This window comes from Vibrio phycocola (assembly GCF_054404255.1).
This window is the reverse complement of sequence record NZ_JBTAMQ010000001.1, coordinates 460,638-691,323: the sequence shown is the minus strand read 5'-3', so window position 1 is coordinate 691,323 and position 230,686 is coordinate 460,638. Positions and strand designations below refer to the sequence as shown.

The following is a 230,686-nucleotide window of genomic DNA, read 5'->3' as shown; positions in this document are numbered from 1 at the left end:
TATGTAATTCGAAAGCGAGTCGTTAATTTCAAATTCAATCCAATCCGAGACATTGTTAGCGTCTATCGTTAAGCGCCACTTATAAATTCCAAACGGTAGCAGAAAATCAAGCTGCAAAGGCGATTGGACTTGTTGCCAATTCCATTTTTCACCGGTTGTAGAGTTCTCTAACTCTAGGTTGTATAGCGTATTTTCTCCGCTATCTGGCCAGTTAAAACTAGGCGGGTTAACTGCCGCTGGCGATACGGGACTAGGAGATAAATTTATCTGAAAATCATGGGTTCTTGCTAGATCAAGCATTACTATTTTCCTTATGAAACCACTGATATTCACCTGTTAAAGGATCAATGTTGCCAATGATTTTCGCGGGAGTCCCTGCTGCAATACCGTAGGGTGGAATATCACTTGTCACCACTGAATTGGCGCATATGAGGGAGCATTTACCAATATGACAACCTGGTGTCACAACCACACCAGAGGTTAACCAAACACCGTCTTCTATCGTTACTTTGCCTTCATCGGTTCTAGCACTAAAATAATCGTCCTGTGGGTCGTAGAGATGGTTCCCTGCAACAATACTAACATGAGGACCAACTAACACATTTTCCCCAATCTGCACATTGCCATTAATATAGCTATATAACCCAATATACGTTTTCTTACCGATCTGATTTTCTTTAATGCGGACAATTGCGCCAGGTGCTATACGGACATCTTCTGCTAAATGCCCTAATATTTCAGCTCGTTTATTATCGTCTAGATAGTTATTACTCTTATGGCAATAAAGCGTGAACTTTCTAAACTCTTCATCGCTTAACTCACCACCATGTTTTTTCTGTACTGACATCGGCTAGATCCATTAAGGTTTAAAATAGGGACTTGCTCCGTAAAGCAAGTCCCGAACGCTTTACTCTTCTATATAGTATTGCTCTTTATAATGGAAGAATGGGCTCTTATACACAGAGAAGAATTTCTCTGGCACATTTTTCATTCGGTTATGAACAACCGCGGGTGACCCGGTGTAACGTAAAATACCAATGGCATAAAGGTTCTCAGAGTGAATCTCCATAACTTCGTTAACCATTTCGGCAAATTTCGCTTTATCTGTCTCCTGAGTCAGTTTCTCGTACAAATCAACAAGAACCTGCATTTCCGGTGTAGGCGCTTTACCGTTAGCACCATTCGACTGATAGTATGCTGCTTGAAGCGGTGCAAAGTTGGTATTAGACATCACTGGGAAGTAGTTATTTGCACCAAATAGTGGGTTCAAACCAGATGTATTATTGTGTAAGACCATCTGATATTCGCTACCACGACGTATTTGGTTAAAGTAACTCTTTTCATCCGAACGCATAATAAAGCGAAGTTTTAAGTTATCCATGTCTGCTTTAAACAGAATGGCACCTTCTTCACTAATTTTACGCCCCGCTTGGAAGTGAACCAAGAAGCTGAGTGGTTTCCCATCTGAACCTAAACGGTATCCTTCTTTGTCTAACTTGTCTAAGCCTAAACTATCAAGCATCATATTCGCTTTTTTAACATCGAGCTTGGTGTATTTAGTTGACGTTGCTTCACTACCACCCGGTGATTCCGGAAGAATTACTGATTGAGCAGGAGCAGATAGCCCAACCCCTAAGATCTGGTTTTGTGTATCACGATCAATACCTAGCGAGATTGCCTGACGGAAGGATTTATCTTGCATCAAACGTTTCACTTCCATGTCGTCGCCGGTGTAATCCTGGTTTGGAATTAGCACCAACATGTTAGCGTGGTCACTCAGATCCATAAGGCGAGTTTTATAATTTCCTGCTTTCTCGCCTTTTTTCAGTGCAGTAAAGTCACTGGTTAGTTTAGAGATACGGTCGATATCCACTTCACCAGCAAGAGCTTTCAATATACGCACTTGAGGTTCTGCTGCTTGCGGCCAGGTCATCGAATCAATGTACGGTAATTGATTACCTTCAGTATCCACTTTCCAGTAATAAGGGTTACGTACAGCACTCTGTTTTAGCTCTTGAGGGTCAGTGTTATAGACCCATGTGTAAAGAACCGGAAGATCAGGGTTGGTATTCGAGCGTGTATTCCAACGATTCTGGAACAGCTGACGCCAGTCTGTCATACCTGCATCTGAGATCTTCTTTTGTAGATCCGCTTCAGAAGTATACTTAGGTAAGTATTCTTTGAGGTAATGTTTAGGTGACTGCGGTAAACGAAACTCCATTGTTGAGCGAAGGTGCTTTTCAATGAAGTTAGGATTCGGCTCTTTATAATGAAGCTCAAACGTTTGCTCATCAATGATTTTTAGCGTTGCAGGTTCACCACCTGATAAAAACAATGACTTAACACTCGGCTCAAGGTCAGAGTTCATTTCCAGATCGTTGTACCAAAAATCAACGTCTTCTGTTGTAAATGGCGAACCATCTGACCATTTCATGCCTTTGCGGAGTGTAAAAGTATAAACGCGAGAATCGTCAGAAATGGAATATGACTCTGCAAGGTTTGGTACGCGTTGTTGGTTGTCGTCAAGATCAACCAGCGGCTCTGCACTCCACTCATGGAACTGATAATTGGGTTCAACACGACGCCATTCGCCACCGTATTTCCCAACATTATTTATTGGTTTAACAACTAAAGGGTTTTCAGGCATGCGTTCTTCGACTGCAGGGATCGCACCTGAGTTAACCATATCGGTCAACATAGGCGCTTCCTGATATGCCCAGGCATTTAATGCTCCTAGCATTAAGGAAAGTGCTGCGAGTTTATGTTTCACGTTTATCTCCTGTTATTGTTTTAGGTATATCTCTTCGACTAAGTGACAAGCACTTTGACGGAAGATTTCTTTGCCGTTATGGGTGTCAGCAAATTGTCGTAATTCTGGCGACGTTGTTTTACATATTTCAGTCGCATATTTGCACCGGTTATGGAAAGCACATCCCGATGGAGGATTCGCTGCATCGGGAATTTCCCCTCCTAAAATATCGCTGCGAATCTGTCGCTCTTCGATATCGGGAATAGCATGCATTAATGCTTCGGTGTATGGGTGTAAAGGCTTTTTGAATAACACGTCTGTTGAAGCCACTTCGACTATTTTGCCTAAGTACATGACACCAACGCGATCGCACAAATACTTAACAACGCTTAAATCATGAGAAATGAACAAGTATGAAAGATTAAATTTGTTCTTAAGCTCTCCTAAAATCTCTAGGATTTGAGCTTGAACCGAAACATCTAAAGCACTTACCGCCTCATCAGCAACGATAAAGCGAGGGCGAGTGATCAGTGCTCTGGCTATGCCAATTCGCTGGCGCTGTCCACCTGAGAAAGCATGTGGGTAACGCATGAGATGAGAGGCTCGCAACCCAACCTGCTGAATCATATCTTTCGCTTGTTCATAGAGGTAGTCTTTGTCTTTTACACCTGCAAGACGTAAAGGCTCTTCCAATATCTCTTGCACCGTCATACGAGGAGACAACGAAGAGTATGGGTCTTGGAAAATCATCTGAACTTCTTGACGAATAGGGCGAAGTTCTTTTTGAGTCATTGGTACAAGGTCAACCTGCTCTCCGGTTTTACTATGATAAATAACTTTACCGCCAGTGGGCTCCATAGCTTTTAAGATTGCTCGTCCAACGGTTGTTTTTCCACAACCAGACTCGCCCACTAATCCAAATGTTTCATTCGGATAAATTTCGAAATTAATATCATCAACCGCTTTAATTACACCTTTGCGTCGACTAAATGCACCACCTTTCATACTGAAATGCATTTTTAATCCGTCCACTTTAACTAATGGAGTTGCTTCAGAATTCATGATTTACGCCTCGAAACATCTGACCTTATGGCCATTTTCTTGTGAAACAACAGGAGGAACTTCTTTACGGCATTGCTCGGTCGCTTTATCACAGCGCATCCAGAATGGGCAGCCCGTAATTTTACTGTATGGATCGGGCACACTGCCTCGTATTGGCTTCAATGCATCTTCGGTATGAAGTGTCGGAATTGATTCAATGAGAGCCTTGGTATAAGGATGCTTAGGCGCTTTTAGGATCTGGTCTGTGGTTCCATACTCAACAATGTAACCAAGATAAAACACGGCAATTTCTTCCACCATGTTTGCGACGACCGCAAGATCATGAGTGATCAAGACAAGCGCCATATTCTGTTCACGCTGTACATCTTTTATCAGGCTTAAAATTTGCGCTTGAACCGTAACGTCTAGCGCAGTTGTCGGTTCATCAGCAAACAGTAATCGAGGATGGCAACTGATCGCCATCGCGATCATGACACGCTGACGCATACCGCCAGAGAGCTGGAAAGTATAGTCGTCGTAGACTTCATTTGCTCTGGGCACTCGCGCCCTTTCAAGCATATGAATGGCATGTGCTTTTGCCTGATCTTTCGTCATATCAGTATGTTGCATGATTAACTCACGCATTTGACTACCAATGGTATGTATTGGGCTTAAGCTACTCATCGGCTCTTGGAAAATCATTGAGATTTCCTTGCCTCGAATGCTGTTGATCTCTTTGCCATTTTTCTTAGTCTTAAGCACATTAACAGGCGTGCCATTTCGGTGATAAGTTACCTCTCCTTTGGTCACTCTAAATGACGGTTCAGGTAATAAACGAATTGCCATACGAGAGGTCACGCTTTTACCACAGCCTGACTCACCAACAATGCCGAGACTCATGCCTTCGTAAATGGTTAGGTCAATATCGTTCAGAGTATTAGTAACGCCCTCAATAGTATGAAACTGAGCTGCTACGTTCTTATATTCGAGTAATTTGTTTCGCATAATTTAGGCTCTATTCATATATGGGTCAGCAGCATCACGCAAGCCATCACCCAGGAAGTTAAAAAACAGTACAGTGACAATGACGAAGATCGATGGGTAAAGTATCCAAGGGTAGTTAGCGATAACTTCAATACTTTGCGCTTCTTGCAGTAAAACACCCCAACTAACAACTGGTGGACGTAGGCCTATCCCTAAAAAGCTAAGTGATGTTTCCGCAATTATCATCGCTGGAATACTTAACGTAGCTTGAGCGATAACAAAGCTTGTCGCTCCCGGTAACAAGTGCTTGCGGATGATGTAGAAATTTCCAGCGCCGGATAATAACGCGGCTTCGGTATATTTCTCTTCCTTTAAGCGCATCACGATTCCACGGACTACCCGTGCAATACCTGTCCAACCAATTACCGATAAAATTAAGGTAATCATGAAGTACACGAATATGGGCGACCATTGTGGGGGGAGCGACGCAGCCAATGCCATCCAAAGAGGAATTGAGGGAAACGACATCAATACTTCAATCAAACGCTGAATGAAGGTGTCGATTTTTCCGCCATAAAATCCCGATATACCACCAAGAACAACGCCAAAAACAAGACTCAGCAGTACGCCAATCAAACCAATTGAGAGTGAAATTCGCGCTCCGTGCACAATCTTACTGAATATATCTCGGCCAAGCTTATCCGAGCCCATCAGAAATAGTGCCGCACCATCATCAACCCCGAGTAAATGAATGTCGGTTTTAAATAGCCCAAACACTGAATATTCATAACCTCGGTGAAATATACGAATGGGGTATTCCTCACTACCTTGAGTATATTCAAACTCTAACGTTTCCATATTTAATTCACGTTCTAAGTTGTGAATAAATGGTCGAGTAAAGCTACCTTCACTATTTATAAAATGAATTTCACTCGGTGGTGCATATTTATATTTTGCTGCGTATTTATTGATATCCGCGACGGCAATAACATCTGCAAATATGGCAACGCTATAAAACACGATAATCATAATTGCACTAAATAACGCCATCTTGTGTTGCTTAAAACGCAACCACATTAGCTTGGTTTTAGAGGCATAAGCTATGTCACTTGCGTGGTCATCGACTTGTGCGGCTAAGCTATTATCTAGTTCGATATCCGAGCTAGGATCTAAATGAGATTGGGACGTCATGGTAACTCCTAAGCGAGACGAATACGTGGATCTAATAATGCAATGAGAATGTCAGAGATCAGCGTACCGATAATCGTGAGTACCGCTAACATCATTAAGAATGTCCCCGCCAGATACATATCTTGGCTGCGTAACGCTTCTAGTAGATATGGACCTGTTGTCGGTAAACTAAGAACAATTGCAACGATGGCACTGCCTGAGACTAGTTCTGGTAGCATCCACCCAATGGTTGACGCAAGTGGGTTAACCGCATGACGGACAGGATATTTTAGAACGACTTTGTAGGCTGGAAGTCCTTTTGAACGAGCGGTATCAACGTATGGCTTATGTAGCTCATCCATCATTGTGGCGCGCATGATTCGAATTTTACTTGCGGTTCCGGCCGTTCCGACCACTATTACTGGAATCCAGATATGTTTCATCGCATCAAAAAACTTATCCATACTCCATGGTGCATTGAGATATTCAGGAGAAAATAGCCCGGAGAAAGGTGAACCAAACCAACTAAGAGACAAATACATAAGCAATAATGCGAGCAAGAAGTTAGGAATTGCCAAACCTAAAAAGCCAAAGAAGCTCACCACATAATCAAACATTGTGTAAGGTTTTAATGAGGTCAAGATACCCGTTACAAATGCCGTGAGTAGTGTGAAGATCAGCGTGATAAATGTGATTAAAAATGTTAACCCCAACTTACCCCAAATAAGATCTTGTACAGGCTTCTGATGTTGAAATGAATAGCCAAAATCACCATGTGGAAACCCACTTATCCACTTAAAATAATTAACAAACATGCTATCACTAATCCCGAGTTCTGCCTGAATACTCGCCCTTAGCGCATCAACATCGTTAATGGACCCATCGATAACCAATCGCTCAGATATGTAAGCATCAACAAAATCTCCTGGTGGGATTTGAATAATAACAAACGATACTATCGATATAATTATGAGAGTAGGAATGGATATTAAAAATCGTCTAAGAATATAGGAAAACATAAATCCTCTTTAATTAACTCAACGTTATTACTTCTTATTCATTTAAATTAACTTACTAAATAAAAATATATTTCAGTAAGAATGATATTTATTAAAGTTGATTAAACCCCTTCCCAATCAATAAGATTAGAAATAAATAAAAATGGTTAGATTAATGAATTCAGAAATGAACATAGATATATTCAATTATGAGTTCTTTTAATGTCTACAATAGATATTGCACCAAGAGAATTTGTATGACATTAGTAATTTGTCAAAAAATTCACCCTCATTTGTGCTAGATTTTTGTACATTTCTACAACTCGATGTTCTTCATATCACGAATTGTTAGTGATTTGTTAACATGATCACTAATTCAGCGCGCTGTCGTAGTCTAGAGGGTTACATCAAACGTGATTGTCTTTAGAGAAGTTGTTTAAAGAAAGGAAGTCAATTTAACCTATTGATAAATTGACTATAAATACAAAGTTAAAAGAAGTTAATCGCTTAAAATTAGAAACGGGGCGCAAGTTTCTCCCCGTGCTAATGAGTTCAATAGTTGACTTAAGCGATTCTGAAATTTGATACCATAGTGTTTAATTCACGCCCTGAGTTAGCAAATTGTTCAGTTTGATCGGCACTTTGTTCCAACAGTTGATTAATATTATTTAGATTTTCTGTCAGTGCGAGTACATTGGCACCTTGTTCTTCACTTGCCGCCTCGATGAGCTCAGTCAATTTCGTCACATTATTCACATCATTGGTAATGCTTTTTAAAATATCTTCAACAATCGTCGCCTGCTCAACCCCTTTCGCAGCTTGTATTTTATCTCCCTGCACTCCTTGAATCACACGCGCCGTTTGAGTTTGTAACTTCTCAGTCATTTTTTGAATTTCGTCTGTTGACTGTTGAGTTCTTTGTGCCAAGGTTCTTACCTCGTCGGCTACAACGGCAAATCCGCGGCCCTGATCACCTGCCCTTGCTGCTTCGATTGCTGCATTTAACGCAAGTAAATTGGTTTGATCAGCGATCGAACGGATGATTTCTAATATATCCCCAATAGCATCAACATCACCACCCAGTTCACCCAATGCGCCACTTGCAAGCTCGATAGAGTTTGCTAATTGCTTGGTTGCTGAGAGATTTTGTTCAACGGCTGAGTAACCAGAAAGCGAATTGACTCGAACCTCTTCAATAACAGACACAGTTTGTGAGGTATTGCCAGTGATTTCTTCAACTGACGAACTCATTTGATGCAGGGCTTCAGATACCTGATTTGCTTGATCTTTTTGCTGTCCGACTCTAACGCTGCCCTGTTGCGAGATATCACACAAAGTCTGTACATAACTTGTTACTTGGTTACTGCAATTTTCCACATTAGAACGATACGTTTCACTGTTTTCAATTAATCGATTAATACCTTGGCTTAATTGAGACAATTCATGGCGTCCTTCAGCGTTTAATCGTAATGAAATAACACCACTTTCATGTCCGAGTGTAATTAGTGTTGTATTAATTTCTTTAATAGGGATAACGATACTCTGGATAATAGGCCAAGCTAGCAATGCTATCAGGGCTATGATGGCCAAGGTTAATGGCTGCGTTACTGCGGCTTCAATCCCAACCAGATCTGCAAATAAAATCACTAATATGGGAATAAAAACCAACATCCATAACCGTAAGACAATACTCAAGTTTTTACGCATTTCTGTTCTTCTCGTATACTGATTGACGAATATTCATTAGTCCGCCGTTGATTTTTAGACGAGCGAATTACGAACACTATTTACCTACCTGTATTTAAAAATAGTATTCTCGCCAATATCACGCACATTTAATATGGTTATTATATGCGTTACATCACGAGTTTATTTAATTTGGATGCATCATATTGGCTCAAGCTGAGTTATTTAAGTGCAGCATTCGCGTTCTAACTTCACTCATCCGAGCATTATGCACAACCATCGCAACCTGAAGTGTACCAATATCCCATTTTCATCCCATGGAAACATGGCATAAAGATTGTTAGTTCCTGACTACTACCACTACAAAGGAATGACATCATGCAAGGAAACAATGATTACCCTCTCAGCGAGGTGCCAGATAGCAGTAGAAAAGGCATGTTCTCAATGATGGCTGTGCTACTCGGGTTTACTTTTTTCACCTCCACAATGTGGGCTGGTGGTCGCCTCGGCAGCGCATTTTCAATGAGTGAGCTCTTAACCATAATTATTATTGGTAACCTCATACTTGGCGCGTACGCTGCAGCACTCAGCTATATTGCTTACAAGACAGGACTCAATACTGTATTACTGAGTCGATATTGTTTTGGGGAGATCGGGAGCAAACTGTCGGACTTTGTTCTCGGCTTCACCCAAATCGGTTGGTATGCATGGGGTGTCGCCACCATCGCAATTGTACTTACCACACTTCTAGGGCTGAGCGAAAGTTGGCAAATGCCATTGATGATTATCTTCGGTTTTGGCTTTTGCGTTTCCGCTTCGATTGGCTATCGCGCACTGGAATTGTTATCCAAAGTTTCTGTTCCAGTAATGCTTATATTTATCGCATTAAGCATTTACCAAGGTGTGATCGATATTGGCGGAATGGTAGAGCTTTTTGGAATTACGCCAAGTGATAATATGGCGTTTAGCGCTGCGATTACCGTTGTTATAGGAACCTTTATTAGCGGTGGCACGCAAGCGACCAACTGGAGTCGGTTCTCCAAAACTGGCAAGATCGCGGTTATATCAACGCTCGCCGCATTCTTTATCGGCAATGGATTAATGGTGTTCATTGGAGCATTTGGAGCAATGATATACCAACAATCAGATATTGTAGACGTGCTTGTCGCACAAGGCTTTTTGATTACTGCCGTCTTAATGCTCTTTGCCAATATCTGGACCACGCAAGACAATACAATTTATAACTTCGCTGCTGCTGGATGCAACTTATTTAGGACAGAACGACGCGTTTTAATTACGATTGTGGGCGCCGCCATTGGCACAATATTGGCGATATTTGGTATGTATAATTATCTGATTCCGTTCTTAATTCTACTGGGCACTTTTATTCCCCCAATTGGCGCGATTATTATGACCAACTTTTGGGTAGTCCATAAAGCAAGCCCTCCAACACTGTCGCAAACTACATTACCTCGTTTTGATTATGCAGGTTTGCTTGCATACGCACTCGGTTCCGGCGCGGCTTATTTTTCTGCGTGGATGCCTCCTATTATTGGAATGATTGTGGCAAGTATAAGCTATATTGTACTCACTCAAATTTTTGCACGTTCTACTCAACCCGTCAGCGCTAGCTAATTCATGCTAACTGTACGAGATATCCCTCAAATTGAGGGATTAAATTCAATGGTCATTCAGACAAAATCCGAGAATGTTAATAGGGCCATCCGCTGGCCCTATATCGCTGAAGACCATAATTTAAGCCCTTGGTTAAAGGGAGGTGAAGTCATTTTTGTCACTGGGATTAATCGACAATGGACAGACCATCAATTTAGCCAATTAGTAGACACTGCGTTACGCTGCCACGCACCGGCCATTGTTGTACTTACTGGTTCAATTCACATACCAATACTCAATAAAACATGGTGTCACATCTGCGAGCAAGCGGGAATTGCTCTAATTGAACAACCCTACTCTTTGCCCATGGTAACCGTAACGGAGCGACTGTCTAACGCGATCATTCAAGATACATTCTCTCAGCGTTCTAAACAGTGGTTTATCCAACAACTGATACACAGCTCTACACACGTCCCTCCGATTGCATTAACTCAAGCACGCACGCTCGGCTTAGATTGTGATGTTGAGTTAACGGTGGCTGTTTTGCGCACGGAGTTACCAAATGACACAGTCAACGAAAGCAGTGTTTTCGTTATGCAGGAATTTTTACTCCGTTACCAAAGCCCATTCCCTATCACAGAGATCCATAACGGTTGGGTTTTGATTGTGCCAACTCAATCCTTTGACCAGCCCAGTTATAGTGAAAAAGGCTTAGAAATTTGGCATGCTCTAAAGCACGATTTATCGCAACATCAACTCATTGTCTCTATAGGATTAAATGATGGAGGTACACTCGTCGATATCAATCGAGTGACTTATCAGGCTCGACAGTGTGCAGATGTAGCAAACAATTCAAATCAAAATGGCGTCTACCACCATCGCTCTTTTGGTTTACAGCAACTTTTTGCCGCGGTGGATGATGTTCAACTCAAACATGACTTTTGCGCTCGTTATCTAGGTTCTCTTTATAGAAATCAAGATATCGACAGTGTTACTCTAAAAACAACATTGCGATGTTACTTCGAACAACTCGGAGCTCTACGTCAGACAGCTTCAGTACTCAATGTTCATAGAAACACGGTAACATCTCGTCTGCATCGTTTTGAAGCTATAACAGGGCTTTCTATGACTGATGCAACTCATCGCCTCGGCATTCAAAATGCGCTGTTAATAGAACGGGCGATGTTTCCAACTCCAATAGATTCCTAAGGATAATAATGAAAATAATTAACGCTCGCTTACGTCATTCCGATGGACTCCATACAATAGAATGCGAACAAGGACGCTTCACTAACATCATACCGCAATCTGCAACCATCAATGACGAATGTGATATCGATGCTAAGCAACAATTAATGTGTCCGCCATTTGTCGAACCTCATATTCATCTCGATGCGGTACTCACCGCTGGGGAACCGCGTTGGAACAAAAGTGGAACTCTATTTGAGGGGATTGAGTGTTGGGCAGAGCGCAAACAGATGTTGGACGAAGCGGATGTACAGTCACGTGTTCTTAAAGCAGCAGAACTACTCATATCAAATGGTGTTCAGCACGTTAGAACTCATGTCGATGTCACTGATCCGAGTCTCACCGCATTAAAAGCGATTGTTCCTCTCAAAGATAAACTTGCGCCGTTTCTCGATCTTCAAATCGTCGCATTTCCTCAAGAAGGCATTTTGTCCTTTCCCAATGGTAAAGAGTTAATGGAACAAGCTCTGGAAATTGGTGCTGATGTCGTTGGAGGCATTCCTCATTTTGAATTCACCAGAGAGTATGGTGTCGACTCGATGCGCTGGGTGGTTGATTTAGCTAAGAAACACAACAAGCTCGTTGATGTCCATTGCGACGAAATTGACGACGGTAACTCTCGTTTCCTTGAGGTATTAGCCACAGCCGCATTAGAAACAGGCATGACATCAAAAGTCACCGCGAGTCATACGGTTGCCATGCATTCCTACAACAATGCTTATTGCTCCAAATTATTCCGTTTATTGAAGATGTCGGGCATTAACTTTGTGTCTTGCCCGACCGAGAATATTCACCTTCAAGGAAGGTTCGATACCTTTCCTAAGCGCCGTGGGATCACAAGAGTCAAAGAGTTACGCAATGCAGGTATTAACGTTGCACTTGCGCAAGATTCAATTCAAGACCCTTGGTATAGTTTGGGGAATGGAAAACTGTTGCGACAAGTTGACTTTGCTCTACACGCTTGTCATATGATGGGCTACGATGATTTTAAAACAGGCCTCGACTTTATTACCGACAATGGCGCAAAGGTGATGAACATCGACCAAAGCTACGGTATTGAAGTTGGAAAGCCCGCTAACTTTATCATCTTACAAGGCGCTAACGACGTCGAAGTGATACGAGAGCAGTCTGAAGTATTATGGTCAGTGAGAAACGGTGACGTAATCCTAAAACGAGAACCGGCTATAGTGACTCAATGCCCAAGTTTTGAGGCATCTTAACGTTCATTAAAGGGGCTTAAGTAAACTAAGGTTCTTTAACACTTAACGACTTAAGCCTTCATCTTGCTGTGCTTGAATAGCATCAATGATGTTATCAACGTACCCATCGCATGAATGGATTTCGTTCTCGTTAGACGGCATAACAATAGGTTCACCGACGTGATAGAGATTGATGATAGAGTCAAACTTTGGAACAACATCTAAGTCATTTACCACACGATTGATCGCGATCTTATCGGAAAAATAGTCGGAAAACTCTTTAGTTCCAATTGGTGGTGCACCAAACGAATATACCTTCATAATATCAGGATTCACGCCTAACTCATGTAAATAACAGCTTGCAAGTGTCGCTAACGCCCCACCCAAACTGTGACCAACAAAAACAATGTTTGTCGTTTCATTTAAGGTTTTTACATCTTTTAAAAGTTGGCTTAACATTAAGTTGTTTGAACGCGCTTTTTTACTTTTTAAAGAACGAAAAAACAGTTTAAAAGCACCGTAAAACCCTTGATGCACCCGTCCTCGACTTAAGAAATCGACCCCTTGAAAAGTCGCATTTGTCATCCAGTCTTGTGGTTTATTTGAACCTTGGAACACCACAACGATTAAACGCTTATTGGTTTGTTTATCGATCTTACTTAAATACAAAAACTGAAGGTCGACGACACTTTTCTTACCTTTAAAATAAACATAGAGTTGATGCAAAAATCCCCGACTCAACATCCCTTTATGACTGGCTGTTGAATGGTAGTAATACGTATCAAAATCGTAATGACGTGCGAGCGTTGTTTTCACCATTTCTTCTTGTGAATACATTAAACACGCAAGCTTGGCGAGAGGAAGTGCGCCTAAAAAATTAAACTTATTATCAAAAGAGACCGCCATCTTAGTGGGCAATCCGTTACGCTCTAACTTAACTTTCCACGCTAATTGGATCGAATTTTTTAGAATAATTTTAAAAGTAGGAAATGGAGGAATGATATTATAAGCGACCGGAACCACGAGTTTATCATCTTCTAGCTCGATGGTATCTTTGTTAACCCAGTTACCTTGCTGGTCGAGGATTTCAATTTCACTACCCGCTATTTCAGAAGGAAAAAGATCCCCAAGCGCACACGGTTCACAATTGGGGAACGAAATAATATGAATGCCTTCATCTAGTTTGTTCGTATAGATTTCACTTTCCCCTTTACGCCGAATTTCACGGTTATAGTCGTTTAAAAATCAGTGATGTATTGATACCACCAAACGCAAAGTTATTGGTCATAACATATTCACAAGACATACTTCGGCCCTCAGACTTAATGTAGTCTAAGTCGCCACAACGACTATCCACCGAATTAAGGTTTAACGTTGGCGCAAACCAATCTTGATTCATCATGTTGATGGTCAACCATGCTTCGACAGCACCACATGCACCTAATGTATGACCAAAATAGCTTTTCAAACTTGAAATTGGCATACGGCTACCGAAGACATTAAATGTCGCGTTAGTTTCTGCAATATCCCCTAATTCCGTTGCCGTTCCATGACCATTCACATAACCAATTTGTTCAGGTTTTAGGTTTGCGTCCTTAAGCGCCATTTCCATACAACGTTGCATGGTCTCCGCTCTTGGTTGGGTAACATGGGCCGCATCACAGTTTGTCGCAAACCCAACGAGTTCCGCAATAGGCTTCGCTCCACGCGCCATGGCATGTTCATAATCTTCTAAAATAAGGGAGCCAGCACCTTCACCAATAACTAAGCCATCGCGATCTTGGTCGTAAGGCCTAGGACTTAGGTGAGGCTGATCATTGTATTGGCTAGTAGCAAATAACGTATCAAATACCGCGGCTTCGGTTGGACATAGCTCCTCTGCTCCACCAGCAACCATTGCTTTTTGAATTCCAAACTTGATTGCTTCGTAGGAATAGCCAATGGCTTGAGAGCCCGATGTACATGCCGATGAGGTTGGAATAACCCGGCCACGCAGCCCAAAAAAGAGCCCAGTGTTAACAACAGTAGTATGCGACATCATTGCCACATAAGTGTTTGCATTTATGTTACGAGTGCTGTGATCTAAGAGCATTGTCGCAAACGCAGATACCGGTCCGGTACTACCAGTCGATGAGCCAAATGCTATCCCTGTTGATCCATCAGTTAAAACATCTTCACCAATCAACCCCGCCTGCTCAAGCGCATATTCGGTAGCTCTTGTTGATAACAAAGAAACTCGCCCCATGGAGCGAATACGTTTACGTGTATAATGCTTTGGCAGTTCAAAATTTTGTATTGGGGCAGCAAGACGAGTTTGCAGCCCATCGTACTTATCCCATTCATCCATCGTGACGACAGCATTTTTATACTGACGTAAACCATTCCATACCGTTGAAAGGTCTTCGCCTAGTGCTGTAACACCCGCCATTCCGGTGACGACAACTCTATTCGTCATTAATACAAACCTCCATTGATACCAATTACCTGACGGTTAATATAACTCGCATTCTCAGACATCAAAAATGCGGCTAACTCTGCAACCTCTTCTGGTTTACCCATTCGCTGAACTGGGATCTGAGGCATGACTCTATCGACAACATGCTGCTCTACCATTCCTGTGTCGATTAAACCTGGTGAAATACAGTTAACCGTAATTTGCCTACGTTTGTTACTCAATTCTAATGCTAGTGCTTTGGTTGCCCCAATAATTCCAGCCTTGGCGGCAGAATAATTGACTTGCCCACGATTTCCGATTTGACCGCTTAATGATGACAACGTAATGATTCTACCCTGCTTTAGTCCAATCATAGGCATAATCAGTGGGTGTATGACGTTATAAAAGCTGTCTAAATTTGTATGGACAACACCACGCCACTCATCACTTGTCATAGATGGAAATGCATTGTCGTTAGACATACCCGCGTTATTGACCACGCCATAATAGCCGCCATATTGTTCAATTTGGTCTTCGATAATCGCTTTACACTCTGCTTGATCAGCGATGTCAAATTGTACAATACGACATTGACCACCTTTGGCTTGAATTAGCTCCGCGGTCTCTTGAGCGCCTTGCTGATCGCGACCATAGTGAATGGTAACAATGAAATCATCTTCTGCTAATCTCATCGCAATAGCTCGACCGATACCTTTACTTGCACCAGTAACCAACACATTTTTCATATTCTCTAACAGCCTATTACTCATTATTATTCATTGCGCTTAACATGCTATCGGAAGCGATAACGGTATTGACCTGACCAGATGCAATCGTTTCTTCGGCTTCATCACAAATAACACATTGGTACACCGCCATGTTTTCATCTCGTATTAATTCAGTCGCACAAATCCGATATCGTTTGCCTTTAGTAAAACACCCAGAATTATGCTGATAACGCCTCGCCCCTAACAAAAAGCCTATTGGTGGTTTTTCACCGTCTGCAGACGCTTCGATTCCGCCTAATGCCGCCACCGACTGAGCCATGTATTCTATTCCAACTTGGCCAGGGACGCCGTTGAGTTCATCATCAAAAAGAAAACTGCTTTCATTAATGATGACCTCACATGTTATCGATGTATTTGTGTGTTCAACGACCCGATCCAATAGAACCATCGGGGCACTATGAGGAAGAAGTTGTTCGATCGCAGGGTATAATTTTGAATTCATGATACTACAGTGTTTTCTTTATAATAAGTGAGACGTTATTGCCACCAAACGCAAAGGAATTTGATAATACCACTTTTGGCTCAACGATGAGTTCTTCTTCAACAAGTTGAATTTGTGGAATATTTGTATCCAGCTTTCGTTGCGAGGGCCATTGTTTGGGTAACGGTTCGTTGGGATGTCTAAGAATTAAACAACCAATCGCGATCTCCACCGCACCAGCGGCGCCTAAACAGTGTCCTGTTAATGCTTTAGTAGAACTAACGGGGATAGACGTTGAAAATAGATCTGAGATTGCTTTACTTTCCATCGCATCATTTTGTTGAGTTGAAGTGCCATGGGCATTGATATAGTCCACCTGCTCTGTCGAACATTGCGCATTAGCTAGTGCTTGTTGCATTGAATCGTACGCACCAGATCCACAAGGTAGTGGGCTCGAAAGGTGATGAGCGTCAGACGATTCTCCATAACCAGCAAGTTCAATGTCACTCTTATCAGCGGTTAAAATAAATAATGCGCCGCCCTCACCAACATTGATCCCTTTTCGATCTGGGTCAAATGGCCTGCAAGGCTCGCTAGAAACTTGTTCAATAGAATCAAAGCCATTTACGGTAAGATGGCACAAAGTATCAACACCACCACAGATAACAGCGTCGCATATTCCACTTTGAATCAATTTCGCAGCACTAATGAACGCTCTCGAAGATGAAGTGCATGCGGTAGATACCGAATAAATCGGGCCCGTTGCTCCTGCTAATGAGGCGACAACTTGAGAAATATCGCCCATCTCTTGATGCTGATAAGTATAATCTTGTGGAAACTCCCCAGTTCTAACTTTTTCTGCAATCTGTTGTTCTGTTTTCTCGATACCTGATGTACTCGAACCGATGACCACGCCAATTCGATGTGACGCATAACGCTGGCGAAGTTTTGTCAAACTCGGTTCGAGTTCACTGCATAAAAAACTCGCTAACTGGTTATTGCGATTGTTAACAATTGATGCCTCATTAACATCATCGAGTTCGTGAGTAATCGTCGCAACATAGGCTTCTCTTCCTGAATACAACACTTCTTTCCAAGGCTTTAGACCTGGGGCGAGACCAGCACGCATGTTATGTAAAATAGTCTTGCTTTCGTAGCCGATGGCACAACTCACAGCCATATCTTCAATATAGACATGTTTACTCATACCTAGATTCCCACTGCAGTGTTGTCAATTGGTAGCCAATATTTGCACCATGATGGTAGACATCAATGATTCCATTTTGATTACGGTGGTCTTTATATTCTATCGTCATGGTTTGGTTTTGGTCGCCGTCTACAAATTGGCGTACGTCTTCGTTAAGAATCAATGTCCACCCTTTAGAGGAAAGTAATGGGTCAAGAGACGACGAAGGCCATAAGGCGAGCATAATATCTTGCATGATTCGTTGCGCATCGATTCCTTTCGCTTCAATCGGCAGCTTAGAGTCAAGGTCTAACACTTCACCATTCCAAGAAAGCGTAAAAGCTGGCAGCGAAAATCCGGTCAATGCTACCAATGTAACACCGCTAGGATTCACTTCTAGAATCATTCGCAAGCGATGTTGTTGACCGTCATATTCGACGTCCATTAGTTGCTGAGTTATTAGCTCTCCATGATATGACTCAGGACTCAGCAGTACTAGCTTGTCTTCAGTTGTGGTATCCGATGACAGTGTCTGATTAAAGGTCGATTGAGATGAAGAACATCCGGCAAGACCTAACAAAAGACCAACCAATATACTGCTAACTATTCTATTCTTCATTGGAACTCCTAGTGACAAGAACCGTGGGTGCAACCAGCCAGCAAGATAGAATTCCAATCCCAATCGTCATACCAAAACTGGAGATCGCATAGTTGCTCGACAACGCCATTAAACCAAAAGAGAGTAACGAGCTAACCCCCGCAATAAATACCGCCAAAATAGTATGTTCTGCTTCGCCATGACAAAGCAAAAATACACAGTAATCGATCCCAATACCAAAAATCAAAAAAAGGCCGAGTACATTAAAAAGCGTAATTGGTAACCCTAACGCAGCCGGCAACGTCGCGGCGAGTACGACGGCTAATATGGGAGGAAGGATAAGCCTTAATAGGTTTTTACGCCCAAAATATCCAAAAATAAAAATGATCACCAAACCAATGGCAACGCCCAACAATTTGGTTACGTGCTCACGATATTCACCCAATAGATTCCCGATATCATCAACATAATTAAGGTAGAACTGATTCTCGCTCAATACATCAGAATCAATATTCGCTTTGAGCCCGTCGAGCATAGTTAATGAAAAGAATCCACCTTCTGGTAATTCACCGTTCAACCGAGGCATACCTGCTTGGTCATTAAGCTTATCGAGCGGAACAAACGGCATCAATTGTGGAACTTGATTCATTCCCGCTCGCGTAGCTAAGTAAGCTCCTTGTTGATCAAGCAGCGCCTTATAAAGGTTCCAATTTTCAGTTTGACGTTTTATTGAAGGAACCCATTGTGTTGATGACGTGTACCCAGTCAGTGTTCCTTGATCGATAAGAATATTCAAATTCGCAGTTAAACGTTCTTCATCTTGTGCGATTTGTTGCAAGTCGTCACCAATCGTTATGATCCAATCTGAACCGCTTTTCGAACCAAACAATTGTTTGATATAGGCTTCCTCTTGAACAAGCTGTTGCTCTGGAGACTGCAAAATTCGAACATCATCATTCGAATAACCACGGAACATGGCAACCACGGCAATCACGGCACATAACGCGACAACAGCCCCGATATATTTCGGTTTAAAATACTGTGTAACGAAACGCGTTAATTGATGAGCAACGATAATTGCACGGTTAGAGTGTTTAACTTGGCCAAACGCCGGATAAAATAGCAAAACAGTGGCAAGAGCCCCCATCAAACCAAATGCGGAAAATACAGCCAATTGATTCAATATCGGAAGATTGGCAAAAAACAAACAGCCATATGCAATTATCGAACTCACCATTCCGACAATTAAAGCAGGCCTAAGTTTTCTTCCTACCTCGGCGCTATGGGTATGATCGGAACAACATACCTGATAGCTAAGATAGTGAAACGCGTAATCGAACGCCAGACCAATCAAACTACTTCCCATCACCAAGGCGAAGGCATGAACTTGACCAAAGCAGGCTAATGTCGCCGCAAGTCCCAATAAAACACCACTGCCCAGAGACAAGATAGTCATACCCAACGGTTTAAACTGAGCAAATAACCACAACACTACGGCGATGATCAACAACAATGCACCGCCGCCTATTATTGAAATTTCAGCTTGAGCCGATGTCATGGCACTAACCGAATAAAACCCTGCTCCCGTTCGGTAGATGTTGAATTCTTGGTTCTCAATAACACCTTCAGAACCCTCTAAGCTAATCTCAGTACTAAAAGTTTGGTGTTTAGCTGTTTTAAGTTCCAAGATAAATTGATTCAACTGAGATATGTCTTCTATCGCCTCGCTACTGTAAGCACTCTCCACCAAGGAAAGTTGAAGCATTATTTGTGTTTTATTATTCAGATGCGCAATCAACATCCCATCTTGATATTCAAATGAGGATTCACCGACCAGTTCTAAAAGATAGCGTTCAAAGGTCTGCCACGGGTCACTAAGAAAACTCTGGCCATTAATCGCTGCGGGTGAATAAAGGCGCCGTAATGCATTTTGGCTAAGTTGATCAGACTGACCTTGAGCAATTATCGCCCTATCTTGCTCTGTGATAAGTTGCTGGCGGTGTGAGAACAGTTCAGAGAGGTAACTTACGCGTTGAGTGCTATCGATAAACTCAATCGTGGGAAATGTTTCAATTTTTGTGATTAGCGCTTGGGAGGTTTGCCGAGCTTCACTATCGCTGTTCGCTTCAACAACCACTATCAAATCACGTTCAAACACTTTAGTAGCATGGTTAAGTGCGATATCCAAAGCGGGTGTTTTGGTCTCACTGGGAAACATATCAAACACGCTGGTTTGAACTGTATTACTACCTTGCAGCTTAATAGCACAAAATAGAAGCGCAACGATAAGAATAATGAACCAACTTCTACGCGCTACAACGTCACGCATTACTCTATGCTCCGCAACCATTTTGCTATATCAGAGACTTCCGATGAAGAGGTCAATTCAATATTGGTTGAGTCACCTGAAACCTCTAGTAATCTAACACTATTTAGCTCGCTGTCTTTACCTGATAGCGTGATTAATTCAAAAATACTGTCCAGTGGAGTACGCTTTGGTTTTAGGGTAAGTGACCATTCAGCATCGTCAGTTGTAAGTATGTCGCTATCATTAACCGCAACATCGAATTGATTCTGCAGATTTGTCACATTCCCCGTCATTAGGCCCGAGAAAATATCCGTCATCAAGCTAACAACATTTGTTGGGACATTTTGAAGCTTGAGCCCATCACCAGATTTGGTATACAGCTGCTGATTTTTGACCACTAAGAGATCATCAAAAGGTTGATTTTGCTGCCACACAATTCCGTTATTTGTTTCTAATTCGCCTGCTTCGATAAAGTACTCACCAGAGGAGAGTAATTTCTGACTTAGACCAGAGATGTTCTTTTCTTGCAAAAACGTGCCCATTTGTTGAGGCTGACTGCTTACCATCGAAATGATACTCGTTAGCTCGGGGGGCATCTCCTCATCTTTGTCTGCTAAGGATTCAAATGACGAAAAAGCAAATAGAGAGACCAATAAGTACGGTATCAATCGAGACATGCAGCGACCTTATCTAATAAACACTGAGGTGATGCATAGAGCATTTCATTGGTGGTCATATTGACTGCGCATTGAATGGTATGGGCTTTTACACAGGTTTTTTGAGTCGTGTGATTAAACACAACAAAATTAATTTTTAACCTATTTTCCCATTCCGATAACGTGGCAGTAACTTCGAGCTTGTCGGCGTGGCGCGCGGGAGAAGTAAACTTCATCCTCGTGTCGACAACGGGATACGATAAGCCGTTACTCTCCATATATTCGTAGGTGAACTGGAGTTTCTCCAATAATGCTCGACGAGCTTCTTCCAAATAATGGTAATAGTTACCGTGCCACACCACCTGCATTGGGTCGCAATCTTGAAAGGCCACCGTCACATACGCATTTGCACTAATCATTTAAATACCCAGTAAATTCTCGTTTAGCGATGACCGAGAGACACTCGCGAAGTTCCGCCTCCAAAGGACGATCGCCTTCGAGCAGTGGCGATATTTCTCGTACTTCTTTCATTGTTGTCGTAACTGCGCTGCTGAGTTCTGTATCGCTGAGTTGCTGTGCCTTCACTCTTAATTCAACCCCTTGAACCGAAGCAAACAAACACGCTGAGACCACTTGCTCGGTTAATTCTAACACTCGACGGCAATCTCGCGATGCGATGGTTCCCATGCTCACTTTGTCTTGATTGTGGCTCTCGGTCGAACGAGAGAAAACCGACGCTGGCATCGTATTTTTCAGAGCTTCAGCCGTCCACGCAGATACACCGATCTGTACCGCTTTAAAACCATGGCTTATCGGTAAAATATCATCTGCAGCACCGGTTAAGTTATAAGGTAATCCATTGTTAAATTTATAGTCGCACAGTTGTGCCAATTGTCTATCCAAGAGATCAGCGACATTGGCAATCGCCGTTTTTAAACTGTCCATTGCCATAGCAATATGACCACCATAAAAATGGCCACCATGGAGTACGGTTTCATTCTCGCCGTCGATGATTGGATTGTCATTAGCCGAGTTTAATTCGGTTTCGATTAACTGCCGAGTCCACGTTAACGTGTCTTCTAGAACACCGATCACATGAGGAGCACAACGTAACGAATAACGGTCCTGAAGACGATCGGAATTACGAGGTGGCAGCTCTGATGCAAGATCTTCACGTAATCGACTGGCGCACTTAACTTGTCCTGGGTGAGGTTTTACAGCGTGAAGACGCTCATCATAATGAAAGGCATTTCCCTGCATAGCAAGTGTAGTCATTGCAGTAATTCGCGTCGCCATTTCCGACACGTAACTCGCACGTTGCCAATTTAAACAAGCAATTGCGGTCATTACCGCTGTGCCATTCATAAGCGCAAGCCCTTCTTTAGGGCGAAGCGTTATTGCGTCCATTCCTGTCTTCTCGAGCGCGTCTTTTGCATCGATAACACTTCCGTTATACGTCACTTCACGCTCACCAATAAGTGCAGCCGCAACGTACGATAAAGGTGTTAAATCTCCAGAAGCTCCCACTGAACCTTCTTCAGGGATTTGAGGTAATATATCGTGAGTCAGTAAATGAGTCAGTCCTGAGAGCAACTCTCGAGAGACACCAGACTTACCAATCGCTAGTGATGCTAGACGCGCAGCAACAATTGCTCTTGTCTCTTCGGCATTAAAGTAATCACCTAAGCCACAACCGTGAAAACGAGTTAATTGCAAAGGTAACGATTGAACTAAATGCTGTGGAATTTGGACGGTACAACTATCACCGTACCCTGTCGTGACACCGTATATATCGCCATCTTCGGATAGCAAACGTTCTAAAAACGCGACAGAATTATCGATCATTCCCAAATAAGATGATTCATTGTTAAGAGCAACATTTGCTTTGCCATGAGCGATGGCATTAATCGCTTCGATTGTTATGAACTGAGAACCGAAAACCACTGACTCTATATTACTCATTATCTAACTTCCAAAAATCATAAAAATTAAACCACTGTAAGGGATAACGTAGCGCATAGCGCTCTAAGATAGACGCATACATCGCGACATTCGTTTGCAATCCCTGCTCTCGTTCACCTCTTACTAGAGGCTGGAATGGTAGTGGCTCTAGGTGTACTTCAATTTTGCCGCTAAAACAGAACCCAAACATAGCGTATGTTGGATGCTTTAAAATAGAGGCCAGTATAAAGGGCCCTAATGGGAATGGAGCTTGTTTACCCATAAAATCACTCCAAACCACTCGCTTATTTTTGGTAACAGGCGTGCGGTCACCAACGATAACAACCCACTCTCCCGCATTAAGTTTTTGCTCAAGTAGAATGGCAGTATCAGGCCCTAAGTCGGTCACTTGAATCAAGTTTAAGCTGCTGTCTTTGTTTACTGATTCCATCACCGCATTGAATTTCTCAGCGTGTTGGGTAAATACAATCGCGTTCATTTTTAGGCCGGTATAACGTTCGCTGAGTGCGCGACAAGCTTCTAAGTTGCCTAAATGACTTCCCAAGATAAGGCAACCGGTATCACTTTTAATCGCTTCTTCAAAACAGCCTTCGTTGTGTACGACAACATCATCGACACTGTATTGCCCCATCCACGCTGCGAGCTTATCTAGCATCGCTTCACCGAAGTTAAAAAGATGTCGGTAGCTACTGGCGATGGGTGCGTTATTGCGTTTCGCCACTTCTAATTGAAACTGTTTTGACGCGTTACGTGATTTATGATCGGTTAAGTAGTAATACAAGATCACCGGATAGAGTAGACTTTTAAACAATGAACGACCAAAGACCTTGTAACTCCAGAGTAAGACTTTCATCCCTAATATGGAGCCATTTTCCTTTTTACGAGACCAATGAACATTGCGCTTCCAATTACGTTTAAGCAATTGTGGTGAGCGAAAGAACATTTCAGTTATGAGCCGCGTATGAAGCCAACTGATTCGCAAATTATCTTTAAGCCCTGAGAAATGACTGATCCCATTTTCTGGATAATGTACGTTTACAGGGAGGTATTCAATATCAACACCTTGCCAATAAAGTCGGACGAGAATTTCCGTATCAAAATCCATCCGAGTACCGAGTTGTTTACGCGAGAATAATGCGCAACACATTTCGATAGGATAAGCTCGAAAACCAATCATCGAATCCTTAATCTCAAACGAAAGTGTCGATATCCAAACTGAAACATGAGTTGCGTAGCGACCATATAATCGAGCTTTAGGAACGGAATCACCATATATTGGAGCACCAGAGACCAATTTATCTGGTGAGCGCTGTGAGATTTTCAATAATTCAGGAATGGCTTTTAAATCATGCTGTCCATCGGCATCCACTTGTATCGCATGACTAAAACCAAGAGTTTGCAAGTGCTTAATGCCAGCCATAACGGCCCCACCTTTGCCAGAGTTCTCCGGTAAATGCAGTGGGGAAACAGACTCAAATTTCGAAGCTAAATCATCGATGATGTTTGATGTATTTGCGTCACTTCCATCATTAACAATCAAAATTGGCAACGCGGTCTCTTGCAGCGAATTAATTACTTCTATTAACGCTTGGCCGTGATTGTAGCAAGGGATGAGAATCGCATACTTCATCTTAGCTTTACCTTGCCCTTGGAATAAATGCTATCGAGATCAAAATAACTGAACTGTAATTTATTCTTCTCTCGTTCCCATTTAAGCTCTAGCTGTAATGCGGTTGAAGGTGAGATTGGTTTTTGATATTTCACGACCTCCATACCAGAGAACTCAAAGGGAGCTTCAAAATAGTGTGCTGCAAAATACAATGCCCAATCAAGTTGAGCGACCCCCGGTAAAATTGGGAAACCATCAAAATGACCTGAAAAATATTCAAGTTCAGGTTGAATCGTCATCGATAACACCACTCTATCGTGTGTTATTTCGACATTTTGTATAAACGGTAACTGCCTAACCATGTGACTGAAATAGTTCCAAAAGTTGTTGATTATCTATTTTACCCTGAGTATTACGAGGGATGCTATCAATTATCCGAATACGTCGAGGCAATGCTACCGATTCTGTATCTTGTGATAGATGACGCCTAATTTTTTTCCACCAGTCGCTATTTGACATATCATCAATTTTCTTGCCAACGTTTGACAAGGTTATAACAAGATTGACGGTTTGGCGGTGTCTATTTTGCATTGTAATCACCACCGCTGATTCGATTTCGGGTAGCATTTCAACAGAACGTTCAATCGCGGTAAGAGAGACGCGTTTTTCCGCAAGTTTGACCACCCTATCCTGGCGACCAAGTAAGCGAAAGTGAGTTTCATCTATCGAAGAAACTGAATCATCTGTAACGTACTCGCCTGGCTCATCAATAAATGGGGATACGATTTTGAGCCGTTCAGAGTCCTGTCGATAGCTGATTCCTGGCAGAAGCTCCCAATCTTGCTCAAGTGAGGCTTGACGGCGCCAAGCAACCCCTCCTGTTTCAGAGCTGCCAAATATTTCAATGGGCAATAATCCCGATAGAGCTCGAGTCTCTTGGCTCGTTTTATATTGCAGCGGGCCGCCTGAGCTAAACACAATTCCTGCGGAAAACTCTGCCCCTTCCGAAACCAAGTGCTCTAGCATTACTGGGCTCGCAATTAATGCAGTAGTTGGTGAGGTTAATCTAGAAAGAACATCTGCATTGGTGATAAGTTGACGTTGAAAGATTCTTCCCGATAGCAATGGCCACACAATTCGAAATAGAAAGCCATAGATGTGAAAATGTGAAACGCTGCCGACTACATGAGTGACATCAGTTATCGTTCCAAACAGGTCATCTAAGACTCCAGCTTCTCGTTCAAGTACTGCAAGTGACTTGGTTATTTTCTTTGGGAATCCGGTAGACCCCGAGGTATAGAGATCGACCTTACATGCTGCCGCATCAACTTGTATTGGGCGCCTTGACTCAGTGATATTACTAAGCATTCTGGAGTCTACTAAGATATCTGGGGAGACAGAGGCGTCGTCAGAAATAAGAATCGCATCTCTTTGATACTGCTTCAGAGTGAGCGTCGCTTGGTTATGAGGAAAAATAGCGGTTTTGCCTAATTGCTGTGCTGCGAGCATAGCAACGAGGTGTGACCATGGTTCGCGACAAGCAATAACAAAATATTGATCAGTAAAGTCCCGGCATAATTGGACAACACAGTTAACTTCATTTTTCAAATCTGCAATGCACTTATTACCGTTTGAATCGTGCGCTAAGATTGTCGTATCTCGATCAGAAAAAAGCAGTTGGTGTAAATTAGACAGCATAATTACTTCTCTAAAACCCGTTTTCTATATATCCATTCGCCCGAAATAAAACTACCAATAAGAACATAACTAATCCCGCCATTGTACAGAGCCCATATTTCAAAACTTAATTGAGTCGTGATAAGAGCAATGCACCCATTTACTGCGAAAAAAACCACCCATAGTTTAGTCAGGTTTCGTGTATATATAAGACCCGCCTCATCCAAAGTCGTCGTTATTTGTGCCACTTTTGTAATTATGGGCTGTCCATAAAACAGTGAAAGAAAAAACGTAATCAACAGGGAGATATTTATTCCGACAGGATAATAAAGCGTCCCTCTAACATCTTCACTAATCAACGTAAACGCTAAAACCAATATCCCGATGATTGGAGGCAAAATTTCATTTGCACGTGTCGATTTCTTGTAAACCTGAATGGTAAGTTTTACACACAATAAAGATATCATCATCCAAGCAACGCCAATCACGTTGCCTGAAGTGACTCCCCAATAAATGAGTACCGGATAGCAAACTGTAACGATGACTATCAGTATTGTGAGAAGTCGGACCAAAAATTATGCTTCCGATTTATCGATGAGTTTCATTACGACATTAACGATATCATCCACTGTTCGAACAGATTTAAACTCTTCTGGCTTAATCTTAATATCAGTCTGTCTTTGCAAATGAACGATTAAATCAACAGCATCAATACTATCAAGATCCAAATCATCAACGATATGAGCATCTCGCGTAATGCTGTTAGGTTCTAATTCAAATAACTCAACCATTGCGTCTTTAATCAATTCGAATACTTTTAACTCTTCCATGCTCGATTACTCCACTATTGATGCTTGTTGTTCGATCAATTCACATAGTGAGGCTACCGAACGGAAGTATTCTCGAGCTTTGGTATCATCAGCGTTGATGACCACGCCAAATTCCTGCTTTATTGCAAGTCCAAGTTCCAATGCATCAATTGAATCTAAATTTAATCCGTCGTCATCGCCAAATAAAGGTTCGTTTGAATCAATATCATCGAGGGACAAATCTTCAAGGTTTAGCGTTGTTATAATAAGTTGTTTAATTTTGTTTTCTAGAGATTCCAACTGTGAATTCCTCAATATTTAATGACTCGTGAATACTGCTCGGTTCTAGTGCCGCTTCAAAGTAACGAGTAAGACGCCTCGCTGCGATTGGGGTTGACCTAGAACTCTCAATTAGTGTCGTTACCGACTCCACGTCCATAACTTGAACTTTTACTTCTGGTTGTTCGGAAGGCACATTGTACCAAGATATTCCTTTATAAAGAATTGCTGGATGAGTATGAATTAGAATACGTTGAATATCTGCTTCACATCTAACCGCTAATTGCGCCGCACCACGCTGACACCGAATCTGCTCGCCGGGAACGGTCCTAGTGCCTTCAGGAAAAACAAGCAACTTCCGTCCAGAGGATAATTTCTCATGACAAATATCTAAAATATCAGGGGATTCATTGGGAATATAACCCGCCATTTGAATTACATGGCGCATAAACGGGTTTTCCCACAATGATGACTTAACAATGCAATCACATTGACGCAGTTGCGAAATGATAATCACAACATCAATTAATGTTGGGTGATTTGCAACAACGAGCGCACCTTGCTTTGGGTTTAGGCGATGTTTGTCGAATATTTCGACCGACACGATTCGAAGCGAAGACAACATCAAAACAAACAGTTCAAAGCAACATGAAATCATAAACTGACATATATCTTGTCTTTTTAATTTATCGCGATAACAGATAAATATTAGCGGAAAGACCAAGTACGACAACATCAGCCCACCAATGCCGAACATTAAAAATGAAAATCCAAACCCTATTTGTCTAAGACGCTTTGCGATCACTGTCAGTTCGTGTCCATATTAAATTTAGTGACGTTGATGTTAATTGAAACTCATTCGATGTGGATAATCGGTTAATCATATTAAAAATGTTAGCTCTATTATCACATTCAGTGGAAGATACTCTCGTATTTTCAGTGTCCACATCAACAATATACTGATTTCCTACTCTTAATTTAATTGCTAATGATAGCTCACAATCATCACTAATATAGGGAGCTATCTCGTCAGGGACACATTCATCAGCATAAATGACACATACTTCATCTGTAGGATTAATTTTGAGATGTGTTATCGCTTCGACTAATGCCATTACAAATGTATTTTGTTCTGCTGAAATTGTTGTAAATGGGATATTTTTCTTATTGGAGATTGTTAACAAACCGGGAGCGGTACTGTGAACCGACTGAGCAAATTGAGTTGGAGATAATTCCTGCCTTGAAGCGATTGAATGTAAAAGCTTATAAGTTCGGCTCAATTCGCCGTGTCGCGTTGCAAACACCATGAAATTAGTATTACTAGACACAATAAAATCTGAAAACGAAAGGACTTTCTTTGTTAGTGTACTGCTGCGGCGAAGAATCGACTTAGGTACGTTTGGAGACGAATTACATAAAGAAATATTCTCACTAAGCGAATCAAACGAATCGAGATTTCCACTAACGCATATTTTAATATCTATTTTCATTATTTACGTAGTACATGCTGTTTTACAAACAATTGAGTGAATCCTATAACACTATATTTAATATGGCAAAGTAAAAGTATAGCTCATTCTATAGAGTCTAATTTTCACGATACCATAGCGATATCCGGATAATTCTCATTGCTTTTTATATGAATAATTAAAACCTATATTTTGAGGCTTGCACTTCATTATAAATTTAAATAGGCTAGCAACACTTTGATTAACTGAATAATAATTCGATGAAATTTTATAGCACCGACACCCTATCTGCCGTTGAAGCAAAAGAAGAAGCTCAAAGGCTCGCTTTTGCTCCGATCGCATTCCAAGCTTCCAAATCACTGCGAGACTTAGGTATCTTGAATATTTTATCTAAGTTCAAATCACAAGGTGCAACGGTTGATGAGTTATCTGAACAACTGACAATCAGTCGCTATGGGGTTGCTGTGTTATTGGACATGGGGCTATCGGTCAAGTTAGTCACCAAAAATCAGGATCGTTATATCATTACTAAGCTTGGGCATTTTGTGAATCATGATGAGATGACCAAGGTAAACATGAACTTTGTGTCTGACGTGTGTTATCAAGGAATGGCGCAGCTTACTGAGTCCATATTAGAAAACCGCCCTGCTGGCCTCGAAGCGTTAGGTGAATGGTCGACCATCTATGAAGGCTTATCGAGCTTAAGCGATCAGGAGAAACGCAGTTGGTTTGATTTTGACCACTATTATTCTGACCGAAGCTTTCCTACGATTTTGAATACCGTTTTTAGTGGTAACGGACAAACCATTTGTGACATCGGCGCAAATACTGGGAAATGGACGCTTAAATGCTGCGAATTCAATCCTAACGTTACTGTTACCATGGTTGATTTACCACAGCAAATTGCCGTCGCACGGAAAAATGTAGAGCAACATGGCTTTTCTGAGCGTGTCACCGCTCATCCTTGCAATTTACTCAACATCGATACCACTCTACCCAAAAATAAAGATATTTATTGGATGAGCCAGTTTCTTGATTGCTTCAGCCAACCCGAAATTGTCAGTATTTTAAGTCGGGTTGTTGAAGCAATGAATCAAGAATCTGACGTCTATATTATGGAGCTGTTTCCAGACCGACAAGAATTTGAATCCGCTAGCTACTCCCTAAATGGCACAAGTCTTTATTTTACCGCTCTAGCCAATGGTAATAGTCGCTTTTACATGAGTGACGACTTTTTACCACTCATCGAAAAAGCAGGACTACAAATCATTTCAGTCACCGATAACATTGGCCTAGGCCATTCGTTAATTCATTGTCGTAAACAATAACTAACGCGTGAGATCAACCGATGAGACTGTCTACCCCGAAGATACTACTATTGACACTGACGGGTATGTCGTCTGCTTATAGCTACGCATCAGAATTAATGCTCGGTGGCGGTCTCGGGCCTCAATTCGGCACCAATGATTGGAATAAAACACTTTATCTCGATGCAATACTGTACGATCACATTCGAAGTGAGAGACAAATTTTAAGCTTAGGTTCCAGTATTACTTACATGGGCACTGATAGTCAGGAGGGTGAAGAGTCGTTAGTCGCGTTTTCTATTTTTCCAGAGCTCAAGCTATTTAAAACGCTTGCGGGAAAAGAAGCCTTCTTTCATGTTCGAGCATTAGGACCGAGCTACTTAAGTACAAAACAATTCGGCGAACGAAAACAAGCTTCTCATTTTGCTTTTCAGGCTCAGGTGGGTGGCGGAGTTTATCTTGACTCGCAGCGAAAATATCAGGTTCGTTTTCAATATCGCCACTTTAGCAACGCCAATCTAAAGCAACCGAATGATGGTATCGATGTGCCGTTTACGCTTGCATTTGGTTTTAAGTTTTAGTTAAACACCCTTTTCAAATGATGAATTTTGCCTAGCGCATACTGAGATTAGGTGCTCTTCACCATACTTCATCACTTCAAACAGAGTATTGCCCTTGTCATCAATCATAAATCTCTTATTTCCATTTGATTGATTTTCATAGAAATTTATACTCTTCAATGGAACTGAGATGCCAATCCCTAACGCTTTGAGATACGCTTCTTTTAATGTCCAAAGTTCATAAAAATACGCTTTTCGAGCATGAAGTTTTTTGATGTTTAAACGGTTATTTTCATCATTGGAGAAATATTGCGATGCTATACTTTCAAAGTCAGTCGTACGGGTAATATTCTCAACATCGATCCCGACGTCTAAGCGATCACTAACCGCGCATACAAGCAAACCTTTTGTATGGCTGAGATTAAAATGTGGGGTGCGCTCAGGAGTGGATAGATAAGGTTTTCCATTACTCTCTTTGCTAAAGACCAGTTGTCCTCCCGAAAGTGAGCAATAACGAGACAGTACGTGACGCACAAATACCCGCGTGAAGAGATATTCACGACGTTTTTGTTCTCGTTTGATAGCCTCGAACTTTCGTTGCTCATCGGCAGAAAGGAGGTGAAAAAATTGGCTTTTAAATAACCTGAAGTCTAATATTTCGTCGGGGCTGAATAACCAAACATCAACGCCTTCGATATTCGTTAAACACCACTGTTTAATCGCGTTCATGGTACTGTTTGTCTAATGAAGTAGATAAGAATTGTTAAACTTCACTATATCATAGATATATAAAGCAGTGATTCACTTACCGATTTACTTACCCATACTAGACACAAACTGAGTACGATACAGCCAGAGTATGAACGGCGCTGATACAAACGAATCACTAACACCGTTCAACCCCACAATCATCTTATCAACGAAAACGCTTCCATATATAGTAGGCTCCCACTACAGCAGCAACTAGCATAAAGCCTCCATATACTTCTTCTGGATGAGAATGAGCACCATGACCCGTATGAGCCAATGCGAATTCTGGCAAAGTAATAAGTAATGCTAATAGTCGTTTTTTCATCGTAAGTGATTTCCTTTATTGTTTAAATCAAAGTGTTGGTTTACACAGTGAGACGGCGAGTTGTCCTAAGGCTAATCCGCCATCGCCACATGAATAATATTGATGTTGTAGAATTTGGATATGATTCTTCAGTCGTTGAGTAAGCAGTTTTGTAAGCAATGCATTATGAAAAACACCACCGGTTAATACCACGTGATTAACTTTATGCTCTTGTTGGGCTTCGAGCACTAGTGTCGCAAATGCATCAGCAAGAGCGTGGTGAAACAGAAAAGCTTTTTGTGCTGTTGTTGCTTCGACTAACAACCAGTTCGTCCAAAATGTCGACAAATCCAAATGATGATCGTTGATCGGAATTGCAAATTCATCGTCACACAACGTTTGCTCTTGAAGTGCCAGCGCTTCTAGCTGACAAGCGGCCTGCCCTTCATATTCAATCTCATCAAAACAAATACCTAGTGATGCGGAGACAGCATCAAATAAACGTCCAGTTGATGACACCATATGTGTATTAATTTGGTTATGCATTGCTCGTTCAAGCAGGTCTAGTGGTTTGTTAGGAAAAAGACTCTTCAATTGGTTAAAACTAGTCCGGGGCGAAAAGGCTTTTAGGTGAGCAAAATATGAACGCCAAGGTTGCTTAGCCGCGTTATCACCACCAACCAAAGCGATCGGTGGCAGCCCACCTAATCGTTTGCAGCTGCTATAGTCTGCGATAAATAACTCGCCGCCCCACCATTCTCCGTTTTCCCCCATCCCTAGGCCATCTAGTGCAAGAGCAATTACTTTTCCTTGATTTGGTCGCCACTGGTTTTCTATCAGACAACTCGCAATATGTGCGTGGTGGTGCTGAACCTGAATAACGTTAGAGTCTGAAGCCTTAGCTTGAGCCAGTTGGTGAGTGAAATATCCAGGATGCTGATCAATAACATGGGCTTTAATACGTAATTGATACAGCGAGAGGTAGTCGGCGATGGTCTTTTTGTACTGTTGCTGGGTTTCAATATTGGCGAGGTCACCTAAATACTGACTCACGACGATTTGACGCCCCTTGCCAACCGCGAACGCACTCTTAAGGTCACCACCATAGGCAAGATATCCATCGGCATCTGGGAAGCCGTGAGGAAGGTTAATCACGTCTGGAACCAAGCCACGTGAGCGACGTAATACTTCGACTGTTGAGTCAGGTTTTACTCGAACGACCGAATCATCGCAACGCTGAATGATATCGCGGTCATGCAGCACAAAATAATCAACAAACGGTGATAAGTCTCTTAACGCATCCTGATTATCGATCGCCGGAGGAAGCCCACTTCCATTTGCCGACGTCATCACCAAAGGTCTATTGAAATGATGAGCTAACAGATGCTGTATTGGGTTTGACGGCAACATTAAGCCAATTTCGGCTAGATTTGGGGCGATGTTTTGCGCTAAATCTGTGTTGGTTTTCTTGCTAACCAAGACGATCGGTGCGACCGGACTTGCCAGCATCTCAAGTTCATGACTGCTACAATTTGCCAACTTTGTAATAGCGCTAATCTTAGACACCATCACCGCAAAGGGTTTTGCTGGTCGATGCTTGCGTTGACGTAATAGTTGAACCGCATTTGAGTTGGTCGCATCACAACAAAGATGAAAACCGCCTACCGATTTGAGCGCAATAATCTGACCGTTGGTTAATGCCTCGATAGCAATATCCAACCAATTAATATCAAGCAACTCCTTTTTGGAATTATAAACCGCAACTTGTGGTCCACATTGATGACACGCTATCGGCTGAGCGTGGTAACGTCGGTCAGTTGGGTTGGTGTATTCCGTCGAGCAATCTGAGCACAGTGGAAACTTCGACATCACAGTGTTTGCTCTATCGTAAGGGAATGCCTTCACGATGGTAAAACGAGGACCACAATGAGTGCAATTTATTAACGGATAGTAACTACGACGATCTTGATGTTTGAGCAGTTCCTCGACACACGCGGGACAAGTCGCCGCATCCGGTACAATCTGCGTATCCATAACTGTAGAATGGGATGTTGAAATAACAAAGCGACAGGGTAACGTCGGCCAATCAAACGAACTTGATGTTAGGGACTCGATTCGCGCAAGAGGCGGCAGCTTAGAGATCAATGCCCTTTCGAATTCGCGCCATTTTATTGAAGACGAGGTCGTTGAATACTGCGAATTCGATAACCGAATGAGAACCCCTTCTCCATCATTGATAACGTCGCCATGTAAATTCATCGCGTTAGCAAGCTGCCATACGTAGGGACGAAACCCGACGCCTTGCACTTTACCTTTAACTCGAATCGCAATGCCGTTACTCATAAAATCAACTCAACAAATCCGAGGCATTGGCTCTGTTGACGGAAGATCAATCCACCGGCTGCCACCAAATAAATTGCGCATGGTTATCTGCTTTGAGTCGTTCACTTCGCCAATAATTGCGGCCTGTTGACCTCCAGAAAGTGCTCGTAATTTAGCTAACGCATGGTCGGCATCGCGCTCTGAAACAATCACGATAAGCTTTCCTTCATTAGCAAAATTAATCGCTTCCAACCCAAGGAGTTCACATATTCCACGAACTTCGGTACTAATAGGTAACGCTGATTCATCGAGCTCAAAGCCACAACCTGAGCTTGATGCAAACTCATGTAATACCGCATTTACACCACCACGAGTTGCATCTCGTAAACAACGAATGCCAGATATAGGAAGAAGTGCTTCAACCAATGGATACAGGTTCTGGCAATCACTTTGCAACAAACCATCTAGACCTAAATTTTCTCTAAGATTTAAAATAGTGGCGCCATGGTCACCAATACAACCCGATACAATAATGCGATCGCCAGATTGAATATTGGATGTTCCCCAATCAATCTCATTAGGAATAACCCCAAGCCCGCTAGTATTAATAAACAGTTTATCCGCAGCGCCTTTCGGAACGACTTTTGTGTCACCGGTTACGATCTTTATTCCAGCGTCTTTAGCTGCCTCAGCCATAGAACAAACAATGGCTTCAAGCTCTGATATCAGTAGTCCTTCTTCAAGGATAAATGCACTCGACATATACACGGGTTTCGCGCCACTCATCGCAACATCATTCGCAGTTCCATAAATGGCGAGTTTACCGATATCACCACCGGGAAAAACCAATGGGTCAACAACAAATGAGTCGGTGGAAAAAGCTAACTGCCCACCCGAGCTCACCAATTCAGGCAACGAAAGCCGCGCTTGATCTTCTTGCTGGCAAAGAGTCGGGTTAGAAAAATGGCGCATAAACACATCATCAATCAATTTCTGCATAGCTTTACCACCGCTACCATGAGCAAGTGTGATTCTATCCATTTGTAACCTCTTTGGTACTTGTCTGGTTCATAGTCGATTGGCGGTGATAATGGTAATAGGCAGCGCACGCCCCTTCGGAGGAAACCATCAGTGCTCCGATCGCTTTTTCTGGTACGCATTCTCGACCAAATAACGAACAACCTGTCGGTTTGCATCGTCCAGACAATACATCACCACAGCGACTTCCTTGTGGATCACTGCTGCATTTTGATTTTGGTTTAAAGAACAATTCAGCATCAAACTGTTGATACTCAGTGGTAAGTTCAATACCGGAATTTTCAATAAAGCCAAGTCCACGCCATTCACTCCGCGCTTTAACCTGATAAACCTCTTCCATCGCCTTAAGTGCGTTACTGTTTCCACCATTTTTAACGACTCTGCCGTACTGATTTTCGATACAACAACGCTTATCGCGGAATTGTTTAATTAACATTAACAGGGCTTGGAGCATATCGAGCGGTTCGAATCCGGTAACAACACACGGCTTTGAAAATTCATCAACTAGTGGTTGATAAGGTTTGGTGCCAATGATCATAGAAAGGTGACCTGGTAACAAAAAGCCATCAATACGCACATCATCTTGGGTCAGTAGAGCATTCAATGTCGGCATGATTGTAATATGTTGGCAGAACAGTTTAAAATTTTGAATCCCACGTTGTTTAGCTTGACGTAGTGTCATCGCTGTCGCTGGCATCGTAGTCTCAAACCCTAACCCAAAGAACACCACCTGTTTATCGAGGTGCTTTTCAGCTAGCTGCAATGCATCCAAAGGCGAATACACCATGCGAATGTCACAGCCACGAGCACGGGCATCAAACAGCGAGCCATTCGAACCCGGCACACGCATCGCGTCGCCAAACGTACATAGAATTGTATTGGGTTGTTCGGCAATCGCGATACATTGATCAAGTCTAGATTTAGGTAACACACATACCGGGCAACCGGGACCGTGAACAAATTCAATACTGCTCGGGAGCAACTGAAGGATGCCATACTTAAACAAGGTATGAGTGTGTCCGCCACAAACCTCCATAATTTGTAACGGTTTCTTCGCATCTGGAATATCCGCAACAGCTTGTTCAATCTGCTTAATTATGGCTTTGGCGAGCTTTGGATCTCGGTACTCATCAACATATTCCATTAGCCGTTCTCACTCTGTTGACGTTGACTAAAATCATCGAGTTCGTGATCCAAGGCGCTCATTGCTTCCAACGCTTCTAACGTCTCTTTAGCTTGAGCTTCATCGATAACACACATCGCAAAACCAACATGAACGAGTACCCAGTGATTGATTAAATTTTCTGGTAAATCTTCAACCACACAAGCAAGGTTTACCTCACGTTTAATCCCACTCACTTCGACATGACCAAGCATTTCAACCGGATCGGTGATCTCAATAATTTTTCCGGGAATTCCTAAGCACATGACTTAACGCTCTCCTAACCAGTCAAGCCACACTTGCATACCTTCTCCGCTACTTGCCGAGACCAGCAATATTTCCAGATCTGGGTTGACTCGTTTTGCATTGGCCGTACAAGCATCAAGATCAAAATTCAGATATGGAATCAAGTCGATTTTATTGATTAACATTAAGTCTGCATCAGCGAATATATCTGGATATTTTAATGGTTTGTCTTCTCCTTCTGTGACAGAAAGAATCGCCACTTTATGACTCTCACCAAGATCAAACGCGGCAGGACAAACTAAGTTGCCGACATTTTCAATAAACAGAGTTGTATCTTGCTCTGGTAATAGCCGCGCAATCGCGTCGGCGACCATCTGCGCATCAAGGTGACACCCTTTACCGGTATTAATTTGGATCGCTTGAGCACCGGTTTCACGAATTCGGTCAGCATCATTGGTGGTTTGTTGATCGCCTTCTATCACGATACACTGATCGGTGTCGAGCCGCTTTAAGGTTTCAGTTAACAGCGTGGTTTTACCTGAGCCCGGGCTCGAAACTAAATTGAGAGCCTTAATGTTTCGAGACTGTAAAAATGCTCGATTCCTTTCCGCTATTGCATCGTTTTTTGCCAGTATGTCTTGTTCAATCTGAACCATACGACTTTGAGTCATACCAGGTGCGTGCGAGTGCGCCGCTCCCTCTCCATAATGAAGATCTTCGCCGCTCAATTCGGGCTCAAACCGCTCTTCTTCGTGGTGTTCGTGGTCTACATGATCACAGTGTGAATGTGCTTCTGGATGGTGATGTGCATGAGAACGATGATGTCCGTGTGGCGCAACAGAGTTCGGTGCCGATGGATAATGATGAACATGAACCTGATTATAATAGTAATGGTGATGAATCACTTGATTGATGCCACCCGCTTGATTGTGTGAATGATCATGTTGATGCTCTTCCGCATGGTGGTGCGAATGGTGTTCGCCGTGATGATGGTCGTGATCATGACTATGTGAATGGTCGTGCCTATCGATGTTTTCAATTCTCGTATTTCCAGCTCCACAGCCACAAGTTGTACACACTAGTGCACCTCCAATTCTTTAATTCTCATTTCATCACCGCTTTCACACTTCAAACTCACACCGCTACAAAGAGGGCATAAATCTAATCGACTGGTTACACTCACTTGAGTCGAGCAATCAAAGCACCAAGCTTGTGCTGCTAATTCTGTGATAATTAAGCTGGCATCTTCAGCCAGCGTATTACGGCTAACAACATCGAAACAAAAATGCATTGCGTCGACTTCGACACCAGCAAACGCTCCAACTTCAATAAAGACCTTAGTCACACGATTAAATTGCTGAGCAAGGGCTTGGTCTTCAATCAATTGGATGATGCTTTCGCAAAGTGACATTTCATGCATAGTGATGCTCGCTCATAGGTTGAGTCCCGATAAAATAATTAGCTCTGAATTTTTTTATTTCCGAATAGAAACGTCACGTTGAAGTCAACACAAGGGTCGACTGCCCAAATTAGTTGTTTCACCATGTTAAGTTGATTCTCCGAAATAGTCTGGCCAAGTAGCGATTTTGCCATTAGCCCATTTCGGCCAAAATGTCGGTCAGTTGGTGCATTTATGTCATAGCTTTCAATCACTCCATTTTGGTCTAGCGATACGGTATGTATTAACTCACCGCGCGACGATTGAGCGTGTCCCTGAACAATCGGTGATGCAATCTGTGGGTTTACACAGGCTTGCGCCAATTCGATCAATTTCGCCAATACGCGGGTAACAACACTTGGCCCCCAGAGTGTCAATGATTGTTCCACAAGCGGATGGCGTGGGTGTGCTCTATTCAATGGGCCACTTTCAAGTAGAGGATCCCAATGCTCAAATGACCCCAACCGCACGCTTCCTAAATCTAGCATTGACGACCATAAGGTCGCATAAGGTGCGTTGGTTTTCACCCAGCGCATGAGCTCAGACCAAGAAAGGGTTAAGAACTCTCTCGGCATTACGCCAAACATAGCTGTCATTGAACCTTTAATCGCCTCCCAATCGATGTCACTTGACGTTGGTAATGGTGAGCTTAATGACAAATTCGGCTGTTGCTGTAATTGCTTAAGCAACGGTTGGGTAATCGCGATACTCTCGCTTTTAGCGTAATCGTCGCCAAATAATGCACGCATCATCATCCATAGTTGCCAACTGTGCTCCTTGACCCATTCCAAGCTACAACGTTCGACCAAGATCGATTGTTGATTTGGCTCGAGCGCAATATTTTTTGCTCCGGCCAACGCGCTATAAGCCGCTGCCTGTTGTGCTTGTGAACACAAAGAAAACAATACAGGAATCTTTTGTAATGCTTGTTCGGGTGTCAATCCAACAAGTAGTTTACCGAGATTTTGAGGTCGGCTATTTTGTATAGTTAACCGCTCAACCAGTCTTAGTTCAGATAAGCCCTTAGCGATTAAATGCAGCTCAATCTCTATCTTACCTGTAGAGGCAATAGCACTGTTTGGCATTTCGGGTTTGGTTAACTCGTCCACGTCACTTCGCCTCGACTATAACGCTGGCGTTGGATTGACCAACTTAGTAAACAACTGACGCCGTGACTTATCATCCACAGTATCAAGCGGAAGCGCGACAATCAGGCGGCGAATATCGATCGCCAGCTGCTTAGCTGCCGAATGAGTGGTTAAGTGTTTTACCGGAGAGCACAACGAGCACGACAAGTATTGCCCCAACTCTTCATGATAACTGGCGAAAAAAGTATATTGGTTTTCACCCAGCGTCAGCCCCATTTTGTCGCCGACATTAAGTGACTGCGACCATTCTCGACCAGGCCCAGGAAATAGCAGCAAGTCCATACACCATGGGGTTAACAGCACTCCAAGCCAATTCTCTTCGTGCAGAGCAAAGCCAATACATTCGACCGATAAGTTCGTATTAACAAAAGGAAGAGCTTTCATTTCAGTGTGATAAATATTGTTGAATACCTGGGTCACTACCACACTAGGGTTTTCAATAGAGTTCATTGGCACGTTCAATATCTCCCTCTTCAATGGCAGTAATTAAAGCAATCGCATTGAGAGCTTCATCTTGTTCCATTTTTTCTACGGCAAATCCACCAACTTGAATGATCAAGTAATCTCCGACTTCGACAACTTCTTCAAGCATCATCAGGTTAACGGTTTGCTGCTCTTCCCGCGTTTCCACTACTGCTGCCACACCATCATGTGACAATGTAACTACTTTTGCTGGATACCCTATACACATGTGGTGCTCGTTTTCGTTCTTGGGTAAACGCCTATTTCAGTGAGGTAATCGAGTACGCACTTTTTCATCGTTGGCATAGAGTTAATCACTGTTTGGGTCATGTCCAAGCCGGGTTCAACCGACTCCGGTACCACCCCAACAAGATAGATGTGGTTTGGAGATTCATCAGTGAGTTTTAATGAGCCGAGTAAATCGGAAAGTCCGAGCTGATGTGGTGACACTTTATTGTTAAACAGTGCTGGAACATCGTCATCTTTTAAAACAACAACCGTGCCGGGATCGGCTCCGGTTAACACCGCATCAATAATAATAACGTGGTCACGACTGGCAATGTAATCAAGCAACTCCATTCCCGCGGTGCCGCCATCGACGACTTCAACACCACTCGGAAAATCAAAGGTATCTTCAAGCTGTTCAACAATATGGACACCTACAGATTCATCACTTAGTAATATATTACCCACCCCTAACACTAAGATATTTGGTTTGCAGTCTTTCATTCTATACCACTTTAATTTCCATAATGCCCTTCCCGCGCGTATCAACAATATGCACTGCACATGACATACAAGGATCAAATGAGTGGATAGTGCGTATCACCTCTAGCGGCCTGTCAGGATCTGCAACGGGCGTCCCGATTAGTGAATGCTCGTAAGGCCCAAGTTGTCCATCGTTATTACGCGGGCCGGAATTCCAAGTTGAAGGGACAACCGCCTGATAGTTTTCAATTTTGCCATCTTCAATCACAATCCAATGGGACAACAGACCACGAGGTGCTTCTAGGAAGCCAACGCCCTTAATCGTACCTTCTGGGAATTCTGGTTTGATATAGGTCTCGGTATCACCAGTAGCGATATTGTCGATCAGAGCTTTCCATTCTTGGTGTAATACGTCTTTCAATACTCCGCAGCGAACCGCGCGCGCAGCATGGCGACCTAATGTAGAATGCAACTGACTTAGCTCTGGTTTTACACCAGTGAGTTTTTCATACGCACCAAGAACATCATTCAAATGGGTAATCGTCATTTCATCTTTCGCAACAACCGCACAGAACACTTGCGCTAAAGGACCAACCTGCACCGGCTTACCGTAGAAAGTTGGAGCTTTCACCCAAGAGTATTTACCGTCATCTTCGAAACCGGTGTAATCCGGGTTGGTTTTACCTTCCCAAGGGTGAAATGGCCCATCTTCTTTGTACCAAGCGTGTTTGCTACCTTCGGCGATGCCATCGATTAAATACTGATCTTGATGGCTATCGATGGATTTGAATGTAGACAAATCAGCATTTTCGAAATAACCGCCTGGCATTCTAAACCCAGTCCCCTCTGCATTGGTTGGGATCTCTGGCATAGCTAAATAGTTCGTTACCCCTTTGCCAATCGATAACCATTCAGGGTAATTCGCCGCGACGATAGCCACATCGACCTTATAAACTTGCTCAATAAACTCATCAAGTTGGTCGATAAATGACTTAATCAGCATCAAACGTTCCATATTAAGAACGCTTTCGGAGTCTAAATTGATTGGGTTTGCTACTCCGCCCACGGCCAGATTCTGAATGTGGGGCGTTTTCCCACCTAAGACGGCAACAATACGGTTAGCATTGCGCTGATGTTCTAAAGCTTGTAAGTAGTGCGCGACAGCGATTAAGTTAACTTCAGGGGAAAGCTTCATCTCTTTATGTCCCCAGTAGCCATTAGCAAAAATACCAAGTTGACCGCTATCGACTAGCCCCTGTAGCTTCGCCTTCACCTTGGTAAATTCTTGTACTGAATTTAACGACCAAGTAGAAAGTGGTTCCATAATTTCAGCACACTGTTTCGGATCAGCAGAAAGTGCAGAAACGACATCGACCCAGTCTAGAGCAGAGAGTTGATAAAAATGAACCACGTGATCATGAATACTATGCGCCGCAGAAATGATGTTGCGAATATGATGTGCGTTAACGGGAATTTTGAGCTCGAGTGCACTTTCAACGGCTCGAACTGAAGCCAGAGCGTGTACAGTAGTACAAACTCCGCATATGCGTTGCGTAATCATCCATGCATCGACAGGATCACGTCCTTTTAAGATCTCTTCCATGCCACGCCACATCGTGCCCGAAGACCAAGCATTGGTCACAACACCGTTGTCGATTTCACAGTCAATACGCAAATGGCCTTCAATACGAGTAATTGGATCAATAGTAATTCGTTGACTCATGAATAGTTCCTTTAAAATTCTTTAAATCGATTGAGGCCATCTAGGCTTTATTCGTTTGTTTAATTTGATTAATTCGGTTGGTTGTTGCTGCACCCGGTAGTATTGGCAGCAATTTGATCAGCAGGATGTACCCCACAATTTCAATAGCAACAAGTCCGAAAGAAAGCAGTATTTCTTCTAAAGATGGGAAGTACTGATAACCTTGCCCCGGATGATAAGCAACGATGGCCAAGTCAATTCGGTACATAGCAGCACCGACTAAAAGACTCAATGCAGCTAAAAATAACAGCCCGCCGTTATCTCTAATCCGTTTTACCAAGATGACTGGCCAAGCGATCAATACAAGTTCTGCAATATATAGCCAACTGTAGATATCGCCTTCAAAAACATAATCCCACTTATGAGCGATATTGGTGGAATGAAGACGTAAAATGATAAACATCCCGACCAATACTTGAATAAATGAGATTAACTTATTCATCAATGGACGTTCATCAGGCATACGATCTTTGAGCCCAGCGGCAACGAGTGCACCTTCGAATATCACAATGGAACAGCCCATAATCAGAGCGCCAAGCAATGAGAAGATCGGCAAGAACTCATAACTTTGCCACAAAGGATGAATTTTATGGCCTGCGGAAACGAAGAGAGATCCCATTGAAGACTGGTGCATCATTGGCAGCAAAGCCCCTAGCGCAATCACTGCAAATAAGAATTTATTCAATACGCGTAACGGAATCTTAAGCCCAAGTTTTTCGAGTAACGCGGGAGCAAATTCTAATCCAAGCACTAAGATATAAACCGTCATACACGCTGCCGTTTCAAACAGCACTGAGTTCACATTGAAATAACCGGGATGGTAGAAATAAGGCAGGTTCCACCAGCGTCCCATGTCCATCAGAATCGATAAACCACCCAACGCATATCCAAATAAACTCGCCAATAACGCCGGGCGAACTAACGCATGATATTCACCCTTGTTAAACACATAAACGATCCACGCAAGAGCCCAACCACCGCAGGCAAAGCCGGTTCCTACCAACAAATCAAAGCCGATCCAGATTCCCCAAGGATAGCCCCCATTTAAGTTGGTCACGTCTTCTAACCCGAGCACCATTCGTTTAATAATGATCAGAAAACATACGAAGGCGAAAAATCCAAAAAAGATGACGGGGCGAGTGAGCAAACGTCCACCTAACGGATTTATTTTATGATGATCACTCATGATGATCCTCCTTGTTACCGTTATCTAGCGTCTTATCTTCTCCCGGCTCTTTATACATATTCTTCCGGGTTAGATACATAAGCCCCATTAACGCAGTAAACGGCAACATCATTCCTTGATAGAGAGTATGTTGAATTGTTTCGGAACGCGCACCGTAAGCTTGTTTAGGCAAATCTGGTAAATCTAACGCATCGGGTTTTCTCGCGGTTAATGCCAATACCTGAGTGCCACCACCTTCAAATTCACCATAAACGTTATCGTAGTAGCTCGGGATCGCTTTTTTATGTTCTAGACCCGCGGAAAGTGTCTCGCGTGGATACTCATAAATATCGCCGGGTTTCATCATCAAGCGTCTTTTTGCCTCTGATAAAAGCTCTTCACGCGTTCCATAAATAATGGCTCCAGTCGGACACACTTCAACGCACCCAGGCAGTAATCCATTGTCGATACGCTCTACGCCCGGTTGATTACACAGTTCGCATTTCTGGATTTGACCAAAGGGGTCGTGATATTCATATTTGGGAACATTATATGGACAGGCAACCATGCAATAGCGACAGCCAGTACAGATATCGGGATCATTCGAAACAATGCCAGTAACGGGATCTTTAGTCATCGCCGACACTGGGCAAACCGATACACAGTTTGGATCGACGCAGTGCATGCATTGACGTTTAATATAAGAATAACCATTGGTTGGATCGTCTTTGACCGAGCCATCTCCACAGTCATAGCGACGAATAACGTTTAACGCATAAGGCGACAGGTTGGCATTCATCTCCCACTGCTCTGCACCACCATCAGGGCTAGGCTGCATATGATTGACGTCTTTACATTTAACAACACACGCCTGACAGCCAATGCACAGCGTCGAGTCATACAGCATTCCGACTGCATTAGGCAAAGGAGGATGGGATTCACGAGCACTTGTCGGTGCGCTGGTAGCAATCACCGCGCCACTCGCAGCGAGCTTTAGAAAGTCTCTTCGTTCCATTAGAACTCCTCTTCTTTCGGAGCAGCAGGAGCAGAAGATGAATATGCTCGCTTCCTCTGTTGGCGAGTCATTTCTCTTGCGGTAACCAAGCTAACACCAGCTGCAAGGCCGGCAATACCACCTAAAATAGCGGTTGCAGTCGGGGTCGGTCCTGTTCCAACCACCACATCAACCTCAGGAAGCGCTTCTGGAGGCGTAGCCAATGTCACATTCGCCAGTTCATGAATGCCTTTACTAAAGCCGACATTTTCTTCGTTACAACCAATACATGGATGTCCGATTCCAACCGGCCAGATTCCACCGCCAATGTCACAAAACTCAAGCGATGGGCAGTTTCCATAAGTCTCTGGCCCTTTACAGCCTAACTTATACAAGCAATAGCCCTGACGATGTCCTTCATCACCGAACTCTTTGGCAAAACGGCCAGCATCAAAATGAGGTCGGCGTTCACAGTTTTCGTGTATAAGTCGGCCATAAGCAAACTCTGGTCGATTTTTATTATCCAACCCTGGCAGGCGATTAAAGGTAATTAGGTGTGCGACAGTCGCTAAGAAGTTATGTGGATTCGGTGGGCACCCTGGAATATTAACAACGGTTTTGCCGGGTAAAATATCTTGAAGTGAACGCGCGTCGGTTGGATTTACACCAATTGACGGCACTCCACCCCAAGCAGAACAAGACCCTATCGCAATAATCGCAGCGGCGTGTTCCGCTGCTTCTTCGATATGTTTAAGGATTGGTTTACCTGCAACCATGCAATAGACACCGTCATCTTTTGTCGGAATCGAACCATCGACCACCAACACATATTCGCCTTTGTATTGTTCTATTGCGCGGTGTTTATTCTCTTCAACCTGATGACCAGCTGCCGCCGAAAGTACCTCGTGATATTCCAGTGAAATCATATCGAGTATTAGGTTTTCAACCGTCGGGTGAGTAGAGCGAAGCAAGGACTCAGTACATCCCGTACACTCTTGAGCACCAATCCAAATTACTGGAGGTCTTTTATTACTCACGAGAGCATCAGCAACTTTTTGAGCCGCAGACGCATTATGAATTCCCATAGTAGCCGCGAGACCAGCACAAAATTTCATAAACGAGCGACGCGTTATTCCGTTACTCTCAAGGGTATCGTAGCCATCCATAACTGATGCTCCTGTACGTAATTAAATTAAATAGTTTTAGTGATTTACAGACAAGTATTGAGAAATGCTTTTCAACAGGGGCATTAGTATGGTTATTTATAAATAATATAAAGTGGTCATGGTCATATTATTAATTAGTAATTCAATGCACATATCAAAATCTATTTCCCTTATATAAGACGCTAATAATAATCACGATATGAACTAATTATTCATTGCTTAATATTAATTAAAAGATAATAAGTAATGATTATGATAACGATTATCAACATGGTCGTTAAGAGTCGAAAAATTATTAAATAATAGTTTCAAAATAGATTTTGATATAACCAAATATATATTTTCAACAATAACATTAAAACATTTTATATAAGTGAAATGTAATTACGTTATTAAAAAATAAGTTTTTATAACATTAAAATTATAAGAAGGGCTAAGAATATCTATAAAATAGAAGACAATGTAAAAAATGGATGAGATATATTATTATTCTCATCCATCAACATTAAAAATACTAAGATGTTATGAATTAAGCATTAAATAAGATAGCCACACTTAAATTGAATTTCCTTCAACATAACGAGCAACAATGTTGCGATCATCTCCGGTATAAATAAACCGCTCTAGCCTATCTTCTAACGAATACCATTCAGCGGTAAAATCATCATCTTCAATCACCAAAGCATCAAGTGCATAACCTTGTTCAAAACTCCCAGTTTTGCCGAAGAACTCACCACCACCTTTCGTTCCTAAATAAAACCCTTCAGCTATAGAAAGCGGGCGATCTTCAGGATGCTCTAGACTGTACAATTTCGATAATTGAATAGCTCGAGTAATGGCTTCGTTCATACCCAGTTTGTGTCCACCCGCTATATCGCTGCCCAAACCGAGTTTCATCCCCATTTCTAGATATTGTCTAACCGGCATGATGCCACTGCGCACATTGATATTTGAATCAGGGCAATGGACTAAGAACACCTTGTTTTTCTTAGCAAGTTCGATCTCTTTATCGTCGAGATAAATGGCATGGGCCATCAGCGTCGGTGTTTGTCCAAATAACTGGTGCTTATGATAAACATCGGAGTAGCTTTCTGCATCTTCGAATAGTTCTTTAACCCAGTTGACTTCATCTAGATTCTCACTCAAATGAGATTGCACTGGTAAATTATGTTTTAACGCCAGTTCACCTAACCGTTTAAGTAACTCTGGTGTCGACGTTGGCGCAAAGCGTGGCGTGATAATCGGCTTCACTAACGCCTCGTCTTTGTACTTCTCGATTAAGTACTCTGTTCCTGTTATCGAGTCCTCAATTGTCTCAATGATAAATTCTGGCGCGTTGGTATCCATATTGACTTTCCCGACCAAGGCTCCGACACCCCGGTCCCTTAACGCGTCAAATAGAATCTCCGTACCTTCAGTTGAAGAAGAAGCAAATATACACGACCTTAATGTCCCACTCGCGACTAGCTTATCAGCAAAGCGAGCATAAATTTTTCGTGCAAATTCGGGATCCTGATATTCCTTCTCTAGCTTAAACGTATAATCATTTAACCATTGCAGTAACTGGTGAGTCATTCCAATACCGCATTGCGGAAATTGAGCTGCATGTAAATGTAAGTCGACAAAACCTGGGATAATCAACCGATTACCATAATCTATCACCACATCATCGTTATGCTCTTGTGGAAGCTCGCGATAAATTCCTTTAATGACGCCATCGATCGCAACAATATAGCTTTCTGGATAGACATCAAACTTATCTGCGATTGCGGTATAGAGAATGTTTCCCTTTAGAATTGTAGTGTTTTTCATTGATTACTCTCCCTACCAATAAGGAACTATAGTGAAGTTCCAACAAACTAAAATCCTTTTCGACCCTCCAGAATATCGCGACTCCTCAACAATCAAAACAGTTTTTCGTGATTGAATGCAAATATCTTGTCCGAGGTGACGAACTAGGCAATGCCTTGGTCTTTTGGGTTGAGCATTTCTTTCGTATTTATATTGTTAGAGTGTATTAGGCGAACGACGTCAAAAGAAACGTAAGGTAGGCAGAGGTGAGGAATTCGCTCGATAAAACAGGATAAAGATATTTCCTTATCCTGTATCAACGGGTATCAGAGAGTCTAGCGTTTAATAACCGACTCCTGCCGATTGTACATTGTCAGGATCGAAAGCGTGACAAGGTGTTACTGCATGTACTGCGCCGCACTCCGGACATTGCGCTTCAAATGTCTCCATCTCAAACTGAGTACGGCAGCCTTTGCAATCCAAGGTCATCGCTATTGGCATCGATTGTTCAGAAAACCCCATCATTCTAACTTTATCTACAACTGCTTTGCCGTCTTCAAATTCTGCAGAACATCCATCGTGCATCTTAATTTCCTCTAGTTATCATTGTTATCTATTAGGGTCAGCGACTCACCAAATCGTAATTGGTTGCGATATCCCATTAGTGTTTGATCAAGCTTCTCAAGTGTTCCGAGTAGTTGACGCTCTTGGTCCGAAGTATCGAGTACACGCGCGATACCACCATTTTTTATCACCAATCGACGGTCAGCCATAAGCGCCAAAATAGGATCATGGGTTGCCATCAGCACAATTTTGTCTTCAGCCAGCAGCAGTTTTAACGCTCGCTTACGATCGATTCCAGCGTTTTCAATTTCATCAATCAACACAATCGGTGTCCGGCTTAAAATCGCGGTATCTGCAATCATCAGTGCCCGAGATTGTCCGCCCGATAAACTGGTAATTGGAGTTTCCGGCGTGAACGGTTCACCCGCGAGATCGTTTGCTTCTGCTATGATGCGGTCGACTATTTCATCCGCGTCTTGCACTAAACGGCTTGCAGCATGAAGCGACACAAATTCTCGGACTTCTAAATCCATAACAAAATTCATATTTTGCGATAGTTGAGCGACCAATTTCTTAGTTGTGGAGAATCGCCAAGAGTGATCAGGAATATCGCCGTTGATGAGTATTCTTCTTCCCGTCGGGGTATCCGCCTGAGCGACCCATTCAATATCCCCCAATAACCGGCTCTTACCAGAACCCGTTGGGCCCACAATAGAGACGATTTCGCCGCTTTTAATGGTTAGCGAGGTAAAGCCTTCATCGGTACCAGATTTATCGGTTCCAGCCAGTAAGGTAATTGAGCGCACGTCATCATCTTGACCTAAAAACTGAAGCATTTGATTGATAAAGCCCGTCATCTGGTCAATCAAAACATTTGGATCGATTGCTCTATCCTCCTGCTCAATCTCGTCAAATTGATTCAAATACTCCAACACTGTGCGTTGTTCATCGTCATTTAGTTTTAGCTGGTTATCACTGAAAAACGTGGTCAGAAATGGGTAATCGAATAACAACGACGCAACACTTCGATGTTCTACTTGAGTACGTTCAATCATGAGTTGTCTTCCATATCAATTTTACGCACATTACCCATCTGATAACTGTCACCAATGCGAGTTTCACCAAGGCAATATGAACAAAGTGCCGACGGCATAGTAAATCGAAGCTCACTACCTACAACCGTTGTTACACTTTGTTCGCTATGGAGTAACGTGCTTAGCTCAAAACAACCTTGACCGGTTAAGCCATTAATATTCATGATTGTCGCGGCTGGGTTCACCAAGTTTACTTTGGACGCAAACACCTCCCGTTCAGCCTGACTCACAATATCGCCCTTAGTAATCACAACAATGTCGGCTGATTTCAGCATTGGCCCAATTTTTTTGGGTGTGTTGATTCCACTTAGGTTGTCGATCACGCATACCGCTTTGATTTCTTTGACATAAGGAGAGCACCGATTACATAGGCCAGCAGATTCACTGATCAGTAAATCCATCTCTTGTGATAATCCCCATTTGACGATTTCTTCAATATTGCTGACAAAGTAATGGTCGGGACACATAGACCCGGACAGCCCTTTTTTGACTGGAATCCCAGCTTTTTTATACACCAAATCATCATCGGTATAGAGGCAGTCAAATTTAACCACACCAATGTTTAAACCTTTCGCTTTCAATGCGTTTGCGGTTTTAACAATGACTGCGGTTTTGCCCGAGGACGGTGGACCCGATACAGTGACTAAATTCACTTACAACACCCTCCGCTATTACAATTCTTCTGCCCACTTGCACCACTTTCCGCTGTAAATAACGTTTCACAGTGCCTGATAAGTGACGAGAGATCGTTTTGTTCGATATAATCCCACCCCAGCCACATAAATGGATGCGCTTCCGGCAGCACATTCGTAACCTTCGGATGAGTACTCGGAAACAACCCTTGGCCGGCGAGCAAGTCACCCACATCTTCTGAAGCAAATAATTCGACAATATCTTTAAGCTGCTCGGCTTTCTCAGACTTCGCCAGCATAAAAATAGGACTGATGATTGCACCATCCTGTGGCCATACCGCTTGCAGTGGTCCGTCGCCTTTCACCATTTTTGAAAAGAAATAAGGCATGATAGTAATTGCCGGCTTGCGCTGTTTACGCCGTTCACTTCTTACCATTTCTGCAGGGTGCATTGACTCAAGTAAACTGCGACCTAACGCACGTACACCATCATCGCCATACATTTTGTGAATATTTAATAAAATCGCATTAAACAGGTCGAAATCGGATACCGGAAGAGAGACGCTGTTTTCAAACTGTGGGTCTAGAAGGTCAGCCCATGAAGAAGGCATTGGTCTGTCACCAAGCTCTGCGGTGTTGATTAGAAACAGCGCTGGTACAACTGCAAGTATGGAATAGTGTTTTTTGGGATCTTTAATATTTAATCCCGAAAAGTCAGAATTGTAGTCATCAATCCCAGTCAAGTCTGCAAACATGCCTTGCTGTCGATAGCGACCGAAACGTTGCTGGTCGAAAAACATGTCAAACCCCGCCGACAGAAACAAATCCGGCAGTAAGTCGGGATCATTAACGCCATCGATATTCTTCTGAACCCAATCTAGCCCCATAGATGCCGCTTTGAGTTCGTGTTTTATCTCTGGCTGGCCTGATTCTTGGCGTTGTTTTAAAAACGAATTCCATTTTTCCATCAATTGAATTCTTATCGGACAAGGTAAGATACCGACTACGTTCAACGAACTTGCACCTGCCGCACTGGTTTTATTCTCAATCAACGTAACATCGCTTTCATTTGAATTACTTGAGATGGCTTCTTCCAATAAACCCGTAAACGCATCGAGGTCCATTTTCTTCATCATCACCGCGTTGGCTAAAGAAATACTCTTGCCCATACTGGTACGCATCACTTGATCATTCATTTGCGGAAAACCATTCGACACAAACACAGCAATGGTTTCTGGGTAACGATCGGTAATCTCGAATAAGGTACTTTGTTTATCTATCATTTGGCTTATGTCCGTATGTCAGCAGCTGAGTTCAATTCAGTAATCGTTGTCTTTTTCAATGTGTTATAGACTTGCAGGTTTAGCTTGTGAATACGGTCATCAAACATACAATTATTAAATGGACAACTCGTCCGCCCTAACGGACAACTGTTCATTTTTATTTTTGTTTGAAATACCTCATAGACATCGAGAAAACTTACATCGCTAGGTGATACGGTCAGCGCAAAACCACCAGATGGACCCCGCGTCGAACTTACCCAACCAGCTTTATGTAATGTTCCAAACACTTTTGCTAGGTGCGCTTCAGAAGCAGAAAGTCGCATTGCGGCGTACTTTACACTGACGCGTTTCGGAGCCATTTCCGCGAGCAATCCCAGTCCATGAATTGCCAAAGATGTGCCTTCAGAGATGTTAACTAAACTATTCACACCTACCTCTATGTATTTAGGTATTTAGGTATTTAGGTATTCGAATACCTAATTAGAAAGCAACGCAAACAACACGACAACGCCTAATATTGGTAATTAACTTTCTCTTTTTGATCGCTTCTCAGCGCGGGACAGACGATAGAAATTTAATGAAATGACGTGACATAGTGACGATAAGAAGTATCTGTAACAATAAACCGAACAAAAGAGAGCATTCTTTTATCCGGTTTATCCATTTTTTAATGTAGCATTAAGCCAGCTCAGGCCACTTGTCGAATGGCTGTTTGGTTAATACCATTTCGCCATTTTCACCTTTTTGGATGTTGATCCAAGCTTGCCAATTTTCATAATCCACCTCTGGATAATCTAAGCGGTAGTGACTACAACGGCTTTCAGTTCTCATCATCGACGCTCTTAGTTTCATTTCAGCGGTATGAATCATATTCTTGGTTTCATGAGCCAATCTTAGTTGGTGACGATCTTCTGCCAACAACATTGGTGCATGATGCTCTTTCAATTCTTCAATATAAGCAAGCGCGCCTTGCATCATGCGTTCTTTCTTAATATAGAGCACAAAGTTCGGAATCATCACGCCTTGTAATACTTGTGTTACCCAAGCTGGGCTGTACCCTCTCTCCCTTTTGAGTGGAGCAAGAATTTCGTCATTGATCTTGGTTTTATTTGCATCACTAGCGACCATTTGTTCGATGGCTTTACTTGCCTTCGCAGCCGCTTCTCCAGCCATAGCACCTTGAACACAAGAACCCGCTGACGAGCCTCCTATCTGAGTATAAATACCACCTGACATATATGAGCCTAAGGCATCACCTGCCGCATAAAGTCCCGGAATAGAACTTAAGCCGGTTTCATCAATAGGGACGATACCTTCTGCTTTGTGAATCGCCATACCTGCAGTCGATCCCCCAACTTGCTCACCACCCATGCCTGGAGGCCCCTCTTGAGGCGGTTCTCCAAACATAGCTAACAAGCTAGCAATACCCGGAGGTGGTCCCCCCATGCCTGGCAAACTCTTATCAGCGAATGCTTCTGGGGTATATGGTCCTTCACTTGGAGCCGCTACCGCCTGCGCCGCCTCCCCTGGCTTAGGCGGTGGTCCCATAACAATTGGAGCCCCTTTTGTATACGCTTCATAGTTCGAATCAACACCTAGGTGATGTTTAACCACAACACCATTAAGCTGAGGTTTATCTTCAAACAATCCATGCCAGTTATCATAACTAGACCCTGAGTTTTCTGATGAACCTGGGTGACCATCATTCCATTCTTTACCCGTCACAACTGCGCCAATATCATAAGCCATAATGGTGCCGTCGTGAGTCAGGTCGCACATTGGGAAGCCATTTGGTTTAAAGCCTCCAGAACCGGTGCAAAGTACTACGGTTTTCGCATTAAAGAATATGACTTTGTTCTCATCCATACTGAAGCCAGCAGCGCCGACGACGCGACCCTTCTCTTTCATTAAGTGGGTAATCATCACGCGTTCTTGAAGAGGGATATCGCGCTCGTTTATTGGCTTAGAGAACGACTTATTATACAAAGGAGAATCAAAATAGCCCCACGATTTCAGCTCTTCAGCTCTGGCTTGTGAATGCTCTGCTAACTGACGAGTAAATACCGGGTTATTAGTTTGAATCGATGATTCCGACACTTGCGCGACAAACTCATCAATGCTTATTTCGGCATTGGACTTATCATAAGTAAAAAAGCCTTTCGCAAATGGCGTTAAACCTGAACTGCCTAAGCGCCCTTTCGACACCATCATAACTTTGGCGCCGGCGTCGTGTGCTTTGACCGCGGCGAACAGACCTGCAAAGCCACCACCGATAACGAGCACGTCAGTTTCATGGTTCTCTTGAGTGTAATCTTCTACCTTGATTGTGGGCTTATTTTCTACTGGCCGACCTGCTGCAAAAGCTGAAGATGCAAGCATTGAAGCACCAATTACGCCACCGGCAACACCAATAAACTGGCGTCTAGATATTTTTGTTTTATCACTCATGTTACTACCTCCAAGAAACCATAACGGGTAATGTTTTTTCAGGAGTGATGGTTATCGCCCCCACTGGACAATACAGTCTGCATAAATGACAGATCTGACAATCTTCCGGATAAGTGATCACGGCGACTTTCTTGTTCTCGTCAAACTGAATAACATCTGTTGGACAACTTTCAACACAGGTCTTACACCCTATGCAACCTGATATTTGACTAATTGGCATATCGTTTCCTCAAAAACCTGTATTTAAAATGAGATCTGTTCGAAGTGAATGTCTGCGGTAGGAATGCCGCTTGCTTCAAGACTTTTCTGTACCGATGCAATCATGCCTTCAGGACCACATAGATACACACTGTGATTGGTTCCATTTATCGTTTGAAGGACGGATTGGATACATTCCTGATCAACAAAACCTTTGCGAACATCGGGTTCATCACCGACCTCCATACACACCAGTTGTTGACTAAAGTCGGGCATCTCTGATTCCAGTTTCTTAACCTCATCCTGTAGCGACATCTGTTGATAATCACCATTACCGTAAATCAGACGTATCGGACGTGGATCTTTATTCGCGGCAAGTTCGCTTAATAGACTTAACATTGGTCCGATCCCCGCCCCTCCTGCGATAAGAACGATGGAATCTGCATCTTTGCTTTCATTTAAACCCATGCTTCCGTATGGGCCATCAACAAACACTTCTTGACCAATAGATAGCGTGTTGAGCTGAGATGTATAATCACCTAGTTCTCTGATCACCATTGAAAAGCGAGGAAGTTCATCGGTGCTTGATGCGATTGAAAATGGGTGGTCATTCAAGTTGAACACTGAACTTTCAGTATTAATCCACACGAACTGTCCTGCCTCAAAAGAGAAATCGTCGTTGCTATTTTTCTCTAATACAACCTTCCAATCTCTACTACTGACTTTCTTTATGTCGACTAAGGTAAACGGCTTAGCCAGAATCATGCGTTTCTTAGTAATATGGTTGTAAGCCACGAGTAGCACTGAAGAAACACAAAGTAACCACCAAATCGCATTAAACGCACCGCTAAATTGACCATGACTGCCCACGGTGGTGATGTGTAAAGTAGCTAAAACGGCAATGACAACAAAGCCGACTAAGTGAGTCAGGCGCCAGGTTTCGTAGCTCATTCTAAGGCGATTCTTAAATACAGCTGTGAGTACCCATAAAATCATTGCAACCCATGCAATAAGACCTGTTAGCATCTGCGGTGCAACAACGATCTCAATAACGCTTCGAATGCCATCATCGACAGACTGAAAGAATTTTGGGGCTAAAATAAACAAAGGGTGAAGAAAGAAGAAAATCCCAATCCACTGACCAACTTTTTTATGCTTGGACATGCTCCAATCAATATTTGCGAATAATGAGATTTGTTTTACACGGCTACCCAAAGGGAACTGTACGAAAAACGCCATCATGAAGATGACATTAAAAATACTGATCGCACTTAAGTAGAAACCTTTTCCATCCATGTCGAGAGATAAAGTAACAAGAAATGGAATGACTAATAAAATAGCGTATAACGCAAGCAGCTTCTTATGCTTAATATGCAATTTAAAACGACTCGGCTTGGGTTTAGAGGTATCTAAAGAGATTGCTTCTGTATTCATCTGTTGTTTCCATGTGTCAAAGTGAATAAATATTCCGATTAGATTAAGTGACCTTTTTATATATCGGCTTTTAATGTTGCGTAAAAACGCACTTATCCGATTACATAGAAACGCTAAGTCATCAAGGGTTAACGATCGGTTTAGTTTAGATAAAACCACAAAATATATAAGTGAAATATGATCTGGATTTCATTAAATGAAAAAATTGCTAAATGAATACGATAAATAAAAGGTATATCCAGCTTCCTTAGAAGCTATATATATTCGTAATAAGAATTATTTAAATTAACAATCTAAAAAATCTATTTAACTTTAATTAAATGTCTTCACTACAGGCAAACAAACATCTTTTGAATTAAGCAAAAAACATTCATTAGAGTAATTAATTTATCACTTGGATATTTCGTCGAGTCATGGGTAACGGTGTGGGTTGCTGGATAGTGTTTTAACTAAGTTAGCATTTATATGAATCTAAGATGGTATCGCGCATTTAACGTGCTATGTTTATAAAGTAGCTTTTGAACTAACGAGTCGGGTATGATGAACTTAAGAAAACATTTTGGGCTCATTTTCATTCTGGTTTCTCTTACGACGAGTGTCGCATTTTTATTTTACTCGGTAGAAGAGTGGCAGCAGGTAAAAGAGGAATCGGCAAAATACCAACATTCTCATTTAACCCTATTTACCGATTCTACATCAGCATTTTTCTCTCAGATTTCCTCAAGCTTCGATCTATTGGGCGAGCATCTCATTTCAATTGAACTTACAGAAGATGACTTTCATTACCCTTTGATTGACAAACTAGTGCAACAACACTCTTGGATCAAAGCGCTTTCCGTAATGACGATGGATGGTACATTTATCGCCGCGAGCTCAAACTTCACTCCTCATCATCCCGACCGAAATAAAGACAATCCGCTTCAATTATTTAGACAAAGCAAATTACCCAACGGCACGATCATGAAGCGTAGTCACGTAAGTTTAGTCGAAGGCGCTACGGAGTCCGTCATCCCTTTTGGACGATATGTTGGTCGAATCAAGGACAGTAACACTCCCCTATTAGCCGTAACATCAGGGATTGTATTTGAAAATATGCCGCTATTTTTTGAAAAAATAGGTAATGAAGCGTACCACTCTTATGAAATAATTAGAGAAGACCAATATTTACAGTTTTCTATACGATCCATCTATTCTGATTTATCCAAAAAAGTCCCTGAGTCGTATTTCAATCAAATTTCTAGTCATAATTCATTCAATCGACACCAAACGGAAATTACAACCGTAACGAAAGACGGCAAATCGTATCAAGCGGTAATATTTTTTATGCCAGAACTACGCCTGTGGTTTGTTTCTACAATTCCAACCTCACAGTTAGTTGCAACCTATGCTAAAAAACAATTGCCACTCACCTTCGGTATTATTGGTTTGCTTATCATATTTTATGGTTTGACTCGATATATAAATCGTATAGAAGCCAGAAATGAGGACACTCTATTACATCAACTCGAGCACGATCACATCACCTATCTACCTAACCGAGTCTACTTGAAAAACAATTTGAATGATTGGTTAGCAACCCATAAAGTGGCAACGCTTTATTATATCGATGTGGATAAATTCAAAGATATAAATGAAGGCTTTGGTTACTCCGTAGGTGACACTCTTCTGATAAAAATTGCACAGAGGCTCATGTCTGAAGCGGGAAAAGATGCGTTAGTTGTTCGGGAGTATGCCAATAGATTTTTGCTAATCACACCTGATATTGGAGAACACTCGCCAGTGAGTTATGGTGATTCCTTACAAGCCATACTCACCGAACCGTATTTACTCGAATCATCTCACATTTCCATTACGGCAAGTGTCGGTATTGTGTCTTACCCAGAACACGGCGAAGACTATCACGATTTGATGATGTCGGCTGACATCGCTTTATCGGACGCCAAGAAGTCTCGAAATTCCGTAACATCACTCTCCTCAAGTATTTTAGCGCGTTATCAATCTCGAGTTCAGATCGGAAAACTATTACGTGGAGCCATTGAGGAAAACCTTCCTTTTATGGTTTTTCAACCTCAGATTAACCGTCATGGACAAGTTCAATCGTTAGAATCCCTTGCCAGATGGAAAGATGAACAATTTGGAATGATTGCTCCGGACAAGTTTATCCATGTAGCGGAAGTCACTGGGCAAATGAATGATTTAGGCTTCCTCATCATCGATAAGTCATTTAGAGACTTTTCCTATATTCAAGAGCATGTATCTAGCCCATTATCGTTGTCACTTAATGTATCAATACAGCAGTTGTCGGATAAACGATTTCTGCGCTTCATTGTTGATGGTATGACGAAGTATGGTATTAGTGGTTCATCCATCATTGTTGAGGTGACAGAGTCTATTTTTATCGACGACAATCAACATATCAGACCGGTTTGTAAGCAACTTGAGTTCTATGGGATAAGGCTGTCACTAGATGATTTTGGGACCGGTTATTCCTCTTTATCGGTACTTAAGAAGCTCGAGATTAGCGAGCTCAAAATTGACCGTTCTTTTGTTATGACCATGACGAATGAACAAAAGTCGTTATCACTTGTGCAAACCATCTTGAAACTCGCCAAACAACTTAATATGAAAAGTGTCGCGGAAGGTGTCGAAACCAAGGAGCAATACGAAATTCTAAAACAATGCGATTGCGACCTATTTCAAGGATATTATTTTGCTAAACCAATGAACGCTGATGAAACAATCCACTTCATCAACAGTTTTAATGACCAATCGTAAAGCGATTCCATGTAATTAGATCTAACAAGTCGTTCACTCCCTCCTATTCTGTAAAGTTTCCGTACAAGTATAAGCGATTAAGGTAGCGTGTTAACAGCTACCTCTCTACTCACTATTTATCTAAACCCACACCACTAAACTATTTTTCCTACCGCAGTCCGACATTTGAAAGATTCATTGGTACAAAACCTGAGAGGGTTTCTACTCGTTCTAGCCACTCTTCTACTCGTGGAAAATCCGCCAAATTAATTCCGCCTTCAGGAGCTAACTTGGTATAGGAATAAAATGCCAGATCCGCAATTGTAGGAACATCACCCACCAACCATTCTCGGTTCTTCAGATACCCTTGCAGTTCAGTGAACAGTTTATTGGCTTGCTCAGTTAACGTTTCTCTATCAAGGTCACGATCAAATAGATTTGCCCAGCGCAATTTAGCGACATTACCAGCTAAACGATTCGCGGCTAATGAAAGAAACTGTTCAATATGCGCACGCTCGACTGGAGACTGAGGAAGCCACGTCTGCTGTTCGTCATAAACGCTGGCCAAATATACCAATATCGCATTTGAATCAAAAATAACCGCTTCGCCATCCACTAACACTGGAACCTGACCAAAAGGATTCAGCGCCAAAAATTCAGGTTGTTGCTGTTCGCCGGCGAGTAAGTCTACCTCAATCAATTCAAAATCTAATTCGAGCATACTCAACAACATATGGGCTCGGTGTGCATGCCCAGACATCGGGTGCCAATACAGTTTTATCATTGTATTTTCCTGTTTAATTATCTAGTGACTATTAAAGTACAACTTGCCATGAATAAAAACCCCGCTACTATGGAATGATAATTTCCAAATTGTTGATAATCTATGGACACTATTGATGGGATGAGAACAATGGTTGCGGTAATTGAAACCGGCTCATTCACTGCTGCTGCGGAGCGTTTAGGTATTTCAAAATCGCTGACGTCTAAATACGTTAATCAAGTCGAGAAACAGATCGGGGCTAAACTGTTCAATCGAACCACTCGTAAGTTGTCTATTGAACAAGCGGGTAAGCAATATTACCTTCAAGCACAGCAGGTATTATTGCAAGTCGATAAATTGTATAGCCAACTCGATTTAAGTCATAACATCGCTTCTGGGCCATTACGTGTCACGGCTTCTCAAGGTTTTGCAGAGGAGTTACTAAGCCCAATAATTCCCGAATTTCATCATCGTTATCCCGACGTAGAGATCGATATTATCGTTACCAATCAAAAACTCGATTTGGTGGAAAACGCAATTGATATTGCATTTCGCGCCAGTGAGCTCGACGATTCTAGCCTTAACTGTCGTAAGATTATGACAACTCAGAGTTCATTATATGCCGCACCTGAACTGGCGCAGTTGTGTCAAAGCGACCTTGATCTAGCGCAACTCCCATGTCTTATCGATAACAACCTTCACCCTACCGCTCGGTGGCCTATTACCTCTTGTTTAAATCAACATTCTGAAATAACAACCATGGCTGTACGCAGTGTATTTCGGAGTAATAACCCACGCCTGATCCGACAATTGACGTTATCTGAGATGGGAGTCAGCTATCAATCCGATATTATCGCGGCGCGCTATGTTAAATCTGGTCGTCTACAAAAGTTAGATATTGGCTTTGAACCATTGCATTTCCCCATAAATGCTCTGTTCCGAGGTGGAGACTATCAACCGAAGAGAGTACGAGTATTTCTTGATTTTGTGGTTGAAAAACTGAGTAAAAAGCCATCTTAAATACCTATTTAAGATGGCTTAAATTAAATCAATGTCACGGATATTTTTATGCTTGAAATAAATTTAGATATTCGCCGTAGCCTTCTTTCTCTAACTGATCAGCAGGTACAAAGCGCAGAGAAGCAGAGTTCATGCAATAGCGTAATCCCGTCGGCTTTGGGCCATCCTCGAACACATGTCCTAAGTGAGAATCTCCAAAGCGACTTCTCACCTCAGTTCTTGGATAAAACAGTTTGTAATCGGTTGTCGTGACGACATACGCTTCATTAAGAGGCTTAGTAAAACTTGGCCAACCGGTTCCCGATTTGTACTTGTCTGTTGAAGAAAATAACGGCTCACCTGTCACGATATCAACATAGATACCCGCCTCTTTATTATCCCAATAAAGATTGTCAAACGGACGCTCGGTTGCGTCATTTTGAGTTACCTCATACTGTAAAGAAGTCAGCGACTTACGAATCTCGTTGTCGGTTGGTTTAGTGTATTGCTTTACCGCTGATGATTGATTTTTTTGATCGATCATTTGACGCAATGTCACTGGGTTTTTAATGCGATCTTCGCCAAATAAATCATCTAGGTATTGGTCGCGTCCTGAAGCATGACGGTAGTACTTATAACGAATACTGCTCTTCTTATAGTAATCCTGATGGTACTCTTCAGCAGGGAAAAACTCGGTATATTCGATCAGTTCAGTGGCGATTGGATCTGGGTAGATCTTAGCTGCATCGACATCTTGAATGAACTGCTCTGCAATCGCTTTTTGTTCCGCGTTATGATAGAAAATTGCAGGACGATATTGAGGACCACGGTCAACAAAAGAACCGTCACCATCAGTAGGATTCATATGTCTAAATAGGTAATCAATAACTTGTTCATAACTTAATACATCACCGTCATAGGTGACTTGAATAACTTCGATATGTCCAGACTTTCCTGATGATACCTGCTTGTAAGTCGCGGTTTCTTCGCTCCCTCCAGCATATCCTGAGACAACAGTGGAAACACCTTCAAGCTTTTCAAAGTCGGACTCGGTACACCAGAAACAGCCGCCCGCGATTGTCGCAACTTGGCTATCTTTTGGCATAGCATTACTACTTTCCGCGTTTGCTGATCGATCCGGCATAACAGCTAAAACCAGTATTGGCAATAATGCTCCGAAAGAGAACAGCCATTTAGATAATTGCTTCATGTTGATTTCCTTAAACCAAGGTTTCTGTTTATGTACTTAGTTAGACGTGCTTAAAACAAGAATATTACATAAAATTGAAAAATATTTTGAATTCACTTCACCCGAGACTAACATTCGCGATCACAGCAAGTATAACGGGCTACATTTTTTGACATTTATGGTGGGTTTATTGGAGTTTTAGTAACATTTAGATCAACGTATCTAAGTCGACACCAGAAAAGGTTTTGTTCTCTTCCATTACAACGTAACTATTAATTGTCGCTGAATAGTCCTTACTGCTGATTAACCTATCGTTTATCGCCAAATACGCCGCCATATCACGACAAATAATTTTCAGTATGAGATCAGATTCCCCACTTACCGTATAGTATTCAACCACTTCGGGAATTGATTCAACGAGCGCTTTAAATGATTGAAACTCTTGATAGGTATGGTTCTTTAAGTTGACACTGGTAATACAGGTTACAAAGCGGCATACAGAGTGAAGGTTTATTTTTGCGTGATAGCCACTAATCACCCCCTCTTCCTCGAGACTCCTAAGCCGAAGTAAACAAGAACTTGGAGCAAGATCGACCTGTCGCGCAAGCTCTTGATTGGTGACACGACCGTTTTTTTGTAGTATTTCGATAATTTTATAATCTATTTTATCTAGTTTTTTCATTAAGTTATCTTTCTACGTTCATTAATGACGTATCACTACATCGGTGGTTTATCCTATTTTAACCTTACAATCCTAAATTAATTAAATCCAGTTTCTTTGATTCGCTATTTTAACAATGCCATTGTCATGACCGTAAAATGCAAGCTTTAAGCAGGAACATGACAGCATTTCACATTCTTTATTTATTACAACTCTACATTGATCGCACTAGAATAGTGCTTACGCGCACCATCACTACTCAAAATAGTTTGAATAAGTCGCAATCCCGTTTCACTTCACAAAATCATGTAAATTTATTTTTGCATTTAATTTCATCAAATCGTTTAAACGCGAATTTAATTTCAGCATTTTCTTCTCCATCGCATAAAGTTCAATTGTACGCATTGTTTTTTTAACTTAATGAATCAGCAACTATTTTTGGCACAGTCCCTGCTCTAGCAATACCAATATTTTGAATTCATACTACAAACTCATAGGGAAAGATCAGTGTTGATATTCCATTAGAAACGGTTTTCATCAGCGCTAATTTAAATGATTTGTTAATACCAATTTAAGAGGCACAGTCATGGTACAGGAAGTAACTCGAAGCGATTTTGATCAATATTTGGTCCCTACTTATTCACCTGCTCCATTCATTCCTGTGAAAGGTGAAGGATCAATCATTACCGATCAACAAGGAAAAGAGTACATCGACTTTACCGCGGGTATTGCAGTTAATGTCCTAGGGCATAACCATCCAAAACTAAAACAAGCCCTCATTTCTCAAGCCGACAGTATTTGGCACCTTGGCAATGGTTACACTAATGAACCAGTGTTGACCCTAGCTAAAAAGTTAGTTGAAAACACCTTTGCGGATAAAGTTTTCTTCTGCAATTCCGGTGCTGAAGCGAATGAAGCTGCACTTAAATTAGCTCGTAAATATGGCAATGATAAGTACGGTGAAACCAAAAATGAAATCGTTGCCTTCAAGAGTGGTTTTCATGGTCGTACCCTGTTCACCGTCAGTGCGGGCGGACAGCCTAAATATTCACAAGATTTCGCGCCATTACCGGGTGGGATTAACCACGTTCCATTTAACGATTTGGAAGCAGCTAAAACCGCAATAAATTCGAATACGTGTGCGGTAATCGTAGAGCCCGTTCAAGGTGAAGGCGGCGTCGTTCCTGCTGACCCAACATTCTTACAAGGACTACGCGAGTTATGCGACCAGCATGACGCGCTATTGATATTCGATGAAGTACAAACTGGTGTCGGTCGTACTGGACACCTTTACGCCTACATGCACTATGGTGTCGTACCAGATGTTTTGTCTTCCGCTAAAGCACTAGGTGGTGGTTTTCCAATCGGAGCGCTTCTAACAACTGACAAATTAGCGTCCACTTTATCGGTTGGGACTCATGGCACAACATACGGAGGCAACCCTCTTGCTTCTGCGGTGGCTAATGCCGTTATTGATGAAGTCAATCAACCTGGATTTCTACAAGGAGTCATCGAGCGCCAAGATTACTTCTTCTCTCGTCTCAACGAAATTAATCAATCGCGAAATGTCTTCAAAGATATACGTGGAGTCGGCTTATTGATTGGTTGCGAACTCGTTGAAGAACACAAGGGCAAGTCTAAGGAAATTTCTAACCTTGTTGCTGAGCAAGGCGTGATGATGCTAATTGCGGGACCAGATATCCTGAGATTCGCTCCGGCACTCAACATTCCTTTATCTGACATCGAAGCGGGATTAGCACGATTCACCACAGCGTTAGACCTGTGGCTAGGGAGCGCACAACAATGATCGTTCTGCGACCTGCACAGCCAAGTGATATCTGTTACCTAGAACGGTTCGCCAATGCTAGTGGGCCACTCGTTTCTACGCTTCCAGAAAGTCATACCCATCTTTTGGGCAAGGTAGAGCAATCGAAGCAATCTTTTGCCAAAGCCGTGACCGCGCCAAGCAATGAGTCGTATCTTTTTGTATTAGAAGATTCAAGCACTGGGCGGCTTCTTGGTACGGGCGGTATCAATGCCCTAGCTGGAAATCAGGCACCATTTTATTCATATCGGACAGAATTCAAAATTCACGCTTCTCGAAAGCTCAACGTAAACAATCGAGTTAAAGCGTTAATCCTTAATCATGATCTCAGCGACCATTCTCAGCTCTGCTCATTTTATATCGATCCTGAATTCGCCGAAAGCCTTTACCCATCGGTAATTACCTTAGGGCGTTTACTCTATATGTCAGTCGCTCCACAGCGGTTTTCTGACCAATGGATGGCGGTGTTACCCGGTATTTTTGATGAGCACGGTGCTGCGCCATTTTGGGAACATGTTGGCCGTAAATTCTGTGATATTGACTACAGTCAGGTCGAATATTACAACAGTACGCGTGAAAAGACGTTCATCGTTGAAATGATGCCTTACCACCCGCTGTATGTGACGCTAATGCACAATGAAGCGCAAGACGTCATTGGGTTAATCCATGAGCGTGCTGCTCTACAGAATACGCTGCTGACTGAACAGGGGTTTGGCCCAGACAACTACGTCGAAATTTTTGATGCGGGGGCAATTCTAACTGCCCGCCGTAAAGATATTTTATTAACTCAACAAACGAAATTAGTTCAGTTAGTAAGCAATGAAAAGTCCGACACGCCAAAGACATTTATGGTCGGTATCAAGGATGAAGATGGATTTAAATCCTATTTGATTAATGGCGTGCTTGAAGGCGACCAACTTCACATTTGTTCTGATGATCTAACCGAACTTAAACTTCCAGTCGGAACAATGGTGCATGCCGTTGCGCTTACTGATTTTCCACACAATCAGGTGAGGAACTAACATCATGATGTTCATACGCCCGATAGAGAAACGAGATACGCAAACCCTTTTACAGATGGCTGAAGTGACCGGCACTGGTTTTACCTCGTTACCCCATGATGAAAAACACATCACTAATCGGATCGATCGAATGCTGGCAACTCAGCAAGGAACAGCTCCACTCTGTGACCAAGGGTATTTATTTGTTTTAGAAGATTCAGAAACCGGAGAAATGGTTGGTGTAAGTGCCATAGAAGTCGCAATAGGCCTTGGTGACCCGTGGTACACCTTCCACATAGGGACTCAAGTACACGCTTCAAAAGATCTCGGGATCTACCGAAAGATGAAAAAGCTAAGCCTAAGCAATGATCATACGGGACATAGCGAGCTTTGTACTCTGTTTCTAAACCCCGACTATCGTAAGAATAAAAATGGCCATCTGCTGTCAAAATGCCGCTTTTTATTCATTGCTGCGTTTAAAGAACTGTTCTCAAACAAACTTTTTGCTGAAATGCGTGGATATACCGATGAACAAGGTAACTCCCCTCTTTGGGAAGGATTCGGTAAACACTTCTTTAATCTTTCATTTGACGAAGTGGACTATCAAACCGGAATAGGAAATAAATCCTTTATTGCTGAGCTAATGCCAAAGCACGCTATTTATATCGATTTCTTAAGTGAAGCCGCGCAACAAGTGATAGGTGAAGTTCATACCAACACGATTCCCGCTCGGAAGATTCTCGAGAGCGAAGGACTGCGCCATGAAGGATACGTCGATATCTTTGATGGAGGTCCAACTCTCGAAGCCTACACCGATGACCTACGCATCGTAAGAAAAAGTGAATTACGACGCGTCTCAATTGTGGCAAATGAATCAAGCGACACACAATCGGCAGGTAAGCAAACGCTATTAATCGGGAATGAACAATACCTAACATTTCGCGCCATTATCGGTGAGCCCGCTATCGATGACGAATATATTTATCTGACCTCAGAGCAAGCAGATGTCCTCAATGTAAGTAATCAAGACTCAATACGCGTCGTCCCATTATTTGAAAAGGAAAAAGAATTATGAGCACTCTCACTCACTTTATTAATGGAAGCTGGCTTTCAGGTACTGGCGAGCACTTAGACAAAACTAACCCTAGTTCTAATGCCGTTCTTTGGTCTGGTAATGCTGCGTCTGAGCAAGAAGTTGACTTAGCGGTAGTAGCGGCACGAGCCGCATTTCCTAGTTGGGCTAAGCAAGATTTAGAAGACCGAATCAAGGTTTTGGAAACCTTCTCGCAAAACCTGTCTAATGATGCGGAACGTGTTAGTCGAGTAATCGCACAAGAAACCGGTAAACCGGAATGGGAAGCAAAAACCGAAGTTCAAGCCATGATAAACAAGGTTAAAATTTCTATTCAGGCTTTTCACGAACGTACTGGAATCAAAATAACCCCAACCCCAGATGGTCAAGCGGTATTGAGGCATCGTCCACACGGTGTATTAGCAGTATTTGGTCCATACAATTTCCCGGGCCACCTTCCGAATGGTCATATAGTACCAGCGTTACTTGCGGGTAACTGTGTCGTGTTCAAAGCCAGCGAACTGACTCCTTGGACCGCCCAAGTTACCTTAGAGATTTGGCAAAAGTCAGGATTACCTAATGGCGTAATCAACTTAATCCAAGGCGCTAAGGAAACTGGAATTGCACTCTCTAATCATAGTGACATTGATGGGCTTCTTTTCACAGGAAGCGCAGGGACAGGTTACCAACTTCATCGTCAGCTCGCAGGACAACCGGAAAAAATTCTCGCTCTGGAAATGGGTGGAAATAACGCACTGATCATCGATAGCTATGATGACTTAGATGCCGCAGTCAACATCACCATTCAATCCGCCTATATGAGTGCCGGACAACGCTGTACTTGTGCTCGCCGTTTACTTGTTCCTAAGGGGGAAGAAGGAGATCAATTCATCGATCGCCTTGTCGAAGTCTCTGGCGATATTTCCGTAGGTAAATGGGACGCAACGCCAGCGCCTTTCATGGGCGCTGTCATTTCTAATCAAGCAGCGGATACGCTTCTGGCCGCTCAAGATTCTCTGTGCGCTCTTGGTGGTACGTCATTACTTAAGATGAATCGCGTAGAAGAAGGCGCAGCGATGTTGTCTCCAGCGATTATCGATGTAACCAACGTGGATAAGCTACCCGACGAAGAATACTTCGGTCCATTATTGACGGTAATTCGTTACGAAGAATTTAACCAAGCCATAAAGATCGCAAATCAAACCCGTTATGGACTTTCCATGGGGCTTATATCAACGCAACGCGATCTCTATGAGCAGTTATTAATTGAAGCTCGTGCTGGCATTGTTAATTGGAATAAGCCGCTTACTGGAGCTTCGAGTAACGCTCCATTTGGTGGAATCGGCGCATCTGGAAATCACAGAGCAAGTGCCTATTACGCCGCTGATTACTGTGCATGGCCGATGGCTTCGATGGAAAGCGAACGTATCCAGCGCCCAGAAACAAACCTCCCAGGTTTAAACTTTAACTAATTAATAAGGAGGCGTTTATGTCTGCATATGAAGTAAATTTCGATGGACTGGTTGGTCTGACGCATAACTACGCTGGATTGTCGTTTGGTAATGTCGCGTCAACATCAAATAAAAGTGCGGTCGCGAATCCCAAGCTCGCGGCGTTGCAAGGGTTGGATAAAATGAAAGCCCTCACTGATCTCGGGTTTAAGCAAGGCGTACTCCCTCCACAAGATCGCCCGTGCATCGAAACACTGCGTCAGCTTGGGTTTACTGGTGAAGATAGTGTTGTGTTGCAAAAAGCCGCGCAACATGCTCCACAATTACTGGCGAACGTAAGTTCAGCATCGTCCATGTGGGTAGCCAACGCTGCCACGGTATCTCCTTCGGCAGACACAGGCGACGGCAAGGTTCATTTTACCGTCGCGAATCTCAATTGTAAGTTTCACCGCGCGATTGAAGAGCAGACAACAAGCAATTCCCTAAGATCGATTTTTTCCAGCGAACAACATTTCGCTCATCACCGAGCTTTGCCACAACAAAGCCTATTTGGTGACGAAGGCGCTGCAAACCACAACCGTCTGTGTGCAGATTATGGTAAAGCCGGTGTCGAAGTGTTTGTCTACGGGCGTCAAGCTTTTGGTGGACAAGTTGAACCCCAAAAGTACCCCGCTCGTCAAACCCGAGAAGCGAGTGAAGCCGTTGCACGGTTACACCAGTTAGATGGCGAAAAAACCGTGTTCGTCCAGCAAAATCCCGATGTGATTGATAAAGGGGTATTTCATAACGACGTTATTTCGGTGAGCAATGGCAATGTCTTGTTCCACCATCAAGAAGCGTTTCTCAATACTGCTTCTGCTTTCGCAGAAATTGACCGAAAGATGAGAAGCCTCGGTACACATTTCGAACCAATACAAGTACCTAGCGATAAAGTCAGCGTGAGTGACGCGGTAACTACATATCTATTTAACAGCCAACTTCTGAGTAAAAAAGGCGGCAAGATGATGATTGTGGTACCCGAAGAGTCACGTGCTAACCCTAGAGTTTGGGCTTACCTCAAAGAACTGGTACAAGGCAATTCACCGATAGATGAAGTGCGAGTGTTTGATCTGCGTGAAAGCATGTGTAATGGCGGCGGGCCTGCCTGTTTACGCTTACGGGTCGCATTAAATAACCAAGAACTTCAAGCCGTTAATCAGCACGCTTTAATGAACGATGATTTATATCAGACTCTCACCACGTGGGTTAATAAACATTATCGCGATCAACTTCATGAGTCCGATTTATCTGATCCGCAGCTATTGATGGAAAACCGAAATGCACTTGACGAATTGACCCAAATAATGAAATTGGGTTCGATTTATTCATTCCAAAAAGGTTAATCGTACCATGTTTGATTTTCTAGCAGAGACGCTTACAGGTGATAAAATGAGTTCGACTTCGGGACAAACGGAATACCTAACTTGGTCACGTCCAGCACCCGGAATGATAAGCTTAGAACCAAACGCAACAACCCGTAAAAGTGTCGTTATTTCCGTGGGCATTCATGGTAATGAAACGGCTCCCATCGAAATTGTTTCATCGCTCGTCTCTAACCTTCTTTCGGGTCATCAAGCTCTCAAGGTTCGATTGATGGTTATTATTGGAAACCTCGAGGCGATGCGCAGCGAGAAGCGTTATCTAAACATTGATATGAATCGCTTATTTAGCGACCATTATTTACGTTACAAGCCTTGCTACGAAACACAACGAGCGCAAGAGATTCAGCAAGTAATGACCGATTTTTACTCAGCTGAACGACAACATATTCGCCATCATTTTGACCTGCATACTGCAATTCGATCTTCTCATCACCTACGGTTCGGTGTATTACCCTACCTACGTGAGGGGAACTACTGCGCTGAAAGTTTGAGCTTATTACAAAGTATGGGGCTTGAAGCGCTCGTCATTAATCATGCGCCTTCGGCTACGTTTAGCTATTTCAGCAGCAATGAATTTGGTGCCGCAAGTTGCACCTTAGAACTCGGAAAAGCGAAACCTTTTGGGGCCAACGATTTACGCCAATTTAACCGTATTGAACAAGGCTTGATTGACGTAATTAGCGATGTGCTTCCTCGAGACGCGGTCAGTAGCGAGCTACAGGTCTACCGAGTCGCCGAAGTTCTGACCAAAACAAGCCCTCAATTCAAGCTCAATGTTGACGATGACGTCAAAAACTTCACTGCTTTTCCAAAAGGTTTCGTCCTTACAAGTGATGGTGAGGCCGAGTATCGAGTACAACCTGAAACCGGATATATTCTTTTTCCAAATAACCATGTCAACGTCGGCTTTCGGGCAGGATTATTGTTGGAAAAAGAACCCGCACTTAGAACAATGATCAACTAGATAAGGAGCAATACAATCCAGCGAAATCGCTGACTCAGTACCACAGATATATACATGAACGGATACTAATTATTACTCTAAAGGGAGTTAAATATGAATACTGATATTCCAACTGGCGCGAGATCCCCCCATTTTTGGGAAGCAATAGTGTCGTTACTATCACTTGTCGTCGGCATCGTCGTTTCAATCGTTATTTATGGCCTCGACCCACAAATTCCTATGTTGATGGGGGTAATCGTTGCGTCAATCATAGCTTTGCGCTGTGGTTTTACTTGGCAACACATCCAAGACGGAATGGTTAAAGGAATTACTAATGCTCTTCCGGCTACGATCATTCTAATTATCGTTGGGATCCTGATTGGTGTCTGGATCTTAGCGGGCGTTGTGCCGACCCTGATTTACTACGGTCTCAACATTTTATCGCCATCAATTTTTCTTCCTTCTGCAGTGATCATTTGTGCCATTACTTCTCTTGCTACGGGTACTAGTTGGGGAACAACAGGTACCGTCGGCGTTGCGTTGATGGGAATAGGTTCTGGTCTTGGTTTTCCACTTCCAATTGTTGCAGGAGCCGTGTTATCCGGTGCGTATTTTGGAGACAAAATGTCACCGCTTTCGGACACCACGAATATGGCGCCAGCACTTGCGGGCACGGATCTTTTCACCCATATCAAGCACATGTCGTACACCACCGGCGTTTCGATTGGGTTAACGTTAATTATCGAAATATTCTTGGGGATGCACTACAGCAGCACTGAAGGCAATATTGAACGCATCAACACAGTATTAACTTTATTAGACGAAAATTTCACTATAAACATCGTGATGATTTTGCCTGCTTTATTGGTTTGTTTTGTTTCTTACAAGCAAATGCCTGCAATCCCAGGTATCACACTAGGTGTTTTGTCTGCTGCAATCATTGGCGTTGGTCTTCAAGATGCAAGTTATGAGTCTCTTTTGAATTCCGCATTTAATGGTTTTGAAGGCGCAACAGGTAACGAAGATGTCGATTCGCTACTAACTCGTGGCGGTATGGATTCAATGATGTACACCATAAGCCTCGTGATATCAGCGATGATGTTTGGTGGTGTTATGGAACGAACTGGACAATTGAAAGTGATTGCCGATAAAGTTCTTTCCTCAGTAAGTTCAGATGGTGGATTGATCACATCAACAGTCGCGACGGGCGTTGTGTCAAACATGATTCTGTGTGATCAATATATGTCGATTGTTATGGGCGCGCGTACCTATGCATCCGCTTATGAAGAACGTGGATTGGCTCCCGAAAACCTATCACGAGCGGTTGAAGATTCAGCGACGGTAACGGCGAACCTGATTCCTTGGAACTCAGGCGGTGCGTACCAAGCAGCGACTCTTGGTGTAGCAACGATTGCTTACCTTCCGTTCGCATTCTTCTGTTGGTTATCTCCGCTTGTCACGATTCTATTTGGTGTCATGGGATGGACAATTACTAGAATTGATGACAAAAAAGAAGACACTATGGAAGTAAAACAAGAGTTAGCAGACTCCAATTCGTAAGTTGCTGCTCTCACCAATGTCTATTGATGTGTTAGAACTCTAATACTCAAATAATAAAATTCCGATATCAATAACTTGGTATCGGAATTTTTTGTTTATCGAAGGTTTAATCTGTCTTGATTAATGTTGGTCTAAATAACGCCTAAAGACTCTTCAGTCCCCACTTCGCTGCTGTCTCATCAAAGAAGCCTTGGGTGGTTTTTAACTCAATCCAATGATTGATGTAGTTAATCCAAACTTGGTCACTTTGCGGCAAAAGCATCGAAATAGGCGTTGGTTTACGTGCTTCTTTCACCGGTACAATAGCCAACTGCTTAAAGCGTTCAATCAAGGTTGCTGCTTCAACATTAGACGTAACAGAGACATCTGCACGACGAGCTAACAGTTCTTGGAAATCACGGGCTGGCGCTTCAATAACGATATGCTCTGCATTTGGGAAAAAGTCTTTCACCATTTTCTCTTGAACCGTTCCTAACGTAGCCGCGACTTTTACATCAGCTTTGTCGATATCGCTCCAATCGGAAAATTTATCCAACGAATTCTTTTGTACAACAGGTACAAATGCTAAGTAAAAATATGGTTGGCTGTAACCAGCAACTTTAGCACGAGACATATTTAACGACGCACTTCCGGTCATGTCGTATTTATTCGCGGTGATACCGTTGACCAAGGTTTTCCAATCGGCCGCAACATACTCGACCTCTACGCCCAAATCTTTGGCGAGTTCCGTGGTGATGTCGATATCAAACCCATTGTAGCTGTTGGTCACAGGATCTTTCACGGTCATCGGGTTCCAATCGCCAGTAGTGCCGACTCTTAATACACCTGAATTTAGAATTTCTTGTAAACGGCTGGTTTCGGCAGCAGCATTACCTATACTTAACATTGCAGCGAAAAACAGTATGATCCACTTTTTCATGGTAATTCCTTTTTGGTAAAGAGTATTTAATAGATTTACGCCCAGTAGTAGTTAACATATCATTTACACTCTAAAAATCTAGAGACTAATCATGCAGTTCACTTATAAAACATCGTTAATTCTTTTCCTATCTCTGTTTTTGTTAACTGGGTGCAGCGATTATCAATGGGGCTGGTACGTCTTGAACCCCAATACGCCACAAGGCTCCGCGAACTTGGGATTTTTGGTTTCTGGGTTTTACGACACCATTAATATCTCGTTAATCAGTATGGCCTTTGCAATGATAATTGGCTTATTTATTGCCTTTCTTGCGCTGTCTAATTCGAAGACGCTACGAGTAACCAATCGGGTTTATGTCGAAATCATTCGTTCAATCCCCGTCTTGGTTTTACTGCTTTGGGTCTATTACGGCCTGCCTACTCTCTTAGATATTAGCCTAAATCACTTTTGGGCGGGTGTGATAGCTCTATCCATTGCCGAGAGCGCCTTTCTTGCAGAAGTATTCCGTGGCGGTATTCAATCAATCTCTTCAGGGCAACATGAAGCGGCTGAATCCCTAGGGCTGAGTTATTGGCAGAAAATGAGATTAATCATATTGCCACTCGCCATTCGTCAAATCCTTCCTCCATTAGGTAATCAGTTTGTCTATATTCTAAAAATGTCATCTCTCGTTAGTGTGATTGGTTTGAGTGATTTAACGCGCAAAGCTAATGAACTCGTGGTTAATGAATATTTGCCACTTGAGATTTACACCTTTCTGGTACTGGAATACTTACTGCTTATTCTGATTGTTTCTCAAGGGGTAAGAATGCTCGAAAAACGTTTAGAAATACCCAGTCATTAGTGACGTTCATTGTTATTCTGACATTGTAAATAATAACTATTTCACGTAATATCGAGCGCGATTTAGGTGCCTTATCAAGACTCTCTTTGTCTATGATGGTGAAACGAGAAACTGGTTAAAATCCAGTACTGCCCCCGCAGCGGTAACTGTGAGCGGCAACCAAACCACTGTATTACGTAACGCGCACCAGCGTACGATATGGGAAGGGGTTGCAAACGCGTTGATCAGAAGTCCGGAGACCGGCCTAACTCTACTCGACAACTGCGGTGGGCGGTGATTCAGAGGGAAATAAGTAACGCATGATGGACCATGATAAATTGAATATCGTTCGCTCTGAATACCTTTGTTTATTACGTATTTAGACAACTGGATATTTTCACTACTCTTATCAAAACGGCCTTCTCATCAATCCTCTCGTTGCTGATTCACTTTGATTTCTACACCACCGTTTGACTATTTAATCCAATAGAAACGGTCGTCCAAGCATGAGTAGTTCATGGCGAAGCAGTCAGTTCGACTCTGAAGAACAAGAACCTCTTGGGCCACAGCTCAAAAGCCAATCCGGTTATGAGTCGATGGGTCAAGTCTATCGTGACCCTGAAACCGGTAAATTAATTCTGATTAGTAACGAGTAATCGACACTCGGTATTTTTCAATAACTCTGTGAGAACCAATATGACTGACAACAACACCAACAAAGATAAAGTCCAAATATCAGACGAAGAAGAGCGTAAGCACCAAGCCAGACAGCAAAAAATTAAAGAGAACGTCGATAAGCGTATTGCCAACGCAACGGAAGAACGCGGTGTATTGGTCGTAATAACAGGTAACGGTAAAGGAAAAAGCACGTCAGGTTTTGGAACGGTTTTAAGAGCGCTAGGTCATGGTATAAAGCCGGGCATCGTGCAATTTATCAAGGGTACTAAATGGGAGTGCGGCGAGCTTAATATTTTGAAGCAGTTCCCAATCGAGCACTACGTAATGGGTACCGGTTTTACGTGGGAAACACAGAGTAAAGCCACCGACATCGCCGCAGCGCAAAAAGCGTGGGAAAGAACCAAAGAGATGCTCGCCAACCCAGAATTGGGTATCGTTCTTCTGGATGAAATGACGTACATGATCAAGTATGGTTATATCGATCTCGATGAGATTGTTGAAGCGTTAACTAACCGCCCACCGATGCAGCATGTATTAATCACAGGTCGTGCGTGTCATCGCCGCATCGTAGAGTTAGCGGATACCGTATCAGAAGTGCAACCGACAAAGCATGCATTTCAAATTGGGGTTAAAGCGCAGAAAGGATTGGATTGGTAAGAGTTGTTTAGTCTGGGGCATGCTTTGTTTAGTGGGTGAGCATGTCCTTGCGCTCTTGTTATTAATTATGACCACCGATAACGATTAAAGTGACTTTTCTTTTTGCTATTGCTCGATGCTGAATTCCAGCCTTAACGACAAATGAGTTTCCTTTCGTTAACTTAAGTGACTCAGCTTCAAAATCAATCTGCAACTCTCCCGACTCTACAATGAACATTTCATCAGAATCATTATGAGTATGAAAATTTGTAGTGAAGTTTTGCATTATCCTTCTAAAAACAGGATTGCCATTTACAATCCCAATGTTTTCAGACTCCCATAACTCTTCCATTTAAATCACCATATACTAAATGTTAACTGCACTTTTTCGCAATAACTAGACCATGATTACTACTACCAAGCAACGATGGCTCAGCGCATGTAGAAAGATGATAGCTCAACCAAGCTTCATATTGTTGCTCGCTAAGTTGGTTAACCTCCTGACCAATAAAGCGAACATAACCATCTGTTGCAATATGATTTTCGATACTAAAACCCGTTTGAATTGCTAGAGATTCAATTTCGGATGGTTTGGCAAAGTAACCAGTTCTAAAAAATGGGTCTACGTCAAGTGAAGTAACTGAGCCACATTCATTTAACTCACTTAAAACAGTAGGCAAAACTAAACCGTTGGACATTTTTACGAGTAAACCTGCAATAAAGAAACGGCTGATATAAGCTATCGCAACAATCCCATTTGGTTTTAAAACTCGATTAGCTTCTTTCAAAACAGCTTCTCGATCTGGCTTTGATTGTATGTGATAAAGTGGGCCTAAAATCAATACGATATCTTGAGTGTCATTTTCTATAAAGCTAACGTCTGTTGCATTTGCTTCATAGACAGATAAGCTCAAAGACTGGCGTTTTGCATTATTATTGAGTTGTTCGACTAACTCAGGAACCAACTCGACAGCTATTACATTGATGCCTTGTTGGGCATAATAAAGTGAGTAGCGACCAGTCGCAGCACCAAGCTCAGTTAATTTACTTGCTGAATCGATATAAGGTTTCAAAATACTCAATGTAGTATCAAATTCAATACGCGTAATATTTTGCGAAAGAAGGCGTATCTCTTCATTATAATTTGTGTAGTACTCCATATATTCTTCGTGCACGAATTCCTCCTGTGCAATTAACGTCCGCATGAACTGTGGAGTAAGTTGGGCGCTTTTTTTGTGCTTGTTTTATGCAAAAAATCGGACAGCTTTCGGAGTCAGATTTGATCCGTTTGTTAGAGCTCTAGCGCTCAGGATATGGCTCCCAGTTTAGATAGGCTTCATCTGCTACACTCAACATTGCCAAATCTTCTGCTGTGTCACCATAAGCATAAACTCGTTCGTATTGCTCTAATTCAAACTTAGAGCAGAGAAATTTCGACTTATTAGCACAACTGCAATCACCATTAACATAACGCCCAGATAATTTACCACTCTCAACTTCAAGTTCACTACAAACGAGGGCAAACCCGTTATGAGTACACCAAGGCTTTAAATAAACGTCGAGAGATGCTGAAACAATAACGATTTGATCACCATTATTTTTGTGCCAGTTCAGCTTATTTAAGGCCACTTCTCTAAGGTAGTTAGGCACAACATCCTCAGCATATTTTTTCCCAGCGGCTGCAACTTCATCAACCTTTCGGCCAGAGAACGCCACAAAGCTAGCAATGGTTCTCATTCTAGGAGCCGGAATAATACCCGCTTTATAAAGTATGAAAAATGGCGGCAACACTATCTTGGCCAGTAGTGCTCGCCGTCTTGTTCCAGAAAAGTGCAGAAACTTAGTGTACATATCTGCATTGGTGATCGTCCCATCGAAATCAAACAGTGCAATATTCAAATTATCCCCCGAGCTCTAACGCTTTGTTAAAGGGCTATCTTAGGTGATCCAAATATGGGCTACAAAGAGTAATAAACGTAGATTTCCAATCATTTGGTAAATCATCAAATTCGTCCCCCCAATTTTCTTCAATATGAAGATGAGCTTTGTACGGTTTCTCATTACTTGGAGCTGCATACCCTAATAAATCTTCTATGCATTCCTCAATCATTACTCTTCGTTCTTCTCCAGTTTGAGCTAGGATAGGAGCATTCATTGCAGCAGCTCTTTCTGTACCAGCGTCACGGTCATGCATAAAGATGTAGTCTACATCTAAAGCATTTAAATACTTCGCAATAGAAATTAATACTGCCTTACCTCTAGCGCGTAAAAACTCACAATTCCCAACCACTTTAGCCTTATCCTCAGCAGATAATCTTTTTATTGTTTCTCTAACAACAACCTCTTCTGTGTCACCTTCTACAAAAATACACTTTTTAGTAAAGAACATTCGCGATATATAATCATCTACTTTCAAAAGCATTTTTAAGTTTTGCTTCTCATCACCTTGAAGAGTTAGAAAAGCCTCTTCTAGATTAAAGGAATTTGAGGTAGAAAAATTAGTATCAGTTAAACTGAATTTTGTTAGGCTAACGCTCTTTTCAGAACCAAGGTTTACCATATAAGGTGAATGCGTCGTCGCTACAATTTGACACCTAGGACCAGCAAGGTCATATAAGGAGTCCCTCATTTGATTTGCCGCAGCTGGGTGTAAAAAGATCTCAGGCTCTTCAAAGCAAAATATTGTAGCTCGCGGATTTTCAGTTGCCCGATTTATAAAACCTTGAACAAACCTCAAGAGTTGAAAAGCTGTTGCTCTGATCATTCCGTGACCTTGATAGTTAACCGCAGTTTTTACATTGCTTTTCAATTCAACATTAAATTGTGGTTTTATAGATTTATCTGGAACATCAAGTGTTGCGTTTACATGTACAGAGGAATCTGGAAAGAGGTTATCAACCATACCATTGAGGTCGGTAATTAATTGACCAAAATCAGTTGTGGCATCATTTGGGTTTAATTCAGAAGCAAGGTTATTAAGAAAGTGTTGAGCTTGCGTATAATTTTCAGAGCCCGTTCTTACTTGCTCAAAAAGATCACCTAATAAGGAAAATAATGCGCCACCTGAGCTAGTCAATTCTGAGATACAGGATTCGGCTGGAATCACAACAATTCTTGGTAACTTAGATAAAACATTTCCAGGAATCCCACCAGGATTTTCTACCCAAGAAGCCTCTTCATTGATTTGTATATCCCAGCATGCAGCCAAGTCAAAAAATTTTGATTTAGTTGCTGCAACAGCAAGTGTTTTTTCATAGTTATTTTCACCAAAATATTCTTTTAAAAAGTCCTCAGAATAATCTTCACCAACTAAATCTGAGACCTTTCTACATTCTGCGTATCGAGGACTTCTTGTTCTAGGGTGTTCCTTCATGAATATTTTGGGTTTACTTTCAGTTAAAGACCAAACCTTCTTATATATAATTGAGTTGCCTATTTCTCCTTCAAGCTGTTCTGCTGATGTAATAATACGACCTTTAAAACCAAGCCAATTGTTAGCTTCAGCTGGTACATTCTGGTATTCAGCTATAACTTCTACTTCGCTTTCATAGGAGTAACTTTCTTCTTCTTCATTGTACTCTTTAGAATAGTCTTCTCTATCAAGGTTTGAGTTTTTATGAAGATGGTTTAACGCTGCGAATACACTCGATTTACCTGCATTATTTGGACCTATGAGGAATGTTGTATCTCTGAATTTGATACAACAATTTTTTAGTTTTCTGAAGTTGTTTACGTGTAGCTCATGTAATCTCATTTGAACATCCTTATTCGAAGCCTACTGAAGCCCTTTAACGCTCTGTTAACTGGCTGAAAACTACCACAAAACCTAACTAGATCACCGTAACCACTAGACTCAACCAAACCAAAAATGCCACAGGTCTGCAGTCAATTTTAACAGCTTGTTAGAAGTTTTTCAGCGCACCCAAAGCTTCCATTCGTGCAAACTGAGCTTCTTGAGTGTCAACAAACGTTAGGCTTAACTGTTTGACTGTTATTAAGTTCTTGCTAGGTAAGAACTGTGACATTTTAGGGTTCCGCTTTAACCATTGCCGTAACTTGGCTTTTTTATGCCCTACTTTCTGCCCTTTGTTGAAAATTATGATATGGAACAGGAGTGCCCCCATAACGATCATGCGAACTTTGAATTCAGGGGCAAGTTCAGGCGTCCACGCTATGCGAGAGTGAAAAGGATTAAACTCTCCATTAGCACCAAACTCTAAATCCCCATCAAATTTTTTCATCTCTTCTTTTGACAGAATTTCAGGCTTGTATAGACCAACTAATATTTCAACATCACTTTCCTCTAGCTCATCACCCATTATAAATGGAATAAACCTCTTAAAGCGATGTGCATTGTTCGAGGCAGCCCTTGCTGAATTGTAAGAGACTTTCAACAACCAACGTTTGAGAACGTTATAATCGTACTTAAACTCAACATGATCCTTGAGATAGTTTTGCGTCATAATGCCCGCATCTTCGAACATAGTTTTTACTGCACCATCTAAACCACCGAGCCTTTCGTTATTACAAATAGCGCAAACATCTTTTATCTTACCTTCACTAGGAACTAACTTCTGTGCTCGTTCGTTCCAACCAACGTTACCCCCTTTATTTTTCTGAAAACTATATATGAAGTCAGGGATGATATGCTCTCTAGTTGCTTTCCTGTCCTCTCCACAATATGCGCAAATACTCATTTTTTTCTCCAACTTCTAACCGGTGTTATATGGACATTGTACACGTGACAATCTCCATATAATTAGAAAGCAGAACCACTAAAGTTCAGTATCACAACAACTTAGTGAGTCTGAAAGCCGAAAAATGACGACAATGTCGTTATAAGTAAGAATCGTATTCTATTTCGATTAACTGTGCATCAAAATACTAGACTTAATGCATATTTATTGACGTGTGTTAATTTGAGTGATGTGCGAATTAACACACAATGTGGCGTAAACCAGTTAAGTCATAATTAATAAAGAGACATTCATAATCACATACTCCCACTCGCGACTTTGTAATACACAACACCAAACAACCCTGCGAAAACTAAAACGGTTATCGCTATTTTTAACCAAATGAATTTCATTAATACCACTCCTTAAAAAACACCAAAATGACCGACAAGGCTTTTGAATACATCTAAACAATAGTGAAAAAATGCATTGCCCTTTGGCGTGAATGTCCAGAAAAATGCACCAATGTTGATGATGACCATTAACCACAACAACATTTTAAAGGGCTGCTTTTTGGTCTTATGACGTAACCGACGTTGAGCAAACAAGGCACCCGGCCAGCCGCCAATCAGTGACAGAACTAACAACGTATTTTCCGGTGTACGCCAACGCCCGTTTTGAGCTGCCCTTTTATCCTTGGCAAACATCGTGTAAGTAACAACAGACGTGCCTAAATACAGAAATATAAGATACGTTGGCCGATTCAATAAAAGAACCGCCACACTCGCAAATACAAGAAACAAAAAGCTAAACACGTTTATTTCATCCAATAGTATCGATGGGTTCATCCCGATCGCATTTTTTACAATTTAACTCAAAGCCCAACTTAGAGTCTCGACCAATTTTGGTAACGACCCAAGGACGGCATACGAACGGTGGATTATGCCGAACGTGCTGAAAATGACCGCATTGCAGTTCTGCAACCCAATCATCTTCTTCGTCTTTGTGATAGCCAACAATCGCTTGCTTCATAATCGCCTATTTGTGCGTTGATCTACGTCGATAATGACCGAACTTCATCATCGGTTAAATAGCGCCATTGACCGACTTCCACATCAAGATGAACACTGCCAATCGCTTCACGGTGAAGTGATGTCACACGATTGCCGACCGCCGCGAACATGCGTTTTACCTGATGGAACTTGCCTTCAGTGATGGTTAACAGCACCTCTTTTGTACTAATTACTTCTAACGTTGCGGGGCGAGTGATTTGTTGTTCGCCTTGCAATAAGATGCCAGCCTGAAACAGAGCGGCAACATCATCGGAGATTGCACGGGACAACCCAACACGGTAGACCTTGCTGCATTTGTGCTTGGGATTGGTGATAGCAAAAGACCAGCGACCATCATCTGTGATTAACACCATGCCTGTGGTATCAGCGTCCAAACGACCGGCGATGTGTAATTCTGATTTGTTTTCTATGTCTGAAATGTTTGTTTTCAAGCAATTGAATACCGATGGGTAGACTTCATCGATATTGGAACAGACAGTGCCTGCGGGTTTGTGCATCAGGATATAACGAAACGGGCGCGCGGTTAACTTCACGCCATTGAGCTGAACGGTATTATTTTCGTGTACTTGAGTCGCTTCGTCTGTGAGTATGTCACCGTTAACACTCAAGTCACCACTGTGGATACGCTGAATCGCTTCGATTTTGGTTAATTCGGTACTTTTGCAGACAAACTTATCAAGGCGCACAATCGCACGCCCTGATATTCAATGCTCCATCAACAAGAAAGAACGCCACCAATATCACGTTCGGTCTTGCAGTGCCAAACGTAAACCAAGAGAACAATAAATCGAACCAATCACCTTATTTTGCCACTTCAAAATGGTCGGCTTACTTTTCAGATAAGCACTCACCTTGCCTGCGCTAATAGACACCGTGATCGTACTCAACAGCCCCATCAAGATAAATAGCACGCCGAGAATGAAAACCTGTGATGACACCGACCCGTTTGCTGGATTGACGAATTGAGGCAGAAACGCGAGAAAGAACATCGCCGATTTGGGGTTGAATACCTCTAGAATCACCGCTTGTTTGAACGCTTGCTTCGAGGTCGTTTTGCTTGTGGTTCGAACCAATGACCCCTCTGACTTAGAGAATATTTCACGCACACCCAAATACACTAAGTAAGCAACACCGATAAATTTAACGATATTGAACAAAAGCGCTGACGTCATGATCACCGCAGAAATCCCAACCACGGCCATAAATGTATGAACTAAATCACCTAACGCGATACCTAACCCAGTGGCGATTCCAGCTCGAGATCCAGAGCTCGTCGCCTTTGCTAAGGTAAGAAGTACCGCTGGCCCCGGAATGAATACAAAGCCGAGTAAAACTGCTAAATACGTAATGAGTGTTGCTTGATCAATCATACTGTTACCCAATAAAAGCTGTTTAATGGCTGGCAGATTAAACCAACAAAACAGGGACACGAATCCCATATTTTCATCTTACCCATTCCTGTGTAACTTTTGCACATATTTATGCGATGTTTTTCAAGGCTGATTCAAACATATCCAACCCTCTCATAATTGGTAAATAATTGAACGAAATCCGATCATGAATTATTTTCATAGTAACCGTGAGTAAGTTGCGTTTTTATTCATAATTAGAAGCACGTATAAAATACTCTCAGCATTCACAACTCGTTTACATTACTTTCTCATTTAAACAGTAATTAATACTCAATTGGGACAAATCGGAGACTAAATAACAATGAAAAACGACTTCACATTTAACATTAATAGCATTTGTCTCGATGAAAACTATCAACCGTCAGACAACACTCGAGTTACCACTAACTTTGCAAATTTGGCTAGGGGCGAACGACGCCAAGAGAATTTACGTAATGCACTCAAGATGATCGATAACAGCTTTAATGCCTTGGCTAACTGGGATAACGCGACTGGCGATCGCTACTCAATCGAGCTTGAAATCGTATCCGTCGATATCGACATTGAAAGTGATAATCGTCGCTTTCCCTCGATTGAAGTATTAAAAACCAACATTGTTGATCACAAGACCAATCAACGTATTGAAGGCATTGTTGGCAATAACTTTTCCTCCTACGTACGCGATTACGATTTCAGTGTTTTGCTGCTTGAGCATAACAGAGGCCAATCCAACTTCAGTATTCCCGATAACTTTGGTGAGCTTCATGGCAACATCTTCAAATGCTTTGTCAATTCAGACGCATATAAACAGCACTTTAAAAAGCCTCCAGTTATCTGCCTTTCGGTTTCGGACAACAAAACCTATTACCGTACTGAAAACGAGCATCCAGTCTTAGGCTCGGAATACCACCCGAATGAGTCATCTTTAACGGAGCAATACTTTAAGAAGATGGGACTCGAGGTTCGCTATTTCATGCCGCCAAACAGCGCTGCCCCACTTGCTTTCTACTTCTTTGGTGACTTGCTGAATGATTACACCAATCTTGAGTTAATCAGCACCATTAGCACAATGGGGACGTTCCAGAAAATCTACCGCCCTGAAATATACAACTCCAATGCCGTTGCTGGGAAATGCTACCAGCCAAACTTAAAGAACAACGATCATTCGCTAACTCAAATTGTCTATGACCGTGAAGAACGCAGTCAGTTAGCCATCGAACAAGGTAAATTTGCCGAAGAAAACTTTATCAAACCTTACCAACATGTGCTTGAGCAGTGGTCTGCTAGTCACGCGCTTTAATTTAACGAACGAGACCGCAGAGAATTTATTATGAAAACATTTCCACCTAATAACGCATTGCAACCTAAGAACACATCGTCACCTACTAAAATATTGCTGCCAACATCAACCGCAGGCAGTTTGCCGAAGCCGACTTGGTTAGCTCAACCAGAAACACTTTGGTCACCGTGGAAGTTACAGGATCAAGAGCTGATCGATGGCAAAAAAGATGCATTGCGTCTGTCACTTCAAGAACAACAACATGCCGGAATAGACATCATTAGTGACGGCGAACAAACACGTCAGCATTTCGTAACCACCTTTATTGAACACCTCAATGGCGTCGATTTCGAGCAACGTAAAACCGTGAAAATCCGCGACCGTTATGATGCAAGTGTGCCTACGGTCGTTGGCCCAGTGTCTCGACAAAAACCCGTGTTTGTCGACGATGCTAAGTTTTTACGCCAACAAACCAAACAACCGATTAAATGGGCGCTACCTGGGCCAATGACAATGATTGATACGCTGTACGATGCGCATTATCAAAGTCGAGAAAAACTAGCATGGGAATTTGCCAAGATCCTCAACCAAGAAGCCAAAGAACTAGAAGCGGCAGGTGTCGACATTATTCAATTTGATGAGCCGGCGTTTAATGTGTTTTTTGATGAGGTTAACGATTGGGGCATTAAAACCTTGGAGCGGGCAATTGAAGGCTTAAAGTGCGAAACCGCAGTGCACATTTGTTACGGTTACGGCATCAAAGCTAATACCGATTGGAAAGAAACGCTTGGTTCGGAATGGCGACAATACGAGCAAGCGTTTCCAAAGTTGCAGCAATCTAATATCGATATTATCTCACTTGAGTGCCACAACTCTAATGTCCCAATTGATCTATTGGAGTTAGTTCGAGGTAAAAAAGTCATGGTTGGCGCAATTGACGTAGCGACCAACATGATAGAGACACCGGAAGAAATCGCAAGCACACTGCGCAAGGCCCTTGAGTTCGTCGATGCCGATAAGCTTTACCCGTGTACTAACTGTGGAATGGCTCCCCTGCCTCGTGACGTGGCCACTGCAAAGTTGCACGCGTTACAAGCCGGAGCTGAGATTGTGAGAAATGAGTTAGCGAAGTAAAACGTTAGACTTTTCAATACGGGTGAGTCGGAGTCATTGAATTGTTACTCTGGCTAGCTCGATTGGTTAGTTCGGTTAGTTAGTTTACGTTACGTGCAATCATTAATACTTCATCGGCAGAATAGAGATTTGAGATCGTCGTTTCAACTTCTGCGCCTAATGTCTCTTTGTAGAGTTGCTGGGCAAAGTTATCCGCACGTGTGGTTACCATAATATGTTTTAACGTCGATCCGTTTTCGGCTAGCGTTTGCTTCACCAATGGCAACGATTTTACAATCAACTGACGCCCAATCCCTTGTCCTTGAAACGAAGGTGCCACAGCCAATTGCTCCAATTCAACAACCGCTTCGGGCCTAAAACCACTTTTCTGCGCCCAAATAATATAGCCGACTACTTCGTCACTAATCACCGCGACAAAGCTTAAGAACCGGGGGCTTGCATTAAAGTTACACTGTAGCCATTCACGTGACTTTGTCTGTCTCGTGAATACTTCACTGTGTACTTGAGCGGTTTGTTCAAGGTCGGAACTTTTCATAAATCGAATTAACATTAAAATCTCCATCGATTGAAATTTTTGATGATCAGATATTTGTAGCGTTATCTATCTGCTGGGTGATTGACTCCATCATTAGTGACCACGTCACCTAAATCAAAAGGGTTAACCCCTTCTAAGCACCCAATATTGTACCCATATTCATTCGGACTCGAACGGCGTTGATGGTGAGTATAGATGCCGCAATTTGAGCAGAAATAGTGCTTCGCGGTATTGGTATTAAATTGATAGAGCTTTAGAACGTCTTTCCCTTTTAGAATCTTTATCCCATCCAAAGCGACAGAAGCAACCATTGCGCCCTTTCTTCGACAGATAGAACAATCACAACGTCGAGGCTTTTCAATTCCGTTTGGTAAATACAACTCTAACTCTACAGCACCACAATGGCATGTTGCGATGTGCTGTTCTTGTATTTGTGTTGCTCCGACTATTTTGATCATCGATAGACTTCCTTTAGCTGGTTTACTTATCTGACTCCAATTGAGCTCTAAGCATAGCAATAGTATGCTGGCTGAATACTTTTATCCCTTCGCGTTCTAATAGCGCAGTCGTCACTCCGATACCGTCGATTTTAACTCCACCAAACGTACCGTCATAGATTTTTGAACTACCACACGACGGACTTGCTTCGGCGAGTATCGCATATTTAATATCGTTATCTTGGCATGCTTTCAATGCATTTTTAGCGCCTGCGAGAAACGGTTCCGTTACGTCTACGCCATCATTTGCGACAACACGAGCGGCACCAAAGATAACATCGCTACCTTGACCATCGATTATTTCTGCGGGCGGCCTCGGAATCGGCAAACCAGATGATACTTCTGGACAGAAAACAACCATATCAACATGAGTACGGAGCCAGTTAAGATCTAATTCTGATATATTCAAACAACTGCCGTTATATCGAACGTTGTTTCCAACTAAACATGAACTGACTAAAACCTTTTCCACTCATTGCTCCTTTAATTGCAAGACAGAAGTAACGTTTTCGCTTTAGATAAAAACAAGAGTTTGGGGTTAAATCTTCCGACACATTATGAACTGAGGCCCAGCGGCTCCACCAAGATATTTTTCATTGGTGTATTCGAAACCACCTTTTTGATAGCAACTAAATGCAATCGGATTTTTGCAGTTTACGGTAAGATAAATTGAGTTGTAGTCCGAATAGAAAGATTTTAGATAAGCAAATAACGCTTTTACAGAACCAGCCCCTAACCCTTTACCTTGCTGGTTTTTATCCAATGCAAATGACCTAAGACCGATACTGTTTTCTGAACAAAACTCGTAGTGAGACGAATAGGCAATATCGAGTTTAAAGAAACCCACAACAGCATCGTCAGATTTAATGACGTGTAAGTGAATCGTTTTACAATCATCTCGTAGAAACTCGTCTGCTGTACATGCAAACTTTACTTGTTCATCCGCTAGCCGAATTGAGCGTACTTGCTCCAAGTGCGAATTATCAAGTTTTTCAACCGTTATCATTATTGCTCCGGTATATCTATTTTATAGTGTAGTATTCAATCTAAGGCTCATTCTTACGATACAATTTCATGGTTCTAATGTGCTTCTAGATATCGAACCGTTTTACCTAATTGAGTCGCAAATTCAATTTCAGATTGGGTACTCTTTCCAATATAACCACCAACATTAATGACGAGAATTTCATCTGATATTTCTATCTTACGTTTATGAAGTTCACCTAGCATTAGCTTTTCTTGTTCAGTAAGTGTCGCCGCTTTCGCTGAACCTAAACCGCCCACGCTCAAAACAATGCGGCCAGCCATCGTTTCATTCAAATTGGCATCTATAAACGCCTGCTCAAATTTAATACTTCCACATAATGTAACGATCAAAGGTTTCATACTTTTTCCTAGTGACATGACGATAATTAAAACCGCGCAACAGAAATACACCGCAAATAAAATTACATTAAAACGTTTAATTAGCGCGTTGGTTATCAGTTACCCGAGCCTATTCGCCCAATTTCCGTTGTTCTGGTTGTCGCAATTCTCTTCTGTGTCGTAAGAGATATGGTTATTAATATTCTTAACTTTGATGCTGAGGTTGTTGAATTGGGCCTGAACAAGCGATGCCAATGTTGAACTTTTATCCGATTGTAAATAATCGTCGAGATTATCATTAGTATCGAAAACACATATCACCTGCAGACTTTGCGGAAAGTTAGAATAATTAACGGTATGTGTTATCCATTGGAACCCCGTGAAGTCATTTGTCGCAGAATCACAAATGTCCGTTAAACTCTCTCGAAGTTGATTTTCAATTTTCTTATCTGTTTTACGCATAATCTCTTATCTAAATAATAAACCCAGCTGTCACACCGACGCTTCTGGAATCTCTAACAAAAAATCAGTCACGCCAACATCTATCCCTTGTTGATATAACAAGGTCGACAATTGACCACGGTGATGCGTTTGGTGATTAAACAAATGGGATAGCAGTTCACCAAAATTTCGAACGCTAACAACACCCTTTGTATTTGAGTATTTTACGTTTTTCAAGAAATCATTCACATTGACCTCATTCTTGAGCCAGTCGGAAATTAAAATATCAACGTTGTTTCGTAACTGCTTGAAAGAAACAAGATCGGAACAGAGTACATCATTTAATCCACTCGGTTTTGGAAGATCTAAAATTTTTCTAAGCGTCACGTATTCACCTGAGTGGGAACAAAACCTCGATAACCATATAATATCACCAACCAAAATATGATTTAACGTCCCCAATATCGAAGAGAAATAAGCCCCTAAGTCCTCATTAAGCTTTTCATCTGATAAATCCGATATCACATTTATGATCTGATTATTCATACGATGGTTATACTCTGCCATCAATACAAAATGATTAAGGTTATTCATTAGCATACGAAGGCAATGACAGATTGAATCAACAGGTTTGACATAAACTTTCCTTTTAACACTCACGTTCTCCCAATTACAGAATTAAGACTGCGCAGTGATTTGAACAAATTTCTTCGCTAACTCTAACAACGTTGCTTCGGTGATTACCTCAACGTTATCTTGATCCGCTATTTTTCCATGCTTAATCAACACCGTTCTTGGATACCCGTGGCCACCAAATAACTCAGTTAATTTTTCATGTGCAACGCTAATAAAGTTGCCTTTAGATAATTGCACTGTCACCTGCAACACATCAATGTCGTGAGAATGCATTTCCTGAGTAAAACGACCTATATGTAACGCTTGTCTCTCTGTGCAATCAGGACACCATGCCGTAACAACATTGACGACGAAAGTATCACCCGAGGCGATACGACGGTTAATGTCGTCTGGCTCTACAATTTGAAGTCCGCTTGAGAATTGATCGCTGTTAGTTGGTTCAAATTTGTTTCCCATATCAATATGGTCCTCGCGAGTGTTTATAAACTTGGTACGAGATAATACACACATTAATAGTAAAGAAACCATCTTTGTTATATGTATCAAAGGTTATATGTATCAAAGATTACGAAGAACTTGAAACTTGGACATGTGGGAGCAAAATAAGGCAGCAGTGATTGGTGTTTAGATATTGGACATAGATAATGAATTGATTACTTCCATAGCCATATAAAATAACCTCAATTGCTTTATATAACTATGGATTTCGGTGGTCTAAATTAGCATTTAAGTTAAGACCTAAAGTAATGTTTCGTCGAGCCAAGGAACCAATCGGTGGATTTCTGGCTTGGTGAGTGTTTCTGACGCGCCAACATCCATTGCTTTGACCTTATTTTCTGTTGTCATTGTCGAGGAGAAAATAAGTACTGGCGGTGGGTTCGGCTGACCAGTGACCGTTTTACATAAGAATAATCCGTCAACTTTAGGCATCTCTACATCAGACACAATCGCACTGATGTCTTTACGGTTTGATTCAAAATACTCTAGAGCCTGAGCACCATCGGTCACTGTTTCAACACGATATCCTGCCTGAGAGACAACGTTACTCAGTTGCTCTAGTATAAATTTAGAGTCATCGGCAATTAACACAGTATGTTGTGCTCGCACTCTCTTTTTCTCGACCGACAAATCGACACTACTGTCTGCCGAAAGATTATATTGACTCATGTTGATATCAGAGTTCATCTCAGCAATGATCATTTCAAAGTCGAGTATAAAAACTAATCTGTCTTCGATGGTGACCGACGCGACGATACAGTTGTCTTCACCCGCGAGTGATATTTCCCCCGCCGCCGCTAAATCGTTCCAAGAAACTCGATGGATACGATTAATAGAGTCAATTAAAAAGCCGTTCGTTACGCCATTGAAATCAGTAACGATAACGTATTGGTTGTCTGTGGGCGGTTTTTTAGATAGCCCTAACCATTTACCAAGATGAATCAAGGGGGTTACTGTATCTCTAGATTTAAATACCCCGACAACATTATCGTCCCCTTTTGGGTAATCAGTCATTTCAGGAATTCTGATGATCTCACGTACTTTAGCGACGTTGATACCGTAACTATTATGCTTTGTTGATCCGTCTGGCAGTTCTTTAATTATTTGAAATTCGGCTATTTCAAGCTCATTGGTCCCGGATTCAACTAATATTTTAGAGTTTGACATTGACTAACTACCTAACAAAATTTTTAACTAACTATGCTGTTTATCGGCTTATTGGCACTGACATTCAGCGACACTGGTACATCGTATTGTTGTCAATTCGATTCCGTACGTTGAGCGTAGGTTCGAGTAGCACGAAAATAAAGATCCACTGGATGCCATTACGTTAAAAAAGTGGCAGAGATCATAACTCTAAAAAGCATATGAATTTTATGGTTGATATTTAAGGATTTTTATTCGTTTAAAAACATGGTGTGTAATAACAAACCCAAGCAACGTAGTGCCGATGCCTTGGCCCTGCTTTGCTTCCAAACAAGCAATATTAAACAGTTCTATTTCACCATGAGGATTTGAATTTAAAACGCAGACACATACCAACTCATCTTTTACAAAAGCACCAAAGCAAGTCGCCTGATGTAAATAGTCTCGAATTTTAGATTCTTGAGGATCGGCAATAAGCAACAAACTTATCGGTACACGAGCATTAGGAATTTCTCTATATTGAATCAAATAAACCTCCAATCGAATGTGAAAGCAGCGGAATCTAACGTGTGCTATTTTCCACCCGTTACATCAACAAACGAACCAGTGATATAGGACGCTTCATCTGAGAGTAGCCAAGCGATGGCATTCGCAACCTCGTCTGCCGTACCACCACGTTGGAGAGGAATTTGTGATGACAGCCGCTCAACTCGGTTGGGTTCACCACCATCAGCGTGTATATCCGTATAAATAAAACCTGGTTTAACGGCATTAACTCTAATTCCCTTAGGCGCGAGTTCCAATGAGAGCCCTTTTGTTAATGAATCCATTGCGCCCTTAGATGCGGCATAATCAATATATTCAAATGGGGCACCGCTTCTAGCCGCAGTCGAAGATACATTGACAATCGCTCCAGGCCCTGTCGACTGTTTCACAAATGCCTTTGAGCATAAAAAGCAGCTACCAACATTCACGGCCATAACTTGATTAAAACGTTCGAAGCTAATATCTGATAATGTGGATTGGGAAAAGAGTACGCCGGCATTGTTCACCAAATGAGTGACTATCCCAACCGTATCATTCACTTCTGCAAATAAGTTCTGTACATCTGCCTCTTTGGACACATCGGCCTGAACACTAAATGCAGTCCCTCCAGCACTTGAAATTGCGTCAACAACCGCTTGAGCTTGCGCCTTATTCGTACGGTAGTTAACACACACTGAGTATCCCTGAGAGGCCAGTAACATCGAAGTTGCCGCTCCTATCCCTCGACCACCACCCGTTACTATTGCTATTTTCTTCATCGCACACTCCATAAATGAATAACTCCCATATAAACAAAATGAGGTTGAATTTAACTATAAAAAACGCCTTACACCTGACTTACCAAAAAGTTGGGAACGTTATGACGAGTCTACCAATTTGTAATTGATTATTTATGTTCGCTTTCCTTAACGGCACAAATCATAGTATTGAGATCGCTAATTATCGTCTGCGGTTTTTCCGCACCTTTATCGTCAAATAAGATGTTATCCATTTCGGCTAGCAATTGCCTTGCGTCTGCCATTAGGCATTCACCGGTCTCTGTAAAATGAATTTCCTTCTGTTTCCCAACGCCATCTTTCTGCTCAAGATACCCTAGCTGGCACAAATGTTTCACGGTTTTCGCGACCATCTGCCTTGTGACGTCTAAATTTCTCGCTATTTCAGAACCGTAGTTCACACCACACTCAAGAACTCCAAGAAATGAAAGTAGTGCAGGAGTAAGTGAGACATACCCCTTTTCCACCAAACGCTGAGAAAGATATTTTGTAATTACAGTGTTTAGCATTGATGCGCTTTGGATCAGCTGTAATGACTGAGACTCCACCAATGGAATGCCTTTATTTGTAAACCTAGTTGACACACTAATACTCATTTATTATGCTGCATGTAAACCAAGTGTACATAGAGAAAGTGATTATGTTAAGTTTAAAAAATATCATGCGCGCAAACGCGACGAGCTGTTTAGGTTTCGGAGCGTTATTTGCGCTGCAACCGAGTTCGGTAGCGACCTTCTTAGGTGGTGACTTCCCCGCTCCAACACTCGCAATATTCACTTTAGGCGTTCTACTGATAGTGAATGGTCTTCACCTAATTTGGGCGTCAAGAATCCCAGTACCCAAAAAGACACTGGTATTGTATTTTTCTGGTGGTGACTATATTTGGGTTATTGCATCATTAGTGCTAATCATCTCAGGATGTTGGATCACAACCACAAGCGGCATTGTAGTTGCCAGTGCTGTTGCTGCTCTGGTAGGACTTTTCGGCGTGCTTCAAATGACGACCAGAAAAGCAATGGGGCAATGCTAAACATCGTTGAACACTAATATAAGATGGCGTCGGCACGCGCCATTCTTATTTAGAATACGCTTATTCAGTGCGACTTATTTGGTAATGCCTTTCAACATTTTTGGTCACTTTTCCCCATGTAGAGGACTTTACTCTGGCTTGGTGATGATCAAACGCGGTTTGGTCGACGAACTCTTCGTACACATGAAATTGATGCACATCGGCAACATCTTGTGTAACAGTAAAGGTTAAACACCCTGCCTCTTCTAACGTCAGCCTTTTGTGATTGACTAATTCCGTTTTCACCACCGCAAGATCCGAGTCTGGTACCACGATATACCCTTGCAATATAACCTTAGACAAGATTGAACTCCTTTGGTGTGAACCCAACTTTAGATGACACGTAGATCGGCTTGATGAACGGATTTATAAATACGCTCCGACAACTGACATACTGTGTTCGACTGTGGTTTCTTTTTCACCGACTGGCGCAACATAATGAATGGCCGATTCTGCGTCTGCCTTCCCGGATAGTTTACAAATCACCCACGCAGCTAAATACTGTGACGCCATACATCCCCCTGCTGTCGCAATATTCCCTTTCGCGTAAAAAGGCTGGTCCAAAACATTAATTCCTGATTCGACAACCCAAGGCTTCGTTGTTAAATCTGTGCAGGCTGGCACATCATGCAATAAACCAAGTACAGACATCAGCAACGTACCTGAACATTGTGCACCAATTATTTGAGTTTGAGGATCAAGCTTTAACTTTGATAGTAAATTACTGTCTTGGGCAATGTCTCGGGTTAGCATACCACTCCCAAACAATACGGCGTCTGCTTGGTTCGCAAATTCTAGAGTTTGTTGAGACTGAATGGTAACGCCATTCATCGATGTGACGTATTCTGACGGACTTGTAATTTGTACGTTCCAACCGGCATCTTTCATTCGGTTCAGAATACCCGCTGCAATAAAGGAATCCAATTCATTAAATCCATCAAAAGTGAGTATCGCGATATCCATATCTTCTCCTAAAAAGCTTTTTTGTGACGTGCTGACCACCAATGGGTACATCGAATAAAACACTATACATATTTAAGACAGTAATTGTGTGAAATTAATGTTTACAGGTCATCCGGCCGACGATATTTTCAGTCCTAATATACCGATAATAATGAGCAGTAAGCTGATCATTTTTAACGTGCTCAAAGGTTCTTTAAGAAAGACAGTACCAAAGATAACTGCGCCAACCATACCTATTCCAACCCATACGGTATACGCAATACTTAACGGCAGTGTACGCATTGCAATGCTAAGGCAATAAAAACTTGCGACCATCGCTGTGACGGTTGCAATAGAAGGGAAAGGCTTAGTGAAACCATCTGTGTACTTGAGTCCAACCGCCCAAGCAACCTCAAGTAACCCAGCAAATATAAGAACTAACCAGCACATTACGACACCTTGAAATGGGGTCGTCCCCGTTTGATTAAAGATCTCATAGGGTCGTCCCTACGAAATGTCCTGAAAAGTAACATCATTCCTGATTAACGAAAATCAGTTCATCAACGTTATACCCAGCTTCTTTGACCATAGTAACGAACTTTTCTTTCAGCTCGTCACTTACAACTGGAGTTCTTGATAAAAACCAAAGTGAATCGTCGCTACCGGTGATAAAAGCGTATTGATAACTCTCTTTATCTAGATCGAAAATCACATAAGAGCCATAAAACGGACCAAAAAATGACACTTTTAAGTGACCGATATTTTCATCTCCAGCGAATTTAGCCTTACCTATCGCCTCTTTCCACTCGTTAGCTTCGGTTGAAAATCCTCTATTTACAACCCGCACACCGCCATCATCATTTATTGAGTAAGTCGCAGTGACTTTCTCTAGCCCCCTTTCAAAGTGATGATCTAACCTGGCAATTTCATACCATTTTCCAGAATATTTATTTACATCAAAATCGGTTACAGGCTCAATAGTTTCTGGAATTCCAGCACAAGCCACCAAAGACATAGCGAGTAAAAGTACATTAAGTATTTTCATATCAATTCCTTGAGCTTATTTAAAAGTAACTTGTGAAAAATGTGGATTATCAATCAACACTTCTAACTTTAATATCGACTCTAATTCAATCAGAATATCATCGTTATTCGAACTAAGCTTGATGCATTCGTGACGGCTTGCATTACGAACTGTATCACGTGCAATTCCTTCTATACAGTCACCCTCTTTCATCGTTAACCGCACTGGAAAACGATATAAGCAGCTTAGTTCAATATAATCGTACTCATTGCAATCGATCATAAAATTTACCTTTGATATTAGTGACCCAGAATTATAAATCGCACTATTGGTGTTAGAGTTCTAACTGCCAGTAACCGACCGATTTTTTCTCACCAAACTTAACACCGACATTCGAAAATTCACCGACCTTTTTAAAACCTAGACTCTCATGTAATCCAATACTCGCTGGATTTGGTAAAGCAATTCCGCCAATCGCTGTCGAGAAACCACGAGTTCGTAATTGTGTTAGAAGCTCACCATAGAGTGCTCGCCCAACTCCATTACCCGTCGATTCATGGGCTAGATAGACCGAAGACTCGACAGAATACCGGTACGCTGAGCGCATTTTCCAGTGATTCGCATACGCATATCCAACGAGCTCATCGTCAACTAACGCAACGATCCAAGGAAAGCCTGATGCCGTAATAGTCTCGATACGTTGCACCATATCTGTAGCAGTTATCGGCGCTTCTTCAAAGGAAATAGTGGTTGAGGCGATGTAATAATTATAGATCTCGGCGATTCGCTCAACATCCAATACGGTGACTTCTCGAATGATCATGCTCTCTCCATGAGGCTTAAATTAATGTCTCGCAGCTGTTTAATATAACTTTACTGACTGAGTAACGCTTTGAAAAGCAAATAAACCAATAGAAATAGTTAACCTTAGATCACTAATAATCAACATTGATGGTTAATCCTTCATAAAATATTTTTCATTCAGGTTATGTTCAGCTTCAACTCCTTATTATGAATTTCAAGGTCGATACTCATTTGGAGAACAGAGATGAAAACATTAACCACAGCTTTTACTGTAACAACAGCACTCATAACCATTTGCTTAAGTCCAACTGTTATGGCTAAGCGCTCATCCCATTATGATTACGCGCGAGTGGTTAAAGCAACACCTGTATACGAGCATATTCGTCATCGTGTACCGGTTGAAACGTGTCGTAAAAATGGAGGCTCTCGCCATCTTTCAAACCCAAAACATACGTCAGTTGGTCCAGCGATTGTTGGAGGCGTCATTGGTGGCACCGTGGGTCATGCAATTGGTTCAAACCGAGCAAATAAACAAGTTGGCCTAATTGCAGGCTCGATCATCGGCGCGACCATTGGCGCGAACATAAGTCACGGCAATGGGCACCATAGCCCAAGCCGCCATTGTTCAACTTCATTTCAAGTCAACCATGAACGCGTATTAGTTGGGTATGATGTGACGTATCGATACAATGGACATCGCTACCATACCCATACCAAACACCATCCTGGAAAACGTATTCAGGTACCATTTCAAAAGCGCCATCACAAGCAAATGCGAAGACACTCAAGTGAGTTGGTCTTTAAACAAAAACACGATCAGCATCGAGCTAGATAATGGCAATTTCGTGTTCGGAACGAAAATTTAAGCTGTCAACTTTAGTGAGTTCGCATAAGATTAATCTAGTACGAACCTAAGAACACAATTTTGAGGCCACTTATGCGAACCATTTTCCACGTTTTGTTGATTTCGATTACGCTTTCATGCTTTTCCATGGCTAATGCGAAAGATCGGCCTCTAACCGCATCGAATCAGTCTGAAGCTGTACAAATCGCACAAAGAAACTATGGCGGCAAGGTTCTAAAGGTTGAACGCCTCACGAAAAAACAACCAGCAGAATATAGAGTGAAACTCTTGACTGATAAAGGCTCAGTAAAAATCGTGACTATTAAATCGAACTCGCGTAAACGGAAAGGTAAGTAAGTATGCGAATTCTGATTGTTGAAGATGAGCCTTTAATGCTTGACCATCTTACTACCTTCTTCTCAGAACAAAACTATGCGGTGGATTCTGCGCAAGATGGCGAACAGGGTTGGTTTTTGGGGTCAGAGATCAACTATGATCTCGCGATTATCGATGTCGGTTTACCCAAACTAGATGGAATTCAACTTACGAATAAGTTACGTGGTCACGGAGTTGATTTTCCTATTCTAATCCTTACGGCGCGTGGCTTGTGGCATGAAAAAGTCGAAGGGCTAGAAGCTGGAGCCGATGATTATCTAACCAAACCGTTTCATTTTGAAGAACTCAAAGCAAGAGTCGATGCTTTGTTAAGACGAGCCAATGGCAGTGCAACTAAAGAGCTAAAAAAAGGGCCGATTCGTCTCGATCTATCAGCCAAAACTGTCGAACTTGATAATCAACCTATCGAGCTCACCAGTTACGAATATCGCACGCTGGAATACCTAATGTTAAAGCCGCAGCAGGTTGTGTCAAAAACTGAATTAACCGAACATCTATACGATCAAGATTTCGACCGAGATTCCAATGTGATTGAAGTGTTTATAGGTCGATTGAGAAAAAAACTCGATCCCACTAATCAGTTAATGCCCATCGCAACCGTTCGTGGGCAAGGATATAAGTTTGTCATCAATGACTAAAACAACCCCCTCGAAATCCAAATTGCATCTCACCGGTAACTATTCGCTAGTCAATCGACTGTTGCTTACCTCTCTACTCGTCTTACCTGCGTTTATGATTGTAGGTTCGCTAATGCTGTATAGCGCGTTTAAGACCAGCTTAGAAACGTCATTACAAAACCAGATGCAGAGTCAGGCTTACACCTTAATGAGCGATGCAGAGCTGGAAGAAGATGGGTTGTTTATGCCAGACGTTATGGCTGAGCCTAGCTTTACACAACCTAGTAGTGGTCAGTATGCGTGGATTACCGGCCAATCGAAACCATTGTGGCGTTCAAAGTCGAGTCTTGTTTTAAATCAGCCTATGCTTCATACACACTCGCCAATTATTCCCGGAAAAGTACAGTTTCAGATACCATCAAATGACTTTCCCTACTACCAATTAACTTATGATACGAGCTGGCAATCTGAGAATGATGAAGCCTTGCTGAGATTTGTCGTCACACACACCCCCGAAACTCTCTCAGCGGAGTTAAGCAGTTTCAGTCGCCAAATTATTCTTTGGATTTTAGGGCTGACACTTGCCCTTCTCGTTATCCAATATTTGATCACTCGTTGGGGCCTGCGACCACTCGATAATGTCGCCGATGAACTTTCGCGTTTGGAGTCAGGTGAGATTCAGCGTCTTGATGGAAAATATCCAAAAGAGTTAAAGCCAGTGATCAATAATTTAAATCGAGTGCTTAATGCTCAACAGTCTCAACGCCAGCGCTTTAAAAACACCTTATCCGAGCTTGCTCACAGCCTTAAGACCCCCCTCGCCATCATTCAATCGAGTCATCACGGCAGTGAACCGACAAAAAAGAACGAGCTTGTTGAAGAGCAGGTGTCGCGTATGAGCAATATCATTAATCACCATCTCAGTCGGGCCCATTTAGGCCATCAACCTCTTACTGGAAACGTAGCGGTATTGCCATTAATTCAGCGTCTCACCGATGCTTTGCGCAAGCTCGATATCTATTCCCATATCGATATTCAACTGAACATCGCTGACAATGTCCATTTTCATGGTGATGATAGCGATTTAATGGAAATGATGGGTAACGTCATCGAAAACGGATGTAAGTACGGAAAAAGTAAACTTGTGGTTTCGGTGGAAATTTCCGCAAAAGGGTTAAAAATGACTGTTGAAGATGATGGCCCTGGTATTGCTCCTCACCTGCGCACTTCAATTCTTAAGCGTGGTGCTCGCTCAGATACGGCAAGCTTAGGACAAGGATTAGGACTGGCGGTAGTGACAGACATTTTGAGTAGCTACGGTGGTGAACTTAACATTACAACGTCACGTTTTGATGGCGCGTGTTTTGAGTTGGTTGTACCGAATACGGATTAGCACTAGGTTAACACTCGGATTCTAGTATTTTATTCGCTGGGCTCAGGCCTTGTAATTAAAAACGTCGCAACACAAATAAATAAGACAGTAACCCCGACCAATAACCATACGACCTCTACCCGTTGATACATAAAGAACAAGCTAACAATTAACATCAACACGGCGATAATTTTACTTTTTCGCGAAATAGCGCCGTACCGCTCCCAGTTAATCAACAATGGCCCAAGAATCGCGTGAGCATAGATCCACTTATGTAGGCGTTCGGAACCCTTCGCTGAAAGCCAAGCCGCGAGAAGCAGAAATGGCACTGTTGGCAAGCCAGGAAGAAACACTCCGATAAAGGCTAAGAACAGAAAAAAGTAGGCGAGAATTAGCGCAAATAGTTTTGTCATCGTGTTTCATTTATCATCAAGTTTCGCTCCAGAAATTCACGATTATATAGAATTCCCACTTATACACCTTAGCCCCTTCAACTTATAAAAGATGAATAATTCGCCATGCATTCATGAACCCGAAACATGTAAAGATTAACGCGGCACCTAAACCAATTTTAGTTTGGTTCCTCAATATCCAAGGTTTTATCAGCGGTAATGAAAAAACCGTCGCGATTATACCGTGCATTAGCAAAGAATTGAGAAATATAAGTATTATTACAAAAGCAAACTCAAACAACGATGTCGTTGTGACCGGCAACGTTGTCATAAAAATACTGCTAAAAAACAACATAGTTTTAGGATTAGAAATATTGATCAAGTATCCAACTGCAAAGGGATGTTTCGACAGCAACTTTTGAGAAAAAACGCGAGAAGACGCATTTGCTCTAGAAATCAGTGAAGCCCTAAAAAGCGTAAAGCCTAAATATATTAAATAACAACAACCTAATGCACTTAACGCTAAGAAAAGTGTTTCACTGAATTGATTCTCCGCAATTGAAATTGACATTGCAACTAGTACTGCAAACGTCGTCCCTGCACTCGCAATTCCAAAAAGGGTAAACGCCCGATACCATTTCGAATAGGAAACGGTTGTCATCAATAACATATGATTTTGCCCCGGAATGAGCAGTGCAATGGTTTGTATCGACAATATTAATCCAATGCTCTGATACAGAGTCACTTTTTACCTCACTTTAAAACGATCATTTTCCATCATAATTATCTTTCCAACAGATAAGCACAATTAACCTAAAAAAACCGAACAATTAGACAGTAACAATAGAGTCATTAAATGCTGATGGAAAAAATATCAATATCACGAGCATCGACCAACTATTGCTATCATCTTATCGAGTTCCTCTTTTGCATGCCCTGCTAATGGATGACCAATATTAATTCGAACACACTCGTCATAGAGTGCTCGTGTGCTAAACAGAGTTCCTGCGCGAATATCTAAGTTACACTCCGATATTTCCTTAGTAAATGCCTGTCGATTTAAAGAGGGAATTTGTAGCCATAAAACCATTCCACCCTGTGGGTTACTGATTTTTACGTCTGGCGATAGGTGAGTAATTAAGTAACTCAAATATTGTTGACGCAATACCAATAGTTGAGCGCGTCTTCGCCTAAGGTGCTTGTTATATTGGCTCGAACTAATGAAATCGGCGATAGCGAGTTGTGTGAGCATCGTAACACCAAAGCCAGTGACAGCGATGATATTTTGATAGGTCTTTTGAAACTTACCCGGTAAGCACCAACCCAAACGATAACTAGGGGAAAGACTCTTTGAAACTGACCCACACCATAATATATATCCGCCTTTGTCGTAGTACTTTGCCGGCAACGGAATTTGAGACGAATATGAAAGTTCAAGATAAACGTCATCTTCAATGATTGGCACTTGATAATGGTTTGCTAACCGAGCTAACTTTTGCTTTTGTTGCGATGACATCGTAATGCCCTGCGGATTCATGTGTGATGTACAAAACACCGCCGCATCAATACTGTTCTCCTTAAGGTGTGCTTCGAACTGTTCAAGGTCAATACCCTCTTCTAGACAAGGAATTTCAACAATCTTGCGTGACATACTACCGAGAAGTTCGATGATGCCATTAAAGCAAGGAGAGCTGATCGCAATGATATCGCCTTCACGTGTACAAGACTCTAGTGCAACTTTTACCGCCGACATGCACCCGGCTGTTATCACCAGTTCAGATGAATCGAAGTGCAGGTCAAGCTTGGAAAAATGTGACGATAACGCTTGCCGGAAAATAGGTTCGCCCTGCTTATCTGGATATTGATCGACCTTGCTGCCTAAGCGTTTCAACGTACGGCGAAACGATCGCTCTAATTCAAGAACCGTTTGTTCATCATTAGGGGTATTCGACTCTCCTAATGGCCCATTTTTCGTCGCATAGAGAATTGGACTAGGTTTAACGGTGGAAACTTGGCTAACAAACTGCACAAGGTCTGGTGTGGCATGAGCTCGTGAACTTGGAGAAATAAAATACCCAGCTTGTGGCCGTGAGTGGATCCAACCCTGAGATTCGAGCTCTTGATAACAGCTCACCACTGTCGACATGCTAATGGCCTCTTGACGCGCAAGGGCACGAAGTGACGGCATTCTGCTGCCTTCTTTTCGCTTGCCATTGATGATCTCTTCGATGAAGAGATTGGCGAGTTGCTTATAAATACTCATCGAATACACACCCAACTGTACTGGTATTTGTTTTAAAAATTGTATCTGTACCCTAACCAGTACACAAGCGATACTCAGCTCAATAAACAACTAAATGGAGCAAGATAAGAGTGAAACGACGTGATTTATTACTTGCGATTGCACTGATGGCAATTTGGGGCTTTAATTTTTCGATGATCAAATTAGGGGTAACCAATGTAAACCCGCTTATCGCAACGGCGGTACGTTTTACACTTGCGGTTATTCCAGCGATCTTTTTTATCGCCAAACCCAATGTTCAATGGCGCTATTTAATCGGATATGGCGTTGTTTTTGGTGTAGGGATTTGGGGAATGGCATCTTGGTCAATTACCGCGGGATTATCATCAGGAATTTCATCTATATTGCTTTCCACCAATGTGTTAATAGGTATGGCTGTTGGCATTTGGGTATTAAAGGAAAGTCCCTCTCAGAGAAAATTGATCGGTGCGTTGCTTGCCTTATGTGCTTTGGTAGTTTTACTTCTAGATGCCTCTGGAAATGTCACCTTAGAGGGCGTAATTTTAATTCTGATTGCTGCGTGCAGTTGGACATTGATGAGCGTTATTGTTAAAGCCTCACAAACCACACAAGCATTCGCATTTAATGTGTGGGGAATGCTCTTCGCCCCAATACCATTAGTGTTATTTGCAACTCTTTTACATGGCGAGCAAATACTATGGCAAGCAGTAGAGCTGTGGGACTGGAACACAACAATAGCGGTTGTTTTTCAAGCTTATCCAACCACCTTATTAGGCTATTGGATATGGAATTTACTGCTAATTAAATACCCTTTAAGTACCACTGCACCACTTACTTTGTTGGTACCCATATTTTCTTTAATCAGTGGGTACTTCATGCATGGAGAAGCATTGTCACCAGCCCAACTTATCGCATCTGTTTTTTTTCTGGTCGGGATTGGTGTCATCGTGAAACCAACCAGCACTAAGGTCGGAAATACTAACTTAAACGAAAAAGCCACATGATTAAGTAACCATAAAAAGGCACATATTGAGGGATTATTGACTATGGGCAACCGAACTCTAGTTCCTCAATAGTTTTCGAACAATTGTTAATCAGAAACAACCAGCACAGCTTTAGCTCCTTTTATAAAAACAAGTTCTACTGGTTTTTCATAAAACAGAAGCTCACTATTCACATCAAATAAATTACTGATCAATATAGAGTTAATCAACGAATTTCTGAAACATTAAGACTGAGCACTAAGTGTGTTTTTCGAAACTTAGACTACACTCAGGTTAGGTTAAACTTTTTCATCTATTTTTGATTATTGTCGACAGTTAACATCAAAGTTAGGTTAAGCCAGATTATTCCGAGAAAACTGTTACCTATGCGAAAAACACTTACAGCTTTATTTATGCCTATTATCGGTTTTATACCGCACCTCTCCTATGCTGAAACGAATGGGTTTCAAATCTTAGGTGAAAATAGCCGGTGGGCAATCGATATTGCGTCTAGAGCAACACGTAATATAGATAAAAACCACAACAGTTTAATGACATCTATTGGTCTAGATATCCACAAAGTATTTAGTAACCAAACATCTGATATAGGTACGCTAACTTTTCAACCCTATGTTGTTAAGTTAGATAATGTAAGCAATCCTGGATTTACCTTTGAAGATGGTGACGATACCGAACTTACGTGGCGAATTGCTAATTTCAATTATACGGCATTAAGTCAAGGTCAATTCAATATAAAATTGGGTCATTTAGAAATTCCATACGGTTTAGAATATCAGCTAGATACCAATGGTACTTTACGTCAATTTACCTACAGTGATAGAGGGATCAAGGCCGATTGGGGAGTTTCAATTAATGGCATACTGCCTCAGTTAGAATACGAGGTGGCCCTAACCCGAGGTTCTGGGAATGAGATCACATCTAGAGATAACCCTCACATTTTTTCTGGAAGAATAGGCACTCTCAGCAATAAAAATACTATTTTAGGCATGTCTTGGTTTTCCGGTGATGTATTAGGAAGAAATGGTACAACTCAAAGGAAAAAAATAGGGTTAGATGCTTCATACTATTATTATCAGTGGCAGTTCAGAGCTGAATCATCTATCGGCTCAACGGCAAATAATGACACGGTTAATGCCCTAGCAGAAACGCTATGGATGAGCCCCAAAGAAAGTCTCTCAAGCTATATTCAACTAGGATATCAAAGTACAGAAGTTGATCATCAAGTCGGTAGCGATACTCAATCGACCAGTTATTGGTTGGCAGGTGTGCAGTGGTTAAGCCACAATTGTTTTGATATCAGCGCTCAATACAAACATAAACTAAAAGATACAACTACAATAGATATAGACCCAGTTTTTAATTTACAAATCAGGTTTAGATTATGATAACCAGTACACATCGGTGTTAACGTATGTTCACTAAGCTCAAAACTTTACTTGTATTAACCTTAATACAAACAATAACCGTACCTTATGCAAATGCGGCTTTTTGTTCACTAAGAGATCCTGTTTCAGCGATCCAAATACTTTATGGTCAAGGTTACGAATTTCGGTCATTAGTGACCCCCATTACAAATGAAGACAGAAAATCAGTTAAAGATAAACTCTCTTTTACCATTCACCAAAATGAAGTCGGTAAGCATACTTTATACTTACTTTATAAAGATAAAAAACACACTGGTTTCCTACAAGCGCGATCGGAGTGGGCAAAGTGGGGATTGATTGAAATCGCATGGGCAATTAATGTCGATAAAACACTAAAAGGCTTTTATTTTCAGCGTTGTCGTAGTCCTGAATGTAACGACAATGTGGTACAGAATATTACTAAACACGTACAAAACAAAACATTTGAACAATTAAAAACCTTTTTAAGTCAAGATGGTGAATCATTGTCAGAGTTAGGCAAGGAAACCTTTCCAAATGCTCAACCTATCGTGCTTTTAGCGCTTCGATCGGCATTTAAAACGTTAGCAATTACCGAAATAAGTTGGGACAAAAATCTTTTACTTACTTCGAATAAAGTTGATTAAAAGACTCCTATGAGAATAAGAAGCTATTTAGCGGTCCTCGTTTTGAGTTGTTTACTCGGCGCATATATGCTGGAGAAGGTATTAAATTATCATTTTGAACATGTCCAAGCTTCTGTTGATAAACACACCAAAAGTCTTTTATGGGAAAAAGATTTAGAAAGAATAGATAATAGTGTTTCTCAATTCCTTGTCTCAACCGATCTTGTTATAGCCTCTGGTAATACCTACCTGATTTTTGGTGCACAAAATATGGGTCATTACATAACAGATGAGCTATCAATAATACAAAAAGAAAACCCTTTCAACCATCTAAATATAAAAATAGAAAATGTCATAACTCATATTAATACGATAAATGGTTATTTAGACATTATAGGAAATACAACTGAAGAAAATCTTACTAATCGTTTACGTGAGTTATTATCAGAGTATGACCCTGTCAGCTTCGCTTTGTTTCAGGATATCTCATTTATTATAGAACAAACTAAAAATAACATAGAACAAGATTCTATTCTTCTCGAACAAGAAAAAGACTTTATGCAAGATGTTAGTTTATTCTCACGCATCTTGTTTTTTATATTAATAATTGCATTGTGGTGGTGGGCAAATAGAAGAATTTGTAAGCCATTAAACGAATTAATTAATTCAGCGAATAAAGCAATAATAGGTAGCGATTTTCAATCGACCAATAATGCTCCTTCTGAAATTATCGAGTTAAGTAATGATTTTAAGTTATTAACCCAATCTCTGTGTCATCAAGCTTCGCATGACCCTCTCACAGAATTGCATAACAGAAGAGCATTTGAACGCAACTTAAATGACATTATCAAAGATGACGAGCATAGTTACTTCTTATGTTTTATTGATTTAGATTATTTTAAAACGATCAATGATACCTGCGGACATGCCGCTGGAGATGAAATACTAGTAAGCGTTGCCCGTATACTCAAAGATAACGTAAGCAATTCTGATACAGTTGCTAGGTTGGGTGGCGACGAGTTTGCAATTTTACTTAAAGACTATTCAGAAAACAGTGCTTTACTTGTCGCAAATACTATAAAAGATAATATTCAAAGTTTAACTTACCACTGGGAGGAAGAAACCTTTAAATTAAGTGCAAGCATAGGTTTGGCTCCTAAAATTAATGGTAGTACCACAACAAGTATATTAAATTCTGCTGATATCGCATGTAGTTCAGCTAAAGAATCAGGCAGAAATTCCGTACAATTATTTGATATCAGTAGCGAAGAGTCTTCTGACAAGCGAAAAAACATATTATCGGTTCATCAGATTAATAATGCCATAAGTAATAATCTATTTATTTTGTATAAACAAGATATTGTTTCATTACAAAATCATCAGTCTGGTAAACATTTCGAAGTTCTATTAAGGATGCAAGATAGCAGTGGTAATATCGTCAGCCCCGATTGCTTTTTCCCAACTGCAGAGCGGTATCAATTAAGTAGCAAAATAGATCAGTGGGTAATTAACTCTGTCTATAAACACTATGAAAATTCCAGCCAAGAATTAAATAATATAGAGACTATTGCTATTAATATTTCAGATCATTCATTGATAGACGATAGTTTAGAAAACTTCATTAAAGATAAAGTTGAATCAAATATAATACCTCCTGAAAAGATCTGTTTTGAGATTACTGAAACGACTGCAATTAACAATACAAAACGTGTCCGTTCTTTTATGGCGAACATAAAGGTACTTGGTTGTAAGTTTACTTTAGAGGATTTAGGGAGTGAACATTCGTCCTATACCCATATAAAAGAATTTCCGACCGATAAGATCAAAATTGACGGTGCTTTTACTGGCAACATGATGGAAAACCCAATGTACTTTACAGCCGTTAAGTCGATTTGTGATATAGCAAAGGCCTCTGGGCAAGAAGTTATTGCTGAACTTGTTGAAGATCCAAATATAGTCGAAGCCTTAACTATGTTAGGCGTTGATTATGCACAAGGTCATTACTTTTCTAAACCAGAACCGCTATAAGCCTCTAGCGAAACGACGTAACGAAGTTGCTCTGGTAATTTATAACAACGACACATCAAGAAACGTGAAACCAAAATCTGGCTAACTCGGCTCCCTTAGTGGCTCATGAATCTCCATTCACAAAGAACATTGAACACTGCTAGCTAGTATTAACTCACCCATTTTGACTTCCACCACCCGACCTCTCAATACAATTAAGAAGTGATGAAATAATTAGCCATTACATGAAAACTCGCCTAATAATTAAATAAGTTAATATAATCGCACTAATTAGAGATACCAGTCACACTTATTATTCTTTACGCTGTCGCTAAGAACACACTGAAAGTTAATTTAACAAAAGCTTTATTTTTTATTTATTGTGACATACGAAACACAACACTCATAATATCAACAAAATCTAATTTAATTGTTATTCACACTCTCTCATATATTGATGATTCTCATATATTGTACATCATGTTTTTAATATATTTCAGATTGAATTTAAACTAGAAATGAGATCTATAACTTAGTTTTCTCTCATAAAATATTGTTATAGTAATTGTAATACAAGATGATTATAAATTTAGATCATATATAGGTTAACAATCTGTTTTTAAAGGATTTATATTATCAAACACTACAAAATTGCAACACTAGGCATTCATTAAGAATGATGGTGTAGTTTAATTGCATATAAATATTTTTATTTATTTCATATGCAATCTATTTAAATGATTTAAGTAGTGAATTGTATTACTAGTTGTGTTTTGAGACCACTTTTAAGTATTAAACATATAGATGTGTTTTCAAATATAGCGTTATTAATTCAGTTGAATAAGAATAAATATTTGTACGTTTAAGAGTTAGATAAAATCGTGCAGAGTTAATGTGTTTATTCATATAAACATTAGAACCAAAGCAAGAAAACTTATAATAAATTAGAGGTTAACTATGCGTTCAAAATTAAAAAAAGGTTTAGTGTCGGCTATGTGTTTAGCATGGGCATCAACAGCGTTTTCTGCTGTTGAACTCAAGCTTGGCCACTTTGGATCTGAAGAGCACCCTTCCCATATTGCTGCAATGCAATTTGCTAAAAACGTAGAAGCACGTACTAACGGCGAAGTTGAAGTCGAGCTCTACCCTAATAATGCATTGGGAAGTCCTCCAGAAGTACTAGAGCAAGTAATGTTAGGTGTGGTTGATATGAGCCTCTCTGGACAAGACCAATTAGCAAAACATGTTCCATTATTTGACACTGTTAGCATCCCATTTTCGCTAAGTAATGCTGAACATGCTGACCGCGTTTTGGATGGACCATTCAAAGAGTGGGCTGCACCAGAACTTGAGAAAGTTGGCCTTGTTTATCTTTCTAGTTGGGATTGGGGATTCCGTCAGTTAACCAACTCTGTACGTCCAATTTTAACGCCTGAAGATATTAAAGGTTTAAAAATTCGAACTCCACCTGCAATGACCTATCAAGCAGCAATGGGCGCGATCGGTGCTAACGTTCAAACCATTTCGTTCAGCGAACTTGTCATGGCAATGCGTCAAGGCGTTGTTGATGGACAAGAAAACCCTATCGGCGTGATTTACAACTTGAAACTCTATGAGTCTCAGAAATACATCTCGATCATCAACTACTTGTACAGCTCTATGGTTCACGTTGTATCGCAAGATGCTTGGTCTAATTTGAACGCAGAACAGCAACAAATTGTTCGTGAAGAGTCTGACTCTGCTCGTTTATTGATGCGTAAACTATCACGCGCTGAAGAATTAGAACAAATCGAAGCGATGCGTGCCCAAGGCATCCAAATTGATGAACCCGATCTTGCACCTTTCCAAGCGATGATGGGTCCTGCATATGACCAAATCAAAGCGAAAGTAGGCGCTGAAAACTTTGATAAATGGATTGAGATGACTAAATCGGTTAAATAACTCAACAATTTAGACATTTTATGTTGTTCGATTTCGCCTCTTTTGAGGCGAAATCTGTTTTAAAAACAGGGAGTTTGCACTCAGCATGTTGACCTTAGCTATATTCGGCGTTCTTATTTTCCTACTACTGATTAACGTGCCCGTTGTGGTCGCGATTGGCTTAACATCAGTAATGTTTTTTGTTGGCTTGGGCGATGCTCGCCTTTTAGCCATGTTACCTCACCGTATGTATTACGGTACGACAGGTTTTACTCTTTTAGCGATCCCATTTTTTATCCTGGCGGGTAATTTAATGAATACCGGCGGAATTACCGACCGTATATTCCGATTTGCAAAATCGATGGTCGGACATATCTCTGGCGGCATTGGACAAGTTAACATCGTTGCGAGTGTTATCTTCTCTGGTATGTCTGGTTCTGCAGTGGCTGACGCTGCAGGCTTAGGACAAATCGAACACAAGGCCATGGTCGATCAAGGCTACGACCCAGCAGATTCTGCAACACTTGTTGCCGCATCTTCTGTCATTGGCCCTGTCATACCACCTAGTATTCCCTTTGTACTTTATGGGTCCATCACCAGCGTTTCGGTAGCTCGTTTGTTCCTCGCAGGTTTTATTCCCGGAGCCATGATGGCGATTGGGATGATGATTGCATTAAGCATATTAGCCAAGCGAAAGAACTACCCATGCGATCCAAATAAAGCAACAATCAGAGAACGCTTTTCTGCTTTCAACGGTGCATTTTGGCCCTTAATGGCTCCAGTGATTATCATTGGCGGCATTATGAGTGGTTTCTTTACGCCAACCGAAGCGTCAGTAGTAGTGTGTGTTTATGCGGCTCTTCTTGGTTTCTATTATAAAGATCTCAAGCTCAAAGAAGTTCCTGGAATCATCTATAAATCGATCACGCAATCGGTCAGCTTACTGTTTATCATTTCAGCAGCGAACTTCTTTGGTTGGTTGATCATTCATCAGAAACTACCAGACAGCATTATCGAAACCTTGGTGGGATTCGGTGCTACTCAATCAACCGTTATGTGGATCGTTATCGGTATCGTTTTAACCATGGGGCTATTTTTGGAAGGTAACGCAATCTTCTTAATTACGCTGCCATTGTTTATGCCGATTGCCCAGATGTTCGATATCGATCTCGTCAACTTTGGTGTCGTAATGGTATTGCTGATCATGATTGGTAACCTAACGCCTCCGGTGGGAATGTGTCTCTTCGCAGTCGACAGTTTTGCCAAAGTCGGAATGCCCGCGCTGGCCAAGCGAGTATGGCCTTACCTACTTATGATCTTCTTAATAACGGTACTGATTGCTTTTGTCCCTAGCATATCGCTGTTCTTACCTAACCTAATTATGGGAGAAATGTAATGATTAGTTTATTGAAAACAGCCGACATTTGGGTTCAGAGAATTTTGCGTTATATCGCGATGACCATGTTTACCGTGCTTGGAACTCTTTTGTTTGCGAATATCATGTTGAGATTGATTAATGACTTCGTTCAATTTTTGCTCAACAATGGATTCGATGGCATTGCTGGCGTGATTCAAAGCGTTGTCACGATTAGCTCATTCCATTGGTTTGACGAAATCATCGAACTCAGCTTTGCAGCATTGGTATTTTATGGGGCAGCCGGATTATGGTGTTCCAAGCTTCACTTTTCAGTCGGAGATTGGATCAGTCCACGCATTAAAAATGTGCGCTTAAAGCATTTTTATAAATTGGTTATTGTGATTATTTCGGCTGTCTTTATGGCGATACTATTTTGGTATTCGCTAAAACTCACCATGAGAACGAATCAAGTTACCACGGTATTTCAAATCAAACAGTGGATTCTCTATTCATGTATCCCAATTTCTTCAATGATTATGCTGATATATTCAATCGTTGATGTCATTGTTGAAGCGAGACGTTTTGCATTTGGTGATAAAGCAGCAACGTCATTATCGTGATGTGATTAATGAGAAGTAAATACTGAACCCTACCCAAGTTATTCTCATTATTCTTGGGTAGGGTTCATTGAAGTGTAAAAATAATCAACGGACATTCTCAATATCCTATTCAAAAATAACCAACTCAAAAAATATACGGCTGCAATGTATGGTAGTACGTTACACGGGCACCGATACTGACGATGGAAGTGTTGTAACATATGATTTGTTGATATTAGAAAAGCCAGGAAAAGAGATAGTTCCTGTCCATAAGTCCACACTTTCAGTTTGGTAGTTGTAGTCACGAGACACATTACCGGCGGAAAACAAAGCCAGCGCCATACCTCCACCTGATCCCAAATACCAAAATAATGTACTCGACGTCGTCCATGAGCTCATGGACCAACCAGTCGCTGGCAAACCTTCATCACCCAATATGGCACTGCCATCCCCCACAATCACAAATGTATCATCACTGGATAAATTACCTGCTTGCTGCCACTTCTCTGATCCGTTTAAATTCACAACTTCACTCTCTGACGACACCATTATGTATATCGTATACGATGTCGCCGCATCGAACGTTCGGGTACTATGATCCGATGACAGTCCAGTAGTAAGGTCGAACACTACCACGCTCGTGTCAGTGATACTTACCGTGGTATTCGCGGTCGATGTCGTTGTATTCCCTGCCGAATCGATGCTGTTCAGCATGACAGACAAACCATTCCCCGAAACCAATTCGGGTGTAGCACCATTATTATCTGCACTAGTAACATCTAGTGACCAGTCCCCACTTCCATCCGCGGTGGTCGTGTAACTGTAATTGGTGCTGTCTTTTGTAAAACTCACAGTGACGACTGAGTCTGGCTCTGCTGTTCCTTCAAGGTAATCCACGGTTCCTTGGGTTGTATCGATCGTTGGGCTAACTGGTGCTGTCATATCGCCAGTCACCTCAAAAGGTCCACTTGCTGCACTGATGTTACCCACGGTATCCGTTTCAGTGTACGTAAAGCTGTAGTTGGTGGCATCAGCAACTGCCGCCGTATAGTTCCAAGTGCCATTGTCAGCAACCGTGACCATCGTCAACTGGCTAAGAGAGTTGTATAGCGTGATTGTATTGCCACTTTCACCTGTCCCACTTAGCACTAAGCCTGAATCATCAGTAGTGTCGCTACTTACTAATGCCCCGACTTGCAAACCTACATCATCTGTAGCGCTGATTGAACCAACAGTCGGTGCAGTGATATCAACCTCAATCATGATCGCTGGGCTTTCATCTGCCCCACTAATTTGTGAGGTTACCGATATTTCACCTTCTCCGGCTGCAATGATCGCACTCTCCGGTACCGTGACTACAACATCACCATTGCTATTCAAGTTGGCAATACCAATATATTGCTCACTTCCCCATCTTATAGTTACACTGTCCCCAATCACGGCCCATGCAGCTATCACCTCGACACCAGCACTTGCTTCAGATGCACTAACACCACCAGAAGCTGCTTCAATAATTGGCACTGCAAGCACTGTACTGCTTAACACTTCCGAAATTGCTGTTTCATAAGCATCAACACCTTGAGTAACCACAGAGACCCCATCAGCACTCATGGTTACACCGCTTGAGTCAGTTGTAATTTTAGCTTCAAGCGAATCGAGTGTATCTCCAATACCGTTGATGGTGAGGGAATCCGCCCCGGAAAGTGCTGCCAATACCTCTCCATAAATTTCAGCATTACTGGTACCATCACCAGTGTTATAGTCATCATCGAGTACAGTAACGACCTCACCGGTAATGTCATCAATCCCAAAGAGTTCTCCTATTTGATCATTGATGGCGACATCCGCTGTGGTCAAAGATAAGCTGCTGACATTACTACTCTCTATCCCAGCCTTACGCACGGCCAACTCTGTAAGTGGGGTAACGCTCACACGCACATCATTACCATCGGCCACTGTCATTGCACTTAAAGAAGTCTCCAGACTGGTACTTGTATTCGTAGTTTCATCGATATAGTCACCGCTCGCTCCATTATTATCGGATATCACAACCAGTATTGGCCCGACATAATTTGAGTCAATCGTCAATGATGCTGTGCTGGCTGACAGATCACAGTTATCGCTATAAAGAAGACTGCCGCTCTCGTCATACACTTTAACGCCCACTGTTGAGATAAATGTACCCGCAGCAGCGGTTAAATTGATATCGTACCCTGCTGTTTCTAGGTTAGTTGTACCTGAACTACTCGAGCTACTTGAACCACTGGCTACAGCGCCTCCCAATAATGCAACTACGCTCATTGTGACGAAATTAGAGTTACCGCTCGTGTTGCCTGCTTCGAACGACCAAACTAAGCCTTGCTCAATGTCAAAGTCATGATTTGAAATAAACGTTCCCGCAACCTCAGAAGAAGGATCGACAGGCAGTTCGCCACCTTCAACCCAATAAAAGGCAGCGATATCTGTATCACTATAAAAACCAACAATTTCAGCGGCAATATCGCCATCTCTAACCAGCTCTAAATCATCGTCTTTACGAATTAACTCTATACCATCAGTGACTGCCACTCCTAATTCATCTACCAGCGTATAAATCGCACCAGATTCGACTCCATAGCTTAAAGATACATCTAGTGGCCAGTAAGAGGTTTGGTTATCACGAATAACTCTAAGTTGTAATGACACGATAATTACTTCCTTTATGAAATTTACATATAATCAATAAATTAAGTTGATATAATGAATATTAGTACATGTTTGATTAGTTCACATATCATTTAACCAATGTGAGGAAATCACATTATCGTGTAGGGCTATATGAATTTGGTTTTGGGTTGTTGACGAACTCTCAATACAAGTAAAACAGCGCTTTTACGAACATAAAAGCTACTCAAATGAGAGTGACATTAATCTATCTAAGACAAGAAGATCTATGGCAGGTAACATTGGCTTAATTTCTGATTAATAACACGACTGCTTATTACTCAACAAAATACAAAGAGCATTCATCGGATAACTCTTTTTTATTGGTATACACTCTTGCGAAATCGGTTAAGCTCGCGACTTTAACTGAAGCAAGACGTTCCCACTTACTCGCATCGGCCAATAACCAGCTTTGGCGTGATTGCATCATAATCGTTTTTGATATTTCCGACTCTTGCACTTCATGCTCCATCGCCAATAAAGACGGCGTAATAGTGGCGCAACCGACAATGCCAATATCCGCTTCAAAATTACCTAAAAATTGTAACGTACTATGACCAACAAGATCTTGATGCTCACTTCGAACGACGCCCCCACATAGGTAAACTTCTACATTGGGATTAGACTCCAGAATTTTCGAGACTTGAAGGTTATTTGTTATCACACGAAGTGACGATATATCAGTCAAGAACTGCGCAACATAGGTAACGGAGGTACCAATCCCCATCATAACTGTGGAACCTTCTGGAATTTGCTGCGCGACCTCTTTTCCCATTCGTTGTTTAATCGTCGATTCAACCTCACGGCGAAATTGATAGGTCGTATTGGTCAGTGTCGTTGGTAAACTCAATCCACCGTGCACCCGTCTCGCCAAACCTTGTTCACATAACAGCTTCGCATCACGACGAATTGTTTGTGTCGTCATCGAGAAGATAACGGCCAACTCATCGATTTGAACATCATTACGTTGCTTTAAGTAATCTAAAATTTGTTGCTGGCGTTCGGTCAGCATGTGCATAGGCTCCTGAAAGTTTATCGTCAAACATTTGTAACAAGCATGTTCATTTTGTTCAAGTGAACATTAAGTAAAACTACGATTGATCTAGAATATGCTTCGGTTATACCAGCAATTACATATGAAAAAGGCATATCAACGCTCAAGCTGTTAACACGATCACAACATTCTAATGAAAGTTTCAATGTTCATATGAATATCAATATAAACGCTATATTGTGTCTCCGTATTACAATAAAAACTACATATCATTACATGCAATACGCATACTACGGGCCCATTTCTGGGCGATGATGGAACATAAACACCTACCTACTTATTCGAGGGTTACAACAATGAAAAAGCTACTTCTAGGAACCGTATTATCCGCAGCCACATTATTTGGAATGGGCATTGCAGGAAGTACCGCGGCGATAGCAGCTGATAAAGATCCACTCAACATTAATATGAGCCTAATATTCAGCCAAAATGAATTGCTAACGCAGGAACTCATTAAAGTTTCTGACAGTATTCGTGAACGGACCGACGGTAGCGTAAATATAAAAGTTTTCCCAGGTGGTCAGTTACCAACCTATAAAGACAACCTTGAGCAAGTCGTAAACGGTGCAGATTGGATCGCCGTTGAAGACCTTAGTTACTTAGGTGATTTCGTACCAGATTTCGCTGCACTTGCAGGACCAAGCTTATATAACTCTTATGACGAATATCTTGCGATGATGAAAACCGATTTTGTTGCCGATTTGACCGCACAAGCAGAAGAGAAAGGCATCAAGATTTTAACAGCAGATTATATGTTCGGCTTTAGACATATGATCACAAATAAAGAAATTAAAAACTCAGCTGATATGAAGGGTATGCGTATTCGAGTACCTGGTAGCCAACTGTTTATCAGCACACTATCAGCGATGGGAGCATCTCCAGCAGCATTACCATTTACTGAAACTTATGCCGGTGTACAGCAGGGTGTAGTTGATGGACTTGAAGGTTCAATCCTAACTATGTACTCAACCAAAATTTATGAAGTGGCAAAAAACATGTCACTCACTAAGCACTTCTTAGGTACTGTTGGTTTGTATATTGCTCCAAAAGTTTGGGCTAAATTAGACGCAGAACAACAAGCAATCGTAATGGAAGAACTTGCAAAAGGTGCTGAGTCTAACACTGAACAACTGGTTAAGCTTGATACTGAATATATGCAAAAACTTAAAGATGAAGGCGTTAAGTTCAACGAAGTTGATAATGCTGAATTCGGTAAGCTAACGGCTGAAGTTTATACTCAGTTCCCAGAGTGGAGCGAAGGTGTACACGCGAAAATCAACTCTGAACTCGATATTATCCGCGCTGCCAAATAATAGCTTCAATCTGACGCCCTTATGATTTTGTAAGGGCGTATATCAACTAGCTTGCGTCAACTGTATGGAGCAGCAATGCGCTTTTTAATTAACTTTGAAGAAATCCTAGCCTCTCTCGCCATTTCGGTGACGGTATTAACCGTCATTGTGAATGTTTTTCTGCGTTATGGCTTCGGTTTTGTCGTTCCTTGGAGCGAAGAACTTTCTGTTATCTGTTTTATTTGGTCGGTTTATTTCGGCATTAGCTCTTGTTATAAGCACAGGTTACATATGGGTGTCGATATCATCGTTAGCATGATACCTGAAAAAGCAAAACGACCTTTTCGTTTAATGGTTTCAACGTTCCTGTTGGGACTAAATCTACTAATGGCGTACTTAAGTTACGACTACACCATGCTATCAACCAAAGTCACTCCAGTTATGGGCATGTCGTATTTCACGATTAATAGTGTATTAGTCGTTTGTTTCTCATTAATGGCCATTCATACTCTGAAATTTATCAAAATTGATTTAATAAATTCAGACGAAGATTCACCACTAAATTAACTATTAGGTAACCCCAGTGGAAATTTACTTACCCATTATTCTCTTATTTGTTCTGTTCTTGTTGAATATTCCGATTGCATTTTCACTTATTGCTTCGGCGATGACTTACTTCCTATTTTTCAACACCTCTCTTCCTGTAAGTCTCGTCATGCAACGGTTTATATCGTCAGCGTCTTCTTTCCCTTTATTAGCCATTCCTTTTTTCATAATGGTCGGTTCCATTATGAATTATGCAGGCATAAGTAGAAGCCTGCTAAAGTTTGCAGATTCATTAATCGGCCACAAAATTGGCGGACTCGCTCATGTAAATGTGCTATTAAGTACATTAATGGGTGGAATTTCCGGCTCTGCCAACGCCGATGCAGCGATGCAGTCTAAAATCCTTGGCCCTGAAATGACAAAGCGTGGTTATGACCTCCCTTTTACCGCAGCAATAACGGCGGCCTCATCGAGTATTAGCCCGATAATTCCACCCGGAATTAACCTGATTATCTTTGCCCTACTCGCAAATGTATCTGTACATTCCATGTTTGTTGCGGGTTATATCCCTGCACTTATGATGGCCGGATCATTGATGATTGCCATCGCGATTATTGCTCGCAAACGTAATTACAAGCCATCACGATCGGAACCGGCATCAGCAAAAGAAAGGCTTGGGCACTTTGGTCGCGCAATCCCTGCGCTTCTTATTCCATTCGGCATTATCCTTGGTATGCGCTTTGGCCTGTTTACACCAACAGAAGCTGGCGCTATTGCTATCTTGCTCTGCGTTATTATCGGTGCATTTGTCTATCGTGATCTAAAACTAAAGCATGTTCCGGTTATATTGAAGGAAACGATTCAAGGTACCAGTAGCGTGATGTTTATCATCATCGGAGCCATGGTATTTGGTTACTACATGACGTTAGAGCAAATTCCACAACAAGTTGCTTCTGCCCTGATTGGCGTAACCGATAATAAATTGGTTTTACTGCTTTTAATTAACGTTCTACTGCTCGTCATCGGAATGTTTATTGAAGGCGGCGCTGCAATGATTATATTGACCCCACTACTGCTACCTGCTGTGCTTAACTTAGGTGTCGACCCAGTTCACTTTGGTATCGTCGTCATCGTTAACATCATGATTGGTGGTGTAACCCCGCCGTTTGGTTCCATGATGTTTACCGTATGTACCATTCTCAACGTAAGAGTTATGGATTTTGTACGCGAAGTCGCGCCATTGTTGCTTGCTTTATTAACGGTCTTAATGATTCTGACTTATTCCGAAGATATCGTGTTGTTCTTACCAAGATTATTACATTTCTAGAGAATACAGATGAAGAAACTACCATCACAGCAGCTCCCTTCCGAATGGGAATCTATTTCGTGGGTGCTAACCGATGTTGATGATACGCTAACGTGGCAAGGGAAACTTCCGCCCGAAACTCTTATCGCGTTAAACCAACTACAACAAAATGGAATCAAAGTTATTGCGGTAACGGGAGCCTGTGCGGGTTGGTGCGACCACATCGCACAGCTTTGGCCTGTTGATGCGGTTATTGGTGAAAATGGGGCTTTTGTCCTTGAAAAAGAAAACGGCTTTTTGACGCTAAAAGCGGATTTTAGCCGTGAAGTACTTAAGCAACAGCAAATAAAATTAGAGGCTCAAGTACTGGATATACTGAAGGCCTATCCCAATTTAAACCTAACGCTCGATCAATCTTACCGCTTGTGCGAAGTGGCGATTGATATTGGCCAAAATCGACCCAAAGTCGACAGTATTACCGTTGGCACCGTAGTCGAGAAAATTCAGGCACTCGGAGCTCATGCGACCGCCAGTTCGATCCATATAAATGCGTGGTATGGCAACCACTCTAAAATTACCACATCCCTTCACTTTCTTAAGGCAAAAGGGTTATCAGACAGCGACATTCAAGAACAATGTTGCTACGTCGGCGATTCTCTCAATGACGAGCAAATGTTCGCGACCTTATCCAAAAGTGTTGGTGTGGCGAATTTAACACGCTATTGGGAACAGTTGACTGCTTTTCCGACGGTTATTACGCAAAATTCAGGTGGATATGGGTTTGCAGAATTCACGGATAACCTACTACAATTAAAAGGAAAAGGTTAAACATTTCAATCACAAACACTCCGAGCTTTTAGTGCATTGATTGTTTTCTCTTTGTTCAAAATCGTCACTACATTTACCAATCTCAATTAGGACAAGTCGAATCAATGAACTTGGATCTTGAAATATCAGATACATCGATGGAAGTCAGAACGACTGTCAGCAAAGACAAAGATTCAATTCTCGAAATGTATATGTTTTTACCGAGTGATATGGGCGTGAAAGAGCGCGATATCTGCGCAAATGTATTATTAGATTTAAAAGCCTCTCGATATCATTATTCCGTTTCGAAAGCCAAATTCCCATTGCTAAAACAACAATCAGATCGGTCCGACAGTGGTCTTGATTTCCCACTTTTCCTAAAGACATTTAAGTTAAAGCTATCGCGGCTAACCCAAGACAGTGATCACGCAAAAACCTCGATTGATGATTACTTGGCAACCGTTAAATCGCTACTGAGCGACCTTAGAAACACGCCAACCAATGAAGGTAACATCAAAGATTTTCGGACTGCCGATGAGCTTTGCTCGTATTATGCTGAGCAGATTACCTTGTCTTTTTGCTATCAAAACACAAAGGAATCCGAGAACGATATCAACACAGTTTACGATGACTTGATTAATTTAGCCTGTGAAGAACGAATGTACAGACGCGATACTTATGGCTTAAAGTCTAAGGAAGCGCAATACATACGCCGCAAAGAAAATTTCTTTTGTAAGTCGATCAATATTCGCCAAAAAAACACCACTCTCGGTGTGGTTCGAGAACAAGCAGCCTTTAGCCTCGCTGCTTTCTTATCTATGTTAATCACCACTCTTATCGTCTTCTATGTTCAATTAGGTTACGGCAACCTCTCTTTTGCGCTTCTGATGGCACTTTGTGTCAGTTATATTTTCAAAGATCGTTTTAAAGAGTTGTTTCGGATCTATATCGCCAAAAAACTCAGTAAAGGAAAATTTAGCTTTAAGACGACGCTCTACGACAGTGACGAAGTTGTCGTTGGTAGTTGCTATGAGCTGGCTGAATATGCCAACTTAGATGAAAATATTCTCAACGTACGTGGGCGCGGTAAATACACCAAAAAAGACGCGGATGAAGTGGTAATTTGTTATAAGAAAAAGTACTCAATGACTAACCGGTTTATGAATGGGTTTACCCAATTGCGCGATACCATGGATATCAACCTGCACAGCTTACTTGAATTACTGCCAGAAACTGCACTAAAGCATATTGCCTATGACAAGGGCCAATTGGTCAGTAATCGGTTTTCCATGTTGCATGACATCAATTTAATCTTTCGCTTAAACAATAATAAAATCATGCGTTATCGAGTCAAAGTTTCCCACTCTCAAATAGTGAAACTTGAGCCGGTACAAATTGTATAACACACGCTTTCCTGCTTATTTTTCCTGTATTAAATTTGCTTTTTTCTTTCCAAAAATAACGAAACAGCCCGCCTAATAACCAGGCGGGCTGTTTCGCTATTTGGAGTTACCAATAGACGCTGATTAGTCGCGAATCGCTTCTGCAATTAACGACACTGGGTGGATACATTCCAAGTCGGTATTTTCTTCTATCTGCCATTTACAGGTTTCGCAATCGGTAATCGCCAAATCTGCATTTGCCGCAGCAATCTGAGCAAATAAACCAGAACCAATAGTCATTGATGCGGCGTAGTTTTCTTCCTTAAAGCCGTAAGTGCCTGCCGAGCCACAGCATTCACTATTCAAAACTTGAAGATCTAAGCCAGGAATCGATCGTAATAACTCAATCGTAAACATAGTATTGCCACTGCGCTCTAAGTGACAAGGTGTATGATATACCACCTTTTTATTGATCGGTTTCATTGCTGGCGAGTTACCATTCATAAACTCTTTGAGTAAATAACGGGTAATAAAGTGGATACGGTCGGCTACACTTTCATTATCAATACCAAGAACATGCGGATATTCATCTTGTAAGGTAAACGCACACGTTGACGATGTCGCGACAATTTCCCGCTTATGAATTTCGACAGAATTTTCGAGTTGGCGCACATTGAACTTAGCATTTTTTTGCGCCTTTTTATGAAATCCATTAGCAATCAGAGGAACACCGCAACACTTTTCATTTTCTAGAAGATGAAGCCCTATTCCCATCGCGTTGAGTACTGTAACCAAATCTTTTCCTAGCTGCGGGTGATTGTAATTGACATAACAGCCGTGAAAGAAGCTAACACCACGTGCAAATTGCGTTTGATCTGGGCAAGACTTTTTATACCACTTACGAAACGTCCCGTGAGAATATTTCGGCAGCGATTTATGGTCATGTACCCCCACCGTTTTATGCATAATTTTCTTAACCAATGGCGTACTGGTCGCAGCATTAACGATGGGTGCTACTGGTGTTGCAAGCGATCCAAATAAGTCCGTATGACTAAGAATAAAGTCCCTAACTGTCTTAGGGCTCGCAGACAACTTGCCATATTTTCCCCTGGCTATCGCGATGATATCACCGATTCTAACGTTCGAAGGACAGGCGGTTTCGCAACGCTTACAATTGGTACAATACTTCAGAATGTCATCGTAGTATTGAGGATCTTTGATACGCAACCGTTCGCCATCAGGACCACATTGCTTCGGGCCCGGAAAGTCGGGATTGGCTTTTGCGACGGGACAATAAACCGTACACACAGTGCACTTGATACATTGGTCAAAACTGGTGTCGCTGGTTACGTCTAACATTGTTCACTCTCCACATTCAATTGCTCTGTCTGCTTAACAGTGAAGTTATCTGAAATATAATACGCAGTTGATATAGCAACACCTCCTCCAGAACCTTCTGCGATGGGGTTATAGTGTGCCAATACTGAGCCACAACAGTGAACGTTACTCACCGTAGCGCCATTGAGTGACGGATTAAAGTGCTCATTAGTTTCTAACCCAAACGACATAAATGCATGGGGTTTTGGTGAGAAAAACGTCTCCTGATACCACTTATCACGAGAGCCTGTGGTACACACATCAAAACCAAATACAGGCTCAATTATACGATCGTATTCTGCGCGTAAGCCGTTACTAAAAAAGCTGCCACTGGCCAACACGAATGTGTCCGCCGAAAGTGCATAGTCTCGTAGTTTTCGCGTCCAAATTTTATTAAGAACCAAGCCATTGCTTCGCTCTACAAATTCGCCTCCTGTAACGCAGTCCCCTTTCAACAATACACCGCCTGCAGTAATAAATTGACGCTCTAGCGCTTCTTCAAGTCTAACTCCCATCAATGATGGTGGCATGGTTGGTATTTCATTGAAGCTTATGCCCGTCATCGCCTTTAAACGCGTCAATATTTCTAGCCCTTCAGCGGTACCAAAAATAGCAGGTACTATCACAAGGTCATTTTTATTCGCTCCAAGCGAGATTTGATTAGCAAACTCCGCCAACGTGTCATCACTCTTCAGCAACCGAATAAAATCGGACGAACGATAGTTGGCAACATCTATAGAACCGTGGTTTAAATTATTCAAAGACACCGATAAGCTGAGTATGGGTGTGTCATTAAACCTTGGATTAGATTTCAAATTGTCGACAGCAACATTCGCTTGAAAATCGCGAAAGTCTTCAAGTGAAAGCACAACAACGCGTTCGAATTTTGGTTGTGTCTCTTGATACTCAATTTTTTCAACAAACGGTTGAGATAAAAAAGTGGTACTTAAGGCACCGAGAGTGGTGATTCTCCAATGATTCTCATTGTGCTGAGACTGATGCAATGGAACGCCCGCGAGATTAATCATCTTGGTAAACCACTCTATGGCTGACTCCACATTGTTTGCGCCTAACTTAGCATAAGGATGAGTCGGAAATTGCGTCGGAAATTGCTCAATCGCTTGATAAGGAAACTGAACCGCGTCACCACAAGGCAATGTCGACAAGACATCTATCGATCCAGAAGCAAAATGCAGTGCACTGCGACCATTGTTAATCAAAGCCGTTTTCTGACCTAGCTCTAACGCTCGAATGGCCGCGCAATACCCCGCCATGCCACCACCAATAACAATCACATCGTACTTCATTCCGCTTCTCCCGATGTTTGCGCATGATTCACATATTGGTTTGCTGTGTCTCGCGTTGGCGTTTCTAACTGGGAAGTACCAAGTAGGCCTTCATAAATCCAGTAACTAAATTCCGCTTCTCGCAACGCATCTCCCCATAATACTGGCTTAGCTCCTTTCCATCTTTCTTCCATAAATTCAACTAGTAAGCCACTGCATTCGACTCCACTTTTATCGCTGAACTCATTAAATAGCCCGGCTGCGCGATAGGTACATGTTTCCCCCTGACATGGCCCCATTCCAACACGAGTACGACGGCGCAAGTCTTCAATATTTTCCACATCTAGATGATTCAGAGCATATTCAATTTCACCCGCTGTCACCATTTCACATTCACATATAATCGCACTCCGCTTTGGTTCATCACTTAAAAATGAAAGTGCGCGTTCACCATGGCGGTATAGGGCGGACTCGTAAACCGGCTTAGCAATACTGGCGCTACGTAACGAGGGTTTGGGTTGCTCAACAGAGCCCGGTAGTGAACGTGTTGCGGTAGTACAAGTTTGCGTATTACCGAGTTTCTTAGCCACAATATCTGTTGCCTGCTCAGCCATTAAACGATAGGTCATTAGCTTACCGCCAGTAATCGTCGTCAGTCCTTGTAGACCATCTTTTTCTCCATGGTCGAGCAAAACAATTCCACGGCTGATATTTCGACCAGTGGTGTCTCCGTCGACGGCTACGAGTGGACGAACACCAGCATAAGCTCGCAGTACTCTTGTATTTTGCATTACAGGCGCTAACTTGCTGCCCTCGCGGAGTAATATATCGACTTCGTCGGAGCTTATTTTTAAGTCGTTGATCTGGTCATACTCAATTTGTTCGGATGTAGTTCCGATTAACGAAATAGTATCGCCGGGAACCAAAATGTCGGCATCGGCAGGCTTGCGACATCGATTTATCACCAGATTATTAATTCGGTAGTCGAGAATCAGTAACGACCCTTTTGCAGGAAACATCTTGATGCTTAAGTCAGCATATTCACAAATGGTTTGCCCCCATATACCCGCAGCGTTGATGACTTCTTTGGCATAGACTTCATAGCCTTGGTTTAGCTGAGTATTAAAACATCGAACCCCAACTACACGATCAGCTTGAATAATTAATGACGTCACTGTGGTGTGAGTATATAACCGAGCTCCATGCTGCTTGGCATCAATAATATTTGAAGTGCAAAGACGGAAAGGATCTAACGAGCCATCTGGAACTTGAACGGCACCGAGCATGGCAGGATTGGCATTTGGCTCAAGGCGCAGTGCTTCTTTCGCACTCAGTTGTTTCGACTCTATGCCTGCTGCAGAACAAGACTGTATAAACTGTTGTTGAAAGTTGATGTCATCTTCAGGAAGGGTAATAAACAAACCACTGGTTTCTTCGACACAGTGACGAGCTATATTTTTAAGAATCTTATTCTCTTGAATACACTCTTTGGCTGAATGCAGATCTGTTACTGCATATCGAGCTCCAGAATGAAGTAAGCCATGGTTGCGCCCAGTAGTGCCAGAAGCAATATCCCCTTGTTCGAGTAAGATACATGGTATGCCCCTGAGAGCACAATCACGCATGATACCAGTTCCCGTTGCACCACCGCCGATGATGACTACATCAGTTTCGAGCCGAATATACGTTTTCATAATACACTCAAAGAAAATAAGAAAAGCAAACAAACGAACGTTTATTTTCGTTTTTAGATTTTATCGAAACCAAAACGAGCATTGCAACACTTATCTAACCAAACATTGATCTGCCACCGATCAGTTTTAAATGCATCATAATCACAATCATTAATTTCAAATATATTGAATTTATTAGATTTAATTTAATTCTTATCACAAATTAAATAAAACGAACATATGTCTCACTTTTAATTATCAAAATCGTCATAATCCGCTCGTTCGAGCATTTAAGTTCGTTTTAACTCACAAATTAAAATTACAATGGAACATATAGGTAACAGCTATGTTTGGAATATTTAAACCTAAATCGCATATAGAGCGATTATCTGAAAATCAGATAGAACCCACATATACCCGTCTTCGTTGGCAATTGTTCATGGGAATATTTTTTGGCTATGCAGGATATTATCTTGTACGTAAAAACTTTAGTCTTGCGATGCCATTTCTTATTGAGCAAGGTTTTACTCGAGGTGAACTCGGCGTGGCATTGTCTGCTGTTTCAATTGCGTATGGCTTATCGAAGTTTTTAATGGGAAGTGTTTCTGACCGTTCAAATCCAAGGTATTTCTTAAGCTTTGGCCTCTTAATGTCGGCCGCCGTGATGTTCTGTTTCGGCTTTATGCCATGGGCAACTGGCAGTGTTACCGCTATGTTTGTTCTTTTATTTTTAAATGGATGGTTCCAAGGTATGGGCTGGCCAGCCTGTGGCCGAACCATGGTTCACTGGTGGTCTCGTAAAGAGCGCGGAAAGTTAGTCTCGGTATGGAACGTTGCCCACAACGTCGGTGGTGGTTTGATCGGCCCTATGTTTATTTTAGGTCTGTGGCTGTTCAACGATGATTGGCATACCGCCTTTTACGTACCAGCATTTTTCGCAACCGTAGTCTCTATCTTTATCTGGATTACGCTGCGCGATACCCCTCAATCGTGCGGATTACCAGCGATTGAAGAATATAAAGACGATTACCCAGATAACTACGATGAGTCAAACGAAAAGGAAATGACCGCAAAAGAGATTTTCTTTAAGTATGTATTCAACAACAAATTACTTTGGTCAATCGCTATTGCTAACGCGTTCGTTTACATGATTCGTTATGGTGTACTTGATTGGGCGCCAACATACCTATCTGAAGCAAAAGATTTCTCAGTCGATAAATCATCTTGGGCTTACTTCCTGTATGAGTGGGCAGGTATTCCTGGAACATTATTATGTGGTTGGATTTCAGATAAATTATTTAAAGGTCGCCGTGCTCCAGCCGGTATCCTATTTATGGTATTGGTGACCATTGCCGTATTGGTGTACTGGTTTAACCCAGCAGGAAACCCAGGTATCGATATGGCCGCACTGATCGCTATCGGATTCCTTATCTATGGGCCTGTGATGCTAATTGGTTTATATGCTCTTGAACTGGCGCCTAAAAAGGCCGCGGGTACCGCAGCGGGCTTAACAGGTCTATTTGGTTATCTGGGTGGCGCAGTCGCTGCGAATGCTGTACTTGGTTATACCGTTGACCACTTTGGTTGGGATGGCGGTTTCATTCTATTAACCGCGTCTTGTGGTATTTCGATTCTATGTCTTTTCTACGCTTACTTTGGCGAAAGAAAATTCCACAAAGAGAAAGAAGAAAAAGAAAGACTCGAAGAAGCAAATGCTGCAATTTAATATCGAGTAATTACCTTTAACTCACCCCAAGCAGCGCCAAGTCGATCTCATTCTTGGCGCTGTTTATTTTTAGAACCCGCAAAGCTCTTCTCTATCAACAAGGTTAATTCTCTTTCGAATACGAAAATAACGTCAATATCATGGCTACAAAGACATACAAAGCGAGCCAAAAGAACAGTTGCGCGCCAGTAATATCGTGGTCAATCAAAAACCCAAATAAAATCGGTGAGAGCGACGAAGAGATCACGCCAAGGGAGCCCATTAATGCGCGTATTCTACCCAGGTATTTCGTCCCGTAGACTTCAGCCCACAATGCATTAATGATCGTGCTACTTGAGCCAATTGCCGATCCAAGCGCAAAAAGCAGCACATAGACAATCCAATTTCCGCTAAATTGTGATGCAATCAAAAGCGCGATAAACATCGGAATCGGATAGTATTTTAACAACTGCCGACCACTGAATCTGTCGACCCAGACTCCCGCATACATCGACGATAACCAATGCGCAATGCCATATAAGGCAAAACAACTCGCAAACAATGCAGCCGTCCACCCCATTTGTGAGATAAAGAATCCTTGGTGAATAAAGATGCCCGTAATAATAAACGGCGCAGATAGCACGGTCGGCAAAGCTAACCAAAAACGGTAATCAGACAACAATGTTCTGCGTGTTCCATCTTGTGGTTGCTGCTTGTTAATATCACCTTTTACCGGCTGCTCAGCGTTATTTTCAACCGCAGGTGCTTGCTCTAGATATTTTTCATTTTTACCTTTTTTAATAAGAAACAGAGCTAAAGGCAAATACAGCAGTGGGATCAGCACAGCAATCACTAGCCAACTTTGTTGCCAACCTAATTGCGTAATCAATAAAACCGCAAATGAAGGTAGTAAGATTTCACCCAACGGCACCCCACTTGTGGCAATGCTAATACTTTTCCCACGGTTCAAGGAAAAGTTCTTCATCATGGTTGTTACCCCAGTATGAGGAAATAATCCTTGGCCAAAAAAACGCAGCAAAAATAAGCCAACAATTAACATCGTTAAACTAGTGGTTTGCCAAAGCGTAAGAGCGGCGATTGAAAGGCCAACAGTGCAAAATAGAATAAATTTAACCAATGACACCCTATCAATCGCACCACCGATCCACATCAACAACAAACCACTTACAAAAGTCGCGGTTGAATAAGCCGTACCATAACTGGTTGCCGAGAGACCGAGGCTTTCTTGAAAACTGTCCCCAAACCAACTGACAAAAAATGATTGTCCGAAGTTGCCCATAAACACAGTAATAATTCCAAAGGTGAGTATTGGCCAGCTCTGTTTGGTAAAGCGAAAGTATTCTTGAATCATTAATTATGTCCGGTTTAAAAAAGGGCTCAGAATTGTTCTTTTTATCGGGTTTGTCAACGGTGATCACCAAGCTATTGATTACACACTTTTACCAAACTTTCACGATTTGAATTTCACGTACTGTATATTCCATCATGATTCGTTTACGAAATTCGCATTACGAAGTTAAGCACGTAACGCTGCGTTACTTTACGCTACGAACCTGTAAACGAAGAAAGCCGCTGTTCATACAAACTCTATTGCCTTCTGTGCTCTTCAATATTATTATGTACAGATAAACGTACATAAACAGTTTGGAGTTAACATGGATGCAATAAGCTATACATCCGCTAGAGCAAATTTAGCAAGTACAATGGCGAGTGTTTGTAATGACCACGCTCCTATTATTATTACCCGTAAAAGCGAAGCCCCTGTAGTGATGATTTCTTTAGAAGATTACAACGCAATGCAAGAAACAACCTATTTACTCAGATCACCCAAAAATGCTCGTGAACTGTTGGAGTCGATTGCCGAACTCGAATCTGGAAATGGGATTGAACAGAAGCTAATAGAATGAAGCTGGTCTTTTCTACTAAATCTTGGGAACAATATCTGTACTGGCAAACGACCGACAAAAAGATACTCAAACGTATTAATTTATTGATCAAGGACATCCAGCGTAGCCCTACAGAAGGAATCGGGAAACCAGAACCTCTTAAGCACGGATTATCAGGATACTGGTCACGTCGCATAAACGACGAACACAGAATCGTCTACAAAAGCCAAGATGACGTAATTTTAATTGCACAACTGCGTTATCATTATGGTAGTTAATACTGAAAAACATCGAACATTCCACCAGCGTTTCACTGTTAGCTCACTTCACACTACTGCCCCTCAGATAAAAACTTAATCCAACTGAGCGTACTATCTGAAGGGGAATGTTTATGTATTGCGGTCGCAATGCGTAACGCTTCTTCAGGTTGCCCTAACTCATTTAGCGCACGTACCTTAGTCAATAAGGTAGTCGTATCAGGTTTCTTCAAACGGTTAATCGCTTGAAGAGCACTTGCGTAGTTTTGCTGCTGCATTTGCAATAACGCGTATTGACGGTTGAATTTAGAATCAAGGTTTGCGGCTTTCTTCCAACTCACGAGTGCCTTGTCCCATTCCTTAGATAACTGCCAATATGATGCTTGCTGCGACAACAGTTTTGCCGATGAGTCCAACTCAGCTAAACGCCCGTATATTTCCGCGGCTTTATACGGTGCGTTTAATCGGCCATACAATTGCGCCATCAAGGTAAGTTGTTCTTGGCTCATATCAAAGCCTGCGCGATCGGCTTGCTGCAAGGTGACGAGAGCTTGAGAGTGTTGCTCTGTTTGCATGTATAACGCTGTAAGTTGACGCCACCAAAGCGCTTCATTTGGTTCTATCGAGCGAAGTGACCTTGTGGTGCTAATAGCCGATTTCCATTTTTCTTTGGCAAGTTGAGCACCCAACTTCATTTTTAACGGTTCAGCTTTGGCTCTAAGCTTAGCTTTACGTTGATAATGCTGCTGTTTATCCACCGATGCTTCAACCGATGACCACTTCTCTTGTTGATACTGTGCCTGTGCTATATGCAGCCACACCATTTCATAGCTCTTCGATGTCGTCGACGAATTTTCACTCATTAACGCAAGTAACTGTTTATAACGTTTTTCCGCTTTAGGAAAACTCGGCTCCATCATTCGAAGATCGGCCAACATCCTCACCGACTCACGCTGCTCTTGTTCGGATAACGCGCCTGAATCTACCGACAGCACCAGATGTTTCGTCGCCGACTTCGGCTTCGATAACTGCCAATATAGTGAACCAAGCATGCGATTAACATACGCATTGTCGTAAGGCTTATTCGATTCAATACTGAGCAACGTCGCAACGGCATCGGATAAACGTTCTTCTTGCTGCAACGCATACGCTTTCTGGACATGGCGAACAGTATATTCAGTAAGGTTCGCAGCGTTCGCTGTAGTTGTGGCAAGTATCGTCACCACACCGAAAGCGAGCGCGGATTTGACCAAGTGAAAACGACACTTTAGAGCCTGTAAATTGAGCATTATTCTCATTTGTTTAGTTTAAACTCCAGCTTTACCTTCTGGTCGTGCTGCGCAATAGGATTGCCATTGACCATCTTTGGCTGATACTTCCACCTTTTCAGAGCTTTAATTGCTTCGCGATTAAAAATCCGTTTGGGCTGCTCTTCAACAACCTTGATATTGATTGGTCGCCCGCTTTCACTGATATCAAAGCTTACAATGACATAGCCTTCAATTCTGCGCTGAATCGCTTTAGATGGGTAGACCGGCTCTGCTCTGTGTAAAGGCATAATTTGCTGATTTTGCCCAATGTTAGCTGGCTGAGTGACCGGCACGGAGGCAACAGGATCAGCCGTAGGTACAGGCTCGCTCACGGGTAAGCTCGGTGCTGTCACCGATAAACCAGAAACAGAGAAATCCATTTTAACATCAGGAATATTCTCCAACGTTGGCGTTGCCATCGAAGTCGGCGTTACCTTTTGAGGTGCAACTTCTGGCTCTGGTGCTTGGGGTTTAATTTCAGGCTTATCAGGTAATATGCGACTGCGACGTTCACTGCTTTGTTCCTTGTCAGCAGCAAAGATATTGAACGCCAACGGTTCATCCTGTTTTTCAACCGGCTTACTGTTTAAATCCACCAACCAAGCCATGACCCCAATTAGGCTATAACACACCACTAACGCCAGAGGAAATGCAATCAACAAACGAGTCATTTATTTCTGTTCCGTTGCTAACGCTATATTACTGATGCCAGCGCTTTTCGCTGCATCCATCACCGCAACCACCGTACCATTGAAGGCAAATTCGTCCGCCTGAATAACCAAAGCAGCATTGGGTTGTTCGATAATAATGTGCTCAAGCGTAGGTTGAACGCGTTCTTTATCCACCACTCGTTTATCAATATAAATTTCGTTATCGGCCGTCACCGCAATAAACACGCTGGCGTCTTTTTGGCTGGTTGAGTTACTCGCTTGGGGACGGTTTACTTCCACACCAGATTCACGAACAAATGAGCTGGTCACAATGAAAAATATCAGCATGATGAACACAATATCGAGCATCGACGTCATGTCGATTTGCGCTTCTTCTTGTTGTTTTGAACGATTGCCTAATCTCACGCTCGGCTCCTCATTAATTTTTCCAAATGAATTTCCCGCTTCTCTATGGCCGCCATCAAACGTGAATAACAAAAGAATCCGGCTAATGCAGCAACCATTCCTGCCATTGTCGGCAATGTAGCCATCGAGATTCCGGCCGCCATCAAACGTGGTTGTGCTGTGCCTTCTGCTTCTAAAACATCAAACACCGAAATCATTCCAGTTACCGTTCCCAACAGACCTAACATCGGAAATAAACCAATTAGTAACTTTAATAAATTAACGTTTTTAAACAGTTGCAAATGAGCCTGACTCAACCATGCATTGCGCTGCTTACGTGCGAACCACGATTGATGATCTTGCCTCTCTTTCCATGCATCGAGCCATTGCTGCTTCTGCTTAGGATAAGTGAAGGCAAGGTAGATAATACGTTCAAATGCAATCAACCAAAACATGAGAACCAACACGGCTAGCCACCAGATAACCGGCCCTCCACGTGACATAAACTGTTCTATGCCCTGTGAAAAACCGATCTCTCGGAGCACACTGAATATCGATGTGATGCTAATCCCATCCACAACTATGCCGCTCCCATATCCTGTTCAGCTCGCTGCGCTACCATACCAACGCCTTGTTTTTCTAACAGCGTACGAATGTGTTCTGATTGCGAGCTAAGGACATTGTGAATAAACAGCAGTGGCATCGCAGAAACTAAACCAAGCACCGTGGTTACCAAAGCCGTTGAAATACCACCAGCCATAATTCTTGGATCGGCATTACCATATTGAGTAATCACTTGGAAGGTTTCGATCATCCCTGTCACGGTTCCTAATAAACCAAGCATTGGTGATAGAGCCGCAAGGAGTTTCAGCATGGACAGTCCGCGCTCAAATTTGTGTTGTTCATCTAGAATCGCTTCATACAAGCGCAACTCAAGGGCTTCAACGTTAGGAGATTGGTCGTATTTGTATACGCTCAATACTCGTCCAAGTGGATTGTTGCCTATCTCTTCTCTGTTTTTTAACTGTGCGCGAATTTTACTTCGGCTTATGAATAAGAAACCACCTTGAGCCACACCTATGACTAAACCAATAAACAGTATCGCGAGAATTACGCGACCAACCACGCCACCCTGCGCTAAACGTTCGCCTAGCGTCGGTTGCTGTGCCAATTGTTCTAACAGTTCACCTTTGGAAGGATCAAGTGCGATAAGCGGATGCTTGCTAAGAGCCAATGAAGCTCCCGACCCCGAGCTAACCGGATTTCCTTGGGGCTGAACAGAATACGATTTTGCCCCACCTTGTTGTGGATTCCATTGCAGATATCCGTTTTCATCCACCAACCCAAACGCACCAATTCGCACAACGTCTTTTTGTTTCATAACGCCGTCTTGTTCGACGTACGGAACCGAAATTTGGCTTAATGAAGAACCCATTTCGATCTGTTGATCAAATGCTTGCCATAACGCCATCAACTGCGGTGTTGATGGTAACGTCTTCGCTTCGACGATCACATCAACCTGTTTTAAGCTATCGCTACCAATCGACGTAACAAGATCTTTTTGCTCTAGTTGCAGTTCTTTCGCGACTTGACGAACCACGCCAAATAACTCACCGAGACTTCCTGATTCTAAATGAAGCTCTTTCTCTTTTTCAGAGAGTGCTTCTTCATTGAGACTGAACTCTTCACTTAGCGCATCAATCTCTTGTTGAAGTTGATTCTTACGTGATGTCAGAGCGTTTTTCTGCGATGTTAAGTTTTGCTCTTGCCCTAAAAACTCTGCTTCACGATGTTTGTTCAATGCCTGTTCTTCAACTTTCGCTTTCTCAGTCGTTGCAAGTAACGCAGACGTATCTGCCAATACAAATGATGCAAACAGAGAAGAAGTGAAGAGAGATAAAACGGACAGCGTTAATGTAGCGTGCTTACGTAAACTCATTGGGAAGCCTCCCCAGCAGATGCCTCATTGACAGAAAGTGGCAACATAAGCAAAGTCGGAGTAACTTCTTTATTCGCTACCATAAAGGCCTTCTCAAGATCCATATTCAGTGACACGTCTAGCCCCTGCCAACTGTTTGAATCGTTATTCCAATACCAATATTGTTGCTGATCTAGGCTTCTTGCGATGAGCGAGATATGACCTAAGTACAACTGTTCAATTTCACGTGTTTCACCATCAATGTTTATCGCGCTGGTGTAGATGCCCATCTTATTAACGTAATCAAGTTCTATTTGATACGCCTCTAAGATACGACGATACTTTTCGGAATCACTGATGTTTGCTTCGCTCATCAAAGATTTGAGTGTTGCCACTCGCTGTTCACGAGCGTCTTTACGAATGGGCATATCTTGTGCGATGTACGCTTCTAAACCATCGAGCATGTTGTACATTAGCGGCACGATACTTTGCCGAGTTTCTATAATCTCATTTCGCTGTACTTCGAGATTGAGCAATTCTTGGTTCTGGTTTTCGATGAGCGTTTCTAAATGTTGTTTGTACACTTCTAAGTTGTTCACTTCAGAGCTAAGCGCTTTAATATCGTTTTGCAGTTCAAAACTACGATCCGAACTATTTGAAATCGTTGTTTGACTTTTCTGAGCATTGGCGAGGATCGTTTGCTCTACCTTTGAAGACGAATCTATGGAGGTCGCGTACGAATGACCGACTACCGCAATAGTGGCGATTAATAAAGAAAGTCGCATGGGTTTTACGATGTTATTCATGGTGGAAATTAACTCGCTTGCTTACGATGGAACAAAAATAGAAAAGACAATATCGTTCAACTAAGAATGACAACGTCAGTTTACCGACAATTTAAATCGCCCTCAAATCACTTACTTTATTTAAGGATAATAACCACATTAACGGAACAAGTAATGAGTGACCTAAACTTGAGCGTTTAATTCTCTGATTTCGAACTTATAGAGCACTGTAGGCGATGAAATGTCGCGACAAATACTAATGGGAATAGTTATCATTTGCAACCATTTATCCACGGATATCGCATATCCATATTGCCCATCAAACTTTTGAGTAATCGCCCATATAAAAATCGGTTCAATCACGGACGTAGCGACAATCACAAATAGTTCACAATAAAAGCAGAACAGCACCCCGTAACGGTGCTACACTAGCACAAAATTTGACCGCATAATGTTCTTAAAATAATTCAACCTAGCGGTTTATGGTTATTTCCATTAGCTTACTCACCCTCAAGTCGACGACGTAATTCATGTACTCACCTACAGCATCAATACGATAAATCGAACTCTTACTATTAGGATATTTATATGCAAAAGCTAACTGATATTGGCGAAAATTTGGTGAACAACGTCGCGGCTCGTTATGGTTTGAGTCACGATGCCGTCGTCCACATGCTCGTTGCCGTAAACAATGGCGGCGGATCTATGGCACAATTTAACTGCCCTGAACTCGGTGGTTCGGGACAATGGATGCAAGGCGGCATGACCATGGTTGGTGATATGTTTAATAACGGTTTAAAAAATACCGTGGACAACTTATGCAGCGAATTAGCCGGTATCTTACTCAACAACCAAGTATTTCCGGTTATTCCAGCGGGGACACCGGGAAGTAACCAATGGTGGCCTGCGGACTTAGGTGCGCCTTTTAGCAGTGGCGGACAAAATGACATTCGTTATGCCGTGTTCCCTAATCGTTTAGCGGTTGAATTGAATGGACAAGTTTCGATTTATGATACCCTTGATCATAACATTGGCGGTGTAAGCCAACAGCAAGGTGGAAATACGTCACTTACCTTCAGTAGTCAATGGGGAACGATCAGTGTGGCTAGCTTACCGTTATTAAGCGGCCAGCATGTCGAAGCTCCTCAACAAAATTTTGCCGAACCTCAAATAACTCAACCGAGCCCGCAACCAATGTCTGAGCCGGTGATCATGAACGATTACAATCAATCAAATTCACAGAATTCGTCACAACAGTATTCTACTAATGAAACACTGCAAATCATTGAAAAACTTGCTCAACTTCGCGATCTTGGCGCATTAACCGAAGATGAGTATAACCTTAAGAAGTCAGATCTACTTAGTCGTATTTAATCGCCACTAATAAGTCACAACGTAACTCCGTGCGATAAGAAAACGTAACTATTGGGTGTATTGCGCTTTGGGTATGTAGGTTCATTACACTATCATTAGTGCCAAATCAAAAATGAGGTGACATTTTAGGACACAGCGTTATGCGCTGCATGCTACAACATCACCTCATTTTTTTCATATCTATTCTATCCTTCCCCTTCAGATATTGTCGATTCAGGGCCTTTGGTTTCTTGTGAGTTCGCTCTTTTACTTTTCCACAGTTCGACTAGTGGTGGCACAATCAAAACCACAACCGCGGTGATTACGATGCTTAGACTCAATGGTCGCTCCCACAGGAATGAGAAACTGCCATCGGAAATTGTCAGTGCACGGCTGAGATTATTCTCCATTAGCCCGCCTAAAATGAAACCTAATAGCATCGGGGCCATCGGAAACTCAAGCAGCTTCAAGAAAATCGCTATCACGGTGATAATTGCCATCATATGAATATCAAAACTGTTAAAGCTCACGAGATACACACCAGTGATCGAGAAGAACAAGATCAGTGGAATCAAGATCGGACGTGGAATCACTAACAAACGTGAAATGTACGGTATCAACGGCAAATTAAGAACCAAAAGTACAAGGTTGCCAAAGTACATTGATATAATCACCGACCAGAACACATCGGGATTGTCGATAAACAAACGTGGACCAGGTTGAATACCGTAAGCAATCAAAGCGCCCAACATTATCGCCGTAGTACCTGAGCCCGGAATCCCTAATGTAAGCAATGGTACAAATGACCCCGTTGAGGCAGCATTATTTGCCGATTCTGGAGCCGCCAACCCTTTTAGCGATCCTTTACCAAACTTAAGCTTCTCTTTAGCTGACGCTAGATTTCGTTCAAGCCCATAGGCAAGAAAAGAGGCTATCGTAGCGCCTGCTCCGGGCAACACACCGACTATAAACCCAAAGACAGATGAGCGTGCAATCGTTGGCGCAACTTGTTTCATCTCTTCTTTACTCAGCTTCATGCTACCAAGTTGGCTCATGTCCACTTGCTCTTCTTCCTCACGATGCTGACCTTTTAATACAGTCATCACCACTTCGGTTAGGGCAAAGGTTGCCATTGCGAGTAACAAGAAACTAATTCCATCAATTAGGTCAACACTGCCAAAAGTGAAGCGCGTCGTACCCGAAGTAACATCGGTGCCCACGGTTGCGATCATCAAGCCAAATATGGTCATGATCAACGCCTTGATCACCTGCCCTTTCCCAGAAAATGCCGCGACGGCCGTCAGACCTAAAATCATCAATGCAAAGTAATCGCTTGATTGAAAACTCAGTGATACCGAGGCTAACGCAGGTGCGGCAAACAACAGAACGATGGCACCAACAGTACCGCCAGTGAACGACGAATATGCCGCGAGCGCGAGTGCTTTCCCCGCTTGCTTTTGTTGTGATAACGGATAACCATCAAAAGAGGTGACCACTGTGCTCGCACAACCGGGCGCATTAATCAAAATCGACGACGTCGAACCACCAAACACAGCGCCATAATAGACCCCAGCCATCAAAATTATGCCTGAAGAAGGATCAAGGCCGTATGTGATCGGTATCATCAACGCCACCGCCGAAATGGGCCCCAATCCGGGTAACATTCCAATAAACGTGCCGGCAAAACAACCTAATACCACCATCATTAAATTAAAAGGCATCACCGCAGTGGATAGCCCCGTCATAATTCCATCTAACATGATGATTATCCTCCGAATACTTGGGCGATGAGCTTACCCGGTGCCAAATAGATATCGAGCAGCTGCGTTAGTGCAAACCATATCGCGACCGCGAACGGCACTGAGGATACAAAGAGTAACTTGACGCTTCGTACACCGAGTATCCAATAGCCACCGACTAAAAAGATTACGGTAGCAATAAGAAACCCGACCCACTCTAGCGCTAAGGCAAAAAGCACCACCAGCACTAGTAATTTTCCGACTAAAGCAAAGTCATAACCTTTTAGAGAGAGCGAGTTACTTCCATCGCGCTTTGCTGTAATCAGCAGCACAAGCGACAGAAACCCGCCCATCATGGCTAAAAACTTGGGAACCGTCTGAGCATGAAAAGGTTCAAATTCATCGCCGGGAAGAAGATGAATATCGCCCGCGTAATATCCGTAGGCAGCGGATAGCCCAAGAAACACTAAGCCTCCAATATGATCTTTACTAAGTGTCATCGAATCCTCCTGATATGGTATCAACCTAATGCTTGTTCTATAAAAAGCGCCATTCAGTCGCGTTAAACCTGCGTACCGAATGGCCGAATTTATGATTTTTTGGCTAATGAGTTACTTAAGAAAACCCAGTTCACGCATCAAATCACCTACTTCTTTTTCTTGCTCTTCTAGGAAAGCGATAAACTGATCGTCTGGCTTAAATATCTCTGTCCAACCATTACGAGCACGAACGGTTTCCCATTCTTCGGTTTCGTACATTTTCTCTAACGCATCGATAAATTCTGCTTTTTGTTCGCCAGAAATGCCCGGTGCCGCAAAGAATCCACGCCAGTTTACAAACTCAGCATCGTAACCAAGCTCTTTTAACGTCGGAACATCTGGCGCCGCTTCATTTCGCTCACTGCCCGTCATCACAAGTATGCGAACTTCGCCCGCTTCAGCTAATGCCAGAGCTTCCGAAAAACCCGTTGATAGCAATTGCGTTTCGCCAGATAACAATCCAGCCATCGCTTTGCCACCCGCATCGTAGGCCACGTAACGAACCTTACGAGCATCACCACCGGCAGACTTAAACGCCATCGCGGCAACCAAATGGTCCATGCTGCCTCGAGCCGAGCCTCCGGCGATTTTGACCGAGCGAGCATCTTCATTGAAGTCTGCGACCACTTCACTAAAACTGGTATAAGGAGAGTCTTTACGTACTACAAACGCGCCAAAATCACCGATTGTCGCGGCAACAGGCGTTAAGTCTCTAAAAGATTGAGGGAACACTTTTGAAAGCGAACGAATGACGATCGGTGTCGAATTCACCATCAAGGTATCTTGCTTTTGCTGGGCGGTTTCAATCAGATGCGCTATCGCTTTACCACCGCCACCACCAGACATATTTTCGTAGGAAATTGAGTCAACGAGGCCAGCTTTCGACAGAGCCTCCCCGGTACCGCGTGCTGTGCCATCCCATCCACCACCAGCGCCGCCGGGAATCAAGAAGTGAACACTATCTAATGCTTGGACGTTAAACGTCGTACCAGCAGCTAAACAGGTCGCTAACACAGATACCAATACACTTTTTCTCGTTTTTAGTTTGCGGAGCATCACAATTACCTCGTCTTTATTTTTATGGAGAGCCCAATATAGTTCAATAATACGGAGGTAGAAGCTTGTGCATTTAAAGGGCGTTTAAATTATTAAGGCGATTTTGTTCATATTGTTTACGGGTCTTTAGCCACGTTATTGAATAGCATCAAGGATGAAATGAATAAGGACATAAGATGAAGCAATTCCGACGATTAAAACTCAAAGGTCGCATGATCCTAATCTTAGGGTTGATGGCGTTAATACAGACCGTGGTAATTGGCGCCTTTGCGATAAACTATTTGCATAAATCGTTGGATGAGCAGATTGGCCAAAAAGCACTAGATGTCGCAAAAACCATTGCGGCTATGCCTCAAATTGTTGGTGCGATAGAACGTAGAGACAGTGAATATCTTCAACCAATTAGCCTAAACTTGGCCCACGAAACACAAGCACGTTTTGTCGTAATTGGCGATGGCGATGGCATACGCCTAGCACACCCAAATGCAAAAAAAATTGGCCACTCCATGTCCGATGACGAAGGCGATGATAATGCGCAAGTTCTTGTCGATGGACAAGCCTACTTATCCAAAGCACTCGGTAGTTTAGGTTGGTCGATTCGAGGCAAAGCACCCGTTTTTTCATTGGATGGTCAACGCATTGTTGGCCTTGTCTCTGTTGGCTACCACTTAGAGCAAGTCGCCAAAGTGACCTTCCACTATAAGATCGTACTCATTGCCGTAATTATGATCACATTTTTATTGAGTGTGTTTACCGCCGTATGGTTTGCCAATCACTTTAAACGCGCCATTTTTGGCCTTGAGCCGGAACAGATCGGACATCTATTTGAAGAACAAAAAGCGACACTAGAATCGGTTCGTGAAGGCATAATTGCCGTTAACAACGAGGGTCGTGTCACCACTCTAAATCGAACGGCCATAGAGACTTTGGGTCTACCAAAAGATCGAGAGCTAACTGGATTACACATTTCAGAAGTACTACCAGACAGTGCCATTATGGAAGTACTGCGAACCGGCATCCCCCAATTTGACGAGGAAGTCTGGCGCGATGGCCACAGTATTATTGCTAACCGCCTACCTTTGATTCAAGGTGACAAAATCACTGGCGTAGTCTCAAGTTTTCGACGTAAAGATGAAGTCGCCATGGTGAGTATAAAGCTCACACGGATTCAACAATATGCCGACAGTTTACGAAGCCAGGCTCATGAATATTCCAACAAACTTCATACCATCGCAGGATTAATTCAAATTGGCGCAACTGACGAAGCCTTAGCCTTGATCGGACAAGAAACCCAAAGTCATCAAGAGCTAATCAAACTCCTTTTAGCGGCTGTACCCGACCCAATACTTGCTGGCTGTTTACTGGGTAAATATAATCGAGCTCGTGAAATGGGCTTAAAGCTCGTCATAGATCAAGACAGCCATATGACTGAAATCCCGGACCTACTGCCGCGGGAAAATCTTGTCAGTATCATTGGCAACCTGATTGATAATGCGCTTGAGGCGACAAGGATGCATAAAGGACATGGTGGTCAAGTCAGTCTTTCGATGACTGACTTAGGTAATGATTTGATTTTTGAAATTGAAGACCAAGGACCGGGTATTTCACCCGCACAACAAGCACAGATATTCGAAAAAGGCTACTCGAGTAAGGAGGCTGAAGGCCATGGCTACGGTCTCCATTTAGTGAAAAGCTTATTGAACAAGCTTGGTGGAACCGTCACAATCGAGCCTGCTGGCGACCTTGGTAGCCGCTTCATTGTTTATATTCCAAAGCGATAACTGTATTCAATAGGATTAGACCGATGATAAAAGTCGTAATTGCAGAAGATGACCAACAAATTGCTGAAATACAAAAGCGCTTTCTTGAGCGTATTGATGGTTTCGAGTTAGTTGGCATCGCTCATGGCCTACAAGAAGCGGAAGACTTAGTTGAAGTAATGCAACCTGAGTTAGTCCTGCTCGATGTCCAATTTCCTACGGGCACTGGGTTAGATTTATTACGAAAGCTCCGTGCCACCAATAGTGCCGTTGATGTCATCCTCATCACAGCAGCAAAAGAAGTGGATACTCTGCGTGAAGCACTGCATGGCGGCGTGTTTGACTATATTTTAAAACCCTTAGTATTTGAACGCTTACAAGAAGCGCTCCACAACTATCAACAGCACATCAGCAAATTTCAAGCGATGCAGGAACTGGCTCAAACTGATGTTGATATCGTATTACCTCGCAATCAAGGAACCGTGACTGCGCAGGTTTCGACTGATGCTCGCCTACCAAAAGGTGTGGATGGGTTAACACTAGAAAAAGTAAAATCGGTCTTCGAGCCATCACCTTCACCGCTAAGTGCGGAAGAGGTCGGAGAAATTATTGGCGCAAGCCGAACGACAGCAAGACGCTATCTAGAATACTTGGTGAGCACTGATGAAGTCATAGCGGAAGTGTCTTATGGTACAGTCGGTCGTCCAGAAAGACGTTATCGCAGTGTTTAAAAGTGAGAACTTTATGCATGATATGCATAACGTAGACGCGACCCACACTTAACGTGACCGCGTCACATAAAGAGCTACAATCTATCCACTCGCTTAGTTAAACACATATGTGTAACGACTTTATCGAGGTTTGGCCAAGACTCAATCGCTTGTCTAATATCATTTAAGCGTTGCATTGAAGGGGCTTGCACTAACAATAAAAGGTCAAGATCGCCACTAATCGAATGTGCAAGAGTGACCTCGGGTATGGTTTCAATTAACGGCACAACTTGATCACACGATAGTGGCCGAAATGTTAACGCAATATACGCATCGACCCCATCTGTTTGTAGCTTGGATACATGGGCGTGATACCCCGTAATCGTGCCATTCTCTTCCATGCGTTTTATCCGTTCAGCCACAGCCGACCGAGAAAGATTCACTTGCCGACTAATATCAGACACCGACAAACGCGCATCTTTCACAAGTAATCCTAATATCTTTTGATCATACTGATCGGACACATTGATTCTCCATTCACACGTCACTTTGACGTTATTTCCGTTAAACTGCGCCTTAATACAGTCAATATGCTTAGCGCTTTTCTAGGGTGATTATTTTATCCTTATCATTAAGAAAAATCAGCAAGATAACAACTCTTATTAAAGGGCAAATTATGTCTCAATACCAAAAAACGCTTGGCCCAATTCAGGGGATCGCAATGACGGTCACCACCTTTATCGGCACGGGGCTGATGATTTTACCCGCAATGTCTGTAGCCGAAGCTGGATCATTCGCCTTCTATGCCTGGTTAATTACGGCAATCATGATTATTCCTGTTGCTTATGTGTTCGCTCTACTCGGCTCAAAGTACCCGTCTGCAGGAGGTGCTTCTCACTATATCGGTAAAGCGTTCGGCCCACTTTTCGAAAAAGCAGTTGGGTGGCTGTTTCTCAGTATTCTATTGGTTGGGCCTGCCGTCGCTATTAAAGTGGCAGCTGCATATCTTGCGATTATCTTCGATACCTCATCACAATGGATACCTGCCTTTGGTATTTTAACCTTGTTGGGAATTTTGGGTTTTTCAATTATGGGGATGAAAACCTCCGCTCGTTTTCAGACTGGTATCGTCATTGCGATGATTGCAGTGATTGCTTGGCTTTGTATTGCCGGTGATATCAACGCTAGCTTTAGTGTTATCGACACTCCAGTCAACCAGAGTGAATGGCAGCAAACGCTTTACGCGACGGGGGTTATTTTCTGGTGTTTTCTCGGCATTGAAGTGATGGCACACATGGGAGCTGAATTTAAAAATCCAAGTAGAGACTTTCCTATCGCGTTACTCGGGGGCATAACCTTGGTGATTCTCGCCTATCTCAGCTTAGTGTTATTGATCGCTTGGCATCATACCTATGGCGATGAGTTTACAAATAGTCAGTCACTCGCATTGCTCGTAGAAAAACTCACCAATAGCACTTACAGCCGTGTATTTGCCATCGGAGCTTATGTGGTCGCTTTTGCTAACGTCGCAATCTATATATTAGGGTTTTCACGCATGGTTCAATCGATGGCAGAACAACACACGCTATCGCCATCGTTCTCTCAGCTCAGCCACAACGGTGTACCAGTGAAAGCGGTGTTCTTAGTTGGATTGATTACATTATTTTCACTACTGTTTGCTCAGTTTTCAGGCTGGAAAATGGAGTGGTTTATTGAAATGACCAACGGCAGTTTCCTTACCATTTATACTCTGACATGCTTAGCGGCAGTCAAACTGGTTAGCCAAACGTCCAAAGTCATCGCCATCATTGCACTTGTCAGCTGCCTAGTTACGGTCTTATTCATTGGCCAGAATATGGCGTTCGCAATATTGATTTTCGTCTCTGCGTTTGGGTTTGAGTATAAGCGCCTGAACAAAGCTTCAGCGCTTTAAGTAAATTAAACTTCCCGAGCCACTTTGATGATAAGTGGTTCGTCAAAATACATTACCTTGGGTAACAAATGATATTTTGAAAAGTGACCGACTCCGTTATCGCTTCATAGCCGTGGGGTTGGTCGCTCAAAAAGCGAATACTTTCTCCGGGGTTAAGCGGATGCCAGACATCATTAAATAAGACATTCAGTGTTCCAGCTAATACCACTATATGTTCAATCACACCAGCGCCGTGTGGGGTCGATAGTTGTTGATGATAGTCACTCAATGTAATCTCAAACATTTCCATACCTGAATCAGCTTGAAATGGAAATAAAGTGTTCACTGCCATCTTCGAGTCATCAGGAAATGTTTTCTCTCCTGAATGTAATTCTGGCTCGCCGGCAAAAAAAGCGGAAAACGAGGTTCCTAATCCACTCGAAATCTTCCATAACGTCGAAATTGTCGGGCTCGATTCTTGTCGTTCTATCTGTCCTAGCATCGCTTTAGACACACCGGTTAATTTTGCGGTTGCGTCTAGGCTCAGTTTCTTGCGTTTGCGCTCTGCTTTTAAATGCTGTGCGATTTCCGATTTAAAGACTGCGTCTTTCATAGGTCAATTCTCTATTGTGCGTTATAGCGCACGGTGATATGGTTTATTTGTGCGTTATTACGCACAAATGAATTTTATCACAAAATATAGGATAACCAAGGGTGAAACGTTTCTTTAATCTTAGTCACATGACAGCGGGCTTTACTGCGGTATTGGTGGGTTATACCAGTTCAGCCATCATTATCCTGCAAGTCGCGACCGCTGCGGGCGCTTCCCCTATTCAAATAGAAAGTTGGCTTTTAACACTGGGCCTTTCGATGGGGTTAACTTCTGCGGTGTACTCCTGGTTTTATAAAATGCCTATATTAACCGCTTGGTCGACGCCCGGTGCAGCGATGCTAGTGTACTCTATTGGGCAATATGAAATGGCCGATATCGTTGGGGCTTTTGTTGTATCAGGATTTCTTATTTTTTTAACCGGTTTAATCACACCATTGAGCAAGATGCTAGCGCGAATCCCCTCGCAACTAGGCACAGCAATGTTGGCTGCGATATTACTGCCTTTTTGTATAAAAGGTTTCGAAACCATTGAAACGAGCCCAACTATTTTTCTATGCATGTTTGCTGCGTATTTAATTACAAAACATTTCGTTCCCAAATACACAATGCTAGTGTTGTTAATCGTTGGCTTTGGCTGCGCATCCATATATAACAATACACCATTGATGGTAACTAACTTGTCGATAGCAATGCCTATTTGGGTCGATCCGCACTTTGAGTTTCCAGCTATTGTTAATCTCTCAATCCCACTTTATCTCGTGACCATGCTTTCCCAAAATATCCCTGGCGTGGCGATGATGAAGACATACGATTATGAAGCTCCGATAAAGCCCATTTTTATAGGTACTGGAATAACCAACATCATCTCTGCGCCTTTCGGTGGATTCAGTGTCAATCTAGCCGCCATTTCTGCGGCTATCTGCATGACACCGTCGGTCGATTCCGATAAAACCCAACGATATCGTGCTGTTATTTGGGCTGGCATTTTTTATGTCAGTGCAGGTGTGTTTGCGACCACGGTCGTCACAGTATTTCTCGCCCTTCCTAAAGAAGTCACCGCAATACTGGCTGGATTCGCACTCCTGGGGACATTACTGATGTGTTTGCAATCTGCATTTAAGGACGAGTTAGTGAGAGAGTCTGCGCTACTTACCTTTTTAATTACCCTATCTGGAGTAAACGCCTTCGGTGTGAGTGCAACATTATGGGGGTTGGTTGTTGGGATTATCTATTTGAATGTCTCTAAGAACTCTCTCACTGCCACCATACACTGATACTAAAAATATTATTGGTTAGCCGTACTTGAGCTCCCCGACAAATTCGTTTTTTACTTCAGCCGAACGGGCTCTCACGGGCCAACCAGCGATTAAAACGCGACTGTAAACAATATCAGTTTCATTGATTTCTCACTACTGAATCAAAAAGCTAGTTATTCCCTAATAAATTAGCTTCCCTATCGGATTAATAACCTGACTCATACCCTGCTTAAACTGTAAAGCATCATCTGAAACCGTCAAACAGACACATCCCTCATGTGTGATAGGGGTGTGGGTATGAGCTGTGTTTAGTTCAATATAGTCTCCTACGGAATATCGACCTAGCTCATCTTCGAAACTACCTTGTAATATCAAAGTAATTTCAAATCCGCGATGAGTGTGAGCTGGTATAAGTCCACCTTCACTAATATGCAATAGGCTCGCACGCCTAGCGCCATCATCTAGTTGTAGACGCGCTCGGGATATCTTACCAAACCCTTTCCAATCTTTGACCAAAACCGATCGCATTGAACGTGGTAATGAAATTCGTTTGCCAGCAACATCTATTTCGGTAACAGTAGACAAACATGGGCTCAATTTCTCGGGCTGATCAGACGTAATCTCATCAATCATGTCGATCTCATACTCTTCTAATAATGAGTCATCATCCGAGGAGTCACCAAACTTAAAAGTATCATAACCAACATCGGCCATGTCGCCATCCGACTCGAACGCTATGGACGCCAAATAAAGCGTGTGCTCTTCAACCAGTTTCTGGCATTCTGGGCACATCTCTACGTGTGCTGAAACAACGACAGATACAGAAACAGAAGTTTTTCCTTCAACAAATTGTTTTATAACTTCCGAACTTGGGTGGTAGTTAATCATTTATATCTTCTCCCATCTGAGAACGTATCTTCTCTAAAGCTAACCTCAAACGTGACTTTACTGTGCCAAGAGGTACACCGAGTTGCTTGGATAACTGCTCTTGCGAGAGCTGTTGAAAATAAACACCTCGGAGCACGGCCTGTTGATCTTGAGGTAAATTTATCACTAACTTTTCTACCTGTTTCGAAAGTAGATGATCTGGAAAAACAGTGTGATTAGGATGGGTTAGATCATTCGCTAACGCATTTTCAATAGGCCAAATATCATCACCGATCATTTGTTCATCTCTACTTTTCTGCTTTCGCAAGTAATCGAAAGATGCATTTCTCATTACGGTATAAATCCAAGTCGTTGCAGCGCCTTTCGAATCATCGTATAGATGTGCTTTCTTCCAAACGTTGGTCATTGTTTCTTGTACTAAATCGTTAGCCTGAGCTTCATTGTTAAATTGCTTGATACCAAAATTCTTTATTTTGGGAGCAAAAAACTTAAATAGCTTCGTAAAAGAAACCTTATCTTGGTCTTCTGCAACACGCCTGAGCCAAAGAGACAACTCTGAGTGTAGTGAGGTAGTCTTCGTGATCGACCCCGTTTGGCTATTTTTCATCGTGGCTGTTCTTAACTCAGTCTGATCCATAAATGAGCACTCATATTAGTCGTTATTAAACCATAACGCAGTAGTCAACCAGAACGATCATTATTACGTTGAGTTTTTTTCGCATAGATCACATAGCATTTGGTTCAATTGACTTTGGCCCAAATGGTGAACAAACTTTTCTTTTTCATCTACAGGAATCGGCATAACTTCTAATAAGCGAGAGCTCACCCAACTTGAATTGTTAAAATGTTGAATTTTGTACAATTGATTAAGAACCATATTATCGTTGAATACCTGTTCGAGAAAGAGCGTCAGGGTTTGTATCTGTGAGTTATCTAGATTCGGCTCTCCATCGCCCGAGGACCAATGAGGTAATAATTGAGTTTTCGCATTGAGCAATCCATTATCTTGTCGGAAAAAGCCGTCTAGAGAAACCAATTGTTGAGCTTGAACATCAATCTCCAAAATACCATCTTCTCCTTGGGTGAAATCTATGATGTTGACATGCACACCCCATTTCGAAGAACTAAAATCCTCTTTTTTCTTATATAAAGAAAGAACAAAACCATCGGTATCGTTAGCATTAGAGACCATTGACAAATATTTCTGCTCAAAAATACGTAATCTTTGAACACCACCAGACAATAGGAAGATAGGTAGGGGAAATATTGGATACTGTTCTTTCAAATTTGAAAATTGAACGCTGGGCTGCGGATTTGATTTGGCTGTTGTCATAACGTTAGGACCTGAGGATTTTTATTGGTTTGTGGATTATTTCAAGAAAAATGTAAGTGCGGTGACTTGCCGCACTCAGTATACGAATACTATGGCATTAATACAGAGTCGATAACATGAATGACACCATTGCTCGCCTTCACATCGGTCATGATGACATTTGCATCGTCAACCATCACTGTGTCACCTTTGACGGAAATATCGACATTTGAACCTTGTACCGTCGCAGCACTATCTATCCCAACCACATCTTCCGCCATGACCTTTCCGGCAACGACGTGGTAAGTAAGAATACTCACTAGCTTGTCTTTGTTCTCAGGCTCAAGAAGCACGTCTATCGTGCCATCAGGAAGCTTAGCGAAAGCTTCGCCCGTTGGTGCAAATACCGTTAAATCACTATCGCCTTTGAGTGTATCTACCAAACCTGCGGCTTCAACTGCCGCCACTAGCGTCGTAAAAGAGCCATTTTCTACGGCAACGTCTACGATATCTTTGTGAGTTCCATGGTGGTTAGCAAAAGACGCGGTAGCGAAAATTAGAGAGGCCATCGCAATAGTGCTTACTGTGAGTATTTTCTTTAACATTCTGTCGTTCCTTTTATCGATGATGAAATCATAAAATTATGAATTCAGAGAAATGAACATTCCGTCAATACAAACGAGCCTCTTCAAATTAAGGATCACTTTACTTTAAAAAAATTCGCTTTTAGTGAGTGATCCATCTTTCAAATAAAGTCGTAAGAATGTTTAGTTATTTTGAATCAGGAGCGAAAATGGATACATTAGCGATAGATTTGGCGAGGTTTCAATTTGCCTTCACCATTTCTTTTCATATTATCTTTCCAGCGTTTACGATTGGCCTTGCTTCCTTTCTTGCTGTTCTTGAAGGGCTATGGTTAAAAACGAACCAAGACAAATATATACAACTCTACAAATACTGGAGCAAAATTTTTGCGATCACGTTTGGTATGAGTGTGGTCAGCGGTATTGTTCTAAGTTATCAATTTGGCACCAACTGGAGCGTATTCTCGGACAAAACTGGTCCGATTTTGGGGCCACTTATGGGGTACGAAGTCTTTACTGCTTTCTTTTTGGAAGCTGGATTTCTTGGTGTCATGTTATTCGGGATGAACAAGGTAGGTAAAAAGTTACATTTTGCTTCTACATGTGTCGTCGCTTTCGGTACATTTTTGTCAGCCTTTTGGATACTAGCGGTAAACAGTTGGATGCAAACTCCAGCAGGTTACTCAATAAATGAGGTGGGACAATTTGTACCTGAAGATTGGTTGGAAATTGTGTTCAATCCTTCCTTTCCGTATCGTCTCGTCCACATGATCCTTGCCGCTTATCTTACAACGGCGTTCGTTGTCGCTGCTGTGGGTGCTTATCACTTACTCAAAGCACCACACAACCCTCTAGCAAAAACGATGTTTTCAATGGCGATGTGGATGGCAGCTATCGTAACGCCAATCCAGATAGTCGCGGGGGATTTCCACGGTTTAAACACTCTCGAACATCAACCAGCCAAAGTGGCCGCAATGGAAGGTCATTTTGAAACTCACGATGGAGCTCCGTTAATCCTTTTCGGCATTCCTGATGAAGAAGCTCAGGAAACGAAATATCAAATCGCCATCCCTAAACTCGGAAGTTTAATCCTCACACATAGCTTAGATGGAACAGTGCTAGGTTTAGACGCCTTTCCGAAAGAAGATCACCCGCCTGTCACTATCGTGTTCTGGAGTTTTAGGATCATGGTAGGAATCGGCTTCGGTATGCTTGCTCTTGGTTTAACCAGCTTATGGTTACGAAGAAAAGGTCAATTATACGAGAAACCATTATTTCATCGTATCTGCGTTGCATTCGGTCCTGCTGGTTTTATTGCGGTACTCGCTGGATGGATAACCACTGAAGTTGGTAGACAACCCTATTCGGTGTATGGGTTGCTAAGAACCGTCGATTCGGCTTCACCCATAGACGCCTCTGCCATTAGTGCCTCACTAACCGCGTTCGTTGTCGTCTATTTACTCGTCTTCGGCGCCGGTTTTTTCTATCTTTTGCGGCTAATGCGCAAGTCACCGTCGAAATACGAAGAAGCACCAGATCCAACATTGCCAGATGGAACCAAAATTCCACCTGCAACTCACCCTAACCGTCTCAATTAATGGAGTAAAGACATGGATATTGCACTAGTATGGTATGGCATTATCGGGTTAGCCGTTCTCATTTATGTCATATTAGATGGTTTCGATTTAGGTATCGGGATTTTGTTTCCCTTTGCCTCGAGCGAATCAGAACGTGACATGATGATGAACAGTATCGCTCCTGTTTGGGATGGCAACGAAACATGGTTAGTATTAGGAGGTGGCGGCTTGTTTGCCGTTTTCCCACTCGCCTACTCAGTGGTCATGCCCGCGTTTTATGCTCCGCTTATTATCATGTTACTTGGGTTAGTACTTCGAGGCGTTTCCTTTGAATATCGTTTCAAAACCAAAAGAGGCAAATTTATTTGGGATTCCGCCTTTTTTCTAGGATCCTTATGCGCCACCGTTATGCAAGGGATAATGTTAGGTACACTACTCCAAGGTATTGAGGTAGAAGGCCGCGCTTATTCTGGCGGATGGTTTGATTGGTTGACACCTTTCACCTTGTTTTGTGGTTTAGCAACGATGTGTGCTTACACACTATTGGGTGGATGTTGGCTGATTATGAAGCTTCCTACGGAATTGGCTTCTCGCTACTATGGTTTAACACGTCGGTGGGGTTTGGGAATGGTCGCATGTATCATCGTGGTAAGCATCTGGTTACCACTGACTAACGAAATTATTTTCGAACGTTGGTTTAGTTTACCAAACTCATTACTTTACCTTTCGGTCCCTATTTTAGCTGGGATTTTTATATGGAAACTCTTTAAATCATTACTAGGACATAAAGCACTGCGGGCCTATTTATACGGTGTGGGTTTGTTTTTGGTTTCTGCACTCGGATTTGCGTTAAGTACGTTTCCCTACATCATTCCCTTTGCAGTCACCTACACAGATGCAGCGGCACCAGACACAAGCCTGACGTTTTTACTCGTTGGGACGGTGGTACTGTTACCGACTATTATCGGTTATAGCGCCTACGCTTATTGGGTTTTTCGTGGAAGGATCAATCCAGATGAGGGGTATCACTAATGCATAAAAAAACCAAACAATTGTGCTGGCTTATGGGGATTTGGTTTGCGAGCGTTGCAGCGCTTACAATAGTAGGATTTATGATCCGTCTAGTCATAGGGTAAAGAAAACATGTACAACACTATCGCTATAATCGGAAGCTCGGGAGCCATCGGCAAAGCCTTTACACAGTTAGTTATTGAGAACTATCCGATGGCCGTTGTACATACTTTTTCTCGGTATCCTTCAGCAAGCACACATCAGCGTGTGCTCGCCCATCAGATCGATTATTCGAGTGAACAAAGTATTGCAACAGCAGCGGAAATCGCCAGTAAACATAGGAAGCTCGATCTTGTTTTCGTTGCAACTGGTCTATTACACAACGATACCTTAGCTCCTGAAAAAGCGCTTAAAGATATTACTAGTGAGAACCTCACTAAAATATTTCACGCCAATACCGTAACACCTGCATTAATTGCCAAGCACTTTTTACCAAAATTGAACAAATCCGATCGCTCTATATTCGCTGCTATTTCAGCTAGAGTTGGCAGCATTTCCGATAATCAGTTAGGTGGTTGGTACTCTTATCGAGCATCTAAGTCGGCGCTTAATATGATCATAAAATCGGCGTCAATCGAAATGGGTCGATCAAATAAGAACGCAATAATCGTGGGTGTTCATCCGGGCACTGTCGATAGTTCACTATCAAAACCATTTCAGAAAAATGTTCAGCAAGGTAAGCTATTTTCTCCAGCGTATTCCGCTGAACGTCTATTAGATGTCTTAAACAATCTATCTCACGAGCATAGTGGTGGTTGTTTTGCTTGGGACGGAAAGGAGATTCAGCCGTGACAGCAGTAAGAATGGTCTTAGGAGACCAATTATCGACCTCGATAAGTAGCTTACAAGGAATCGACGTTAAAAATGATACGATATTTCTGTGTGAGGTAAGAGAAGAAACCCAATATGTAAAACATCACAAGAAAAAGATCGCGTTTATTTTTTCGGCTATGCGCCACTTTGCTCAAGAGCTAAAAAATGCTGGATACAAGGTTCGTTATATCAAGCTTGATGATCCTCTTAATAGCCAAAACTTTTGCCAAGAAATAGAGCGTTGTATCAATGAATGTAAACCTGAGCGGATTATTGTTACCCATCCGAATGAACATCGCGTTCTCAAAGATATAGAAACGTGGGAAAAAAGATTTTTTGTTCCGGTCGAAGTTCGCGCCGATGATCGTTTTCTTTGCTCGCCTAAGGAGTTTTCTGAATGGGCGAAACCCAAAAGTCAGCTCAGAATGGAGTATTTTTACCGCATGATGCGTAAGAAGTACAATATTCTAATGAACGATGATAAGCCGGTGGGTCAGCAATGGAATTTTGATGCCGATAACCGAAAGCCGCCCAACGTTGAGATTAACATTCCTCAAACCAGCACTTTTAAACCCGACGCAATAACATCTGACGTATTAAGGCTTGTGGCTGAACATTTCGGTGACCATTTCGGTGATCTAAAACCGTTTCAATTTGCAGTTACCCGAAAACAAGCGTTAATCGTATTGGATCAATTCATCAAACAACGGTTGCCCTTATTTGGTGATTATCAAGATGCAATGATTGAAGGTGAACCATGGATGTTTCACGCGCACATTAGCTTCTATCTCAACATTGGTTTATTGCTTCCAATTGAATGCGTGCAGGCTGCAGAACAAGCCTATATCGATGGCAGTGTCCCTTTAAATGCGGCTGAAGGATTTATTCGTCAAATCATTGGATGGCGTGAATATGTTCGAGGCATTTATTGGTTAAAGATGCCGGACTACGCCAATAAAAACTATCTCGATGCAAACAATAATTTACCTGATTTTTATTGGACCGCCGATACGAAGATGAATTGTCTACGTCAATGTGTAGAGGGGACCCGGCGTAATGCTTATGCACATCATATACAGCGATTAATGGTATTAGGTAATTTTGCCTTGATTGCGGGTATCGAGCCAAAGCAGGTCAATGAATGGTTTCTTATCGTTTATGCCGACGCGTTCGAGTGGGTTGAACTTCCTAATGTATCTGGAATGATTTTATTTGCCGACGGTGGTTACCTAGCAAGTAAACCGTATGCTTCCGGTGGATCATACATCAACAAAATGTCTAACTATTGTAAAAATTGCAGTTATAAAGTATCGGTAAAAAATGGAGAAATCGCTTGCCCCTTTAACTACTTATATTGGAATTTCCTCACGAGAAATCGAGAAAAACTGGCTCAAAATCATCGTTTAAAAATGATGTATAGTACCTACGATAGAATGACTGAAGACAAGAAAATAGCTATTTCCAGTGATACGATTCGCTTCTTTTCTGAACTAGACTAAACATTCCAGGCAACAGCTTTGAACCATTGAACTAGATGTTGGGATACATCGATAAATGATACGTCACCACTCTCCAACTCACCCTGTCGAACATTGGAGTTCTTATAAATAATCAGTTTGACATCAAATAGATGCTTTTTTCTGCGCAAGGAAAAATTAAAATAATAGCCCGAATCTAAAGAAAAGAAAAAAGTGAGCTACGTATAAAAATGGTCATTTTATACGTAGCTATATTTGTACCACGAAACTAACAAACCACACCAACGGTGAATATTAGGTTGGCAAAACGGCGTTGCTTACCTACAAACAATACCAACATCGAGTCGTCATCATAGTACTAGCGGCATTTGCATCAATGTATCTGAAAGGAGGACATTGAGTTTAATTTCTTTTACATTCGGTAAACTCCACCATTCACATCAATCGTCGCTCCGGATACAAAACCATTATATTCGCTCGCCAAATACGTAATCACATGCGCAACATCTTCCGATGTACCTGCTCGGCCAAGAGGAATACCTTTAACCGTCTCATTCGCAGATTCTTCTGTGGTGTGAGTATTATGGAATCTTGTTCCTAAAATTAACCCTGGAGCAACAGCATTAACCCTAATTCCGTGCTCACCAAGCTCCGCTGCTAAAGAACGTGTCCAAGTCAATACCGCTCCTTTAGTCATCGAATACACCAAAGAACCAGAATGTCCGCCACAACGCCCTGCAAGAGAGGCTAGATTAACAATACTGGCACCATCACTTGCCTGTTTTAAATACGGTAGTGCCGCTTGGGTGACATTAAGCATAGTGGTCATATTGACATCAATTACTGTATTCCAGAACTTCTGATCAATCTCAGCCAACCACTTTCTAGCGATAATCCCACCAACATTGTTAACCAAAATATCGATTCCACCTAAAAACTCAGCGGCTTCTGCAATACACTTCTTGGTTTCTTCAGCATCGGTTAAATCGGCGTAGCCAATCATCGCTTTTTGACCTTTTGATTCCGCTATTTTCACCAACTCTTTGGGGCCTTCGTCACCCATAAAATAGTGGACATAAATATCACATCCAGACTCAATTAAGTCTTTAGCTGTAGCAAAACCAATCCCTTGCTCGGCACCTGTAACAAATGCCTTTTTTCCAACTAGTGACCCCATTTTTTTATCTCCTATTACTGGTGTTTGGCTTGCGTGGATTTCGCGATGCTCAGTCAATGTTACTGGTAACAAATTAACCGCAACATTGTGCTATAAAAACCCTAACCTACTTAAATTGAGATAACCGTCATAGAAAGAATGAATTAACAGAGAAATGTTTATTGAGAGAGTTCGTGAATATTAAGAAAAGACCGAAAAGCTGTATCTACACGAAATCAGTGAAAGTGGCCACAATAAAGCCATCACTATAAGTAATGCCTCATTGTGGCCCTCAAATTATAGAAAAGGAAGCCTGATACTTTCCGCTGTGGTTAATCCAACAAAACAACATTCGCGGCAATAGCAATTTGATAAATAACCTGAGTGATATCTTTAACAGCCTGCAGTATTTTAGTATCTGTTTTTGGCAATACTAAAATTTCGTCGCCTTTACGAATGTTTACTTGCTTGTCGATAACCACCATACCATTGCTTCGAATAACAGCAATTCGGCTATCTTCTGCTCTCTCAGTAAAGCCACCGGCCCAAGCAACATAATCATCTATCTTAGCTTCAGGGTTAAAAACGACAGCTTGAGGCATGAGTACTTCACCGGATATTTGTACTAGGTCTGACTTCGGTGGGATAACAATCTGATCCCCCTGTTCAAGCATGATATTGGCTAAATTTCCATCTTCAGAAACAATGACTTTTCCTAAAGGTTCAATAGACCTTGCTCGATCAGTAAACTGCATAATCAATTGCGCTTCTTTAACACGAATTTCTGCCTCATCACCGGAAGCAACTGACGTGGTTAGAACACTTCTCTCTAAGCGTTCAAGCGTCTCCTCGATCATCTCCTTTTGTCGTTCTGCGACACTCTTTCTTAATATATAGATGGCATTAATGTCAGCCAAATCTCTATCGATGGGTACGTAACTAAGCACATCAAACAAACGGGTGGTATTTTTAACCGAGAAGAAAGAAGGGCCCTGATAACTCCCAGAAATCTGAACATCGACGACCTGGACACGTTGATCATCATTAAAAACGACTTTATCACCATCCTGAAGGATAAAGTCCTTAAAGGTAGAGTATTGAATATATTCAGAAAATGGGCCGGAAGCTCGGTCACCCACTATTCCCACATGACTTACCTTTGCTAGTGGGCGGGCATAATCGATCAACTGTTGCCCTTTTGCTTCGGTGTCTTTAAATTCGAAACGAAATGGATTGCGCACTCCACCAGCAACGGTTATCGCGGCTTTCTGTGGTTTGACTAAAATAACATCGCCATCTTTAAAGTTAATAACGGGCATAACGCCAAGTCGAATAAACTCATAAAGATCAACAGTTGCTATCACTCGGCCACGGCGCTTTACTTCAATCTCGCGATAACTGCCTCGCTCAGAGTCAATACCCCCTGCTCTTTTGAGAAAATAAAGAACACTTGAAGATGCCATCCCGGCGTATTGACCCGGTCGAATCACGGGCCCTGAAATATAAACATTCACAGCGGTTGCAGTGAGTAAGTTAACGTAGACACTAACGTTCGTGTAAATCTCTTTAATTTTGGACGTCACTAATGCGTTGACTTCGTTTGCCCGAATGTCTGCGACATATACCGGCCCGATATTAGGAATAAAGATATTACCTTGAGTATCGACGGTAAGTACTTCAGAGAAATTAACCGCCCCCCAAAGCCAAATATTAATTTTGTCACCTGAAGCAATTAGATAATTATCATTTAACCCATCAACGCGTTCGGCTTCAACACCGCCTGCGAATAAATTTGCCCCATAAGGAGGTGGGAATTGCTCGCCGGATGAAGGCAGTAATTCACGCATATCCACTTCAGCCGGTAACAGTAAATTGCTCTTATTTTCTGAAGCATAATCACCCGACTCAAGTGATTGATTCGGCGAAATATTAAGTGAATGAGTGGTGGCTGGGCTCTTTTGATCATCAACAAAATCAGCTGCATAACTGGGTGATGCAGCAATTGTCATGAGGGTAAATATGCAGCTTAAAAATGTACTTATCTTTTTCATGATCACAACTCGATATCCGGTGCTGTATCTCGGAGGCTCTTCACTAAATACCATGTCTTAATCGTTTCATCATCATCAACTCTAAGTGTCGAACAAAACACTCGAGTCTGACTACGATAATCTCCGAAAATGAATGTTTGTTTACGGGATATGACGGCTACGCGACACTCAGAGCCAAGCGCAGAAGTATAAATGGGGCCAAGCTTAATGTGATAGTTAACATGATCAAGAGATTCGCTAGACGTAAGGTTTAAAGCTTCCCAATAATCGGAAGGGACTTCATCCATAGATTGATATCTATTTTCTCCTACCACCAACTGAGTCTCAGCCACAACCTGACGGGGCTTGGAAACACATGCTGTCAGAAAGATCATCAAGACTAACAGAACACAAGATTTAATGACGTCTAACCTATAATCTAACGTTTTAAAATTAACTCTCATCTAGAAATACACCAAGAACCTATTTTCTTCAAAAGATCTATACAATCAGTTGGCGCCAATAAACTGTCAGAGTGGCCTAACTAATTACTCAATTCGGGCTTTATGAATTTAGTCATTCTTGCTTTAATCAGATTCAACGTAACACGAACTTAACCTTGTAACAACAACTCATAAGTTTCGCTAAGTTATTAAAATTACGACTACATTTATAAATTTCATAACCACTGTATTTACAAGTAACTATAATATTAGTGTAGTCGTGATTTCAGTGTTAACAACCAAAGTTAACGTGTTACAGCATCTAATTGTTCGATAGAAGCTCTATCATTAAGCAGCGCCAATGCTTCGTCAGACTCCAACCATTCATCCAATTGATCTAAATCGGACGCATGACGCAGTTTCCACTCAGCCAAAACTCTAGCCGCATCAAATTCCGGTGGTTGATCACTTAATACAGGTAACTGTGCTTTGTGCCACTTATATAGTGATTCATTTTTAACCAAACGATTTAATGCGTGAACCTCTTTTAACGGCGGAGTTTTAGCCATTGCTTTTTCAAGTTCAACCAATATTTTAGCTGGCCGCTTTTCATCTGGAGCTCGCAGTAGCCCTAACACTTTCAAATATTTAGTGCGTTTTTCTCCGCCACTAATCCAAGAAAGCGGTATCGATAATACGAGCCCTATCGTGATCGGCAAAATCCAAAATACAAGTGCATTACTGACTGTAAAGGCAATAGCTGATAGCGCTAACCCAAACAGAGTGTGTAAAGTGTGGCCACGTCTTGCAGATGCCCAACTTATCGCACCATCATCTCTAGACTGAGGCTTCCAACCACTGTCTTTCCCTCGAAATATTCCAATGACCACGCCAAGTTGTGAGACCATAAGTATCGGGGCATACAAGGCAGACATCACCACTTCAAATAGTGTACTCAGAGTCAATAAAATCGGGCCACCGAATTGCATACAACGACGGACATTCACCATTGCAGCAAACCAACCAAATATCTTTGGAGCAAGAACGATCAACATTGAAATGGCAAATAAACTTAATGCACGCTCTGAATCAAATATTGGCCAAGTCGGAAATAATGATGGATTAGAGAAGTATTCTGGACGAATAAACTTAGCCTGAATCGCAATGGCTAGCCCGACAACGATCAATGCCAACCAAAAAATTGCGCTCAAATACGACATAATTCCAGCAAAAATATGCAGCCTAGTCGGCATACAGAATCCTTTTGCGAAGATAAACGCTTTGTGTTGTAAGTTGCCTTGGCACCAACGCCTATCACGCACCATGACGTCACTTAATGAAGGCGGCGCTTCCTCAAACGAACATTCAATATCGGTATCAAAGCGAACGCCCCATCCAGCACGTCGCATTAAAGCGGCTTCTATAAAATCATGACTGAGTACGTGACCACCAAATGGAGCTTTACCCGATAAAATAGGTAGGTGAGCCGCTTCGGCAAACGCGCGAGATCGAATAATCGCATTATGTCCCCAAAAGTTTGAAGATAACCCATGCCATGCCGATAAACCTTCTGCATAAATAGGCCCAAAACACTGATTGGCAAACTGCTGCAAACGGCTATATAAGGTATTCGCAAACACCAGTTTCGGCAGAGTTTGGATCAACCCAACATTTGGAGCTGCGGCTAAACGACGTGATAAAGTAATCATCGACTCAGCGCTCATTATGCTATCGGCATCGAGCACAATCATCGCTTCATATTCACCGCCCCAGCGCTGAACCCAATCACCAATGTTTCCAGCCTTGCGTTCAACATTCTTATGTCGGCGACGATAATAAACCGGGCAATCTTCTGTTTCATCAGCCATGAGATCTAAAAAAGCTTCTTCTTCAGCTATCCAAGCATCCGACCGATTGGTATCACTAAGAATGAAAAAAGCATACTTACCTGGCGATTTCTCGACTAAGTCCGCTTTCATCGCTTCAATCGTCGACTTAATACGGATAGGGTTTTCATTATAGATAGGCAATAGAATTGCAGTCTTAAATTCTGGCTCAATCTCCTGATGCTTTATAATTCGAGGTTTAAGATGTATTACAAAACCGAGCAATGCTTGCGCAAAAGCGAACGATACCCAAATAAAATTCACACTGAACAGTACTAAAAAAAGCAACTGCAAATTGGTGATCTTATTGGTATTAAGCACCCCGTGCATTTCCGTAATACCATATGCAGATAACCCCACCGTTACTCCTAGTACGATCAATCGCGATAGCAATGTCCATAGGCTGTAGAGTAAAGTTTGCTTATAACGCTTAAGTTTGGTGCCGGCTTCTGATACTTGATGACGATTCATCTGAAGGCGCGATTCTTTCGGTAACGCGACTTCATTAAACGTATTGTTGTTTATTGGTTTCATTGTGCCCAATCCTCAGCTACATAACGATAGAGCCAAGTAACCCCTATTGGCACATTGTCCTCAAAAAGCTGCACGCGAAACTCTGATACTTCCGTGTCTTCAGGCGAAAATGTGATAAAAACACGTGCACCGTCGACACCTGGATTAGGCTCAATTCGAGACTCTAAAATCACATTATTGCTTGCACTAGCAGATATTTTAATATTCTTGAAATCATCAAAATTTAGGTGACTATAATCAATCACAATTTCGTTTTTCTCTTCGGATAATTTTTTCCCGCCAGAAGTACGAGCGATGGTTACATTATCCTTAGACTTTGGAAAGCTATCCAGCCATGTGAGCTCATAAGCAAAGGTATAAACCTGGTCTTTCTTCAAGCCATTTTTAGGCTTCCAATACGCAACGATATTATCGTTTGCCTCAAAGTCCGAAGGGATCTCAATCAACTCTACGCTGCCTTCTCCCCAGTCACCTAAAGGCTTAACCCAGATTGATGGTCGCAAATGATATTTCGCTTCAAGATCTTGATAATATTCAAAATCACGGTGAGGCTGAATTAACCCAAACCCCTTCGGATTTTTATCCATAAATGTACTTACTTGTAAACGACGTGGATTGCTTAATGGTCGCCATAGCTTCTCATCATTGCCTCTCACCATGAATAGGCCTTCTGAGTCATGTACGGCTGGGCGATAATCTGCAACATCAGAACGATCGATTCCGCCATGCATAAACATAGACGTTAGCGTACCTAATCCGACATTTTTAATATCGACCCGAGGGAAGAGCACTGCTTTCACCTTCATACGTGTAGGAGCGCCGGGATAAATCGCAAAACGGTAAGCGCCAGTGACACTTTTACTATCTAATAAAGCATGGACCACAATGGCTTGATGGCGGCTAGAAGGACGTTCGATCCAAAACTTCTTAAATAGCGGGTATTCCTCACCTTTCTCTCCGGCGACATCAATCGCCAGTCCACGAGTTGAAACACCATAAGCTTGCCCTTTCGAGATACCTCGGAAGTAGCTTGCTCCTTGAAATACAAGAAATTCGTCCTTGTAATCACTCTTATTTATCGGGTAATGCAAGCGAAAACCAGCATATTTACCTACCTGCTCTAACAACTCTCCGATCGACTCATCTGGGACTTGAAATGACGATTCAGTGATTTCTAGGGGGATAGACTGACTGTTTTCTACTACGTCAATATCAACTAGCTCTCGATAGATATATCCAGGAGCGAACAATTGAACCGAAAAAGGCGTTGATGCTTTTCCCCAAATCGCAGCATGCTGTTGATAATTTATTTGGCGGTAACTCGAGTAATCTAACTGATTCAACGCATCTGGGGCACGTTGAGGTTTAACAAAAGGATGCTGAGAAAGGCGACGAGCGGTATCAACAACCGTCTGACGAGTAAACGACGCATTTTCAGAAATATCAACCTTCGCTTCAGCGTGAACAAAGTGTGTCCACGATAATAAAAACAGCAATAGCATAAAGACTATGCCGCTATGAAAATTAAACCCATCATCTGTTATTAGCTCATTCGATGAATTTGAAAACATACTAAATACCCTTAACTGAAACTTGGAAAATCAAGTTCTACATAACCATAGCGTGTAACAATAAACTGATAAAAATCGATAGCATAAATGGGCAGAATTCGCGTGAGCCGATCTGGTCACGTTAATTCTGCCCATTCAATCAATTTTTATATTAGTAATGTATATATAGTAGAGAATTGATACTTGTGTCAGGCGAATGTTGAATTAAGTTTGGCACTCGAAAAAATTAACCTGAACAATTATTTATAATACATATTAGGACGATTACTCTCACATTAAAGCGCCAAAACTTACTTGCACTTACCAACTACCACCTCCACCTCCGCCTGATCCACCTCCAGACGAACCTCCAGAGGACGAACTTCCACTAGTCCCTTTTGAAGAAGGTGCGGAGGTCATCGACGAAGTCATAGAACTAAAGCGATTATTTAACGTGCTGGTGATAGCCACGGCCCCCATTGCGGAAGTGCTTGCGCCACGATACCAATTTGGTGGCTCCACACTCATACCCTCAAAATGAGTTGACCATTTATCACTCAGTCCGAAAACCATTGCATAGGGTAAAATATTATAAAAATATGAGGGATTTGATTCGAATAAAGCTTCTAGCTTGTCTTTTTCCGCCGTCTTAATAAACTCTTTAAAACCAAGAACTTGCTCAAGTACCTTATCTCCATATCGAGTACGGCGCGACATAATCGAAACAAAAATACTGGTGATTACGCTCGCAAGAATAGCAACGCCATACTGAACCAAGGAAATATCCCCTTCAACAGTACAAAGTATCGCGAAGAAGACTGATGAGAAGCCACCGAAAATGGCAACAAATATAATATTGCGTTTCTTCCCTTCACCGGAGAGAACAGCTCCAAGCGTTAAACTCGGAATCACGAGGAACAAACTAAAAGGGATAGAAAATATAAGTGCTGGCACCAGATCACCCATAAAATCTAAAAAGCCTTGAAACAGTAACGTGATGATCGGTAAGGCCGCAAGTACGGTGGTTAACCGGCTATAGCGCTCCGTACCTTTCGCATATATTCTGCGTTGCTTATGATCGGTAAAGCTCTTAGTGATCTCCTTTTTCACCTGACGCACATTAGTGTAAAACTTATGCGTTAAGTCGAGCGTCGAAACAGAGTTTCCATCACCGTATTGAAACAGTTTGGCAAACAGCGTTTTTTCATAATCTTTTGCATCGTTACCGAGACTCTTTATTCGTGTCAGTCTAAGTGATTTACCCTTAAATCGTGACACCGTAACTGAATCATCTTCAATCTCTAGGTACCCTTTCTCAGCCCAATAAATAATCAACGACGTCACGTCTTCATTATCCACTCGGCCGTCAATAACATACCCAATTTCAGCAGGAGTCATACCTTGTGGAGGATCAAACTCAACAGTAGGAAACAATGTATTATCTCGCCCCTTTAAATACCAAATAGCTGCTGAAATGAGAATAACCAGTAAATATAGGGGATAACCTAGGATAAGGGAGAGCAACCAATCTGGTTCTCGGTGTTTCACCGCACCGACCCAATAACCTTCAGGTAGAGGCAACGCGAGCGTTAGCCCTTGATAATGATCTAACGGCTTCAAGGTACGGCCAGAAATCACATTGCCATTTACTTGCCATTCTACCTTACTATTATCCGTTGAACCGAAGTCTCCCGAGGTAACGTTGACATCGTTAGCGTTGAAAGATTTAGGCAACCGAACATTGAATTCAACATTGGCAATAGTGGTTCCCCACTGATTTCCGATCAGGTTATGGTTAAATTCATCCATATCAGAAAGAGCATCTGCACCAACATCGTAGGTATAAGTTATGCCGTAACGTTGCTCGCCCATAACATATGTATCAGCCGAGCCAATTCGTATCGTTGCAGAGTCGCGCTCTTGATTAACGGTGAAATTATGATTTTGTACGGAAACATTGCTAAGTTCGACTCGCATATCGTCGAACTGCAATGGTATCTCCCGGAAAATACCATGTCGCTGTGCCGAGAAATCTACCTCTATCACTTCAGTAATATTGTAGGCATTGTTTTCCAACACCTCGATATCAACCTGATAATGATCAATAACAAAGTATTCATCGGCATAGGCAGCACATGTAGATATGCTAACTAGCAGAAACAGTAAAATCGATCTCAATATATTCATTAGAATTTTACTTCTACATTTTTGCGTTCAGCAGCGTCAATCTCAAAATAATCACGCTTCTCCAGCTTCATCATCGCCGCAACAATTGACGCAGGAAATAGCTCACGTTTGGTATTAAACGCTTTGACTACCGCGTTAAAGTACTTACGCCCTTGCATGATGTCATCTTCAACTTCTTCGAGTTGGTTTTGAAGATTGATGAAGTTCTCGTTCGCTTTTAAGTCTGGATAAGCTTCACTCAGCGCAAATAAATTTTTAAGTCCTGCAAACAGTGCATTTTCGTTAGTCTGTCGTTCTGCCTGTCCTGAAGAGTTCATCGCCATGCTTCGAGCTTCAATAACGCGAGCAAGTGTTTCCTGTTCATGGGAAGCATACCCCTTCACCGTCTCAACTAAATTTGGAATGAGATCCCAGCGTTTTTTCATATAAACATCCATGGTTGCAAAGGACTCTTCCACTTTATTACGCAGCCGGATAAAATCGTTATAAGTCACAATGAAATATGCTACGACCACAATAACGACAGCAACCGTCGCGATAACTCCTGTACTAATCACTCTGCTTTCTCCTGTTTTTTCGTTTAATCGTTCACACTGAATACCACAATGTTTATTCCAACATACGTTCATTGCTGTTAGCTAAAATCTACTGGTTGTACAACAAATTCCACACGTGTGTTATCTGATTCTATTCAGTTGAAGATATCGGTATTAGGGAATATTAAATGAGTTTTGGCAAGAACGACACTACGGTTTACTCTTAGTTTTCACATTGAGCACCCGTTTACATAATTGGAGCAATCATTAACTTAATTAGATTTTTTAGGGAGATTGATAAAAATTCGATTTATAAGGGCTTTATTTATAAGGCTGTTATTTATATCAGAATGAAAAAATCGCCCAGCATAACTGGGCGAAAATGGCAGTATTACTAAACAAACACTTCAGAGCGTTGGTAGAACAAATCTCGGTTAACTTAGCCCAAGCTCTTCAATATATTTTTCTTCTTCAGGAAACGCGAAATTGTATTTCTCGCGATAACTTAACTCTGGAGATGGGTGCCATTTCTCGGGGATTTTCTCCAAATCAGACTCAACATGACCATCCTCATTTAAAGTGAGTGTCACCCACGCAAGGAAGTTCTTGTCATCTCGATATGGGTAATCCTCTCGATAGTGAGTACCTCGGCTCTCTTTACGAGCCATACCAGCTATTAATTTCATCTCCGCATTGAGCAACATGTTGCGACACTCGTGTGCATTGCGAAGCTCATGAAAGTTTTCGACTTTTAAGTTATTGGCAAATTTCTTTTGTAGGTACTTAATCTGTTTGAGTGCAATCTCCATACGATCTTGGTCTTTTACATACAGCACGTAGTAAGGGAACATGATCCCCTGCATCAAACGCGTCACCCAGTTAGGGTTATAGCCCTGGTGATTGTTGTATGGAAAAATCACAGCTTGCAGGTATTCATTCAAACGTTCAGAAGTAAGCTTGGGCGCTTCTTGGGTTTTAATGTATTCGGCGGCAGCCCATCCAGAGCGAGCACCCTGAACGGATGAACCGGAAGATGAGGAACCAAAGCCTGAATAACCCGCACCATTTTGCATCGAACACATTGCATCGCCTGCAGCCCAAAGACCTTCTACGCTAGAGCGTCCATTGATATCTTGAGGGAAAACACCTTCTCCTTTGTGATTTCCCATCCCAACGGTTGAGAATCCTTTAAAAGGAGGAGGACCGCCCACTGGGTGTCCTGGAGGCGGTGGCGGTAAACCATCAGGTATGCCCATTGGCGGCTTCTCGCCTTGAGCGATCCCTGGTGGTCGCGCATAATCGGGATGGATAGGAAATCCTCCGCGATCAAAGCCGATTGCCATATCGGTTCTTAAACCTAGAGCAGAACCATTGAGTTTATTTGGATCAAAAGGACCATCTTGGCTCGGTGGACCACCACCTAAGCTAAGTGCGCTTTTTTTCTCTTTTCTTTCTGGATAGAGATAATTATAAGGCATTGATGGGTGCGCATCATTGAACTCTTTGCCTGAAATTTGAGCACCGGCACGAATGGCCATTGCATCACCATCAGCCGTTGCCGAACTACATGGGTAGCCCATTCCTACTGGTTTAAGCGACGATGGTCCGGTACAGAGGATAGTCGCTTTAGCTAATACAGCATAAGGTTGCCCCGATTCCATATGGAACCCTATCCCGCCAATAACCTTATCTTCATCTTTAAGTAACTCGACAAACATGACGCGTTCAAGCATTTCGACGCCAACCTCAAGCGCTTTACGACGCATTGGGTCACCACCACCAACATGCTCTACCGAACGTGATACTGATCCCGGTTGATAGTAATATGGACGTCCACCTTCATGTTCATGGGTAAGCCCTGTTTTAGTGCCCCAAGATTGAAGTTCTAACAAACGATCCATCGATTCGTCCATCAACAGATTGGAAAAATCTAAGTTATTGAGGTACTCGCCTGACAATACAAATTGCTTAATGTAATCTTCTCGGGTTAGCGCACCATCAAAGTCATCCCATACAAACCAAGAGTTTGCCCAAGGTGTTAAACCCGATCGACCGGTACGTCCCTTAACCGCCATAATCACATTAGCACCGGCCTCTGCCGCTTTAATCGAAGCAAAGCAACCAGCAAAACCACCACCGACAACTAACACATCGGTTTCTAACGTAATTAGCTCAAGATCTTGTTTCTTTTTCATGACTGAACTCCTACTTATCTGCTAATGCGGTGCCAAGCTGCACGACATCAAAATTGTGTAACGAGGTCATATAAGCACCATCGGTGATTTCAATACAGTCTGCCGGACAGTAATGAGCACACAAGCGACACACCTGACAATCATCGACAGCGGCAATGGTTGAACGACTACCGCAAGTGAGACAGCGTTCAGATTCACGTTGGACTTGAGCTCTAGTAAGGTTTTGCGATGTTTCTTTGAAATTATTGATCCGTTCTTGTGCACACGTCTTATTGCGCTCTTGGCGAACGTCAGTGTAGAGGTTGTGATTTTCAGGTACATCCTTAGACATAGGACGCTCTATATCAAGGCCAACGGCCAACTCTTCACCTTTGAGATATTGATCAACAACCGCAGCAACCCGTTTTCCCGAAGCTAAAGCTCGGACGACGGTTGTTGGACCGGTAACCCCATCTCCCGCGGCAAATAGGTTGTCGGAAACCTGCAATGTTTTACTGTCTGCATTGATAAAACCGCGTTGAGTTGTATTAAAATCTGTCGGAACCAGCTCACCATTGGCAGTTTGACCAATAGCCATAATGATGCCATCTACGACTAGCTCTTCGACAACATCACTGCCAATACAAGGGTTAAAACTGCGGTCTTCATTACGCACAGAGGAACATTCAACCAGAGAAATGGCGTGCACTTGATCCTTGTTTAACTTGAATTCTTTTACCGAACGCTGAGTATGGAAGATAATGCCTTCTTCGTGGCATTCTTCAATTTCTTCGGTCAACGCCAGCATGGTATCTTTGTGACCTGGTTGAATGCGTTCTAAACAAACCACATGAACTTCTTTCGCTCCTAAACGTAACGCGGTTCTTGCGGCATCGAGAGATACAGACCCACCACCTATCACCGCAACTTTCGTTGGGATATTTTGAGAAACGTCAGTACGGGCATCTTTAAGAAACTGAATCGCGCTGGTGATATTTGCAGCATGACAACCAGGAACATCTAGCGTCATAGGTTTAGCAGCACCAACTGTTGCGATAAAGGCTTTAAAGCCCTCGGCTTCTAGTTGATTCTTCGAAACATCCTTACCGACTTGGGTCCCGAGACGAAACTCGATACCCATCGCTTTGTAATAGTTTATTTGCGCTTCGATGGTTTCATTAGGAAGACGAAATGCAGGAATTGAGTATTGTAAAAGTCCACCAGGTTTAGGGTCTTTTTCAAATACTGTTACTTGATAACCATTTTGTGCGAGATTAAATGCTGCACTCAATCCAGCAGGGCCTGACCCAATCACGGCCACTTTATCTCCTAAGCCATTGCCACCCGCCGTAATATTATTCAACATGTAATCACCTAGGTACTGCTCTAGACCATTAATGTTAATTGGGCTGTCAACTTGTTGCCGGGTACAGTTGCTTTCACATGGATGAGGGCAAACTCGGCCAGTGATGGAAGGCATAGGGTGACGTTGCTGCAGTATAGTAGCGGCTTCATTCATCCTGCCTTGCTTCATTAAGTTGTGATATTCCCGTTGGTCAAGTCCTAATGGGCAATCATTACTACACGGAGATACTTCAATTCGACGACTTGATGTATCCAAGCGAAAGACATCCATTGGACAAGACTCAATACACGTTCCGCATCCAATACATAGCTCTTGGTCAATACTCGCTACTGGCATAAATCCTCTTTATTTGTCGTAGAAATCTAATAACCAAAAATATTTAAATTCGACTGGTTATTAATTCCAAATAAGAACAAAAATTTACAGTTTATAAAATTTAACAATTGTACTAACAAGCTTTAACAACATTGTTTTATTAAGAACAAATAAAGTTCATCGATATAGTTAAAATTAAACTTATAAAAACCATTTTAAATTTTAAAAGGCTAGATTTAGTTAAAAATCGAGTACAGAAAATATTTCAATGTACTCAATTTTCCACGCTAGCTTATTCGATTATTGCTTGCCCCGCTTTTAGCTTTGCATTATTTCTTTCACGCTCTTTATCAACTTCCATATTCTCTGCATCATGGGTTTTACCTGTGAAAGCAAATAACACCGCTGCTAATATCGAGAACGGCGCTAGAAGAAGGAAAACGGTTTCGTAAGAACCCAAAATCCCAAACATAATCGGTACGTAAGCAAACGCGAAACTAATCGCGAGTGACTGAAATATGATCCAATAGCGATTTACATTTAGGAACTCTCTTCGACCAACCAAGTAGGCTAGATGAGATGGCATTAAGTTCGGAGTTCCACCAGTCCCAATAGCAATGCAGAGTATTGATAGGTAGTAATATCCAATGCTTTCAGCCGAACCAAATGCAAAGCCAATAGGACCGAAAATAGTAATTACAGCAAAGACAACACACGCTTTTGTTGTGCCAACTTTGTCGCTAAACCATCCCCAAAAATACGTTAGAGGGATCCCCATAAGAGACGCTACCGTCATCATAAGTAATGCTTTATTGACCTCGATGCCACCAGATGTGAGCACCGGCACGATTTGGACGACTAATCCAAGATTCACGATGGTGACAAACCCCCAACCAAAACAGTAAAACCATATTTCCTTAGTTTTTAATACTTTAACTAATGACCATTTTGATTTAAATTCGCGCATTGCTTTGATTTGTTTGAGTTCGGCTTCCGTAAACGGGATACCATCTGGGTCAAGACCAACCTGCTCTGGTGCGTCTTTTATAACAAAAAATCCAATCAATCCCATGGCAGTGAAAATGGCACCGACACTTGTATATAGTGCAGTAAAACTAAAATGCTCAATCAAGTGGTAGCCGATCGGTGTAAACGTAGCAGTACTAAAAGGCGCAGCTATGGTGACAATCCCAAATGCTTTCCCACGATTTCGGACAAACCAATTCGAGATCAAAGCGCCTTGAGATATGAATATTGCAGGTGTAAAAATACCAATAATAATGTTGGCAGCAACAAACTGCCCCATGGTCTGCGACATGCCCATTCCAGCAATTGCCAGACCAACCAAAGTAATACTTGGGGCAGTTACATTTCTAATCCCCTTTTTAACCATAAGCGTGCTAAGAACTACGCCACTAATAACGGCAAGCAATTTCACAATAGATACTTTGGCAACAACGTCGCTCGGGTTCCAACCAAATTTTTGTTCCAGTGACGGTAAGATAAGGTTCATACTTTCAGGGCCAGCTGTCGCCATGATGAAGTAATAAACTACAAACAAGTAAAATATTAAAAATATCGCAAATACTTTAAATGTGCTTGGGGTTCGTTCCATTTAAATACGTCCTAAATGTAAATTATTAAAGCTAAAGTGATTAATTAAAAAATAAAGAGATAACTAAATGTTAAATCTCATAACAATGCGTGTGACGTCTCTTATTATTTAATGACCATATTTTTCACTTCATGGAAACTAAATTTAACAATTAAGGAGATTCGAAAGACTAAAGAACGAGATACCAGCAATTTGTAATGTTTGATACGTTTGCTTAGTTTTGTAAAACGCTTCATTTATTTTCAACTCGGTAATACTAAGTGACTCATCAATGCTCAATTTGTGATATCCAGGTTGTTACTTCTCTCCAACTAACAGCCTACTATCAACAAACCGTTAGATACCTACTAGTTAGCTATCTAACTATCAGAGTAAACAAACATGAAAAAAGAGAAAGGACTTTTATTGCATAATTTGAGGTGTATCACTTCCTAGTAAGGTGTGGAAAGTAGTTAACTAGGAAACAATATTATTTGCTTGATCAATATCAACATATGTTTAGATTTCAGCGTCGAACAGGCGCATTATTTTGGTTAAAGCGTATCGGTGATTATTATTAGTTCAGCACTAAAAACGAGCGTTTTGGTTGAGGTGAAATGCGCGTAAGCTGTGTTAGTGAAATCATTCGCCGTTACATCGAGTTAGTTCGTAACGGCTACCTTATGGATCAATTCACGCGCATGATTACTGCGAAACTCTGCTCTAAATACTTTTTTGCTTTCATTTTCACATAATCACTATTGATACAAAGGGAATCTGTCACACATTTTTTGGACCTGATTCTTAATGTGTGCTTCTACGACATCAGCATCTTCTGTGGAGCTTGCTAACGCATCAAGAACATCGCAGATCCATTCACCAATTTGTCGGAATTCCTCTTCTCCAAACCCTCGACTAGTGCCAGCTGGAGTTCCCAAACGAATACCTGACGTGACCGTTGGGTTTTCGGTGTCAAAAGGAATGCCATTCTTATTACACGTGATACCCGCACGTTCCAACGCCGCTTCTACTTGATTACCTTTTAACCCTTTAGGGCGAAGGTCAACAAGCATTAAATGTGTATCAGTCCCACCAGTAACAATGTGACAACCACGTTGCGCAAGTACTTGAGCGAGCGCTTTAGCATTACGAACAACTTGGCGAATATACAGTGAAAATTCTGGCTGTAATGCCTCCCCCAACGCAACGGCTTTACTCGCGATAACGTGCATTAACGGGCCTCCTTGCAAACCAGGAAAAACCGCCGAATTGATCTTCTTATGAGTTTCAATATCATTGGTCATAATCATACCGCCACGGGGACCGCGTAAGGTTTTATGAGTTGTTGTCGTCACCACATCGGCAAATGGTATCGGGCTTGGGTGTTCTCCTGTTGCAACCAGACCGGCAATATGCGCCATATCAACCATTAACAAAGCATTCACTTCATCTGCAATCTCACGAAAATGAGCGAAATTAATCTGACGAGGAATCGCCGAGCCACCCGCAATGATAATTTTTGGTTTACACTGATGAGCCAATTCCCTGACCTGCTCATAATCAATCTCAAAAGTATCTCTCGTGACACCATACTGTACTGCATTAAACCATTTACCTGACATCGCAGGACGAGCGCCATGAGTCAGATGCCCACCAGCATCTAACGACATTCCGAGAATGGTGTCTCCAGGTTGCAGCAATGCCAACATCACTGCGGCATTTGCTTGGGCACCAGAATGCGGCTGAACGTTGACATATTCACAACGAAATAGATGCTTTGCTCGTTCAATCGCGGTATGTTCCACCGCATCCACATGTTCACAACCGCCATAATAGCGCCTACCCGGATAACCTTCAGCATACTTATTGGTTAAACATGTCCCTTGAGCTTGCATCACGGCTTTGGACACAATGTTTTCCGATGCTATCAACTCAATTTGATTATTTTGACGCTGTAACTCTGATTCGATGGCAGAGAAAACTACACCATCAGTATTTGATAGGTTGGTTGAGAAGAAAGCCTGTAGATCATAGTTGTTATACAAATATCCCATTTCAAATTCCTCTTGATAGTCTCGGCCAAAGCATGCGTTTTATTCACTATACTCATCACTCCTCGCTCCATCAAGAAATTTATTTCCTATTGGAAACATGAAAAATTCATGACAAAGTTCATAAATTTGCAGCCATTATTACACAAATACAATAAGTTAGAGTAAACACTAATATTGTTTTGTGCGATATTCTATATTTTCTTCTATGATATTTATTGATTCCACCCTCATTTTGTTTACTATTGGAAACATACTCTGAATTCTCAGTTTTCACTCCCTTGTACAAAGGTGGTAAGGATAAAATTATGTTATCCATATTTGATATCTATAAAGTCGGAGTTGGCCCTTCCAGCTCTCATACCAATGGACCTATGATCGCGGGGTACCAATTTGGGAATAAACTTCTCCCGGTGCTCAAGAAAATAAGTAGGATTCAGATAGAACTTTACGGTTCGCTGTCTCTAACGGGAAAAGGACACCACACAGACAAAGCGGTCGTTCTTGGGTTGTTAGGAAATCGACCAGACACTATCGACATAGCTACTGCCCATCAAGTGATGGAGAAGAGTGTCAGCGCTAACATTCTCCCTCTTATAGGCCGACATAACATTACCTTTGATGTTACGGCAGACATTTTATTTCATAGTCATTATTTGCCATTGCATGAGAACGCCATGTCTTTTTCGGCGTTTAACTCTGCTGGTGAGCTCGTAGACAAAGAAACCTACTATTCAATTGGAGGTGGGTTTGTTGCAACTGAGCAAGAGCTAAAACATGGCGATCCTCAACATAATATTGATGTTGAATTTCCATTTCACTCTGCATCAGAGTTATTACAACAGGCCGATGATAATGGATACTGTCTTAGTAGCTTGGTTTTACGTAACGAATTGGCATTTCGGAATAACTCCGAAATCGATCAAAAGGTAGACTATATTTGGCAAGTAATGCGCACGTGCGTTAATGACGGATTGAGCACTGAAGGCATTTTAGAGGGCGGCCTCAACGTCACCCGTAGAGCTCCCGCATTGTTCAAAAAATTAGAATCGAATCAATCACTAACCAAAGATCCAATGGAAATTATGGACTGGATTAATGGCTATGCTTTTGCTGCGAGTGAGCAAAACGCGAGTGGTGGTCAGGTCGTCACCTCGCCGACAAATGGTGCGTCAGGGGTTATTCCCGCTGTTTTAATGTATTACAACCAATTTATCCGTCCTCTTGATACCAAACAATTAAAAGATTTTATTGCCGCTTCTGGTGCAATTGGAATGCTATATAAAATGAATGCGTCTATTTCTGGAGCAGAAGTCGGCTGTCAGGGGGAGATAGGCGTGTCATCATCGATGGCGGCTGCGGGATTAACGGCACTGCTGAGTGGCAGTAACGAACAGATTTGTGTCGCCGCCGAAATCGCAATGGAGCACTCTCTTGGAATGACCTGCGATCCAATTGGTGGCTTAGTGCAAGTTCCATGCATCGAACGGAATGCTATGGGAGCAATTAAAGCCATCAATGCGTCTCGCATGGCTCTAAAAAGAACCAGTAAACACATTATTTCATTGGATAATATCATCGCGACTATGTATCAGACTGGAAAAGATATGAATAAGAAATACCGTGAAACATCGCAAGGCGGATTAGCCGTCATTCACTTAGCCCCACCGTGTGAATAGCTGTCTCAATAAAAAAGAGAGCACCAGGTCATGTCTCATACCTAGTGCTCTCTCTTTAATTCATGTCTTACAGTCGTTACACTCTAGATTGACTAGAACTTTCAGAGTCGCTGCATTTTTTGAACTTCCGCCCGTAAAGGATACCCAACTTTTCCATACGTTTAGTTAACGTATGGGGGTTAATGTCAAGTAGCTCCGCCGCGCCATTTGGACCATGAATCTTACCTTTCGTCTTATTCAGCGTATCTTTGATGTGTTGAGTCATTACATCATCTAGTGAGGCATATTGTTCAAAGCTAGCCACATTTTTCATGGGTTCGATAGTTCGTCTAGACGCATTGATCTCTTTGAACTGCAGCGTTCCCGTTTTATTTTGGATTAGCTCTCGCTCAATCACATTTCCCAACTCACGAACATTACCTGGCCAGTTATATGAAACAAGACGATCGAGTGCTGCTTTCGTTAACGTAGAGTATGACTTTATACCGAGTTCTTGGGATTTTCGATTCAAGAAGTAGTTCACAAGTTCGGGGATATCATTCTTTCTCTCCCTTAAACTCGGAACAACGATAGGGAATGTATTAATCCTGAAACTGAGATCCTCACGAAACTTACCTTCTTTAATTAGAGCCTCGATATTTTGGTGTGTTGCACAAATAATACGAATATCCACTGGAATGGTACTCGTTCCACCAACACGCTCTATCTCTCGATTTTGAATGACTCGAAGCAACCTAACCTGTGCTTCTAAAGGCAGTTCACCCATTTCATCGAGAAAGATAGTCCCACCATTTGCTCTTTCAAAACGCCCACGTTTTAACGTAGCCGCTCCGGTAAACGCGCCTTTCTCATGGCCAAAAAGTTCACTATCAACTAATGATTCAGGAATAGCACCGCAGTTAATTTTTATAAAAGGGCCATCTCTTCGCTGCGAGCTGCTGTGAATTGCATTCGCGATCAGCTCCTTACCGACACCCGTTTCACCTAAAATAAGCACCGTTGTATTAAGAGACGCAACCTGAGCAACCTGCTCCATCACATGACTTAGGCCCGCTCGCTCACCAACTATTTCTCTGCCGGCCTGTAACATAAGTTCATTACTAAAGTAACGATTATCATCCACAAGACTGTCTTTGAGCTTTGATAACTCGATATAGATTAAACAGTTGGACATAGAAATAATGAACGGGTCTTTTAGCATTCTGATAAGTTCAACGTGTTCGTCACTAAACCTATTCGCGCCTTTTGCGATAAAATCGATAGCGCCGAGTAATTGGCCTTCCGATCTCAATATAAGGGTTAAAATTGATGAATCCCAAAGATCAATCGCGCGTCTTTTTATGTTCTCTATATCACCTTCACCCGGTGTATTGGTATAAACAACATCTTGGTAACCATGGTTCATCTGCTCGATAATACTGGTCGATACATTAATTGACCGCTCTAACGGTCTTCCACCGCGATTATCAGCTTCAGCAAAGTAATTCATACTTCCCGTCTCTGAATCGTGACTGTTCATTTGGATTAAATCCAAAGGAATATGTTTTTTCAGAAACTTAAAACACCGGTAAAGCGCTACATTACTATCAAGGCTACTGCACATAGCCAATGTAGCCTGCCTAAAGAAATCATCTCTGTTCATCATATTTAATTCTTCTAAGGCTTAATTTCATCTAGTTATCTCAAATGAACTCGCAAAAAGCAATAAATTAGCATATATGCAATTATTGGAGTTGGTTTTAGTAAATATTCAAATATCAATTAGCATATATACAAAATCTAATTTATATATTTTTAACTCGCTGTTTTTCCACATAATATTATCTGGCGCGAAATATGCTATATAAATAACAATAAATAAATAGATAAAATATCAATAATTATTATTTTCCAATAAATAGACCTTCGTCACATATAGAGTTTTTCAATAAATAGATATAGGTCACATATATTTATTAATTAAAATTATTGCAATTTAAATAAATAAGAATGATTCGTGATTACAAATACCCTACTTTAATAATTAACAGGAATATATTTAATATGAACAAAAGAAAAAGCTTTAAATATTACAGCATAATTAACGTTGTCTTTTCATTTTTAACTTTTTATTTCTCAGTATCTCTTACAAATGATGCTCTAAACACTATTCTCCCTGCATTAGAACAGATGAATGGTTGGTCTAGAGGACAGATAACTTCCGCTGTATCAATAGGCGCGATAATTTCTATCTTTTCGATCTGGTTATTGGGGACATTAGTTCTCAAAGGTGGTGTGCGTAAAGTATTGTCAACCTCCTTGCTCTTGCTCGGTATCGTAACAATATTTATGGCGCAAGCTGGTGAAGCTGGGGTATTTAGCGAATTCTCTCTATATATTGCAATTGTTCAAATCTTTGCAGCAAGTTTATTCGCTCTCCCTCCTGTCCTTCTTTCAAACTGGTTTGTTGAAAAACGAGGTAGAGCTTTAGGCATAGCGACAATAGGCGCACCTTTTGGTGGCGCAACGTTTAACCTTGCTGTTGGTAACGTAATGGGTGCACAAGGTTTTGCATTTGCCTATACCGGTGTTGGTATCGCAGTCATTATACTTGCCATCATAGGCTTCCTAGTTATCGTTGATAAGCCAGAAGATGTTGGGCTTGCTCCAGACGGTGCTGACTTAACTGAAGAACAGATTCAAGCGCTAAAAATCGAAATGGAAAGTACTAAAACCGATTGGCCACTGAAAAAAATGTTTACCAACAAAAAGACTTGGTTGTACGTTGTTTCATTTGGTTTATTGAACTTAATGATCACTGGTGTCATGAGCCAACTAATACCACGTCTTTTGGATGTCGGTCTAACAATGCCTACCGCTTTACTTGCGTTAACGTTTGCTTCACTTTTGGGTATGGTTCTTAGTTATGCTTGGGGTTGGTTGGATGATAAATTCTCAACGACAACTGCATGTTTCTTCCTATCACTAACTTTTGGTTTAGCAGGCTTATCCTTCCTTTTTGGTTCTGCAGACAACATGTTTGTGATGATTCTCGCCATTGTTTGTGTCGCGTCACTCATCGGTGGATTACCAAACCTTGATGCTTCGATGATCATATCAATTTATGGACGAAAAGAATTTGCTCATGTGACGCGTTACGTTCGTGTTGGTGTAAGTATTTTCAGAAGTTTCGGCTTTGTCGCGATGGGCGTTCTATTTGACCACTACGGTTCATACGACCTCACATATATGATATTCATCGGTATGTCGATTGCGTCAGCTTTATTGATATTACTTATTAAACCACAAGACAATCGAGACCTCTGCTTAAACCCAACAACTTAATTTAAACCTAGGCTAAGGCTTATAATAATTTAACTTAAATAATGAGGTATCCGAATATTGCATTCAGATACCTCATATATTTTTTAACGAACAAATACATAAAAATATAATTATTAGTAATTGAATATTTAATTTTATATTCAACTTATCATTAACCTTTTATTAACTTTAATGCGTAATTAACCAAATAATTATACGGTCCTCTTTATTTGAATATATGCTAATTAACTCCTCATTAGCATATATGCAAATAACATTTAGAAGATATGCTACATTATTGAAAAATAACCATCTAACTTATTGATTTTAAATAATAATTAGTCTGGCACAATAGATGCAATATGTAACTTATATAGTAAGAGTAGCTAAATAATACGTTTCCCAAAACTTAACAAGTTACTTAATAAAATTTTAACAATCGTGAGCAAAGAGCGTTATCCCTTATATAACGTTCCCAAACAATTAACTGGAGGAAGCATTAGTGAATGCTGAACATGTTGTAGAAACAGATGTACTCGTCATTGGCGGGGGACTTGCTGGCTGCTTTGCAGGTATTAAGGCTCGGGAACAAGGAGCAAAAGTCATTCTTGTCGATAAAGGTCGTATCGGTAAAACTGGCGGAACGCCTTATGCCGGTGACACTATGGTGTTCAATGAAGATTGGGGCCACGACTTGGAAGCTTGGTTAGATCAGTACTCAGCACTGGGTGAGTATATGAACAACCGTGAGTGGAATGAAATCGTATGTCGTGATTCTTATGAGCGATTCCTTGATTTGAAATCTTACGGTGTCAAGTTCGAAGAAAAAGATGGCGAGGTTGTCCGCTTTGCTCACCCTAATAATCATGTTGACCTACCTGATAAAGACAAGTTCCCACCATTAGTAAGCGAAGTTGTGCATTGGCTACCAGGCTGGATGAAAGCCATGCGCAAGAAAGTCAAGAAAAGCCGCATCAAATTGATGGAAAGAACAATCATCTGCGACCTGATCAAACAAGACGGCGTCATTGTCGGTGCGGTCGGCCTTCCGGTTGATGGCGACACACCTATCATCATCAAAGCTAAATCGGTTGTTGTTGCAGCGGGCGGCGGTGGTTTTAGACCACCAGGCTACCCAACTCATGGATTGACGGCTGATGGTATGGCGCTTGGTTATAATGTTGGTGCAAAAATTACCGGCTGTGAGTGGGTCTGCTCGATGACTCCAAACAGTATGGAAGTTAGCCCTCTCCCTGATTCTGAAGACGCACCTAAATTTGAATCATTATATGAACACTTCAGCAGTGGCGCTACTGCAGCGGCTCCTGGTGCAACCAAATTTATTCCATTTTTGAATCCTTACTTTAATGCAGAGGGCGATGAAGTGCCTCACCGTGGCGTATCTTGGCACGGTTGGATTGATGCTCACTACGAAATCCACCAAGGTAGAGGCCCTATCCACGCTGTAATGGGCAATGGTGCTCAGGTTCCTATCGCAGGAACAGGATCGGCAGGATCGTCACATGGGCACGCAACGAATGGACTTGTTCCAGTAGACACTGACTGCAGTGTTGGTGTTCCTGGATTGTACGCTGCTGGTGATAGCTTAGGTTCGCATTTTGTCGGCGCAACCTATTCTGGTTTTGGTTGTGCAACTTCTCATGCTAGTGCAACCGGAGCTCGCGCTGGAAACGCAGCTGCTATTTTTGCACTGGATTCCAACGACGTAGAGCTTGATGAGCAACAAGTCGATGGGCTTGTCACTAAAATGCTGACTCCACTCGTACGCAAAGGCGGTTTCAGCCCACGCTGGGTAACTGAAACGCTAAGAAGCTACATCACTCCGTACTATGTTATGTACATCAAGCATGGCAAACGACTGCAAAATGCCCTCGATAGTGTTGAGTTCATTAGAGACCACATTGTGCCAAAAATGGTCGCTAACGATCCACATGAGCTACGTATTGTTCATGAAACTAAAAACATGGTTTTTAACGCTGAACTCAAACTACGTTCTTCGCTAATGAGAACGGAAAGCCGTGGTAACCACTACCGTGAAGACTACCCTGATCGCGACGATTCTTGGCTAGCCCATGTTGTTCTGGAAGATGTCGACGGACAAATGGTCGCGTCTAAGAAACCAATACCAGACTCGTGGAAGCCTAAACAAGATAAGTCTTACGAAGAGAAATATCCAATGGAGTTTCCAACTCACTAACACAGTTAGAGCGAGTCGTTTATTTGCTTAACTGATTTTATTAAAGGGATAAATCAGGCGTTAATGAAAGTAACAACGCCTTGGTTTACCCAACAGAGAATTTAAATTTTATAAAGGAAACTTTATGCCTATTTCAAAAATCGATAAGGACCTTTGCACTGGCTGTGGCAAATGTGTTGAAAGTTGTCCGATGGATGTCATTCGTTTAGATAAAAAGAAAGAACTTGCCGTTATTACTTACGTAGAAGACTGTATGTATTGTGGTTTTTGTACCGATTGTCCAGAAGGTGCATTAACCGTAACTGCCGGTCCCGTACGTTCAGCAATTCTCGGGTGGGGTTAAGCATTTATTGCATTATTTAACCCGTTATTTCGACTGGCCCAACTCTGTGTTGGCCAGTCTTAATCAATACTATTTTATAGGACCGCTAGAATGCAGGAATTAGGGCTACTCATCGTTGCCAATGTTTTAGTAAATAATGTCGTACTCTCTCGATTTTTGGGTTTGTGCCCATTCATGGGAGTTTCCAATAAAGTTCAATCTGCGTTTGAGATGGGGCTTGCGACAACTTTTGTGCTTACGATGGCGTCAGGCGCATCATGGATGCTCGAACATTGGCTTCTACAGCCGCTTGGACTTGATTACCTTCGTCTTCTTGGGCTTATCATGGTCATCGCATCAATGGTGCAGCTTACCGAGCTATATATTGCGAAACAGAGCCCTTCCCTACATAGAATTTTAGGTATTTTCCTGCCCTTGATTACGACAAACTGTGCTGTATTAGGTGTCGCAATCTTGGTCATTCAAGAGCAGTTAACGTTTCTTGAAAGTTTACTTTATGGCTTCTCTAGCGCTGTGGGTTTCACTTTAGTCATCACTTTATTTGCCGGTCTTCGAACTCGTTTAGAGCTCAATAGTGTTCCATCACTCTTCGCTGGCTCACCTATCGCCTTTATAACTGCGGGTGTCATGGCAATGGCGTTCGCTGGTTTTGCTGGCATCGCAGGATAAGGAGCTTAAACTTATGATTATTTATACACTGGCTTTTCCTATCCTAGCAGGTGCAATTGGTTATTTATTAGGTGTCGCAGCACAGCACTGGCGCATTGAGTCTGATCCATTAGTTGAAACCATCACGGCAATGTTACCGAATGCACAATGTGGACAATGTGGCTACCCAGGATGCGGAGAAGCGGCAAAAGCGGTTATTGCAGGTGAAATTCCACCTAGCTTTTGCCCACCAGGCGGTAACCTTGTTGCCAGCCAAATCGCTGAAAAGCTTGATATTCCACTGGATCAAGATGGCCTCGCTATTCCTATGGTTGCCGCAATCGACCCCGACACATGCGATGGTTGTGGTCGCTGCTTTAAGACCTGCCCATTCGACGCCATAGTTGGCGCGAATTTTCAACTTCATGGCGTTGTATCTGATGCTTGTACCGGTTGTGGACAATGTGTTCCAGTCTGCCCACACAATGGCATTATGCTTAAACCGGATCCTATTTTTGCATCCGTGCCCCAAAAACCGACAGTACTATCATCTTCAACGAGTCAATTAGGGGCGCACCATGTTTAGCCTAAACAAACGCATTCAAGGTGGCGTACACCCAAAAGACACCAAGTTTCTTAGCAAAGAATCGCCAATAGAGTCTCTTAAAACCTTGCCACCCAAATTGACTCTTTTGCTCAAACAACACTTAGGGCAACCTGCCACTCCAGACGTGAGCATTGGCCAACACGTTAAAGCGAACGACTTAATTGCCCACGCAAATGGGCGTTTTAGCGCACCGATACATGCGCCTTTAGATGGCGTGATCGAATCTATCGTTACCACTGGTTCTCAACCTTATATAGAGCTGATTCCAGCGAGTCAGCAAACCGCTTACAACGAAACCCTAGGATTTTCGCTTGAAGAACAATCACAGGAAACATTAATCGAAGCGATTCACAATGCCGGCTTGGTCGGTATGGGTGGCGCGATGTTCCCAACCGCGGATAAATTGAAGCTAAGCTTAGCCAATGATATTCATACTCTAATCATTAACGGCGGTGAGTGCGAACCCTACCTAACGTGTGACGATCGATTAATGCGTGAGCGTGCCGAGAATATCTTAAAAGGTATTCAAATCCTGTTACGAGCGTGCAAAGCTAAGAAAGCAATCATCGGAATTGAAGAGAACAAACCTGAAGCAATCAAACGTATGCGAGCGTTGTGTGAAAACGATGGCTCTATTACGGTGAAACCTCTTCCTGTGTTATACCCAATGGGCTCTGAAAAGCAGATGATCAGAGCATTAACTGGCCAGCAAGTTCCTTCCGGAAAACTCACTTCTGAATTAGGCATCATTATTCAAAATGTGGGGACTTGTGAAGCGGTTTATAATGCTTTGTATGAAGGGCAACCTTTAACTCACCGCGCCATTACCGTCAGTGGTGGCTCTATCACTCGACCAGCCAATATTTGGACGCCAGTAGGAACGCCAATTTCGCACCTCATCGACCAATGTGGTGGTATCACAACTGAACCTCAACGTATGGTTTTAGGCGGTCCGATGATGGGGCGTGAAGTGACCGACAAACAAGCCCCTATCACCAAAGGCAGCAGCGGTCTATTACTGCTGAATAAAAACGAAATTGCTGACGATCAACCAAAATCGTGTATTCGGTGTGGTCAATGTGCCGACGCGTGTCCAATGCAACTTCAACCATTAAACCTATTCCCAATCCTTCAGAACGATAAAATCGATGCCGCGAAAGACGCAGGTGTAATGGATTGTTTATTGTGTGGTGCCTGCTCATTTTCATGCCCCGCTTCTCTTCCACTTACCGCAACATTTGGGTGGGGTAAACAGCAGATAGCGCTACAAACCAAACAAGAACAGAAAGCCGATTCTACGCGTAAAGCCAGTGAAGCTCGTCGTATCCGAGTAGAAGAAGAAGCCAAAGCCAAAGCGGCGGCAAAAGCGGCGAAGGCAGCAGCAAAAGCCGCCAAAGCGAGTAAACGCGCTGCGAGAAAACCCCGTAGTACTAAGGTTGAAACAACCGTAGAGGATCAAAAGTAATGCTACAGTCTCCCCACATTCATCAGGGCGTTCACATCCGAGATCTGATGTATAAAGTTGTTTATGCCTTAGTACCAGCGGCCATATTTGGTTTCTGGCAGTTTGGCTTGCCGGCGGTGATTCTGACTGCGGCTTGTGTTTTTACTGCAGTAATAACAGAAATTATCTGTCACAGAATCAATCCTCAAACTAAGGGTGAATGGCAAGATGGATCTGCGTTACTCACAGGGTTAATTCTGGCAATGAGCCTGCCTCCCCATGCTCCTATTTGGATAGGTATTATGGGCAGCGTGATCGCTATTGCACTGGGTAAACACAGTTACGGTGGTTTGGGTCAAAATCTGTTTAGCCCAGCAATGCTAGCACGCGTGCTGCTATTGATTGCTTTTCCTTTAGAAATGACTCAATGGCCAATTCCCTTTAGTCAACTTAGCGAAGCGACTTGGTATACCAGCGCGGCAGACAGTTTTACAGGTGCAACGGCATTAGCAAGTCACGGTATATCGACCACAGGATTTGCCGATAGCGGGCTTGGTATAGTCGCCGGCAGTATGGGTGAAACATCCGCAATACTATTAATTTTAGGTGGCTTGTATCTTATCTACACAAAAGTCATTCATTGGCAACTTCCCGTTGCAAGTCTCTTAGGCTGCTTAGTTCCTGCGGGTATTGCTTGGGGTATTGATTCGTCGTCGTTTCCACCGATCGAACACCTTGTGAGTGGTGGTTTACTATTCGGCGCATTTTTCATCATAACCGATCTCGTTACGGGTCCTTCTACCTCGCGAGGACGTTGGGTATACGGTCTTTTGTTTGGCTTCTTAGTTTGGATCATTCGTAGCTTTGCAAACTACCCAGAAGGCGTAGCGTTTGCAGTACTGTTATGCAATATGTGTAATCCACTCATTGAGCAATTTACCCGACCAACTATTTATGGTCACAAGAAAATGAATCAGAAAAAGCCTCAAGCGGAGGATGTATGAGCGAGACTCCAGAAACAATCGAGGTAAAAACCGATCTTACTCCTAGCTCAACGATCAGACCGCCTAAAGAGCAAGCTCTTCGCTTAGCGGCTTTTGCTACTGTTGTTGCGTTTATTGTGATGCTTTGTGATGTTTTTATTGGCCCCACTGTTGAACTTCGTGCTCAAGAAGATCGTCAAGCAATGTTCGCAGAAGTGTTACCTATTTCACTCTACGACAATGACCCCAGCTTAGAGCAAGAAAGTGTGCTTGTTGATGACGCCCCCATCACATACTACCGTGCCCGACTCAACGGTGAAGTTAGTGCTCTCGTGATGCAAGTCGCACCTCAAGGGTATGCGGGTGCGATTAACCTGTTAGTCGCGGCCAAGCCTGACGGCACTATCACGGGCGTGCGGGTTATCGGACACAATGAAACACCGGGTCTTGGTGACAATATCGAAACCAGCAAAAGTGATTGGATTCTTCAATTTAATGGTCTCTCTTTAACAAACCCTACTCCAGATCAATGGGGAGTAAGCAAAGATGGGGGACAATTTGATAGTTTTACAGGCGCAACGATAACACCAAGAGCCGTCGTGGCAGGCATCAAGCAATCATTAGAAGTTATCCAAAACAATAAATCGGACCTAATTGGTCAAACGCATTCTGAGGAGAGTCTTGATGACTAAGTTGTCTCTGCGAAGCCAGTTTATCGATGGATTATGGCGCAATAACGTTGTTTTCAGTCAACTATTGGCTCTATGTCCACTCGTCGCCGTCACCAGTTCAGCAACCAATGGGTTGGGAATGGGTTTAGTTACAACCGTTGTACTTATTGCATCTAATATTAGTATTTCACTGATTCGACATTGGGTTACGCCACAGATTCGAATTCCCGTTTTTACCCTAGTTATCGCGTGTCTAGTGACCGTGGTTGACTTAGGAATGAACGCATGGCTCCACGATCTACACAAAGTACTCGGACTCTTTATCCCACTTATCCTAACTAACTGCGCCATCTTAGGACGAGCTGAAGCCTTTGCTTCTAAAAATAAACCATTTGCATCTTTGATTGATGGTGCCGGTATTGGTCTTGGTTTTACCATCGCCTTAGTTCTCTTAGGTGGATTCCGTGAGATCATCGGCTCAGGCACCCTATTTTCTCATGCTGCGCTGCTTCTTGGTGACAGTTTTAGCATCATCGAGCTTACGTTGATTCCCGACTACCGCGGTTTCTTACCAGCTCTACTTCCTAGTGGTGGATTTATCTTCCTAGGGTTACTTTTGGTCGGCAAACGCCTTCTCGATCGTGGTATGCAACGCAAACAAAAAATACCTGCATCGATGACAAGTGATACGACGTTGGAGGAGAAGGCATGAAGTTTTCGGTCGCGCATGCTCAAGGTGATAAAGGGCACTGGATTCAAATGGATCTTCCAGAACCCATCAGTTTGCGTGAAGCGATAAACGTTTCACCTTTAATGGGACTCTACTCAGATTTGGATTTAGACAGCTGTAAATTTGGCATATTTGGTAAGGTTTTACCCGCTGACACCATGGTAAAAGAAGGTGACAGAGTCGAAATTTATGTCCCTATTCGCTGCAAAAATAACGACGATGAGAGTTAAGCATCAAGGCTTACCTTAACTCTTATTTGAATGAATACACGATAAATCAAAACATTAAAATCAAACCCTACATAGAACAACTTTAACGTAGCGGTTATACAACCATTTAACGGAGACAATTATGAGCAAAATAGGCATTTTCTTTGGTAGTGAAACCGGAAAGACACAAGCCGTAGCCCAACTGATTCACGAGAAATTCGCCAGCAGCGACGTTGCCGAGCCTGTCAATATCAACACCTGTAAACTGGCTGATTTAATGCAGTATGATGCCTTAATCGTTGGTACTCCAACTCTTGGTGAAGGAGAACTTCCAGGATTATCGACACAGTGTGAGTCTGAGAACTGGGAAGAGTTTATCCCTGAAATTGAAGGACAACACTTATCTGGCAAAAAAGTGGCGCTCTTTGGTTTAGGCGACCAAGTAACTTACCCAGAAGAGTTCGTTGATGGCTTAGGTGAGTTATTCGATCTATTTGCTGACACTGATGCTGAGATCGTGGGTAGCTGGCCAAGTGAAGGTTACACATTCGAAGAGTCTACCGCGCTTGATGGTGATGAGTTTGTTGGTTTAGTTATCGACCAAGACAACCAAGCGGATCAAACTGACGCACGCGTAACCAAATGGGTGAGTCAATTAAAATCTGAGCTAGGCCTGTAGTCTCAATTAACTTGATATTACCGTCTCTTAGTCACCCACTTAGATTAAGAGACGGTACTGTTGTTACCTTTCTCACAAATCGTATGTTTCATTTCAAGTACGAACCCTTTATTATTCTCTCGCGATCGTCGTCAACCGACTAAGCTATAACAATTCGACTTCGCACACTTCGCCGCACTTGACTCTATTCATTCGGATCACAACTCATTTATTCGGCTTGATAGATTAGGTTTAGCACCACTTAATTTGGTATACACAAAGAACGCAGCAGATGAAAAAGATAACGATTTTAGATGGTGGCATGGGACGTGAGCTCCGAAATATTGGCGCCCCCTTTTCGAACCCACTTTGGAGTGCACAAGCACTAATAGAAGCGCCCGAATTCGTTGCTCTTGCTCACCGCAGGTTTATTGAAGCGGGTGCCGATATTATCACCGTCAATAGCTATGCATGCGTCCCCTTTCATCTAGGTGAAACTCTGTATTCTGAAAAAGGAGCTCAACTGACTCAGCTCGCGGCAAGTATCGCAAAACAGGAAGCAGAAAACGCGACGCGAAATGTCCTCGTTGCAGGCTCTCTTCCACCTCCTTTCGGGTCATACCGCCCAGATCTATTTGAACCAGAACGTGCCTTTGACATTCTAAATACGCTGGTTGAATCACAACACCAATATGTTGATCTGTGGCTTGCGGAGACGGTTTCGAGCATAGAAGAAGCTCGTGCTATTGCACACGCTTTAGAAGAAACATCACTCCCTTGTTACTACGCCTTTTCTCTCAGTGATGACACGGCGCAACCTGCAATGCTGCGATCTGGTGAATCGGTCACCGATGCGATAGAAGCTATTATTGAGAGCAATATTGACGGAATTTTATTTAATTGCTCCATCCCTGAAGTGATCACCCAAGCATTGGAGGTGACAAATACGGTATTGAGCAAACACAACAAAACGATTTCAACAGGTGCGTTTGCCAACAATTTCACCCCAATATCAACACAACATCAAGCGAATGAAACCATTCAAACAACACGCGACTTATCACCATTAGAGTATCTCGAATTCGCCAAACAATGGCACAAAGCTGAGGCGACAATTCTCGGCGGATGTTGTGGCATCGGCCCTAGCCATATTGCGGCGATCGCTAAATGGAGTGAAGAAAACAACTAGCTGTACTTCAACTATGATCAATAAATTGATCAATAACGGCTCGGTCGTATCCTTTAGAGGCCAAATTCAATTGAATGGTATAAGGATTCTTCGCGTGGGTTTCACCTTGCTTATCAACATCAAGTATTTCGACCAATTTACCGTGTTGCATCACCGCAACTTTTTCACACATATAAGACACAACACCTAAGTCATGGCTAACCAATAAGTAAGTCAACGATAACTCTTCTCGTAGTTGGTTAAGCAAGTTCAATATTTCAGCTTGAATAGAAACATCAAGTGCTGAGGTTGGTTCATCTAACAATAGAATTTTCGGTTCCAAGATCAGCGCTCTCGCAATGGCTACACGCTGGCGTTGGCCACCTGATAATTGGTGAGGATAGCGAAATCGAAATCGACGCGGTAACGCCACTTGATCCATTACTTGAGTGATTCGTTTTTCTGAATTCTGTAATCCATGAATCGCCACGGGTTCAGATAGTATCTTATCAATCGTATGTCTAGGGTGAAGAGAAGCAAAGGGGTCTTGAAATACCATTTGCACCTGTTTATAAAACGTTTTAGTCCGTTTGTGGTCTAATCGCTGTTGACCAATTATCATTTCACCGCCACAACATTGGTTCAGCCCCGCTAGTCCACGCAAGATTGTCGATTTTCCTGAGCCAGACTCACCAACCAGTCCGAATGACTGTTGGTCTAATACTGTAAAACTCACTTTGTCTACTGCTTTAACTTGGTCATCACCTTGGCCAAAATGAATTGATAAGTCATTCAGCTCGATTGCATATTTAGACTGCTCAACTGACGACGTCATACTAGATTTCCTTTTCTATCCAATGTGCTATCTAACCAACTCTCTTGTCGCACTAGTGTCGAGAGAGGCTCGCCTTTGATTGCGTTACTTGGGAGGCAAGAAAGTAAACCACGGGTATAAGGATGCTTGGCATTATCAAGTTGTTTTGCATCCAATTCTTCAACGATTCTCCCAGCATACATCACCAAAATTCGGTCACAAAAACTCGCCACCAAAGGTAAATCATGTGAAATCAAAATGAGTCCCATACCACGTTCTTGGACGAGATCATCCATGATTGCTAAGACTTGAAGTTGTACGGTGACATCTAATGCGGAAGTCGGTTCATCGGCGATCAGTAGATCTGGACTCGAAAGCAACATCATGGCAATCATAATTCTCTGCCCCATGCCGCCGGAAATCTCGTGTGGATACGCTTTAAATACTCGCTCGGGATTTCGAATACGAACCGACTCCAACATCTCGATACAGCGTTTTTTCGATTCCCTTTTCGATAGCTTCATCTGAATTTGACACGCCTCAATCATTTGCTTGCCAATCGTCATAACGGGATTAAGTGAATATTTAGGATCTTGCATCACCATAGAAATACGTTTACCTCGTATTTCCCGATAGGATTTCAACGATAAGCTTTGCAAGTCAATACCATCAAAACGCAATGTATCTGATGTTACAATACCGGGGCTCAGTCCGAGTATCGCACGCCCAGTTTGAGACTTCCCTGAACCAGACTCACCCACTATGGCAACTTTTTCACGCCCCATACGAAAAGACACATCACGAACCGCCTTTACCGGCCCATGAACTGAAGGAAACTCGACACTAAGATTTTTAATTTCAAGTAGATCGTCTGAAAAATTGGATGCTGAAGTCATTAATGCTGTCCTCCAGACTTTGGATCAAGTACATCCCTAAGTCCATCGCCAAGTAAGTTAAAGCCGAGTGCAACGATAAAAATTGCCATACCTGGAAAAGTCGCAAGCCACCAATAGCTAAGAATATAATCTCGACCTTCGGCGATCATTGCGCCCCATTCCGGCGTTGGAGGCTGCGCTCCTAATCCTAAAAATCCCAAACCGGCTGCCGTTAAGATAATTCCCGCCATATCCAGCGTTACTCGAACAATCAACGACGACATGCACAATGGCATTATGTGCTTTGATATCAAGCGCCAATGTCCTGCCCCTTGTAGTTTCGCTGCGGCAATATAATCCATTTTACGTACTGTTAGTGTTTCCGCCCGTGCTAGACGCGCATACGCAGGCCACGATGTAATCGCTATTGCAAAAATTGCAGATTCTAACCCTCGCCCCATCGCTGCTGCTAAAGCAAGTGCTAAGACCAACTTAGGGAATGCTAAGAATACGTCTGTGATACGCATTAACAACGTGTCAACCCAACCGCCAAAATACCCAGCGACCGTTCCAATCACAAAGCCTAATAAGGGCGCGGTGAAAATAACGATACCAACGATTAAGAGCGTAATTCGGCTGCCTAGAATGATGCGACTAAAAACATCATTGGCTTGGCCATCAGTCCCAAACCAATGTTCTGATGACGGTGGAAGAAAACGTTGCTGTTTTAGCGCATCGCCTGTTAAGCCACTGGTTACGCCTTCCGGGGCAATATATGGAGAGAATAGTGCGAGCAACAACAAGGCAACAACTATGGTAAAACCTATCATTGCGAGTGGATTATGAAAAAAACGCAACCACCCTAGATAACTGCGTCCTAACACAGCTTGAGTTCTAGAAACTGGGTTTTCAGCTAGTAGCCAACCCTTTAACTTGGTCATATCAACAAGCCTTTTTGGTAGTTATCTAGCTCTTGGATCAAGAACTTTATAAAGTAAATCTGAGGTTAAGTTCAATAAGATAAACACTAAACCCACCACTATGGTGCCACCCAATACCGCATTCATGTCGGCGGCCAACAGGCTGTCGGTAATATAACGCCCTAAACCAGGCCATGAGAATACAATTTCCGTGAGTACCGAGCCCTCGAGCAATGTGGCATAAGTCAGTGCGATGACGGTAATAAGTGGTACCCATGCATTCCCAAGAGCATGCCGCCATATAATCACTCTCTCCGACACACCTTTAACTCGTGCAGTGGTAACGTATTCTTGCTGGAGCTGGTCGAGCATAAAAGAACGAGTCATGCGGCTTAAATACGCAACGCTGTAATAAGAAAGCAGCGATGCAGGTAGAATGATATGGGAAAATGCATCTTTAAATGCATCCCAACTTCCGGCGAGTATCGTGTCTACCAACACCATATTTGTCACTTTTGGTAGGGTATATTCATACATCACACTCAATCGACCTTCCGGAGCGGCAACCCAGTCTAAATGCTGGTAAAAAACCACGATTCCTAACATGGCTAACCAAAATATCGGTGCACTATGGCCAATAAGCCCTAGTACTCTCACGAGATTATCGATCCACTTGTTTTGATTAACTGCAGCCAATACGCCAGCAGGGATACCAAATATAATGCCAAAAAACGTCGCCAACGTCGCAAGCTCTAAGGTCGCTGGGAAATAGGTTAGAATGTCATCTGACACAAGATTCGCAGTGCGGACAGACGTCCCTAAATCACCACTGACAACACCACCTAGGTAATAAATAAATTGAACCGCTATCGGCTTATCTAAACCCATTTCGTGATAAGTCTTCTGATACAAAGCTTCCGGTGCTTTATCACCTATAACTGCAATCACAGGATCGGTGGGCATCAGCCGGCCAATGACAAATGTGAGTAACAGTAACCCCAAAAAAGTTAACGCTAACATGGCAAAAAAATGCATGAATGGCTTAACTTTTTTGGTATAAGTTGAAGAAAAAAAGACGGACATAATGCCGCCTTTTGATACTGATTTTTCCATTATTTCTTCACAACATCTTTGTATGAGTTGTTATCAAATGAAGGACCTAACACAAAGCCATCCACGTTTGCACGTATTCCTGATACTTCTTGTTCCTGCATAATAAATGCAAACGGAGCTTCTTTTTGGTGTTGCTTCTGAAGTTCAATATACATATTTGCACGTTTTTCAGCATCTGGTTCAGTAACAGCCGCTAATGTCTTTTTAGTCATATCTACTGGTGCATAAGCATTACGCCATGCAACAGGTTTCGATTTCGCATCATCGCTGTTATCTACGTTCTTAGCAAACGTATCTGCATTGGTATGTGGGTCTTGATAATCCGGCCCCCAAGCGCCAAAAAACAGTTGATGTTTACGAGCTCGATATACGGTTAACACTTGCTTACCGTCCATAGGAACAAGCTTGACGTTGATCCCTGCCTTCGCAAAAGTAGTTTGCATCGATTTAGCCGTATCAATACGAATAGGAGCATTGCGCACAATCATTTCAATATCGAAACCATCAGGATAACCCGCTTTTGCGAGTAGTGCTTTCGCCTTTTCTATGTCTAGAGAAAACGGTTGCTCTTCTAACGCACCAAGGAACCCTTTAGGTAGAAATGCTTGCTGAACTTGTCCACGACCAGCCCAAACTGTGTCTTCTAATCCTTTATAATCGATCAGATATTTCAAGGCTTCCTGCACTTCTGGTTTCGCTAAAATAGGATCTTTTAAATTCATTGAAAGATAATAAAGTGCGCCTTTACCTTTTTTAAGTAACTTGATCTCTTCGTTACCTTCAACGCTCTTCAACTGCTCAGTTTCTAGATTACGCGCAATATCAATATCTCCTTTCTCTAGCAGTAGTTGCTGTACAGAAGACTCACCGATATGACGAATAAACACGTTCTTCATCTGCGGTACACCATCCCAATAATCATTGTTGGCACTCAGCACTACAATTTCAGACGGTTTCCATTGTTCGATTTTAAATGGTCCTGAACCCGCATAGTGAGTTCGCAACCACGCAAATCCCATGTCACCGTCTACTTCGTGTTTCATTACTTCGTCTTTATCAACAATTGATGCGATAGTGGCAGACAAGCAATAAAGCACAAATGTCGGTGCATACGCTTTATCAGTTTCAATGGTCAATGTGTCATCATCGAGAAACTTAATCTTATCCATGACGTTTTCAGCGTTGAAACCAAACTGGGTTAAAATAAAAGCTGGGGATTTATCTAAGATAACGGCACGCTGTAATGAAAATGCGGCATCTTCTGCTGTTAACTCATCACCTGAAGAAAACTTGATACCCTTTCTCATTTTAAAGGTAAAGGTTTTACCATCTTCGCTCACCGTCCAACTTTCTGCCGCGACGCCATGTATCTTCGACACATCGTTAGGATCAAACCCAATTAGTCGATCGTAGCTATTACCAACAATCTCTGCGCCCGAGAATTCAAACACTTCAGCGCTATCCAAAGAAATGATGTCATCGAATTGCCAACCTACGATAAGAGAATCTTTTGGGGTAGCAGCGAACACAGCCCCCGAGGAAATTGCCAGAGCTAAACTTGCGATGCTAAGCAAACGCTGGGCTTTATTAACAAATAACTTCATTGTGCCTCCGAAAATATTCTGTCCATGTCATTTTCTGACTCTTAATCGCCATTAACTTTGTGTTGTTTCTTATGCCTCCTCAATTACTCCAAACTTCTTTTGCAAGTGCACGCATATTGCCGCCCATAATAGAATGAATATCTGACTGTTTATACCCACGCTGTCCAAGCAGACGGGCAATCTCCTGAAAACGTTCTGGAGGCGCAAACAATAAATTCAAAAATCCATCGCTAGCACTATCGTATCCGTGCTGTTTCGGCCACCAGTAACCGAGATCTAACCCTTCAGGCCCTGTATCAAGATGCTCGTCATACACATAATCCAACCCTAACCCAACATGTTTAGTTCCAATAAGTTGCACCACATAGTCAATCGCCTCAACCATGCTTTGTGCACTAGCCTGCTCACAGTTGAGAAACCGCGCTACGCCGTTAATACAGACAACACCACCCGTTTCAGCACAGGCTTGTAGCTGATCATCATGGTAATTCCGACCGTGGTTTTTTAAGGATCGAGGGTTACCATGACTAATAATGACTGGCTTAGATGAATATTCAAAAATATCCATACAGGTTCGATAACCAGTATGCGAAACATCCATAAATAGATTGTTTGCGTTAATTGCATCGACGATCGCCCGTCCCTTAACGCTTAACCCCGTGTCTTCATCATGACATCCACCAGCCAAAGAATTGCTACGGTTGTACGCCAAGTGGACCTGTCTCACACCTAAATGGGCAAATAAATCCACCATAGCTGGACTTTCATGCAAAGGAATTCCACCCTCTAAATCAAAAGAGATGGCTAATTTACCTTCACGTTGGGCACGTTCTACATCAGCAAAACTGTTTACTTGAACAAGAAAATCTAATTCGCTGATGCGTTTTCTAAAACCAGCGATTATCTGAATAATTTCGCTAAGGGGATTAAAATCCATGCCAATATTAATTGAAATGTAATACGCACCATTGCTTATATGGCGCTCAAGGGAGGCTAAATCGTATGTGGGATTTAACGGGACGCAGGTATGAGCATCCCAAACTGGTATTATTTCCAAAAAAGCTCCCTCTAATTTAGAGCGTGATAATAAACGCTAGTGAAATCACCATAATCAGCATTTTGAGGAATGAAATGACAAGGTTTTCAGTCATTACTATTCCAGGATCGTCAATTCACTATGAGATATTACTGTGAGTCATTGAATAAGTAATTTGCAAACCTCGTGCCACTAAAATACCCCTAAATTCATGGTATTAATGTTAATCCCCGCACTATTTAAGTGATTACCCAATATTATGCACCAGTCTAGGACATAGACATTGAAACGAATCGCGAGCACTTTCGGCACCAATATTCTGAGTAAAAAACCGTTAAAGCCTGAACGACTCTCTGCCTCACTGCGGTTGGAGAGTTACGCCTTAAATTCACTCTCCGAAATGAAAAACTAGACGAAAATTCAACGAAAGAATTACGCAACAATCCCGATACAAACACTGTCATTTTTGCCAACATCTGTTAAATAAATACGCAACACAATTGTTTAAGATCAATCTCTTAATCGTAATTCTCTCTTTAGCATTCCCAATTGTTGCACGCACAACAACTAGGTGTTATGTTTATTTTTGTTGTGGATGCAACAATAAATATTTTTACAAAGATGAGATAACTATGAAATCCAACGCTGTCCCTTTTATTTTAGTTCTATTTCTTGCCAGTGTTTTTGCACTGTCTCCCCTTGCCACTGACAGTTATTTAGCTGCGATTCCACAAATGGCTAGTGACCTTAACGTTGTCACTGGTTCAGTTGCTATAACGGTCAGTATTTACATTTTTGTAATGGCACTTGGCCAAATGTTCGGTGGCCCACTGTGTGACCGTGCGGGAAGACGATTTAGCATGATGCTAGGTTTGACTCTGTTCGTCGTTGGCGGTTTTGTTATTGCTGGGGCTGGAAATTTAACAATCCTCTATGTTGGTCGATGCCTTCAAGCATTCGGTGGCGGTATTGCATTTGTATGTGTTCCGGCCATTATTCGCGACGTTGCTTCCGGTAAAGCAGCCGCAAAACTATTCACACTAGTCGCTCTAATCATGATGGTTGCACCTGCTGTTGCACCAATATTCGGTACATTGGTTTTAAAAACGCTAGGTTGGACTTGGATATTCATCCTAATGTCTCTATTTGCCGTTATCACAGCCTTCATCGGGGCAGTATCTATTCCTAAAACTAATAAACCGGCGCACCAGAAATCACCAAGTATTACCCAAGGTTTTATTGAAGTTTTTAACACTCGCGAAGCAAGAAAATACGCGATTATTCTGGCTGCGACATTCTCTGCATTAATGATTTTTCTAACAAACTCTTCCATGATTTATATCGAGCACTACGGTTTGAGTGAAGAGATGTTTGCAGGAATACTTTTGGTCAACACTATTGCTAGCATCGTTGCGAACCGTATTAACGCTTTTCTTCTTAATAATCATTCCCCACAAAAACTCTTGTCTCTGTTTGTAGGTTTGCAAGTATTTGGTCTGTTAATACTGCTCACCTCTCAAGTGGTGATGCCTGAAAGCTGGGTATTCTCGGCCACCGGTTTTATTATCGCGAGTGGTTCACTTGGCGGAATTTTTGGTAACTCCAACGCCTGTTTTATGGCTTATTTCCCAGAAAAAGCAGGAATCGCATCTGCGTTCATTGGTGCATCTCAATCTATCGGCAGTTCCATTATCGCCGCGCTATCAACCTTGCTCCTATCAAGTGGAATATGGACGCTAGCAATAATGATGCTAGTGATAAGTGGCACTGCATTTCTAATTTCAACCGGCAACGAAAAACATACCGACACACTCGATGCCGTCTAACTCGAATTTAGAGGCTAAATAATAAAGCCTCAGTGATTAAAAATTTATTTTTAGTCTAATAAGCACCGATAAATGTCACCGAAAGGCGTCATTTATCGGATCACACTGATAAGGAAGCAAAACGATATGCCTATTGAAAGTATTAATGCTGATTTATGCATTGGATGCGGTACCTGTGTGGCCCGCTGCCCAATGGATATTCTGCGACTAAATACCCAACCAGAAGTGAAACAAGAACAATCTCCATGTAGTGCGGCCTGCCCACTTGGTGTAAACCAACGTGAATACCACAACTTAATTGAGCTAGACATGCTCGATGAAGCGGCTGAATTACTGGCAAAATACCACCCAATGCCGTCTATTACTGGCCGTATTTGCCCTCACCCATGTGAAACACCGTGCTCGCGTGCAATTGTTGATTCCGCAATCAACATCAATGGCCTAGAGCAGTATTTGGGCGACTACCTACTAGAACAGGGATCAACAGCTTCCGTTTCAGGAGACAAGGTAGCCGTTATTGGTTCAGGCCCTGCTGGCTTAGCCGCGGCTTACCACCTTGCACAACAAAGCTACAGTGTCACGGTTTTTGAGCGTGAACAAAAACTCGGTGGCTTACTACGTACTTCTATTCCTTCTTTCCGTTTACCAGAAGAAGTTCTTGATAAGCAAATCGAAGCCTACAAGCAAATGGGCATTGAGTTTAAAGCCGGCGTTTCTATCAGTGATGCTTCAGAACTCGAAGCTCAAGGGTATAATGCGGTAATTGCTGCAACTGGCGCATCTAAGCCATTTACTCTTTCAGTTCCAGGTAACGATGCAGAAGGTATCACAAGTGCTATTTCCTTCTTATATGATGTAAAAGCGGGTACTCCTGCTGACCTAACAGGTAAAAAAGTGGCTGTCATCGGTGGTGGTAGTGTCTCACTAGATGCCGCTCGTACCGCCATTCGTTTAGGTGCAGAAGCAGTAAATGTGATCTGTCTTGAGCGTGTTGAGCCTGGTCATAAAGATACAATGCTAGCGCTGACTGAAGAGATTGAAGATGCCATCGATGAAGGCGTTATCATTAATACATCTCGCAGTGTCAGCTCTTTTGAAACACAAGCTGGCAAAGTAAGTGCTGTTAAGATGGTTGAATGTTTAAGTGTTCGTGATGATGGCCGCTTTAACCCCGTCTACGGTGAAACGGTATTAGATGAAACTATCGATGCTGACTTTATTATTTTAGCTATTGGTCAAACCGCTGATGCTGAACTCGTACCAACGGGTTTTACAACCAACGAACGTGGTCAAATCCTCTCTGATAAAGTGACCATGCAAGCTTCCAATAATCTTTTCGCCATTGGTGATGCGGTTACTGGCCCAACAACAGTTGTAGTAGCAGCAGCCGCTGGTAAACGTGCGGCTCTAACTGTTGATCGCTTCCTAAAAGGTGAAGAATTAGCTCAAGGTTTAGAGACTGAAGTTAAGCAATTTGATATCAGTATCTTAACCCAACAAGCATGCGCTGAAGTCGCTAAAGCACCTCGTGTAGAACGTCGTCGCCTACCGATCGAAGAATGTAAAACGAGCTTCGCAGAAACACTCAAATCGTTCGATTGGAACGAAGCCGCAAAAGAAGCTGAACGCTGCTTAACCTGTGGTAGTAATGCAGAAATCGCATTCAAAGTGGATTGTCAAATTTGTAACATCTGTGCGCATTACTGCCCAGTAGACGCAATCGAAATTACGCCGGAACGTAGCTTCCCACCAATTACAGCTTGGGGCTAAGGAGCGAAAAAATGAACAATACAAATACAACTTACAAAGAGTACACCACCGATATTTTAGTCATTGGTAGTGGTTATGCCGGAACGTTTGCTGCGATTAAAGCTAAAGAGCAAGGCTTTGATGTATTAGTGGTTGATAAAGGCCGTGCAGGAATGGGTGGCAAAACTCCTTGGGCTGTTGGTTTCCAAGTTTTCGATCCGAAATCGGGTCAGCCAAGAGAACACACCATTCAAAGTACCGCGCGTGACAGCGACTACTTGGTGCGCCGCGATATCGTTGAAATGTGGCATGAAGATTCACTTGATCGTTACCGCGAGATGGCTGACTGGGGCGCAGTTGACAGACCCGATGGCGACAAAAACCAAGGCGATGTATTCCGTAAAAAGCTACGCGAGAACGACGTTAAACTATTAGAAAAAGTGACAATTGTTGATCTGATTGAAAAAGATGGACAAGTCGTCGGTGCGATTGGTTTCTTTAACCAGCGTGAACAGGCGGTTGTGATTAAAGCCAAATCGGTCATTCTGTGTACCGGTGCTGGTAGCTTTAAAGTACCAGGTTACCCTATTGGTGCCCTAACCCACGATGGACAAGCCATGGCTTACCGTTTAGGTGCTGAAATTTCTGGTAAAGAAAACGTCGATCCGCATGAAACTAAGAAGCGTCACTTATGTCACCCTTGGGGCGCATTCGGGCTAGAGTTTGATCTTACGTTAATGGTCAAATTCGACGCATTTCCACCACCATTTGTCGACGGAAAGCCGATTATCGATGGCGTAGCGCCTTCAGATAACCCTGATTACGTACCGCTTGATCCGGATTTCAGACCGCCTCGTCCGCCATTCCCAATGATTGGTGGTGATGATATGACCTATGCAGCAATGCGTGGTGATGTCCCTGTTACGCCAGAGGTGATGTTCGGTAGTAAAGGTCAGAAAGGCCCACACATTCTAGACGAAGATGAAGAACTGTACTTCGCGGCGACGTCAGGTATGGCACAACACCGTTTCGATGGTATCTTCACTAAAATCGGTAGTCATCAGGCTGGTGTGAACGGCCTATATGCAGCGGGTGATTCTACCTATTCTGCTATCAATGGCTTAGGTGTGAGTTCTTGTGGCTCAACCGTACAAGGTGCGCGCGCAGGTAATGAAGCGTCAGAATACATCAAAGGCTTATCAACACTACCAGAAGTCAGTGACGATGAGATTCAACAAAAAATCGATGCTGCCTTCGCTCCGCTTAAGCGCGAGAGAGGTTATTCACCGACTTGGGTTACTCAATATTTACAGCACATAATGACGCCTTATTTCGTTCTTTATGCAAAACGTAAAGAAACACTAGAAGCGGCAATTATGAACATTGAGTATTTACAACAAAGTGTTCTTCCTAAAATGAAAGCAAGTAATTCTCACGAATTGCGCCTTGTTCATGAAACCATCAACATGGTGCTCAATGCAGAAATGAAGCTGCGCGCTTCACTATTCCGTGATGAAAGTCGTGGTTCGCATTACCGTGAAGATATCCCAGCTCGTAATGACCAAGATTGGCTAGCTTGGGTTATCATCAGCCAAGAAAATGGTGTGATGAAGTGTACTAAGCGTCCAATTCCTGAAGAATGGAAGCCTGATCTTTCTAAGCCTTATGAAGAGCTACACCAAGCCCGTTTCCCTGGCGAAATGGAATACTTAGCGAGTAAAGAGAGTGCTTAATTAAACACTCAAAATAATAATGGCGGTCATATGACCGCCATTTTTTACTTAACATTAATAACTGTTATTCTTAATTGTCTTTAACCCGCTCTAAGTGATGTTGATTACGCCAACACTAACGTAAATGTTCAGCACCCAGTTTACGAATCAACCGCAAGAATTCTTTTGACTCTTCTTCACTGAAACAATCATAAAATTTTTGTTCTATAGGCGTTATCGTTGTCTTTACGATCTCAAGCTCTGCTTCACCAAGCTCGGTTAGGTTTAACATTTTAAGTTTCTTATTATTTTCAGCCTTTGATGTAACCAAATAACCGCGTTTTTCTAGGTTATCGACCATACGCTTAGTCGCACTGCGTTCATTCTGAATAATATCTGCCAGTTGCTGCTGACTTAGTGGTTGGTTTTCCTGAACAGCGGCCAGTGCCCTAGACATTTCTAAAGTCATCAGCTTCTCTTTTGACAAGGCTGTGGTTACGTTATTTCTAAATTGTCGGTGTACGGCACCACAAATAAACATAGGTTGGTGTTCTATCTTGTCATTGTGAATAGATTTCATAATAGAGTGACCTGCAAATAGCATTGTGCTGAAAGTATTGAAATTCTTCTAAAATAATGGTTTCCCAAAAATGAACTAGGGGAAATATAGACTGAACACTATAAATGACCATCGTTGCACCTGCAACAACTAAGTGCTACAGTTCACTATAGTATATTCCGTATTAGGCTTGGATGCATTTCAAGTTAATACACACAGCGTCGCACTGCGTAACCTTATTCTTGTATTTAACGATGAATACACGTCATGTTATGTACATGAAAAAGCTTCAACGAATAATGAGTAATTAATGAAAACAGTTCCTTTTAAGTTAGTTCTATTTCTTGCCAGTGTTTTTGCATTGGCCCCTTTTGCTACCGATAGCTATTTACCGGGTATACCTTTAATGGCTAAAGACCTGAATGTTGACTCAGGGCCTGTTGCTCTTACGGTGAGCATTTATGTATTTGCGATGGCATTTGGGCAATTATTTGGTGGTCCACTATGCGATCGAGCAGGACGACGCGTCACCGTTATTCTCGGCTTGATTATGTTTGCCATTGGCGGTTTCTTGATTGCTGGAGCAGGAAGTTTATCCAGTCTTTATGTCGGTAGGGTTATTCAAGCGCTCGGCGGTGGGATGGCGTTTGTCTGTGTTCCTGCGATTATCCGCGATACCGCAACGGGTAAAGAAGCCGCAAAATTATTTACACTCATCTCTTTGATTATGATGGTCGCGCCTTCTATTGCACCAACCGTCGGTACCTTAATTTTAAAACTATTGAGTTGGCATTGGGTTTTTATACTCATGTCCATTTTTTCGATAGTCGTTATCTTTGCAGGGTTACTGATTGTTCCAAATAACTATAAATACGAGAAACAAGATAATCCAAGTATCGTACGTAGCTTTGTCGAAATATTTAATACCAAAGAAGCTAGAAAATACGTTGTCATTCAAGCAGCAACTTTTTCTATACTCATGATTTTTTTAACCAACTCTTCGTTGATTTTTATTGAACAATATGAACTAAGCGAAGAGCTGTTTTCGGCTCTGTTTCTGATTAATACCAGCGGCAGCATTGTTGTAAATAGAATTAACTCATACTTACTAAGTAGCCACTCTCCGCAAAAGCTGCTCAGCTTATTCATCGGAATGCAGGTAGTTGGGGTTTTAGTCGTTCTGATTTCGCAGCTAGTGGTACCCGACCTTTGGATTATTACCTCTATCGGCTTTGCGATAGCGCTCTCTTCGTTAGGTGGAATCATGGGCAATTCAAATGCCTGTTTTATGGCTTACTTTAAGAAAAATGCAGGGACAGCGTCTGCGTATATTGGCGCTTCTCAATCGATTATTAGTGCCGTCGTTGCTGCACTTTCCACATTGGTACTCATTCAAGGATTATGGATTCTAGCGTTGTTAATGTTAGGCATTAGCGTTGTGGCACTCGTGGTTTCGATGAAGAAAGAGCAACAATCTAATATGAGTCAATCCGCTTAATCGAGAAATTGCAAAATTCATAAATAGAAATAATTTACATTCGCTATTTATGCCATATTTTAATAAAATAATGTTGTATATGCACCACTCAACCGTGCACCGGTATAACAAGCTACGTACAAAAAGCCTCAATCTTAGCGACTAGCACTATTAGCCGTTACAAACAAAAAGGCATCAACGTAGAAATCAAAGCCCCTACCATGATAGTTAGGCGCGAAAATTAAAACCATAATAACGACATAAATAAGGAAGATATATGAACCGCTCAATGTTCAAAGTTTCACTTTTATCTCTAGTAGTATGCTTTTCTGGCTATGCATCTGCGGCAGCACCAGATGTTCCGACTGAAGCCCCTTATATCGTACTTTCTGATAACCTAGATGAGCCAAATGGATACGGTTTCTGTATTGATACTTTTGGCGCAGGTCAATCAGAACTTATGCACACTCATACTTGTAAACCACAAGTAGCAAAAGATTCACCAAAATATGCTGGTGGCAATGATGTTCGTTTTGAATACGATACAGCAACAAAACAGATTCGTTCGTTTGCCTACGAAAATCAATGCGTACAAGTTTTAATCGCGAAAGGAAAGTCAGAGTTTGCCCTACTTGATTGTAGCGACCATGCACATCAACAATTTGCTTACCAATCAGAAGACAAAACATTTAGACTCGCAGACGAACTCGAGCAATGTGTTGTCGTAAATACAGAAACAGTTAAAGCCGGACCTTGGGTTAAGCGTACTTTGCAACTGGCTAAGTGTGATGAAATTGACTCAACGTTAAAGCAGTGGGACGTAGTTTCAAAATAGGACCACATTGATACCTATCTATAAGTTATCGTTAACATTTTGAATGTTAACGATAATTTTTTCTTCGTTTGCTATTTCAATCAAACCCGTCCCCTTCCTAAAATAACGCAACTCTTGAGAACTCGTTACATGCCCTTTAAATCAATTGCCCTGGGTTACGTAGCAAACATTGCCCTCAACTGTTATAGTAAAAACACGCTGTAATTATAATAAATAAACAGAAGGACACCCTATGAACCGCTCTACACTAAAAATCTCACTCTTATCTCTATTTGTTTCTGTTTCTGGATATGCATCCGCCGCTGCACCAGATGTCCCTACCGCTGCTCCTTATATTGTATTAACCGATAATATCGATGAACCTAACGGGTACGGTTTCTGTATAGACACATATGGCGCAGGCCTGTCAGAACTGATGCAGACACATACTTGTAAACCAAAAACCGATGAAGGATCACCAAGAGATCACTCTGGTCATGATGTTCGTTTTGAATATAAAGCTGAGACACAGCAGATTGAATCTTATGCATTTGAAGGCAATTGTATGCAGGTTCTAATCGCCAAAGGTAAATCAGAATTTGCCTTACTTGACTGTAGTGACCATCCTCATCAAAAATTTGTTTATCAATCAGACGATAAGACGTTTAGACTCGCAGAAGATCTCGAAAAATGTATTGCCGTAACGACTGAGACTGTAGAAGCAGGACCTTGGGTTAAGCGTGCTTTACAATTAGTAGAGTGTAGTGAAGCTGATACCACGTTAAAACAGTGGGACGTAGTTTCAAAATAGAAACCTAGACTTCCCAATTTAGTCAATTCAAGAAGGGTGCAGCAAATCTGCACCCTTTTTTCGTTTTAGTTGTCACCTTTTCCTTCACCTTTATCAATAACTCGCCTTAATCTTCCAACCAACATCACTCTGTGTGTACCACTCATTGCTCTTTAGGATCTATATAAAGAAACCGAGACCACAAAGCTCTAAACCAGCTCAAATTTTACGCCAATTCTATTTTCTTGTGATCCAGCTATGAATAAATTAGATCCCACCGAAACTTTTCATCGCCAATTAGCATAAAAAAAAGAGATCAATCACATAAATGGTACCGGTTACATTTATTTCGGAAACAAGATGTAACCTATCGTAGAAAACAAGAATGACAAAAAAGGATAATGAATATGACTAAGATTCTACTCTGCTGCGCGGCTGGTATGTCTACCAGTATGGTCGTAAAAAAAATGAAAGAAGCCGCTGCCAATAAAAACCTTTCAGTTGAAGTCGAAGCCGTTGGATTGGATGAATTTGATGCCAATCTAGCAACCTATGACTGCTTTCTTTTAGGCCCTCAAATCAAGTACAAATTAAATGATTTTAAGGTTAAAGCGGATGCTGTAGGCAAACCCGTTGCTGTCATCAATGCCATGGATTACGGCATGATGAAAGGCGAAAAAATACTCAACGATGCTCTTGCTCTACTCGCTTAACCCCGGAGAAATACTATGTCTAACCCGTTTTTCGATTTCATAGAAAACAAAATAGCTCCAGTCGCTGGTGCATTTGCGTCACAACGTCACGTGAGCGCAATTCGTGATGGATTTATCGGCGGCATGCCTTTTATGATCGTCGGTTCATTTTTACTCGTGTTCGCTTTTCCTCCCTTTTCTCCTGATACTTCGTTCGCGTTTGGACAATGGTGGCTCGGCTTATCACAAGAGTATCTTGAACAAATAATGACCCCTTTCAATATGACCATGGGGATCATGTCCTGCTATATCAGTGTGGGGATTGCCTATAACTTAGCAAATCACTATAAGTTAGATGCGCTTCCTACTGGACTACTTTCGCTGATGACCTTCTTGTTGGTCGCGGCTCCAATGGAAGAAGGCAAGTTATCCGCCTCATTCATGGGGGGTACCGGTATTTTCACCAGTATTATCGTCTCCATCTACGTTACCGAGCTGACTCGCGTACTAAAAGAGAAAAATATTGGGATAAAACTGCCTGAACAAGTTCCTGCAAAGATACGTCAGTCATTCGATCTATTAATTCCTGCGCTCGTGGTTATTTTCACCATCTATCCACTAAACCTATTACTACAAGGGCAGTTTGACATGATTTTGCCTGCCGCCATCATGTCGTTATTTGCACCACTAATTTCAGCGTCTGATTCATTGCCCGCCATTCTTTTAGCGGCATTTCTTGCACACGCATTATGGTTTGCAGGGATTCATGGAGCAGCCATCGTGGGTGGAATCATGGCTCCTTTCTGGCTAGTGAACCTAGGACTAAACCAAGATGCACTCGCGGCCGGTGGCGAATTACCCGCAACGTTTATTGAACCATTCTGGAGTTTCTTCATTACACTGGGTGGCTCTGGTGCAACCTTTGCGCTTGTCTTACTTTATCTACGCAGTAAATCAGCTCACCTCCAATCCATTGGTAAGCTTTGTGCAGTTCCAACTCTTTTTAATATCAACGAACCCGTCATTTTTGGTAGCCCAATCGTAATGAATCCAATCTTATTCATTCCATTTGTAGGCACACCGATGATCAACGCAACTATCGCCTACACCGCTGTTCAAACAGACATGATTGGGAAAGTGATTTCACTCGTACCTTGGACGGCTCCTGCTCCAATTGGTGCGGCATGGGGTGCCGGTTGGGAAATGAGTAATGGCTTGTTAGTCATTGGACTGATTGTACTGGATATCGTTATCTACTACCCATTCTTCAAGATCTACGAAAAGCAGTTATTGAAAGAAGAAAATGCGGTAACCGAGCAATCGTCAGAATCCCAAAGCTTGCAATCAGCATAATAAAAATAGCGAATAAAAATGGGATTCAGCCATGGCCGCTTCCCATTGATTCCACCAATTATTAACCGGAGAACACACATGATGACACAAGCAAGTCCTGCCGAAATGGACTCTCCTATCGAAGATTTAGAAGAAACCGTAATGGAGCTAATTATTAATGCAGGTGAATCGAAGAGTTGTGCGATGCAAGCTCTTTACGCCGCAAAAGCCGGAAAATGGGACGAAGTTGACGGACTTTTAGATGATGCCAATGCTGCCGCTAAACGTGCTCACACCGTTCAAACACAACTAATTGGTATGGATCAAGGTACGGGAAAAGTCCCCGTCAACCTAATCATGGTTCATGCTCAAGACCACATCATGACCTCTATGTTAGCGCGAGAACTTATAGAAGAGCTCATCAATATTCATCGCTCAATGCAAGGCGCGTAACAAGATTTAACTAACTAGGAACAACAATGGACACAACTAAATTGAAAAATTTTCCTGATGATTTCTTTTGGGGAGCTTCAACCTCTGCTTACCAAGTTGAAGGTGCTTGGAATGAAGATGGCAAAGGCCCGTCAGTCATTGATATGGGAAACGTGGTTGAAGGCACAACCGATTTTACAGTCACGAGTGATCACTACCATCGCTACAAAGAAGACGTTGCATTATTTGCTGAACTTGGGCTGAAAGCCTATCGCTTCTCCGTCGCTTGGACTCGTATTTATCCAAATGGCGATGGTGAAGTTAATCAAAAGGGCATTGAGTTTTACAGTAACCTGATTGATGAGTTACTTAAATATAATATTGAACCGATCCTCACCATGTATCACTTTGACCTACCCTACGCTTTGCAAGAAAAGGGTGGCTGGTCAAATCGCAGTACTGTCGATGCGTTTGCGCTCTACAGCAAGACCTTATTTGAATTGTTTGGCGATCGCGTTAAATACTGGCTGACTATCAACGAGCAAAATATGATGATTTTGCATGGTGACGCTTTAGGGACAAAACATGTTGCTGGTGAGAATCCGATGAAGGATCTCTATCAACAAAACCACCATATGTTACTGGCTCAAGCTAAAGCCATGACCCTATTTCACGAAATGCTGCCAGAAGCCAAAATCGGTCCTGCTCCCAATATTTCGGTCATTTACCCTGCATCTTCAAAACCAGAAGATATTCTTGCGGCCAATACGTTTACCGCGCTGCGCAACTGGTTATATCTGGATATGGCCGTGTACGGACGTTACAACAAAACAGCCCTTCGTTTCTTAGAAGAGCGTGACGCGCTGCCAGACATCGAACCCGGTGATATGGAAATCATGGCGACCGCTAAGCCCGACTTTATCGCCTTTAACTATTATAACTCTCAAACTGTTGCTGCCAGCACTGGTGATGAAAGTGATATTAATTCAACAGGCGATCAACAAATCACGATTGGTGAAGTCGGCGCCTACAAAGGCGTTGGCAATGAGCACCTTACAAAAAATGAATTTGGTTGGGAAATTGATCCAGTAGGCTTTCGTACCACAATGCGTGAAATTTACGAGCGTTATGCCTTACCACTAATCGTCACTGAAAATGGTCTAGGTGCATTTGATACTGTCGAACAAGACGGTTCGATCAATGATGATTATCGAATCGAATATCTACAGAAACATATCGAACAAGTACAACTTGCGATAACTGATGGTGTTGAAATGTTCGGATTCTGCCCATGGTCTGCGATTGATTTGGTGAGCACACATCAAGGCTGTTCGAAGCGATATGGCTTTATTCATGTCGACAGAGAAGAGTTTGACCTCAAAGAAATGAAGCGATCTAAAAAACAAAGCTATCATTGGTATCAAAATATAATAAAAAACAATAGTTTATAAATAACCTTCCAACCATACTCCTGAAAGGTTACGTACCTTTCAGGAGCTCAATTCAATGGAAATAAAGTATGAAATTTGCCAACGATTTTCTATTCGGCGCTGCGACGGCTTCTTATCAAGTCGAGGGGGCTTGGGATCAAGACGGAAAAGGTCTGACGAACTGGGATGAATTTACCAAAATTCCAGGAAAAACATTCGAAGGTACAAATGGCGACGTCGCGATTGATCATTACAATCGTTATAAAGAAGATATTGCCCTAATGGCAGAAATGGGACTCGAATCCTACCGCTTCTCCATTTCTTGGGCGCGTATTTTTCCGGATGGCACAGGTAAAATTAACCAGAAAGGCATCGATTTCTACAATAACCTGATTGATGAGTGTCTAAAGTACGGCATTGTCCCTTTTATCACGTTATACCACTGGGATTTACCACTCACACTAGAGAAAAAAGGTGGCTGGTTAAGCAAAGATACCTCTGACGCCTATATCGAGTACGCCAAACTCTGCTTTAACGAATTTGGTGATCGCGTTAAGCACTTTATCACTTTCAATGAAACGGTTGTCTTCTGTTCACTTGGATATATGCGGGGTGCTCATCCACCAGGCATTCAAAACGACCCGAAGAAATATTTTCAAGCGACACACAATGTATTTTATGCGCATGCGCGAGCGGTGATCGAATATAAGAAGTTAAATCTGTTCGGTGAGATTGGGATTAGTCATGTTTTCAATCCCGCGTTTGCCGTCGATAATTCCGAAGAAAATCTATTTGCTCAAGAGCACGCAAATAAGTTTAAAATGAACTGGTATTTTGACCCAATTTTGCTTGGTAAATACCCCGAGTATGTCGTCAAGCAACTCAAGCAAGAAGGCAATTTACCAACGTGGACCGAAGAAGAATTGCAGACCATTTTTGAAGCGGCGCCGCTAAATGATTTTGTTGGCTTAAATTACTATCAACCTATGCGTGTTGAAAAAGCAGACGGCCAAGTCAAAACTCGTGATATGTCTCGTGAAAATGCGACCGGCTCTCCTGGCGATCCGAGTTACGATGGTGTCTATCGAACAGTAAAAATGGATGACAAGCGGTATACTAAATGGGATTGGGAGATATCTCCGGAAGGTTTTGTTCAAGGACTGAATATTCTCAAAGAGCAGTATGGCCAAATAAAAATGTACATCACAGAAAATGGTCTGGGGGACGAAGACCCAATTATTGAAGGTGAGATCTGCGATATCGCTCGAATTCACTTTATTAAAGATCACCTATCGGCCGTTAAACAAGCGATTGCCAATGGTGTCCACATTAAAGGTTATTTCGCTTGGTCAGCGATCGATTTATTGAGCTGGCTAAACGGGTACAAAAAACAGTATGGCTTTATTTATGTCGATCATAAAGATGGACTGAAGCGTAAGAAAAAAGCGTCATTCATTTGGTATCGAGACGTCATCGCCAACCGCACCGAAGAAGTCTAATTCATTACAAAACTGGAGAGAAAACAGCATTATGGCAACCTATCTGTCGTTTGATATTGGTGGAACTGACATTAAATTTGGTGTCGTAAATGATCGCGGGAATATTCTTCATCAGGGAAAAATAAAGACAGCTTCCACTGGCGAAGCGATCATTCAAACCATCGTTAATATAAAACAAGAGTTAGAATTGCAGTTTAGCTTGGATGGTGCTGCTTTCTCTGTACCCGGCTTTGTCAATGTTGACACTGGCTATTTGAAAGCAGGAGGTGCGATTAAAGACTTCTGCGAGTTCGATTTTAGAACGATTCTTACTGACAAACTGATGCTTCCAGTCGAAGTCGAGAACGATGTCAATTGCGTTGCTCTTGCTGAAAAGTGGCTAGGCAAAACTAAAGAAGTGCGTGATTTCATCTGCATTACATTAGGCACAGGTATTGGTGGCGCTATTTATCTTGATGATCATTTAGTCCGCGGACACAGTTCTATGGCAGGAGAATTTGGCTATACCTTCATTCACTATGCACACTCCACCGCTGATAAAAACTCTGAGACCATGAATCAAACGGCCTCGGTGAGAGATGGGTTGCGTCGCCGGTATGCGTTATATAAACATTTGCCGAGCTTTGATGATCTCTCAGGCAAAGATATCTTTTCGTTGGCCGAAGAAGGTGATGAGATTGCCATCAAAGTAGTTGACGAGTTCTACAAGAGCATCGCCGTTGGACTGCATAACCTCACCTTTATGTTGAATCCTAAAAAAATCATCATTGGTGGTGCTATCAGTAACAGACCCGATTTGATTCCTAACGTAACGAAAGAAATGAAGAAGTTGATCAAAGCTATTGCGGTTATAGACAAACTTAACCTCGATGAATTGGTTACCATCGAGCCAACTTCATTTAACAATGATAATGGCCTAATCGGCGCGGTCTACCATTTTGTCACCATGAGAGCCAAACGGCCCTATAAAAACTATTCTCTAAGCCTTGGTTAGGTGAAAGGAACTACAAGTCTAACCAACTCTTATCAGCGTGATACGGTATCACCGAATTACGCTGAATTAACCGACCGTGATGGTGATGAGAAGTGGGTGAAATATTGGTATCAACGAGATCCAATGCAAGCTCCATGGCTTGTTTCGTCATCACTTCAATCGGAAGCTCTACTGTCGTTAACGTCGGATTAAAAAACTCAGTGACCGGGTCATTATCAATCCCAGTGATAGATACCTGCTCAGGAACTTTAATCCCCTCTTCTTCCAATGCTTTCAGCGCCCCAACCGCCATATTATCGTTGAATGCGACGATAGCTGAGAAAGGAACGCGCTTGGCAATAAGTCTCTTGCACGCTTCATAGCCACTTGTCATATGGTAATTTCCGCTTTCAATAAGAGCATTCACCAATGGGATTCCATAAGGCTCAAATGCATTTTTATATCCTGCTAGACGAGCTTGACCGGTTAAATTTTCAAGCGGCCCCGTAATACAAGCAATTTGTCTGTGCCCAAGCGCTATTAAATGTTCCATAACCATAGTCACTGCGCCCTCCTGATCAAAGGAGACAGTATGGTATGCAGGCTCTATGGAATATCGATTCAGAATCACCAAAGGTATGGAAAGCTGACTATAGAGTTTTTTGATATGTTCATCACACAAAGTTCGACTGTAAAGTACAACGGCATCACAACGCCCTTCAAGCTGGCGAATCGCTTCATACTCTTGGTCTGGATCATTCTTACCGTCGGTAACCAGAAGCTGCTTACTCGCGGTATCAGCACTCGCAGCAGCCTGTTTGAGTAGAAGCCCGAAGTGAATTCCATCAAAATCCGAAACAACTAACCCAATATTATTGGTGCGATTCGTCGCTAATGCTTGTGCTAGCTTATTTGGACGATAACCGAGCTGATCCATCGCTGCAAAAACCACTTCTCTCGTGGATTCTTTTACTTGTCCAGTTCCATTAATTACACGCGATACCGTGGCTTTAGAAACACCAGCCAATTTACACACATCAACGATAGTACTCATTCGCGCCCTTACCTTTACCAGACAAATTAATAGCCGATCTAAATTCTAAATCATTATGGCAATAATAGCATGCAATGTAACCGGTTACACTTTGGTTGTAACCGTTTTGCTCAATAATTTGATTTCCGTCTTTAATAGCCGCTTTATTCTAGATTTTATCCAGCATCCGCTTTTTTAGTCTTGCTAAATCAATAGCATTAGAACGAACAGTCAATTTAATATGGTTGTAGTCGTATTCTTCTTTCGCCACGCTCATTGTCGAACGAATTTCACCAATAATCCCATTCGCGGTATAAGGGACGATGATTTCTTCTTCGATCATTTCTTCTTCAGCGACACCGACAATATACTTATGTAACTGTGCCACATCGAATGGGTTGCGAGTTGACGTCATCATCGCATCAGGAAATTCTTCCATTAGCGCGTGTTGCTGCTCTTCACTCAATTGGTCAGATTTATTCAGCACCAATAATCGTTTAATGCCATCAACACCGACTTGCTCTAATACCTCGTGTACAACATCAAGTTGAGTACGGAACGTTTTATCCGACGCATCGACGACATACAGTAATAAAGAAGCGTCATGGGCTTCTGCTAAGGTCGAATGAAAAGAAGCCACCAAATCATGAGGCAGTTTTTTAATAAAGCCAACCGTGTCAGACACTAAGATTCTTGGCTGGGTAGCTGGGTGCAGAGCTCGTACCGTGGTATCTAACGTCGCGAATAATTTATTTTCAACCAAGACTTCGCTACCCGTCAGTGCGCGCATCATCGACGACTTACCCGCATTGGTATATCCAACTAACGCCACACAAAAGAGGTCAGAACGTTGGGTCCTACGTCCCTTCAATTCATCTTGAACGCTCACCAGTTCACGCCTTAATTCGGCTAATTGGTCACGAACTTTACGACGATCCAGCTCTAAAGCCGTTTCACCTGAGCCCTTCCCCATCTGGCGTTCGTTATTTTCGCTGGTTGATTCTCTAAGACGTGGTGCTAAATAATTTAGGCGGGCAATTTCAACTTGAAGTCGTGCGGTCCGAGTCCGAGCATGACGACTAAATATTTCAATAATAATACCGGTGCGGTCAAACACTTCAACGCCAAGTTGATTCTCGACATTACGCAGCTGAGACGGAGTTAAATCGCAATCAAACACCACGACATCCACAGAAGACAATGGCATATAGTCCAATGACATATCGTCAAATGACGACTCATCAAATAAATCGTCATCAAGATCTTCGCCGGTATCTTTAATAAGTCCTCGGTTACCAGTGAGATGTGCGATTTCAGCCAACTTACCCACTCCCAAGACATTGAGGCCTTGAGTTGAATTTTGTTTTTGAGACTGAGAACCAACAACTTTAAACCCTAAGGTCGTCACTAAGCGAGCCAATTCCGCCAAAGATTCTTGCGCTTCATCACCTTTAAACTGTGGTGTGCGAATAGAGATAAGTAGTGCATTGTTAAGTGACGCTTTTGCAGTTGGGTGCATAATGTTTACTGAAATTGCACCTAAGTGCATACCTGATTTATTTGAAAGTGGCTCGATCCTACGCTGTTATAGAGCGGCTTTATAGTGGAATATTGAACAAATTTTCGATTGACCTAACTCGGCGTAGTGACCACATGTGTATAAACCAACCTAAATTAGAGCAGAAACAGGCGCTACATCAATATATCCCTCTATTTATGCAAATAAGTTCATCTTTAATAACCACTTTATTCTAGAATTAATAGATAAATCGCTTGATACAATCAACAATTAGGCGCATATTCCAAATATAGAAAACACGTGAAAAATTAATACGTTAAATTTTTCTCAAGGAGACAAAAAATGTTTAAAAAAATTCTAGTACCTGTTGATCTAAACGACAAAGGTTTTTCAGATCGAGCGATTGAACTTGCCATTTTACATGCCAAAAGTTCGGGTGGAAAACTCTACTTACTCAATGTAATGCCAGGCGTTCATATGCCGCTAGTTTCATCCTACTTTCCCAAAGAAGCCGCTGAACGAATGAAAGAAGAAGTGGAAACAAAACTGCGGGAATTCGCCGAAACTCACATTGGTGACGAAGTGAAATATTCGATGCGAGTAGATACTGGGCGCCCCTACACCACCATATTAAACTACAGCGAAAAAGTCGGTGCTGATCTTATTGTAATTCCAAGCCATAAGCGTTCAAAAGTAGACCGAGTGGTGTTGGGGTCTGTTGCAAGCAAAGTGGTAGAGCATTCTCCGATTAACGTTTTAGTTGTTAAACCAAAAAGATAATTAAGCCTTATATATACTGATTCATTGACGATCTGACACCTTTGGTGGTGAAGCGAGACCTAGTCGTACAGACTGTCCCTGTGCCACCAAAATTGCTTCTGGGTTGAGTCTTCTTAGCGTTTTTTACTTAAACTAGCGCAACACAAATAACCTCAAGTATGGAATATTTGTTTAACTTGATGCCCGGTAATTATGGTGCTGATCATATCTCTTATTCAAAGAATTTCGGGACAGAGTTCTACGAGGGTTTATGCTGGATTTACCAGGAAGGTTAATCACATACGGCCTAAAATCAAAAAAACCATCGCTGTCACTTAACACCTCTGGAAAAGGGTTTGATGGCGATGGCTTAATTAGCTCTTAGGTCAACGAACAATAGGTTATCAACACGCAATTAATTTAACGATAATAACCCTAGTCTTTTGATTTAAAGCTCAAAATCAACTCAAAAACTATCGAACCAATAATAATTATAAGAATTTGCTTAATAACCATTAAAGTATCCCAACTTCGATCATATGACAGGAGGCTGCTTCCTAGACAAAATATCAATGTAAAAGGCAGACTGTAATACAGAACCCTCTTATAGAAAGGCAATTGCATCCGCGTTTCCCAATCGATTCTAACTTTTTCGTTCATTTTCTGTTTAAATGCTGAAAAATTAATCATTTTTAAATGAGCCTAAATAAAAAGTAATTTTAGTGATAAGGATTGCTGAATTCATTACTGAGTAAATCAGCAACAGAACTAAAAAACCAGCTCAAAATAGAGATCCTACAGCCCCAACCGCCCTGTTAAGGTGAGAGCAACGCTAACACGAACCTAATGCACTGCGCCATAAACACAAAACCCAACGATGACATAAAAATGCCAAGCGTTGGGAATCACTCTTACATGCTTTGTTAAGCAGCTTTTGCTCTAAACTCTTAAAGGTGGAATTACAATCGGGCTAATTCCAAGCCGTGCACACGAAGATTGAAGAGCCTCTCGCCAATACGGCCAAACATGATAATAAACATGTTTTTGCCCAAACTGATTTATTTCTTCATCGTTTAAGGCACAAGGTGACTCATACTGAGCAACAAACTCAGCTTTAATTTCTAGGATTGGCTCAATTCCATCATTACTTTCCTTAGCTGCATCGTCTTCAGAGATACACCTAATCGCAACAACAGTATTTAACCTATATAGCCAAACACCGTCTTCTTCTCTTTCCGTCTGACGAATTTGACGCAGAAAACGAAGTTCTTGAGTATTTTCAAGGTACTCATCGTTAAATTGTTCTGCATCTATATCTTCATGAAGCTCCACCAACAGATTTTTTAAAGTTACTGATTGAATAACTAAATTATCAGCACACTTTTTTAATTCTGGAGTCATTTATCTACGCTACCTTCATCGTTGACCAAGCAGCATCATGCGCGAGGTACAATTGCTGTGATGGACTCTTTGTAATACTCGTCTTAGCCACTGTTATTTTTTGAACACGAGACCATGAAGTTTCAGCCTGCTCTACAGGCTTTACTGGAATTTTGATTTCAGGCTTGAAACCCAATGCAAAGCAAATATCAGAGAAAGAACCTAAAGTCATATTTCTAGAACCACTAAGAACTTGAGAAACATAAGACTTAGATTTACCAAGCCTTCTTGCTAATTCCGCTTTGCTGATATTTAAATCCTCTAACATAACCAAAAGATCTTCAGTCACATTGAAAACTAAGTCTTCACGTGCATATGCACGTTCTTCTGCGTCACTGAAGCATGTATCTTTTGAATAAAACATGTCTCTTCCACTCATACTTAATCCTCTTTTTCTCGCCAATTTGCATGAACTCTATCAGTATCTCTTTTATCTAACTTCTGCTTATCTTTGTAAGTATAGTGGCTGATAAAGTAAGTATTAGGATGTTTTTTTGATAGCCAACAATAAGCCCTAACGGGAAGTTTTTTGAAAGCATTAAACTTCCCTGAGCTCTTAGGTAGATTTCCTTCTTGTGGGAAATTATCCTTTGACATTGGTTTTCCATCAGCTAAACGTTCAATTAACTGAATAATTGCACGTTTAACTGATTTTTTCTTATTATGAGGAGTAACGCTGACTAAAGCCTCTTCAAAGCTTTCTATAGCTCCGTCACAGTGCTCTACATTAAATCGTGAGCCTTTATGCTTTTTATTTAGTTCTTTGGTCACTCGATATCCCACAACGAAAAGTTAATATATATGTTAACCTTCAGGCGCATTACACACTTAGTTAGCAAAAAAAGCAATAAGTTTGTACTGAAATTATGAAGAATTGACATTCGACTGCTGCTCAACGAGGCTGTAGAATTTCTACCTAGCCTCATTCTCGATTTTGATCTTACCTCTATTTCACCACGATATGAACTTGAATGCATTAACTCCTTGTGATCTAATCACCATTATTCACATATTTAGATACGATCATGCCAAACTTCAAACCGATTATTCAAATCAAAATATGTTCGTTCCTGTCAGTATCGATGAGCAATTAATACCCGGAACGATTGAGTTCGCTATCGCGCACCTCATTGATACTCACTTGGAGCTATCGCCGTTTAATGCCTTATATCACAATGATAAAAATGGCGCTGCCACATACCCTCCTTCTATCATGCTCAAGATTATCTTTTACGCTTACTCGCTCGGCATGTTATCCAGTCGGAGAATTGAACGAGAATGAGCTAGGATAATCTGTCAGATCTGATTACATCGCGGTTAGAAAACTGGCAGATCACGTCCTGACTAATTCACCTTAACCATACAAATAGCGCCATCGTTTCACCCCTAAGTTAAATTCAAATTACCGCGCATACTTGTGTAGTTCTCTCAAATGCGTTTGAACACAATGTTTACGAAAATGCCGTTTCCCTCGACAGACTAAGTTCTCAATTTCAGCGATTCATCTGCCAATATGTTACTAGATGTAATGGGCTTTAACTCAAAAAATTCGATTATGTTATGATGAGCGCTTTGGTTTCTCCTTCGGTTCTCAGTATGTTTCGTCTCCTATCTACATTGTTTTTCTTAAGTTCTTTTTCCTGTTATGCACTTGATCTTTCGCCTGTTACTGCAAATCTCGACAGTTACTTCTCCAAACAACTTAAAAACGATAAAGTTCCGGGTGGAGCCTTAGTCGTAGTTCAAGGTGATGAAGTCAAGCTTCTCAGTCTCTATGGCGTTCGTAAGGAAGGAGAAAAAGGTAAGGTAAATCAAAACACGGTATTTCGTCTCGCATCAGTGTCTAAAACATTCGCTGCTGAACTGACTGCAATATTAGTTGAAGAAAAGAAGTTAAATTGGGATGATCGGATTAACGATTATTTACCTGAATTTCACTACAAAGACGTAGAAGCCTCCAGTCAATTGCAAGTCCAACACTTGCTTAGTCATACAACCGGTATGGTACACAATGTCTACGACAACCTGCTCGATGCACACCTACCGTTGAGTAAAATTTACCCAGCGTTCAATAAACTGGAACCATTGTGCATACCTGGAAACTGTTACGGTTATACCAATCTGATGTTCAGTTTGGTGGATCCCATTCTTGAACAATCTACCAACCAAAATTATACCCAGTTAATGCAAGATAAAATATTTGCACCATTGGCGATGAATGATGCATCTCTTGGAATGGAAGCATTTCTCAGCAATAGCAATCACGCAACGCCTCATGTGCGCGGCAAAAAACGCTGGTACAGCCGAGAAGTTGAAGAGGATTATTACCGTGTGTTACCTGCCGCAGGTGTGAATGCCAGTATCAACGATATGGCACAGTGGTTAAAAGCTCAGTTAGGCGAATATCCAAGCGTCATTTCACCAGCCGTGTTAGAAACTGTTTCCACACCCCGAATCGAAACCAAGCGAGAGATGACCCGCAAGCACTGGCGGAAGAAGCTACAAAGAACCGACTATGGTATGGGCTGGCGCATCTTCGATTACGGTGGTGAAGAACTCATTTATCACAATGGTTGGGTAACCGGATTTAGTGCGGAACTTGCATATTCAAAGAAACACGACATTGGTATTGCGTTGCTAATCAATGGGGAATCTTCAGTTGGAAGTTTGATTGTGACGCATTTCTGGGATGAGGTTTTAAAAAAGGTGAAAAATTAACCGCCGTATCTGGCTTAAACTTACAAGCCAGAATGGAGCAATAGCAAAATATCAGTCTTGTTAGTATCTATTTTCACACAAATATCGTTTTGCCTTGTTTACTACTTTGTTCTGCTGATTCGAGTATTTTTAAAACCTTCACCGCATCAGCAGGATCGATTGGGTTTATACCACCAGCGTTGATTGCAGTGGCGATCGCATGGTAATAGTGTTGATAGCAACCAATTTCTGTTTCAATTAAATCAACTGAAGATTCAGAGTAAAGGCTTCCATAATGTTCTTTATTGTCCACACCATAACCTAAATTATCAGGCGCAATGCCGCTTTTTAAATGCTCTTCTTGAGGATCGAATCCATATTTAACAAAACTGCCAAGACTCCCCTCAAGTCTAAAACGAGTGTTTGGTGCCGCACAAAATGAGCTAGCATGCAAAACAACTTCAAGGTTTTGATAATGCAGCAGTACATGGAAGTAGTCAGTTGTTTTTGAGCCATCCCTTAACGGCAAACACCTTGCGGTCAAAGCATTAGGCATACCAAAAAGATGAATGGCTTGATCAACCAAGTGAGATCCTAAGTCATACCAGATTCCGGCTCCCGGGCCAGGTTCTTCTCTCCACCTTTGACGAACGATTGGTCGGAAACGGTCAAAACGAGATTCAAATAGCCTAATTTCTCCTAATGCATTATTTTTCTGCAGTTTTTGTAGCGTTAAAAAATCACCATCCCAGCGTCTATTATGGAACACGGAGAGGACTAAAGCGTTCTTTTTGGCAAGAATGATCAGTTCTTCAGCTTCTCTACTCGTAGTTACCATTGGTTTTTCGACAACGACATGCACCCCACTTTCTAAGCAAAGCTTTGCCAATGAAAAATGAAATTGATTTGGGGCGGTAATTATCACCAAATCCACTTTTTTACTTGTGATTAATTGTTCCGCTGAATTAAATATGACGACTGATGGGTGTTCTACTTTCAAGATACTCGATTTAGAACTGCTTATGGCTGTCAGAATCATTGACTCGGTGGATTGAATCAATGGAATATGAAATGTATTGGCAGAATTGCCATAACCAATTACGCCTACTCGAATCATGAATTCATGCCTTATTGGAAAATTAGTGGAGTTATAGGTTTTTTATTTCATTGCTATGTGACTAAGTGACCATGTGAGCTCACTGCAACTTATCTTCGGTCGGCTAAAGAATGCCACATGCATGTTACCAAGGAATCTCCGTTCCGTCGTAGTTAAGAAATCGACCGTTATCGTTCTGGTTCAAATTTCCTATTACTTGGGTTAATCCAGCAACACTTTGCGACGCAGTGATTAATGCATTCGGTCCACCCATATCCGTTTGAACCCACCCCGGATGGAGTGCAACGACACAAAAACCATCATCGGAAAGATCAATACTCAAACTTTTCACGACCGAGTTAAGTGCCGCCTTTGAGGAACGATAAAGATACCCTCCTCCGGAACTATTATCAGTCATACTGCCAACCTTGGAAGAGACGAATGCGATGCGTTTAAGCTCGCCTTGTTTTAACAGTGGATAGAGACTTTCGACCAGTTTCAATGGAGCGATAGTATTGATTTCTAGAACTTGACGCCATTCCTCAAGATCGGTGTTGCCAAAACTAACACCTTTAGGACCGTAATAACCGGCGTTATTAATCAAAAGATCCAGCGCGGGAAGCTTGGTTTTGAGTGCGCTAACTTGTTCGTAATCGGTCACCTCGAGTAAGTGACAACAGAGAGATGGATTGGATTGTTCAAGTTGGAGAAGCTCAGTTGCGCTCGCTTCTGAACGATACGTTGCGTGCACTTCATAACCTAGTGTGAGGTAATGCTGAACCAGAGCAAAGCCAATTCCTCGATTTGCGCCAGTAATAAGAACCGTAGACATATTCTTTACTCCTGTGTTTCTGCGTGTTCAACCTAGAGGTGATCACACATGTGATCGATATAAGTTTGTCACAAATACATTCTGCAGCAACCGCAGCTGGGAACTGCGGTTGTAACCAAGAAGGATATTAGTATTGATGGCTTAGTTGTTGCAATATTCCTTCGCTATCTCAGCACCTAGTCGAGCGTTATTAAGCACTAATTGAATATTTGAATCTAGGCTATTACCCCCAGTGAGTTCACATACGCGAGCCAATAAGAATGGTGTTGACTCTTTACCCGCAATGCCCTGCTCGTCTGCTTCAGCTAAAGATTGTTCTATAGCATCCGTGATTGTTTCTAATGGCATTGCGTACTCAACAGGAATTGGGTTCGCGACAACCACACCACCATGGAGATTTAATTCCCACTTGGCTTTAAGTGCAGATGCAATAGAGTCAGGGCTGTCTAATCTATAATCTACTGAATGGTCACTTTCTCGGGTATAAAACGCTGGCAGTGAGTCCGTTTGGTAACCCACAATTGGCACGCCTTGTGTTTCCAAGTACTCTCGAGTCAGCCCTAGATCAAGAATCGATTTAGCTCCAGCACATACCACAGCGACATTCGTGTTTGCGAGTTCTTGAAGGTCAGCAGATATATCAAACGTTTCTTGTGCGCCTCGATGTACACCACCGATGCCACCTGTGGCAAAGACTTTAATGCCAGCCATTGCAGCAAGAATCATTGTAGCAGCTACCGTTGTCGCACCATCTTTTTTACCCGCAACCATAAACGGAATGTCGCGTCGGCTTACTTTCGTTACCGAGGTTCCTGCTTTACCAAGATATTCGATTTGCTCTTTTGATAACCCGACTTTTAGACGGCCTTCAATAATTGCAATCGTCGCCGGTACAGCGCCATTTTCGCGGATGGTTTCTTCGACGAGAAGCGCTGTTTCGACATTGCGCGGAAAAGGCATTCCGTGTGAAATGATTGTCGACTCTAACGCTACGACGGCTTTATTATTCGCAAGTGCTTCTGCAACTTCAGGTTGAATATCAAGGTATTGTTCTAACATGTTTATTTCTCCTCAATCAGAGACAATAGCGTCTGCTCTGACATTTCTGAATTAATGGTATCGACTGAAGTGAGCGCTAGATGAGACGCTGCAATGGCAAATCTTATGCTCTGGTCCCAACTCCAGTTTTGTAAATAAGCGTGAACAAGTGCTGCCATCATGGCGTCGCCTGCTCCAGTAACATTCACCACATGAGTCGGGGTGGCGTCCATTAAGGTCTGCTGCGAATTACAGCTTGCTAATACGCCTTTATTACCAAGGCTAATTGCAAGGTGTTTGACCCCTTTTTCATGCAAATCATCCGCTAACTGGCTGACTTCAATAGACTCATTGATAGAATGGCCCGACAGGACTTGTGCTTCGAGTTGATTAGGTTTTAAGAAATCAATTTTATCTAAATAAGGCAAGAGTTTAGTTGCCTTGATCGATGAGACAGGATCAGCAAAAATCGTTTTATTGCCATACTGATTAAACAAATATTCCAACGCTTCTTCACTGAGGTTGGCATCGATAACAAGAACACTTGCACCGGTAATGATTCCCCTTCTCTTGGCAAGCTGCTTAGCGTTTAAGCTCTCTATTAATTGCATGTCATTTAGCGCGACAAGCAACTCACCCTGATCATCGATAATGGACAAATAACTGCTCGATTTTCTATCGGGTAAGATAAGCGAATGGTCGGTGCCGACATTAGAAAGATGGCAAGACTCTTTAAGTTCTTCCCCCCAACTATCACCACCGAACGTACCAATAAACTCAACTTGGCTACCTAAACGAGCTAAATTTTCAGCAATATTTCGTCCAACACCACCGGCACTGGACTCAAATGAACCGGGATTAGAGTCGGCCAACACAATCGATGCATCAGAGCGACCACACAAGTCCATATTTGCACCACCCAGCACAACCGCATAGGGTTCGGAGCAGAGAATGTATCCCTTACCTTTAATAAACCCTTTACGCGTTAGTTGCATGATGTGACCAGCAACAGCGCTTCGGCTTATGCCAATCTGATCAGCAAGCTCCTGCTGAGGGATCAAAGGATTACGCTGTAATATTTCTAAAACTTGTTGTTCTCTATCAGTCATAAAAATAATCGCTCACAAAAATAAAAACAATTGTCCGCATTGCAAACAATTGTTCGATTAGAGCATGCCATTACCGTTATGTAAAGTTTCTACGTTTAGTTTTCGAGAGGATTAGTTTTGGTCATTACAACAAGGATGGAGTTAACCCTTAGCGATAACGCTAAGGGTATACTTATATTGGAAAGATCTTATGTTTGATTGTCGAAAACCACAGCCTGCTTTTTGTTTGTATCAACATTTAGCGATAAAACGTCTGGCCTTGAGTAATGCCCAACCGGGTCGAAATCTATCTTACTTTTTATCAACATTTCTCTATCTAGGTCTGCATATATAATGGCTTTCTTATCGAATATTGGGCCAGCTATGACATCTCCAAGCGGACCAATAACACAGCTACCTCCTCTCATGACGATACTTTCATCATCGTCGGACAGTATGCTTCGGTAATCACTGCCAAACTCTTTACGAGTAATAAACTGACAAGCACTTAATACAAAACAACGCCCCTCCATTGCGATATGTCGCATACTTGACAACCATGTTTCTCGATCGTCGGCCGTCGGTACGCAATATAATTCAACGCCTTGCGCATACATTGCCATCCGAAGAGATGGCATGTAATTCTCCCAGCAAATCACGGCTCCAATCTTACCAATATCGCTATCTACTACGTCAAGTGTAGAACCATCTCCAAACCCCCAAACTAAACGTTCAGCGCCTGTGGGCATTAGTTTCCGGCGAACATTAACGACACCAAGCTTAGGGTCCACAAATACAACGCTACAGTAGAGTGTACTCCCTACTCGCTCAATAATTCCCATAACAACAAAAATGGAATTTTCAGACGATGCAACGACAACCTTTGTCATTTCCTCACCATCTAATTCAACCGCCCCTTCAAAATATCGATAGAAATCATTTCTACCTTCAGGAAGTCGAGTACCAACTGGAGCATCAAACGTTAGACCTTTAGGGTAAGTGCCTATAAATGCTTCAGGAAATACCACCAATTCGGCACCATTCTCGGCACATTCTTCAATTAGTTGAACTGATTTATCTGCTGTTTTTTCAGAATCAAATGGAACACTACTATCTTGGATAATCGCGACTTTGCAATTCTTGTTCATTATTCATTCCTTATTTTTGGGTCACAACGCTTGTGCTTGCTTCAATAGATCCGACTTCCGTCGTATTGTTCACCATATATTCATCGTACATATCATGGTAATTCACCACCGATTTCTCAGAAACAGGTTGTGTAATCTTACTAACCAATACTGTCACTAATATGTTGATAATAAAGCCAAAAAGACTAGAACCGACAACTAAATTCAAACCTAATAGAGCGGAAAAAATCATAACAACCGAGCCAACTATCAACCCCCAAAATGCACCGGATTCTGTTACTTTTTTGAAATAAAGAATTCCTAACGCACTAGGGACAATTTGAAGCCCTAAACCAAAGCCTAATGAAGCAATAGGTACAAGGAATCCCGTGCCACTTGGTGTTAAAGCAAGCACAAAGACAAAGATGGTTAACAACGCAACCACTAACTTGGTAACACGGACTGTATTTTCTGAGGATAGCGGCTTTTTGCGTATTGTATTTACGATATCTTCCGCAACAATACTGGCTGAAGACAGTAGCTGACTATTTATAGTGGAAATCGCGGCAGCCAAAATACCAGCAACAACAAATGCACCCAAAAGTGGTAAATGTGCAGCGAATAATTGTGGCAAAATTGTGTCACTGGTCTTGTCAGTCAAACTAGGTATAACACCAGGAATCATCGCTGCAGTGCCGACAACAAGAGGGATAATGGCCATCATCCATGAGTTCCAAAACGGTGTCATAACCGCAACTTTGCCTAGTACTTCAGCCGAAGATGCCGAATAGTATTTTTGCCACATATGAGGAAGAACCCACGCCCCAAAGCCAAGACCCAGCCATAGTTCAATCATTTTAAGCGGGTTACCAGTGTTAACCATTTTTTCAGGGCTATGAGTAAGTGCATTTTTGAACAAGTCGAAGCCGCCTGCTTTATCCGCACTATATAAAGCAGTAAAAATCAATATAGATGCAAAAAATAACCCCATAAAAGAATCGGTCCAAGCTGTTCCTTTAAAGCCAGCCCAAAGTACGATAACGCCTACCATTAAAGAAGTTACTGTTACCCCGATAACATACGGAATAACCCCATCGGTTAATGTTTCTAAAGCCTGTGCTCCACCACTAATTTGAATCAACATCACCGGAACCAAAGCAGTAATTCCAACCAATGCGACAGCAATCCTCATACGCTTACTGGAATAGTAATGTTCAAACATCTGACCTGGTGTAAAGAAACCAAATTTTTTCCCTGACAACCAAATCCGAGTCCCAAACAACCAGACAAAAATTCCGTGAAAAATCGTCCAGACAGCGAAGCAAGCAAACCAGACTCCACTGCGATAGTAGGTTCCAAATGAACCTAGCAACGTCCAAGTTGAGAAATACGTTGCCCCCATGGACAGCAAAAGAACCATCGTCCCCATATTTCTACCGCCGATGATATAGCTCTCGGTCGTACTTTCTACATTTTTCGACCCCCGACTTGCCAAAAAAGCGACCAATAAAAACAACAATAAAAATGAAATAAGAATCCCGATAGTTAAATAGTGATTCATAGCTCCTCTCCTTGTATTGGCTTATCCGAAAGTTTCTTTATAAAAGGTTTAAAATAGAGGGGATAGATTGCTATCGCACATATTGTTAATACAACATTGCAAATAAGAATTAAGGCTAATGGCATGGGAAGTAAACCAATCAACTCTGCTTCATTGAAATAACCCAAATAGGGTAAGGTAGTCAAAGAGAGAGATAATAATATTGTTAGCCACAAAATTTTCCGTTTTATTTTCATAACAACTCCTTTGTAATTCATTTACAACTTCATATTAAGTTATCATTACTGTTCTGAAAATTAGAAGTTTCCGAACAGCATGTTGCACAAAATGCAACAGCGAGCCATAACAGTGCAAGTCGGGGTCTTTTGTGTCTGATGACTTAATCGGGTAAGGATGTCTAAATGGAAATCACAACAATGAAATACTTCATTGTATTAGCGGAAACACAATCTCTAAGAGAAGCATCAAAATTACTGTATATAAGTCCTTCGGCATTAAGTAGGCAAATTAAAAATTTTGAGCACAACTTTCATTCACCTTTGTTTGAAAGGCGTCCAACAGGCATGTTCTTAACTGAAGAAGGTAAAATTGTTGAACGCCATATACGACGAACAATTCGAGAAGTCGATCTCGCAAAATCTGAAATCGACAAACTTAAAAACCTACTTACGGGTAAAATTAGACTCGCGACGATCGAAGGAGTTGTTGAATCTTGGGTGATGCCCCCAATGAAGGCATTTACTCATCAGCATCCAGATATAAGATGTAAATTAGCGATCTCTGGAAGCCGAGAGGCACATTATAATGTGGTCAATGACCATGCAGATATTGGTATCGCAATGCAACCAATTGATTGCAGCAATATTGATATTATAAAAAGCGTCGATACACCATTAGCCATCACTGGACGATATGATCATGCTCTATCTAAGACTCCAAACCCGACATTAGAATCCATCATCTCTTACCCGTTTGCAGTCTTAGATGGTAGTTTTCATACAACACAGCTGTTTCATCAATTTTTAAAACATAACAACAAAACATTCGAACCTAAATTAGAGTTCAACCAAATCAGCTACATCAAAAACCATATAAAAACATCCGACTATCTTACTATTCTTCCCAACTATGCCATTGAAAATGAGGTTAATAATCAAGAGTTATTTATACTAGAAAATGAAAAGTTGCCCTCGTGTAAGACAATTATTTTTGTTCGGAAAGATAGAAAGTTAACTCATGCAGCAACGCACTTTATTAGTCTTTTGTGTCAAAGTATCAAGACGATGGACAGTTGCACCTAAACGTTAAGCAACGTAAGCAACGATATGAACAGCAGCAGTGGCTTGTTTGATGGTGAATATTGAATACAAATATCTTAGAACTCGTATTTCAGAGAGGCAAAAAATACTCTCCGATAGCACGGAGAGTATTGGAGGTTATAAATAATTAGAGTGACGCACTGACTTCAACAATACTTTGATGAAGGATGCTCGCAATTTCTGTTACTTGCTCTTCACCAAGAATCAACGGTGGCGACAAGATAAGTATGTTACCCAGAGGTCGAGCGATCAGACCACGTTGTTGAGCAGCTTTAGCCACTTTTAACCCAATCATATCTTCTGGGGTGAACGGCTCTTTCGTCGCCTTATCCTTCACAAATTCGATACCGATCATAAAGTGGCTACCACGAACTTCACCGACTAAATCAAGAGACGCTAATCCTTTCAGGGCTTTCTCAAACATTTTACCGGTAACTTGTACTTTTTCTGGTATCCCTTCTTTCTCCATGACTTCAATGTTAGCCAATGCCGCAGCTGATGCTGCAGGGTGACCAGAGTAAGTCATACCATGCAAAAATACTTCTCCAGGACCGGAAATGACTTCATGGATTTCATCAGAAATAATCGTTGCCGACAAAGGTTGATAACCCGAAGTTAAGCCTTTAGCCGTAGTAATAATATCTGGTGTAACGCCAAATACGGCTTCTGAAGCAAAGAAATGTCCTAAGCGACCAAACGCTGTCACAACCTCATCGGAGATATACTTAATGTCATTCTCAGCACATACTTTTGCCATACGAGCATGGTAACCTTCAGGCGGTACGATAACACCACCTGCACCCATGATAGGTTCTGCAATATAAGCCGCGATATTTTCAGCACCAACGTTATGAATATTTTGATTTAAATCGGCGATTAAATGATCTAGGAACTCAGCTTCCGTCATCCCATCACCTTCACGCCAATAGTGTGGACATGCTAAATGATGAACTAATTCAGAGGCACTGTCCCAACCTTTGCTATACGCAGGCGTTGTCATCGCAATCGCAAGGTGAGTAGAACCGTGGTAAGCGCCAACACGACTTAAAATCTTTTTCTTGTTTGGACGACCAAGGCGATTGTTGTAGTGATGCAGCATACGTACAGCGGTATCATTAGCCACTGATCCAGAGTTGCCAAAATGGACATGATTTAAATGACCCGGAGCAAGCTGAGCAATTTTTTCAGCCAATTTTGCCGCTGTTGGGTGAGTAAAGTTATAAAATGTTGAATAATAATCCAGAGTATTGAGCTGGGTATTAATCGCATCAATAATTTCTTTTCTCTTATGTCCAACGTTAACACACCATAATCCACCGATGCCATCAATCAGGCTGTTCCCTTCACTGTCTTTGACAAAGTAGCCATCAGCTTCAGTAATAACCGTGATCGCATCTTTCTGCTTTAACGCATTAAGATCTGCGAATGATTGAACCAGATGTTCATCTGACTTTAAAACCGAAGACGTATCAGTCGCGATGTTCATATCCATTTATTTAACCTCTAAATAATCATTAAGCTGCGTTGAAGAAATGTTCTTCGCTGCGTGTCGTGTATCGAGATCGACGATGACAAGTGCTGGTGTAGAGCCCACCATCGCCATTGGGGCAGAATCAGAACTGGCAATCATAGAAAGTCCTGCATAATCCAATCCTGCTTCTGATCCACAGTAGTTTGCGTAAACGATGGTGACGCCCATCTCAGCGGCTCTAGCGGGAACCAATGTCTGTGAGACATATTCATACCCTGTTGGGTTCGCTGTCGGAACAAAAATCAACGTTACACCCATTTCCGCTAACTCACGACAATGCTGAGGGAATTCGATGTCATAGCAGATAAGTAACGCAGCTTTCTCACCATTCCAGTCAAAAGTTTGATAAGAATCACCAGGTATAAAGCTGGCTTTTTCCATCTCACCAAATAACTGAATTTTTCTATAATTCGCTAATTGAGTACCGTTCTTATCTAAGCAAATTGCTGAGTTATATACGGTGTTGTCACTGGACTCTGCCCAGCCTAATGTCAATCCACAGCCATATTTTTTTACTAACGCTGTAAGCCTATTGATCCAATCGCCATCGATAGATTGAGCGAGTTCTTGGTGCAGATCGGGACGATTATATCCAGGTAAATAAAGTTCTGGAAATACCACCATTTCGGCGCCAGCTTCAGCTGCTGCACGAAGGTTAGTTTCGATTGTGGTAAAACCACTTTCGATATCCCCATCAATAGGTAAGGCTTGGCAAAGTCCAATTTTCATTAAATTACTCTTCTACTTATTTTCTTAAACGTGTCCAAATAGCGTCATACGTTTTCTGAACGTCTTCAGAACAAACTTCGATAAACGTTCCTTTTGAACCTGCTGGTGGGTGTGCTTCTGGCAAAGTTTTAATTGCTTCATCCAAGTAAGGTTCAGTACCTTTCACGCCAGAGGCATATTGAGCGTAGTTAGTTAACGCTGCTGCATTTTCTGGAACAAGTAGGAAGTTCATAAATTTCAACGCGTTTTCGCGGTTAGGAGCGTCTTTTAGTAATACTAAGTTGTCCATCCACACTATGTAGCCTTCTTTCGGGAATGCATACTCGATATCCGCACCTTCAGAACGTGCGCGTGCTGACATTCCAGACCAAATCATTCCGACCGTTGCGTCACCAGATACCAACACGTCTTTAGCAATATCAGAACCAAATGATGCCCAATCTTTTTTCGCATCGTTCACAAGCTTACTTAACGCTTTAAGTTGCTCTTTGTCGCTACTACATTGTGGGATGCCTAAGTGAATTGACGCTAAACCTAATGTTTCACCCGCAGTATCAAGAACGTTAATCTTTCCTTTCAATTCTTCAGGTGGATCGAACAGAATAGAGGTCGAGTCGATAGGTCCTTTATAAAGGTCTCGATTCACTGAAAACGACGTCGTACCCCATTGATAAGGAATAGAACTGGTTCGGCCTGGATCAAATGAAACGTCAAGCCATTGCTCTTCGATATTGGAGAAGTTAGAAAGCTCTGATGGTTCAAAAGTATCTAACATACCTTCGCCTTTCATTATCTTCACCATGTAATCACCCGGTACAGCAAGGTCATAACTCCCAAGCTTGCCGGCTTTGAGTGACGCGAGTAATGCTTCATTACTGTCAAACGTATCCATGGTTACTTTAACATCATGCTCTTTAGAAAATTTATCAATCAACTCTTGTGGCATGTACTCAAACCAGTTGTAGAGTGATAAATTTCCTGCCGCTTGTGCGTTCGCAGAAAGAGCGAGTAATATAATGGATGCTATCGTACGTTTTTTCATAGTCTTTCTTCCTTGTAATAATTCCGAGTTATGATTCCGATGGATGTTCTTGGCCAGACCGGCCGACAATCCACGATAGGGTGACAAAAATAATTGATACAAAAAGCATAAGGGTTGAAATCGCCATAATGTTTGGCTTTATCCCTTGTTTAACCGAACCAAAGATTACGGTTGGTAGTGTTTCGATACCCGCTCCTTTAACGAAGTTGGTAATCAAAAAATCGTCTAGCGATATGATGAACGCGAGAAGGAAACCAGAAAGAACGCCCGGCATCATTATCGGTAAAAGTACCTTCTTGAAAGCATCTCTTGGTGTCGCATAGAGATCCATCGCAGCTTGTTCATACATTGGTGGAATCGTCTGCATTCGAGCTGATATTGGTAGATATGCAAACGGTATACAAAATATGGTGTGCGCGATAAGGATGGTTAATACTCCACCATTAAATCCGATGGCTGAAAAGAACACCAAACTCGCAACTGCGGTCACCACTTCTGGAACCATTAACGGTAAGTTAATCAGTGCAAATCAAGTAACCTTCCCTCTGAATGATCCGCCTCTCGTCATTGCCACAGCCGCAGCCAAAGCAATCATGGTAGCAATACTCGCCGCACAGATAGCGATGACCAAGGAGTTAATAGCCGCCTGTTCAAACTTCCCAGATTCAGGGCCGGTAAAGACATCCATATACCAGTTAAGTGACCATCCACCCCAGTTTGTTATCGACGATGAAGCGTTAAATGAGTAAATCGCAACAACGATAAGCGGCGTATATAGAATTACCAAACACAGAACAGTAATTGCGCGAAAACCGGTAAATTTTCTTAAATCAGTTACTTGAGTCATTAGTTACTCTCCTTATGCTGATTTCTCGCGTAAACAAACAGAACTGCCATAACGATGGTCAACAAAATCATTGATATTGCCGCGCCAAATGGCCAGTTTCCTGCGGAGCCTTTAAACTGCTCTTCGATAAGAGAACCAATCATAAAGTTCTTGGCACCACCTAAAAGATCCGGTGCGAGGAACGCGCCTAAAGAGGGAACAAAAACCAAGATACAGCCAGCAATGATTCCAGGTTTCACGACAGGAAGAATAACTAAACGCAATGTGGTCCACGCGCCGGCATAAAGGTCGGCAGCGGCTTCAGACAAACTAAAGTCGTATCGTTCAACCGAGGCGTAAATCGGTAAAACCATAAAAGGTAAGTAGCTATAAAATAGTCCTAGCTGAACCGCAATATCAGTATTAATTAAGCCAAGCGGTTCAGATATCGTGCCAGTCCAAAGTAAAAACTCATTAAGTGGTCCACTATCACGAATCAGGAACTTCATCGATACTGTGCGAATGAGTAGATTCACCCAGTATGGAATCGTGACTAGAAACAGCCATATCGCACGGCTTTTTTCATCACGAGTGGCAATAAACCACGCCGTTGGAAAACCAATCACCAGACATAAAAGTGTTGCCATTCCCGCTTGGTAAATAGAGCGAAGGAATATGTTGATGTATGTCCACTCAACAACAGGAGGCTCATCACCAAACAAGCCGCGATCAAGAAAGAATTGATCGTAGGAAGCAAACGAAAACTCCCAAATAACACCACCACGGAATTCTTTCGTAAGGAAAGAGTAGACACCCATCATAAGCACAGGAAGTAATAGGAAAAAACCAATCATCACCCATGAAGGAAGCATCAAGCGAAATGCATGACCTTTATAAATATCCGATGAGATATTCGCGCCGAGCGACGCACCCGCAGCCATTAATCTATCAACAGGCTAGCGGCACCTGCCTCCAGTTTTAGACCAATAACATCACCGGTCTGAGGGATTGTAACTGAAGCTGAGTTCTGAATTCGAACCGTGATGTCTTCATCATCAACCAGTTTTAACTCTATGTGTGTATCCGTTCCGAGGTAAACTTGACCAGTTACAGTGCCTTTAAGATCCCCCGCTTCCGGTGAGCAAAAACTGATGCGCTCAGGTCTAACCGATAGGTGCCCTTTACCTGGATTCACTTTGGCAGCAGCAGGACAAGAAAATGGGTGACCGCCCGGTAAATGAATTTGTGCAATACCATCGGTTACCGAGAGGACTTCAACATCGAGTAAATTGGTTTCTCCGATAAAGTCTGCCACAAATCGATTAATCGGTGTTTCATAGATCTCTTTTGGCGTACCCACTTGCTGAACGTAACCATTCGACATTACCGCAATGCGATCCGACATGGTTAACGCTTCTTCTTGGTCATGAGTGACAAAGACAAACGCAATACCCGTTTCTCTTTGGATCTTTTTAAGTTGAACACGTACAGCTTGACGAAGTTTTAGATCCAATGCAGAGAGTGGTTCATCAAGAAGCAAGACTTTAGGACGTGGCGCTAATGCTCGTGCTAACGCAACCCTTTGCTGTTGTCCGCCAGATAACTGTGAAGGTTTTCGTGTCGCATGCTCATCAAGTTGAACCAATTTCAACATATCATCAGCGCGACGAATCGCTTCCTTCTTGGTCCATCCACTGCGTAGCAACCCGAACATAACGTTTTGTTCAACGGTCATATGTGGAAACAGCGCGTATTGTTGAAATACAGTGTTAACTGGGCGTTCATAGGCTTGTAACCCAGTTAAATCTTCATCATTAAGTCGAATATGCCCTTCACTGACATCTTCAAATCCAGCGATGCATCTCAATAACGTGGTTTTGCCACAGCCAGAAGGCCCCAGCAAAGTAAAAAATTCGTTTTCTTTTATGTCTAAAGAAATATTATGCAGTGCGGTAAAAGAACCATAACGTTTAACTACGTTATCAATTCCTACCGAAGCATTTTGTGCAATTTGTGTAATCATGACGCCTTCCCTGATACCCCTCACAATGATAATTTAACTTTATATCACCTGATTTGAGGGGTATATAACCCCAGGGGGGTATGGTATATCAAAAATGGCATTTATTTGATTAAAATCAATATGTTAACAGAACAAGCATGAGAGTTTAGTGACAATTCCATCATCAATAGGTTGAATTTCGGGTATCAATAGTGACCTAGAAATAACGAGGAAGATAAATATAAATTTAGCGGGCTACAGAGTAGAAAATATCGGCATTAACAAGGCAAATAATTCAGCTTGAGAGCTGATGCTGCATTTGGCGTACAGTTGTTTACGAAATACCTTAACGGTTTCCTTACTAATATCGAGATTAAGTGAAATAGAAAGTGAAGAATGACCTTGCAAGATATAGAACGCCACTTCAGCCTGTCGAGGACTTAACGCAATGTTATGTTTTTCAATCAACACACTTCTCAGGCGATCAGTAACAGGAGGGAGAGCAATATTTTTTCCTTCTTTGGGTTCATAATTTCCCCAGTGCTGCTCACATAGTGCAGACAACAAAGATTCTAACGACTTCAAATACTCAATTTCAGATTTGCAGTAGAGTAGCTGACTTGTTTTATCGCGACCAAAACAGGCCGTTAGCGTTGTCTCATGCCCTAAACGCGCAAACAGAGCGAGCTCATCAATGAGATTCGTATCTTGGTAATATTCACGATAATAACTGGTGTGTTTAAACTGATCAGGCGCCATATCGAAAATGTCGTGAATGCCAGATTGAATGCCACTGCGTACCGCATGGTAAAACGGGTCGAGTAAATAAGCCCCGCTAAGATAATGCGTCTGCATCTTCCGGTAGACCGTAGGGTCCTTTGATTCACGGTACAGCTCTTCAGGGTTGTGGTCTTTATGATAAACAAGAATAATCAAATTATCACAGGCAATAACTTTACCGAAGAAATGATGAAGTGCTTCAGGAAAATGTTCTTTGCCCAGAGAACGCACCAGTTGGGCAAGAGCCTTGTCATGTTTTTTCTCTAACATATTGACCTTAAACTTCTTCCTTCAACCAAACAAACACGGCAGATAATATCAACAGGGTAACTTACATTCACAAAAAACACGACTCTCGAAGTCGTCTCTTTTTGAACCATTATAGCGTGTGCGTTAGACCAGAGTTCCTAACAACATAGTTAGGTAGGTTCCGCTGTTTTCGTTAGATCTAATTGTTCAGGAATAAGTATACCGGATGCGAAGTCTTCTAACACTTTAAAAAATGCTTCCCCTGCCGGAGTCAATTGCTGTTGCTTTAATTTCACAATGCCCATTGTTAGAGGCATAAGATCCCCTTCCAATGGAATCGACGCAAACTTGGTTCCATCAAGTGCAATGTTACTGTGAACCGGAGTATTGAAGATAGAATACCCAAAGCCATTTGCAACCATTCCCCTTACCATGCCTAGTGAATGTGCATGATACCCAACAGTTGGCTTGGTACCTTGAGATAAAAATAGGGAGTGGAAATATTCTCGACTGACGGGCCAATCGAGCATCACCATCGGATAATTAGCTAACTCTTTTATCGAAACGCCTTTCTTTTTGGCTAAAGGATGGTCAAGTTCGCAAACCACGTAAGGCGGTAAGCTAATCAGCGGGATAAATTCAACAATGGAAGGCAGTTGCATATCGTAGGTTATTGCAAATTCATATTTGCTCGTGATTAACCCTTCAAGTAAATCGCGTTGATGCTTTTCATCACATTGAACCGTTACGGCTGGATATTTCTCAACGAACTCTTTAAGCATTGCAGGCATCATCAACGAGGTGAACGTAGGAAAACCAACTATCCGTAGTGATCCTGATATTTCGGTTCCCAACGAACTGACGAACTGAGAAAGATCCTCAGCACCCTGTAGCAGGGCTTTCGCTTTATGATAAAACTCCGCACCTTGACTAGTTAGGGCTAACCCTTGAGCGTGATGGCGAATAAACAACTTCAACCCGGTAACATCTTCGAGATGATGAATGGCGCACGAGATTGATGGTTGAGAAACAAATAGCACCTCCGCAGCCTTGGTGACACTGCTATGTTCTCCAGCTGCAACGAAATACGTGAGTTGTTTCAATGTGAATTTATTTGCCATTTTTCATCTCGATTGTTGCATTTATGTTGTGGTTATTAGAAAAGTGTACTGAATTAATTAATCAAATACAAAGCATACTTTAGTTTAATAAAACTAATTCATAGCCACAGAATATGTATAAATTACAAATCTTATTATTTATCAATAACAGACAAGATCGCCATAAATTTAGCTTCAAACACACAATCGCCTTATTTCCTCAAGAAAATAAGGCGATGAAATTAGTCAGGTTGAGAGCGAAACCTATGGCTTGTTACAGCCTTTACTCATCTCCAGGAACACCATAACTTGCGGCAGAATCTGGAGATTCAGCACGTAAGATATAGTCTTTGATCTGAGGGCTATAAACATCCAATAGTGTTCCAAGTTCTTCTATCGGTAGGTCATTCCAATCAACACGAAGATCCACAATAGGCCAATTCTGATCACCATAGACTTTGAGTCCAGCTGACTTAACCGGCCCTGCTTCACCGCCATTATCAACACCCGCTTGCAGAGAAAGTAATAAGCGTTCTGGTAAACTTAATTGTTCATTTGCTTCAAAAAAGTCAACCATAGCTTGAGGAACAGAGGTATTGTCTAACAGGTTACCCATTGCAATGCATGAGTCCCCTATCGCTTCTCCAACGTTTCCTAAAGCATTTGCACCGCTGTAAACAACACTCTCGTTCTTTCCATCAAGAATACCCAGTTGGCGATACTCAATATGCTGCTCCGAACGGCGCAAGATATCTAACGCTTGTTGAGGTGTATTTCCGAGCTCCAACTGCTCTAGACCTAGAGGCCCAAGATCTGGGTTAGTGATATTCTGAGTTAAAACAACACCAACTTTTGACTTAGCAAATGCACATCGGCTTGCAACACTGATACTTGATGATGAAATAGCAGTACCAAACATCCCAGTTTTCTTACAAAAACCCGCAATGGAAAATGTCATTATTGATTCCTTTCTAATTCGCTTCTTCTGGCAATACGGCGATAACGTCAATTTCCATTAACCACTCAGGCTGAGCAAGTCCAGCAACGACCAACCCTGTAGAAATTGGGAATACGCCTTTTAGCCACTTACCAACTTCTTTGTATACTGGCTCTCTGAATCGAGGGTCAGTGATATACGTGGTTGTTTTAACTATATGACTCAAATCAGAACCACATTCCTCAAGCAACTGTTTTACATTTTTCATCGCTTGCTCTGCTTGCTTTTGTGGGTCACCGAGTCCAACAAGATTACCCTCAAAGTCAGTGCCAATTTGGCCACGAACATAGATGGTATTACCCGCAACAACTGCTTGGCACAGATCGTTGTCTAAAGACTGAGTTGGATAAGTTTCTTTCGTATTAAACATACGAATACGTTTATGAGTCGGCATACAGGTTCCTATTGTTCAATAATTAAATTATGGTGCTAGGTCTTAGCAACCATTACTTCTTTTCATATCGATGATATTTATTTTGCGTCCCGATATGATCAGCAACATATTTCGCATCATGCCAACAACCCCAGATAAACGTCGAACCACGACGAGATAACCAAGGTAAACCGACAAAATACATACCAGGTGCAGCGGTAACACCACGTTGATGTATCGGCGCTCCATTTTCAGAAATCACGTCTACATCGAGCCAGCTATAATCAGATTTAAAGCCAGTTGCCCAAATAATCGTAGTAATACCTTTCGCTGCAAGGTCGACTTCAAGAAGCGGGTTTAGCATACATTCAGGTGTTGCTACCTCACGTCTTGCTTCCGGCTCTTCTGGAAGATCCAAACCGTGCTTTTTAATATACGCATCAGCAGCATCAAGTAAAGAGAGATAGTTTTTATCACCGTTGTTAACGTTAGTCACTAGATCTTGACCAACATAAATCTTGCCGTTTTCATAAGACTCCGTGCGGCCTAACAACGTAATTCCATCATGAGCGAGCTGACGAAAATCTATCGTGATTCCTTCATGTGCACCACTTACTGCGATAGTAACGTGCTCTGTACCAGGTTCAACAGCAGGTGCATCCCATAAGCCGAGCACGCCAAGCCACCAAACGAAATCTCTGCCACGGTAGGCGCGTGGTGGGCGATCATGTGGTCCTACAGACAGATAAACATCTTTCCCTGCTCGGTTAAGTTCATCTGCTATTTGAACACCTGATGAACCCGCACCGACAACAAGCACACCGCCGTCATTTAGCTGGCCTGGGTTAAAATATTGAGACGAATGAATCTGAGATACTGACTCAGACTCCGGCATGATTGGCGGAATCGATGGATATTGAAACGGTCCAGTCGCGCAAACAATATGCTTGGCTTTAATCACACCTTTGCTCGTTTCAACGGTATAACCTAGATCTTCTTCAAGCGGAGACACTCGGTTAACTTCAACACCGGTATAAACAGGTAATTGGAATTTTTCAACATACTCGACGAAGTAAGATGCAACACGTTCTTTAGATGGAAACGCATCTTGGTCGATATCATCAAAATTCAAGTTTGGGAAACGGTCATGCCATGCTGGACCGTTTGCTACCAATGAATCCCATCGTTGCGATCGCCATCTTTCTGCTATACGATTTTTTTCAATAACAACGTGATTGATATCAAGAGCTGTTAGGTGTTCACTTGTTGCAATGCCAGCTTGTCCGGCACCAATAACAACGGTATCAACTTCTAGATTGTGTAAGTCCATTTTTGTCACCTTTTTTAACTTCCATTTTTGTTAGTACTGAGAGTAAAAGAAGATATTTAATCAATAAAATATGATTAACTAATTCTCTACATCGAAAAATATTATCCAACAGGATAAATTCAATAAATTCATGCGTTTTCAATTCCAATATAATCATCAAAAAGGTGATTTATCGGAATAGTAAATATATTTAAGTTATCAAATTAAAATGATAACTTGCATCAATCGTGTTCATTTTATTAGCGATTAAATTATTCTATAAAAATAAATTTTACGTAATATCTATATTATAGATAGAATACACAATAATTATTATAAACATACCGAGAAATAACCTAGCCTATTAAGTTATAAGCCCTAGAAAATTCAGAGCACTTCCTATTCTGCGCGCGATATATACCGTTTACGAAATTCGCCATGCATTTTCTCGCAGAAGTTAGTTCGTATTTTCACAAGTGTAACGTCAGACACATACACAGCAGAGAGCTCCGAGAATTTTAGAAAATCTCGAAGAGAGCATTAGACTCATAAAGTGTCAAAAAAATCGCCCATTAAATAATCAACTCTTATTAAAAATAAGCATTAATTATTATTCACACTATGAATAATAACATTCTAATCATTATTATCAGTCATTTTAAAAATTCCCAATAACCATTAGAATGCTATTAAAACAAAGAACAAAACATCGCTTTTGCAAAAATATGTATAAATAATTAAAATATATAAAATTAATTAGCTATTAAATATAGATTTAATTTCAGTAAAAATATCCACTTGTGTGATGTTATTGTACTGTTTTTGATAACGCTATATGGCTTTAGATAAAATTTTATTCACTCAGAGAAAGAATAAGCCGTTCTAAAAATATCTCCGATTTCGTTATCTGTTCAAGAT

The 230,686-nt window shown here is 42.0% G+C and carries 227 protein-coding genes, 1 pseudogene and 1 riboswitch (2 of these 229 only partly in view); of the genes and pseudogenes, 78 read left to right on the top strand and 150 right to left on the bottom strand.

The genetic code is table 11. The features are described 5' to 3' along the window. The 8 genes from ACXJY6_RS03360 to ACXJY6_RS03325 form a co-directional block, all read right to left on the bottom strand. A protein-coding gene (locus ACXJY6_RS03360) for a heparinase II/III domain-containing protein (RefSeq protein ID WP_458767381.1) crosses the window boundary here: on the bottom strand, positions 1-300 show its 5' end (the start). The gene continues 1,959 nt to the left of window position 1, outside the view; only the first 300 of its 2,259 coding nucleotides appear in the window; its start codon is at positions 298-300; its stop codon lies off the left edge, out of view. Beyond that, positions 293-847: an acyltransferase gene (locus tag ACXJY6_RS03355; protein ID WP_456050458.1), complete on the bottom strand. Its 555-nt coding sequence runs from the start codon at positions 845-847 to the stop codon at positions 293-295. The genes ACXJY6_RS03360 and ACXJY6_RS03355 overlap by 8 nt, the downstream gene beginning before the upstream one ends. Positions 848-907: 60 nt before the next feature. Beyond that, the gene (locus ACXJY6_RS03350) at positions 908-2,770 is read right to left on the bottom strand and encodes an ABC transporter substrate-binding protein (protein WP_456050459.1); all 1,863 of its coding nucleotides are present in this window, start codon (positions 2,768-2,770) and stop codon (positions 908-910) included. Positions 2,771-2,782: 12 nt separating this feature from the next. Next, complete coding sequence (locus ACXJY6_RS03345; protein ID WP_456050460.1) at positions 2,783-3,811, bottom strand: ABC transporter ATP-binding protein; 1,029 nt, start codon at positions 3,809-3,811, stop codon at positions 2,783-2,785. A 3-nt stretch (positions 3,812-3,814) separates the two neighbouring features. Continuing rightward, positions 3,815-4,795 (bottom strand): ABC transporter ATP-binding protein, encoded by a 981-nt coding sequence (locus tag ACXJY6_RS03340; RefSeq protein WP_458767380.1) that lies wholly within the window; start codon positions 4,793-4,795, stop codon positions 3,815-3,817. Positions 4,796-4,798: 3 nt separating this feature from the next. Continuing rightward, a complete protein-coding gene (locus tag ACXJY6_RS03335; RefSeq protein WP_456050462.1) occupies positions 4,799-5,965 on the bottom strand; it encodes an ABC transporter permease in 1,167 nt (388 codons plus the stop codon). 8 nt (positions 5,966-5,973) lie between these two features. After that, positions 5,974-6,963 (bottom strand): ABC transporter permease, encoded by a 990-nt coding sequence (locus tag ACXJY6_RS03330; RefSeq protein ID WP_456050463.1) that lies wholly within the window; start codon positions 6,961-6,963, stop codon positions 5,974-5,976. Positions 6,964-7,506: 543 nt separating this feature from the next. After that, entirely contained in the window at positions 7,507-8,649 is a 1,143-nt protein-coding gene (locus ACXJY6_RS03325) for a methyl-accepting chemotaxis protein (protein WP_458767379.1), read from the bottom strand. A gap of 357 nt (positions 8,650-9,006) precedes the next feature. On the opposite strand from ACXJY6_RS03325, the gene codB reads away from it, so the two are divergent. From codB to codA, 3 genes are read left to right on the top strand one after another with little or no spacing between them, the layout of a single operon-like run. Continuing rightward, on the top strand, positions 9,007-10,263 hold the full coding sequence (codB, locus tag ACXJY6_RS03320; protein ID WP_458767378.1) for a cytosine permease: 1,257 nt from the start codon (positions 9,007-9,009) through the stop codon (positions 10,261-10,263). 3 nt (positions 10,264-10,266) lie between these two features. After that, positions 10,267-11,451 carry a helix-turn-helix domain-containing protein gene (locus tag ACXJY6_RS03315; protein ID WP_458767377.1) on the top strand — a complete coding sequence of 395 codons (1,185 nt, stop codon included), beginning with the start codon at positions 10,267-10,269 and terminating at the stop codon, positions 11,449-11,451. A gap of 8 nt (positions 11,452-11,459) precedes the next feature. Continuing rightward, on the top strand, positions 11,460-12,710 hold the full coding sequence (gene codA / locus ACXJY6_RS03310) for a cytosine deaminase (RefSeq protein WP_458767375.1): 1,251 nt from the start codon (positions 11,460-11,462) through the stop codon (positions 12,708-12,710). Positions 12,711-12,752: 42 nt separating this feature from the next. On the opposite strand, the gene ACXJY6_RS03305 is transcribed toward codA, so the two are convergent. From ACXJY6_RS03305 to ACXJY6_RS03220, 18 genes are all read right to left on the bottom strand, one after another. After that, positions 12,753-13,595, bottom strand: coding sequence for a lipase family protein (locus tag ACXJY6_RS03305; protein WP_458767374.1), 843 nt, complete (start codon positions 13,593-13,595; stop codon positions 12,753-12,755). Between the two features lie 322 nt (positions 13,596-13,917). Beyond that, positions 13,918-15,144: a beta-ketoacyl-ACP synthase gene (locus ACXJY6_RS03300; protein ID WP_458767373.1), complete on the bottom strand. Its 1,227-nt coding sequence runs from the start codon at positions 15,142-15,144 to the stop codon at positions 13,918-13,920. Further along, entirely contained in the window at positions 15,144-15,893 is a 750-nt protein-coding gene (gene fabG, locus ACXJY6_RS03295) for a 3-oxoacyl-ACP reductase FabG (protein WP_456050469.1), read from the bottom strand. The genes ACXJY6_RS03300 and fabG overlap by 1 nt, the downstream gene beginning before the upstream one ends. Then, positions 15,886-16,353 carry a hotdog family protein gene (locus ACXJY6_RS03290; RefSeq protein WP_456050470.1) on the bottom strand — a complete coding sequence of 156 codons (468 nt, stop codon included), beginning with the start codon at positions 16,351-16,353 and terminating at the stop codon, positions 15,886-15,888. Before ACXJY6_RS03290 ends, fabG begins: the two co-directional genes overlap by 8 nt. A 4-nt stretch (positions 16,354-16,357) precedes the next feature. Then, positions 16,358-17,539, bottom strand: coding sequence for a beta-ketoacyl-ACP synthase (locus ACXJY6_RS03285; RefSeq protein ID WP_458767371.1), 1,182 nt, complete (start codon positions 17,537-17,539; stop codon positions 16,358-16,360). After that, positions 17,532-18,137: a DUF3261 domain-containing protein gene (locus ACXJY6_RS03280; protein WP_458767370.1), complete on the bottom strand. Its 606-nt coding sequence runs from the start codon at positions 18,135-18,137 to the stop codon at positions 17,532-17,534. Before ACXJY6_RS03280 ends, ACXJY6_RS03285 begins: the two co-directional genes overlap by 8 nt. After that, positions 18,127-20,445, bottom strand: a complete 2,319-nt coding sequence (locus ACXJY6_RS03275) for an MMPL family transporter (protein ID WP_458767369.1) — start codon at positions 20,443-20,445, stop codon at positions 18,127-18,129. Before ACXJY6_RS03275 ends, ACXJY6_RS03280 begins: the two co-directional genes overlap by 11 nt. Continuing rightward, complete coding sequence (locus ACXJY6_RS03270) at positions 20,445-21,101, bottom strand: LolA family protein (RefSeq protein ID WP_458767368.1); 657 nt, start codon at positions 21,099-21,101, stop codon at positions 20,445-20,447. Before ACXJY6_RS03270 ends, ACXJY6_RS03275 begins: the two co-directional genes overlap by 1 nt. Then, positions 21,089-21,499: an acyl-CoA thioesterase gene (locus ACXJY6_RS03265; protein WP_456050475.1), complete on the bottom strand. Its 411-nt coding sequence runs from the start codon at positions 21,497-21,499 to the stop codon at positions 21,089-21,091. Before ACXJY6_RS03265 ends, ACXJY6_RS03270 begins: the two co-directional genes overlap by 13 nt. Further along, positions 21,492-23,042 (bottom strand): HAL/PAL/TAL family ammonia-lyase, encoded by a 1,551-nt coding sequence (locus ACXJY6_RS03260; protein WP_458767366.1) that lies wholly within the window; start codon positions 23,040-23,042, stop codon positions 21,492-21,494. Before ACXJY6_RS03260 ends, ACXJY6_RS03265 begins: the two co-directional genes overlap by 8 nt. Next, positions 23,035-24,672, bottom strand: a complete 1,638-nt coding sequence (locus ACXJY6_RS03255) for a glycosyltransferase family 2 protein (RefSeq protein WP_458767365.1) — start codon at positions 24,670-24,672, stop codon at positions 23,035-23,037. Before ACXJY6_RS03255 ends, ACXJY6_RS03260 begins: the two co-directional genes overlap by 8 nt. Next, positions 24,669-25,013: an ApeI family dehydratase gene (locus ACXJY6_RS03250; RefSeq protein WP_458767364.1), complete on the bottom strand. Its 345-nt coding sequence runs from the start codon at positions 25,011-25,013 to the stop codon at positions 24,669-24,671. Before ACXJY6_RS03250 ends, ACXJY6_RS03255 begins: the two co-directional genes overlap by 4 nt. Next, the gene (locus tag ACXJY6_RS03245; RefSeq protein ID WP_458767363.1) at positions 25,006-26,349 is read right to left on the bottom strand and encodes an AMP-binding protein; all 1,344 of its coding nucleotides are present in this window, start codon (positions 26,347-26,349) and stop codon (positions 25,006-25,008) included. Before ACXJY6_RS03245 ends, ACXJY6_RS03250 begins: the two co-directional genes overlap by 8 nt. A gap of 2 nt (positions 26,350-26,351) precedes the next feature. Next, entirely contained in the window at positions 26,352-26,816 is a 465-nt protein-coding gene (locus ACXJY6_RS03240; protein WP_456050480.1) for a COG4648 family protein, read from the bottom strand. An 87-nt stretch (positions 26,817-26,903) separates the two neighbouring features. After that, entirely contained in the window at positions 26,904-27,158 is a 255-nt protein-coding gene (locus ACXJY6_RS03235; protein ID WP_456050481.1) for an acyl carrier protein, read from the bottom strand. Between the two features lie 6 nt (positions 27,159-27,164). After that, on the bottom strand, positions 27,165-27,437 hold the full coding sequence (locus tag ACXJY6_RS03230) for a phosphopantetheine-binding protein (protein WP_458767362.1): 273 nt from the start codon (positions 27,435-27,437) through the stop codon (positions 27,165-27,167). Further along, positions 27,412-28,221 (bottom strand): lysophospholipid acyltransferase family protein, encoded by an 810-nt coding sequence (locus ACXJY6_RS03225; protein WP_458767361.1) that lies wholly within the window; start codon positions 28,219-28,221, stop codon positions 27,412-27,414. Before ACXJY6_RS03225 ends, ACXJY6_RS03230 begins: the two co-directional genes overlap by 26 nt. Beyond that, a complete protein-coding gene (locus ACXJY6_RS03220) occupies positions 28,202-28,906 on the bottom strand; it encodes a beta-ketoacyl synthase chain length factor (protein WP_458767360.1) in 705 nt (234 codons plus the stop codon). Before ACXJY6_RS03220 ends, ACXJY6_RS03225 begins: the two co-directional genes overlap by 20 nt. A gap of 239 nt (positions 28,907-29,145) precedes the next feature. Between ACXJY6_RS03220 and ACXJY6_RS03215 the strand changes: the two genes are divergently transcribed. Both ACXJY6_RS03215 and ACXJY6_RS03210 read left to right on the top strand, forming a co-directional pair. After that, entirely contained in the window at positions 29,146-30,213 is a 1,068-nt protein-coding gene (locus ACXJY6_RS03215; protein ID WP_458767358.1) for a methyltransferase, read from the top strand. A 20-nt stretch (positions 30,214-30,233) separates the two neighbouring features. Next, a complete protein-coding gene (locus ACXJY6_RS03210) occupies positions 30,234-30,773 on the top strand; it encodes an acyloxyacyl hydrolase (protein ID WP_456050486.1) in 540 nt (179 codons plus the stop codon). Here the strand turns inward: ACXJY6_RS03210 and ACXJY6_RS03205 are convergent, their stop codons facing one another. The 25 genes from ACXJY6_RS03205 to ACXJY6_RS03085 all read right to left on the bottom strand — a co-directional run bounded on the left by ACXJY6_RS03205 (position 30,774) and on the right by ACXJY6_RS03085 (position 54,861). Then, a complete protein-coding gene (locus ACXJY6_RS03205; RefSeq protein WP_458767356.1) occupies positions 30,774-31,481 on the bottom strand; it encodes a 4'-phosphopantetheinyl transferase family protein in 708 nt (235 codons plus the stop codon). A 187-nt stretch (positions 31,482-31,668) separates the two neighbouring features. Further along, entirely contained in the window at positions 31,669-31,827 is a 159-nt protein-coding gene (locus ACXJY6_RS03200; RefSeq protein ID WP_458767355.1) for a hypothetical protein, read from the bottom strand. Positions 31,828-31,854: 27 nt separating this feature from the next. Next, positions 31,855-34,149 carry a carbamoyltransferase HypF gene (gene hypF / locus ACXJY6_RS03195; RefSeq protein WP_458767354.1) on the bottom strand — a complete coding sequence of 765 codons (2,295 nt, stop codon included), beginning with the start codon at positions 34,147-34,149 and terminating at the stop codon, positions 31,855-31,857. 9 nt (positions 34,150-34,158) lie between these two features. Next, the gene (gene hypE, locus ACXJY6_RS03190; protein WP_458767353.1) at positions 34,159-35,169 is read right to left on the bottom strand and encodes a hydrogenase expression/formation protein HypE; all 1,011 of its coding nucleotides are present in this window, start codon (positions 35,167-35,169) and stop codon (positions 34,159-34,161) included. Continuing rightward, positions 35,162-36,310, bottom strand: a complete 1,149-nt coding sequence (gene hypD, locus ACXJY6_RS03185) for a hydrogenase formation protein HypD (RefSeq protein WP_458767352.1) — start codon at positions 36,308-36,310, stop codon at positions 35,162-35,164. Before hypD ends, hypE begins: the two co-directional genes overlap by 8 nt. Further along, positions 36,310-36,594: a HypC/HybG/HupF family hydrogenase formation chaperone gene (hypC, locus tag ACXJY6_RS03180; RefSeq protein WP_456050492.1), complete on the bottom strand. Its 285-nt coding sequence runs from the start codon at positions 36,592-36,594 to the stop codon at positions 36,310-36,312. The genes hypD and hypC overlap by 1 nt, the downstream gene beginning before the upstream one ends. A gap of 3 nt (positions 36,595-36,597) precedes the next feature. Continuing rightward, complete coding sequence (gene hypB, locus ACXJY6_RS03175) at positions 36,598-37,653, bottom strand: hydrogenase nickel incorporation protein HypB (RefSeq protein WP_458767351.1); 1,056 nt, start codon at positions 37,651-37,653, stop codon at positions 36,598-36,600. Further along, positions 37,653-37,994 (bottom strand): hydrogenase maturation nickel metallochaperone HypA, encoded by a 342-nt coding sequence (gene hypA / locus ACXJY6_RS03170; protein WP_456050494.1) that lies wholly within the window; start codon positions 37,992-37,994, stop codon positions 37,653-37,655. Before hypA ends, hypB begins: the two co-directional genes overlap by 1 nt. 38 nt (positions 37,995-38,032) lie before the next feature. After that, the gene (locus ACXJY6_RS03165; RefSeq protein ID WP_458767350.1) at positions 38,033-39,121 is read right to left on the bottom strand and encodes a hypothetical protein; all 1,089 of its coding nucleotides are present in this window, start codon (positions 39,119-39,121) and stop codon (positions 38,033-38,035) included. A 15-nt stretch (positions 39,122-39,136) separates the two neighbouring features. Then, complete coding sequence (hybE, locus tag ACXJY6_RS03160; protein ID WP_458767426.1) at positions 39,137-39,610, bottom strand: [NiFe]-hydrogenase assembly chaperone HybE; 474 nt, start codon at positions 39,608-39,610, stop codon at positions 39,137-39,139. Next, positions 39,597-39,851 carry a HypC/HybG/HupF family hydrogenase formation chaperone gene (locus tag ACXJY6_RS03155; protein WP_458767348.1) on the bottom strand — a complete coding sequence of 85 codons (255 nt, stop codon included), beginning with the start codon at positions 39,849-39,851 and terminating at the stop codon, positions 39,597-39,599. Before ACXJY6_RS03155 ends, hybE begins: the two co-directional genes overlap by 14 nt. Further along, entirely contained in the window at positions 39,842-40,351 is a 510-nt protein-coding gene (locus ACXJY6_RS03150) for a HyaD/HybD family hydrogenase maturation endopeptidase (RefSeq protein WP_456050497.1), read from the bottom strand. Before ACXJY6_RS03150 ends, ACXJY6_RS03155 begins: the two co-directional genes overlap by 10 nt. Position 40,352: 1 nt before the next feature. Next, positions 40,353-42,053, bottom strand: a complete 1,701-nt coding sequence (hybC, locus tag ACXJY6_RS03145) for a hydrogenase 2 large subunit (protein WP_458767347.1) — start codon at positions 42,051-42,053, stop codon at positions 40,353-40,355. Positions 42,054-42,093: 40 nt separating this feature from the next. Then, positions 42,094-43,278, bottom strand: a complete 1,185-nt coding sequence (gene hybB / locus ACXJY6_RS03140) for a Ni/Fe-hydrogenase cytochrome b subunit (RefSeq protein WP_458767345.1) — start codon at positions 43,276-43,278, stop codon at positions 42,094-42,096. After that, positions 43,271-44,272, bottom strand: coding sequence for a hydrogenase 2 operon protein HybA (gene hybA / locus ACXJY6_RS03135; protein WP_458767344.1), 1,002 nt, complete (start codon positions 44,270-44,272; stop codon positions 43,271-43,273). Before hybA ends, hybB begins: the two co-directional genes overlap by 8 nt. After that, positions 44,272-45,417 carry a hydrogenase 2 small subunit gene (gene hybO, locus ACXJY6_RS03130; protein ID WP_456050501.1) on the bottom strand — a complete coding sequence of 382 codons (1,146 nt, stop codon included), beginning with the start codon at positions 45,415-45,417 and terminating at the stop codon, positions 44,272-44,274. Before hybO ends, hybA begins: the two co-directional genes overlap by 1 nt. Positions 45,418-45,972: 555 nt before the next feature. Then, positions 45,973-47,229 (bottom strand): amidohydrolase family protein, encoded by a 1,257-nt coding sequence (locus ACXJY6_RS03125; protein ID WP_456050502.1) that lies wholly within the window; start codon positions 47,227-47,229, stop codon positions 45,973-45,975. 321 nt (positions 47,230-47,550) lie between these two features. Continuing rightward, entirely contained in the window at positions 47,551-47,793 is a 243-nt protein-coding gene (locus ACXJY6_RS03120; RefSeq protein WP_456050503.1) for a hypothetical protein, read from the bottom strand. A gap of 11 nt (positions 47,794-47,804) precedes the next feature. Beyond that, positions 47,805-48,827, bottom strand: a complete 1,023-nt coding sequence (locus ACXJY6_RS03115; RefSeq protein WP_458767343.1) for an ATP-binding cassette domain-containing protein — start codon at positions 48,825-48,827, stop codon at positions 47,805-47,807. Next, positions 48,824-49,519 (bottom strand): GTP-binding protein, encoded by a 696-nt coding sequence (locus ACXJY6_RS03110; protein WP_456050505.1) that lies wholly within the window; start codon positions 49,517-49,519, stop codon positions 48,824-48,826. The genes ACXJY6_RS03115 and ACXJY6_RS03110 overlap by 4 nt, the downstream gene beginning before the upstream one ends. Then, complete coding sequence (locus ACXJY6_RS03105; protein ID WP_458767342.1) at positions 49,516-50,781, bottom strand: ABC transporter substrate-binding protein; 1,266 nt, start codon at positions 50,779-50,781, stop codon at positions 49,516-49,518. Before ACXJY6_RS03105 ends, ACXJY6_RS03110 begins: the two co-directional genes overlap by 4 nt. Before the next feature lie 5 nt (positions 50,782-50,786). Continuing rightward, on the bottom strand, positions 50,787-51,209 hold the full coding sequence (locus ACXJY6_RS03100) for an RrF2 family transcriptional regulator (protein WP_458767341.1): 423 nt from the start codon (positions 51,207-51,209) through the stop codon (positions 50,787-50,789). A gap of 250 nt (positions 51,210-51,459) precedes the next feature. After that, positions 51,460-53,229: an FAD-binding protein gene (locus ACXJY6_RS03095; RefSeq protein ID WP_456050509.1), complete on the bottom strand. Its 1,770-nt coding sequence runs from the start codon at positions 53,227-53,229 to the stop codon at positions 51,460-51,462. A 4-nt stretch (positions 53,230-53,233) separates the two neighbouring features. Next, positions 53,234-53,449 carry a 4Fe-4S dicluster domain-containing protein gene (locus tag ACXJY6_RS03090; protein WP_456050510.1) on the bottom strand — a complete coding sequence of 72 codons (216 nt, stop codon included), beginning with the start codon at positions 53,447-53,449 and terminating at the stop codon, positions 53,234-53,236. Between the two features lie 23 nt (positions 53,450-53,472). Further along, positions 53,473-54,861 (bottom strand): ferredoxin reductase family protein, encoded by a 1,389-nt coding sequence (locus ACXJY6_RS03085; protein ID WP_458767340.1) that lies wholly within the window; start codon positions 54,859-54,861, stop codon positions 53,473-53,475. A gap of 537 nt (positions 54,862-55,398) precedes the next feature. On the opposite strand from ACXJY6_RS03085, the gene ACXJY6_RS03080 reads away from it, so the two are divergent. Next, on the top strand, positions 55,399-57,636 hold the full coding sequence (locus tag ACXJY6_RS03080; protein ID WP_458767339.1) for a putative bifunctional diguanylate cyclase/phosphodiesterase: 2,238 nt from the start codon (positions 55,399-55,401) through the stop codon (positions 57,634-57,636). Between the two features lie 148 nt (positions 57,637-57,784). Here the strand turns inward: ACXJY6_RS03080 and ACXJY6_RS03075 are convergent, their stop codons facing one another. Beyond that, positions 57,785-58,399 carry a glutathione S-transferase family protein gene (locus tag ACXJY6_RS03075; RefSeq protein ID WP_458767338.1) on the bottom strand — a complete coding sequence of 205 codons (615 nt, stop codon included), beginning with the start codon at positions 58,397-58,399 and terminating at the stop codon, positions 57,785-57,787. A gap of 102 nt (positions 58,400-58,501) precedes the next feature. Between ACXJY6_RS03075 and ACXJY6_RS03070 the strand changes: the two genes are divergently transcribed. Further along, the gene (locus tag ACXJY6_RS03070) at positions 58,502-59,398 is read left to right on the top strand and encodes a LysR family transcriptional regulator (RefSeq protein ID WP_458767337.1); all 897 of its coding nucleotides are present in this window, start codon (positions 58,502-58,504) and stop codon (positions 59,396-59,398) included. A 46-nt stretch (positions 59,399-59,444) separates the two neighbouring features. Here ACXJY6_RS03070 and msrB read toward each other — a convergent pair whose 3' ends face one another. Both msrB and ACXJY6_RS03060 read right to left on the bottom strand, forming a co-directional pair. Then, positions 59,445-60,521 carry a peptide-methionine (R)-S-oxide reductase MsrB gene (gene msrB / locus ACXJY6_RS03065; protein WP_458767425.1) on the bottom strand — a complete coding sequence of 359 codons (1,077 nt, stop codon included), beginning with the start codon at positions 60,519-60,521 and terminating at the stop codon, positions 59,445-59,447. A 253-nt stretch (positions 60,522-60,774) separates the two neighbouring features. Then, on the bottom strand, positions 60,775-61,248 hold the full coding sequence (locus ACXJY6_RS03060; protein ID WP_456050516.1) for an Lrp/AsnC family transcriptional regulator: 474 nt from the start codon (positions 61,246-61,248) through the stop codon (positions 60,775-60,777). A 565-nt stretch (positions 61,249-61,813) separates the two neighbouring features. On the opposite strand from ACXJY6_RS03060, the gene ACXJY6_RS03055 reads away from it, so the two are divergent. The 7 genes from ACXJY6_RS03055 (at position 61,814) to nhaC (ending at position 70,500) form a co-directional block, all read left to right on the top strand. Continuing rightward, positions 61,814-63,034 carry a bifunctional succinylornithine transaminase/acetylornithine transaminase gene (locus tag ACXJY6_RS03055; protein ID WP_458767336.1) on the top strand — a complete coding sequence of 407 codons (1,221 nt, stop codon included), beginning with the start codon at positions 61,814-61,816 and terminating at the stop codon, positions 63,032-63,034. Then, complete coding sequence (locus tag ACXJY6_RS03050) at positions 63,031-64,074, top strand: arginine N-succinyltransferase (RefSeq protein WP_458767335.1); 1,044 nt, start codon at positions 63,031-63,033, stop codon at positions 64,072-64,074. The genes ACXJY6_RS03055 and ACXJY6_RS03050 overlap by 4 nt, the downstream gene beginning before the upstream one ends. A 4-nt stretch (positions 64,075-64,078) precedes the next feature. Next, on the top strand, positions 64,079-65,128 hold the full coding sequence (gene astA, locus ACXJY6_RS03045; RefSeq protein ID WP_458767334.1) for an arginine N-succinyltransferase: 1,050 nt from the start codon (positions 64,079-64,081) through the stop codon (positions 65,126-65,128). Beyond that, positions 65,125-66,597 carry a succinylglutamate-semialdehyde dehydrogenase gene (astD, locus tag ACXJY6_RS03040; protein ID WP_458767333.1) on the top strand — a complete coding sequence of 491 codons (1,473 nt, stop codon included), beginning with the start codon at positions 65,125-65,127 and terminating at the stop codon, positions 66,595-66,597. The genes astA and astD overlap by 4 nt, the downstream gene beginning before the upstream one ends. Before the next feature lie 17 nt (positions 66,598-66,614). Then, complete coding sequence (gene astB / locus ACXJY6_RS03035; protein WP_458767332.1) at positions 66,615-67,958, top strand: N-succinylarginine dihydrolase; 1,344 nt, start codon at positions 66,615-66,617, stop codon at positions 67,956-67,958. A 7-nt stretch (positions 67,959-67,965) separates the two neighbouring features. Continuing rightward, the gene (gene astE, locus ACXJY6_RS03030) at positions 67,966-68,961 is read left to right on the top strand and encodes a succinylglutamate desuccinylase (protein ID WP_458767330.1); all 996 of its coding nucleotides are present in this window, start codon (positions 67,966-67,968) and stop codon (positions 68,959-68,961) included. A gap of 93 nt (positions 68,962-69,054) precedes the next feature. After that, positions 69,055-70,500: a Na+/H+ antiporter NhaC gene (gene nhaC, locus ACXJY6_RS03025; protein ID WP_458767329.1), complete on the top strand. Its 1,446-nt coding sequence runs from the start codon at positions 69,055-69,057 to the stop codon at positions 70,498-70,500. Between the two features lie 142 nt (positions 70,501-70,642). Here nhaC and ACXJY6_RS03020 read toward each other — a convergent pair whose 3' ends face one another. Continuing rightward, positions 70,643-71,419 carry a transporter substrate-binding domain-containing protein gene (locus ACXJY6_RS03020; RefSeq protein ID WP_458767328.1) on the bottom strand — a complete coding sequence of 259 codons (777 nt, stop codon included), beginning with the start codon at positions 71,417-71,419 and terminating at the stop codon, positions 70,643-70,645. Positions 71,420-71,510: 91 nt separating this feature from the next. Here ACXJY6_RS03020 and ACXJY6_RS03015 point away from each other — a divergent pair, with 91 nt between their 5' ends. The 3 genes from ACXJY6_RS03015 to cobO all read left to right on the top strand — a co-directional run bounded on the left by ACXJY6_RS03015 (position 71,511) and on the right by cobO (position 73,577). After that, positions 71,511-72,263: an amino acid ABC transporter permease gene (locus ACXJY6_RS03015; RefSeq protein WP_456050525.1), complete on the top strand. Its 753-nt coding sequence runs from the start codon at positions 71,511-71,513 to the stop codon at positions 72,261-72,263. A gap of 47 nt (positions 72,264-72,310) precedes the next feature. Then, positions 72,311-72,525, top strand: a riboswitch (cobalamin riboswitch). Between the two features lie 223 nt (positions 72,526-72,748). Further along, the gene (locus ACXJY6_RS03010; protein WP_456050526.1) at positions 72,749-72,898 is read left to right on the top strand and encodes a hypothetical protein; all 150 of its coding nucleotides are present in this window, start codon (positions 72,749-72,751) and stop codon (positions 72,896-72,898) included. A 40-nt stretch (positions 72,899-72,938) separates the two neighbouring features. Beyond that, positions 72,939-73,577 (top strand): cob(I)yrinic acid a,c-diamide adenosyltransferase, encoded by a 639-nt coding sequence (gene cobO / locus ACXJY6_RS03005; protein ID WP_456050527.1) that lies wholly within the window; start codon positions 72,939-72,941, stop codon positions 73,575-73,577. A 61-nt stretch (positions 73,578-73,638) separates the two neighbouring features. Here cobO and ACXJY6_RS03000 read toward each other — a convergent pair whose 3' ends face one another. The 9 genes from ACXJY6_RS03000 to ACXJY6_RS02960 all read right to left on the bottom strand — a co-directional run bounded on the left by ACXJY6_RS03000 (position 73,639) and on the right by ACXJY6_RS02960 (position 80,744). Next, positions 73,639-73,908 carry a cupin domain-containing protein gene (locus tag ACXJY6_RS03000; protein ID WP_458767327.1) on the bottom strand — a complete coding sequence of 90 codons (270 nt, stop codon included), beginning with the start codon at positions 73,906-73,908 and terminating at the stop codon, positions 73,639-73,641. A 22-nt stretch (positions 73,909-73,930) separates the two neighbouring features. After that, a complete protein-coding gene (locus ACXJY6_RS02995) occupies positions 73,931-74,731 on the bottom strand; it encodes a class I SAM-dependent methyltransferase (RefSeq protein WP_458767326.1) in 801 nt (266 codons plus the stop codon). Between the two features lie 124 nt (positions 74,732-74,855). After that, positions 74,856-75,455 carry an HAD-IB family hydrolase gene (locus tag ACXJY6_RS02990; RefSeq protein ID WP_458767325.1) on the bottom strand — a complete coding sequence of 200 codons (600 nt, stop codon included), beginning with the start codon at positions 75,453-75,455 and terminating at the stop codon, positions 74,856-74,858. A 34-nt stretch (positions 75,456-75,489) separates the two neighbouring features. Further along, positions 75,490-77,310, bottom strand: coding sequence for an AAA family ATPase (locus tag ACXJY6_RS02985; protein ID WP_458767324.1), 1,821 nt, complete (start codon positions 77,308-77,310; stop codon positions 75,490-75,492). A gap of 148 nt (positions 77,311-77,458) precedes the next feature. Beyond that, entirely contained in the window at positions 77,459-78,253 is a 795-nt protein-coding gene (locus tag ACXJY6_RS02980) for a hypothetical protein (protein WP_458767323.1), read from the bottom strand. Between the two features lie 404 nt (positions 78,254-78,657). Further along, entirely contained in the window at positions 78,658-79,080 is a 423-nt protein-coding gene (locus tag ACXJY6_RS02975) for a DUF1294 domain-containing protein (RefSeq protein WP_458767322.1), read from the bottom strand. Then, entirely contained in the window at positions 79,055-79,264 is a 210-nt protein-coding gene (locus ACXJY6_RS02970; protein ID WP_458767321.1) for a DUF3565 domain-containing protein, read from the bottom strand. The genes ACXJY6_RS02975 and ACXJY6_RS02970 overlap by 26 nt, the downstream gene beginning before the upstream one ends. 22 nt (positions 79,265-79,286) lie before the next feature. Continuing rightward, positions 79,287-79,991, bottom strand: coding sequence for a pseudouridine synthase (locus ACXJY6_RS02965; protein ID WP_458767320.1), 705 nt, complete (start codon positions 79,989-79,991; stop codon positions 79,287-79,289). Between the two features lie 54 nt (positions 79,992-80,045). Next, complete coding sequence (locus tag ACXJY6_RS02960; RefSeq protein ID WP_458767319.1) at positions 80,046-80,744, bottom strand: LysE family translocator; 699 nt, start codon at positions 80,742-80,744, stop codon at positions 80,046-80,048. Between the two features lie 274 nt (positions 80,745-81,018). Between ACXJY6_RS02960 and ACXJY6_RS02955 the strand changes: the two genes are divergently transcribed. Both ACXJY6_RS02955 and ACXJY6_RS02950 read left to right on the top strand, forming a co-directional pair. Then, entirely contained in the window at positions 81,019-81,996 is a 978-nt protein-coding gene (locus ACXJY6_RS02955; protein WP_458767318.1) for a DUF1852 domain-containing protein, read from the top strand. Positions 81,997-82,026: 30 nt separating this feature from the next. Further along, positions 82,027-83,109, top strand: coding sequence for a methionine synthase (locus ACXJY6_RS02950; RefSeq protein ID WP_458767317.1), 1,083 nt, complete (start codon positions 82,027-82,029; stop codon positions 83,107-83,109). 79 nt (positions 83,110-83,188) lie between these two features. Here the strand turns inward: ACXJY6_RS02950 and ACXJY6_RS02945 are convergent, their stop codons facing one another. The 12 genes from ACXJY6_RS02945 to ACXJY6_RS02890 all read right to left on the bottom strand — a co-directional run bounded on the left by ACXJY6_RS02945 (position 83,189) and on the right by ACXJY6_RS02890 (position 90,133). Then, positions 83,189-83,644 carry a GNAT family N-acetyltransferase gene (locus ACXJY6_RS02945; RefSeq protein ID WP_458767424.1) on the bottom strand — a complete coding sequence of 152 codons (456 nt, stop codon included), beginning with the start codon at positions 83,642-83,644 and terminating at the stop codon, positions 83,189-83,191. Between the two features lie 62 nt (positions 83,645-83,706). Beyond that, positions 83,707-84,099 (bottom strand): GFA family protein, encoded by a 393-nt coding sequence (locus ACXJY6_RS02940; RefSeq protein ID WP_458767423.1) that lies wholly within the window; start codon positions 84,097-84,099, stop codon positions 83,707-83,709. 25 nt (positions 84,100-84,124) lie between these two features. Continuing rightward, positions 84,125-84,613: a 2-thiouracil desulfurase family protein gene (locus ACXJY6_RS02935; protein WP_458767316.1), complete on the bottom strand. Its 489-nt coding sequence runs from the start codon at positions 84,611-84,613 to the stop codon at positions 84,125-84,127. Positions 84,614-84,679: 66 nt separating this feature from the next. Next, the gene (locus ACXJY6_RS02930; protein ID WP_458767315.1) at positions 84,680-85,147 is read right to left on the bottom strand and encodes a GNAT family N-acetyltransferase; all 468 of its coding nucleotides are present in this window, start codon (positions 85,145-85,147) and stop codon (positions 84,680-84,682) included. 74 nt (positions 85,148-85,221) lie between these two features. Continuing rightward, entirely contained in the window at positions 85,222-85,527 is a 306-nt protein-coding gene (locus tag ACXJY6_RS02925) for a hypothetical protein (RefSeq protein ID WP_456052649.1), read from the bottom strand. A gap of 99 nt (positions 85,528-85,626) precedes the next feature. Continuing rightward, positions 85,627-85,968, bottom strand: a complete 342-nt coding sequence (locus tag ACXJY6_RS02920; protein ID WP_458767314.1) for a Fis family transcriptional regulator — start codon at positions 85,966-85,968, stop codon at positions 85,627-85,629. 30 nt (positions 85,969-85,998) lie between these two features. Beyond that, entirely contained in the window at positions 85,999-86,607 is a 609-nt protein-coding gene (locus ACXJY6_RS02915) for a DinB family protein (RefSeq protein ID WP_458767313.1), read from the bottom strand. Positions 86,608-86,625: 18 nt separating this feature from the next. Beyond that, positions 86,626-87,039, bottom strand: a complete 414-nt coding sequence (locus ACXJY6_RS02910) for a TlpA family protein disulfide reductase (RefSeq protein ID WP_458767311.1) — start codon at positions 87,037-87,039, stop codon at positions 86,626-86,628. 282 nt (positions 87,040-87,321) lie between these two features. After that, positions 87,322-88,248 carry a chemotaxis protein CheW gene (locus ACXJY6_RS02905; protein WP_456052653.1) on the bottom strand — a complete coding sequence of 309 codons (927 nt, stop codon included), beginning with the start codon at positions 88,246-88,248 and terminating at the stop codon, positions 87,322-87,324. Positions 88,249-88,455: 207 nt separating this feature from the next. Beyond that, positions 88,456-88,755 carry a GNAT family N-acetyltransferase gene (locus tag ACXJY6_RS02900; RefSeq protein ID WP_458767310.1) on the bottom strand — a complete coding sequence of 100 codons (300 nt, stop codon included), beginning with the start codon at positions 88,753-88,755 and terminating at the stop codon, positions 88,456-88,458. Between the two features lie 44 nt (positions 88,756-88,799). Further along, positions 88,800-89,531, bottom strand: a complete 732-nt coding sequence (locus ACXJY6_RS02895) for an SDR family oxidoreductase (protein WP_458767309.1) — start codon at positions 89,529-89,531, stop codon at positions 88,800-88,802. Between the two features lie 128 nt (positions 89,532-89,659). After that, positions 89,660-90,133, bottom strand: coding sequence for a MarR family winged helix-turn-helix transcriptional regulator (locus tag ACXJY6_RS02890; RefSeq protein ID WP_458767308.1), 474 nt, complete (start codon positions 90,131-90,133; stop codon positions 89,660-89,662). Between the two features lie 56 nt (positions 90,134-90,189). On the opposite strand from ACXJY6_RS02890, the gene ACXJY6_RS02885 reads away from it, so the two are divergent. Further along, entirely contained in the window at positions 90,190-90,579 is a 390-nt protein-coding gene (locus ACXJY6_RS02885) for a hypothetical protein (protein WP_458767307.1), read from the top strand. A gap of 60 nt (positions 90,580-90,639) precedes the next feature. Here ACXJY6_RS02885 and ACXJY6_RS02880 read toward each other — a convergent pair whose 3' ends face one another. From ACXJY6_RS02880 to ACXJY6_RS02855, 6 genes are all read right to left on the bottom strand, one after another. Beyond that, positions 90,640-90,921, bottom strand: coding sequence for a putative quinol monooxygenase (locus ACXJY6_RS02880; protein ID WP_456052658.1), 282 nt, complete (start codon positions 90,919-90,921; stop codon positions 90,640-90,642). A 63-nt stretch (positions 90,922-90,984) separates the two neighbouring features. Continuing rightward, entirely contained in the window at positions 90,985-91,581 is a 597-nt protein-coding gene (locus ACXJY6_RS02875) for a DJ-1/PfpI family protein (protein WP_458767306.1), read from the bottom strand. Between the two features lie 108 nt (positions 91,582-91,689). Continuing rightward, the gene (locus ACXJY6_RS02870) at positions 91,690-92,010 is read right to left on the bottom strand and encodes a DMT family transporter (RefSeq protein WP_458767305.1); all 321 of its coding nucleotides are present in this window, start codon (positions 92,008-92,010) and stop codon (positions 91,690-91,692) included. 82 nt (positions 92,011-92,092) lie between these two features. Further along, on the bottom strand, positions 92,093-92,605 hold the full coding sequence (locus ACXJY6_RS02865; RefSeq protein WP_456052661.1) for a lipocalin family protein: 513 nt from the start codon (positions 92,603-92,605) through the stop codon (positions 92,093-92,095). Between the two features lie 15 nt (positions 92,606-92,620). Beyond that, the gene (locus tag ACXJY6_RS02860) at positions 92,621-92,866 is read right to left on the bottom strand and encodes a Rho-binding antiterminator (RefSeq protein WP_456052662.1); all 246 of its coding nucleotides are present in this window, start codon (positions 92,864-92,866) and stop codon (positions 92,621-92,623) included. A gap of 52 nt (positions 92,867-92,918) precedes the next feature. Next, positions 92,919-93,407: an arsinothricin resistance N-acetyltransferase ArsN1 family B gene (locus ACXJY6_RS02855; protein ID WP_458767304.1), complete on the bottom strand. Its 489-nt coding sequence runs from the start codon at positions 93,405-93,407 to the stop codon at positions 92,919-92,921. Positions 93,408-93,632: 225 nt separating this feature from the next. On the opposite strand from ACXJY6_RS02855, the gene ACXJY6_RS02850 reads away from it, so the two are divergent. The 4 genes from ACXJY6_RS02850 (at position 93,633) to ACXJY6_RS02835 (ending at position 96,638) form a co-directional block, all read left to right on the top strand. Next, a complete protein-coding gene (locus ACXJY6_RS02850) occupies positions 93,633-94,223 on the top strand; it encodes a glycine zipper 2TM domain-containing protein (RefSeq protein ID WP_458767303.1) in 591 nt (196 codons plus the stop codon). A 156-nt stretch (positions 94,224-94,379) separates the two neighbouring features. After that, entirely contained in the window at positions 94,380-94,589 is a 210-nt protein-coding gene (locus ACXJY6_RS02845; RefSeq protein WP_458767302.1) for a PepSY domain-containing protein, read from the top strand. Between the two features lie 2 nt (positions 94,590-94,591). Then, positions 94,592-95,266, top strand: a complete 675-nt coding sequence (locus ACXJY6_RS02840; RefSeq protein ID WP_458767301.1) for a response regulator transcription factor — start codon at positions 94,592-94,594, stop codon at positions 95,264-95,266. Next, complete coding sequence (locus ACXJY6_RS02835) at positions 95,259-96,638, top strand: ATP-binding protein (RefSeq protein WP_458767300.1); 1,380 nt, start codon at positions 95,259-95,261, stop codon at positions 96,636-96,638. Before ACXJY6_RS02840 ends, ACXJY6_RS02835 begins: the two co-directional genes overlap by 8 nt. 29 nt (positions 96,639-96,667) lie before the next feature. Here ACXJY6_RS02835 and ACXJY6_RS02830 read toward each other — a convergent pair whose 3' ends face one another. From ACXJY6_RS02830 to ACXJY6_RS02820, 3 genes are all read right to left on the bottom strand, one after another. Continuing rightward, the gene (locus ACXJY6_RS02830) at positions 96,668-97,030 is read right to left on the bottom strand and encodes a YbaN family protein (RefSeq protein ID WP_458767299.1); all 363 of its coding nucleotides are present in this window, start codon (positions 97,028-97,030) and stop codon (positions 96,668-96,670) included. An 82-nt stretch (positions 97,031-97,112) separates the two neighbouring features. Then, entirely contained in the window at positions 97,113-97,754 is a 642-nt protein-coding gene (locus ACXJY6_RS02825; protein WP_458767298.1) for a LysE family translocator, read from the bottom strand. Positions 97,755-97,889: 135 nt separating this feature from the next. Further along, positions 97,890-99,272 carry an aminotransferase-like domain-containing protein gene (locus ACXJY6_RS02820; RefSeq protein ID WP_458767297.1) on the bottom strand — a complete coding sequence of 461 codons (1,383 nt, stop codon included), beginning with the start codon at positions 99,270-99,272 and terminating at the stop codon, positions 97,890-97,892. 110 nt (positions 99,273-99,382) lie between these two features. On the opposite strand from ACXJY6_RS02820, the gene ACXJY6_RS02815 reads away from it, so the two are divergent. The 7 genes from ACXJY6_RS02815 (at position 99,383) to ACXJY6_RS02785 (ending at position 108,188) form a co-directional block, all read left to right on the top strand. Then, positions 99,383-100,276, top strand: a complete 894-nt coding sequence (locus ACXJY6_RS02815; RefSeq protein ID WP_458767296.1) for an EamA family transporter — start codon at positions 99,383-99,385, stop codon at positions 100,274-100,276. A gap of 365 nt (positions 100,277-100,641) precedes the next feature. Then, a complete protein-coding gene (locus ACXJY6_RS02810; RefSeq protein ID WP_458767295.1) occupies positions 100,642-101,661 on the top strand; it encodes a hypothetical protein in 1,020 nt (339 codons plus the stop codon). A 26-nt stretch (positions 101,662-101,687) separates the two neighbouring features. Continuing rightward, positions 101,688-102,305, top strand: a complete 618-nt coding sequence (locus tag ACXJY6_RS02805; protein ID WP_458767294.1) for a hypothetical protein — start codon at positions 101,688-101,690, stop codon at positions 102,303-102,305. A 66-nt stretch (positions 102,306-102,371) separates the two neighbouring features. Further along, entirely contained in the window at positions 102,372-104,312 is a 1,941-nt protein-coding gene (locus ACXJY6_RS02800) for a putative bifunctional diguanylate cyclase/phosphodiesterase (RefSeq protein WP_458767292.1), read from the top strand. 936 nt (positions 104,313-105,248) lie between these two features. Continuing rightward, the gene (locus ACXJY6_RS02795) at positions 105,249-106,232 is read left to right on the top strand and encodes a TRAP transporter substrate-binding protein (protein WP_456052675.1); all 984 of its coding nucleotides are present in this window, start codon (positions 105,249-105,251) and stop codon (positions 106,230-106,232) included. Between the two features lie 85 nt (positions 106,233-106,317). After that, a complete protein-coding gene (locus ACXJY6_RS02790) occupies positions 106,318-107,607 on the top strand; it encodes a TRAP transporter large permease (protein WP_456052676.1) in 1,290 nt (429 codons plus the stop codon). Further along, on the top strand, positions 107,607-108,188 hold the full coding sequence (locus ACXJY6_RS02785; RefSeq protein ID WP_458767290.1) for a TRAP transporter small permease: 582 nt from the start codon (positions 107,607-107,609) through the stop codon (positions 108,186-108,188). The genes ACXJY6_RS02790 and ACXJY6_RS02785 overlap by 1 nt, the downstream gene beginning before the upstream one ends. A gap of 159 nt (positions 108,189-108,347) precedes the next feature. On the opposite strand, the gene ACXJY6_RS02780 is transcribed toward ACXJY6_RS02785, so the two are convergent. After that, the gene (locus ACXJY6_RS02780) at positions 108,348-110,852 is read right to left on the bottom strand and encodes an Ig-like domain-containing protein (protein ID WP_458767289.1); all 2,505 of its coding nucleotides are present in this window, start codon (positions 110,850-110,852) and stop codon (positions 108,348-108,350) included. Positions 110,853-111,147: 295 nt separating this feature from the next. Then, the gene (locus tag ACXJY6_RS02775; RefSeq protein ID WP_456052679.1) at positions 111,148-111,882 is read right to left on the bottom strand and encodes a DeoR/GlpR family DNA-binding transcription regulator; all 735 of its coding nucleotides are present in this window, start codon (positions 111,880-111,882) and stop codon (positions 111,148-111,150) included. Between the two features lie 338 nt (positions 111,883-112,220). Here ACXJY6_RS02775 and ACXJY6_RS02770 point away from each other — a divergent pair, with 338 nt between their 5' ends. The 5 genes from ACXJY6_RS02770 to ACXJY6_RS02750 all read left to right on the top strand — a co-directional run bounded on the left by ACXJY6_RS02770 (position 112,221) and on the right by ACXJY6_RS02750 (position 117,278). After that, on the top strand, positions 112,221-113,237 hold the full coding sequence (locus ACXJY6_RS02770; protein ID WP_456052680.1) for a C4-dicarboxylate TRAP transporter substrate-binding protein: 1,017 nt from the start codon (positions 112,221-112,223) through the stop codon (positions 113,235-113,237). A 75-nt stretch (positions 113,238-113,312) separates the two neighbouring features. After that, entirely contained in the window at positions 113,313-113,783 is a 471-nt protein-coding gene (locus ACXJY6_RS02765) for a TRAP transporter small permease (RefSeq protein WP_456052681.1), read from the top strand. Positions 113,784-113,799: 16 nt separating this feature from the next. After that, the gene (locus tag ACXJY6_RS02760) at positions 113,800-115,089 is read left to right on the top strand and encodes a TRAP transporter large permease (RefSeq protein ID WP_456052682.1); all 1,290 of its coding nucleotides are present in this window, start codon (positions 113,800-113,802) and stop codon (positions 115,087-115,089) included. 9 nt (positions 115,090-115,098) lie between these two features. Then, positions 115,099-115,896 carry an HAD family hydrolase gene (locus tag ACXJY6_RS02755; protein ID WP_458767288.1) on the top strand — a complete coding sequence of 266 codons (798 nt, stop codon included), beginning with the start codon at positions 115,099-115,101 and terminating at the stop codon, positions 115,894-115,896. A 104-nt stretch (positions 115,897-116,000) separates the two neighbouring features. Further along, the gene (locus tag ACXJY6_RS02750; protein WP_456052684.1) at positions 116,001-117,278 is read left to right on the top strand and encodes a hypothetical protein; all 1,278 of its coding nucleotides are present in this window, start codon (positions 116,001-116,003) and stop codon (positions 117,276-117,278) included. 123 nt (positions 117,279-117,401) lie between these two features. Here the strand turns inward: ACXJY6_RS02750 and glpC are convergent, their stop codons facing one another. From glpC to glpA, 3 genes are read right to left on the bottom strand one after another with little or no spacing between them, the layout of a single operon-like run. Beyond that, positions 117,402-118,616, bottom strand: coding sequence for an anaerobic glycerol-3-phosphate dehydrogenase subunit GlpC (gene glpC / locus ACXJY6_RS02745; protein WP_458767286.1), 1,215 nt, complete (start codon positions 118,614-118,616; stop codon positions 117,402-117,404). After that, positions 118,610-119,941 (bottom strand): glycerol-3-phosphate dehydrogenase subunit GlpB, encoded by a 1,332-nt coding sequence (gene glpB / locus ACXJY6_RS02740; protein ID WP_458767285.1) that lies wholly within the window; start codon positions 119,939-119,941, stop codon positions 118,610-118,612. The genes glpC and glpB overlap by 7 nt, the downstream gene beginning before the upstream one ends. Continuing rightward, on the bottom strand, positions 119,938-121,614 hold the full coding sequence (glpA, locus tag ACXJY6_RS02735; protein WP_458767284.1) for an anaerobic glycerol-3-phosphate dehydrogenase subunit A: 1,677 nt from the start codon (positions 121,612-121,614) through the stop codon (positions 119,938-119,940). The genes glpB and glpA overlap by 4 nt, the downstream gene beginning before the upstream one ends. Before the next feature lie 325 nt (positions 121,615-121,939). Between glpA and glpT the strand changes: the two genes are divergently transcribed. Next, positions 121,940-123,319: a glycerol-3-phosphate transporter gene (gene glpT, locus ACXJY6_RS02730; protein WP_458767283.1), complete on the top strand. Its 1,380-nt coding sequence runs from the start codon at positions 121,940-121,942 to the stop codon at positions 123,317-123,319. A 103-nt stretch (positions 123,320-123,422) separates the two neighbouring features. Here glpT and ACXJY6_RS02725 read toward each other — a convergent pair whose 3' ends face one another. Further along, positions 123,423-124,670, bottom strand: a complete 1,248-nt coding sequence (locus tag ACXJY6_RS02725) for an MFS transporter (RefSeq protein WP_458767282.1) — start codon at positions 124,668-124,670, stop codon at positions 123,423-123,425. Between the two features lie 304 nt (positions 124,671-124,974). Between ACXJY6_RS02725 and ACXJY6_RS02720 the strand changes: the two genes are divergently transcribed. Next, positions 124,975-125,226, top strand: a complete 252-nt coding sequence (locus ACXJY6_RS02720; RefSeq protein WP_456052690.1) for a type II toxin-antitoxin system Phd/YefM family antitoxin — start codon at positions 124,975-124,977, stop codon at positions 125,224-125,226. Further along, positions 125,223-125,483 carry a Txe/YoeB family addiction module toxin gene (locus ACXJY6_RS02715; protein ID WP_458767281.1) on the top strand — a complete coding sequence of 87 codons (261 nt, stop codon included), beginning with the start codon at positions 125,223-125,225 and terminating at the stop codon, positions 125,481-125,483. Before ACXJY6_RS02720 ends, ACXJY6_RS02715 begins: the two co-directional genes overlap by 4 nt. 53 nt (positions 125,484-125,536) lie before the next feature. Here the strand turns inward: ACXJY6_RS02715 and ACXJY6_RS02710 are convergent, their stop codons facing one another. The 6 genes from ACXJY6_RS02710 to ACXJY6_RS02685 form a co-directional block, all read right to left on the bottom strand. Then, entirely contained in the window at positions 125,537-126,751 is a 1,215-nt protein-coding gene (locus tag ACXJY6_RS02710; protein ID WP_458767280.1) for a tetratricopeptide repeat protein, read from the bottom strand. A 5-nt stretch (positions 126,752-126,756) separates the two neighbouring features. Then, complete coding sequence (locus ACXJY6_RS02705) at positions 126,757-127,443, bottom strand: energy transducer TonB (protein WP_456052693.1); 687 nt, start codon at positions 127,441-127,443, stop codon at positions 126,757-126,759. Continuing rightward, positions 127,444-127,848, bottom strand: coding sequence for an ExbD/TolR family protein (locus ACXJY6_RS02700; protein ID WP_458767279.1), 405 nt, complete (start codon positions 127,846-127,848; stop codon positions 127,444-127,446). It lies immediately after the preceding gene. After that, positions 127,845-128,330: a MotA/TolQ/ExbB proton channel family protein gene (locus tag ACXJY6_RS02695; RefSeq protein ID WP_456052772.1), complete on the bottom strand. Its 486-nt coding sequence runs from the start codon at positions 128,328-128,330 to the stop codon at positions 127,845-127,847. Before ACXJY6_RS02695 ends, ACXJY6_RS02700 begins: the two co-directional genes overlap by 4 nt. A 77-nt stretch (positions 128,331-128,407) precedes the next feature. Then, positions 128,408-129,766 (bottom strand): MotA/TolQ/ExbB proton channel family protein, encoded by a 1,359-nt coding sequence (locus tag ACXJY6_RS02690; protein WP_458767278.1) that lies wholly within the window; start codon positions 129,764-129,766, stop codon positions 128,408-128,410. Further along, positions 129,763-130,551, bottom strand: a complete 789-nt coding sequence (locus tag ACXJY6_RS02685) for a DUF3450 domain-containing protein (RefSeq protein ID WP_458767277.1) — start codon at positions 130,549-130,551, stop codon at positions 129,763-129,765. The genes ACXJY6_RS02690 and ACXJY6_RS02685 overlap by 4 nt, the downstream gene beginning before the upstream one ends. A 567-nt stretch (positions 130,552-131,118) precedes the next feature. On the opposite strand from ACXJY6_RS02685, the gene ACXJY6_RS02680 reads away from it, so the two are divergent. After that, positions 131,119-131,904 carry an SHOCT domain-containing protein gene (locus ACXJY6_RS02680; protein WP_456052696.1) on the top strand — a complete coding sequence of 262 codons (786 nt, stop codon included), beginning with the start codon at positions 131,119-131,121 and terminating at the stop codon, positions 131,902-131,904. A 185-nt stretch (positions 131,905-132,089) separates the two neighbouring features. On the opposite strand, the gene ACXJY6_RS02675 is transcribed toward ACXJY6_RS02680, so the two are convergent. The 3 genes from ACXJY6_RS02675 to ACXJY6_RS02665 all read right to left on the bottom strand — a co-directional run bounded on the left by ACXJY6_RS02675 (position 132,090) and on the right by ACXJY6_RS02665 (position 135,217). Then, positions 132,090-133,643 carry a tripartite tricarboxylate transporter permease gene (locus ACXJY6_RS02675; RefSeq protein ID WP_456052697.1) on the bottom strand — a complete coding sequence of 518 codons (1,554 nt, stop codon included), beginning with the start codon at positions 133,641-133,643 and terminating at the stop codon, positions 132,090-132,092. Between the two features lie 5 nt (positions 133,644-133,648). Next, positions 133,649-134,122, bottom strand: coding sequence for a tripartite tricarboxylate transporter TctB family protein (locus tag ACXJY6_RS02670; RefSeq protein ID WP_458767276.1), 474 nt, complete (start codon positions 134,120-134,122; stop codon positions 133,649-133,651). Between the two features lie 111 nt (positions 134,123-134,233). Beyond that, positions 134,234-135,217, bottom strand: coding sequence for a tripartite tricarboxylate transporter substrate binding protein (locus tag ACXJY6_RS02665; protein WP_458767275.1), 984 nt, complete (start codon positions 135,215-135,217; stop codon positions 134,234-134,236). A gap of 176 nt (positions 135,218-135,393) precedes the next feature. Here ACXJY6_RS02665 and ACXJY6_RS02660 point away from each other — a divergent pair, with 176 nt between their 5' ends. Together ACXJY6_RS02660 and ACXJY6_RS02655 are read left to right on the top strand one after the other, a co-directional pair. Beyond that, a complete protein-coding gene (locus ACXJY6_RS02660) occupies positions 135,394-136,998 on the top strand; it encodes an ATP-binding protein (protein WP_456052700.1) in 1,605 nt (534 codons plus the stop codon). 23 nt (positions 136,999-137,021) lie between these two features. Beyond that, a complete protein-coding gene (locus ACXJY6_RS02655) occupies positions 137,022-137,708 on the top strand; it encodes a response regulator (RefSeq protein WP_458767274.1) in 687 nt (228 codons plus the stop codon). Between the two features lie 74 nt (positions 137,709-137,782). On the opposite strand, the gene ACXJY6_RS02650 is transcribed toward ACXJY6_RS02655, so the two are convergent. Beyond that, on the bottom strand, positions 137,783-138,211 hold the full coding sequence (locus ACXJY6_RS02650) for an Lrp/AsnC family transcriptional regulator (RefSeq protein WP_458767273.1): 429 nt from the start codon (positions 138,209-138,211) through the stop codon (positions 137,783-137,785). Positions 138,212-138,363: 152 nt separating this feature from the next. Between ACXJY6_RS02650 and yjeH the strand changes: the two genes are divergently transcribed. Continuing rightward, positions 138,364-139,620: an L-methionine/branched-chain amino acid transporter gene (gene yjeH, locus ACXJY6_RS02645; protein ID WP_458767272.1), complete on the top strand. Its 1,257-nt coding sequence runs from the start codon at positions 138,364-138,366 to the stop codon at positions 139,618-139,620. 52 nt (positions 139,621-139,672) lie between these two features. On the opposite strand, the gene ACXJY6_RS02640 is transcribed toward yjeH, so the two are convergent. Then, entirely contained in the window at positions 139,673-140,212 is a 540-nt protein-coding gene (locus tag ACXJY6_RS02640; protein ID WP_458767271.1) for a helix-turn-helix domain-containing protein, read from the bottom strand. Positions 140,213-140,313: 101 nt separating this feature from the next. Here ACXJY6_RS02640 and ACXJY6_RS02635 point away from each other — a divergent pair, with 101 nt between their 5' ends. Further along, a complete protein-coding gene (locus ACXJY6_RS02635) occupies positions 140,314-141,486 on the top strand; it encodes a benzoate/H(+) symporter BenE family transporter (protein ID WP_458767270.1) in 1,173 nt (390 codons plus the stop codon). 162 nt (positions 141,487-141,648) lie between these two features. Here ACXJY6_RS02635 and ACXJY6_RS02630 read toward each other — a convergent pair whose 3' ends face one another. The 4 genes from ACXJY6_RS02630 to ACXJY6_RS02615 form a co-directional block, all read right to left on the bottom strand. Continuing rightward, positions 141,649-142,356 carry a ChrR family anti-sigma-E factor gene (locus ACXJY6_RS02630; protein WP_458767269.1) on the bottom strand — a complete coding sequence of 236 codons (708 nt, stop codon included), beginning with the start codon at positions 142,354-142,356 and terminating at the stop codon, positions 141,649-141,651. Beyond that, positions 142,349-142,993, bottom strand: a complete 645-nt coding sequence (locus ACXJY6_RS02625; RefSeq protein WP_456052705.1) for a sigma-70 family RNA polymerase sigma factor — start codon at positions 142,991-142,993, stop codon at positions 142,349-142,351. The genes ACXJY6_RS02630 and ACXJY6_RS02625 overlap by 8 nt, the downstream gene beginning before the upstream one ends. Positions 142,994-143,056: 63 nt before the next feature. Next, positions 143,057-143,689 (bottom strand): LON peptidase substrate-binding domain-containing protein, encoded by a 633-nt coding sequence (locus ACXJY6_RS02620; RefSeq protein WP_458767268.1) that lies wholly within the window; start codon positions 143,687-143,689, stop codon positions 143,057-143,059. 89 nt (positions 143,690-143,778) lie between these two features. Further along, positions 143,779-144,273 carry a fasciclin domain-containing protein gene (locus tag ACXJY6_RS02615; RefSeq protein WP_458767267.1) on the bottom strand — a complete coding sequence of 165 codons (495 nt, stop codon included), beginning with the start codon at positions 144,271-144,273 and terminating at the stop codon, positions 143,779-143,781. A 188-nt stretch (positions 144,274-144,461) separates the two neighbouring features. On the opposite strand from ACXJY6_RS02615, the gene ACXJY6_RS02610 reads away from it, so the two are divergent. The 5 genes from ACXJY6_RS02610 to ACXJY6_RS02590 are packed head-to-tail and all read left to right on the top strand — an operon-like array spanning position 144,462 to position 149,212. Further along, the gene (locus ACXJY6_RS02610) at positions 144,462-145,850 is read left to right on the top strand and encodes a cytochrome ubiquinol oxidase subunit I (protein ID WP_458767266.1); all 1,389 of its coding nucleotides are present in this window, start codon (positions 144,462-144,464) and stop codon (positions 145,848-145,850) included. Between the two features lie 12 nt (positions 145,851-145,862). Continuing rightward, entirely contained in the window at positions 145,863-146,861 is a 999-nt protein-coding gene (cydB, locus tag ACXJY6_RS02605; RefSeq protein ID WP_458767265.1) for a cytochrome d ubiquinol oxidase subunit II, read from the top strand. Then, entirely contained in the window at positions 146,861-146,965 is a 105-nt protein-coding gene (locus ACXJY6_RS02600; RefSeq protein WP_458767264.1) for a DUF2474 family protein, read from the top strand. Before cydB ends, ACXJY6_RS02600 begins: the two co-directional genes overlap by 1 nt. 7 nt (positions 146,966-146,972) lie before the next feature. Beyond that, positions 146,973-147,692, top strand: a complete 720-nt coding sequence (locus ACXJY6_RS02595) for an SDR family NAD(P)-dependent oxidoreductase (RefSeq protein WP_458767263.1) — start codon at positions 146,973-146,975, stop codon at positions 147,690-147,692. Then, positions 147,689-149,212, top strand: coding sequence for a cryptochrome/photolyase family protein (locus tag ACXJY6_RS02590; protein WP_458767262.1), 1,524 nt, complete (start codon positions 147,689-147,691; stop codon positions 149,210-149,212). Before ACXJY6_RS02595 ends, ACXJY6_RS02590 begins: the two co-directional genes overlap by 4 nt. Positions 149,213-149,603: 391 nt before the next feature. On the opposite strand, the gene ACXJY6_RS02585 is transcribed toward ACXJY6_RS02590, so the two are convergent. From ACXJY6_RS02585 to ACXJY6_RS02535, 11 genes are all read right to left on the bottom strand, one after another. Next, entirely contained in the window at positions 149,604-150,368 is a 765-nt protein-coding gene (locus tag ACXJY6_RS02585) for an SDR family NAD(P)-dependent oxidoreductase (RefSeq protein ID WP_456052713.1), read from the bottom strand. 311 nt (positions 150,369-150,679) lie between these two features. Then, on the bottom strand, positions 150,680-152,398 hold the full coding sequence (locus ACXJY6_RS02580; RefSeq protein WP_458767261.1) for a polysaccharide biosynthesis/export family protein: 1,719 nt from the start codon (positions 152,396-152,398) through the stop codon (positions 150,680-150,682). 2 nt (positions 152,399-152,400) lie between these two features. Then, a complete protein-coding gene (locus ACXJY6_RS02575) occupies positions 152,401-152,841 on the bottom strand; it encodes a hypothetical protein (protein WP_458767260.1) in 441 nt (146 codons plus the stop codon). Between the two features lie 284 nt (positions 152,842-153,125). Continuing rightward, positions 153,126-155,240, bottom strand: coding sequence for a glucans biosynthesis glucosyltransferase MdoH (gene mdoH, locus ACXJY6_RS02570; protein ID WP_458767259.1), 2,115 nt, complete (start codon positions 155,238-155,240; stop codon positions 153,126-153,128). Then, positions 155,237-156,811, bottom strand: coding sequence for a glucan biosynthesis protein G (locus tag ACXJY6_RS02565; protein WP_458767258.1), 1,575 nt, complete (start codon positions 156,809-156,811; stop codon positions 155,237-155,239). The genes mdoH and ACXJY6_RS02565 overlap by 4 nt, the downstream gene beginning before the upstream one ends. A gap of 300 nt (positions 156,812-157,111) precedes the next feature. Further along, positions 157,112-158,977: a DUF2207 domain-containing protein gene (locus ACXJY6_RS02560; RefSeq protein WP_458767257.1), complete on the bottom strand. Its 1,866-nt coding sequence runs from the start codon at positions 158,975-158,977 to the stop codon at positions 157,112-157,114. Then, positions 158,977-159,534 (bottom strand): LemA family protein, encoded by a 558-nt coding sequence (locus ACXJY6_RS02555; RefSeq protein ID WP_458767256.1) that lies wholly within the window; start codon positions 159,532-159,534, stop codon positions 158,977-158,979. The genes ACXJY6_RS02560 and ACXJY6_RS02555 overlap by 1 nt, the downstream gene beginning before the upstream one ends. A gap of 413 nt (positions 159,535-159,947) precedes the next feature. Further along, complete coding sequence (locus ACXJY6_RS02550; protein ID WP_458767255.1) at positions 159,948-161,708, bottom strand: FAD-binding protein; 1,761 nt, start codon at positions 161,706-161,708, stop codon at positions 159,948-159,950. A gap of 10 nt (positions 161,709-161,718) precedes the next feature. Further along, positions 161,719-163,389 carry an FAD-dependent oxidoreductase gene (locus ACXJY6_RS02545; protein WP_458767254.1) on the bottom strand — a complete coding sequence of 557 codons (1,671 nt, stop codon included), beginning with the start codon at positions 163,387-163,389 and terminating at the stop codon, positions 161,719-161,721. A 271-nt stretch (positions 163,390-163,660) separates the two neighbouring features. After that, entirely contained in the window at positions 163,661-164,983 is a 1,323-nt protein-coding gene (locus ACXJY6_RS02540) for an MFS transporter (RefSeq protein ID WP_458767253.1), read from the bottom strand. Positions 164,984-165,720: 737 nt separating this feature from the next. Continuing rightward, positions 165,721-167,016 (bottom strand): serine hydroxymethyltransferase, encoded by a 1,296-nt coding sequence (locus ACXJY6_RS02535; protein WP_458767252.1) that lies wholly within the window; start codon positions 167,014-167,016, stop codon positions 165,721-165,723. A gap of 305 nt (positions 167,017-167,321) precedes the next feature. Here ACXJY6_RS02535 and ACXJY6_RS02530 point away from each other — a divergent pair, with 305 nt between their 5' ends. Next, positions 167,322-168,692: an L-serine ammonia-lyase gene (locus ACXJY6_RS02530; protein ID WP_458767250.1), complete on the top strand. Its 1,371-nt coding sequence runs from the start codon at positions 167,322-167,324 to the stop codon at positions 168,690-168,692. Between the two features lie 76 nt (positions 168,693-168,768). Here the strand turns inward: ACXJY6_RS02530 and ACXJY6_RS02525 are convergent, their stop codons facing one another. Then, complete coding sequence (locus ACXJY6_RS02525) at positions 168,769-170,211, bottom strand: sigma-54 interaction domain-containing protein (protein ID WP_458767249.1); 1,443 nt, start codon at positions 170,209-170,211, stop codon at positions 168,769-168,771. 524 nt (positions 170,212-170,735) lie between these two features. On the opposite strand from ACXJY6_RS02525, the gene ACXJY6_RS02520 reads away from it, so the two are divergent. The 12 genes from ACXJY6_RS02520 to ACXJY6_RS02465 all read left to right on the top strand — a co-directional run bounded on the left by ACXJY6_RS02520 (position 170,736) and on the right by ACXJY6_RS02465 (position 181,695). Continuing rightward, the gene (locus ACXJY6_RS02520; RefSeq protein ID WP_458767247.1) at positions 170,736-172,016 is read left to right on the top strand and encodes an MFS transporter; all 1,281 of its coding nucleotides are present in this window, start codon (positions 170,736-170,738) and stop codon (positions 172,014-172,016) included. A gap of 481 nt (positions 172,017-172,497) precedes the next feature. Beyond that, positions 172,498-174,213, top strand: a complete 1,716-nt coding sequence (locus ACXJY6_RS02515) for an FAD-binding protein (RefSeq protein ID WP_456052734.1) — start codon at positions 172,498-172,500, stop codon at positions 174,211-174,213. A gap of 124 nt (positions 174,214-174,337) precedes the next feature. After that, positions 174,338-174,556: a 4Fe-4S dicluster domain-containing protein gene (locus tag ACXJY6_RS02510; protein WP_456052735.1), complete on the top strand. Its 219-nt coding sequence runs from the start codon at positions 174,338-174,340 to the stop codon at positions 174,554-174,556. A 90-nt stretch (positions 174,557-174,646) separates the two neighbouring features. Beyond that, positions 174,647-175,225, top strand: a complete 579-nt coding sequence (gene rsxA / locus ACXJY6_RS02505) for an electron transport complex subunit RsxA (RefSeq protein ID WP_456052736.1) — start codon at positions 174,647-174,649, stop codon at positions 175,223-175,225. A gap of 13 nt (positions 175,226-175,238) precedes the next feature. Next, positions 175,239-175,790 (top strand): RnfABCDGE type electron transport complex subunit B, encoded by a 552-nt coding sequence (locus ACXJY6_RS02500; protein WP_458767246.1) that lies wholly within the window; start codon positions 175,239-175,241, stop codon positions 175,788-175,790. Further along, positions 175,783-177,276 (top strand): electron transport complex subunit RsxC, encoded by a 1,494-nt coding sequence (gene rsxC, locus ACXJY6_RS02495; protein ID WP_458767245.1) that lies wholly within the window; start codon positions 175,783-175,785, stop codon positions 177,274-177,276. The genes ACXJY6_RS02500 and rsxC overlap by 8 nt, the downstream gene beginning before the upstream one ends. Then, positions 177,276-178,259 (top strand): RnfABCDGE type electron transport complex subunit D, encoded by a 984-nt coding sequence (locus tag ACXJY6_RS02490; RefSeq protein WP_458767244.1) that lies wholly within the window; start codon positions 177,276-177,278, stop codon positions 178,257-178,259. The genes rsxC and ACXJY6_RS02490 overlap by 1 nt, the downstream gene beginning before the upstream one ends. Next, positions 178,256-178,930 carry an electron transport complex subunit RsxG gene (gene rsxG / locus ACXJY6_RS02485; protein WP_456052740.1) on the top strand — a complete coding sequence of 225 codons (675 nt, stop codon included), beginning with the start codon at positions 178,256-178,258 and terminating at the stop codon, positions 178,928-178,930. The genes ACXJY6_RS02490 and rsxG overlap by 4 nt, the downstream gene beginning before the upstream one ends. Continuing rightward, positions 178,923-179,621 carry an electron transport complex subunit E gene (locus ACXJY6_RS02480; protein ID WP_458767243.1) on the top strand — a complete coding sequence of 233 codons (699 nt, stop codon included), beginning with the start codon at positions 178,923-178,925 and terminating at the stop codon, positions 179,619-179,621. Before rsxG ends, ACXJY6_RS02480 begins: the two co-directional genes overlap by 8 nt. Further along, complete coding sequence (locus ACXJY6_RS02475) at positions 179,618-179,869, top strand: RnfH family protein (protein WP_458767242.1); 252 nt, start codon at positions 179,618-179,620, stop codon at positions 179,867-179,869. Before ACXJY6_RS02480 ends, ACXJY6_RS02475 begins: the two co-directional genes overlap by 4 nt. A 121-nt stretch (positions 179,870-179,990) precedes the next feature. After that, entirely contained in the window at positions 179,991-180,527 is a 537-nt protein-coding gene (locus ACXJY6_RS02470) for a flavodoxin (protein WP_458767241.1), read from the top strand. Between the two features lie 271 nt (positions 180,528-180,798). Beyond that, on the top strand, positions 180,799-181,695 hold the full coding sequence (locus ACXJY6_RS02465; protein ID WP_458767240.1) for a homocysteine S-methyltransferase family protein: 897 nt from the start codon (positions 180,799-180,801) through the stop codon (positions 181,693-181,695). A gap of 7 nt (positions 181,696-181,702) precedes the next feature. Here the strand turns inward: ACXJY6_RS02465 and ACXJY6_RS02460 are convergent, their stop codons facing one another. From ACXJY6_RS02460 to ACXJY6_RS02435, 6 genes are all read right to left on the bottom strand, one after another. Further along, a complete protein-coding gene (locus ACXJY6_RS02460; RefSeq protein WP_458767238.1) occupies positions 181,703-182,509 on the bottom strand; it encodes an ABC transporter ATP-binding protein in 807 nt (268 codons plus the stop codon). Beyond that, a complete protein-coding gene (locus ACXJY6_RS02455; RefSeq protein ID WP_458767237.1) occupies positions 182,506-183,384 on the bottom strand; it encodes an ABC transporter ATP-binding protein in 879 nt (292 codons plus the stop codon). Before ACXJY6_RS02455 ends, ACXJY6_RS02460 begins: the two co-directional genes overlap by 4 nt. After that, on the bottom strand, positions 183,384-184,304 hold the full coding sequence (locus ACXJY6_RS02450) for an ABC transporter permease (RefSeq protein WP_458767236.1): 921 nt from the start codon (positions 184,302-184,304) through the stop codon (positions 183,384-183,386). Before ACXJY6_RS02450 ends, ACXJY6_RS02455 begins: the two co-directional genes overlap by 1 nt. A 21-nt stretch (positions 184,305-184,325) precedes the next feature. Next, on the bottom strand, positions 184,326-185,396 hold the full coding sequence (locus tag ACXJY6_RS02445) for an ABC transporter permease (protein WP_458767235.1): 1,071 nt from the start codon (positions 185,394-185,396) through the stop codon (positions 184,326-184,328). Continuing rightward, positions 185,396-187,000 (bottom strand): ABC transporter substrate-binding protein, encoded by a 1,605-nt coding sequence (locus ACXJY6_RS02440; RefSeq protein WP_458767234.1) that lies wholly within the window; start codon positions 186,998-187,000, stop codon positions 185,396-185,398. Before ACXJY6_RS02440 ends, ACXJY6_RS02445 begins: the two co-directional genes overlap by 1 nt. Positions 187,001-187,079: 79 nt before the next feature. Continuing rightward, the gene (locus ACXJY6_RS02435) at positions 187,080-188,057 is read right to left on the bottom strand and encodes a dipeptidase (protein WP_458767233.1); all 978 of its coding nucleotides are present in this window, start codon (positions 188,055-188,057) and stop codon (positions 187,080-187,082) included. A 611-nt stretch (positions 188,058-188,668) separates the two neighbouring features. Here ACXJY6_RS02435 and ACXJY6_RS02430 point away from each other — a divergent pair. The 3 genes from ACXJY6_RS02430 to ACXJY6_RS02420 all read left to right on the top strand — a co-directional run bounded on the left by ACXJY6_RS02430 (position 188,669) and on the right by ACXJY6_RS02420 (position 193,344). Further along, a complete protein-coding gene (locus ACXJY6_RS02430; protein WP_458767232.1) occupies positions 188,669-189,862 on the top strand; it encodes a multidrug effflux MFS transporter in 1,194 nt (397 codons plus the stop codon). 72 nt (positions 189,863-189,934) lie between these two features. Then, positions 189,935-191,632, top strand: coding sequence for an FAD-dependent oxidoreductase (locus tag ACXJY6_RS02425; protein ID WP_458767231.1), 1,698 nt, complete (start codon positions 189,935-189,937; stop codon positions 191,630-191,632). Between the two features lie 11 nt (positions 191,633-191,643). Continuing rightward, positions 191,644-193,344 (top strand): FAD-binding protein, encoded by a 1,701-nt coding sequence (locus tag ACXJY6_RS02420; RefSeq protein ID WP_458767230.1) that lies wholly within the window; start codon positions 191,644-191,646, stop codon positions 193,342-193,344. Between the two features lie 115 nt (positions 193,345-193,459). Here ACXJY6_RS02420 and ACXJY6_RS02415 read toward each other — a convergent pair whose 3' ends face one another. Next, positions 193,460-193,903, bottom strand: a complete 444-nt coding sequence (locus tag ACXJY6_RS02415) for a MarR family winged helix-turn-helix transcriptional regulator (RefSeq protein ID WP_456052753.1) — start codon at positions 193,901-193,903, stop codon at positions 193,460-193,462. Between the two features lie 289 nt (positions 193,904-194,192). On the opposite strand from ACXJY6_RS02415, the gene ACXJY6_RS02410 reads away from it, so the two are divergent. The 9 genes from ACXJY6_RS02410 (at position 194,193) to ACXJY6_RS02370 (ending at position 203,342) form a co-directional block, all read left to right on the top strand. Then, a complete protein-coding gene (locus ACXJY6_RS02410; protein ID WP_456052754.1) occupies positions 194,193-195,380 on the top strand; it encodes a multidrug effflux MFS transporter in 1,188 nt (395 codons plus the stop codon). A gap of 256 nt (positions 195,381-195,636) precedes the next feature. Continuing rightward, entirely contained in the window at positions 195,637-196,194 is a 558-nt protein-coding gene (locus ACXJY6_RS02405; RefSeq protein WP_456052755.1) for a ricin-type beta-trefoil lectin domain protein, read from the top strand. A gap of 232 nt (positions 196,195-196,426) precedes the next feature. Next, positions 196,427-196,984, top strand: coding sequence for a ricin-type beta-trefoil lectin domain protein (locus tag ACXJY6_RS02400; RefSeq protein ID WP_458767229.1), 558 nt, complete (start codon positions 196,427-196,429; stop codon positions 196,982-196,984). 386 nt (positions 196,985-197,370) lie between these two features. After that, positions 197,371-197,676, top strand: a complete 306-nt coding sequence (locus ACXJY6_RS02395; RefSeq protein WP_456052757.1) for a PTS sugar transporter subunit IIB — start codon at positions 197,371-197,373, stop codon at positions 197,674-197,676. A 15-nt stretch (positions 197,677-197,691) separates the two neighbouring features. Further along, entirely contained in the window at positions 197,692-199,008 is a 1,317-nt protein-coding gene (locus tag ACXJY6_RS02390) for a PTS sugar transporter subunit IIC (protein ID WP_458767228.1), read from the top strand. 78 nt (positions 199,009-199,086) lie between these two features. After that, the gene (locus tag ACXJY6_RS02385; RefSeq protein WP_458767227.1) at positions 199,087-199,440 is read left to right on the top strand and encodes a PTS lactose/cellobiose transporter subunit IIA; all 354 of its coding nucleotides are present in this window, start codon (positions 199,087-199,089) and stop codon (positions 199,438-199,440) included. A 26-nt stretch (positions 199,441-199,466) separates the two neighbouring features. Continuing rightward, on the top strand, positions 199,467-200,870 hold the full coding sequence (locus tag ACXJY6_RS02380; RefSeq protein ID WP_458767226.1) for a glycoside hydrolase family 1 protein: 1,404 nt from the start codon (positions 199,467-199,469) through the stop codon (positions 200,868-200,870). A 68-nt stretch (positions 200,871-200,938) separates the two neighbouring features. Beyond that, a complete protein-coding gene (locus ACXJY6_RS02375; protein ID WP_458767225.1) occupies positions 200,939-202,348 on the top strand; it encodes a glycoside hydrolase family 1 protein in 1,410 nt (469 codons plus the stop codon). 31 nt (positions 202,349-202,379) lie between these two features. Further along, on the top strand, positions 202,380-203,342 hold the full coding sequence (locus ACXJY6_RS02370) for an ROK family protein (RefSeq protein ID WP_458767223.1): 963 nt from the start codon (positions 202,380-202,382) through the stop codon (positions 203,340-203,342). A gap of 10 nt (positions 203,343-203,352) precedes the next feature. Here the strand turns inward: ACXJY6_RS02370 and ACXJY6_RS02365 are convergent, their stop codons facing one another. Together ACXJY6_RS02365 and hflX are read right to left on the bottom strand one after the other, a co-directional pair. Beyond that, positions 203,353-204,375 carry a LacI family DNA-binding transcriptional regulator gene (locus ACXJY6_RS02365; RefSeq protein ID WP_458767222.1) on the bottom strand — a complete coding sequence of 341 codons (1,023 nt, stop codon included), beginning with the start codon at positions 204,373-204,375 and terminating at the stop codon, positions 203,353-203,355. Between the two features lie 148 nt (positions 204,376-204,523). After that, positions 204,524-205,873 carry a GTPase HflX gene (gene hflX / locus ACXJY6_RS02360; RefSeq protein WP_458767422.1) on the bottom strand — a complete coding sequence of 450 codons (1,350 nt, stop codon included), beginning with the start codon at positions 205,871-205,873 and terminating at the stop codon, positions 204,524-204,526. A gap of 342 nt (positions 205,874-206,215) precedes the next feature. Here hflX and ACXJY6_RS02355 point away from each other — a divergent pair, with 342 nt between their 5' ends. Further along, positions 206,216-206,653, top strand: coding sequence for a universal stress protein (locus ACXJY6_RS02355; protein ID WP_458767221.1), 438 nt, complete (start codon positions 206,216-206,218; stop codon positions 206,651-206,653). A 918-nt stretch (positions 206,654-207,571) separates the two neighbouring features. Here the strand turns inward: ACXJY6_RS02355 and ACXJY6_RS02350 are convergent. Genes ACXJY6_RS02350 through ACXJY6_RS02340 form a run of 3 tightly spaced genes read right to left on the bottom strand, consistent with a single transcriptional unit; the run spans position 207,572 to position 208,843 of the window. Continuing rightward, a complete protein-coding gene (locus ACXJY6_RS02350) occupies positions 207,572-208,033 on the bottom strand; it encodes a hypothetical protein (RefSeq protein WP_458767220.1) in 462 nt (153 codons plus the stop codon). Between the two features lie 4 nt (positions 208,034-208,037). Beyond that, positions 208,038-208,451: a helix-turn-helix domain-containing protein gene (locus ACXJY6_RS02345; RefSeq protein WP_458767219.1), complete on the bottom strand. Its 414-nt coding sequence runs from the start codon at positions 208,449-208,451 to the stop codon at positions 208,038-208,040. A gap of 2 nt (positions 208,452-208,453) precedes the next feature. Beyond that, positions 208,454-208,843 carry a hypothetical protein gene (locus ACXJY6_RS02340; protein WP_458767218.1) on the bottom strand — a complete coding sequence of 130 codons (390 nt, stop codon included), beginning with the start codon at positions 208,841-208,843 and terminating at the stop codon, positions 208,454-208,456. Positions 208,844-209,097: 254 nt separating this feature from the next. Between ACXJY6_RS02340 and ACXJY6_RS02335 the strand changes: the two are divergent. Both ACXJY6_RS02335 and ACXJY6_RS02330 read left to right on the top strand, forming a co-directional pair. Then, a pseudogene (locus ACXJY6_RS02335) lies at positions 209,098-209,348 on the top strand (transposase); the annotation flags it as partial. 320 nt (positions 209,349-209,668) lie between these two features. After that, positions 209,669-210,790, top strand: a complete 1,122-nt coding sequence (locus ACXJY6_RS02330) for a serine hydrolase domain-containing protein (protein ID WP_458767217.1) — start codon at positions 209,669-209,671, stop codon at positions 210,788-210,790. A gap of 73 nt (positions 210,791-210,863) precedes the next feature. On the opposite strand, the gene ACXJY6_RS02325 is transcribed toward ACXJY6_RS02330, so the two are convergent. The 7 genes from ACXJY6_RS02325 to ACXJY6_RS02295 all read right to left on the bottom strand — a co-directional run bounded on the left by ACXJY6_RS02325 (position 210,864) and on the right by ACXJY6_RS02295 (position 217,747). Then, positions 210,864-211,886 carry an oxidoreductase gene (locus ACXJY6_RS02325; RefSeq protein WP_458767216.1) on the bottom strand — a complete coding sequence of 341 codons (1,023 nt, stop codon included), beginning with the start codon at positions 211,884-211,886 and terminating at the stop codon, positions 210,864-210,866. Positions 211,887-212,010: 124 nt separating this feature from the next. Further along, positions 212,011-212,697 carry an SDR family oxidoreductase gene (locus ACXJY6_RS02320; protein ID WP_458767215.1) on the bottom strand — a complete coding sequence of 229 codons (687 nt, stop codon included), beginning with the start codon at positions 212,695-212,697 and terminating at the stop codon, positions 212,011-212,013. Between the two features lie 141 nt (positions 212,698-212,838). Continuing rightward, on the bottom strand, positions 212,839-213,756 hold the full coding sequence (locus ACXJY6_RS02315) for a pseudouridine-5'-phosphate glycosidase (RefSeq protein ID WP_458767214.1): 918 nt from the start codon (positions 213,754-213,756) through the stop codon (positions 212,839-212,841). A 2-nt stretch (positions 213,757-213,758) separates the two neighbouring features. Then, complete coding sequence (locus tag ACXJY6_RS02310; RefSeq protein ID WP_456051525.1) at positions 213,759-214,844, bottom strand: PfkB family carbohydrate kinase; 1,086 nt, start codon at positions 214,842-214,844, stop codon at positions 213,759-213,761. Positions 214,845-215,032: 188 nt separating this feature from the next. Next, positions 215,033-215,971: a carbon-nitrogen hydrolase family protein gene (locus ACXJY6_RS02305; protein WP_458767213.1), complete on the bottom strand. Its 939-nt coding sequence runs from the start codon at positions 215,969-215,971 to the stop codon at positions 215,033-215,035. Positions 215,972-215,981: 10 nt separating this feature from the next. After that, positions 215,982-217,511, bottom strand: coding sequence for a sodium:solute symporter family protein (locus ACXJY6_RS02300; RefSeq protein ID WP_456051523.1), 1,530 nt, complete (start codon positions 217,509-217,511; stop codon positions 215,982-215,984). Continuing rightward, positions 217,508-217,747, bottom strand: a complete 240-nt coding sequence (locus tag ACXJY6_RS02295; protein ID WP_458767212.1) for a hypothetical protein — start codon at positions 217,745-217,747, stop codon at positions 217,508-217,510. Before ACXJY6_RS02295 ends, ACXJY6_RS02300 begins: the two co-directional genes overlap by 4 nt. Positions 217,748-217,912: 165 nt before the next feature. On the opposite strand from ACXJY6_RS02295, the gene ACXJY6_RS02290 reads away from it, so the two are divergent. Continuing rightward, positions 217,913-218,812 carry a LysR family transcriptional regulator gene (locus ACXJY6_RS02290; RefSeq protein ID WP_458767211.1) on the top strand — a complete coding sequence of 300 codons (900 nt, stop codon included), beginning with the start codon at positions 217,913-217,915 and terminating at the stop codon, positions 218,810-218,812. A gap of 145 nt (positions 218,813-218,957) precedes the next feature. Here ACXJY6_RS02290 and ACXJY6_RS02285 read toward each other — a convergent pair whose 3' ends face one another. The 13 genes from ACXJY6_RS02285 to argE all read right to left on the bottom strand — a co-directional run. Continuing rightward, the gene (locus ACXJY6_RS02285; protein ID WP_458767210.1) at positions 218,958-220,322 is read right to left on the bottom strand and encodes an aminotransferase class III-fold pyridoxal phosphate-dependent enzyme; all 1,365 of its coding nucleotides are present in this window, start codon (positions 220,320-220,322) and stop codon (positions 218,958-218,960) included. Beyond that, positions 220,323-221,090, bottom strand: a complete 768-nt coding sequence (locus ACXJY6_RS02280; RefSeq protein WP_458767208.1) for a carbon-nitrogen hydrolase family protein — start codon at positions 221,088-221,090, stop codon at positions 220,323-220,325. Positions 221,091-221,106: 16 nt separating this feature from the next. Next, positions 221,107-222,132: an extracellular solute-binding protein gene (locus tag ACXJY6_RS02275; RefSeq protein ID WP_458767206.1), complete on the bottom strand. Its 1,026-nt coding sequence runs from the start codon at positions 222,130-222,132 to the stop codon at positions 221,107-221,109. Positions 222,133-222,160: 28 nt separating this feature from the next. Then, on the bottom strand, positions 222,161-222,652 hold the full coding sequence (locus tag ACXJY6_RS02270) for an ABC transporter permease (protein WP_458767421.1): 492 nt from the start codon (positions 222,650-222,652) through the stop codon (positions 222,161-222,163). Positions 222,653-222,661: 9 nt separating this feature from the next. Next, entirely contained in the window at positions 222,662-222,979 is a 318-nt protein-coding gene (locus ACXJY6_RS02265; RefSeq protein ID WP_458767204.1) for an ABC transporter permease, read from the bottom strand. Then, positions 222,979-223,899, bottom strand: a complete 921-nt coding sequence (locus tag ACXJY6_RS02260; RefSeq protein WP_456051517.1) for an ABC transporter permease — start codon at positions 223,897-223,899, stop codon at positions 222,979-222,981. The genes ACXJY6_RS02265 and ACXJY6_RS02260 overlap by 1 nt, the downstream gene beginning before the upstream one ends. Beyond that, positions 223,899-224,981 carry an ABC transporter ATP-binding protein gene (locus ACXJY6_RS02255; RefSeq protein WP_456051516.1) on the bottom strand — a complete coding sequence of 361 codons (1,083 nt, stop codon included), beginning with the start codon at positions 224,979-224,981 and terminating at the stop codon, positions 223,899-223,901. The genes ACXJY6_RS02260 and ACXJY6_RS02255 overlap by 1 nt, the downstream gene beginning before the upstream one ends. 234 nt (positions 224,982-225,215) lie before the next feature. Then, entirely contained in the window at positions 225,216-226,010 is a 795-nt protein-coding gene (locus tag ACXJY6_RS02250; RefSeq protein ID WP_458767201.1) for a helix-turn-helix transcriptional regulator, read from the bottom strand. Positions 226,011-226,159: 149 nt separating this feature from the next. After that, entirely contained in the window at positions 226,160-227,110 is a 951-nt protein-coding gene (locus ACXJY6_RS02245) for a LysR family transcriptional regulator (protein ID WP_458767200.1), read from the bottom strand. 262 nt (positions 227,111-227,372) lie between these two features. Further along, a complete protein-coding gene (locus tag ACXJY6_RS02240) occupies positions 227,373-228,047 on the bottom strand; it encodes a DUF1028 domain-containing protein (protein WP_456051513.1) in 675 nt (224 codons plus the stop codon). 13 nt (positions 228,048-228,060) lie between these two features. Beyond that, entirely contained in the window at positions 228,061-228,480 is a 420-nt protein-coding gene (locus tag ACXJY6_RS02235) for a RidA family protein (RefSeq protein ID WP_456051512.1), read from the bottom strand. 52 nt (positions 228,481-228,532) lie between these two features. Beyond that, positions 228,533-229,789, bottom strand: a complete 1,257-nt coding sequence (locus ACXJY6_RS02230) for a flavin-containing monooxygenase (RefSeq protein WP_458767198.1) — start codon at positions 229,787-229,789, stop codon at positions 228,533-228,535. 832 nt (positions 229,790-230,621) lie between these two features. Beyond that, positions 230,622-230,686, bottom strand: the end of a protein-coding gene (gene argE, locus ACXJY6_RS02225; RefSeq protein ID WP_458767197.1) for an acetylornithine deacetylase. 1,093 nt of this gene lie beyond the right edge of the window; 65 of the gene's 1,158 nt are visible here — the last part of the coding sequence; its start codon lies beyond the right edge, outside the window; its stop codon occupies positions 230,622-230,624.

Coding starts and splice junctions, on each gene's coding strand:
- ACXJY6_RS03355 (WP_456050458.1), bottom strand. CDS start 847: ATGTCAGTACAGAAAAAACATGGTGGTGAGTTAAGCGATGAAGAGTTT.
- ACXJY6_RS03345 (WP_456050460.1), bottom strand. CDS start 3,811: ATGAATTCTGAAGCAACTCCATTAGTTAAAGTGGACGGATTAAAAATG.
- ACXJY6_RS03340 (WP_458767380.1), bottom strand. CDS start 4,795: ATGCGAAACAAATTACTCGAATATAAGAACGTAGCAGCTCAGTTTCAT.
- ACXJY6_RS03335 (WP_456050462.1), bottom strand. CDS start 5,965: ATGACGTCCCAATCTCATTTAGATCCTAGCTCGGATATCGAACTAGAT.
- ACXJY6_RS03330 (WP_456050463.1), bottom strand. CDS start 6,963: ATGTTTTCCTATATTCTTAGACGATTTTTAATATCCATTCCTACTCTC.
- ACXJY6_RS03325 (WP_458767379.1), bottom strand. CDS start 8,649: ATGCGTAAAAACTTGAGTATTGTCTTACGGTTATGGATGTTGGTTTTT.
- codB (WP_458767378.1), top strand. CDS start 9,007: ATGCAAGGAAACAATGATTACCCTCTCAGCGAGGTGCCAGATAGCAGT.
- ACXJY6_RS03315 (WP_458767377.1), top strand. CDS start 10,267: ATGCTAACTGTACGAGATATCCCTCAAATTGAGGGATTAAATTCAATG.
- codA (WP_458767375.1), top strand. CDS start 11,460: ATGAAAATAATTAACGCTCGCTTACGTCATTCCGATGGACTCCATACA.
- ACXJY6_RS03305 (WP_458767374.1), bottom strand. CDS start 13,595: ATGGCGGTCTCTTTTGATAATAAGTTTAATTTTTTAGGCGCACTTCCT.
- ACXJY6_RS03300 (WP_458767373.1), bottom strand. CDS start 15,144: ATGACGAATAGAGTTGTCGTCACCGGAATGGCGGGTGTTACAGCACTA.
- fabG (WP_456050469.1), bottom strand. CDS start 15,893: ATGAGTAATAGGCTGTTAGAGAATATGAAAAATGTGTTGGTTACTGGT.
- ACXJY6_RS03290 (WP_456050470.1), bottom strand. CDS start 16,353: ATGAATTCAAAATTATACCCTGCGATCGAACAACTTCTTCCTCATAGT.
- ACXJY6_RS03285 (WP_458767371.1), bottom strand. CDS start 17,539: ATGAGTAAACATGTCTATATTGAAGATATGGCTGTGAGTTGTGCCATC.
- ACXJY6_RS03280 (WP_458767370.1), bottom strand. CDS start 18,137: ATGAAGAATAGAATAGTTAGCAGTATATTGGTTGGTCTTTTGTTAGGT.
- ACXJY6_RS03275 (WP_458767369.1), bottom strand. CDS start 20,445: ATGCGTGACGTTGTAGCGCGTAGAAGTTGGTTCATTATTCTTATCGTT.
- ACXJY6_RS03270 (WP_458767368.1), bottom strand. CDS start 21,101: ATGTCTCGATTGATACCGTACTTATTGGTCTCTCTATTTGCTTTTTCG.
- ACXJY6_RS03265 (WP_456050475.1), bottom strand. CDS start 21,499: ATGATTAGTGCAAATGCGTATGTGACGGTGGCCTTTCAAGATTGCGAC.
- ACXJY6_RS03260 (WP_458767366.1), bottom strand. CDS start 23,042: ATGAGTAATATAGAGTCAGTGGTTTTCGGTTCTCAGTTCATAACAATC.
- ACXJY6_RS03255 (WP_458767365.1), bottom strand. CDS start 24,672: ATGAAGTATGCGATTCTCATCCCTTGCTACAATCACGGCCAAGCGTTA.
- ACXJY6_RS03250 (WP_458767364.1), bottom strand. CDS start 25,013: ATGGTTAGGCAGTTACCGTTTATACAAAATGTCGAAATAACACACGAT.
- ACXJY6_RS03245 (WP_458767363.1), bottom strand. CDS start 26,349: ATGCTGTCTAATTTACACCAACTGCTTTTTTCTGATCGAGATACGACA.
- ACXJY6_RS03235 (WP_456050481.1), bottom strand. CDS start 27,158: ATGGAAGAGTTAAAAGTATTCGAATTGATTAAAGACGCAATGGTTGAG.
- ACXJY6_RS03220 (WP_458767360.1), bottom strand. CDS start 28,906: ATGAAAATAGATATTAAAATATGCGTTAGTGGAAATCTCGATTCGTTT.
- ACXJY6_RS03215 (WP_458767358.1), top strand. CDS start 29,146: ATGAAATTTTATAGCACCGACACCCTATCTGCCGTTGAAGCAAAAGAA.
- ACXJY6_RS03210 (WP_456050486.1), top strand. CDS start 30,234: ATGAGACTGTCTACCCCGAAGATACTACTATTGACACTGACGGGTATG.
- ACXJY6_RS03205 (WP_458767356.1), bottom strand. CDS start 31,481: ATGAACGCGATTAAACAGTGGTGTTTAACGAATATCGAAGGCGTTGAT.
- ACXJY6_RS03200 (WP_458767355.1), bottom strand. CDS start 31,827: ATGAAAAAACGACTATTAGCATTACTTATTACTTTGCCAGAATTCGCA.
- hypF (WP_458767354.1), bottom strand. CDS start 34,149: ATGAGTAACGGCATTGCGATTCGAGTTAAAGGTAAAGTGCAAGGCGTC.
- hypE (WP_458767353.1), bottom strand. CDS start 35,169: ATGGATAGAATCACACTTGCTCATGGTAGCGGTGGTAAAGCTATGCAG.
- hypD (WP_458767352.1), bottom strand. CDS start 36,310: ATGGAATATGTTGATGAGTACCGAGATCCAAAGCTCGCCAAAGCCATA.
- hypC (WP_456050492.1), bottom strand. CDS start 36,594: ATGTGCTTAGGAATTCCCGGAAAAATTATTGAGATCACCGATCCGGTT.
- hypA (WP_456050494.1), bottom strand. CDS start 37,994: ATGCATGAAATGTCACTTTGCGAAAGCATCATCCAATTGATTGAAGAC.
- hybE (WP_458767426.1), bottom strand. CDS start 39,610: ATGAACTCTATTGAAAACCCTAGTGTGGTAGTGACCCAGGTATTCAAC.
- ACXJY6_RS03155 (WP_458767348.1), bottom strand. CDS start 39,851: ATGTGTATAGGGTATCCAGCAAAAGTAGTTACATTGTCACATGATGGT.
- ACXJY6_RS03150 (WP_456050497.1), bottom strand. CDS start 40,351: ATGAAAGACTGCAAACCAAATATCTTAGTGTTAGGGGTGGGTAATATA.
- hybC (WP_458767347.1), bottom strand. CDS start 42,053: ATGAGTCAACGAATTACTATTGATCCAATTACTCGTATTGAAGGCCAT.
- hybB (WP_458767345.1), bottom strand. CDS start 43,278: ATGAGTGATCATCATAAAATAAATCCGTTAGGTGGACGTTTGCTCACT.
- hybA (WP_458767344.1), bottom strand. CDS start 44,272: ATGGAACGAAGAGACTTTCTAAAGCTCGCTGCGAGTGGCGCGGTGATT.
- hybO (WP_456050501.1), bottom strand. CDS start 45,417: ATGGATGGCTACGATACCCTTGAGAGTAACGGAATAACGCGTCGCTCG.
- ACXJY6_RS03125 (WP_456050502.1), bottom strand. CDS start 47,229: ATGAAAAACACTACAATTCTAAAGGGAAACATTCTCTATACCGCAATC.
- ACXJY6_RS03120 (WP_456050503.1), bottom strand. CDS start 47,793: ATGCACGATGGATGTTCTGCAGAATTTGAAGACGGCAAAGCAGTTGTA.
- ACXJY6_RS03115 (WP_458767343.1), bottom strand. CDS start 48,827: ATGATTGAACGTACTCAAGTAGAACATCGAAGTGTTGCGTCGTTGTTA.
- ACXJY6_RS03105 (WP_458767342.1), bottom strand. CDS start 50,781: ATGATAGATAAACAAAGTACCTTATTCGAGATTACCGATCGTTACCCA.
- ACXJY6_RS03095 (WP_456050509.1), bottom strand. CDS start 53,229: ATGAGTGATAAAACAAAAATATCTAGACGCCAGTTTATTGGTGTTGCC.
- ACXJY6_RS03090 (WP_456050510.1), bottom strand. CDS start 53,449: ATGCCAATTAGTCAAATATCAGGTTGCATAGGGTGTAAGACCTGTGTT.
- ACXJY6_RS03085 (WP_458767340.1), bottom strand. CDS start 54,861: ATGAATACAGAAGCAATCTCTTTAGATACCTCTAAACCCAAGCCGAGT.
- ACXJY6_RS03080 (WP_458767339.1), top strand. CDS start 55,399: ATGATGAACTTAAGAAAACATTTTGGGCTCATTTTCATTCTGGTTTCT.
- ACXJY6_RS03075 (WP_458767338.1), bottom strand. CDS start 58,399: ATGATAAAACTGTATTGGCACCCGATGTCTGGGCATGCACACCGAGCC.
- ACXJY6_RS03070 (WP_458767337.1), top strand. CDS start 58,502: ATGGACACTATTGATGGGATGAGAACAATGGTTGCGGTAATTGAAACC.
- msrB (WP_458767425.1), bottom strand. CDS start 60,521: ATGCCGGATCGATCAGCAAACGCGGAAAGTAGTAATGCTATGCCAAAA.
- ACXJY6_RS03060 (WP_456050516.1), bottom strand. CDS start 61,248: ATGAAAAAACTAGATAAAATAGATTATAAAATTATCGAAATACTACAA.
- ACXJY6_RS03055 (WP_458767336.1), top strand. CDS start 61,814: ATGGTACAGGAAGTAACTCGAAGCGATTTTGATCAATATTTGGTCCCT.
- ACXJY6_RS03050 (WP_458767335.1), top strand. CDS start 63,031: ATGATCGTTCTGCGACCTGCACAGCCAAGTGATATCTGTTACCTAGAA.
- astA (WP_458767334.1), top strand. CDS start 64,079: ATGATGTTCATACGCCCGATAGAGAAACGAGATACGCAAACCCTTTTA.
- astD (WP_458767333.1), top strand. CDS start 65,125: ATGAGCACTCTCACTCACTTTATTAATGGAAGCTGGCTTTCAGGTACT.
- astB (WP_458767332.1), top strand. CDS start 66,615: ATGTCTGCATATGAAGTAAATTTCGATGGACTGGTTGGTCTGACGCAT.
- astE (WP_458767330.1), top strand. CDS start 67,966: ATGTTTGATTTTCTAGCAGAGACGCTTACAGGTGATAAAATGAGTTCG.
- nhaC (WP_458767329.1), top strand. CDS start 69,055: ATGAATACTGATATTCCAACTGGCGCGAGATCCCCCCATTTTTGGGAA.
- ACXJY6_RS03020 (WP_458767328.1), bottom strand. CDS start 71,419: ATGAAAAAGTGGATCATACTGTTTTTCGCTGCAATGTTAAGTATAGGT.
- ACXJY6_RS03015 (WP_456050525.1), top strand. CDS start 71,511: ATGCAGTTCACTTATAAAACATCGTTAATTCTTTTCCTATCTCTGTTT.
- ACXJY6_RS03010 (WP_456050526.1), top strand. CDS start 72,749: ATGAGTAGTTCATGGCGAAGCAGTCAGTTCGACTCTGAAGAACAAGAA.
- cobO (WP_456050527.1), top strand. CDS start 72,939: ATGACTGACAACAACACCAACAAAGATAAAGTCCAAATATCAGACGAA.
- ACXJY6_RS03000 (WP_458767327.1), bottom strand. CDS start 73,908: ATGGAAGAGTTATGGGAGTCTGAAAACATTGGGATTGTAAATGGCAAT.
- ACXJY6_RS02985 (WP_458767324.1), bottom strand. CDS start 77,310: ATGAGATTACATGAGCTACACGTAAACAACTTCAGAAAACTAAAAAAT.
- ACXJY6_RS02980 (WP_458767323.1), bottom strand. CDS start 78,253: ATGAGTATTTGCGCATATTGTGGAGAGGACAGGAAAGCAACTAGAGAG.
- ACXJY6_RS02975 (WP_458767322.1), bottom strand. CDS start 79,080: ATGAACCCATCGATACTATTGGATGAAATAAACGTGTTTAGCTTTTTG.
- ACXJY6_RS02970 (WP_458767321.1), bottom strand. CDS start 79,264: ATGAAGCAAGCGATTGTTGGCTATCACAAAGACGAAGAAGATGATTGG.
- ACXJY6_RS02960 (WP_458767319.1), bottom strand. CDS start 80,744: ATGGGATTCGTGTCCCTGTTTTGTTGGTTTAATCTGCCAGCCATTAAA.
- ACXJY6_RS02955 (WP_458767318.1), top strand. CDS start 81,019: ATGAAAAACGACTTCACATTTAACATTAATAGCATTTGTCTCGATGAA.
- ACXJY6_RS02950 (WP_458767317.1), top strand. CDS start 82,027: ATGAAAACATTTCCACCTAATAACGCATTGCAACCTAAGAACACATCG.
- ACXJY6_RS02945 (WP_458767424.1), bottom strand. CDS start 83,644: ATGAAAAGTTCCGACCTTGAACAAACCGCTCAAGTACACAGTGAAGTA.
- ACXJY6_RS02930 (WP_458767315.1), bottom strand. CDS start 85,147: ATGATAACGGTTGAAAAACTTGATAATTCGCACTTGGAGCAAGTACGC.
- ACXJY6_RS02925 (WP_456052649.1), bottom strand. CDS start 85,527: ATGAAACCTTTGATCGTTACATTATGTGGAAGTATTAAATTTGAGCAG.
- ACXJY6_RS02920 (WP_458767314.1), bottom strand. CDS start 85,968: ATGCGTAAAACAGATAAGAAAATTGAAAATCAACTTCGAGAGAGTTTA.
- ACXJY6_RS02910 (WP_458767311.1), bottom strand. CDS start 87,039: ATGGGAAACAAATTTGAACCAACTAACAGCGATCAATTCTCAAGCGGA.
- ACXJY6_RS02905 (WP_456052653.1), bottom strand. CDS start 88,248: ATGTCAAACTCTAAAATATTAGTTGAATCCGGGACCAATGAGCTTGAA.
- ACXJY6_RS02895 (WP_458767309.1), bottom strand. CDS start 89,531: ATGAAGAAAATAGCAATAGTAACGGGTGGTGGTCGAGGGATAGGAGCG.
- ACXJY6_RS02885 (WP_458767307.1), top strand. CDS start 90,190: ATGTTAAGTTTAAAAAATATCATGCGCGCAAACGCGACGAGCTGTTTA.
- ACXJY6_RS02875 (WP_458767306.1), bottom strand. CDS start 91,581: ATGGATATCGCGATACTCACTTTTGATGGATTTAATGAATTGGATTCC.
- ACXJY6_RS02870 (WP_458767305.1), bottom strand. CDS start 92,010: ATGTGCTGGTTAGTTCTTATATTTGCTGGGTTACTTGAGGTTGCTTGG.
- ACXJY6_RS02865 (WP_456052661.1), bottom strand. CDS start 92,605: ATGAAAATACTTAATGTACTTTTACTCGCTATGTCTTTGGTGGCTTGT.
- ACXJY6_RS02860 (WP_456052662.1), bottom strand. CDS start 92,866: ATGATCGATTGCAATGAGTACGATTATATTGAACTAAGCTGCTTATAT.
- ACXJY6_RS02855 (WP_458767304.1), bottom strand. CDS start 93,407: ATGATCATTCGAGAAGTCACCGTATTGGATGTTGAGCGAATCGCCGAG.
- ACXJY6_RS02850 (WP_458767303.1), top strand. CDS start 93,633: ATGAAAACATTAACCACAGCTTTTACTGTAACAACAGCACTCATAACC.
- ACXJY6_RS02845 (WP_458767302.1), top strand. CDS start 94,380: ATGGCTAATGCGAAAGATCGGCCTCTAACCGCATCGAATCAGTCTGAA.
- ACXJY6_RS02840 (WP_458767301.1), top strand. CDS start 94,592: ATGCGAATTCTGATTGTTGAAGATGAGCCTTTAATGCTTGACCATCTT.
- ACXJY6_RS02835 (WP_458767300.1), top strand. CDS start 95,259: ATGACTAAAACAACCCCCTCGAAATCCAAATTGCATCTCACCGGTAAC.
- ACXJY6_RS02830 (WP_458767299.1), bottom strand. CDS start 97,030: ATGACAAAACTATTTGCGCTAATTCTCGCCTACTTTTTTCTGTTCTTA.
- ACXJY6_RS02820 (WP_458767297.1), bottom strand. CDS start 99,272: ATGAGTATTTATAAGCAACTCGCCAATCTCTTCATCGAAGAGATCATC.
- ACXJY6_RS02810 (WP_458767295.1), top strand. CDS start 100,642: ATGCGAAAAACACTTACAGCTTTATTTATGCCTATTATCGGTTTTATA.
- ACXJY6_RS02805 (WP_458767294.1), top strand. CDS start 101,688: ATGTTCACTAAGCTCAAAACTTTACTTGTATTAACCTTAATACAAACA.
- ACXJY6_RS02800 (WP_458767292.1), top strand. CDS start 102,372: ATGCTGGAGAAGGTATTAAATTATCATTTTGAACATGTCCAAGCTTCT.
- ACXJY6_RS02795 (WP_456052675.1), top strand. CDS start 105,249: ATGCGTTCAAAATTAAAAAAAGGTTTAGTGTCGGCTATGTGTTTAGCA.
- ACXJY6_RS02790 (WP_456052676.1), top strand. CDS start 106,318: ATGTTGACCTTAGCTATATTCGGCGTTCTTATTTTCCTACTACTGATT.
- ACXJY6_RS02785 (WP_458767290.1), top strand. CDS start 107,607: ATGATTAGTTTATTGAAAACAGCCGACATTTGGGTTCAGAGAATTTTG.
- ACXJY6_RS02775 (WP_456052679.1), bottom strand. CDS start 111,882: ATGCTGACCGAACGCCAGCAACAAATTTTAGATTACTTAAAGCAACGT.
- ACXJY6_RS02770 (WP_456052680.1), top strand. CDS start 112,221: ATGAAAAAGCTACTTCTAGGAACCGTATTATCCGCAGCCACATTATTT.
- ACXJY6_RS02765 (WP_456052681.1), top strand. CDS start 113,313: ATGCGCTTTTTAATTAACTTTGAAGAAATCCTAGCCTCTCTCGCCATT.
- ACXJY6_RS02755 (WP_458767288.1), top strand. CDS start 115,099: ATGAAGAAACTACCATCACAGCAGCTCCCTTCCGAATGGGAATCTATT.
- ACXJY6_RS02750 (WP_456052684.1), top strand. CDS start 116,001: ATGAACTTGGATCTTGAAATATCAGATACATCGATGGAAGTCAGAACG.
- glpC (WP_458767286.1), bottom strand. CDS start 118,616: ATGTTAGACGTAACCAGCGACACCAGTTTTGACCAATGTATCAAGTGC.
- glpB (WP_458767285.1), bottom strand. CDS start 119,941: ATGAAGTACGATGTGATTGTTATTGGTGGTGGCATGGCGGGGTATTGC.
- glpA (WP_458767284.1), bottom strand. CDS start 121,614: ATGAAAACGTATATTCGGCTCGAAACTGATGTAGTCATCATCGGCGGT.
- glpT (WP_458767283.1), top strand. CDS start 121,940: ATGTTTGGAATATTTAAACCTAAATCGCATATAGAGCGATTATCTGAA.
- ACXJY6_RS02725 (WP_458767282.1), bottom strand. CDS start 124,670: ATGATTCAAGAATACTTTCGCTTTACCAAACAGAGCTGGCCAATACTC.
- ACXJY6_RS02720 (WP_456052690.1), top strand. CDS start 124,975: ATGGATGCAATAAGCTATACATCCGCTAGAGCAAATTTAGCAAGTACA.
- ACXJY6_RS02715 (WP_458767281.1), top strand. CDS start 125,223: ATGAAGCTGGTCTTTTCTACTAAATCTTGGGAACAATATCTGTACTGG.
- ACXJY6_RS02710 (WP_458767280.1), bottom strand. CDS start 126,751: ATGCTCAATTTACAGGCTCTAAAGTGTCGTTTTCACTTGGTCAAATCC.
- ACXJY6_RS02705 (WP_456052693.1), bottom strand. CDS start 127,443: ATGACTCGTTTGTTGATTGCATTTCCTCTGGCGTTAGTGGTGTGTTAT.
- ACXJY6_RS02695 (WP_456052772.1), bottom strand. CDS start 128,330: ATGTCACGTGGAGGGCCGGTTATCTGGTGGCTAGCCGTGTTGGTTCTC.
- ACXJY6_RS02690 (WP_458767278.1), bottom strand. CDS start 129,766: ATGAGTTTACGTAAGCACGCTACATTAACGCTGTCCGTTTTATCTCTC.
- ACXJY6_RS02685 (WP_458767277.1), bottom strand. CDS start 130,551: ATGAATAACATCGTAAAACCCATGCGACTTTCTTTATTAATCGCCACT.
- ACXJY6_RS02680 (WP_456052696.1), top strand. CDS start 131,119: ATGCAAAAGCTAACTGATATTGGCGAAAATTTGGTGAACAACGTCGCG.
- ACXJY6_RS02675 (WP_456052697.1), bottom strand. CDS start 133,643: ATGTTAGATGGAATTATGACGGGGCTATCCACTGCGGTGATGCCTTTT.
- ACXJY6_RS02670 (WP_458767276.1), bottom strand. CDS start 134,122: ATGACACTTAGTAAAGATCATATTGGAGGCTTAGTGTTTCTTGGGCTA.
- ACXJY6_RS02665 (WP_458767275.1), bottom strand. CDS start 135,217: ATGCTCCGCAAACTAAAAACGAGAAAAAGTGTATTGGTATCTGTGTTA.
- ACXJY6_RS02660 (WP_456052700.1), top strand. CDS start 135,394: ATGAAGCAATTCCGACGATTAAAACTCAAAGGTCGCATGATCCTAATC.
- ACXJY6_RS02655 (WP_458767274.1), top strand. CDS start 137,022: ATGATAAAAGTCGTAATTGCAGAAGATGACCAACAAATTGCTGAAATA.
- yjeH (WP_458767272.1), top strand. CDS start 138,364: ATGTCTCAATACCAAAAAACGCTTGGCCCAATTCAGGGGATCGCAATG.
- ACXJY6_RS02640 (WP_458767271.1), bottom strand. CDS start 140,212: ATGAAAGACGCAGTCTTTAAATCGGAAATCGCACAGCATTTAAAAGCA.
- ACXJY6_RS02630 (WP_458767269.1), bottom strand. CDS start 142,356: ATGATTAACTACCACCCAAGTTCGGAAGTTATAAAACAATTTGTTGAA.
- ACXJY6_RS02625 (WP_456052705.1), bottom strand. CDS start 142,993: ATGGATCAGACTGAGTTAAGAACAGCCACGATGAAAAATAGCCAAACG.
- ACXJY6_RS02620 (WP_458767268.1), bottom strand. CDS start 143,689: ATGACAACAGCCAAATCAAATCCGCAGCCCAGCGTTCAATTTTCAAAT.
- ACXJY6_RS02615 (WP_458767267.1), bottom strand. CDS start 144,273: ATGTTAAAGAAAATACTCACAGTAAGCACTATTGCGATGGCCTCTCTA.
- ACXJY6_RS02610 (WP_458767266.1), top strand. CDS start 144,462: ATGGATACATTAGCGATAGATTTGGCGAGGTTTCAATTTGCCTTCACC.
- cydB (WP_458767265.1), top strand. CDS start 145,863: ATGGATATTGCACTAGTATGGTATGGCATTATCGGGTTAGCCGTTCTC.
- ACXJY6_RS02600 (WP_458767264.1), top strand. CDS start 146,861: ATGCATAAAAAAACCAAACAATTGTGCTGGCTTATGGGGATTTGGTTT.
- ACXJY6_RS02595 (WP_458767263.1), top strand. CDS start 146,973: ATGTACAACACTATCGCTATAATCGGAAGCTCGGGAGCCATCGGCAAA.
- ACXJY6_RS02585 (WP_456052713.1), bottom strand. CDS start 150,368: ATGGGGTCACTAGTTGGAAAAAAGGCATTTGTTACAGGTGCCGAGCAA.
- ACXJY6_RS02580 (WP_458767261.1), bottom strand. CDS start 152,398: ATGAAAAAGATAAGTACATTTTTAAGCTGCATATTTACCCTCATGACA.
- ACXJY6_RS02575 (WP_458767260.1), bottom strand. CDS start 152,841: ATGAGAGTTAATTTTAAAACGTTAGATTATAGGTTAGACGTCATTAAA.
- mdoH (WP_458767259.1), bottom strand. CDS start 155,240: ATGAAACCAATAAACAACAATACGTTTAATGAAGTCGCGTTACCGAAA.
- ACXJY6_RS02565 (WP_458767258.1), bottom strand. CDS start 156,811: ATGTTTTCAAATTCATCGAATGAGCTAATAACAGATGATGGGTTTAAT.
- ACXJY6_RS02560 (WP_458767257.1), bottom strand. CDS start 158,977: ATGAATATATTGAGATCGATTTTACTGTTTCTGCTAGTTAGCATATCT.
- ACXJY6_RS02550 (WP_458767255.1), bottom strand. CDS start 161,708: ATGAAAAAGAAACAAGATCTTGAGCTAATTACGTTAGAAACCGATGTG.
- ACXJY6_RS02545 (WP_458767254.1), bottom strand. CDS start 163,389: ATGCCAGTAGCGAGTATTGACCAAGAGCTATGTATTGGATGCGGAACG.
- ACXJY6_RS02540 (WP_458767253.1), bottom strand. CDS start 164,983: ATGGAACGAACCCCAAGCACATTTAAAGTATTTGCGATATTTTTAATA.
- ACXJY6_RS02535 (WP_458767252.1), bottom strand. CDS start 167,016: ATGGGATATTTGTATAACAACTATGATCTACAGGCTTTCTTCTCAACC.
- ACXJY6_RS02530 (WP_458767250.1), top strand. CDS start 167,322: ATGTTATCCATATTTGATATCTATAAAGTCGGAGTTGGCCCTTCCAGC.
- ACXJY6_RS02525 (WP_458767249.1), bottom strand. CDS start 170,211: ATGAACAGTCACGATTCAGAGACGGGAAGTATGAATTACTTTGCTGAA.
- ACXJY6_RS02520 (WP_458767247.1), top strand. CDS start 170,736: ATGAACAAAAGAAAAAGCTTTAAATATTACAGCATAATTAACGTTGTC.
- ACXJY6_RS02510 (WP_456052735.1), top strand. CDS start 174,338: ATGCCTATTTCAAAAATCGATAAGGACCTTTGCACTGGCTGTGGCAAA.
- rsxA (WP_456052736.1), top strand. CDS start 174,647: ATGCAGGAATTAGGGCTACTCATCGTTGCCAATGTTTTAGTAAATAAT.
- ACXJY6_RS02500 (WP_458767246.1), top strand. CDS start 175,239: ATGATTATTTATACACTGGCTTTTCCTATCCTAGCAGGTGCAATTGGT.
- rsxC (WP_458767245.1), top strand. CDS start 175,783: ATGTTTAGCCTAAACAAACGCATTCAAGGTGGCGTACACCCAAAAGAC.
- ACXJY6_RS02490 (WP_458767244.1), top strand. CDS start 177,276: ATGCTACAGTCTCCCCACATTCATCAGGGCGTTCACATCCGAGATCTG.
- rsxG (WP_456052740.1), top strand. CDS start 178,256: ATGAGCGAGACTCCAGAAACAATCGAGGTAAAAACCGATCTTACTCCT.
- ACXJY6_RS02480 (WP_458767243.1), top strand. CDS start 178,923: ATGACTAAGTTGTCTCTGCGAAGCCAGTTTATCGATGGATTATGGCGC.
- ACXJY6_RS02475 (WP_458767242.1), top strand. CDS start 179,618: ATGAAGTTTTCGGTCGCGCATGCTCAAGGTGATAAAGGGCACTGGATT.
- ACXJY6_RS02470 (WP_458767241.1), top strand. CDS start 179,991: ATGAGCAAAATAGGCATTTTCTTTGGTAGTGAAACCGGAAAGACACAA.
- ACXJY6_RS02465 (WP_458767240.1), top strand. CDS start 180,799: ATGAAAAAGATAACGATTTTAGATGGTGGCATGGGACGTGAGCTCCGA.
- ACXJY6_RS02460 (WP_458767238.1), bottom strand. CDS start 182,509: ATGACGTCGTCAGTTGAGCAGTCTAAATATGCAATCGAGCTGAATGAC.
- ACXJY6_RS02455 (WP_458767237.1), bottom strand. CDS start 183,384: ATGACTTCAGCATCCAATTTTTCAGACGATCTACTTGAAATTAAAAAT.
- ACXJY6_RS02450 (WP_458767236.1), bottom strand. CDS start 184,304: ATGACCAAGTTAAAGGGTTGGCTACTAGCTGAAAACCCAGTTTCTAGA.
- ACXJY6_RS02445 (WP_458767235.1), bottom strand. CDS start 185,396: ATGGAAAAATCAGTATCAAAAGGCGGCATTATGTCCGTCTTTTTTTCT.
- ACXJY6_RS02440 (WP_458767234.1), bottom strand. CDS start 187,000: ATGAAGTTATTTGTTAATAAAGCCCAGCGTTTGCTTAGCATCGCAAGT.
- ACXJY6_RS02430 (WP_458767232.1), top strand. CDS start 188,669: ATGAAATCCAACGCTGTCCCTTTTATTTTAGTTCTATTTCTTGCCAGT.
- ACXJY6_RS02425 (WP_458767231.1), top strand. CDS start 189,935: ATGTCACCGAAAGGCGTCATTTATCGGATCACACTGATAAGGAAGCAA.
- ACXJY6_RS02420 (WP_458767230.1), top strand. CDS start 191,644: ATGAACAATACAAATACAACTTACAAAGAGTACACCACCGATATTTTA.
- ACXJY6_RS02415 (WP_456052753.1), bottom strand. CDS start 193,903: ATGAAATCTATTCACAATGACAAGATAGAACACCAACCTATGTTTATT.
- ACXJY6_RS02410 (WP_456052754.1), top strand. CDS start 194,193: ATGAAAACAGTTCCTTTTAAGTTAGTTCTATTTCTTGCCAGTGTTTTT.
- ACXJY6_RS02405 (WP_456052755.1), top strand. CDS start 195,637: ATGAACCGCTCAATGTTCAAAGTTTCACTTTTATCTCTAGTAGTATGC.
- ACXJY6_RS02400 (WP_458767229.1), top strand. CDS start 196,427: ATGAACCGCTCTACACTAAAAATCTCACTCTTATCTCTATTTGTTTCT.
- ACXJY6_RS02395 (WP_456052757.1), top strand. CDS start 197,371: ATGACTAAGATTCTACTCTGCTGCGCGGCTGGTATGTCTACCAGTATG.
- ACXJY6_RS02390 (WP_458767228.1), top strand. CDS start 197,692: ATGTCTAACCCGTTTTTCGATTTCATAGAAAACAAAATAGCTCCAGTC.
- ACXJY6_RS02385 (WP_458767227.1), top strand. CDS start 199,087: ATGATGACACAAGCAAGTCCTGCCGAAATGGACTCTCCTATCGAAGAT.
- ACXJY6_RS02380 (WP_458767226.1), top strand. CDS start 199,467: ATGGACACAACTAAATTGAAAAATTTTCCTGATGATTTCTTTTGGGGA.
- ACXJY6_RS02375 (WP_458767225.1), top strand. CDS start 200,939: ATGAAATTTGCCAACGATTTTCTATTCGGCGCTGCGACGGCTTCTTAT.
- ACXJY6_RS02370 (WP_458767223.1), top strand. CDS start 202,380: ATGGCAACCTATCTGTCGTTTGATATTGGTGGAACTGACATTAAATTT.
- ACXJY6_RS02365 (WP_458767222.1), bottom strand. CDS start 204,375: ATGAGTACTATCGTTGATGTGTGTAAATTGGCTGGTGTTTCTAAAGCC.
- hflX (WP_458767422.1), bottom strand. CDS start 205,873: ATGCACCCAACTGCAAAAGCGTCACTTAACAATGCACTACTTATCTCT.
- ACXJY6_RS02355 (WP_458767221.1), top strand. CDS start 206,216: ATGTTTAAAAAAATTCTAGTACCTGTTGATCTAAACGACAAAGGTTTT.
- ACXJY6_RS02350 (WP_458767220.1), bottom strand. CDS start 208,033: ATGACTCCAGAATTAAAAAAGTGTGCTGATAATTTAGTTATTCAATCA.
- ACXJY6_RS02345 (WP_458767219.1), bottom strand. CDS start 208,451: ATGAGTGGAAGAGACATGTTTTATTCAAAAGATACATGCTTCAGTGAC.
- ACXJY6_RS02330 (WP_458767217.1), top strand. CDS start 209,669: ATGTTTCGTCTCCTATCTACATTGTTTTTCTTAAGTTCTTTTTCCTGT.
- ACXJY6_RS02325 (WP_458767216.1), bottom strand. CDS start 211,886: ATGATTCGAGTAGGCGTAATTGGTTATGGCAATTCTGCCAATACATTT.
- ACXJY6_RS02320 (WP_458767215.1), bottom strand. CDS start 212,697: ATGTCTACGGTTCTTATTACTGGCGCAAATCGAGGAATTGGCTTTGCT.
- ACXJY6_RS02315 (WP_458767214.1), bottom strand. CDS start 213,756: ATGTTAGAACAATACCTTGATATTCAACCTGAAGTTGCAGAAGCACTT.
- ACXJY6_RS02310 (WP_456051525.1), bottom strand. CDS start 214,844: ATGACTGATAGAGAACAACAAGTTTTAGAAATATTACAGCGTAATCCT.
- ACXJY6_RS02305 (WP_458767213.1), bottom strand. CDS start 215,971: ATGAACAAGAATTGCAAAGTCGCGATTATCCAAGATAGTAGTGTTCCA.
- ACXJY6_RS02300 (WP_456051523.1), bottom strand. CDS start 217,511: ATGAATCACTATTTAACTATCGGGATTCTTATTTCATTTTTATTGTTG.
- ACXJY6_RS02295 (WP_458767212.1), bottom strand. CDS start 217,747: ATGAAAATAAAACGGAAAATTTTGTGGCTAACAATATTATTATCTCTC.
- ACXJY6_RS02290 (WP_458767211.1), top strand. CDS start 217,913: ATGGAAATCACAACAATGAAATACTTCATTGTATTAGCGGAAACACAA.
- ACXJY6_RS02285 (WP_458767210.1), bottom strand. CDS start 220,322: ATGGATATGAACATCGCGACTGATACGTCTTCGGTTTTAAAGTCAGAT.
- ACXJY6_RS02280 (WP_458767208.1), bottom strand. CDS start 221,090: ATGAAAATTGGACTTTGCCAAGCCTTACCTATTGATGGGGATATCGAA.
- ACXJY6_RS02275 (WP_458767206.1), bottom strand. CDS start 222,132: ATGAAAAAACGTACGATAGCATCCATTATATTACTCGCTCTTTCTGCG.
- ACXJY6_RS02265 (WP_458767204.1), bottom strand. CDS start 222,979: ATGACTCAAGTAACTGATTTAAGAAAATTTACCGGTTTTCGCGCAATT.
- ACXJY6_RS02260 (WP_456051517.1), bottom strand. CDS start 223,899: ATGGCTGCGGGTGCGTCGCTCGGCGCGAATATCTCATCGGATATTTAT.
- ACXJY6_RS02255 (WP_456051516.1), bottom strand. CDS start 224,981: ATGATTACACAAATTGCACAAAATGCTTCGGTAGGAATTGATAACGTA.
- ACXJY6_RS02250 (WP_458767201.1), bottom strand. CDS start 226,010: ATGTTAGAGAAAAAACATGACAAGGCTCTTGCCCAACTGGTGCGTTCT.
- ACXJY6_RS02245 (WP_458767200.1), bottom strand. CDS start 227,110: ATGGCAAATAAATTCACATTGAAACAACTCACGTATTTCGTTGCAGCT.
- ACXJY6_RS02240 (WP_456051513.1), bottom strand. CDS start 228,047: ATGACATTTTCCATTGCGGGTTTTTGTAAGAAAACTGGGATGTTTGGT.
- ACXJY6_RS02235 (WP_456051512.1), bottom strand. CDS start 228,480: ATGCCGACTCATAAACGTATTCGTATGTTTAATACGAAAGAAACTTAT.
- ACXJY6_RS02230 (WP_458767198.1), bottom strand. CDS start 229,789: ATGGACTTACACAATCTAGAAGTTGATACCGTTGTTATTGGTGCCGGA.